The sequence below is a fragment of the Haloarcula sp. H-hyl6 genome, from assembly GCF_056934455.1.
In genome coordinates, this window is the sequence record NZ_JBRIIK010000001.1 from 2,090,998 (window position 1) to 2,310,703 (window position 219,706).

The 219,706-nt window shown below is 66.8% G+C and carries 225 protein-coding genes and 1 pseudogene (1 of these 226 cut by a window edge); 100 read left to right on the plus strand and 126 right to left on the minus strand.

Translation table 11 applies throughout. The annotated features are described in order from the left end of the window. Both Hhyl6_RS10820 and Hhyl6_RS10825 read left to right on the plus strand, forming a co-directional pair. Positions 1 to 39, plus strand: the 3' end of a protein-coding gene (locus Hhyl6_RS10820; protein WP_483739198.1) for a polysaccharide deacetylase family protein. It extends 894 nt beyond the left edge of the window; the window shows 39 of its 933 coding nt (coding positions 895-933); its start codon lies beyond the left edge, outside the window; it ends in the stop codon at positions 37 to 39. A 1-nt stretch (position 40) separates the two neighbouring features. Next, on the plus strand, positions 41 to 841 hold the full coding sequence (locus tag Hhyl6_RS10825; RefSeq protein WP_483739199.1) for a formyltransferase family protein: 801 nt from the start codon (positions 41 to 43) through the stop codon (positions 839 to 841). Positions 842 to 995: 154 nt separating this feature from the next. On the opposite strand, the gene Hhyl6_RS10830 is transcribed toward Hhyl6_RS10825, so the two are convergent. After that, a complete protein-coding gene (locus Hhyl6_RS10830) occupies positions 996 to 1,640 on the minus strand; it encodes a TVP38/TMEM64 family protein (protein WP_483739200.1) in 645 nt (214 codons plus the stop codon). A 176-nt stretch (positions 1,641 to 1,816) separates the two neighbouring features. Between Hhyl6_RS10830 and Hhyl6_RS10835 the strand changes: the two genes are divergently transcribed. Both Hhyl6_RS10835 and Hhyl6_RS10840 read left to right on the plus strand, forming a co-directional pair. Then, the gene (locus tag Hhyl6_RS10835) at positions 1,817 to 2,503 is read left to right on the plus strand and encodes an FkbM family methyltransferase (protein WP_483739201.1); all 687 of its coding nucleotides are present in this window, start codon (positions 1,817 to 1,819) and stop codon (positions 2,501 to 2,503) included. Further along, entirely contained in the window at positions 2,493 to 3,254 is a 762-nt protein-coding gene (locus tag Hhyl6_RS10840; protein WP_483739202.1) for a glycosyltransferase, read from the plus strand. The genes Hhyl6_RS10835 and Hhyl6_RS10840 overlap by 11 nt, the downstream gene beginning before the upstream one ends. 24 nt (positions 3,255 to 3,278) lie before the next feature. On the opposite strand, the gene Hhyl6_RS10845 is transcribed toward Hhyl6_RS10840, so the two are convergent. Then, positions 3,279 to 4,103 (minus strand): methionyl-tRNA formyltransferase, encoded by an 825-nt coding sequence (locus Hhyl6_RS10845; protein WP_483739203.1) that lies wholly within the window; start codon positions 4,101 to 4,103, stop codon positions 3,279 to 3,281. Then, complete coding sequence (locus Hhyl6_RS10850; protein ID WP_483739204.1) at positions 4,100 to 4,978, minus strand: carbohydrate deacetylase; 879 nt, start codon at positions 4,976 to 4,978, stop codon at positions 4,100 to 4,102. Before Hhyl6_RS10850 ends, Hhyl6_RS10845 begins: the two co-directional genes overlap by 4 nt. 105 nt (positions 4,979 to 5,083) lie before the next feature. Between Hhyl6_RS10850 and Hhyl6_RS10855 the strand changes: the two genes are divergently transcribed. The 6 genes from Hhyl6_RS10855 (at position 5,084) to Hhyl6_RS10880 (ending at position 11,840) form a co-directional block, all read left to right on the plus strand. After that, complete coding sequence (locus tag Hhyl6_RS10855; protein ID WP_483739205.1) at positions 5,084 to 6,559, plus strand: ArnT family glycosyltransferase; 1,476 nt, start codon at positions 5,084 to 5,086, stop codon at positions 6,557 to 6,559. 155 nt (positions 6,560 to 6,714) lie between these two features. Continuing rightward, on the plus strand, positions 6,715 to 7,473 hold the full coding sequence (gene aglF, locus Hhyl6_RS10860) for a UTP--glucose-1-phosphate uridylyltransferase AglF (RefSeq protein ID WP_483739206.1): 759 nt from the start codon (positions 6,715 to 6,717) through the stop codon (positions 7,471 to 7,473). Positions 7,474 to 7,518: 45 nt separating this feature from the next. Further along, on the plus strand, positions 7,519 to 8,505 hold the full coding sequence (locus tag Hhyl6_RS10865) for an SDR family oxidoreductase (RefSeq protein WP_483739207.1): 987 nt from the start codon (positions 7,519 to 7,521) through the stop codon (positions 8,503 to 8,505). 65 nt (positions 8,506 to 8,570) lie between these two features. Continuing rightward, the gene (locus Hhyl6_RS10870; RefSeq protein ID WP_483739208.1) at positions 8,571 to 9,977 is read left to right on the plus strand and encodes a sugar transferase; all 1,407 of its coding nucleotides are present in this window, start codon (positions 8,571 to 8,573) and stop codon (positions 9,975 to 9,977) included. Between the two features lie 78 nt (positions 9,978 to 10,055). Continuing rightward, positions 10,056 to 11,165 carry a DUF4330 family protein gene (locus Hhyl6_RS10875; RefSeq protein WP_483739209.1) on the plus strand — a complete coding sequence of 370 codons (1,110 nt, stop codon included), beginning with the start codon at positions 10,056 to 10,058 and terminating at the stop codon, positions 11,163 to 11,165. Positions 11,166 to 11,171: 6 nt separating this feature from the next. Further along, entirely contained in the window at positions 11,172 to 11,840 is a 669-nt protein-coding gene (locus Hhyl6_RS10880; protein ID WP_483739210.1) for a hypothetical protein, read from the plus strand. Here the strand turns inward: Hhyl6_RS10880 and glmS are convergent. The 3 genes from glmS to Hhyl6_RS10895 form a co-directional block, all read right to left on the minus strand. Next, entirely contained in the window at positions 11,827 to 13,617 is a 1,791-nt protein-coding gene (gene glmS / locus Hhyl6_RS10885) for a glutamine--fructose-6-phosphate transaminase (isomerizing) (protein ID WP_483739211.1), read from the minus strand. The two genes, Hhyl6_RS10880 and glmS, sit on opposite strands and share 14 nt — an antisense overlap. Further along, entirely contained in the window at positions 13,617 to 14,807 is a 1,191-nt protein-coding gene (glmU, locus tag Hhyl6_RS10890; protein WP_483739212.1) for a bifunctional sugar-1-phosphate nucleotidylyltransferase/acetyltransferase, read from the minus strand. Before glmU ends, glmS begins: the two co-directional genes overlap by 1 nt. Positions 14,808 to 14,880: 73 nt before the next feature. Next, a complete protein-coding gene (locus tag Hhyl6_RS10895; RefSeq protein ID WP_483739213.1) occupies positions 14,881 to 15,741 on the minus strand; it encodes a CheF family chemotaxis protein in 861 nt (286 codons plus the stop codon). A 134-nt stretch (positions 15,742 to 15,875) separates the two neighbouring features. Between Hhyl6_RS10895 and acs (Hhyl6_RS10900) the strand changes: the two genes are divergently transcribed. The 7 genes from acs (Hhyl6_RS10900) to Hhyl6_RS10930 all read left to right on the plus strand — a co-directional run bounded on the left by acs (Hhyl6_RS10900) (position 15,876) and on the right by Hhyl6_RS10930 (position 24,617). After that, positions 15,876 to 17,819, plus strand: a complete 1,944-nt coding sequence (acs, locus tag Hhyl6_RS10900; RefSeq protein WP_483739214.1) for an acetate--CoA ligase — start codon at positions 15,876 to 15,878, stop codon at positions 17,817 to 17,819. Between the two features lie 145 nt (positions 17,820 to 17,964). Then, a complete protein-coding gene (locus Hhyl6_RS10905; protein ID WP_483739215.1) occupies positions 17,965 to 19,656 on the plus strand; it encodes a bacterio-opsin activator domain-containing protein in 1,692 nt (563 codons plus the stop codon). A 70-nt stretch (positions 19,657 to 19,726) separates the two neighbouring features. Beyond that, positions 19,727 to 21,721, plus strand: a complete 1,995-nt coding sequence (gene acs / locus Hhyl6_RS10910) for an acetate--CoA ligase (protein ID WP_483739216.1) — start codon at positions 19,727 to 19,729, stop codon at positions 21,719 to 21,721. Positions 21,722 to 21,775: 54 nt separating this feature from the next. Then, positions 21,776 to 22,228 carry a DUF4212 domain-containing protein gene (locus Hhyl6_RS10915; RefSeq protein ID WP_483739217.1) on the plus strand — a complete coding sequence of 151 codons (453 nt, stop codon included), beginning with the start codon at positions 21,776 to 21,778 and terminating at the stop codon, positions 22,226 to 22,228. Further along, complete coding sequence (locus Hhyl6_RS10920) at positions 22,225 to 23,907, plus strand: sodium:solute symporter family transporter (protein WP_483739218.1); 1,683 nt, start codon at positions 22,225 to 22,227, stop codon at positions 23,905 to 23,907. The genes Hhyl6_RS10915 and Hhyl6_RS10920 overlap by 4 nt, the downstream gene beginning before the upstream one ends. A 2-nt stretch (positions 23,908 to 23,909) precedes the next feature. Beyond that, on the plus strand, positions 23,910 to 24,371 hold the full coding sequence (locus Hhyl6_RS10925) for a universal stress protein (protein ID WP_483739219.1): 462 nt from the start codon (positions 23,910 to 23,912) through the stop codon (positions 24,369 to 24,371). 3 nt (positions 24,372 to 24,374) lie between these two features. Next, positions 24,375 to 24,617 carry a DUF8119 family protein gene (locus tag Hhyl6_RS10930; protein WP_483739220.1) on the plus strand — a complete coding sequence of 81 codons (243 nt, stop codon included), beginning with the start codon at positions 24,375 to 24,377 and terminating at the stop codon, positions 24,615 to 24,617. Between the two features lie 243 nt (positions 24,618 to 24,860). On the opposite strand, the gene Hhyl6_RS10935 is transcribed toward Hhyl6_RS10930, so the two are convergent. Both Hhyl6_RS10935 and Hhyl6_RS10940 read right to left on the minus strand, forming a co-directional pair. Further along, the gene (locus Hhyl6_RS10935; RefSeq protein ID WP_483739221.1) at positions 24,861 to 25,724 is read right to left on the minus strand and encodes a CheF family chemotaxis protein; all 864 of its coding nucleotides are present in this window, start codon (positions 25,722 to 25,724) and stop codon (positions 24,861 to 24,863) included. A gap of 55 nt (positions 25,725 to 25,779) precedes the next feature. Then, a complete protein-coding gene (locus Hhyl6_RS10940) occupies positions 25,780 to 26,592 on the minus strand; it encodes an undecaprenyl-diphosphate phosphatase (protein WP_483739222.1) in 813 nt (270 codons plus the stop codon). 97 nt (positions 26,593 to 26,689) lie between these two features. Here Hhyl6_RS10940 and Hhyl6_RS10945 point away from each other — a divergent pair, with 97 nt between their 5' ends. Both Hhyl6_RS10945 and Hhyl6_RS10950 read left to right on the plus strand, forming a co-directional pair. Then, positions 26,690 to 27,796 (plus strand): mechanosensitive ion channel family protein, encoded by a 1,107-nt coding sequence (locus Hhyl6_RS10945; RefSeq protein ID WP_483739223.1) that lies wholly within the window; start codon positions 26,690 to 26,692, stop codon positions 27,794 to 27,796. Positions 27,797 to 28,039: 243 nt separating this feature from the next. Continuing rightward, positions 28,040 to 29,317 (plus strand): tRNA pseudouridine(54/55) synthase Pus10, encoded by a 1,278-nt coding sequence (locus tag Hhyl6_RS10950; protein WP_483739224.1) that lies wholly within the window; start codon positions 28,040 to 28,042, stop codon positions 29,315 to 29,317. Here the strand turns inward: Hhyl6_RS10950 and Hhyl6_RS10955 are convergent, their stop codons facing one another. Beyond that, a complete protein-coding gene (locus tag Hhyl6_RS10955; protein ID WP_483739225.1) occupies positions 29,318 to 29,659 on the minus strand; it encodes a DUF7344 domain-containing protein in 342 nt (113 codons plus the stop codon). A 133-nt stretch (positions 29,660 to 29,792) separates the two neighbouring features. Between Hhyl6_RS10955 and rnhB the strand changes: the two genes are divergently transcribed. Beyond that, positions 29,793 to 30,425: a ribonuclease HII gene (gene rnhB / locus Hhyl6_RS10960; protein ID WP_483739226.1), complete on the plus strand. Its 633-nt coding sequence runs from the start codon at positions 29,793 to 29,795 to the stop codon at positions 30,423 to 30,425. 511 nt (positions 30,426 to 30,936) lie between these two features. Here rnhB and Hhyl6_RS10965 read toward each other — a convergent pair. The 4 genes from Hhyl6_RS10965 to Hhyl6_RS10980 all read right to left on the minus strand — a co-directional run bounded on the left by Hhyl6_RS10965 (position 30,937) and on the right by Hhyl6_RS10980 (position 34,567). Continuing rightward, on the minus strand, positions 30,937 to 32,496 hold the full coding sequence (locus Hhyl6_RS10965) for a preprotein translocase subunit SecD (RefSeq protein ID WP_483739227.1): 1,560 nt from the start codon (positions 32,494 to 32,496) through the stop codon (positions 30,937 to 30,939). Then, entirely contained in the window at positions 32,493 to 33,356 is an 864-nt protein-coding gene (gene secF / locus Hhyl6_RS10970; RefSeq protein WP_483739228.1) for a protein translocase subunit SecF, read from the minus strand. Before secF ends, Hhyl6_RS10965 begins: the two co-directional genes overlap by 4 nt. A 164-nt stretch (positions 33,357 to 33,520) precedes the next feature. After that, a complete protein-coding gene (locus Hhyl6_RS10975; RefSeq protein ID WP_483739229.1) occupies positions 33,521 to 33,988 on the minus strand; it encodes a DUF5812 family protein in 468 nt (155 codons plus the stop codon). A 45-nt stretch (positions 33,989 to 34,033) separates the two neighbouring features. Further along, positions 34,034 to 34,567, minus strand: a complete 534-nt coding sequence (locus Hhyl6_RS10980) for a DUF8056 family protein (RefSeq protein ID WP_483739230.1) — start codon at positions 34,565 to 34,567, stop codon at positions 34,034 to 34,036. 88 nt (positions 34,568 to 34,655) lie between these two features. Here Hhyl6_RS10980 and Hhyl6_RS10985 point away from each other — a divergent pair, with 88 nt between their 5' ends. The 4 genes from Hhyl6_RS10985 to Hhyl6_RS11000 all read left to right on the plus strand — a co-directional run bounded on the left by Hhyl6_RS10985 (position 34,656) and on the right by Hhyl6_RS11000 (position 37,315). Beyond that, positions 34,656 to 35,951: a glucose-6-phosphate isomerase gene (locus tag Hhyl6_RS10985; protein ID WP_483739231.1), complete on the plus strand. Its 1,296-nt coding sequence runs from the start codon at positions 34,656 to 34,658 to the stop codon at positions 35,949 to 35,951. A 68-nt stretch (positions 35,952 to 36,019) separates the two neighbouring features. Beyond that, positions 36,020 to 36,229 (plus strand): hypothetical protein, encoded by a 210-nt coding sequence (locus tag Hhyl6_RS10990; RefSeq protein ID WP_483739232.1) that lies wholly within the window; start codon positions 36,020 to 36,022, stop codon positions 36,227 to 36,229. Between the two features lie 78 nt (positions 36,230 to 36,307). Beyond that, entirely contained in the window at positions 36,308 to 37,099 is a 792-nt protein-coding gene (locus Hhyl6_RS10995) for a lysostaphin resistance A-like protein (protein ID WP_483739233.1), read from the plus strand. 69 nt (positions 37,100 to 37,168) lie between these two features. Next, on the plus strand, positions 37,169 to 37,315 hold the full coding sequence (locus Hhyl6_RS11000; protein ID WP_483739234.1) for a CopG family transcriptional regulator: 147 nt from the start codon (positions 37,169 to 37,171) through the stop codon (positions 37,313 to 37,315). Between the two features lie 15 nt (positions 37,316 to 37,330). Here Hhyl6_RS11000 and Hhyl6_RS11005 read toward each other — a convergent pair whose 3' ends face one another. Both Hhyl6_RS11005 and Hhyl6_RS11010 read right to left on the minus strand, forming a co-directional pair. Further along, positions 37,331 to 37,789 carry an NOB1 family endonuclease gene (locus Hhyl6_RS11005; RefSeq protein ID WP_483739235.1) on the minus strand — a complete coding sequence of 153 codons (459 nt, stop codon included), beginning with the start codon at positions 37,787 to 37,789 and terminating at the stop codon, positions 37,331 to 37,333. Beyond that, positions 37,790 to 38,029 carry a PRC-barrel domain-containing protein gene (locus Hhyl6_RS11010; RefSeq protein ID WP_483739236.1) on the minus strand — a complete coding sequence of 80 codons (240 nt, stop codon included), beginning with the start codon at positions 38,027 to 38,029 and terminating at the stop codon, positions 37,790 to 37,792. An 87-nt stretch (positions 38,030 to 38,116) separates the two neighbouring features. Here Hhyl6_RS11010 and Hhyl6_RS11015 point away from each other — a divergent pair, with 87 nt between their 5' ends. The 3 genes from Hhyl6_RS11015 to Hhyl6_RS11025 all read left to right on the plus strand — a co-directional run bounded on the left by Hhyl6_RS11015 (position 38,117) and on the right by Hhyl6_RS11025 (position 40,910). Then, the gene (locus tag Hhyl6_RS11015; protein WP_483739237.1) at positions 38,117 to 38,650 is read left to right on the plus strand and encodes a plastocyanin/azurin family copper-binding protein; all 534 of its coding nucleotides are present in this window, start codon (positions 38,117 to 38,119) and stop codon (positions 38,648 to 38,650) included. Between the two features lie 81 nt (positions 38,651 to 38,731). Further along, a complete protein-coding gene (gene infB / locus Hhyl6_RS11020; protein WP_483739238.1) occupies positions 38,732 to 40,537 on the plus strand; it encodes a translation initiation factor IF-2 in 1,806 nt (601 codons plus the stop codon). A 172-nt stretch (positions 40,538 to 40,709) separates the two neighbouring features. Further along, positions 40,710 to 40,910, plus strand: a complete 201-nt coding sequence (locus Hhyl6_RS11025; protein WP_483739239.1) for a DUF8015 family protein — start codon at positions 40,710 to 40,712, stop codon at positions 40,908 to 40,910. A gap of 9 nt (positions 40,911 to 40,919) precedes the next feature. Here the strand turns inward: Hhyl6_RS11025 and Hhyl6_RS11030 are convergent, their stop codons facing one another. Both Hhyl6_RS11030 and Hhyl6_RS11035 read right to left on the minus strand, forming a co-directional pair. Next, positions 40,920 to 41,273, minus strand: a complete 354-nt coding sequence (locus Hhyl6_RS11030) for a DUF5811 family protein (RefSeq protein ID WP_483739240.1) — start codon at positions 41,271 to 41,273, stop codon at positions 40,920 to 40,922. A gap of 63 nt (positions 41,274 to 41,336) precedes the next feature. Beyond that, on the minus strand, positions 41,337 to 41,807 hold the full coding sequence (locus Hhyl6_RS11035) for a pyruvoyl-dependent arginine decarboxylase (protein ID WP_483739241.1): 471 nt from the start codon (positions 41,805 to 41,807) through the stop codon (positions 41,337 to 41,339). Positions 41,808 to 41,997: 190 nt separating this feature from the next. Here Hhyl6_RS11035 and Hhyl6_RS11040 point away from each other — a divergent pair, with 190 nt between their 5' ends. After that, on the plus strand, positions 41,998 to 43,401 hold the full coding sequence (locus Hhyl6_RS11040; RefSeq protein ID WP_483739242.1) for an MBL fold metallo-hydrolase: 1,404 nt from the start codon (positions 41,998 to 42,000) through the stop codon (positions 43,399 to 43,401). Between the two features lie 135 nt (positions 43,402 to 43,536). On the opposite strand, the gene Hhyl6_RS11045 is transcribed toward Hhyl6_RS11040, so the two are convergent. Next, positions 43,537 to 44,751, minus strand: coding sequence for an outer membrane protein assembly factor BamB family protein (locus Hhyl6_RS11045; RefSeq protein WP_483739243.1), 1,215 nt, complete (start codon positions 44,749 to 44,751; stop codon positions 43,537 to 43,539). Between the two features lie 106 nt (positions 44,752 to 44,857). Between Hhyl6_RS11045 and Hhyl6_RS11050 the strand changes: the two genes are divergently transcribed. Further along, complete coding sequence (locus tag Hhyl6_RS11050) at positions 44,858 to 46,354, plus strand: hypothetical protein (protein WP_483739244.1); 1,497 nt, start codon at positions 44,858 to 44,860, stop codon at positions 46,352 to 46,354. Positions 46,355 to 46,565: 211 nt separating this feature from the next. Here Hhyl6_RS11050 and pan2 read toward each other — a convergent pair whose 3' ends face one another. From pan2 to truA, 3 genes are all read right to left on the minus strand, one after another. Continuing rightward, complete coding sequence (gene pan2 / locus Hhyl6_RS11055; RefSeq protein WP_483739245.1) at positions 46,566 to 47,786, minus strand: proteasome-activating nucleotidase Pan2; 1,221 nt, start codon at positions 47,784 to 47,786, stop codon at positions 46,566 to 46,568. Between the two features lie 128 nt (positions 47,787 to 47,914). After that, positions 47,915 to 49,705: an oligoendopeptidase F gene (pepF, locus tag Hhyl6_RS11060; RefSeq protein WP_483739246.1), complete on the minus strand. Its 1,791-nt coding sequence runs from the start codon at positions 49,703 to 49,705 to the stop codon at positions 47,915 to 47,917. 40 nt (positions 49,706 to 49,745) lie between these two features. Continuing rightward, the gene (gene truA / locus Hhyl6_RS11065; RefSeq protein ID WP_483739247.1) at positions 49,746 to 50,549 is read right to left on the minus strand and encodes a tRNA pseudouridine(38-40) synthase TruA; all 804 of its coding nucleotides are present in this window, start codon (positions 50,547 to 50,549) and stop codon (positions 49,746 to 49,748) included. A gap of 97 nt (positions 50,550 to 50,646) precedes the next feature. On the opposite strand from truA, the gene Hhyl6_RS11070 reads away from it, so the two are divergent. Next, the gene (locus Hhyl6_RS11070) at positions 50,647 to 51,153 is read left to right on the plus strand and encodes an N-acetyltransferase family protein (protein WP_483739248.1); all 507 of its coding nucleotides are present in this window, start codon (positions 50,647 to 50,649) and stop codon (positions 51,151 to 51,153) included. Here the strand turns inward: Hhyl6_RS11070 and hisS are convergent. The 5 genes from hisS to Hhyl6_RS11095 form a co-directional block, all read right to left on the minus strand. Continuing rightward, complete coding sequence (gene hisS / locus Hhyl6_RS11075; RefSeq protein WP_483739249.1) at positions 51,150 to 52,448, minus strand: histidine--tRNA ligase; 1,299 nt, start codon at positions 52,446 to 52,448, stop codon at positions 51,150 to 51,152. The genes Hhyl6_RS11070 and hisS overlap by 4 nt on opposite strands. 148 nt (positions 52,449 to 52,596) lie before the next feature. Next, the gene (locus tag Hhyl6_RS11080; RefSeq protein ID WP_483739250.1) at positions 52,597 to 53,196 is read right to left on the minus strand and encodes a DUF7411 family protein; all 600 of its coding nucleotides are present in this window, start codon (positions 53,194 to 53,196) and stop codon (positions 52,597 to 52,599) included. Then, positions 53,197 to 53,544 carry a DNA-binding protein gene (locus Hhyl6_RS11085; protein ID WP_483739251.1) on the minus strand — a complete coding sequence of 116 codons (348 nt, stop codon included), beginning with the start codon at positions 53,542 to 53,544 and terminating at the stop codon, positions 53,197 to 53,199. A gap of 77 nt (positions 53,545 to 53,621) precedes the next feature. Continuing rightward, a complete protein-coding gene (locus Hhyl6_RS11090) occupies positions 53,622 to 54,083 on the minus strand; it encodes a 30S ribosomal protein S19e (RefSeq protein ID WP_483739252.1) in 462 nt (153 codons plus the stop codon). Between the two features lie 62 nt (positions 54,084 to 54,145). Continuing rightward, positions 54,146 to 55,186 (minus strand): lysylphosphatidylglycerol synthase transmembrane domain-containing protein, encoded by a 1,041-nt coding sequence (locus tag Hhyl6_RS11095; RefSeq protein ID WP_483739253.1) that lies wholly within the window; start codon positions 55,184 to 55,186, stop codon positions 54,146 to 54,148. 93 nt (positions 55,187 to 55,279) lie between these two features. Between Hhyl6_RS11095 and thiL the strand changes: the two genes are divergently transcribed. Continuing rightward, positions 55,280 to 56,146 (plus strand): thiamine-phosphate kinase, encoded by an 867-nt coding sequence (gene thiL, locus Hhyl6_RS11100; RefSeq protein ID WP_483739254.1) that lies wholly within the window; start codon positions 55,280 to 55,282, stop codon positions 56,144 to 56,146. On the opposite strand, the gene Hhyl6_RS11105 is transcribed toward thiL, so the two are convergent. The 3 genes from Hhyl6_RS11105 to Hhyl6_RS11115 all read right to left on the minus strand — a co-directional run bounded on the left by Hhyl6_RS11105 (position 56,143) and on the right by Hhyl6_RS11115 (position 58,019). Then, positions 56,143 to 56,283 (minus strand): hypothetical protein, encoded by a 141-nt coding sequence (locus Hhyl6_RS11105; protein WP_483739255.1) that lies wholly within the window; start codon positions 56,281 to 56,283, stop codon positions 56,143 to 56,145. The genes thiL and Hhyl6_RS11105 overlap by 4 nt on opposite strands. 202 nt (positions 56,284 to 56,485) lie before the next feature. Further along, positions 56,486 to 57,670 (minus strand): site-2 protease family protein, encoded by a 1,185-nt coding sequence (locus Hhyl6_RS11110; RefSeq protein ID WP_483739256.1) that lies wholly within the window; start codon positions 57,668 to 57,670, stop codon positions 56,486 to 56,488. Positions 57,671 to 57,770: 100 nt separating this feature from the next. Then, entirely contained in the window at positions 57,771 to 58,019 is a 249-nt protein-coding gene (locus tag Hhyl6_RS11115) for a DUF7123 family protein (protein ID WP_483739257.1), read from the minus strand. A 337-nt stretch (positions 58,020 to 58,356) separates the two neighbouring features. On the opposite strand from Hhyl6_RS11115, the gene pyrH reads away from it, so the two are divergent. Beyond that, the gene (gene pyrH, locus Hhyl6_RS11120) at positions 58,357 to 59,055 is read left to right on the plus strand and encodes a UMP kinase (protein WP_483739258.1); all 699 of its coding nucleotides are present in this window, start codon (positions 58,357 to 58,359) and stop codon (positions 59,053 to 59,055) included. Beyond that, positions 59,048 to 60,697, plus strand: coding sequence for a lysine--tRNA ligase (gene lysS, locus Hhyl6_RS11125; protein WP_483739259.1), 1,650 nt, complete (start codon positions 59,048 to 59,050; stop codon positions 60,695 to 60,697). The genes pyrH and lysS overlap by 8 nt, the downstream gene beginning before the upstream one ends. 51 nt (positions 60,698 to 60,748) lie before the next feature. Here the strand turns inward: lysS and Hhyl6_RS11130 are convergent, their stop codons facing one another. Further along, a complete protein-coding gene (locus tag Hhyl6_RS11130) occupies positions 60,749 to 61,810 on the minus strand; it encodes a zinc-dependent alcohol dehydrogenase family protein (RefSeq protein ID WP_483739260.1) in 1,062 nt (353 codons plus the stop codon). Between the two features lie 118 nt (positions 61,811 to 61,928). Here Hhyl6_RS11130 and Hhyl6_RS11135 point away from each other — a divergent pair, with 118 nt between their 5' ends. Then, on the plus strand, positions 61,929 to 63,695 hold the full coding sequence (locus Hhyl6_RS11135; RefSeq protein ID WP_483739261.1) for a site-2 protease family protein: 1,767 nt from the start codon (positions 61,929 to 61,931) through the stop codon (positions 63,693 to 63,695). Positions 63,696 to 63,776: 81 nt separating this feature from the next. Next, entirely contained in the window at positions 63,777 to 65,516 is a 1,740-nt protein-coding gene (argS, locus tag Hhyl6_RS11140) for an arginine--tRNA ligase (protein WP_483739262.1), read from the plus strand. An 18-nt stretch (positions 65,517 to 65,534) separates the two neighbouring features. Here argS and Hhyl6_RS11145 read toward each other — a convergent pair whose 3' ends face one another. The 3 genes from Hhyl6_RS11145 to Hhyl6_RS11155 all read right to left on the minus strand — a co-directional run bounded on the left by Hhyl6_RS11145 (position 65,535) and on the right by Hhyl6_RS11155 (position 68,261). Beyond that, positions 65,535 to 66,185 carry a helix-turn-helix domain-containing protein gene (locus tag Hhyl6_RS11145; protein ID WP_483739263.1) on the minus strand — a complete coding sequence of 217 codons (651 nt, stop codon included), beginning with the start codon at positions 66,183 to 66,185 and terminating at the stop codon, positions 65,535 to 65,537. Positions 66,186 to 66,266: 81 nt separating this feature from the next. Further along, a complete protein-coding gene (locus tag Hhyl6_RS11150) occupies positions 66,267 to 67,178 on the minus strand; it encodes a DMT family transporter (protein WP_483739264.1) in 912 nt (303 codons plus the stop codon). 270 nt (positions 67,179 to 67,448) lie between these two features. Further along, entirely contained in the window at positions 67,449 to 68,261 is an 813-nt protein-coding gene (locus tag Hhyl6_RS11155) for a MinD/ParA family ATP-binding protein (RefSeq protein ID WP_483739265.1), read from the minus strand. Positions 68,262 to 68,514: 253 nt separating this feature from the next. Between Hhyl6_RS11155 and prf1 the strand changes: the two genes are divergently transcribed. Next, positions 68,515 to 69,768 carry a peptide chain release factor aRF-1 gene (prf1, locus tag Hhyl6_RS11160; RefSeq protein ID WP_483739266.1) on the plus strand — a complete coding sequence of 418 codons (1,254 nt, stop codon included), beginning with the start codon at positions 68,515 to 68,517 and terminating at the stop codon, positions 69,766 to 69,768. Between the two features lie 240 nt (positions 69,769 to 70,008). On the opposite strand, the gene Hhyl6_RS11165 is transcribed toward prf1, so the two are convergent. From Hhyl6_RS11165 to ahaH, 11 genes are all read right to left on the minus strand, one after another. Then, positions 70,009 to 70,401, minus strand: a complete 393-nt coding sequence (locus tag Hhyl6_RS11165; protein WP_483739267.1) for a DUF6276 family protein — start codon at positions 70,399 to 70,401, stop codon at positions 70,009 to 70,011. A gap of 41 nt (positions 70,402 to 70,442) precedes the next feature. Next, on the minus strand, positions 70,443 to 71,135 hold the full coding sequence (locus Hhyl6_RS11170) for a V-type ATP synthase subunit D (protein WP_483739268.1): 693 nt from the start codon (positions 71,133 to 71,135) through the stop codon (positions 70,443 to 70,445). Positions 71,136 to 71,288: 153 nt separating this feature from the next. Continuing rightward, positions 71,289 to 72,044 (minus strand): bacteriorhodopsin, encoded by a 756-nt coding sequence (locus tag Hhyl6_RS11175; RefSeq protein WP_483739269.1) that lies wholly within the window; start codon positions 72,042 to 72,044, stop codon positions 71,289 to 71,291. Positions 72,045 to 72,153: 109 nt separating this feature from the next. Next, a complete protein-coding gene (locus Hhyl6_RS11180) occupies positions 72,154 to 73,587 on the minus strand; it encodes an ATP synthase subunit B (protein WP_483739270.1) in 1,434 nt (477 codons plus the stop codon). 2 nt (positions 73,588 to 73,589) lie between these two features. Next, on the minus strand, positions 73,590 to 75,350 hold the full coding sequence (locus Hhyl6_RS11185; protein ID WP_483739271.1) for an ATP synthase subunit A: 1,761 nt from the start codon (positions 75,348 to 75,350) through the stop codon (positions 73,590 to 73,592). A gap of 2 nt (positions 75,351 to 75,352) precedes the next feature. Beyond that, on the minus strand, positions 75,353 to 75,676 hold the full coding sequence (locus Hhyl6_RS11190) for a V-type ATP synthase subunit F (RefSeq protein ID WP_483739272.1): 324 nt from the start codon (positions 75,674 to 75,676) through the stop codon (positions 75,353 to 75,355). Continuing rightward, entirely contained in the window at positions 75,673 to 76,749 is a 1,077-nt protein-coding gene (locus tag Hhyl6_RS11195; RefSeq protein ID WP_483739273.1) for a V-type ATP synthase subunit C, read from the minus strand. The genes Hhyl6_RS11190 and Hhyl6_RS11195 overlap by 4 nt, the downstream gene beginning before the upstream one ends. Further along, entirely contained in the window at positions 76,746 to 77,330 is a 585-nt protein-coding gene (locus tag Hhyl6_RS11200) for a V-type ATP synthase subunit E (protein WP_483739274.1), read from the minus strand. The genes Hhyl6_RS11195 and Hhyl6_RS11200 overlap by 4 nt, the downstream gene beginning before the upstream one ends. Positions 77,331 to 77,349: 19 nt before the next feature. Continuing rightward, on the minus strand, positions 77,350 to 77,607 hold the full coding sequence (locus Hhyl6_RS11205; RefSeq protein ID WP_483739275.1) for a F0F1 ATP synthase subunit C: 258 nt from the start codon (positions 77,605 to 77,607) through the stop codon (positions 77,350 to 77,352). 220 nt (positions 77,608 to 77,827) lie between these two features. Continuing rightward, positions 77,828 to 80,071 (minus strand): V-type ATP synthase subunit I, encoded by a 2,244-nt coding sequence (locus Hhyl6_RS11210; RefSeq protein ID WP_483739276.1) that lies wholly within the window; start codon positions 80,069 to 80,071, stop codon positions 77,828 to 77,830. Next, entirely contained in the window at positions 80,058 to 80,390 is a 333-nt protein-coding gene (gene ahaH, locus Hhyl6_RS11215; RefSeq protein ID WP_483739277.1) for an ATP synthase archaeal subunit H, read from the minus strand. The genes Hhyl6_RS11210 and ahaH overlap by 14 nt, the downstream gene beginning before the upstream one ends. Positions 80,391 to 80,545: 155 nt before the next feature. On the opposite strand from ahaH, the gene Hhyl6_RS11220 reads away from it, so the two are divergent. Next, complete coding sequence (locus tag Hhyl6_RS11220; protein WP_483739278.1) at positions 80,546 to 81,166, plus strand: methyltransferase domain-containing protein; 621 nt, start codon at positions 80,546 to 80,548, stop codon at positions 81,164 to 81,166. 57 nt (positions 81,167 to 81,223) lie between these two features. Here the strand turns inward: Hhyl6_RS11220 and Hhyl6_RS11225 are convergent, their stop codons facing one another. Next, positions 81,224 to 82,468, minus strand: coding sequence for a DUF7096 domain-containing protein (locus Hhyl6_RS11225; RefSeq protein WP_483739279.1), 1,245 nt, complete (start codon positions 82,466 to 82,468; stop codon positions 81,224 to 81,226). Positions 82,469 to 82,622: 154 nt separating this feature from the next. Here Hhyl6_RS11225 and Hhyl6_RS11230 point away from each other — a divergent pair, with 154 nt between their 5' ends. From Hhyl6_RS11230 to Hhyl6_RS11260, 7 genes are all read left to right on the plus strand, one after another. Further along, positions 82,623 to 83,753, plus strand: coding sequence for a helix-turn-helix transcriptional regulator (locus Hhyl6_RS11230; RefSeq protein WP_483739280.1), 1,131 nt, complete (start codon positions 82,623 to 82,625; stop codon positions 83,751 to 83,753). Between the two features lie 75 nt (positions 83,754 to 83,828). Next, positions 83,829 to 84,620 carry an electron transfer flavoprotein subunit beta/FixA family protein gene (locus Hhyl6_RS11235; RefSeq protein ID WP_483739281.1) on the plus strand — a complete coding sequence of 264 codons (792 nt, stop codon included), beginning with the start codon at positions 83,829 to 83,831 and terminating at the stop codon, positions 84,618 to 84,620. Further along, positions 84,620 to 85,573 carry an electron transfer flavoprotein subunit alpha/FixB family protein gene (locus tag Hhyl6_RS11240; protein ID WP_483739282.1) on the plus strand — a complete coding sequence of 318 codons (954 nt, stop codon included), beginning with the start codon at positions 84,620 to 84,622 and terminating at the stop codon, positions 85,571 to 85,573. The genes Hhyl6_RS11235 and Hhyl6_RS11240 overlap by 1 nt, the downstream gene beginning before the upstream one ends. Positions 85,574 to 85,675: 102 nt before the next feature. Continuing rightward, positions 85,676 to 86,518: a polyprenyl synthetase family protein gene (locus Hhyl6_RS11245; RefSeq protein WP_483739283.1), complete on the plus strand. Its 843-nt coding sequence runs from the start codon at positions 85,676 to 85,678 to the stop codon at positions 86,516 to 86,518. A 144-nt stretch (positions 86,519 to 86,662) separates the two neighbouring features. After that, positions 86,663 to 87,226: an AAA family ATPase gene (locus Hhyl6_RS11250; RefSeq protein ID WP_483739284.1), complete on the plus strand. Its 564-nt coding sequence runs from the start codon at positions 86,663 to 86,665 to the stop codon at positions 87,224 to 87,226. After that, positions 87,223 to 87,639, plus strand: a complete 417-nt coding sequence (locus Hhyl6_RS11255) for an RNA-binding domain-containing protein (protein WP_483739285.1) — start codon at positions 87,223 to 87,225, stop codon at positions 87,637 to 87,639. Before Hhyl6_RS11250 ends, Hhyl6_RS11255 begins: the two co-directional genes overlap by 4 nt. Continuing rightward, the gene (locus tag Hhyl6_RS11260; protein ID WP_483739286.1) at positions 87,636 to 88,259 is read left to right on the plus strand and encodes an HAD family hydrolase; all 624 of its coding nucleotides are present in this window, start codon (positions 87,636 to 87,638) and stop codon (positions 88,257 to 88,259) included. Before Hhyl6_RS11255 ends, Hhyl6_RS11260 begins: the two co-directional genes overlap by 4 nt. Positions 88,260 to 88,262: 3 nt before the next feature. On the opposite strand, the gene Hhyl6_RS11265 is transcribed toward Hhyl6_RS11260, so the two are convergent. Continuing rightward, positions 88,263 to 89,318, minus strand: a complete 1,056-nt coding sequence (locus tag Hhyl6_RS11265; RefSeq protein ID WP_483739287.1) for a molybdopterin-dependent oxidoreductase — start codon at positions 89,316 to 89,318, stop codon at positions 88,263 to 88,265. Positions 89,319 to 89,479: 161 nt separating this feature from the next. Here Hhyl6_RS11265 and Hhyl6_RS11270 point away from each other — a divergent pair, with 161 nt between their 5' ends. Continuing rightward, complete coding sequence (locus tag Hhyl6_RS11270; RefSeq protein ID WP_483739288.1) at positions 89,480 to 89,698, plus strand: hypothetical protein; 219 nt, start codon at positions 89,480 to 89,482, stop codon at positions 89,696 to 89,698. A gap of 30 nt (positions 89,699 to 89,728) precedes the next feature. Here the strand turns inward: Hhyl6_RS11270 and Hhyl6_RS11275 are convergent, their stop codons facing one another. Further along, positions 89,729 to 90,694 carry a lamin tail domain-containing protein gene (locus Hhyl6_RS11275; RefSeq protein ID WP_483739289.1) on the minus strand — a complete coding sequence of 322 codons (966 nt, stop codon included), beginning with the start codon at positions 90,692 to 90,694 and terminating at the stop codon, positions 89,729 to 89,731. Between the two features lie 75 nt (positions 90,695 to 90,769). Between Hhyl6_RS11275 and Hhyl6_RS11280 the strand changes: the two genes are divergently transcribed. After that, positions 90,770 to 91,663 (plus strand): CBS domain-containing protein, encoded by an 894-nt coding sequence (locus Hhyl6_RS11280; RefSeq protein WP_483739290.1) that lies wholly within the window; start codon positions 90,770 to 90,772, stop codon positions 91,661 to 91,663. A gap of 64 nt (positions 91,664 to 91,727) precedes the next feature. Further along, positions 91,728 to 92,462 (plus strand): N-acetyltransferase family protein, encoded by a 735-nt coding sequence (locus Hhyl6_RS11285; RefSeq protein WP_483739291.1) that lies wholly within the window; start codon positions 91,728 to 91,730, stop codon positions 92,460 to 92,462. On the opposite strand, the gene Hhyl6_RS11290 is transcribed toward Hhyl6_RS11285, so the two are convergent. From Hhyl6_RS11290 to Hhyl6_RS11300, 3 genes are read right to left on the minus strand one after another with little or no spacing between them, the layout of a single operon-like run. Next, a complete protein-coding gene (locus Hhyl6_RS11290) occupies positions 92,459 to 93,502 on the minus strand; it encodes a nucleoside recognition protein (protein ID WP_483739292.1) in 1,044 nt (347 codons plus the stop codon). The two genes, Hhyl6_RS11285 and Hhyl6_RS11290, sit on opposite strands and share 4 nt — an antisense overlap. A 60-nt stretch (positions 93,503 to 93,562) precedes the next feature. Continuing rightward, positions 93,563 to 94,084, minus strand: a complete 522-nt coding sequence (locus tag Hhyl6_RS11295) for a magnesium transporter (RefSeq protein ID WP_483739702.1) — start codon at positions 94,082 to 94,084, stop codon at positions 93,563 to 93,565. A 43-nt stretch (positions 94,085 to 94,127) separates the two neighbouring features. Then, positions 94,128 to 94,706: a magnesium transporter gene (locus Hhyl6_RS11300; RefSeq protein ID WP_483739293.1), complete on the minus strand. Its 579-nt coding sequence runs from the start codon at positions 94,704 to 94,706 to the stop codon at positions 94,128 to 94,130. A 114-nt stretch (positions 94,707 to 94,820) separates the two neighbouring features. Here Hhyl6_RS11300 and surE point away from each other — a divergent pair, with 114 nt between their 5' ends. Beyond that, positions 94,821 to 95,702: a 5'/3'-nucleotidase SurE gene (surE, locus tag Hhyl6_RS11305; RefSeq protein WP_483739294.1), complete on the plus strand. Its 882-nt coding sequence runs from the start codon at positions 94,821 to 94,823 to the stop codon at positions 95,700 to 95,702. Between the two features lie 91 nt (positions 95,703 to 95,793). Here the strand turns inward: surE and Hhyl6_RS11310 are convergent, their stop codons facing one another. Continuing rightward, positions 95,794 to 96,192, minus strand: a complete 399-nt coding sequence (locus tag Hhyl6_RS11310) for a universal stress protein (RefSeq protein WP_483739295.1) — start codon at positions 96,190 to 96,192, stop codon at positions 95,794 to 95,796. A 90-nt stretch (positions 96,193 to 96,282) separates the two neighbouring features. Continuing rightward, entirely contained in the window at positions 96,283 to 97,680 is a 1,398-nt protein-coding gene (locus tag Hhyl6_RS11315; RefSeq protein WP_483739296.1) for a signal recognition particle protein Srp54, read from the minus strand. 106 nt (positions 97,681 to 97,786) lie between these two features. Here Hhyl6_RS11315 and Hhyl6_RS11320 point away from each other — a divergent pair, with 106 nt between their 5' ends. The 3 genes from Hhyl6_RS11320 to Hhyl6_RS11330 are packed head-to-tail and all read left to right on the plus strand — an operon-like array spanning position 97,787 to position 99,807. Next, entirely contained in the window at positions 97,787 to 98,695 is a 909-nt protein-coding gene (locus Hhyl6_RS11320; RefSeq protein WP_483739297.1) for an AEC family transporter, read from the plus strand. Positions 98,696 to 98,730: 35 nt separating this feature from the next. Next, complete coding sequence (locus Hhyl6_RS11325; protein ID WP_483739298.1) at positions 98,731 to 99,111, plus strand: cupin domain-containing protein; 381 nt, start codon at positions 98,731 to 98,733, stop codon at positions 99,109 to 99,111. 45 nt (positions 99,112 to 99,156) lie between these two features. Beyond that, positions 99,157 to 99,807: a bifunctional 4-hydroxy-2-oxoglutarate aldolase/2-dehydro-3-deoxy-phosphogluconate aldolase gene (locus Hhyl6_RS11330; RefSeq protein WP_470311646.1), complete on the plus strand. Its 651-nt coding sequence runs from the start codon at positions 99,157 to 99,159 to the stop codon at positions 99,805 to 99,807. A gap of 172 nt (positions 99,808 to 99,979) precedes the next feature. On the opposite strand, the gene Hhyl6_RS11335 is transcribed toward Hhyl6_RS11330, so the two are convergent. From Hhyl6_RS11335 to rpl18a, 5 genes are all read right to left on the minus strand, one after another. Beyond that, positions 99,980 to 101,566, minus strand: a complete 1,587-nt coding sequence (locus tag Hhyl6_RS11335; RefSeq protein WP_483739299.1) for a Coenzyme F420 hydrogenase/dehydrogenase, beta subunit C-terminal domain — start codon at positions 101,564 to 101,566, stop codon at positions 99,980 to 99,982. Next, a complete protein-coding gene (locus Hhyl6_RS11340; RefSeq protein WP_483739300.1) occupies positions 101,559 to 103,295 on the minus strand; it encodes a nitrite/sulfite reductase in 1,737 nt (578 codons plus the stop codon). The genes Hhyl6_RS11335 and Hhyl6_RS11340 overlap by 8 nt, the downstream gene beginning before the upstream one ends. A gap of 222 nt (positions 103,296 to 103,517) precedes the next feature. Then, a complete protein-coding gene (gene ftsY / locus Hhyl6_RS11345; RefSeq protein WP_483739301.1) occupies positions 103,518 to 104,753 on the minus strand; it encodes a signal recognition particle-docking protein FtsY in 1,236 nt (411 codons plus the stop codon). 7 nt (positions 104,754 to 104,760) lie between these two features. Next, the gene (gene pfdA / locus Hhyl6_RS11350) at positions 104,761 to 105,228 is read right to left on the minus strand and encodes a prefoldin subunit alpha (RefSeq protein ID WP_483739302.1); all 468 of its coding nucleotides are present in this window, start codon (positions 105,226 to 105,228) and stop codon (positions 104,761 to 104,763) included. After that, complete coding sequence (rpl18a, locus tag Hhyl6_RS11355; RefSeq protein ID WP_483739303.1) at positions 105,225 to 105,398, minus strand: 50S ribosomal protein L18Ae; 174 nt, start codon at positions 105,396 to 105,398, stop codon at positions 105,225 to 105,227. Before rpl18a ends, pfdA begins: the two co-directional genes overlap by 4 nt. A gap of 138 nt (positions 105,399 to 105,536) precedes the next feature. On the opposite strand from rpl18a, the gene Hhyl6_RS11360 reads away from it, so the two are divergent. Continuing rightward, on the plus strand, positions 105,537 to 105,893 hold the full coding sequence (locus Hhyl6_RS11360; RefSeq protein ID WP_483739304.1) for a DUF5658 family protein: 357 nt from the start codon (positions 105,537 to 105,539) through the stop codon (positions 105,891 to 105,893). A gap of 21 nt (positions 105,894 to 105,914) precedes the next feature. On the opposite strand, the gene Hhyl6_RS11365 is transcribed toward Hhyl6_RS11360, so the two are convergent. Beyond that, positions 105,915 to 106,049 carry a hypothetical protein gene (locus Hhyl6_RS11365; RefSeq protein WP_483739305.1) on the minus strand — a complete coding sequence of 45 codons (135 nt, stop codon included), beginning with the start codon at positions 106,047 to 106,049 and terminating at the stop codon, positions 105,915 to 105,917. Positions 106,050 to 106,140: 91 nt separating this feature from the next. Here Hhyl6_RS11365 and Hhyl6_RS11370 point away from each other — a divergent pair, with 91 nt between their 5' ends. Continuing rightward, entirely contained in the window at positions 106,141 to 106,305 is a 165-nt protein-coding gene (locus Hhyl6_RS11370) for a hypothetical protein (protein ID WP_483739306.1), read from the plus strand. Between the two features lie 48 nt (positions 106,306 to 106,353). On the opposite strand, the gene Hhyl6_RS11375 is transcribed toward Hhyl6_RS11370, so the two are convergent. Genes Hhyl6_RS11375 through Hhyl6_RS11385 form a run of 3 tightly spaced genes read right to left on the minus strand, consistent with a single transcriptional unit; the run spans position 106,354 to position 107,452 of the window. Then, a complete protein-coding gene (locus Hhyl6_RS11375) occupies positions 106,354 to 107,019 on the minus strand; it encodes a translation initiation factor IF-6 (protein WP_483739307.1) in 666 nt (221 codons plus the stop codon). A 2-nt stretch (positions 107,020 to 107,021) separates the two neighbouring features. Further along, positions 107,022 to 107,300 (minus strand): 50S ribosomal protein L31e, encoded by a 279-nt coding sequence (locus tag Hhyl6_RS11380; protein WP_483739308.1) that lies wholly within the window; start codon positions 107,298 to 107,300, stop codon positions 107,022 to 107,024. Beyond that, the gene (locus Hhyl6_RS11385; protein WP_166966678.1) at positions 107,300 to 107,452 is read right to left on the minus strand and encodes a 50S ribosomal protein L39e; all 153 of its coding nucleotides are present in this window, start codon (positions 107,450 to 107,452) and stop codon (positions 107,300 to 107,302) included. Before Hhyl6_RS11385 ends, Hhyl6_RS11380 begins: the two co-directional genes overlap by 1 nt. A gap of 144 nt (positions 107,453 to 107,596) precedes the next feature. On the opposite strand from Hhyl6_RS11385, the gene Hhyl6_RS11390 reads away from it, so the two are divergent. Then, a complete protein-coding gene (locus tag Hhyl6_RS11390) occupies positions 107,597 to 108,112 on the plus strand; it encodes a hypothetical protein (RefSeq protein WP_483739309.1) in 516 nt (171 codons plus the stop codon). Here the strand turns inward: Hhyl6_RS11390 and Hhyl6_RS11395 are convergent. Next, the gene (locus Hhyl6_RS11395) at positions 108,109 to 108,921 is read right to left on the minus strand and encodes a ZIP family metal transporter (RefSeq protein WP_483739310.1); all 813 of its coding nucleotides are present in this window, start codon (positions 108,919 to 108,921) and stop codon (positions 108,109 to 108,111) included. The genes Hhyl6_RS11390 and Hhyl6_RS11395 overlap by 4 nt on opposite strands. 82 nt (positions 108,922 to 109,003) lie before the next feature. Further along, positions 109,004 to 109,567: an RNA 2',3'-cyclic phosphodiesterase gene (thpR, locus tag Hhyl6_RS11400; RefSeq protein WP_483739311.1), complete on the minus strand. Its 564-nt coding sequence runs from the start codon at positions 109,565 to 109,567 to the stop codon at positions 109,004 to 109,006. Positions 109,568 to 109,648: 81 nt separating this feature from the next. Here thpR and Hhyl6_RS11405 point away from each other — a divergent pair, with 81 nt between their 5' ends. From Hhyl6_RS11405 to Hhyl6_RS11415, 3 genes are read left to right on the plus strand one after another with little or no spacing between them, the layout of a single operon-like run. Then, entirely contained in the window at positions 109,649 to 109,873 is a 225-nt protein-coding gene (locus Hhyl6_RS11405) for a hypothetical protein (RefSeq protein WP_483739312.1), read from the plus strand. Between the two features lie 32 nt (positions 109,874 to 109,905). Then, on the plus strand, positions 109,906 to 110,637 hold the full coding sequence (locus tag Hhyl6_RS11410; RefSeq protein WP_483739313.1) for a tetratricopeptide repeat protein: 732 nt from the start codon (positions 109,906 to 109,908) through the stop codon (positions 110,635 to 110,637). Next, positions 110,634 to 110,924, plus strand: a complete 291-nt coding sequence (locus tag Hhyl6_RS11415) for a DUF424 domain-containing protein (protein ID WP_483739314.1) — start codon at positions 110,634 to 110,636, stop codon at positions 110,922 to 110,924. The genes Hhyl6_RS11410 and Hhyl6_RS11415 overlap by 4 nt, the downstream gene beginning before the upstream one ends. Before the next feature lie 2 nt (positions 110,925 to 110,926). Here Hhyl6_RS11415 and Hhyl6_RS11420 read toward each other — a convergent pair whose 3' ends face one another. Continuing rightward, entirely contained in the window at positions 110,927 to 111,436 is a 510-nt protein-coding gene (locus Hhyl6_RS11420) for a carbohydrate-binding protein (protein WP_483739315.1), read from the minus strand. Positions 111,437 to 111,571: 135 nt separating this feature from the next. On the opposite strand from Hhyl6_RS11420, the gene Hhyl6_RS11425 reads away from it, so the two are divergent. From Hhyl6_RS11425 to sufU, 4 genes are all read left to right on the plus strand, one after another. Then, a complete protein-coding gene (locus Hhyl6_RS11425) occupies positions 111,572 to 112,819 on the plus strand; it encodes an aminotransferase class V-fold PLP-dependent enzyme (protein ID WP_483739316.1) in 1,248 nt (415 codons plus the stop codon). Positions 112,820 to 113,000: 181 nt separating this feature from the next. Continuing rightward, positions 113,001 to 113,915 carry a CheF family chemotaxis protein gene (locus tag Hhyl6_RS11430; RefSeq protein ID WP_483739317.1) on the plus strand — a complete coding sequence of 305 codons (915 nt, stop codon included), beginning with the start codon at positions 113,001 to 113,003 and terminating at the stop codon, positions 113,913 to 113,915. Between the two features lie 107 nt (positions 113,916 to 114,022). Then, positions 114,023 to 115,027 carry an aldo/keto reductase gene (locus Hhyl6_RS11435; RefSeq protein ID WP_483739318.1) on the plus strand — a complete coding sequence of 335 codons (1,005 nt, stop codon included), beginning with the start codon at positions 114,023 to 114,025 and terminating at the stop codon, positions 115,025 to 115,027. A gap of 71 nt (positions 115,028 to 115,098) precedes the next feature. Then, positions 115,099 to 115,527, plus strand: coding sequence for a Fe-S cluster assembly sulfur transfer protein SufU (gene sufU / locus Hhyl6_RS11440; protein WP_483739319.1), 429 nt, complete (start codon positions 115,099 to 115,101; stop codon positions 115,525 to 115,527). Positions 115,528 to 115,903: 376 nt separating this feature from the next. Here the strand turns inward: sufU and Hhyl6_RS11445 are convergent, their stop codons facing one another. The 8 genes from Hhyl6_RS11445 to Hhyl6_RS11480 form a co-directional block, all read right to left on the minus strand. Continuing rightward, the gene (locus Hhyl6_RS11445; protein ID WP_483739320.1) at positions 115,904 to 116,266 is read right to left on the minus strand and encodes a hypothetical protein; all 363 of its coding nucleotides are present in this window, start codon (positions 116,264 to 116,266) and stop codon (positions 115,904 to 115,906) included. A gap of 6 nt (positions 116,267 to 116,272) precedes the next feature. After that, positions 116,273 to 117,412, minus strand: a complete 1,140-nt coding sequence (locus tag Hhyl6_RS11450; RefSeq protein ID WP_483739321.1) for an aromatic ring-hydroxylating oxygenase subunit alpha — start codon at positions 117,410 to 117,412, stop codon at positions 116,273 to 116,275. A 90-nt stretch (positions 117,413 to 117,502) separates the two neighbouring features. Then, positions 117,503 to 118,156, minus strand: coding sequence for a helix-turn-helix domain-containing protein (locus tag Hhyl6_RS11455; protein WP_483739322.1), 654 nt, complete (start codon positions 118,154 to 118,156; stop codon positions 117,503 to 117,505). 419 nt (positions 118,157 to 118,575) lie between these two features. Further along, positions 118,576 to 120,606 (minus strand): heme-binding protein, encoded by a 2,031-nt coding sequence (locus Hhyl6_RS11460; RefSeq protein ID WP_483739323.1) that lies wholly within the window; start codon positions 120,604 to 120,606, stop codon positions 118,576 to 118,578. A gap of 193 nt (positions 120,607 to 120,799) precedes the next feature. Beyond that, positions 120,800 to 121,120, minus strand: a complete 321-nt coding sequence (locus tag Hhyl6_RS11465; RefSeq protein ID WP_483739324.1) for a DUF5783 family protein — start codon at positions 121,118 to 121,120, stop codon at positions 120,800 to 120,802. Between the two features lie 47 nt (positions 121,121 to 121,167). Beyond that, the gene (locus tag Hhyl6_RS11470; protein ID WP_483739325.1) at positions 121,168 to 121,401 is read right to left on the minus strand and encodes a hypothetical protein; all 234 of its coding nucleotides are present in this window, start codon (positions 121,399 to 121,401) and stop codon (positions 121,168 to 121,170) included. A 76-nt stretch (positions 121,402 to 121,477) separates the two neighbouring features. Beyond that, a complete protein-coding gene (gene recJ, locus Hhyl6_RS11475) occupies positions 121,478 to 122,938 on the minus strand; it encodes a RecJ family nuclease (protein ID WP_483739326.1) in 1,461 nt (486 codons plus the stop codon). Between the two features lie 45 nt (positions 122,939 to 122,983). Further along, the gene (locus Hhyl6_RS11480) at positions 122,984 to 123,487 is read right to left on the minus strand and encodes a hypothetical protein (protein ID WP_483739327.1); all 504 of its coding nucleotides are present in this window, start codon (positions 123,485 to 123,487) and stop codon (positions 122,984 to 122,986) included. A gap of 300 nt (positions 123,488 to 123,787) precedes the next feature. Here Hhyl6_RS11480 and Hhyl6_RS11485 point away from each other — a divergent pair, with 300 nt between their 5' ends. Then, on the plus strand, positions 123,788 to 124,513 hold the full coding sequence (locus Hhyl6_RS11485; protein WP_483739328.1) for a PspA/IM30 family protein: 726 nt from the start codon (positions 123,788 to 123,790) through the stop codon (positions 124,511 to 124,513). Positions 124,514 to 124,528: 15 nt separating this feature from the next. Here the strand turns inward: Hhyl6_RS11485 and Hhyl6_RS11490 are convergent, their stop codons facing one another. The 5 genes from Hhyl6_RS11490 to Hhyl6_RS11510 are packed head-to-tail and all read right to left on the minus strand — an operon-like array spanning position 124,529 to position 128,981. After that, the gene (locus Hhyl6_RS11490; RefSeq protein ID WP_483739329.1) at positions 124,529 to 125,722 is read right to left on the minus strand and encodes an MFS transporter; all 1,194 of its coding nucleotides are present in this window, start codon (positions 125,720 to 125,722) and stop codon (positions 124,529 to 124,531) included. Beyond that, entirely contained in the window at positions 125,722 to 126,474 is a 753-nt protein-coding gene (locus Hhyl6_RS11495; RefSeq protein ID WP_483739330.1) for a uroporphyrinogen-III synthase, read from the minus strand. The genes Hhyl6_RS11490 and Hhyl6_RS11495 overlap by 1 nt, the downstream gene beginning before the upstream one ends. After that, a complete protein-coding gene (cobA, locus tag Hhyl6_RS11500; RefSeq protein ID WP_483739331.1) occupies positions 126,474 to 127,238 on the minus strand; it encodes a uroporphyrinogen-III C-methyltransferase in 765 nt (254 codons plus the stop codon). The genes Hhyl6_RS11495 and cobA overlap by 1 nt, the downstream gene beginning before the upstream one ends. After that, on the minus strand, positions 127,235 to 128,383 hold the full coding sequence (gene hemC / locus Hhyl6_RS11505) for a hydroxymethylbilane synthase (RefSeq protein ID WP_483739332.1): 1,149 nt from the start codon (positions 128,381 to 128,383) through the stop codon (positions 127,235 to 127,237). The genes cobA and hemC overlap by 4 nt, the downstream gene beginning before the upstream one ends. Positions 128,384 to 128,435: 52 nt before the next feature. Next, positions 128,436 to 128,981 carry a CDP-2,3-bis-(O-geranylgeranyl)-sn-glycerol synthase gene (locus Hhyl6_RS11510; RefSeq protein ID WP_483739333.1) on the minus strand — a complete coding sequence of 182 codons (546 nt, stop codon included), beginning with the start codon at positions 128,979 to 128,981 and terminating at the stop codon, positions 128,436 to 128,438. A 111-nt stretch (positions 128,982 to 129,092) separates the two neighbouring features. On the opposite strand from Hhyl6_RS11510, the gene Hhyl6_RS11515 reads away from it, so the two are divergent. After that, a complete protein-coding gene (locus Hhyl6_RS11515; RefSeq protein ID WP_483739334.1) occupies positions 129,093 to 129,929 on the plus strand; it encodes a proline dehydrogenase family protein in 837 nt (278 codons plus the stop codon). 60 nt (positions 129,930 to 129,989) lie between these two features. Continuing rightward, on the plus strand, positions 129,990 to 130,646 hold the full coding sequence (locus tag Hhyl6_RS11520) for a DUF502 domain-containing protein (protein ID WP_483739335.1): 657 nt from the start codon (positions 129,990 to 129,992) through the stop codon (positions 130,644 to 130,646). On the opposite strand, the gene Hhyl6_RS11525 is transcribed toward Hhyl6_RS11520, so the two are convergent. The 5 genes from Hhyl6_RS11525 to Hhyl6_RS11545 all read right to left on the minus strand — a co-directional run bounded on the left by Hhyl6_RS11525 (position 130,647) and on the right by Hhyl6_RS11545 (position 137,377). Next, positions 130,647 to 131,579 (minus strand): branched-chain amino acid transaminase, encoded by a 933-nt coding sequence (locus tag Hhyl6_RS11525; protein WP_483739336.1) that lies wholly within the window; start codon positions 131,577 to 131,579, stop codon positions 130,647 to 130,649. A gap of 197 nt (positions 131,580 to 131,776) precedes the next feature. Continuing rightward, positions 131,777 to 132,775: a hypothetical protein gene (locus tag Hhyl6_RS11530; protein ID WP_483739337.1), complete on the minus strand. Its 999-nt coding sequence runs from the start codon at positions 132,773 to 132,775 to the stop codon at positions 131,777 to 131,779. A gap of 122 nt (positions 132,776 to 132,897) precedes the next feature. Then, entirely contained in the window at positions 132,898 to 133,569 is a 672-nt protein-coding gene (ribB, locus tag Hhyl6_RS11535) for a 3,4-dihydroxy-2-butanone-4-phosphate synthase (protein WP_483739338.1), read from the minus strand. After that, entirely contained in the window at positions 133,556 to 134,254 is a 699-nt protein-coding gene (locus Hhyl6_RS11540; protein ID WP_483739339.1) for a DUF120 domain-containing protein, read from the minus strand. The genes ribB and Hhyl6_RS11540 overlap by 14 nt, the downstream gene beginning before the upstream one ends. Before the next feature lie 426 nt (positions 134,255 to 134,680). After that, the gene (locus tag Hhyl6_RS11545; RefSeq protein ID WP_483739340.1) at positions 134,681 to 137,377 is read right to left on the minus strand and encodes a cation-translocating P-type ATPase; all 2,697 of its coding nucleotides are present in this window, start codon (positions 137,375 to 137,377) and stop codon (positions 134,681 to 134,683) included. A gap of 173 nt (positions 137,378 to 137,550) precedes the next feature. Between Hhyl6_RS11545 and Hhyl6_RS11550 the strand changes: the two genes are divergently transcribed. The 7 genes from Hhyl6_RS11550 (at position 137,551) to Hhyl6_RS11580 (ending at position 142,403) form a co-directional block, all read left to right on the plus strand. After that, positions 137,551 to 138,930 carry a nicotinate phosphoribosyltransferase gene (locus Hhyl6_RS11550; RefSeq protein ID WP_483739341.1) on the plus strand — a complete coding sequence of 460 codons (1,380 nt, stop codon included), beginning with the start codon at positions 137,551 to 137,553 and terminating at the stop codon, positions 138,928 to 138,930. 54 nt (positions 138,931 to 138,984) lie between these two features. Next, complete coding sequence (locus Hhyl6_RS11555; protein ID WP_483739342.1) at positions 138,985 to 140,199, plus strand: CBS domain-containing protein; 1,215 nt, start codon at positions 138,985 to 138,987, stop codon at positions 140,197 to 140,199. Between the two features lie 60 nt (positions 140,200 to 140,259). After that, entirely contained in the window at positions 140,260 to 140,901 is a 642-nt protein-coding gene (locus Hhyl6_RS11560; protein WP_483739343.1) for a dienelactone hydrolase family protein, read from the plus strand. A gap of 80 nt (positions 140,902 to 140,981) precedes the next feature. Next, positions 140,982 to 141,395, plus strand: a complete 414-nt coding sequence (locus Hhyl6_RS11565; protein WP_483739344.1) for a DUF7539 family protein — start codon at positions 140,982 to 140,984, stop codon at positions 141,393 to 141,395. Between the two features lie 71 nt (positions 141,396 to 141,466). Next, positions 141,467 to 141,742, plus strand: a complete 276-nt coding sequence (locus tag Hhyl6_RS11570) for a hypothetical protein (RefSeq protein WP_483739345.1) — start codon at positions 141,467 to 141,469, stop codon at positions 141,740 to 141,742. A 46-nt stretch (positions 141,743 to 141,788) separates the two neighbouring features. Next, positions 141,789 to 142,058 carry a hypothetical protein gene (locus tag Hhyl6_RS11575; RefSeq protein ID WP_483739346.1) on the plus strand — a complete coding sequence of 90 codons (270 nt, stop codon included), beginning with the start codon at positions 141,789 to 141,791 and terminating at the stop codon, positions 142,056 to 142,058. 39 nt (positions 142,059 to 142,097) lie between these two features. Then, a complete protein-coding gene (locus Hhyl6_RS11580; RefSeq protein ID WP_483739347.1) occupies positions 142,098 to 142,403 on the plus strand; it encodes a hypothetical protein in 306 nt (101 codons plus the stop codon). 2 nt (positions 142,404 to 142,405) lie between these two features. Here the strand turns inward: Hhyl6_RS11580 and rtcA are convergent, their stop codons facing one another. From rtcA to rpl12p, 3 genes are all read right to left on the minus strand, one after another. Next, complete coding sequence (rtcA, locus tag Hhyl6_RS11585; protein ID WP_483739348.1) at positions 142,406 to 143,446, minus strand: RNA 3'-terminal phosphate cyclase; 1,041 nt, start codon at positions 143,444 to 143,446, stop codon at positions 142,406 to 142,408. Positions 143,447 to 143,631: 185 nt separating this feature from the next. Then, positions 143,632 to 143,946, minus strand: coding sequence for a hypothetical protein (locus Hhyl6_RS11590; RefSeq protein WP_483739349.1), 315 nt, complete (start codon positions 143,944 to 143,946; stop codon positions 143,632 to 143,634). 69 nt (positions 143,947 to 144,015) lie between these two features. Then, a complete protein-coding gene (gene rpl12p, locus Hhyl6_RS11595) occupies positions 144,016 to 144,360 on the minus strand; it encodes a 50S ribosomal protein P1 (protein ID WP_483739350.1) in 345 nt (114 codons plus the stop codon). 143 nt (positions 144,361 to 144,503) lie between these two features. On the opposite strand from rpl12p, the gene Hhyl6_RS11600 reads away from it, so the two are divergent. Beyond that, positions 144,504 to 144,923 carry a universal stress protein gene (locus Hhyl6_RS11600; RefSeq protein WP_483739351.1) on the plus strand — a complete coding sequence of 140 codons (420 nt, stop codon included), beginning with the start codon at positions 144,504 to 144,506 and terminating at the stop codon, positions 144,921 to 144,923. Positions 144,924 to 145,150: 227 nt separating this feature from the next. Here Hhyl6_RS11600 and twy1 read toward each other — a convergent pair whose 3' ends face one another. Together twy1 and Hhyl6_RS11610 are read right to left on the minus strand one after the other, a co-directional pair. Beyond that, a complete protein-coding gene (gene twy1 / locus Hhyl6_RS11605; RefSeq protein ID WP_483739352.1) occupies positions 145,151 to 146,137 on the minus strand; it encodes a 4-demethylwyosine synthase TYW1 in 987 nt (328 codons plus the stop codon). Positions 146,138 to 146,215: 78 nt separating this feature from the next. After that, a complete protein-coding gene (locus tag Hhyl6_RS11610; protein WP_483739703.1) occupies positions 146,216 to 147,259 on the minus strand; it encodes a zinc-binding dehydrogenase in 1,044 nt (347 codons plus the stop codon). 116 nt (positions 147,260 to 147,375) lie between these two features. Between Hhyl6_RS11610 and Hhyl6_RS11615 the strand changes: the two genes are divergently transcribed. Next, positions 147,376 to 148,137 carry a proteasome assembly chaperone family protein gene (locus tag Hhyl6_RS11615; protein ID WP_483739353.1) on the plus strand — a complete coding sequence of 254 codons (762 nt, stop codon included), beginning with the start codon at positions 147,376 to 147,378 and terminating at the stop codon, positions 148,135 to 148,137. A 321-nt stretch (positions 148,138 to 148,458) separates the two neighbouring features. After that, positions 148,459 to 149,199: an SDR family oxidoreductase gene (locus tag Hhyl6_RS11620; RefSeq protein WP_483739704.1), complete on the plus strand. Its 741-nt coding sequence runs from the start codon at positions 148,459 to 148,461 to the stop codon at positions 149,197 to 149,199. Positions 149,200 to 149,226: 27 nt separating this feature from the next. Here Hhyl6_RS11620 and Hhyl6_RS11625 read toward each other — a convergent pair whose 3' ends face one another. The 4 genes from Hhyl6_RS11625 to Hhyl6_RS11640 all read right to left on the minus strand — a co-directional run bounded on the left by Hhyl6_RS11625 (position 149,227) and on the right by Hhyl6_RS11640 (position 153,530). Further along, a complete protein-coding gene (locus Hhyl6_RS11625; RefSeq protein ID WP_483739354.1) occupies positions 149,227 to 150,204 on the minus strand; it encodes a Gfo/Idh/MocA family protein in 978 nt (325 codons plus the stop codon). A 266-nt stretch (positions 150,205 to 150,470) separates the two neighbouring features. Next, on the minus strand, positions 150,471 to 151,235 hold the full coding sequence (locus tag Hhyl6_RS11630) for an IclR family transcriptional regulator (protein ID WP_483739355.1): 765 nt from the start codon (positions 151,233 to 151,235) through the stop codon (positions 150,471 to 150,473). 115 nt (positions 151,236 to 151,350) lie between these two features. Then, complete coding sequence (gene gfo6 / locus Hhyl6_RS11635) at positions 151,351 to 152,421, minus strand: D-xylose 1-dehydrogenase Gfo6 (RefSeq protein ID WP_483739356.1); 1,071 nt, start codon at positions 152,419 to 152,421, stop codon at positions 151,351 to 151,353. A 65-nt stretch (positions 152,422 to 152,486) separates the two neighbouring features. After that, complete coding sequence (locus Hhyl6_RS11640; RefSeq protein WP_483739357.1) at positions 152,487 to 153,530, minus strand: zinc-dependent alcohol dehydrogenase; 1,044 nt, start codon at positions 153,528 to 153,530, stop codon at positions 152,487 to 152,489. A gap of 91 nt (positions 153,531 to 153,621) precedes the next feature. Between Hhyl6_RS11640 and Hhyl6_RS11645 the strand changes: the two genes are divergently transcribed. After that, entirely contained in the window at positions 153,622 to 154,395 is a 774-nt protein-coding gene (locus tag Hhyl6_RS11645) for an SDR family NAD(P)-dependent oxidoreductase (protein WP_483739358.1), read from the plus strand. A 19-nt stretch (positions 154,396 to 154,414) separates the two neighbouring features. Here the strand turns inward: Hhyl6_RS11645 and Hhyl6_RS11650 are convergent, their stop codons facing one another. The 10 genes from Hhyl6_RS11650 to Hhyl6_RS11695 all read right to left on the minus strand — a co-directional run bounded on the left by Hhyl6_RS11650 (position 154,415) and on the right by Hhyl6_RS11695 (position 166,002). Then, the gene (locus tag Hhyl6_RS11650; RefSeq protein ID WP_483739359.1) at positions 154,415 to 155,569 is read right to left on the minus strand and encodes an ABC transporter ATP-binding protein; all 1,155 of its coding nucleotides are present in this window, start codon (positions 155,567 to 155,569) and stop codon (positions 154,415 to 154,417) included. After that, the gene (locus Hhyl6_RS11655; RefSeq protein ID WP_483739360.1) at positions 155,569 to 156,717 is read right to left on the minus strand and encodes an ABC transporter ATP-binding protein; all 1,149 of its coding nucleotides are present in this window, start codon (positions 156,715 to 156,717) and stop codon (positions 155,569 to 155,571) included. The genes Hhyl6_RS11650 and Hhyl6_RS11655 overlap by 1 nt, the downstream gene beginning before the upstream one ends. Positions 156,718 to 156,719: 2 nt before the next feature. After that, positions 156,720 to 157,652, minus strand: coding sequence for a carbohydrate ABC transporter permease (locus Hhyl6_RS11660; protein WP_483739361.1), 933 nt, complete (start codon positions 157,650 to 157,652; stop codon positions 156,720 to 156,722). Position 157,653: 1 nt separating this feature from the next. Beyond that, positions 157,654 to 158,604, minus strand: coding sequence for a carbohydrate ABC transporter permease (locus Hhyl6_RS11665; protein WP_483739362.1), 951 nt, complete (start codon positions 158,602 to 158,604; stop codon positions 157,654 to 157,656). A gap of 51 nt (positions 158,605 to 158,655) precedes the next feature. Beyond that, positions 158,656 to 160,023, minus strand: a complete 1,368-nt coding sequence (locus Hhyl6_RS11670; protein WP_483739363.1) for an ABC transporter substrate-binding protein — start codon at positions 160,021 to 160,023, stop codon at positions 158,656 to 158,658. Between the two features lie 165 nt (positions 160,024 to 160,188). Continuing rightward, complete coding sequence (locus Hhyl6_RS11675; RefSeq protein WP_483739364.1) at positions 160,189 to 161,424, minus strand: mandelate racemase/muconate lactonizing enzyme family protein; 1,236 nt, start codon at positions 161,422 to 161,424, stop codon at positions 160,189 to 160,191. A gap of 116 nt (positions 161,425 to 161,540) precedes the next feature. Next, a complete protein-coding gene (locus Hhyl6_RS11680; protein WP_483739365.1) occupies positions 161,541 to 162,404 on the minus strand; it encodes a fumarylacetoacetate hydrolase family protein in 864 nt (287 codons plus the stop codon). A 759-nt stretch (positions 162,405 to 163,163) separates the two neighbouring features. After that, a complete protein-coding gene (locus Hhyl6_RS11685; RefSeq protein WP_483739366.1) occupies positions 163,164 to 164,090 on the minus strand; it encodes a pyridoxamine 5'-phosphate oxidase family protein in 927 nt (308 codons plus the stop codon). After that, a complete protein-coding gene (locus Hhyl6_RS11690; protein ID WP_483739367.1) occupies positions 164,087 to 165,763 on the minus strand; it encodes a hydroxysqualene dehydroxylase in 1,677 nt (558 codons plus the stop codon). The genes Hhyl6_RS11685 and Hhyl6_RS11690 overlap by 4 nt, the downstream gene beginning before the upstream one ends. Positions 165,764 to 165,843: 80 nt before the next feature. After that, complete coding sequence (locus tag Hhyl6_RS11695; protein WP_483739368.1) at positions 165,844 to 166,002, minus strand: hypothetical protein; 159 nt, start codon at positions 166,000 to 166,002, stop codon at positions 165,844 to 165,846. A 182-nt stretch (positions 166,003 to 166,184) separates the two neighbouring features. Here Hhyl6_RS11695 and Hhyl6_RS11700 point away from each other — a divergent pair, with 182 nt between their 5' ends. The 3 genes and pseudogenes from Hhyl6_RS11700 to Hhyl6_RS11710 all read left to right on the plus strand — a co-directional run bounded on the left by Hhyl6_RS11700 (position 166,185) and on the right by Hhyl6_RS11710 (position 169,743). Continuing rightward, positions 166,185 to 167,570: a phenylacetate--CoA ligase family protein gene (locus tag Hhyl6_RS11700; protein ID WP_483739369.1), complete on the plus strand. Its 1,386-nt coding sequence runs from the start codon at positions 166,185 to 166,187 to the stop codon at positions 167,568 to 167,570. Between the two features lie 61 nt (positions 167,571 to 167,631). Further along, positions 167,632 to 168,783: pseudogene (locus Hhyl6_RS11705) on the plus strand (sodium-dependent transporter); the annotation flags it as partial. Between the two features lie 237 nt (positions 168,784 to 169,020). Next, positions 169,021 to 169,743, plus strand: coding sequence for an alanyl-tRNA editing protein (locus Hhyl6_RS11710; RefSeq protein WP_483739705.1), 723 nt, complete (start codon positions 169,021 to 169,023; stop codon positions 169,741 to 169,743). Between the two features lies 1 nt (position 169,744). On the opposite strand, the gene Hhyl6_RS11715 is transcribed toward Hhyl6_RS11710, so the two are convergent. Together Hhyl6_RS11715 and Hhyl6_RS11720 are read right to left on the minus strand one after the other, a co-directional pair. Beyond that, positions 169,745 to 170,569: a hypothetical protein gene (locus Hhyl6_RS11715; protein WP_483739370.1), complete on the minus strand. Its 825-nt coding sequence runs from the start codon at positions 170,567 to 170,569 to the stop codon at positions 169,745 to 169,747. Positions 170,570 to 170,747: 178 nt separating this feature from the next. After that, the gene (locus Hhyl6_RS11720) at positions 170,748 to 171,920 is read right to left on the minus strand and encodes a CARDB domain-containing protein (RefSeq protein ID WP_483739371.1); all 1,173 of its coding nucleotides are present in this window, start codon (positions 171,918 to 171,920) and stop codon (positions 170,748 to 170,750) included. Here Hhyl6_RS11720 and Hhyl6_RS11725 point away from each other — a divergent pair. Continuing rightward, complete coding sequence (locus Hhyl6_RS11725) at positions 171,908 to 172,414, plus strand: hypothetical protein (protein ID WP_483739372.1); 507 nt, start codon at positions 171,908 to 171,910, stop codon at positions 172,412 to 172,414. The genes Hhyl6_RS11720 and Hhyl6_RS11725 overlap by 13 nt on opposite strands. 821 nt (positions 172,415 to 173,235) lie before the next feature. Continuing rightward, a complete protein-coding gene (locus Hhyl6_RS11730; RefSeq protein ID WP_483739373.1) occupies positions 173,236 to 173,772 on the plus strand; it encodes a halocyanin domain-containing protein in 537 nt (178 codons plus the stop codon). A 6-nt stretch (positions 173,773 to 173,778) separates the two neighbouring features. On the opposite strand, the gene Hhyl6_RS11735 is transcribed toward Hhyl6_RS11730, so the two are convergent. Next, positions 173,779 to 174,357, minus strand: a complete 579-nt coding sequence (locus Hhyl6_RS11735; RefSeq protein WP_483739374.1) for a peroxidase-related enzyme — start codon at positions 174,355 to 174,357, stop codon at positions 173,779 to 173,781. 105 nt (positions 174,358 to 174,462) lie between these two features. On the opposite strand from Hhyl6_RS11735, the gene Hhyl6_RS11740 reads away from it, so the two are divergent. Continuing rightward, complete coding sequence (locus Hhyl6_RS11740; protein WP_483739375.1) at positions 174,463 to 174,831, plus strand: NifU family protein; 369 nt, start codon at positions 174,463 to 174,465, stop codon at positions 174,829 to 174,831. 235 nt (positions 174,832 to 175,066) lie between these two features. On the opposite strand, the gene Hhyl6_RS11745 is transcribed toward Hhyl6_RS11740, so the two are convergent. Genes Hhyl6_RS11745 through Hhyl6_RS11755 form a run of 3 tightly spaced genes read right to left on the minus strand, consistent with a single transcriptional unit; the run spans position 175,067 to position 178,300 of the window. Then, on the minus strand, positions 175,067 to 175,975 hold the full coding sequence (locus Hhyl6_RS11745) for a carbohydrate ABC transporter permease (protein WP_483739376.1): 909 nt from the start codon (positions 175,973 to 175,975) through the stop codon (positions 175,067 to 175,069). A gap of 2 nt (positions 175,976 to 175,977) precedes the next feature. Beyond that, a complete protein-coding gene (locus Hhyl6_RS11750) occupies positions 175,978 to 176,898 on the minus strand; it encodes a carbohydrate ABC transporter permease (RefSeq protein WP_483739377.1) in 921 nt (306 codons plus the stop codon). Positions 176,899 to 176,905: 7 nt separating this feature from the next. Continuing rightward, positions 176,906 to 178,300 carry an ABC transporter substrate-binding protein gene (locus Hhyl6_RS11755; protein WP_483739378.1) on the minus strand — a complete coding sequence of 465 codons (1,395 nt, stop codon included), beginning with the start codon at positions 178,298 to 178,300 and terminating at the stop codon, positions 176,906 to 176,908. Between the two features lie 129 nt (positions 178,301 to 178,429). Here Hhyl6_RS11755 and melA point away from each other — a divergent pair, with 129 nt between their 5' ends. Then, positions 178,430 to 179,737 (plus strand): alpha-galactosidase, encoded by a 1,308-nt coding sequence (melA, locus tag Hhyl6_RS11760; protein WP_483739379.1) that lies wholly within the window; start codon positions 178,430 to 178,432, stop codon positions 179,735 to 179,737. A 127-nt stretch (positions 179,738 to 179,864) separates the two neighbouring features. Here melA and Hhyl6_RS11765 read toward each other — a convergent pair whose 3' ends face one another. Further along, complete coding sequence (locus tag Hhyl6_RS11765; protein ID WP_483739380.1) at positions 179,865 to 181,046, minus strand: ABC transporter ATP-binding protein; 1,182 nt, start codon at positions 181,044 to 181,046, stop codon at positions 179,865 to 179,867. A gap of 450 nt (positions 181,047 to 181,496) precedes the next feature. On the opposite strand from Hhyl6_RS11765, the gene Hhyl6_RS11770 reads away from it, so the two are divergent. Further along, positions 181,497 to 183,236, plus strand: coding sequence for a glycoside hydrolase family 97 protein (locus tag Hhyl6_RS11770; protein ID WP_483739381.1), 1,740 nt, complete (start codon positions 181,497 to 181,499; stop codon positions 183,234 to 183,236). Here Hhyl6_RS11770 and Hhyl6_RS11775 read toward each other — a convergent pair. Continuing rightward, complete coding sequence (locus tag Hhyl6_RS11775; protein WP_483739382.1) at positions 183,224 to 184,054, minus strand: SDR family NAD(P)-dependent oxidoreductase; 831 nt, start codon at positions 184,052 to 184,054, stop codon at positions 183,224 to 183,226. The two genes, Hhyl6_RS11770 and Hhyl6_RS11775, sit on opposite strands and share 13 nt — an antisense overlap. A gap of 116 nt (positions 184,055 to 184,170) precedes the next feature. Between Hhyl6_RS11775 and Hhyl6_RS11780 the strand changes: the two genes are divergently transcribed. Beyond that, complete coding sequence (locus tag Hhyl6_RS11780; RefSeq protein ID WP_483739383.1) at positions 184,171 to 185,262, plus strand: M24 family metallopeptidase; 1,092 nt, start codon at positions 184,171 to 184,173, stop codon at positions 185,260 to 185,262. Between the two features lie 25 nt (positions 185,263 to 185,287). On the opposite strand, the gene dgoD is transcribed toward Hhyl6_RS11780, so the two are convergent. After that, positions 185,288 to 186,478, minus strand: a complete 1,191-nt coding sequence (gene dgoD / locus Hhyl6_RS11785) for a galactonate dehydratase (protein ID WP_483739384.1) — start codon at positions 186,476 to 186,478, stop codon at positions 185,288 to 185,290. Positions 186,479 to 186,706: 228 nt separating this feature from the next. Between dgoD and Hhyl6_RS11790 the strand changes: the two genes are divergently transcribed. Continuing rightward, positions 186,707 to 187,468, plus strand: a complete 762-nt coding sequence (locus tag Hhyl6_RS11790; RefSeq protein ID WP_483739385.1) for an IclR family transcriptional regulator — start codon at positions 186,707 to 186,709, stop codon at positions 187,466 to 187,468. 563 nt (positions 187,469 to 188,031) lie between these two features. On the opposite strand, the gene Hhyl6_RS11795 is transcribed toward Hhyl6_RS11790, so the two are convergent. Then, positions 188,032 to 190,017 carry a beta-galactosidase gene (locus Hhyl6_RS11795; protein WP_483739386.1) on the minus strand — a complete coding sequence of 662 codons (1,986 nt, stop codon included), beginning with the start codon at positions 190,015 to 190,017 and terminating at the stop codon, positions 188,032 to 188,034. A 191-nt stretch (positions 190,018 to 190,208) separates the two neighbouring features. Between Hhyl6_RS11795 and Hhyl6_RS11800 the strand changes: the two genes are divergently transcribed. Beyond that, positions 190,209 to 191,711, plus strand: a complete 1,503-nt coding sequence (locus tag Hhyl6_RS11800) for a sulfatase family protein (RefSeq protein WP_483739387.1) — start codon at positions 190,209 to 190,211, stop codon at positions 191,709 to 191,711. Between the two features lies 1 nt (position 191,712). Next, positions 191,713 to 192,738, plus strand: a complete 1,026-nt coding sequence (locus Hhyl6_RS11805) for a lysylphosphatidylglycerol synthase transmembrane domain-containing protein (RefSeq protein ID WP_483739388.1) — start codon at positions 191,713 to 191,715, stop codon at positions 192,736 to 192,738. Positions 192,739 to 192,927: 189 nt separating this feature from the next. Here the strand turns inward: Hhyl6_RS11805 and Hhyl6_RS11810 are convergent, their stop codons facing one another. Both Hhyl6_RS11810 and Hhyl6_RS11815 read right to left on the minus strand, forming a co-directional pair. Further along, on the minus strand, positions 192,928 to 194,043 hold the full coding sequence (locus Hhyl6_RS11810) for a GNAT family N-acetyltransferase (protein ID WP_483739389.1): 1,116 nt from the start codon (positions 194,041 to 194,043) through the stop codon (positions 192,928 to 192,930). Next, complete coding sequence (locus Hhyl6_RS11815; RefSeq protein ID WP_483739390.1) at positions 194,033 to 194,257, minus strand: hypothetical protein; 225 nt, start codon at positions 194,255 to 194,257, stop codon at positions 194,033 to 194,035. The genes Hhyl6_RS11810 and Hhyl6_RS11815 overlap by 11 nt, the downstream gene beginning before the upstream one ends. A 126-nt stretch (positions 194,258 to 194,383) precedes the next feature. On the opposite strand from Hhyl6_RS11815, the gene Hhyl6_RS11820 reads away from it, so the two are divergent. Next, a complete protein-coding gene (locus tag Hhyl6_RS11820; protein WP_483739391.1) occupies positions 194,384 to 195,250 on the plus strand; it encodes a beta-keto acid cleavage family enzyme in 867 nt (288 codons plus the stop codon). A gap of 342 nt (positions 195,251 to 195,592) precedes the next feature. On the opposite strand, the gene Hhyl6_RS11825 is transcribed toward Hhyl6_RS11820, so the two are convergent. Further along, the gene (locus Hhyl6_RS11825; protein ID WP_483739392.1) at positions 195,593 to 196,471 is read right to left on the minus strand and encodes a ketopantoate reductase family protein; all 879 of its coding nucleotides are present in this window, start codon (positions 196,469 to 196,471) and stop codon (positions 195,593 to 195,595) included. Between the two features lie 42 nt (positions 196,472 to 196,513). Further along, positions 196,514 to 196,693, minus strand: a complete 180-nt coding sequence (locus Hhyl6_RS11830) for a hypothetical protein (RefSeq protein WP_483739393.1) — start codon at positions 196,691 to 196,693, stop codon at positions 196,514 to 196,516. Between the two features lie 101 nt (positions 196,694 to 196,794). Between Hhyl6_RS11830 and Hhyl6_RS11835 the strand changes: the two genes are divergently transcribed. After that, positions 196,795 to 197,352: a hypothetical protein gene (locus Hhyl6_RS11835; protein WP_483739394.1), complete on the plus strand. Its 558-nt coding sequence runs from the start codon at positions 196,795 to 196,797 to the stop codon at positions 197,350 to 197,352. 22 nt (positions 197,353 to 197,374) lie between these two features. Here the strand turns inward: Hhyl6_RS11835 and Hhyl6_RS11840 are convergent, their stop codons facing one another. From Hhyl6_RS11840 to Hhyl6_RS11850, 3 genes are read right to left on the minus strand one after another with little or no spacing between them, the layout of a single operon-like run. Continuing rightward, the gene (locus Hhyl6_RS11840) at positions 197,375 to 197,677 is read right to left on the minus strand and encodes a DUF7130 family rubredoxin-like protein (protein ID WP_483739395.1); all 303 of its coding nucleotides are present in this window, start codon (positions 197,675 to 197,677) and stop codon (positions 197,375 to 197,377) included. A gap of 34 nt (positions 197,678 to 197,711) precedes the next feature. Continuing rightward, positions 197,712 to 198,914: a homoserine O-acetyltransferase MetX gene (metX, locus tag Hhyl6_RS11845; protein WP_483739396.1), complete on the minus strand. Its 1,203-nt coding sequence runs from the start codon at positions 198,912 to 198,914 to the stop codon at positions 197,712 to 197,714. Next, positions 198,911 to 200,197: an O-acetylhomoserine aminocarboxypropyltransferase/cysteine synthase family protein gene (locus Hhyl6_RS11850; protein ID WP_483739397.1), complete on the minus strand. Its 1,287-nt coding sequence runs from the start codon at positions 200,195 to 200,197 to the stop codon at positions 198,911 to 198,913. Before Hhyl6_RS11850 ends, metX begins: the two co-directional genes overlap by 4 nt. A gap of 226 nt (positions 200,198 to 200,423) precedes the next feature. Between Hhyl6_RS11850 and Hhyl6_RS11855 the strand changes: the two genes are divergently transcribed. The 5 genes from Hhyl6_RS11855 to Hhyl6_RS11875 all read left to right on the plus strand — a co-directional run bounded on the left by Hhyl6_RS11855 (position 200,424) and on the right by Hhyl6_RS11875 (position 203,567). After that, complete coding sequence (locus tag Hhyl6_RS11855; RefSeq protein ID WP_483739398.1) at positions 200,424 to 200,870, plus strand: DUF7344 domain-containing protein; 447 nt, start codon at positions 200,424 to 200,426, stop codon at positions 200,868 to 200,870. Beyond that, a complete protein-coding gene (locus tag Hhyl6_RS11860; protein ID WP_483739399.1) occupies positions 200,857 to 201,189 on the plus strand; it encodes a HalOD1 output domain-containing protein in 333 nt (110 codons plus the stop codon). Before Hhyl6_RS11855 ends, Hhyl6_RS11860 begins: the two co-directional genes overlap by 14 nt. Positions 201,190 to 201,271: 82 nt before the next feature. Beyond that, positions 201,272 to 201,547 (plus strand): DUF7967 family protein, encoded by a 276-nt coding sequence (locus Hhyl6_RS11865; RefSeq protein ID WP_483739400.1) that lies wholly within the window; start codon positions 201,272 to 201,274, stop codon positions 201,545 to 201,547. Positions 201,548 to 201,618: 71 nt separating this feature from the next. After that, the gene (locus Hhyl6_RS11870) at positions 201,619 to 202,542 is read left to right on the plus strand and encodes an ABC transporter ATP-binding protein (protein ID WP_483739401.1); all 924 of its coding nucleotides are present in this window, start codon (positions 201,619 to 201,621) and stop codon (positions 202,540 to 202,542) included. Next, positions 202,539 to 203,567: an ABC transporter permease subunit gene (locus Hhyl6_RS11875; RefSeq protein ID WP_483739402.1), complete on the plus strand. Its 1,029-nt coding sequence runs from the start codon at positions 202,539 to 202,541 to the stop codon at positions 203,565 to 203,567. The genes Hhyl6_RS11870 and Hhyl6_RS11875 overlap by 4 nt, the downstream gene beginning before the upstream one ends. Positions 203,568 to 203,782: 215 nt before the next feature. Here Hhyl6_RS11875 and ligA read toward each other — a convergent pair whose 3' ends face one another. Continuing rightward, positions 203,783 to 205,885 carry an NAD-dependent DNA ligase LigA gene (gene ligA, locus Hhyl6_RS11880; protein WP_483739403.1) on the minus strand — a complete coding sequence of 701 codons (2,103 nt, stop codon included), beginning with the start codon at positions 205,883 to 205,885 and terminating at the stop codon, positions 203,783 to 203,785. Positions 205,886 to 205,988: 103 nt separating this feature from the next. On the opposite strand from ligA, the gene Hhyl6_RS11885 reads away from it, so the two are divergent. Further along, a complete protein-coding gene (locus tag Hhyl6_RS11885; RefSeq protein ID WP_483739404.1) occupies positions 205,989 to 206,468 on the plus strand; it encodes a hypothetical protein in 480 nt (159 codons plus the stop codon). Between the two features lie 43 nt (positions 206,469 to 206,511). Here Hhyl6_RS11885 and Hhyl6_RS11890 read toward each other — a convergent pair whose 3' ends face one another. Both Hhyl6_RS11890 and Hhyl6_RS11895 read right to left on the minus strand, forming a co-directional pair. Continuing rightward, entirely contained in the window at positions 206,512 to 207,624 is a 1,113-nt protein-coding gene (locus tag Hhyl6_RS11890) for a pyridoxal-phosphate-dependent aminotransferase family protein (RefSeq protein WP_483739706.1), read from the minus strand. A 67-nt stretch (positions 207,625 to 207,691) separates the two neighbouring features. After that, on the minus strand, positions 207,692 to 208,210 hold the full coding sequence (locus Hhyl6_RS11895; RefSeq protein ID WP_483739405.1) for a hypothetical protein: 519 nt from the start codon (positions 208,208 to 208,210) through the stop codon (positions 207,692 to 207,694). A gap of 79 nt (positions 208,211 to 208,289) precedes the next feature. Between Hhyl6_RS11895 and Hhyl6_RS11900 the strand changes: the two genes are divergently transcribed. Then, positions 208,290 to 208,913: a hypothetical protein gene (locus Hhyl6_RS11900; protein ID WP_483739406.1), complete on the plus strand. Its 624-nt coding sequence runs from the start codon at positions 208,290 to 208,292 to the stop codon at positions 208,911 to 208,913. 33 nt (positions 208,914 to 208,946) lie between these two features. Continuing rightward, positions 208,947 to 210,743, plus strand: a complete 1,797-nt coding sequence (locus tag Hhyl6_RS11905; protein ID WP_483739407.1) for an excinuclease ABC subunit C — start codon at positions 208,947 to 208,949, stop codon at positions 210,741 to 210,743. 185 nt (positions 210,744 to 210,928) lie between these two features. On the opposite strand, the gene Hhyl6_RS11910 is transcribed toward Hhyl6_RS11905, so the two are convergent. Further along, on the minus strand, positions 210,929 to 212,821 hold the full coding sequence (locus Hhyl6_RS11910) for a transposase (protein WP_483739408.1): 1,893 nt from the start codon (positions 212,819 to 212,821) through the stop codon (positions 210,929 to 210,931). 855 nt (positions 212,822 to 213,676) lie between these two features. Between Hhyl6_RS11910 and Hhyl6_RS11915 the strand changes: the two genes are divergently transcribed. After that, entirely contained in the window at positions 213,677 to 214,120 is a 444-nt protein-coding gene (locus Hhyl6_RS11915; protein WP_483739409.1) for a winged helix-turn-helix transcriptional regulator, read from the plus strand. On the opposite strand, the gene Hhyl6_RS11920 is transcribed toward Hhyl6_RS11915, so the two are convergent. Then, positions 214,121 to 215,395, minus strand: a complete 1,275-nt coding sequence (locus tag Hhyl6_RS11920; protein WP_483739090.1) for an IS4 family transposase — start codon at positions 215,393 to 215,395, stop codon at positions 214,121 to 214,123. It lies immediately after the preceding gene. An 86-nt stretch (positions 215,396 to 215,481) separates the two neighbouring features. Between Hhyl6_RS11920 and Hhyl6_RS11925 the strand changes: the two genes are divergently transcribed. Together Hhyl6_RS11925 and Hhyl6_RS11930 are read left to right on the plus strand one after the other, a co-directional pair. Further along, a complete protein-coding gene (locus Hhyl6_RS11925) occupies positions 215,482 to 217,125 on the plus strand; it encodes a C-terminal helicase domain-containing protein (protein WP_483739410.1) in 1,644 nt (547 codons plus the stop codon). 8 nt (positions 217,126 to 217,133) lie between these two features. Next, on the plus strand, positions 217,134 to 217,361 hold the full coding sequence (locus Hhyl6_RS11930) for a DUF8139 family protein (RefSeq protein ID WP_483739411.1): 228 nt from the start codon (positions 217,134 to 217,136) through the stop codon (positions 217,359 to 217,361). A 208-nt stretch (positions 217,362 to 217,569) separates the two neighbouring features. Here Hhyl6_RS11930 and Hhyl6_RS11935 read toward each other — a convergent pair whose 3' ends face one another. The 3 genes from Hhyl6_RS11935 to Hhyl6_RS11945 all read right to left on the minus strand — a co-directional run bounded on the left by Hhyl6_RS11935 (position 217,570) and on the right by Hhyl6_RS11945 (position 219,544). Then, positions 217,570 to 218,184 (minus strand): hypothetical protein, encoded by a 615-nt coding sequence (locus Hhyl6_RS11935; RefSeq protein WP_483739412.1) that lies wholly within the window; start codon positions 218,182 to 218,184, stop codon positions 217,570 to 217,572. Between the two features lie 41 nt (positions 218,185 to 218,225). Continuing rightward, positions 218,226 to 218,831, minus strand: a complete 606-nt coding sequence (locus Hhyl6_RS11940) for a site-specific integrase (RefSeq protein WP_483739413.1) — start codon at positions 218,829 to 218,831, stop codon at positions 218,226 to 218,228. Between the two features lie 137 nt (positions 218,832 to 218,968). After that, on the minus strand, positions 218,969 to 219,544 hold the full coding sequence (locus Hhyl6_RS11945; protein ID WP_483739414.1) for a rhomboid family intramembrane serine protease: 576 nt from the start codon (positions 219,542 to 219,544) through the stop codon (positions 218,969 to 218,971). Between the last annotated feature and the right edge of the window lie 162 nt (positions 219,545 to 219,706).

The window sequence follows — 219,706 nt, forward strand, 5'->3', positions numbered from 1 at the left end:
GACGTGGTCGTGAAGACAATGTACGACGTGGCGAACTAAGATGCGGGTGGCACTGCTCCTCGACGGCGAACGCGTCCAGACGTACTTTGCCGACGCGCTCACGCAGATGGTCGAAGAGACGAATGCCGAGGTCTCGCTGGTCGTCGTCAACGACGAGGACGGCGACACGTTCGCAGACGTGCTTCGGAAGGGCGTACGTCGGCCTGACTGGGCACGAATCGTCGCCGGACAGATGCTGTGGGAGAAGGTCGCGGGGAAACCGGCGTTTCGCCGACCCGTCCCGCACGACACCGTGCCCGGACTGGCGGAGGCCGATACGATTCGCTGTTCGCCAGCGCCCCACGACGGGTTCGGCAACGAACTGCCCGACGACGTGGTAGAACACATCAGCGCGGCGGCCGACGTCGTCGTCCGGAACGGGTTCGGCGTCCTCAAGGGCGACGTCCTCAGCACACCGGACCACGGCGTCCTCAGCTACCACCACGGCGACCCGAGAGCGTATCGCGGCGGTCCGCCCGGGTTCTGGGAGTTCCTCCACGGCCGGGAGACTGGCGGTGTCATCGTCCAGCGACTCGCCCCCGAACTCGACGACGGCGAGGTCGTCGCGTTCGAGGCCGTCGACATCGGCGACGCCGCCACTTGGCGGGGCGTGCAGGAACGACTGTTCGAGTCCTCGACGGGAATGCTCGCGGCGGCTATCGAACACATCGAAACCGGTGGCGCGCCGCTCGGCTTCGACGAAACGGGAGCGATTTACACCGCGCCGGGACTGCGCGACTATCTCCGGTACGTCTTGAAGAACAACGCTGGCCGAGTCGCCAATGCAGTGACGGACTCATAGCCGACCGTCCTCGTCGACCGAAGAACCGCCACCGACATCTCTCTCGTAAAGAATCGACTGTTCGAGCCAACGGCTCGGGACCTGTTCCGTGATTAGTCGGACCTTGTTGGAGAAACACGAGTCCGGACGAAGTTCAGACCAGTAACGTTGCGGCTCATTGCTTCCGTTTGGCGACGACCGATTGCCCGACGATCAGGATTGCAAGCAACATCCCTGCAGCCACAAACTCCGGCGGGACCGACGCCGTTCGCAACGAGAGGGACTGCATTGAATTACCGGTTATCGTCAGTAGGATCACGATTGGAAACCATCCGAGGACGGTCCCCAGTAAGTACCGACGGAAAGGAACGGCCGAGAGGCCGGCCCCGTACGAGACAACGTCGCTCGGTAAAATAGACACTCGGGCAGCGACGATACCCCGTAAACTCCCGGTCTGAGAGAAAATCTCGGCCCCCTTCCGCGATACGGCACCGAGGAGTCCGTACGGCGTTCGGATATACCGCGCGAAAAAATAGGGCGGGACACAGGACAGTATCGCACCGGTGAACGCGAGCGCGATTCCGAGCGGTAAGGGATACTCGTACCCGACGAACACTATGAGCGCGCTCATCGGGAACCCGATGAAGCTCCGTACGAGGAAAACCAGCAAGATGACAGAAACGAAGATGGGTCGGGTAGCTGAGACGTGGATGGAACGAAGGAGCGTACTGGAAGAAAGTATAACCAAACCTAAGAATATTACTCCGGCGACGGTGTAGGCTAAGAGGTGGTTGCGGTCGACCAGAGAACCGGTTTCCATATATCAGCCTACAAAAGACAGCAACACTTAAACAGTTCGTCGGGAAAGCACTTCCTACTGTGGCCGGGCGTCTCGTTCGAGTATTTCGTCGAGGTTTCGAAACGTTCCGGAACGGGACGGTTCTCAAGTTGCCATTGTGGGTCCTCCGTGGAACCCGTACCGTCACTATTGGTGATGTGACTGCACGGTTCGACACGCGTCGGCCACTACAGGCGCTCCTCCTTGATTACTCAATACGGACCGAACGAGAGATACTGCGTGACCTGCTGAGCGAACTTGAACCCGGCGACGTATTTTACGACGTCGGTGCGAACTACGGGTTCTATTCTGCGTTTGCCTCTGGAGTAATCGACTCCAGCAACGTCATCGCTTTCGAACCGTATCCGCCGAACATCGACCGGATACACCGCACTGAAGAGTTGAACGGGTTCGATCTCGAACTATCGAAGATAGCGCTTTCCGACCGTAATGGTACGATCCTGTTCGACGAGCCCTCGTTCGGACGGGACATTACCGGAACGACCACTATCCGGACGGAGTCTGAGTCAGACGCAATCGAAGTCCCTACTTCGACGGTTGATACTGTCGTCGCCCGAGGAGAGGTTCCTAAACCGACAGTGATGAAAATCGACGTCGAGGGAAGCGAGCCGTTGGTCATCGACGGCCTCAAAGAGACTCTCCGGACCGGTGGCCTCCGAACTATCTACGTGGAGATTCACACAGATTCACCGTCGATAACGCAATACGGGTCCACGGCTCCGGAACTGATCGAGCAAATCGAACGCCACGGTTTCGAGACGACGGTGCTACAGCGACGTGACGGCGAAGTTCACGTAAAAGCGAGCCGTAACGATGAGAACTGAGAACGAGGAAGCCGAGCAGGAGAATCTCCACCAGCGAGAGTCCATCTCGGTCGTGCTTCCCGCGTACAACGAAGCAGACATCATCACAGAGATGGCAGCCGTCACGAATCGCTATCTCGACTCCCGATTCCCCACGCACGAACTCATCATCATCGACGACGGAAGTTCCGACGACACGGCCAACGTCGTCTCGAAACTTGCGAGAGAGACCGAAGAGATTCACGCCGTACGACACCGAACGAACAGAGGGAAAGCACACGCAGTCGTGACTGGATTCAACGAATCGAGATACGATTCGATCCTGTTTCTGGATGCAGATCTCGAACTCGACCCCCACCGGCTGGACGATTTTCTGCGAATTCGTGCCCAAACTGATGCCGACGTGGTGGCTGGCTCCAAGATGCATCCGGAGTCAAACGTCGAGTATCCGCTCTTTCGGACGGTCCTGAGCCGAGGATACGCATGGCTGATCTGGTTGCTGTTCGGGCTCGACGTGGGCGACCCACAGACCGGGATGAAGTTGTTCAGACGCGAAGTGTTAGAAGACTGTCTCGGAGAACTGAGCGTCCAGGGCCTCGCGTTCAGTGTCGAGTTACTCATTCTCGCTCAGCAGCGAGGGTACCACATCGTCGAGGCACCGATTTCACTCGATTATACGGGAGGTACGAGTCTCCAGGTACAGACAGTCGTAGACATGCTGCGTGATACGGTCGCGATGTTCCACAGATACGGCCTCCGAAAGGACGCATAGCGAGTGGAGAGTCGAAGGAACCAGTTAGCGAAGCCTGTTCGTGTTCCACCGGAGTAGTAAGGGGATGTCACCGCGAGCGATGACCTCGTGTGATTGTTCGTGGAATGCGTGAACGTCGTCCGCCTCGGGAACCGAGTTGTACGTACCACCTTCGTTGGATACTGAGTCGACAGACCCCTCACTAATTGCGTCGAGCGCTGAGACAGTGAGTCTCGCGCTCACGTCGTATCCCTTTACGTATAGCGAAATCAACGTATCGTCCGCCGAAATCGGTATTTCCTCTCGGTGGATTATCTCTCCTTGGTCTATTCCCTCAACCATCCAGTGGACCGTCGCGCCCGTGTGTGTCTGTTGGTTTACCAGCGCCCAATAGACAGGATAGAGGCCTCGGTTTTGCGGGAGATATGCGGTGTGTCGATTGATACAGCCAATCTCGGGCGCATCAAGTAGCGGGCGTTCGAAAATAGTCGGATTCGATGAGACGAGGACGTCTACGTCCTGTTCTTCGATGCGGCTGACGAACTTGTCACCGTTGACATCGTCCGTCTCTACGAGGGGAACGTCGTGCTTTTTTGCCACCTCTCGAACGGAGAACGGGCGGTTGGTGGAGAACGGGATTCGAGAGAGAACGCGGAACAGCACCGTCAGAACTGCGAGTAGGAACGCAGCGAAGAACCCAAACATCCCGACGCGGTCACGGAACGTGCCAACTAGTTCACGGAGGGACTCAAACTCGGAAACCGGCGTGATTCCGACCACTTCAACGTTGCCGGGTAGATTCGAGAGAGTATCATCCAGATAGGGTGGGAGGAAGAATACGTCGTCCAAGACGATGAACCAGACTCTCATATGTCGCTCTGAGGCAGGTCACGAAACGTCAACAGTTCGTATTGTTCCTCAACGATGTCAACGACTGTCGGACTCGTAAGTCCTGAGAGATCCTGTTCCCGTGCTTCGTTCAATGCGTTCTTTGAGGACGGGACAGTTGGGTTGTATTTGCCTGGATGAACACAGACCTCAATAGGAGAGATGCTGTTACACGCCAAGAACGAGGACAGTACGGTTTCGTTCATCTTGCCCACGTGGACGACGCCCGCGAACGCATCAGTTCCAGTACGGTCGTCCTGATCGAGTAAGGTTGCAAGCGTCGAGAGGACCATCTTCTTGACAATCCCACTACTGGATATCGTCCGTGACAGGTAACCGTTACTGACGGCGCGGACGTTTAATGGAATTCGCTCGTGAGAGTACCGAACGAATGGGATGTCGTACGTAGCCGCAAGGTCCCGAAAAGTGTCGAAAAGACTCGGAATCATGTGAACGTGCATGTGAGAGTTGAGATGGTCGGCATTGTCGAGTAACGAGAGTGCGGTCTCTATCTGGGAACGTACCTCCCTTCGAACGTCTGCGAGGTCGATACGGCCACGAAACCAGTTCGCGTAGAACGCCGCTCCCGTGTCGTGGAACGACCCGTCTTCGGTGACGACCGTCGAGATTGTTTCGGGGTCTGAGACCGGTCGCCCGTCGGTAAGTGCGACGTGGATGCCGCGCCCCATCCCTGGGCGTTCGTCGAGACACGCCACCGCGTCCTCAACGGCGTCGCCAGTCACCATCAGAGATGCACTGGAGAGGACGCCCGTGTCGTACGCCAGTCGAATCCCCTCGTTGATTTCGTCCCGCATCCCGAGGTCGTCGGCGTTGATTATGACCTGTTTTCTCGTCATCTATTCACATCATCGTAGAACGCCAGACTCGCCATCACGGTTGCTAGTTCGTGACTGGACAGACAGATGGTTTCCACACCAGTTGATGCAATTTTATTACCCCGTATGACTGTACTACTGCTAATCATATACATGCGACGTCGGTATTATCTCATCGGAGTGCTTCCCGCGTTATTTGTCTTACCACTATTGACGGCGGCAATCCCGATCGGTTACCACGCGATGCGTGAAAGCACGCAATACTTCCAGACGCTCGCGTTGCTCCGGACAGGGTTTACCGCCCATACCTTTTGGACGCCGTACGAGAGCATGGCCGGTCTCGAAATATACGGCATGCTTAACGTGCCATTTCTGGCTGTCGGATACGTCGAGTCTGGGCGGTTGATAAGTCTCGTCAGTGCAACCATTGCCGCGGTGATGCTCATGTGGATTGCGTACACGCTAACCGAACAGCGAACAACGGCCCTCTTTGCCGCACTGTTCCTGTGGGCGCATCCGCTCTTCCTCCGTCATGCGTACAGTTACACTCCCGAGGCACTCTCGATGGCGTTCACCGTCGGTTCCGTCGCGGCGACGCTCGCGTATCTGCGGACCGACGACCGTCGGTGGTTTCTCGCACTTATCGGGACGCTTCTCCTCGGGATTATGAACCACACGTGGGAGGCGACGATTCTTCTCCCCGTCGTCGCACTCCTTGCGGAGGACGAACGATACGGCGAAGCCGCATTTATCAGCATCTTTGGCGTTGGATCTGCCATCGGAACGAGATGGCTCATCAACACGCTACAAGAGCCGTATCTCACGTACGGCGGAACGTGGAGTATCGTCGCCGCGGGGCCGACGTTCCTCCAACCGTCTTGGTGGACTGGGATGCTCCACTCGATGCATCCGTTCGAGATCGCGTTCGCACTGACGCTCCCTGCTTCGCTCGTCCTGTTCGTCTGGTGGGGGTGGCGGTTCACACAAACCCGTTTTCGGCATCACCTCCTCCTCGTGACGTGGATTGCGAGTGGCCTCTCGATTCCGTTTCTGCTCCCTGCGGCCCTCCCGTGGCATCGGTACTACCTCTGGGTCCTTCCCATCCCGTTAGCACTGAGTGGGGGCGTCATTGCAACTCGCCTGAAAATCACCTTGACCCCCCATCTACCAGCCGTTCGAACTAGGATGCTCGGCCAATACGTCGTCGTCCTGCTGCTGCTCGCTATCGCGATTAACGGCCTCGTGGTCGAGGGCGGACTCCTGTACGGCAGCGGTGTCCCTGTCGGCGACGACGTCTCTGGGGCCGGCCGGTTCCACATGAACGGTGTATCGCCACAGGAGGCGGTAGACGCCGGACTCGTAATCCGAGAGGGAGGGTACGACGGAGGGACTGTCGTGTTCGTCGGAGACTGGAACACAGAAAACGGTGTCGCATGGGACAACCAAATGCGAGTGATGGTGTATTCAGGGATTCTGGTACGCGACTTAGAGGTCGTCGGCTCAGACGTCGTCAAAAACGCACCCGAAGGACCAGTCTCCGACTGTGAATACAAAGTCATCAGACAGGGCTCTCAGATACACACCGAGCGGTGTAGCTCCTGATACCCTGCAGCAACTCCCTCCCCTGAGGGATTGACAAACTATCAATAGGATGTCTATTTCGAGCCTTGCTATAGTAGACGAAGTTCGTTTGAGGAGAGCGGCTGCCGACGAATCTTCGACAACGGTTTTATGACTGCTCAGTGATAGCCAGCAGTATGAAAGCTGTCGTGCTCGCCGCCGGCGAGGGGACGCGACTCCGCCCGCTCACCGAGGACAAACCGAAGGGGATGGTGGAGGTAGCCGGTAAGCCCATCCTGACGCACTGCTTCGAGCAACTCATCGAGCTGGGCGCCGACGAACTGCTCGTCGTCGTCGGCTACAAGAAACAGGCCATCATCAACCACTTCGAGGACGAGTTCGAGGGCGTCCCCATCACCTACACCCACCAGCGAAAGCAGAAAGGGCTGGCTCACGCGCTGCTCACGGTCGAAGAACACGTCGGCGACGACTTCATGCTGATGCTGGGAGACAACATCTTCGAGGCAAATCTGCAGGACGTCGTCAACCGACAGCGCGAGGACCGGGCCGACGCGGCGTTTCTCGTTGAGGAGGTGCCGTGGGAGGAGGCCAGTCGATACGGCGTCTGTGACACCAACAAGTACGGCGAGATTACCGAGGTCATCGAGAAGCCGGACGACCCTCCTTCCAATCTGGTGATGACCGGCTTCTACACGTTCACGCCGGCCATCTTCCACGCCTGTCACCTCGTCCAGCCCTCCGGCCGCGACGAGTACGAGATCAGCGACGCCATCGACCTCCTGTTGCACTCGGGCCGGACCATCGATGCCATCCGCATGGATGGGTGGCGAAACGACATCGGCTACCCCGAAGACCGGGACGAGGCCGAAGAGCGATTACAGGGCGAGGTCGACCCCGAACTCGCTGCCGACGCTATCGCCACCGACGGCGAGTGAGCGGACCCGACGGATTTTTGTCCGTCCACGGACCCGTTTCGGGTAATGGATATTCTCGTCACCGGCGGCGCGGGCTTCATCGGCGGCAACCTCGCCGAACGGTTCGCCCGTGACGGTCACTCGGTCACCGTTCTCGACAATTTCGACCCGTTCTACGACCTCGACATCAAGCACCACAACGTCGAGGCGGGCCGCGAGGCCGCCGAAAAAGGCGGCGGGAGCTACGAACTCGTCGAGGGCGACGTGCGGAACGCCGACCTCGTGGCCGAACTCGTGCCCGACGCCGACTACGTCTACCATCAGGCCGCACAGGCGGGCGTCCGCCCGAGCGTCGAGAACCCCCGGAAGTACCACGAAGTCAACGCCGACGGCACGCTCAACCTCCTCGACGCTTGCCGCGACGAAGGCATCGAGCGGTTCGTCATGGCCTCCTCCTCGTCGGTGTATGGCATCCCCCGGTACCTCCCCTACGACGAAGAGCACCCGACGACACCCGTCTCACCCTACGGCGCGTCGAAGCTCTCCGCGGAACGGTACGCCTGTGCCTACGGCGAGGTGTACGACTTCCCTGTGGTCGCACTGCGCTACTTCACAGTGTACGGCCCGCGGATGCGCCCGAACATGGCGATCTCGAACTTCGTCTCCCGATGTATGAACGGCGAACCGCCCATCATCTACGGCGACGGTACGCAGACGCGTGACTTCACGTTCATCGACGACGTCGTCGAGGCGAACGTCACCCTCCTCGACTCCGACGCCGCCGACGGCGAAGCCGTCAACATCGGGTCGACGGACAACATCGAAATCAAGACGCTGGCCGAGGAGATTCGCGACCAACTCGCACCGGACCTCGAACTCGTCTACGAGGAGCGACACGACGCCGACGCCGAGCATACGCATGCGGACACGTCGAAAGCGAGCGAACTACTCGACTACGAGGCGAGCCACACCATCCGAGAGGGCGTCGCGAAGTTCATCGAGTGGTACCGTGCGAACCGCGAGTGGTACGAACCGCTGGTACGCCGTTCGTAAATCCGACAGGTCTTCCTGCCGACAGCCCGTAGCGTTTTTAACCACCTTTCACCTGCCTTACGCTAATGGGGACTGGATGGCGATACCGCATCGCCGCGGTCGGCGGGTCGGTAGTGCTCGTCGCTCTAGCAATAAGCATCGCCAATATGCACGTAGTTCAGTCCTTCGTCACGTCGGTTCCACCCTTCCAGAGCCTCGAACCGTCTGGGCTTCCGAGTAGCGACATTCCCGACGAGTTCCTGACGTCGCTCGTGATAATTCTCGTGTCCCTCTGGCCCCTGTTCAAACCGCGGCCGAGGCGGATACTCGACACTATCTCGCTCACGCACAAGCGGGTGTTCCTCGCGACGGCGATACTCGCGGCGATAGGGTACTTCGACTGGTCGACGCGGCTCCCGAGGCCTACGCTCATCGCGACGACGATGCTTCTGGCGGTTTTGCTCCCGCTCTGGTTCGTGTACATCCGACGCCGTCCGCAGGAATCGACGCGGGCGCTCATCGTCGGGGACGATACGGACATCATACAGACACTGTTCGAGACCGCCGAGGTCCCGATACTGGGCGTCGTCACGCCGCCGAACACGGAGTTCGAGAGCAGACCGGGGTTCGTCGCCGACGGCGGCGTGACCATCAGGCGAGCCGAGGCACTTCCGCGACTCGGGGGCCTCTCCAGACTCGACGAAGTGCTCGTCGAACACGACATCGATACGGTCCTCCTCGGATTTCGGCGCCCCGACCGCGAGGAGTTCTTCGGGACGCTATCGACCTGTTACGAACAGGGCGTCCGGGCGAAGGCCCACCGAAACCACGCCGACAACGTACTGATGGCCGACACGACCGCCGGGGAACTGGTCGATACGGACATCGAACCGTGGGACTGGCAGGACTACGTCGTCAAGCGCGCGTTCGATGTTCTCTTCGCCGGGGTCGCACTACTCCTCCTGTCGCCGGTGTTGCTCGTAATCGCGGCCGCCATCAAACTCAGTTCCAACGGGCCGATATTTTACAGACAGACGCGGACCGCCGCGTTCGGTGAGACGTTCACCATCTACAAGTTCCGGACGATGGAGGTCGGACGAGCGGACACCACACCGACGGATGACGCGGAGAACGACCGCATAACCCGGGTCGGCCGGTACCTGAGGCTGACGCACCTCGACGAGATTCCGCAGCTGTGGTCGATTCTCGTCGGCGATATGAGCGTCGTCGGCCCACGAGCGGTGTGGACCGACGAGGAGGAACACCTCGAAGCTGAGACCAGCGAGTGGCGGAAACGGTGGTTCGTCAAGCCCGGACTCACGGGACTCGCACAGATAAACGGGATGACGAGTAAGAATCCCGAACAGAAGCTCCGCTTCGACATCCAGTACATCCGTCAGCAGTCGTTCTGGTTCGACATCAAAATCGTCGTTCGGCAGCTATACAGCGTCTCCCTCGACGTCGCCAGCATCTTCCTGACGAGATGGCGGTAACGACATCTTACTGCCGAGTTGTGACGACTCTATCACGGAAACGAAAGTTCCATACCGAGGCTACGAATTGCATCTCCTATGGATAGAGGGCGAGGTGACGGTGCACTACTCGACGACGACGGCCGGATTTTCGGCGTTCTCAACGTCGTCGACGCGCTGGTCGTTCTACTGGTAGTCAGTGTTGCAATCGCCGGGGTTTCGACCATCGTCCTCGGCGACGGCGCGACCCAGCGGACCGTCCACGCGACGCTCGATTTCGACGGACAACCGAGCAACGTCGTCTCGGAGATTAGAGAAGGCGACCAGTACTCACCGACGGGGAGTTCGATGCTCACCATCACAGACGTCTATCGCACCCCGACGAAGAACGGGACCGACGTCGTGACCCGCGTCAGGTTGCAGGGACTCGCCCGAGAGAACACCACGACCTACGCTGGCGCCCCACCCCGCGTCGGCCGCGAGTTGTTCGTGAAGACGAACGCCTACAACATCACGGGGACGATTCGAGGCGTGGGGGAGGCGAACGAGTTGGAGACGGGAGAGACGCAGGTACTGATGCGGACGGTGCTTCCGACCGAAGACGCGAACCAGTTGGAACCCGGTCAGAGCGTCGACGTCGGCGGTCGCTCGGTCGCCACCGTCGAGTCGGTGACGTCTTACGGCACGTCGAATCCGGACTACAAGACCGTGTACGCTGGCTTGACGCTACGGACGCTCTCTGAAGACGGGCAACCGCATTTCGGTGGCCGCGTTGTTCGAGAGGGGGCGTCGCTATCGCTCCGGACGGAATTTAGCCGTCTGGACGGACAGGTCGTCCGAGTCGGCGCTACCGAACAGCGCGGCACTTCGACGACGCGGACATACACCCTCCAGATGCGCAACGTCTCGCCGCAGCTAGCGAGTAGCATCCGCGAGGGGATGACCGAGACGAACGATAACCAGACGGTCGCGCGTATCACTGACGTGAGTCGGCAGAACGCGACCGTCATCCTGACGAGTCAGGACGGGCAGATATTCGAGCGGGACCACCCACGCAACGAGACCGTGACCGTCACGGCTGAACTGGACGTCCGAGAGACGACGACCGGGACGACGTTCAAGGGCCGAACGATACACCAAGGTAGCGAGATTACGCTGGACCTCGGGACAGTCACGATTCGAGCGAGCGTCGTCTCCGTGCCCACGTAGCCGACCATGGGAGACAGCAATTCCCACCGAGACGGCAAGACCCGAACGGTCCAGCAGGTGGCACGAGCGTCGGTCGTCGATAAGCGCTTACAGACGCTCAAGCGGTGGGTAGACCGGTCGAAGATCGCTGCGGCCTGGCGGCGAGGACAGACGCTCGGAGCGACGTCCCGAACGGTAGATGTCGCGAAGCAAATCTGCGGAATAGCGTCGGCGTCGCTCCTCTACCGGTACGGCGTCGAAGGCCGTCAGGTGACAGTTCCCCTCCGGGAGACGCGGCTACTGGGCCCGGTGGTGACACAGGTGACTTCGGCGAACGTCCGGACGGCTGTCGAGACGGCACAGGTCACGTCTGCCTCGACATTGCTCGGCGACTCCCTCGGTCGACCGCGTGTTCGCGTCGGCTTCTTTGCCGTCGTGCTCGGAGTTCTCGCGGTCGCATCCTTACTACCGTTCAGCCCACCGGTGGCGCGCCAGTCCGTGGGATACTGGCTCCTGTTCGCAGCGTTCGGCACGCTCGGTACCTGGCTCCTCTACTCGGCCGAGCGATTGGTAAACGAGCCGGTGGTGGCTCTCGCAGTCGCGTTGCTCGGACCACCGGACCCACCCACCGGCGAAGGCGAGACGACGACCGAAGAGGGAAGGTCGGAGAGAGAGACGCCGGTCACTCGACGGTGACGCTCTTCGCCAGGTTCCGCGGCTTGTCGATGTTGCGCCCCAGCAGATTCGCGACGTGATACGCCACCAACTGCAGGTGCGTGTTCGCCAATACCGCCGCAGCACGGGGATGGGTCTCCGGGAGCCCCAACACGTGATCCGCATACCGGCTGACGTCTGACTGCCCGTCGGTGATGGCCACGACCGGCGCATCCCGCGCCTCGACTTCCTTGACGTTGCCGACGGTCTTGCGGGCCTGTTCGCCGTCGCCGGTCACCACCGCGAACACGGGCGTGTTCTCCGTGACCAGCGCCAGCGGGCCGTGCTTCAACTCACCCGACGCAAAGCCCTCGGCGTGCTTGTAGGTTATCTCCTTCATCTTCAGCGCGCCTTCGAGCGCGACCGGGTACTGGTACCCGCGGCCGATGAAGAAGTAGGCCTTCGCGTTCTCGTACATCTCGGCGACCTCACGCGCACCGGATTCATCCAACACCCGCTGGACGTTCCCGGGGAGTTCCCGCAACGCAGCGATGATCTCTCGCACCTCGTCAGCGTTCGTCATCCCCAGCGCCAACAGATTCAGCGCGACCTGCTGGGAAGAGAACGTCTTGCTTGCCGCCACCCCAATCTCGGGGCCGGCCCGGATGTAGAAGGCGTGGTCGCACTCGCGGGCGGCCGTCGACCCGACCACGTTGGTGACCGCGAGCGTCCGTGCGCCGCGCTTGCGGGCCGCCCGCAACGCCGAGAGGGTGTCGGCCGTCTCGCCGCTCTGGGTGACGCCTACGACCAGTGCATCGCCGATAGGCGGCACTGACGTCGCGTACTCACTCGCCAAGAACGCCTGTGCGGGGATGCCGGCCTCGCGGAACAGTTGCGCGCCGTAGAGTGCAGCGTGATACGACGTCCCGCAGGCGACGAACTGGACGCCCGTCGGCGAGAGGTCGCCCAAGTCCTCAATATCGACGGTGCCGGCCATCTCGTCGACCCGGCCGCGGAGACACTGGCGCAACGCCCGCGGCTGCTCGTGAATCTCCTTGAGCATGTAGTGGTCGTAACCGCTCTTGCCCGTCTCCTCGGGGTCCCACTCGACGGTGTCGACCTCCTTCTCGACCGAGTCCCCGTCGAGGGTCGTGACAGTCCACCCCTCAGCGTCGAGTCGGGCGAACTCGCCATCGGCGAGGTAGATCACCTGATCCGTAAAATCACGGAACGCGGGCACGTCGCTCGCGAGGAACGTCTCGTCGTCGCCGAGGCCCAACACCAGCGGCGAGTCGTTGCGCGCGGCGTAGACGGTGCTGCTGCCCGCGATGACGACGGCGACGGCGTAACTCCCCTCCAGCCGCGAGATAGCCTCACGGACTGCTGCCTCGGGGTCGGCACCGTCTTCGAGGGCGTCCTCCACGAGGTGGGGGACGACTTCGGTGTCCGTATCGGAGGTGAACGTGTGGCCGGCCGCGACGAGTTCGTCCCGTAGGGTCTGGTAGTTCTCGATGATGCCGTTGTGGACGACGGCGACGTCGCCCGTACAGTCCTGATGCGGGTGGGCGTTGGCGTCCGTCGGCGGCCCGTGCGTGCTCCACCGGGTGTGGCCGATGCCGACGTCGCCAGTCAGCGCCGACCCCTCGAGCGTCTCACGGAGGTCGTCGATTTCGCCGGCGGTCTTACAGACGTCGACGCCGCCGTTAGCCATCGCGACGCCGGCCGAGTCGTAGCCACGATACTCCAGTTTCGAGAGGCCGTGGACGAGGGTGTCGAGCGTCTCGTCTCCGCGGCCGACACAGCCGATGATGCCACACATCAGCGAGTCACCTCCGCACCCTCGGTGACGTTCCCATCGACCGTGACGCCGGCATCGAGCGTCGCGTTCGGCCCGACGAGCGACCCGGGCGTGAAACTCACGTTGCCGCGGGCGCGCGCACGGTCGGCAATGACCGCACCCAGTCTCTGGTCTTCGAAGACGCGCGTGCCGACCTGTACGTCGGCGGGACCGCCGGGGACGACCGTACTGGCGCCGAGGTGGACGTCCTGCCCGGTGACCGTATCGAGCAGCGTCGACCCGGGGTCGACTCGCGTGTCGGCGTCCAGCACGCTCCCCTGCACGACGGTGTTGGCGCCGACGGTGACGTTCGACCCGAGCGCGACGTTCGGGCCGACGACGGCATCCGGACCGACCTCACAGTCCGGGCCGACCACGAGCGGCGCCTGCAACACGGCCTCGTTGTGGACGCGCGCGGAGTCGGCTATCCATATCTGCTCGTGTCGCGCGCTCTCGACGAGGCGTCCACGGGCCAGTACCTCACGCGCGACGGTCAAGAGGTCCCACGGGTACGTGGCGTCGACCCACATCCCGTCCACCTCGACGCCGCGAATCCGGTTCGATTCGACGATGTCTGCGAGCGTATCCGTGAGTGCCAGTTCGCCCGCCTGTCTGGGCGTCTCCTGGATAGCCGTGAAGATGTCCGCTGGGAAGGCGTAGACGCCGCCGTTGATGAGGCGGTAGTCGCCCTCTCTGGGTTTCTCCACGAGGTCCGAGATGATGCCGTCCCGGACTTCGACAGCGCCGTAGCGACGCGTGTCCTGCCGCTCGACGACTGCCAACGCGGGGTCGCCCGTCGCCGAGAAGGTGTCCGCGACGGCCTCGACGGTGCCGGCGTCGATGAGTCGGTCCCCGTTCAGGACGAGAAGCGGACCGTCGACGACCGAGCGGGCCTGCAACAGCGCGTGGCCGCTGCCGAGTTGCTTGTGCTGTGTGACGTACGTGATGGGGACGCCCCGATACGTCGGGCCGAAGTGGTCCTGTACTCGGTCGCGCTTGTAGCCGACGACGGTGACCAGTCGGTCGACGCCGGCCTCTACCAGTGCGTCGAAGACGTGCTCCAGAATCGGCCGGTTGCCCGCCGGGAGCATCGGCTTGGGCCGGTTCCGCGTCAGCGGGCGAAGCCGCGTGCCCTCGCCGGCCGCGAGGACGACAGCCGTGTCGATTTCCATACTCGTATCAACAGGAGTGGGGATTTGAATATGGCGGGACTACTAAAGTTCGCGACCCTCGTTCGAGGCCGCGCTACTGTTCGCCCATCCGGTCACCCGCGACGCGCCGCCCTTTCGTCGTAAGCGCCACCTCGGTCCGTTCGCGGACGACGCTGATGACGTCGAGTTCGACGAGGCGGTCGAAGATAGCCTCGGTCTTCTCTACGTCGATGCCGACGAAATTCGGGATGTCGAACGGCGAGACGCCAGAGTGAAGCGCCATGATGACCCGCTTCTCCGTCGAGGAGAGGTCCAGGTCGGCGCGGTTTCGCTCGGCGCTGTCTTCGAGCATCGTCCGGAGGACGGTGGCGTGGAACTCCTCGCCCGCGAGGTGGGTCTCGACGCTGATGTCTCCCTCGCTGTGTTCGACCTGTATGACGGTTCGTTCCTCGCCCGAGACCTGTTTGTCGTCGACGGTCAGGTCCCCGATGTCCGCTCGGTCGATGTCGACGGCTTGCCCGTCGGCCAGCGCCAGTCTGAGCGCCTCGTCGGTCACCTTCAGTCGGCCTTTGGTCCAGGAGGCGTCCTGTACGACGCCGCCTTTCAGCGCCGGGTGCTGAACGAGGATGACCTCGCCGTCGAGACTCGCCCGGTAGAAGTCCGTCTCGAAGGCCTCCTGCTCCGCCGCCGAGACGAGGAGGACGTCCTCGCCGACGTGGAAGCCGACGTACTCCGAGACGCCGGCGCTCTGCTGGTTCACGTCGAATCGGTCGGCGATGCGGTCGATGTTGTCGAGTGCGACCTGCCGCTTGCTGTCGCCGATGAGCGCGAGGCGTTCGGTGGTGAGGACCACCCGGCAGTTGCGCCACTCGGCGTCGGTAAGCCGTTGGCCCTGCGAGACTGCGAGCAGGTACTGGCCCTGCGTGTCGGCGATTTTCTTCTCTGTGTCGCTCATACCCCGTGACCGGCCTCTATTCGTCGTTGTCGAGGGCGGTGAATATAGCTTCCGCCGCGAGTGTCGCTGCTGAGAACGGGACGACTCCACGGTTAGCGTCAACGCTTATCAGCATGCCACCAAAGACTCGAACGATGAGAGAGGGCGACGGCTCTGGCCGCGACACCGCCATAGGGGACCGGCCGACCATCGACCCGCCCGAGTGGTTCGTCGAGCAGGCGAACGTCGCCGACTCGTCGGTGTACGAGACGTTCGACCGGGAGTGGCCCGACTGCTGGGCGCGAGCCGCCGACCTGCTCGACTGGGAGGAGGACTACGACGACGTGTTCCGCGGGGGCGACCAACCGCCGTTCGAGTGGTTCCCCGGCGGGACGCTGAACGCATCGTACAACTGTATCGACCGGCACCTCCCCGAGCGCAAGAACCAGTTGGCGCTCATCTGGGAGGGCCACCTCGACGAGTCCCGGACCTACACCTACCGGGAACTGCACCGCGAGGTCAACGCCGTCGCGGCCGCCCTACGCGAACGGGGCGTCGAGTCGGACGACGTCGTCACCATCTACCTCCCGATGGTGCCCGAACTCCCCATCGTGATGCTGGCCTGCGTGCGACTCGGCGTCGTCCACAACGTCGTCTTCGCGGGCTTCTCGGCCGACGCGCTCGCCGAACGCATGGAGCGAACCGGTTCAGAGTTGCTCGTCACCTGCGACGGCTACTACCGTCGGGGGAGCGCCGTCGCCCAGAAGAACAAGGCCGACAACGCCCGCATCGCCGTCGACCAAGACGTCTCCGTGGTCGTCCTCGATATACTGGGACGCGACGTCCACTTAGGCGAGGACTACTACGACTACGACAGCCTGCGGGCGGCCCACGACGGCGAGACGGTCGCCCCCGTACCACGGGACGCCAGCGACACCCTCTTTCGCATCTACACCTCGGGCACCACCGGCGAACCGAAGGCCGTCGACCACACCACCGGCGGCTACCTCGCGCACGTCGCGTGGACCTCCCAATCGGTACTGGACATCAAACCCGAGGACACCTACTGGTGTTCGGCCGACATCGGGTGGATCACCGGCCACTCCTACATCGTCTACGGCCCCCTCGCGCTGGGGACGACGGCGGTGCTGTACAACGGGACGCCGGACCACCCGGAGAAAGACCGCGTCTGGGAGATCGTCGACCGCTACGCCGTCGACGTGTTCTACACCGCTCCGACGGCGGTGCGCGCGTTCATGAAGTGGGGTGAGGAGTACCCCGAACGCCACGACCTCTCTAGCCTCCGCCTGCTGGGCACCGTCGGCGAACCCATCGACGAGCGCGCGTGGCGGTGGTACCGCGAGCACATCGGCCGCGGGGAGTGCCCGGTCGTGGACACGTGGTGGCAGACCGAGACGGGCGCCATACTCGTCTCGACGCTCCCGGGCGTGGACGCGATGAAACCCGGCGCGGCGGGCAAGCCGCTCCCGGGTATCGAGACGACGGTCGTCGACCCCGCAGGCGAGGCCGTCGACGTGGGCGAGGCGGGGGAACTCGTCGTCACGCGCCCGTGGCCGGGGATGCCGACAGCGTTGCGAACCGGCGAAGAGTGGGGCGAGGCCGCCACCTACGGCGAGGAGTGGCGCTACTACCCCGAGGACGGCGCGACGGTCGACGGCGACGGCTACGTCACCTTCCTCGGCCGCGTGGACGACGCCATCAACGTCGCCGGGCGGCGCTTCAGCACGATGGAACTGGAGTCGGCCATCACCGGCGTCGCCGGCGTCGCCGAGGCCGCCGTCGTCGGCGCGACCCACGAGACGGCGGGAACGGCCCTGTACGCCTACGTCTCGCCCGAAGGCGGCTACACCGAGGCGGACCTCCGCGAGCGAATCGAGGCCGCCGTCGAGGACGCCATCGGCGGCGTCGCCACGCCCGAGGCGGTGGTGTTCACCCCCGACCTCCCGAAGACGCGGTCGGGGAAGGTGATGCGCCGCCTCCTCACCGCCGTCGCCAACGACGAGGAACTCGGCGACACCAGCGCGCTGCGCAACCCGGAGATACTCGGCGAGTTGCAGTCGGCGACGCCCGACCGGTGAGAGGTGTTTTCGGATAGTTTGTGATTTCCGAAACAGTGCTTGGTGACAGTGATGATAGTCACGTACCCCTCGGATGTTTGTCCGCCTGTACCGGTGAAAACGTCCCGTAGACTTATTTCGTCGTTTCACGAATAGCCGAAACGACATGCCAGCGGGGACCGACGTACTCGGAGCGCGCGGGTACGAACAGTTGCGTCGCGCCGCCGAGACCCACCGCGAGGACCTCGTCTTGCGCTTTGGCGCGGAGGTCGGTCTCCGGCCGGCGGAGATGACCCGCGTCCGGTTAGCCGACGTGGCGAGCGCCGACGACCACTTCTTCCTGCGCGTGCGCGACGGCGAGGGGGTGGCCCGCGAGGCGTACCTGCCCAGCGGCGTCGAACACGACATGCGGAAGTTCGCCAGCGCGGCCGGGCGCGCCGACGACGAACCGCTACTGTCGGTGTCGCCCCGTCGCCTCCAGATGCTCGTCGGCGAAGTCGCTGACCGCGCCGCCGAGACGGTCCCGCGACTCGGCGACGTCTCCTCGCGTGACCTCCGGTGGCGCTTCGCGGCGACTCTGCTCTCGGAGGGCGTCCCGCCCCACGTCGTCTGTGCGCTGGGCGGGTGGGACCGACTGGCGCGCCTCGAACCCCTGCTGGACGACCCGAATCGAGAGACGGTGATACAGGCCATCGAAGGCGCGGAGGACGTGCCGACGCCGGCCCGTCTCCGCCGGACCATCGCCGTCGCGGCCGACGTGGGCGAGGCACTCGCGGGCGCGGCCACGGGCGGGGAGATAGAGCAGACCGTCTGTGAGCGACTCGCCGACACGGAGGGCTTTCGCTTCGCGTGGGTCGCCGAACGAACCGGGGACGGTCTGACGCCGCGGGCCGCGGCCGGCGTCAGCGACGGGCGCGTCGAAGAGCACGTATCGACCCACCACGACGCGGCCGCGGCCGCGATGGACAGCCACGAGGTCAGGGTGGTCGAGGGCGGCGAGGGACCGATGGCGCTGGTCCCCATCGTCCGGGAGGACGCCGCCGCGGGCGTGTTGGCAATCGGGACGACCGTCCACGTAGTCGACGCCGAACGGGACCTGCTGGCGGCGCTCGGCGCACAGGTCGGCGCGGCGCTGGCCGCCGTCGAGCGCAAGCGACTCCTGCTGGCGGATACGGTCACGGAACTAGCCTTCGAGTGCACCGACGGCGACGCGTTCACCGTGGCCCTGACCCGGGCGCTCGACTGCTCGCTGGAACTCTCGGGCGTCGTCCCCGTCGGCGGCCGAGAACTCCTGTACTACCTCGTCGTCGACGGCGCGCCCGCCGGTCCCGCCCTCTCTTACGCGGCCGAGGACCCCGACATCGCCGACGCGCGCCTCATCGAGGACTACGGCGACGGCGGGTTGCTGGAAGTGGTGGTGACGGCCGCACCGACGCTCCAGTTGGTCGAGAACGGGGCACGCATCCGTTCGCTCGAAGCCCAGAGCGGCACCGCGACCATCGAGGTGGAACTGCCGGGCGAGAGCGACCTCAGGCACGTCGTCGACGCCGTCGTCGACGCCTACCCCGAGACGACCCTGACGGCGAAACGCGAGACGGAACGGCCCGCCGAGACGGACACCGGGTTCCGCGAGCGCCTCTCGGACCGCCTCTCCGAGCGACAGTCGACGGTGCTCGCGGCCGCCTACCACAGCGGCTACTTCGAGTGGCCTCGCGGAACCACGGCCGAGGAACTCGCCGAGTCGCTCGGCGTCTCAGCGCCGACGTTCCACAACCACCTGCGGAAGGCCCAACAGAAGCTCCTGACGGCGTTCTTCGCCGACGCGCCCACCGAGCCGCCGACCGCACTTGAAGAGTAGGTGCCAACCAAGCATTGCGGTAGCTAGCCCCCCCGTTTATCAGGGACCCGTTGATTGTGGGTGATAGACCATGTCAGATGATGACGTCCAACTGGAGGCCCGACTCGAAGAGCAGGAGGTCTTCGAGCCCCCGGAGGAGTTCGTCGAACAGGCGAACGTATCGGACCCCGGTATCTACGAGGAGTTCGAGGAGAACTGGCCGGAGTGCTGGGAGCAGGCCGCCGAGTTGCTGGACTGGGAGGAGTCCTACGACACCGTACTCGACGACTCGAACCCGCCCTTCTACGAGTGGTTCACCGGCGGGTCGCTGAACGCCTCGGCGAACTGTCTGGACCGACATCTGGACGAGCGGGGCGACGAGGCGGCCATCGAGTGGGTCGGGGAACCGGTCGACGAAGACGACGTCACGTACACGTACGAGGACCTCCACCGCGAGGTCAACGAGTTCGCGGCCGCACTGCGGGCACAGGGCGTCGAGGAGGACGACGTCGTCACGATGTACATGCCGATGATTCCGCAGTTGCCCATCGCCATGCTAGCCTGCGCCCGCATCGGCGCGCCCCACTCCGTCGTGTTCGCCGGGTTCTCGGCGGACGCACTGGCGACCCGGATGAACGCGGCGGACTCGGAGTATCTGGTCACCTGTGACGGCTACTACCGTCGCGGCGACCCGCTCGACCACCTCTCGAAGGCCAACGAAGGCCTGGAAGGCGTCGACCACGAGGTCCAGACGGTCGCCGTCGCCGAGCGCCTGCGCGACGGTGACGGCTTCGACCACGACTACGCCGACAATCAGGTCGCCTTCGACGACCTCGTGGCCGACCACGAGGGCGAGACGGTCGACCCCGTCTCCCGAGACGCCGAGGACATGCTGTTCCTCATGTACACCTCCGGCACCACGGGCGAACCCAAAGGCGTAAAACACACCACCGGCGGCTACCTCTCCTACGCCGCGTGGACCTCCCAGTCCGTCCTAGACATCAAGCCCGAGGACACCTACTTCTGCTCTGCGGACATCGGCTGGATCACCGGCCACTCCTACATCATCTACGGGCCGCTGGCGCTCGGCACGACGACGATGATGTACGAGGGGACGCCCGATTACCCGGACAAGGACCGCCTCTGGGAGATCATCGAGGACTACGAGGCGACCCAACTGTACACCGCGCCGACCGCGATTCGCGCGTTCATGAAGTGGGGCGAGGAGTACCCCGACAGCCACGACCTCTCCAGCCTGCGACTGCTGGGCACCGTCGGCGAACCCATCAACCCCCGCGCGTGGAAGTGGTACTACAAGCACATCGGCGACGAGTCCTGCCCGGTCGTCGACACGTGGTGGCAGACCGAGACCGGCGGCATGATGCTGACCACCCTGCCCGGCGTCGGCGAGATGAAACCCGGCTCTGCCGGGCCGCCGCTCCCGGGCGTCAGCGCCGACATCGTCGACGTGAGCGGCAGTCCCGTGGAGGCCGGCGAGGCCGGCTATCTCGTCGTCAACAAGCCGTGGCCCGGGATGCTCCGGACCCTGTACAACAACGACGAGCGGTTCATCGACGAGTACTGGCGCGAGTACTCCATCGTCGACAGCGACGACCCGGCCGACTGGGTGTACTTCCCCGAGGACGGCGCGAAGATAGACCAGGACGGCTACATCACCGTCCTCGGCCGCGTCGACGACGTCCTCAACGTCTCGGGCCACCGCCTCGGGACGATGGAGATAGAGAGCGCCATCGTCGGCGTCGAGGGCGTCGCCGAGGCCGCCGTCGTCGGCGGTGACCACGAAATCAAGGGCGAGGCCGTCTACGCGTACGTCATCACGGAGGACGGCTACGAGGAGACCGACGAACTGCGCGACCGCATCATCGAGGGCGTCGAGGACGCCATCGGTCCCATCGCCCGGCCCGAACAGGTCATCTTCACCCCTGAACTCCCCAAGACTCGGTCCGGGAAAATCATGCGCAGACTCCTCGAGGACATCGCCAACGGCGAGGAACTGGGCGACACCAGCACGCTCCGCAATCCAGACGTCGTCAGCGACATCCAGTCGAAGGTCAGTAGCGACTGAACAGCACCGCTTTTCGAAACCGACCACCCCCCACAACAGACACACGGACGAACTATGCCAGACACAGACACGCACGATTCGGAGAGCCAGCCGTCGGTCCAGACCGACGGCGGCACCGCCACGCAAGCCGCACAGGCACACCAGAACACGAACTACCTCGACGAGGAGGTGAACCTGCTGAAGCCGAGTACGCCGTTCATGCGCGACCACCTGCGGGTGGTCTGGACCGGCTTCATCGTGTGGGCGCTCATCGTCTTCGGCCCGGTGACGCTCACCGCCATCGCGCCCGGCACGATGACGGCGACCCTGCCGGTCATCGGCTTCCCACTGCACTACTTCGCCGTCGCCTTCGGCGGCCCGACCGGCGCGCTCGTCCTCGCGTTCTGGTACGCACGGAAGCGCGACCAACTGGACGAGAAGTACAACATCGACCCGAGCGTCGTCGAGACGAGCGGCGAGAGCGAGAGCGGCGACACCGCCGCCACTGACGGGGGTGTCGAGCAGTGACGATTCCCCTGCAGGCCGAGGCGCTCGACATCTCGTTCAAACTCCTGCCCGCCATCATCGTCTTCCTGATGATGGCCTCGTTCCTCGTCATCGGCTACGTGTTCAAGGTGGCCGACACCGAGGGGATGTGGGTCGCCGGCCGCGGCATCGGGAACATCGAGAACGGGATGGCCATCGGCGCCAACTGGATGTCGGCCGCGTCCTATCTCGGACTCGCGGGGCTGGTCGCGTTGGCCGGCTTCTACGGCCTCGCGTTCATCGTCGGCTGGACGACCGGCTACTTCGTCCTGCTCATCTTCCTCGCGGCGCAGATGCGCCGGTTCGGGAAGTACACCGCACCCGACTTCGTCGGCGACCGGTTCAACTCGCCGACGGCCCGCGCGCTGGCGGCCTTCACCACGCTGCTCATCGCGTACGTCTACTCGGTCGGGCAGGCCCGCGGCATGGGCCTGGTCGGCCAGTACGTCTTCGGGCTGGACATCATCCCGATGATCATCGTGATGATGACCATCACCGTCGGCTACCTCGCGCTCTCGGGCATGCTGGGCGCGACGAAGAACATGGCCGTGCAGTACGTCATCCTCATCGTCGCGTTCCTCGCCGGCGTCTACGTCGTCGGCTTCACGCAGGGGTACTCGACGATTCTCCCGCAGATCGAGTACGGCGCGCTGTTCAGCGAACTCAGTCGCCAGTTCTCCGAACCGTTCATCGGCGGGAACGGCTACTACATCTGGGTCGCCACGGCGTTCTCGCTCATCTTCGGGACCTGTGGCCTGCCGCACGTGCTGGTGCGGTTCTACACGGTCGAGAACGAGCGGACCGCCCGCTGGTCGACCGTCTGGGGGCTGTTCTTCATCATGCTCCTGTACTGGGGCGCGCCCGCGATGGCCGCCTTCGGCGTCGACCTCTTCGCCGCGGTGAACAACATCTCGCCGGAAGCGGTCTACACCGGCGAGCAGGCCATGTCCGGTGCGGAAGGTGACGTCATCGTCGTGCTCGCGGCGCAGTTCGCCAACCTGCCGCGGTGGTTCGTCGGCCTCGTCGCCGCCGGCGGGATGGCCGCCGCAATCGCGACGACGGCCGGCCTGTTCATCACGGCGTCCTCGGCCGTCGCGCACGACATCTACTCGGAACTCATCAACCCCGACGCGACCCAGCGCCAACAGGTCCTCATCGGCCGCGCGACCATCGTCGTCGTCGGTGCGCTGGTGACCGTCACCGCGTTCAACCCGCCGGCACTCATCGGCGAACTGGTCGCGTACGCGTTCTCGCTCGCGGGGACCGTGCTGTTCCCGATGTTCTTCCTCGGCCTGTGGTGGGAGAACACCAACCGTCAGGGGGCACTGGCCGGCATGTCCGTCGGCCTCCTGCTGTGGATAACGTCGATTATCAACAGCGTCCTCCCGGCGTACATCGGCTTCCTCGCGGACGTCGCCGGTGGCTCCGGGCAGGCGATCGTCCCCATCTACGCACAGTACGTGCCACCTATCGGTGCCGCACTGATCGGGACGCCGCTGGTGTTCCTCGTCACCATCGCCGTCTCGCTCGCGACCCCGGAACCGCCGATGGAGACCAAGCGGATGGTCCGGCAGTGTCACAGCCCCGAACCGATGGGCCAGCAACAGACCGCCGAGGACATCGTCTCCGACAGCGGCGGCCAGACCCCTGCTGACGACTAACAATGTACGACCACATCCTCATCCCGACGGACGGTAGCGACACGGCGAACGTTGCGGTCGACCACGCGGTCGACCTCGCGGCGAAGTACGGCGCACAGTTACACGCGCTGTACGTCGTCGACATCGACGCCGTGAACTTCGGCCTCGGCACCGAGCAGGTCGACCGCATCAGGCAGGGCAACTTCGGCGAGATGACCGAACTGAAAGAGAAGGCCGACGACGCCACCGGGGCCGTCGCGTCGGTCGCTGCCGACCACGGCGTCGAGGTCCACGAGGAGGTGCGCGTCGGCGCACCACACGAGGTCATCGCCGGGTACGCCGACAACAACGACGTCGACCTCGTGGTGATGGGCAGTCACGGCCGCTCGGGCGTCCGACGGGCACTGCTCGGGAGCGTCACCGAGCGGGTCCTCCGCTCGACGCACGTCCCCGTACTGGTGGTCGACGAACACGAGGAGGAGTGAGCCATGCCGATGACCTCGGGGAAAGGCCTCCTAGAAACCGTCGGCGACCACGTCCGCGAGCACCGCTCGGGGATGTTCGTCGACCTCGTGTTCGCCATCGCGTGGGTGACCGTCGTCACCGTCGTCTTCGACCTCTTCGCCGGGGCGCCGCAGTGGCTCTACTACCTCACCATGCTGGGCGGGGTCGTGGCCTACTTCGGCTTCTTCGCCTCGCTCGAAGCGGTCCGCGAGGGCGACGGCGACTGAATCGCCCCTGATACCCGTTCTCCGCTTTCCGACCGGCTAGCCGTCGCTGAACCGGTCACCACTCATCGCCCTATCTCGGTGGTCCTCGCGCCGCTCTGATTTGCCTATCGTCCGGCGGTTCGTTGCACCCACCGCCGCACGTTTCCGGGGTTTCTCGTTCCGCTCCGAACTACGCTACTGCTCGCGGTTCGCTTCGTTCGCCGCTGGGCATCTCGGAGACCCCGCGCTTCGCTCGGGCCCTCCCTATTCCCCGCTCATCGCTTCGCTCGCCATGTTCCGCCCCTGCGCGTTCAGGCTGACCTCCGTCCGGGTGCGGACCTTGTCGACTGCGCCCACGTCCAGCAGTTTCTGGTAAATCTCCTCGACTTCGTCCGGCGTCGTGCCGACGAAGTCCGCCATCTCGAACGGCGAGACCCCCGAGTACAGCGCCATCAGTACCTGACTCTCCATCTCGGAGAGTTCGTAGTCGTCCTCGCGGCGGTCGACCACCGCCGAGAACAGCGATTCGAGCGCCGCCGTGTGGTGGGCCATGCCCGAGAGGTGCGTCTCGACGCTCCGGTCCTGCTCGTCGGTGTGTTCGACTTCGACCACCCGCCGCGTCTCGCCCATGACGGTGCTCTCGCTGGTCTCGATGGTCCCGACGTCCTCCACGTCGAAGACGGTGGCCCCCCCGCCGGGGAACTGCAGGCGGACCTCGTCTTCGTCTATCCGGAAGCGGGCCTTCGTCCACTCGGCGTCGTCCTGCACGACACCGCCGACGACGGCCGGGTTCCGGGCGAGGATGACCGCGCCGTGGAGCGTCGCCCGGCAGTACTCGAACTCGAAGTCGTCGACGTTCGTGGCGTCGACGAGGAGGACGTTCTCGCCGACGCGCAGAGCCGTCGCGTCCGCTGGGACGCCGTCTGGGACCGTCGACTCGTCCTCGACGAGCGATATCTTCGAGTGGGGTATCGGCTGTTTGCTCCCGTTCGTCGCGAGCAGCAGCCGCTTGTTGGTGACGACGAGCCGACAGGACTGCCACTGCGGGTCGGCGACCGGGTCGCCGTCCCGGACGACGTACTGGAAGTCGCCGGACGCGTCTACGATCTTTCGTTCGTCACCACTCATGGCCGCAGTTACAGGAAAGTTGTCGCCGCGGTGTATATAACTTCCAGCACCGCGCTCACAGCGCGACCAGGAGTCCGCCGACGACGCCGAGGCCGCCGAACAGCGTACACACCGCCCAGAACGGGACCTGTCGGACCAGCCGGACGAGGGCGTCGACGGTGAGGTAGCCGACGACGGCGCTGACCGCGAGGGCGACGACGGCCTGTGCGGGCGCTATCGCCGGGACGCCCGTGTCGAGAAGGACGATCGCGTTGGCCGCCAGCGCGGCCGGAATCGAGAGGAGGAAGGAGAGGCGCAGGGACGATTCCCCTTCGTGACCGCGCAGGAGGAGCGCACTCACGGTGGTCCCCGACCGGGAGACGCCGGGGAGGATAGCCAGTCCCTGCAACCCGCCGACGAGGACGGCGTCGGCCCAGTCCGGTCGGGTGCGTTCGCCAAGGGAGAGCGCGGCGGCGAAGCGCTGGACGAGGCCCGTCAGGACGAGCAACCCGCCGACGAGCGCCAGGAACAGGCCGCCCTCGAGTTCGGAGACGGCCGCGTCGAGTGCGAGGTACGCCGGGAGACCGGTGACCCCAGTCGCCAACGTCGCGAGGACGAGAAAGGAGAGGTCCGCCGTCTCGTCGGCGAACGGCCGCCGGGAGAGACGAGTCAGCGAGTCCAGAATCTCGCGGACTTCGCCACGGTAGTACGCCACGGCGGCGACGGCCGTCCCGGCGTGCAAAAAGAGCGCGAGTCGAGTGGCGTCGCCGGGGTCCAGTCCCGCCAGCGCCGTCGACGCGAGGGCGACACCACCCTCGCTGGAGACGGGAATCCACTCCAGAATGCCCTGCAACAGTCCCAGCAGGATGGCGACGAGAATCGGATTCACAGTTACGGAGCGGTCAGCCGTGATTAAAGGCGGTTCGGTCTCGCGTTCGGGCGTATGGGGTGACCAGTATATATACATCGGCCAGCCAACTGGTGGTATGCAACTGGGTGGTGTCGCCGAACTCCTCGCTCCGCTCCCGGCGTGGCAGGGGTTCGCCGTGCTCATCGTCGCCGGCCTCGCACTGGGCTTCCTCGTCCGCGTCGTCGGTGACCGCTATCTCAAACAGGTGACCGGCCGTATCGACGGCGAAGTCGACGACATCGTCTTCCGGGGCGTCCACTCGGCGCTGTACGTCACGCTGAGCGTCGCTGGCGTCTACGTCGGCACGCAGGTGTACGACGTCTCGCCGGACCTCGCCGTCCCACTGGAAGCCGGGACGCTGTCGGTCGTCATCCTCGTCTGGACGGTGACGCTGATGCGGGTCGGACGGAAGGCCTCCAGTGCCGCCACGGACAACCGTTACATCGACCGGCAGGTCGTCCCCATCCTCCAGAACGTCTGGAGCGCGCTGGTGGCCGGCGCGAGCGTCCTGCTGTTGCTCGTCCTCTGGAACATCGACCCGACGCCGCTGTTGGCCTCGGCCGGCCTCGTCGGCATCATCGTCGGCCTCGCGGCGCGTGACACTCTCGCGAACTTCTTCGGGTCGCTGTCGCTGTATCTGGACGGGACCTACAAGGTCGGCGACTACGTGGTGCTGGAGACCGGCGAACGCGGCCGCGTCGAGGACATCTCGGTGCGCTCGACGGTCATCCGCACCCGCGACGACATCCTCGTCACCGTCCCCAACTCGAAGCTCTCGAACGCCGCCATCGTCAACGAGTCCACGCCCAAGCAGAAGCGACGCATCCGCGTCCCCGTCGGCGTCGCCTACGGCACCGATATCGACGCCGTCGAGGAGATACTCATGGAGGTGGCCGAGGCGGAGGGGCTCGTCATCGACCGCCCCAAACCGAGGGTTCGCTTCCGCGAGTTCGGTGGCTCCGCGCTGAACTTCGAACTGCTCTGCTGGGTGTCGAACCCCGCGCTGAACGCGCGCGCCATCCACAACATCAACCGGGTCGTCTACACCCGGTTCCAGGAGGCTGGCATCGAGATTCCGTTCCCGCAACGGGACGTCTCGGTGTCGGTCACCGACGTTCCGGGCGAACTGTTCGCCCGAGAGCCGACAGAGTACACCGCCGACGGCGGCCGCGACGAACGCTGAGACGAGCACAGGGTGCTGCCGGTGAGACGACCGCCGGGGTGGGACTGAAAGGGGCGGCGCGCTGCGGGAACCCCGGCGACGCAAGCACCGCAGGAGCGAGCGGAGTGAGCGACGAGGCGCACAGCGAGCCGCGGGACCGGGGCGCGCCGGGGCTTTCTGGCGGTCTCGCCCGTGGCCGGCGGTCACGGTCACCGGTGCGAAGAGGTCGAAACGCAGTTACGGACCGACCGCCTCGCACCGACAATGAGCGTACTGGAGGACGCACGGGCCGCGCTGGAGACGGAGCCGCTCTGTGACGCCTGTCTCGGACGGCTCTTCGCCGACCGGAGTTTCGGGCTGACCAACGCCGAACGCGGCCACGCGCTGCGGGTGACCCTCGCCCTTGATGCCGACGAGGACTTCGAGGCGAGCGAGGACTGCTGGGTGTGTGAGGGGGAGTGTGCCCGCGTCGACTGGTGGGCCGAACAGGCCGCCGCCGCCGCGCGGGGCTACGAGTTTGCGACCTACCAGGTGGGGACGAAAGTGCCGCCGCTCCTTGAGGAGAACGACGCCCTCCTCCGGGAGGACGTGGGACTCGACGAGGACGCCGGCGAGGCGCTGAAGACCGAACTCAACCGCGAGGTTGGCAAGCGCGTCGGGCAGATTACCGGCGCGGAAGTGGAGTTCGGCCGCCCGGAGGTCCAGTTCACGCTCGACCTCTCGACGGACGAAGTCGAGGCGCGGGTCAACTCCGCGTTCGTCTACGGCCGCTACCGGAAGCTACAGCGAGACATCCCCCAGACGAAGTGGCCCTGCAACGACTGCAACGGCACCGGCCTCTGGCAGGGCCAGCCCTGTGAGGGGTGTGACGGGACGGGCTACCGCTACGACGAGAGCGTCGAGCAACTGACCGCCCCCGTCGTCAAGGAGGCCATGCAGGGGTCGGCGGCGACGTTCCACGGCGCCGGCCGCGAGGACGTCGACGCCCTGATGCTCGAATCCGGACGCCCGTTCGTCATCGAGGTGGACGCACCGCGGACCCGCGACGTCGACACCGAGGCGCTCGAAGACGAGATTAACGCCTTCGCCGACGGGAAAGTCGAGGTGGAGGGGCTCAGACTGGCGACCCACGAGATGGTCGAGCGCGTGAAGGAACTGGACGCCTCGAAGACCTACCGGATGGACGTCGAGTTCGACGAACCCGTCACCGAGGCCGCCCTCCGGGAGGCGCTGGCCGAACTCGAAGGCACGACGGTCGAACAGGAGACGCCACAGCGGGTGGCCCACCGGCGCGCGGACCTCACCCGCACGCGTGACGTCTACGCGGCCAGCGGCGAACTGGTCGACGAGACGCACGCCGACGTCCGCATCCACGGCGAGGGTGGCCTCTACGTGAAAGAACTAATCTCCAGCGACGAGGGGCGGACCGAACCGAGTCTGTCCGGCCTGCTGGGTGTCGGGGCCGTGGTGACCGCACTAGACGTCGTCGACGTGGAGGGCGAGGACGAACCGTTCGCCGACGAGGCGTTCTTCAAGTCGTAGTCACTCTCCCACGCGGTCGTTCGCCCCCAGCGTCTCGACGTCCTCCCGGACGCGCTCCAGCGAGGCCGAGAGGTCGTCGGACGCGACGACGAGGTCCTCGCTCTGTCGGTAGTGGAGGAGGTCGCACGCTTCGAGGCGCGGAACGTGCGTGTGATACAGGAGGAAGTACGTGTCGCGCACCCGTTCGCCCGAGACGGTCGCGACGTCTGTCCCGCGCTGCCGTTCGACGACCAGTTCCGCGAGGTCCGGCAGCGTCAGCGTCCGGTGACGGCGCAGGCAGGCGAGGGCGAGACGCCGCTCTTCGGCCGCGAGGGCGCGGTAGAGGCGGTCCAGTTCGACCATCGGTGACCGGAAACGCCGTCGAGAATGTCAATCTTTCGTATAGTTTAGGGCTACCGATGGTATCGGACGGCTACGCGCACCGGCGACAGTCGGGACCGCAACGACTTTGCGCGCGGCCAGAGAGCGCCCAGCCATGCGCTTCGGCGTCGACGAGGCCGGTAAGGGGCCCGTCCTCGGGTCGATGTTCGCCGCCGCAGTCAGGGCCGACCCGGCGGCCCTCCCCGACGGCGTCGGCGACTCCAAGGGAATCGCACCGCCCCGCCGGGAGCGACTGGACGAGCAGATACGCGAGGTGGCCGACGTGTCGGTCGCCGAGATTCCGGTCGGACGCATCGACGACCCCGAGACGGACATGAACACGCTGACCGTCGCGGCCCACGGCGAGGCCCTCGCTGGCGTCGCCACGGACGGCCTCTCGGGGACCGTCGACGCGGGCGACACCGACGCCGAGCGGTTCGGTCGGCGCGTCGCCGAGCGAGTCGACGCGTCGGTGAGCGTCGACGCCGAACACGGCGCCGACGAGACGGACCCGCTGGTGGGTGCGGCCTCCATCGTGGCGAAAGTTGCCCGCGACGCACACGTGGCGTCGTTGGCCGAGGCGTACGGCGACGTCGGCTCTGGCTATCCGAGCGACCCGACTACCCGCGAGTTTCTGGCCGAGTACGTCGAGGAGAACGGGCAACTGCCCAACTGCGCGCGGGCGTCGTGGTCGACCTGCGAGGACGTCCTCGCGGCGGCCGAACAGGCGACGCTCGGCGAGTTCTGACAGCCGAAAATTCCCGCGAACGCGGCTTGGACCTGGACGGGAGATGTTTTCGACAGCCCCTGCGGCCCTTCCAGCACTCGTGCCGGCGTTTAGCCGGGCTTCCACCGGCCTTGCCCTTGCGGGCTTTAGCTGGGCTTGCACCAGCCGTTGCCGACGTGCTGGATTCCCGAGCGCCACTTACGTGACGTCCGGTACTTGGCCTTCCTACCGACCCGGCCGGCCGGACCGGCGATGGGCTGTGGTGGTTCTCCTTCGGAGCGTTAACCTCGGAATCCTGTTACGGACTGCTCGGTTGTTGCCCCCAACGCATCCCGTTCCGTCCAGAACGGACAGTCTGAGATACGTCGTCCAGTGTGTCCCCGCGTTCCAACGGGAAATGAACGTAGGGCGCGAGCGGATATAAGTCAATCTAAATGAATTTGTCACGTCGTGCCAAGGAATATCGTCGCGGCGGCGTGAAAAGAGGCCGTATTCCGTCGAGACCGCCCGAAAGACGGCGAACGCGAGTGTCTCAGTCCTCGTCCAGCACGAGGTTCCGGAGGATGTCACCGTAGGCCGGGCGAGTGACGAGGACGCCGATGAGGACGCCGACGATGGTGATGATGGCGAACCCGGAGAGGTCACCGAGCGAGAGCACCATCAGCGGACTCATGGCGACGATGGTCGTCGCCGCGGCGGCACCGATGACCCAGAACGCCTTGCGGAAGCGGCTCTGGAACACCCGTCCGGTCTCGACTTTCCCCTGCTGGAGTATCTCGTCGGCGATGATGATGAGGTCGTCCACCCCCGTCCCGATGACGGCGATGAACCCCGCGAGGTGCGAGAGGTTCAGCGGGTACTGGACCAACGCGACGAATCCGAGGAGGATAAATACCTCGGAGAGCGCCGTCACTATCATCGGGAAGGCCACCTCCGGCCGCCCGTAGCGGCCGTAGACGACCATGCTGACGGCGAGGACAGCGAGCAGTCCCGTCACGAGCGAGTTCTGCTGGAACTGCTCGGCCAGCGCCGGCGACAGGGAGAGTTGGTCGGAGTCCTCGAAGTTCAGCGGCGCGGGCAGACGACCGGCCTTCAGGTTCAGTTCGATTTCGCGGGCCATCCCCATGTCGTCGGCCGGGAGGACGAAGACGGGGTCGTCCTTGAACGTGTTCTCGCGGAACGACTCCGCGAGGCCCGGTGCCACACCGCGGGCGTAGAACGGTTCGCCGTTGAGCGTGGCGACCAGACAGCGGCCCTGCGTCTTGTTGATGTCGCTGTGGTTGTAGTTCGTACAGCTACGCGACTGCCCGAACCCGGCGTCGACCATGTCCTGACTGAACCGCTCCGCGGCGCTCCGTTCGACGGTCACTCTGGCGACCGCACCGTACGTCTGCGTGTTGTCGGAGGCGACGCCGGCGAACTCGTCCTGCGAGAGGACCTGCTCTCGGACGTACGTCCCGTTGCCCGTCGGATAGACGGCGTACATCCGGACGACCCCACGCTCTTCGAGGATGTCGACGAGCGCCTCTGGTTGGCGGTCCGGCGCGGTGATGCTGATGTAACTGCGCGGGCTACCGGGGGCGCTGACCTCCTGCACCCGGCCACCGCTGAGCGCGGAGGTTCGAATCTTGTCGGTGACGCTCTCGACCATCGCCTGTCTGGTGGCTTGGGTCACGCCAGGCCGTATCGTCGACGGCTGGTAGCCTTCGGCTTCGAGCGCGGCCCGGAGTTGCTGGTTCGTGACGTTGCGCGTGAACACCTCGACGGTACCGTTCTGGCCCTCCGCGCCCGGCCGCACCTCGACGTCGATGGGGTCGACGCCGAGTTCGTTCGCGACGTTCTGTCCGAGCGCCGCCGTCTGGTTCGGGGACACGTCGATGCCTTCCGCCGTCGTCCCGACGATGGGCGCGCGGATTCGGGTCCCGCCGGATAGCTGGATGCCGTACTGGAGGTTCGTCGTCTTCGTGGCGTTGCCAGCGCCGTCGTCTGCCGACGTGCCCGGCGGCGCGCCGGGGACGAACAGCGCGACGGAACTGCCCAGCAAGAGCAGGACCAAGACGCCGATGCGCCAGTTCTCTCGGAGGGCGCTCATCGGTTGACCCCCTCGTACTTGTACCAGCGAAGCAGCGTGACGTTGAGCATGTAGGTGTTCATAAGGTCGGCGGTCAGCCCCAGCACCAGCACGATGCCGATGGAGGCCATCAACTGGATACCGAAGATAGTCGCCGTGACGGCCATCACGGCCATCGCGGCGATGGACGTGAGCGTCATCGTCACACCGGTCCGCATCGCCCGGTAGGTGGACTCGTAGAACCCGCCCGAGCGGCGGAGGACGTGGTTGTTCAGCAGGATGTCGGAGTCCACGGAGTACCCGATGAGCATCAGGAGGGCCGCGACCGTCCCCAAGGAGAGTTTGATGCCCACCAGATTCATGATGGCGACGGGGATGACGATGTCAGAGAACGCCGAGATGACGATGGCGATGCTCGGCACGAACGTCCTGAAGAAGGCGAAGGCCAGCAGACTCATCCCGAGGAAGGCGACGCCGACGCCCATGACGGCCAGTCGCTGGTTCTCCGACCCGAACAGCGGCGACGTGGTACCGCTCTGGAGGAGAGTCATCCCGTCGTTCCCGTCGACCGTCTGTCGGATGTCGTCGATGTTCGACGAGTCGAACGTGACGATGTACTGGTTGCTCCGTCCCTGCACCCCCTGCACCGAGACGACCGGTTCGTCGAAGGACTGGCGTATCTCCTGCTGTGACAGCGACGTCTCGACCGTGACCTCCGACCCGCCCGTGAAGTCGACACCGAGTGCGACCGGCGACCCGGTCATGGCCCACCACGCCGCGAGGACCAACAGGGCCACCGCCAGTACCACCAGCGGCACCGCCACTAGTTGGCGGTTGGAGTACTGGGTGTAGTCGACTTCCGGGACCTCGAACTCGACCATGGCCGTGGGTGTGGCACGACTCCGAATAAGCCTTCCCAATCTGTGAGACGCTCACGACGTTCGCGGCCCGGCGAACAGCGCAACGGCGACCCCCGGGAGCCGTGAGCAGGAGCGAGGCGTCCCGAACGGAACTGTTCGACGTCGCGACCGGTGAGCGAGAACAGTCAGTCGGGCAGGTACCGGACGCTCACGACGCCCGTGGCGGTCCGGACCTCCACCCGGTCGACGCCGAGTCTGGCGGCCCGCGAGACGGTCGCCTCGTCCTCGAGGACTTCCGTGGCCGCCTCGTCGGTGCCGTCTTCGGGGACGGTCAGGACGTGAATCTCGCCCTCGCCGGCCCGTTCGCGGGTCGTCAGGTCGCCGACCGACTGGTCGGCCGCGATGTCTTTGACCTGCGCCGTCGGTTCGAACTCGACCCGTTCGACCGGGATGGTCCGCTCGGCGTGCAGTTCGGCGACGGCGTAGGTCACCTCCATCGGCGGTTCGGCTTCGACGGTGGCGTCCACGACGTTCCCGGCGTCGAGTCCCGGGTTCTCCGACAGGGTCAGTACCTGCGAGTCAGTCACGTCGCGCAGCGTCGCCGACCCCTCGTCGGCGTGCGTGACGAGAAAGGTCCCTTCTTTCGTGGTCATGGGCAGGGATAGGTTAGCGGCGTTCTTCCGGGTTTCGACCCGCGCTCACCGCAACACTCTGTGGACGGCGTACATCACGCCGACGGCGACCAGCGGCGGCGCTAGGCCCGCAATCTGCGGGAGGTCGTACAGCGCCGCGACGACGGCGCTCTCGGTCGGTTCCTGCAACTGCGGCGGGACCGAAATCACCAGTCCGACGTACAGCGACGCGACGAAGGCGAGCGCCGACAGCGCCAGCCCCCGGTCGTAGGTCACCGACGACGCCGAGCGGCGGTGTCGTCGGGCGACGAGCAACACCGGGGCCAGCAGCGGCGCGACGACGAGCAACCCGACGAACAGGAAGAACGACCGGGAGAAGGTGAACGTCCCGCCGCGGACGGTGCTCGTCTGGGCCAGTATCGAGATGAGACCGAAGACGAACACGAGACCGATGGCCAGCGACAGGAGTAGCGCCAGCACGACGTACCCCTTGAACAGCCACGACTCGCTGGTCCGGAGCGCGTAGACGAACGCGCCGGGAAGCCCGCTGTACGTCTGCTGGGCCTCCTCGGCGTGGTCGGCCGTCGTCGCGTCTGTCATCGGCGGGGCTAGGGGAACCGGGAGGTTAAACGCCCCGTTCGGCGGAGACTCCCGGGGACCTATGTAGGATGCCGGCCACCGGTCGCGTATGGACGTAGACATCGGTGCCGCGCTCGGGTCCGTCGCGGACCCCGGCGTGGACGAGGACGCACTCGACGCGCTCGACGAACGGGTGGCGTCGGCCCACGAACGCATCGCCGAGGGGCGCGAGGACGACGAGTTCGGCTACGCGGCGCTGAACCTGCCCGAAACGACTGACCCGCAGGCGATTCGGGACGCCGTCGAACCGGTGGCCGACGCCGAGTACGTGGTGACCGTCGGCATCGGCGGGTCCGCCCTCGGCGCGAAGACCATCACGGCGGCGCTGGCCGAGGACCCCGACCGACACGTCGTCCTCGACAACGTCGACCCCGAACACGTCGAACGGACGCTCGCCGACCTCCCGCTGGAGGACACGGCGGTCAGCGTCGTCTCGAAGTCCGGCACCACCGCGGAGACGCTGGCGAACTTCCTCGTCGTCCGCGAGGCCTACGAGGACCGCGGCGTCGACTGGACCGAGCGGACCGTCGCCACGACTGGCGAGTCGGGACCGCTCCGGGAACTCGCCGACGAGGAGGGCCTGCCGACGCTCCCGCTCCCGGACGGCGTGCCCGGCCGCTTCGCCGCCCTCTCGTCGGTGGGACTGGTGCCGGCCGCCATCATGGGCCTCGACGTCGAGGGCTTGCTCGCGGGGGCCGGCGACGTGGCCGACGACCTCGGGCCGTCGCTGTACGATACGCCGGCGTACGCCTACGGCTCCGTCGCCTACGCCCTCGAAGAGCGGGGCGCGAGCGTCAACGCCGTCATGCCCTACGCCGAACGGCTGGAGTACTTCGCCGAGTGGTTCGCCCAACTGTGGGCCGAGAGCCTCGGGAAGGAGGGGCGCGGCCAGACCCCGGCGCGTGCGCTGGGCGCGACCGACCAGCACTCCCAACTCCAACTGTACCGGGCCGGCCCGCGGGACAAGATGGTCACTGTCGTCCGCCCCCGCGAACGGGCCGACGTGCCGGTGCCCGACCCCAGCCACGAGTCGCTGGAGTATCTGGCCGGCGCGGACCTCGGGGAACTGCTGGACGCCGAGTACGACGCCACCGTCGCTAGCCTCTCGGCGGCCGGCCGTCCCGCGGTCGAACTCGAACTGGACCGCCTCGACGCCCGCGGCCTCGGCGAACTGCTGTACGCGATGGAGGCCGCCTGCGTCCTCGTCGGCGAACTCGCCGACGTCGAGACGTTCACCCAACCGGCCGTCGAGTGGGGGAAACGCGCCGCCCGCGGCCTGCTGGCCGGCGAGGACACCGAGGAGACGCGGACGGTTGCCGAGCGGCCCAGCTACCGAATCGAGTAGCGGACGGCCGAACCGCTCACCGACGCGACTCGCGACACTATTTTGACTCGTCGCCGAGAGTACAGTGCATGGTCATCTCGGACGAACCGGTCTGGGGCGACGCCCTCGACGACGTCGTACAGGAGTACGCGGACGCCGTCGCATACGCGGACATGGCACAGGAGACGGTGCTCCACGAAGGAGCCCTTCGTGTACTGGCCAACGGCTGGGTAAAACTCCCGACCGGTCGACTGCTCTCGCCCAGCGCCGTCCACCACATCGACGACCGGTCGTCGTAGTCCACCGCCTCGCGCCCGCCGGACACCCAATCGGTGGGGTCTTGTGGACCCGCCGACTACGCCACTGTAACTCCCGCCATGGCATTCACCCCGCCCTACGTCTCCGTGGCCGACGGCCCCACCGTCCTCAAGAGCGTGGTCCGGGCGCTGGCCGTCGTCGCGGCCGCGTTCATCCTCTCGGCGCTGTTCGGACAGGTCGGGATGGCGCTGCTCGGCGTCGAGTCCCTCGAGGCCGGACAGATGCCCGCCGCGGTGTACGCCGCGCTGAACGCGTTCGCGTTCGTCGGGTTCTTCGTCGCGGCCCTCGGGTTCGTCACGCTCAGACGAGAGCAGTCGCTGGTCCACGTGCGTCGGCCGAGGCCCGCCGACCTCGGGTGGGCGCTGGCCGGCGTCGTCGGCATCCTCGTCGGCGCGATAGTGATGGGCGTCGTCGTTGACCTCCTCACCGCCGCCGTCGAGGCGCTGTTCGGCGTCGCCGTCGAGTCCGGCCAGAACAGCATCATCACGCAGGGCCGCTCGAACCCACGGTTGTTCCTCTACATGGTCCCCGTCGCGCTGTTCCTGGTCGGCCCAGCGGAGGAACTCGTCTTCCGCGGCGTGGTGCAGGGCCTGCTCCGTCGGTCGTTCGGGTTGCTCCCCGGACTCCTGCTGGCGAGCCTCCTCTTCGGCGTCGGCCACTACTTCGCCATCAGTTCCGGGAGCGCGTGGACGTACATCCTCGTCGCCAGCGCACTGGGACTGGTCCTCGGCGCCGTCTACGAGTACACAGAGAGCATCCTCGTCCCGGCGCTGTCGCACGGCCTCTGGAACGCCGGCCTGTTCGTCCTCAACTACTACCTCGCGACGACGGGCACCTCGCTACCGGTGTAGGAACCGCTTACCGGGAGTGTGACGGCTGTCTGACGGGTATTTATACTGATAGCCATCAGAACTCGTGTCATGGCATCCCGGTACACGGTCGTGTGTGACGACGGCCAAGCCCGGGCGATACAGGTGCTGGCCCGACGGTACGGTATCACCGAGGAGGAGGTCCTGAAGCAACTCATCGACATGGGTCTCGAAGACGTAGAAGAGTCGGCGGTCTGAACGACCGTCGGCGGGTCAAGCCGGGTTCTTCCGCGAGAGGGAACTCCCGCATATCGGACAGCGGTCGTGGTTCTCGTCGAACTCGCGCCCGCACCCGGCACACTGGAACAGCCACTCGCGCTGTTCGGAGATGCCCTCCCTGGCGATGACCTCCACTGAGACGTCCAGTTTCTCCGCGACGTTCTGCATCGCGTAGTCGTCGGTGACCAGTCGAGCGTCGAGTTCGAAGGCGGCGGCGACGAGGCGGACGTCCGTCTCGGAGAGTTCCGCGAGGTCGCCCGTCTCCCGTGCGGCCCGTTCGATGCGCTCGACGGTGTCCTGTTCGGGGATGTGGAGGTGCATCCCCGACCCCTCCAGCGCGTCGAAGCGGAAGGCGGCCTCGCCCTCTAACTCCTCTTGGACGAGCGGAATCGTCGCTATCTGCTCGTCAGTGTGGTACTCGTTGATAAACGCCGACGAATCGAGAACGTACATCTACCGTTGGACGATCATGTGGTCTTTGACGGCCTTCACGCGGTCGACCGGGACCAGCAGGCGGCCCTGGTCGCTGTACTCGAAGTCGGTGTTGCGAACCGACTCCGCGGGGTCGATGACGAGGTGTTTCAGCGACCCGGACGCGAGGTCCATCGTGATGTTGTAGAGGCTACCCAGTTCCGCCCCGTCGCTTCCCATGACGTCCTTCCCCGAGAGGTTCTCGGCGAGTATCTCGACCATACGCACCTTTCTGAGCGGTGTAACATAAACGCCACGGGCCGTCTGACGGCACAGCAGGGTTTTACCGCCGGCGACCGCAGTACCGTCATGACCGACAGTCGACGGCGATTCCTCGCGGCCCTCGCGGCGGGCATCACGGGGACGCTGGCCGGGTGTGGCGACGGTGGTGACGGCGGGACGCCCCGACCGACCGAGACGGACGGTACGGACACCGGGACGGCCACCCGGACGCCGACAAACACACCGACGGAGACGCCGACGGCCACGAATACAGCGACGGCGACGGCTACCGAAACCGAGACGCAGACGGCGACGGCCACGCCAGTCGACGCCGCCCAGCGAGTGCTCGTCGGTCCCGGGGACTTCGTCTTCGACCCGGAGACGTTCTCCGTCCCGGTCGGGAGCACCGTCCTGTGGGAGTGGCGGAGCAGCAACCACAACGTCAAGCCGGCGAGTACGCCGAGCGGGAGCGACTGGAGCGGGACGCCGGGGAACGCCGGACAGACCTTCCAGAGCGGGCACACCTACACGTACACGTTCGAGACGGCCGGCGAGTACGAGTACTACTGTGCGCCCCACCGGAGCGCCGGCATGACTGGGTCGTTCACCGTCACCGAGTAAGTGGCTCAGGCCCGCGTGCGCGCCATGACGACGAACTTAACTACTGTCGCCGACTGGTTCCGATAACTTCTGGGGCCATCTATGTCTGATCAGGACGCCACCACAGAGACGGACCACACCCTTCGGACGCCTATCGTCGCGGTGCTGGGCCACGTCGACCACGGGAAGACCAGTTTGCTCGACCGCATCCGCGGGTCCGCGGTGACCGCCGGAGAGTCGGGCGCGATTACACAGCACATCGGGGCCACCGCGGTTCCGCTCGACGTCATCTCGGAGATAGCCGGGGAACTCGTCGACCCGACGGACTTCGACCTGCCGGGCCTGCTGTTCATCGACACGCCCGGACACCATTCCTTCTCGACGCTCCGCTCCCGTGGCGGGGCGCTCGCGGACATCGCCATCCTCGTCGTCGACGTCAACGACGGGTTCCAGCCGCAGACGCTGGAGGCGATAGACATCCTCAAGCGCACGCAGACGCCCTTCATCGTCGCCGCGAACAAGATAGACACCGTCCCCGGGTGGAACCCCAACGAGGAGATGCCCGTGCAGGCGACGATGGACGCCCAGTCCGAACGCGTCCAGTCCGACCTGAACCAGAAACTGTACGAGATTATCGGCGAACTCTCGGACAACGGCTTCTCGGCGGACATGTACTGGCGGGTCCAGAACTTCCAGGCGAACATCGGCGTCGTCCCCGTCTCCGCCGAGACTGGCGAGGGCGTCCCCGACCTGCTGACCGTGATGATGGGCCTCTCCCAGCGGTACATGAAAGAGGAGATGGAGATAGACACCAGCGGCCCCGGCGTCGGCACCGTCCTCGAGGTGAAGGACACGCAGGGCTTCGGGACGACGCTCGACGCCATCATCTACGACGGCACCATCCGCGCGGACGACACCATCGTCGTCGGCGGGTTGCAGGGTCCCATCGTCACCGAGGTTCGCGCGCTCTTGCGCCCGCGCCCCCTCGAAGAGATTCGCACCGAAGCGCAGTTCGAACAGGTCGACGAGGTCTCGGCCGCCGACGGCGTGAAGATAGCCGCTCCGGACCTAGACGACGCCATGGCTGGCGCACCGATTCGCGTCGTGCGGGACCGCGACCGGAGCGAGGTCATCGCCGAAGTCGAGCAGGAACTCGCCGAAATCGAGGTGACGACACAGGAGGAGGGCGTCGTCGTCAAGGCCGACACGCTCGGGTCGCTGGAGGCGATTTCCAGCACGCTCGCCGAGGAGGAGATTCCCATCATGCGCGCGGAGGTCGGCGCAGTCGCGCCGCGGGACGTCCGGGTCGCGGAGACGGCCAACGAACCGACCCACCGCGCCATCCTCGCGTTCTCGGTCGACGTACTCGACGACGCCCGTGACCTCGCCGAACAGGAGGACGTCGAACTGTTCGAGGACGACGTCATCTACCAACTCATCGAGCGCTACGACGACCACGTCACCGCCATCGAGGAGGCCCAGCAGGAGCAGATTCTGGAGAACATCACGCGGCCCGCGAAGTTCCGCGTCCTCAAGGACCACACCTTCCGCCAGTCCGACCCGGCCGTCGTCGGCGTCGAGGTGCTGTCGGGCGAACTCCGCCGGAACGTCAACGTCGTCAAGTGGGAGGGCGGCGAGGCGAAACGGGTCGGGTCGCTCAAGTCCCTCCAGGACGAGGGCGAGGACGTCGACTCGGCCCGCACGGGCGAGCGACTGGCCGCCTCCATCGACGGCCCGACGGTCGGCCGGCAGATAGAGGAGGGCGACGACCTCTGGGTCGAGATTCCCGAGAAACACGCGAAGATTCTCGAACAGGAACTCGCCGAGGACATCTCCGTCGACGAGCGAGAGGCCCTGTCGATGTACCTAGAGAAGCACCGCAATCGGGACCCCTTCTGGGGCAAATAGCGAGAGACCGAGCGTCGTGAGGTCCCTCGAAAAGGCACAGCGGGGAACGCAGTGACCCGCGAGCAATAGCGAGGAATCGACCCACGGGAATCGTCTCGAATCGGGGCGGCGAAGCCGTGCCCTGGACCTAGTAATAATATTTAATTATCTGGCGCGTGTCCGAGCAGACACGATGATAGGAGCCGCCCACACTCTCTCCACGGCCGACCTCGTCCTCGCGAGTATCGCGCTGTCGATGCTACTGGCCGCGTTCGGGGCCGTCCTCACCTCGCTCAGCGTCGTCGGCGCGCTGGCCGCGGGGAGTCTGCCCGCCAGCGGGTCCATCGGCTACGCGCTGTTCCTCGACCCGCCCGAAGCTACGACAGAAGCGTAAAAGCGTACGTTACTGCGCTGTCGGCGTCGTCTCGTCGCCCATCACTTGCTTGACCTGCAGGGCCGCCGAGGCGGCGATGCCCTGCGCGAGGTCGTCTCGTTCGTCGTCGGAGATGGTCGCGCTCTCGGGGTCCTCCGGCGTGTAGTCCGCGCTGACGACGGACCCGACCGGGGGCTGAACCGCGATGGTCGCTCGCGGACCCATCTCGCCGTCGCTTATCTCGGACCCGACGACGAACTCACCCGGGAGCAGTTCCCGTGTCCGGGCGGCGACGCCCGCGAGGTCCTCGCGAAGCGTCTGCCGTTGCTCCGGCGTGAGCGTCACTTTCTCCGCGTCGCCACCGAGCGGCGAATTGCCATACATGGACGTTCTCGTGGAGTTAGGCGGTAGGGTACTAAAAACCCCGTGACTACCGGAAAGGCGGGGTCAGACGACCGGGTGGCTCTCGCCGTAAGTGGCGAGGACGACGGCGCTGGCGTGCGCCTCCTCGGGGGCGACGGCCTCGACGTGGACCGACTCCTCGACGAAGTCCCAGTCGCGGAGGTCACGCCCGGCCGCGAGGCCCTCTCGAATCTCGGTGCGGACCGCGTCGGGGTCGGTGCCGTCCACCTCGTAGAAGATGCCCGGGCCGCCCTCGCTGCGTGCCCACCCGATGCCGGCCGCGGCGCGTTCGCCCGGCGCGGCCGTCGCGGCGGACTGGACGACTTCCAGCGCCTCGCCGGGCGGACCGAGGTCCGGTGCCGTCCCGGTCACCTCGATGGCCGGCCCCTCGGGGATGACCGACGAGAGCGTCACGAGGTTGTAGTTGTGGACGCCCGCCTGGGCCAGCGCCGCGTCGTACGACGACAGCGCGGTCGGGCCGGTGGCGGTGCCCCACACCACCCGAATCGTGCTCATGGCTGAGCATCGACGACCCGAGCGGTAAGGCGTTTCGTTTCCCCGACCCACAGGATAAGGGGCGCCATGGTAGTGAAAGGCCGTTTCGAGTGCCTTATCGGCAGATAAGGGGGATTTTCTCTCCGATAACGCCGGACTATTTCGGACAACGCAGTGATAACAATGGCCCGGTCGCACCACCTGTCGGTCCATGCGAGTGACCTATCTCGAATCGGCGGCGGTGTTGGTCGAGACGGACGACGTGGACGTGTTGTGTGACCCGTGGCTCCTCGACGGGGCGTACTACGGGTCGTGGGCGCACTACCCCGCCCCGGAGTTCGAGCCCGAGGACTTCAACCACGTCGACTACATCTACGTCTCCCACGTCCACCCGGACCACTTCCACCCGGAGACGCTGGAACGGATGGACACGGACATCCCGGTCCTCATCCACGACTACCGGTGGGACTACCTGAAAGAGGCGGTCGAGGACCTCGGCTTCGAGGCGGTCGAACTCCCGCACGACGAGCGGACCCACCTCGGCGGCGACACCCACATCAACGTCCTCGCGGCCGACGGCTGTGACCCCGAACGCTGTGGCAACTTCTTCGGGTGTACGTGGTACGACACGGAGGCCGACCAGACCGGGTCGACGCAGGTGGACTCGATGGCGGTCATCGACGACGGCGAGTACACCCTCGTCAACACGAACGACTGTCCGTACCCCATCGCCGAACCCAGTTGCGAGAAAATAAAGCAGGATTACGGCGAGGTGGACATGCTCTGTCACCAGTACAGCGCCGCGCAGTTCTACCCGCAGGCGGTGACCAACTACGACCACGAGACGAAAATCGCCGAGCGCGACCGGGTCATCCAGGAGAAACACGAACTCGCGCTGAACTTCATCGAGTTGTTCGAACCGACCTACTACATGCCCTTCGCCGGCGAGTACGTCCTCGCGGGCGACCTCGCACACCTCAACGAGTACACCGCCAACCCGCCACGGAAGGACGCGAAGGCCTTCTTCGAGGCTAACACCGACGACGCCCACGAGTGCGTCTTCCTCAACTCCGGCGAGTACGTCGACGTGAGGACGGGCGAGCGGTCGGCCCCGTTCGAACCGGTCGACCCCGAGGCGAAACAGCGGTACATCGAGGAGGAACTGGCCCCCCGCGAGTTCGACTACGAATCGGACCCGATGCCGACCCTCGACGAGTTCCGGGCGTACGTCCCGCTGGCCTACGAGAACATGGAGGGGAAACGCGCCCGCATCGGCTACGAGACGGACACCACCGTCCTGATTCCGCTGGTCGACGACGTCTGTCTGGAACTGTCGATGGACGGCAGCGGGTTCGACTACACCCGGAATCTGGACACCGACGACTACGACGACGGGTGGGTGAAGATGGACGTCGACCCGCGACTGCTCAAGCGCCTGTTCGAGGGGCCACACAGCGCCTACTGGGCCGACGCGAAGATAGGGTCCCACATCGGTATCAGCAAGGAGCCGGATATCTACGAGCGCGGCCTCTACAACACGCTCGGCGAGTTCCACGCCGACGGCGCGGACGTGCAGGCCACCGCGAGTCACGACGCCACCGCCGAGTCGGACTAAGGTCGCTCGAATCCGCGCTACGTCGAGAGAGCACTACTGCCGGCCACCAGAGTGCCTCTCTGGACCATCCCCTGACGGGCGGCCAATCAGTGCGGGCGGTGCTGAAAGTGGCGGCACCGGAAGCGAGCCGAGCGGTCAGTTAGCCACCAGTTTGTACAGGTTCCCGGGCCGGTCGGCCTCACCGTCGACCGCTCGCTCGGTGTAGTAGACGGCATCCTCGGTGACCAACGGCGCGCTAGTGACGTGGCCGCGGTTGTCGACGGCCCACGTCACGTCGCCGCTCTCGCGGTCCAGCGCGTAGAGCGTCGACGTGTAGGACCCCACGAGGACGTGGTCGGGCGTGGCGACGGCGCTCCCGATGACCCACCCGCCGGTGTCGAAGCGCCACCGTTCCTCGCCGCTGTCGAGGTCGATTGCATAGAGGTTGTCGTCGTGACTCCCGACGTAGACGGTGCCCGAATCGACGGCGGGCGCACACATCAAGTCGGCGTCGGCCTCGAACTCCCATTCGACGGAGCCGTCGGCAACGTTCAGCGCGGTGATGGTGCCCGCCCACGAGGGGACGATGGCGAGGCCGTCGGCGATGGCGATGGGCGCTTTCACGTCGCCGCCCGTGTCGTGGGTCCACGCGCGTTCGAGGTCGGGGAACGACCACGCGTAGACGTGGCCGTCGTTCGACCCGAACAGGAGGCGGCCGTCGTCTCTGGAGAGCGCCACCGTCGAGTGCGGGTGGTTCGTCGGCCGGGAGTCCCGCCACTGCACACTGCCGGTGGCGGCGTCGACGGCCGCGACGCTTCCGCTGGGAGCGGCGTGTTCGACGGCGACGTACAGCACGCCGTTGTAGTAGGTCGGACTCGCGCCGATGGCGTCGCCGAGCTCGGTCCGCCAGCGCCGCTCGCCGGTTTCGAGGTCGAGCGCCGACAGCGCGCCGTCGTAGGTCCCGACGTAGGCCGTCTCGTTGGCGATTGCGGCGGTGCCGTGGCTCCCGCGACCCGCCTGCGTGATGGTCGTCGCCCACCGAACCTCGCCGTCGGTGGAGACGGCCCGCACCCGGCCGGTGTCGTCGGCGACGACGAGGTCCCCCGTCGGCGCCAGCACCGGACTCCCCTTCGCCGCGGTGTGGTCGCCGCGGTTGGTCGGTAGCTCCCACGCTTTCTCGACGCTCGCCGGAATCGCCCGGTCGGTGTAGCCCTGATTCAACAGCCCCTGCCGGAACTGGGTCGCCGCGAACTCGTCCAGCGACGTGGAGGCCAGCGGGTCGAACCCGGACTGACAGCCAGCCAGCGACCCGGCGACGGCGGTGCCGACGCCGGCGAGGAACGCCCGTCGTGTGTGTCCGCGCTCGTGCACGCGACCCGCTACCGTGCGGGACCGCTTAAATCGCGCGGCGTTCCGTCGCTCAAACCGCGGTTGACCCTCCAGAAAGCGTTTACTACGAGGGTCCGACCCTCGGAACATGCGACGACGCGCCCTCCTCACCTCGCTGGCGGCCGCCGGGACCGGTCTGGCGGGGTGTTCGTTCGGTAGCGGGAGCGATCCCACGCACACGGCGGTCGACCAAATAGAGACAGACGGGACCGAGCACTCACAGCCACAGCGAGACACCGACGCGGACCGCCGGACTGGCGAGCCACCGCGACCCGAGGAGCCATCGCACGTAGTCGAGTTGGAGACCGGGCCACGGACGTACGCACTCTCGCCGTACCTTCGCGGGGAGGACGGCGGTCGAGTGGCCCTGTGGTTCGACCGCACCGCGACGGCCGACCACCCCGCCCGACTCCGGGGGTGGCTCAGGAACGGCAACGACTTCGAGAACACCTTCCGGGTGCAGTGGATGCCCGTCGTCGGTCGAGTCCACGCCCGGCAACCGCGCGGCTACGACCACGAGGCCAGCCTCCACCTCGCACCGACCGAGAACAACGACCTCGCGGCGACGGTCCCGGCGGTCGTCCGCGACGAGACGGGATACTGGCGCGTCGAGGACGTCGGCCCGTGGATGGTAGAGACGCGCCGGATGGCTCCCGGCGAGTGGGTCCGACTGGAGTACGAGGTGGTCGGGTCGCCGGGCATGGGCGGTCGGCCGACCGGAACGTACGAATTCGGCGAGGAAGCGACGCTTTCGGTCTGGGACACGACCAGTCCGGGCCCCGACACGGAGTCGCGATTCGCCGGCCGGTCGCTCCCGCCCTTCCCCGGCGAGGGGGCAGTCCAGTGGTTCCACGAGGCCGACGCCGAGACGGTCGCGTTCGTCCGCCCCTCGACGGAGCGCGTCGAACTCGACGGTCTCGTCGAGTTCGAGGTGGTCAACCACAGTCACGAACGGCTCCGGTGTGGCCACTGGAACCTGTACAAACTCGTCGACGGCGAGTGGTTCCACGTCGGGCCGCGGATACACACCTCCGACTGCCGACAGCTCCCGCCGGGCGGGAACAAACAGTGGCCGCTCCGCGCGTTCAACGGCGAGGCGGTCCCCACCGGCGGAGACTGTCACGGCGGCCTCACTCGGGGCTACCTCGGCGGCGGCGAGTACGCCGTCGTCGCCGGCTACGGCCACCCCGAACCGGAGAGCGGCGCGCTGGTCGAACTCGTCGGCGACCCGGTGACGGTAGCACCGACCGAGGACGCCACCGCCGAGCGCGACGGGTCGACGGTCACGGTCACGACCGAGCGATACGGCGACGGCGACCACCCGCCGGACGCGACGTTCACGCTCCGACGTGCAGACGACGCCGAGAGACGACTCCTCGCCGAACAGGTGATGTCCCCCGGCGGATTCGCGTCCGACGGCCGCGGCCTCCGGAACGCCCTCCCCTCCCTCACGAGCGACGTAGACCGAGTGGTGGTGCGCACGGACGACCACGTCGTGGACAGCGTGGTGGGGTCAGACGCCGAGACGACCCGGTTCCGGTTCCGGGGTTCGGCCTACGCCGTCGCACGCGGTACTGGCGAGTGAACGGATACCCGGACCGGCCCTGTCCCACGGTGGCCGCGCCAGCGGTCCATCGCTGGCGAGGGGGGAGGGCAGGCTGACACGAACAGACCGCGAACGATGTGAGCGGTTTCACCGGAGACACGCTCGAAAACGCGACTTCCGGCCGTTTCACGAAACGGTTTTCGAGGCGTTGTGTGCGAGCGAAGCGGGCACGGCCAACGAAGAAACCGAATCAGGCGAAGGCGACCGGCTGACTGCCCGTCTCCTCGTCCTGTGAAATCTTCTCGAACGCGTCGCGGAAGTCGCGCTGTCGGACGGTCGTCCGGTCGTCGCGGATGGCGAACATCCCGGCCTCCGTCGAGAGCGAGGCCAGTTCCGCGCCGGAGAGTCCGTCGGTCTCGCGGGCCATCGCCCGCAGGTCGACGTCCTCGGAGAGGTTCATCTCCTCGGTGTGGATTTCGAGGATGCGCTCGCGGCCGGCGACGTCCGGGTTGGGCACCTCGATGAGGCGGTCGAACCGACCCGGGCGCAGGATGGCGCGGTCGAGCATGTCGAAGCGGTTCGTGGCCGCGATGATGCGAATCTCGCCCCGGTCGTCGAACCCGTCCATCTCCGAGAGCAGTTGCATCATCGTCCGCTGGACTTCGGCGTCCCCGCTGGTCTTCGACTCCGTCCGTTTGGCCGCGATGGCGTCAATCTCGTCGATGAAGATGATGGCCGGTTGGCGCTCGCTGGCCAGTTCGAACAGGTCGCGGACGAGTCGTGCGCCCTCGCCGATGAACTTCCGGACCAGTTCGGAGCCGGCCATCTTGATGAAGGTGGCGTCGGTCTCGTTGGCGACGGCCTTCGCCAGCATCGTCTTTCCCGTCCCCGGCGGGCCGTGCAGCAGGACCCCGCTCGGCGGTTCGATGCCCACGTCGCGGAACTGCTGGGCGTTGACCAGCGGTTCCTCGACTGCCTCGCGGACCTCGCGAATCTGCTCTTCGAGGCCGCCGATGTCCTCGTAGGACACCTCCGGCGAGCGGTCGACCTGCATGGCCTGTGCGCGGGCGTCGGTCTCGGGGTCGAGAATCTCCTTGACCGAGAAGGAGTCGTTGATGGCCACGCGGTCGCCCGCCTCCAGCGAGTCGCGGATAGAGGGAGAGACTTCGGTCAGCACCTCTTGGTTGTTGCCGTGCTGTTTGACGACGACGCCGTCGTCGGTGAGCTCCTCGGCCGTGGCGATGTACAGCGAGGAGGTCTTCAGCGTCTCGTTCTCCCGCTCTAGCTGGTCGACCTCGTCGGTGAGGTCCTCCCGCCGGTCGCGGGCGTCGTTCAGTTGCTCGGTGAGTTGTTCGTTGACGCGGACGATGTCTTCGAAGTGGTCCCGGAGTGCCTCGAGACGCTCTTCGGGCGTCATGTCGGGGTCGAGGTCCAACCGCGGCCGCTCCGGAAGCGAGGGACTACGCGACATTTGGCTGGCCGGTACTACACGGTTGAGACACAAAGTGCCTTTGGGTGGGGTAATGAGTGAAACGTATATATACGCTCCAGGGGTCGCCGACGTGCCGAAGTGGGAGTGGTCGGACAGGGCGAGCGTACTCAGAGCAGGCGCTCGAACTCGTCGAGGTACTCGCCGTACGTCGAGAGCGCCGACTCGACCGGGTCGGGACTCGCCATGTCGACGCCGGCGTCCCGCAGGAGTTCGAGCGGGTACTGTCGAGACCCGCTTCGGAGGAAGTCGACGTAGCGCTCTGCTGCGGGTTCGCCCTCTTCGAGAATGCCGTCGACCAGCGCCACGGCCGCGGAGATGCCCGTCGCGTACTGGTAGACGTAGAACGCCCGGTAGAAGTGCGGGATGCGCATCCACTCGCGGGCGATGCGGTCGTCGAGTTCGGCGGGGGCGTAGTACTCGCCCTTCAGTTCGGCGTAGAGGTCGTCCAGCCTATCGGGCGTCAGCGGGTCGCCGTTCTCGGCCATCTCGTGGGTCCGGTGTTCGAACTCCGCGAACATGGTCTGGCGATAGAGGGTCGACCGGAACCGTTCGAGGTACTCGTTGAGGACGTGCCGGCGCAGTCGCTCGTCCTCGACGGTCTCCAGCAGGTGGTGGGTCAGCAGCGTCTCGTTGACCGTGGAGGCGACCTCGGCGACGAAAATCTCGTAGCCCGAATAGACGAACGGTTGCTCCTCGCTGGTGTACTCGGAGTGCATCGAGTGGCCCAGTTCGTGGGCCAGCGTGTACATCGATTCGACGTCGTCCTGATAGTTCATCAGGATGAACGGCTGGGAGTCGTAGGTGCCGCCCGAGTACGCGCCCGACTGCTTGTGTTTCGTCTCGTAGACGTCCACCCAGCGCGACTCGAGGCCCTCCGCGAGGCGCGACTGGTAGTCCTCGCCCAGCGGCGCGACGGCCTCGGTGACGTACTCACAGGCCTGTTCGTACTCGATTTCGGGCGACTCCTCCTGTACGAGCGGGGTGTAGAGGTCCCACATCCGCAACTCGTCGGTGCCGATGGCCTCGCGTTTGAGTTCGGCGTGGTGGTGGAGCGTATCGAGGTTGTCGTGGACGGCGTCGACCAGCGTGTCGTACACCTCGACGGGGACGTTCGGCCCGTTCAGCGCGGCCTCGCGGGCGCTGTCGTAGTTGCGGGCCCGCGCCATCTTCACGTCGGTCTTGACCGCGTTCTTGTAGGCGGTGCCGACGGCGTTGCGGACCGTCTCCCACTCGTCGTAGAACGCCTCGTACACGCGCTGTCGGAACTCGCGGTCGGGGTGTTTCTGGAGGGTCGTGAAGTTGTTGAGGGTGATGGGCTGATCGTCGCCATCGGGGCCCTCCACCGTGGGGAACTCCATGTCGGCGTTGGCCAGCATGTTGTACACCTCGCCCGGCGCGCCCGTGACCTCGCCGAGTTCCGCAAGCAGGTTCTCCACTTCGGTCGAGCGGGTGTGCTCTTTCATCCGGAGCACGTCGTCGAAGTAGTGCTCGTAGGCTTCGAGTTCGGGTTCTGCGTCCATCATCGCCTCGATGTCCGCCCACTCCAGTTCCTGCAGTTCCGGGTCGAGGAAGGAGGCCGCGCTGCTGGCGTCCGATGAGAGCGACTGCGACCGGGCTGTCAGCGCCTGATACGTGTCGTCGGTCGTGTCCTCGTCCTTGCGCATCCGGGCGTAAGAGGCGACGTTCGAGACGGTCCGCATCAGTTCCTCGTACGTTTCGAGGGTCGCCAGGAGGGTCTCGGCGTCCTCGGTCGCCCGCCCCTCGTAGGCTTCGAGGTCCTCGATGAGGGACTCGGCCTCCTCGTAGGCGGCCTCCCAGTCCTCGTCGGTCGCGAAGAGGGATTCGAGGTCCCACTTGTACGTCTCGTCGATGTCGCCGCGTGCGGGTACCGAACTCATGGCCCCGCCTAAGCGAGGGGTCGTGGTAAGCCTTTCCGGGCTACGGCAGGCCGTCGAGGACGGTCCCGGCGATTCTCGCCGCCGTCCGGCGTTCGGCCCGCAGGTCTTCGAACACCTCGCGGGCGCTCTCGCGCGCGTCGGCGTCGGCGGCGAACGAGACGCCTGGATAGGTCACGTCCGTCAGGGCCAGCGGGTACGCCGGGGCGGGCGCGACGCCCTCGGGACCGGAGAGCGGGTCGCTGTCGAGCACCCGGTCGACCTTCGATGGCGGGGACTCCCCGCGGGCGATTTCGGCGACGAGACCGACCACCCGGCGGACCAACTGGCGGCAGAACCCGCCCGCGCGGAGTTCGAGGACGAGGTAGTCCCCATCACGGGCGAGGTCGCCGTCGAGTGTTCGGACGGTCCCCTCGTCGTCGGGCGTGAGGTTGTGGAAGTCGTGGGTGCCACGGAGTGCGTCGAACGCATCCCGCGCCCGGCCGTCGACGGTCGCGGGCGCGTGAAGGTGGTAGACGTAGGTCCGCTCGGCGGCGTCGTGGGTCGCGTGGAAGTCGTCGGACACCGCTGTGCTGGCCCACGTGCGGACAGCCGCGGGGAGTTCGCTGTTGAACGCCGCCGGCGAGAGCCAGTCCGGCGCGTCGAAGGCGACGGTCTGTGCGACCGCCGAGACGCCGGCGTCGGTCCGACCGGCCGCCGCGTACCCCGCCGGCGGTCCCGCCGCTCGCTCGCGGACGCCGAGTCGGTCCAGCGCGTCCAGTAGCGCGTCCTCGACGGTCGGGACGTCCGGTTGGCGCTGGAACCCGTTGTACGGCCGGCCGTCGTAGGCGACTCGATACGCGCGCATGGCCGAGATTCGGCGGGCAACCACTTGTGCGGCCCGACTCTCGGACATCGGGAACGATAGACGGGTTTAGGAACGTCCCCGCCGTACGGTCGACACAATGGCTCCGTCCGCCGAAGAGGTCCGTCAGTTCCCGCGCCCGCCCGTCACGTTCACCGACCAAGAGGGAAGGACGGTGGACGTCGACGCGTACGACGGCGACGCGGACCCGTTGGTGGCGATGTACACACAGTTCGACGCCGACTCCCGCGCGCAGGGCGTCCCGCCCCGCGGGGAGAAGCAGATACGCGAGTGGGTCGAGACGCTACTGGACGAGGGGCTGAACGTCGTCGTCTGGCACGGCGAGGACCCCGTCGGTCACGCCGTCCTCGTCCCGTCGCGGGACTCCTCGGAACTGGCAATCTTCGTCCATCCGGAGTACCAGTCGGCGGGCATCGGGACACGACTCATCGAGGTACTGCTCGGCTACGGACAGGAAAACGGCTTGGCCCACGTCTGGCTGGCCGTCTCGCGGACCAACCACGTCGCGATGAAACTGTACGACAAGGTCGGCTTCGAGACGCGCCTGCGTGACCGGGCCGAACACGAGATGGAACGCCCGCTCTAGGCGTAGTCCTCGAACGTCGGCCGGTCGTGGTCGCCGGGGAACGCGTCGACCGGGACGGAAATCTGCTCGCCCTCGTCCATCTCCTTCAGCGTCACCTCGTCGTTCGCGAGGTCCTGTTCCCCGACGATGACCACCGTCTCCGCGTTGATGCCGTCGGCGTAGCCCATCTGCGCGCCGAACGAGCGGTCCGCGAGGTCCGTCTCGACGACGTGGCCCAGTTCCCGCAGGTCCCGGGCGATGCGGGCCGCGGTGGGTCGGGTGTCGCCGACCTGCAGGACGTAGTAGTCCGTCGACAGTTCCTCTTCGGGCCAGACGCCGGCGCGCTGACACAGCAGCTGGAGCGTCGCGTGACCGGGCGCGAAGCCGACGGCCGGCGTCGGTTGCCCCCCGAAGCCCTCGATGAGGTCGTCGTAGCGGCCGCCGCCGAACACCGCTCGCGAGACTTCGCCCGTCGAGTCGAAGCACTCGAAGACGACGCCGGTGTAGTAGTCCAGTCCGCGGGCGGTCGTCAGCGACAGCGAGAGGTGCTCACGCACGCCGAAGTCCTCGGTGGCTTCGAGGACGGCCCGGAGGTTCTCGGTCGCCTCGGCGACGGCCTCGGACCGCGCTGCGAGCGCGTCGAGTTCGTCCTCGCCGCTCTGGAGCAAGTCGTCGAACTCTTCGGCCTGTTCGTAGCTCAGACCGGTCTCGTACAGCGTGTCGAGGTACTCCTCGCGCTCGATTTTCGCGCGCTTGTCGACGGCACGGATGGCCTCGCGCGTGTCTACGTCGGCGTCGAACGATTCGAGCAGCCCCGAGAGGATGTCCCGATGAGAGACCCGAATCTCGAAGTCCTCGTCCGTGAGGCCGAGGTCGGTGAGCATGTCGACGGCGACGGCCAGAATCTCGGCGTCGGCGGCGGGGTCCGAGGACCCGAAGATGTCGACGTTGGTCTGGTAGAACTCGCGGAAGCGGCCCTGCTGGACCTGCTCGTAGCGCCAGAACGGGCGCGTGGAGACCCACTTGACCGGCTTCGAGAGCGCCTGTTGCTTCTCGACGAACATCCGGGCGACGGTCGGCGTGAGTTCCGGCGTCAGCGCGACGCTCCGCCCGCCCTTGTCCTCGAAGCTGTACAGTTCCTCGACGATTTCCTCGCCGCTCTTGTCCGTGTACATCTCCGTCGGTTCGAGCGCGGGCGTCCCGATTTCCCGGAAGCCGTAGCGCGTCGCCACGGACTCGACGGTGTCCATGGCCCAGCGACGCGCCTGCATCTCTTCGGGGTAGAAGTCGCGAAAGCCCTTGACGCGGTCGTACATACACCCGCGTACAGGCAGGGCGCGCTTGAACCTGTCCGTTCTGGGCTAGCAACGAGGGTAGTGAGAGAGAACGGTGTCGAGACCGGACGGGACAGCCAGAAATCCCCGACCGGCACGCAGCGCGTATCGGTCACAAATCGACACGCGCTCACCGCACCCCGACGACCCGCGACTGCGTGTGCTCGGGGAACACCTCGTCGACGGCCGACGCACCGTGTTCGTCGGCCAACAGCGCCCGCAGTTCCACCTCGTAATCGGCTTTCGGTATCTGGGCGCTCGGGCCGGACTCCACGTCCAACCGCTGGGCGGCCATCGCGTCGATGGCCCCGCGGCCGACTCCCGCGAGCGGTGCGAGGTAGTCCACGTCGAAGCGGTCCTCGACGCTCTGTGCCAGCGGTCGGTCGACGGTCGGCACCCGGTCGTCCCGGCGAGTCCCGTCGGCGACGGCGTCCAGCGAGTCCGCCCACTCGCCTGCCGCGACCCGTTCGACGGCGTGTTCGTGGACCTGTTGGATGCCGTTGCGCGGGTAGCCGTCCTCGCGCATCCGGTCGACGGCGTCGCGGGCGACGTCCGGGTCCAGTCCGACCGTCTCGTGGGCGAACCCGACGGCGTCGGCGGCCTCACGTGCCGGGTCCGGGTCGACGACGCCGAACGTGCCGCTGACCAGCGTCACCTCGTAGAAGGGGTCGAGCAGAAGGGCCGCCAGCGTCGAGTCCTTGCCGGCGCTGTACAGCAGTCCGCAGTGCATCTAGCGGCGCTTGATGTCGAAGCTCTTCGAGTCGGGCGTGAGTTCCGAGAGGAGCTCTTTCATCTGCTCTTCGTCTATCTGGTCTTGGATGCGGCCGCTCCGGGCCAGCGCGACCACCTGCTGTTCGACCTGTTCGCCCACCTGCGGCTTGGACATCTTCACCGTGTTGAGGCGCTTGCGCGCGCCGTCGGAGAGGTGCTGGCGCAACAGCGCCTTCTTCTGGGCTTCGGCCTGCTCCTGTGCGGCCTGCTGGGCCTCGGCGTCGCCCTCGCCCTGCTGTTCTTTGAGCTGTTCCATCTTCTTCTGTCGGAGTTCCTCTAGCTCCTCCTCGCTGGGGTCTCCACTCATAGCTATGGAGAACTACCGGCGTCTGCCGGAAAACGATTTCGGACCCCTGACTGCGGGGCAAACGGTGAGACGCGGCGTTAGGCGTAGCGTTCGAGTTCGGGACGGTCGAGGTCCTGCAGGACTTCGCCCGCGGTGTCGTCGAGGAGTGCGCGACCGTCACCCGTGACGCGGCGGCCGTCGTTCTCGCTCGTCTCGACGTAGCCGGCGTCTTCGAGTTGCTGGAGCGCGGTGCGGATGATGTTGCCCGACCCCTTCGACTTCTGGTGGGGGCGGACGCGGTAGCGGGTGGTCCCCTGCTTCGAGGTGCCGTACTCGCTCCGGAGCTTGCTGACGCCGACGGGACCGTCGACGGCGACCTTTCGGAGGAGGCTAGCGGCGCGGCGGGCCCAGAAGTCGTCCTGTTCGGGCGGGAGTTCGCGGTCGACGCCGGTCTTGGCGACGGCCACCCACTCGGGGGCCTCGATGTCGTCCTCGGCTTCGAGCTTCTCGGTGAGGGCCTCGATGAGGTCCTCGGCGGGCGCGTCGTAGAGTGTCGTCATTGGCCCATGGTTTCCGTCGGCGTCATTTAAGCGCATCGTTCGCGTCCCCGGGCGTGAACCGTTCACTCCCCCGCGCTGGCGGCGGCCCGGTCCGCGCCGAGGGCGCTTGCGACGCCCGCGCCCACCAGCGTCGGGAGCAGATACGTCGCACCGCGGTGGATGAGCACCGCCGAGGCCGCGGCCGGCCCGGTGAGCGGCGGCACCGTCGAGACGAGCAGCGTCACCAGCACCGTCTCGATTGCACCGGACCCGCCGGGGAGCGGGACGATGCTGGCGATACTGCCGACGGGCACCACGAGCAGAACGGTCGCCGGGGGAACGGTGTGACCGACGGCGTACAGCGACGTCCACAGCGAGGCGGCCAGACACGCCCACCCGAGCGCAGAGAAGCCGAGCGTCTGGAGGAGCGTCTCCCGGTCGGTGGCGATGCGGTCGATGGCCGTGAAGAAGCTCTCGATGCGCGTCTCGATGACGGCCGTCGTCGGGGGCGACCGGCGGGGGACGACCCGGCCGAACAGCTTGATGACCGGCGTGAACAGGCTGACGACGGCGGCTTCGAGTTCGTAGCGGTAGCGCCACCCCAGGTACGCGGCGACGGGCAGTCCGACCGCGAGCACCGCGACGGCGACGGCGGCGAAGACGAGATTTCGGCCGAGTCGCACGGCACCCGCCGCGACGAACGTGAATCCGACGATGGCGTACCCCACCGAGGGGACGAAGTGGACGGTGTCGACGCTGGCGATGGCGGCCAGCCCCGTCTCGTACTCGCTGTCGGCCGCCGAGGAGATGAGCAGCGCCGAGAGCGGTTCGCCCCCGGCCTGCCCGAACGGGGTGACGTTGTTCGAGAAGACGGCCGCCGCGTAGACGAGGACGGCGGTGTGGGCCGGAATCTCGGTCCGGAGCGCCCGGAGGACCGCCCAGAGCGCCAGTCCCCACGACGTGAGCCAGACGACGGCGATGCCGACGACGACGGCCAACGCGGCCGGGTCGGCCATCAGGAGCGCGCGCAACGTCCGGTCCACGCCGACGACCCAGACCAGGACACAGAGCACGAGGAGCGCCCCCGCGAACCCCGCTATCGTCGCCCACCGATTGCCGTCCATACAGGTTGCCTCGGGCGTCTCGGCTTTCAACGTACCGACCGGAGTCGGGTACACATCCCGGGAGGTTTTGACCCGCCGCGACGACGCCCGAGTATGGACGAACAGGCCGCGCTCGCGCTCATCGGCGAGCGACTGCCCGCCGCGGGCGACGACTGCGCCGTCGTCGACGGGCAGGTCATCACCACGGACATGCTCCACGAGCGGACGGACTTCCCCGAGGGGACGACCCGCTACACCGCCGGCTGGCGGGCCGTCGGGGCGTCGCTGTCGGACGTGGCGTCGATGGGGGCCGAGGCGACGGCGGCGGTGGCCGTCTACGCCGCGCCCGAGTTCGACACCGACGAACTGACCGCGTTCGTCGACGGGGCCAGCGAGGTGTGTGAGGCGGTCGGGGCCGAGTACGTGGGCGGCGACTTGGACGGGCACGCGGAGTTCACGGTGGCGACGACGGCGCTGGGCGACACCGACGACCCGGTTCTCCGGTCGGGGGCCACCCCGGGCGAGGCGGTGTGTGTCACCGGGACGCTGGGGCGGTCGGGGGCCGCCCTCCGTCTGTTCGAGCGAGGCGACGCCGAGCGAGCGAACGACCTGTTCCGGTTCGAACCGCGCGTCGGGGCGGGGGTCGCCCTGCGGGAGTACGCCACGGCGATGCTGGACTCCAGCGACGGCCTCGCCCGGTCGGTCCACCAACTGTGTGCCGCCAGCGACTGCGGAGCCGACCTCGTGGGGCCGCTCCCGATAGACGAAGCCGTCGACGCGGTGGCGGCCGACGGCGAGGCGCGCCGAGAACTGGGCGTGTTCTTCGGCGAGGACTTCGAACTCGTGTGTACGGTGCCAGAGGCCGACCTCGCGGCCGCACGCGAGGCCGTCCCCGGGCCGTTGCACCGCATCGGCACCGTCACCGACGGCGGCGTGACACTCGACGGGCGTGCCCTACCGGACCGCGGCTACTCGCACTAGCGGTCGGCGGCCAGCGCCGTCGCCACCTGCTCGACTGCCTCGGCGGCCGCGTCCGCACGCTCCTCGTGGGTCAATTGAGCCGCCGCGTTGTCCGTGCTCGGGTCGTCAGCGGGAGTACCGCAGGGGTGGGAAGTCATACGCCAGTCGCGGCTACGTCGACCGGTCACGTATAAACCCCCGACCGTTGTCCCCGGTTAGTGTCTCGTTATGCTCTTAACGTCGCTTTCTCCCCGATGCAGGGACGGTTCGGGCGAGCGAGACGCCCCCATATCCGACGAGATTGTTTAAAGCGCCATCTGAGGGCGCGTTAAACGAACCGACTCGAGCGCGGGAGGGCGCTCACGCCGCCACGATTTCGAACGGCACCGGCGTAAAACAGGCCAGGCCGAGCGCGAACGTCCCGATTCCGAGGAGCGTGCGCCGCCGGTCCAGCGGTTCGTCCACCGTCGGCCGGGCGGGACCGGCGTAGGCGAGGCCGGTGGCGAACAGCCCCCAGAAGGCCCACAGCGTCCAGACGCCGAAGCCGATGGGAGGCGCGTCGCGGGTGAAGTAGAGGAACCCGGCCAGCGCGAACAGGCCGCCCGGCACCGCGGCCGCGATGGTCTCCTGACGCTGGCCGACGATGGCACGGACGAGGTGGCCGCCGTCGAGTTGCCCGACCGGCAGGAGGTTCAGGAAGGTGAAGAACATCCCGGCCCACCCGGCGAAGACGACGGGGTGGACCGCCTCGTTGGGACCGTACGCCGTTCCCCACCCCATGAACTCGACGAACCCCTGCAACCCCTGCATCAGGAGCGGGTCGTGGAAGCGGAACGCATACTGGGCACCGCCGTCGAGAACCCTCTCGGGGACGGTGATGGGGTCCAGCGTGAGACCGACGGCGGTGACGACCACCGTCGCGACCAACCCGGCCAGCGGCCCGGCCACACCGATGTCGAACAGCGCCCGGCGGTCCGGAATCCGCCCCTTGATGTTGATGACCGCGCCCATCGTCCCGAGCAGGGACGGGAACGGGATGAAGTACGGGAGCGTCACGTCCACGCCGTAGTAGCGCGCGGCGGCGTAGTGGCCGAGTTCGTGGATTCCCAACACACCGAGCATGGCGACGACGAATGGCCACGCCTCGAACACCCGGAGTGGCTGTTCGGTGACGGGGATGTAGTACCAGCTACTCGCCCCGACGTACAGCGACGAGGCGACGGTCGCGAGGAGGAGGAGCACGTTGAGCCACGGCACTCCGTCCTGGCCCGCGGAGGTCGGTTCCGCGACTAGCGCGTACGGTTGCGGTGGAGCGGCCACGAGGTCCTGCCCGCCGTCGGTCGTGCCGGTCGGTGACTGGCGTTCGAGGCGGAGGTCGTAGCCCCGGCGCGAGAACGCCGGCCGGAGTTCGTCGACGACGGCGTCCGGCGGGACCAAGGGGTCACCGAAGTAGCGAACCGTCGCCCCGTCCTGACTGACGGCGGCGACGTGGAAGACGCCCGCCAGTTCGGCGGGCGACGGCGGCTCGTCGGCTGGGCGACTCATCACGTCCGAATACAGCGTGCGGGCACAAATATGCCGTGCCCGCGGAATCAGAAGGGGGGACCGTAGCTGGGGGCGGGCGGCGACGGTGTGACTGTGACGGTTACGCCGGTTCGACGCGCCAGGTGGTCGCGCTCGTGTACGACCACTTCTCGACCTCTATCTCCGTGGCGCTGTCCTTGAGTTTCACCATCAGCGCGCCGATTTCCTTGGGCGATAGCCCGACCTCGTCCGCGATGAACTTGCTCTTGAAGTACATCTCACCGTCGGCAGCCTTCTCAGCCAGGAAGGACTTGAGACGCTGTTCTTTGGAGGGCTCTTCCTCACCGGAGGGCGTTGCAGTAGCGCTCATCTGTGTCACCTCGATTACGCCTTGTGCTGGAGGGAGTATATAAAGAAAGGAAGCTTCGCGTCGCTTCGGGGCCTTTCAGCTTAAATCGCCGTGAAAAGCATTTTTCAGGAAAGTTTCAGAGGGCGTTAGACGTTTTATCGTCGCCTCTAATCGATTTGTTTGAGTTCGTAGTACGGGCATTTATGCAGGCGATAAAACGGCTGTTCTCACCGGATTCTCGGGCGTTTTTCGGACATTATTGCCACAATATGTCTGACGGGCGTCTGCCACCGGCCGACCGTCGGGGCGCGAGTTGGCTTGGCAACCCTTAAGAACGCATCGCGGTTACGCCGACCCAATGAAGACAGTCGTCTCCATCGGCGGGAGCGTCCTCGTCCCCGACTTGGACGCGGACCGGGTCGCCGCCTACGCCGACGTCGTCGAGTCGCTGGTCGCCACTGGCCACGAACTCGGGGTCGTCGTCGGCGGCGGACCCGTCGCCAGACAGTACATCGGCGCCGCCCGGTCGCTGGGCGCGAACGAGGGCGAACTCGACCAACTCGGCATCGACACGACGCGGCTGAACGCCCGACTGCTGTTGTCGGCCCTCGACGGCGACGTCGCGGCACCGACGGTCCCCAAGGACTACGAGGAGGCCGCAGAAACCCTCCACCGCGACGACGTGGCGGTGATGGGCGGCGTCGTCCCCGGCCAGACCACAGACGCCGTCGCCGCGGCGCTCGCGGAGTACGTCGACGCCGACCGCCTCGTCTTCGCCACGTCGGTCCCCGGCGTCTTCGACGCTGACCCGAACGAGGACCCGGACGCGGAGCGCTACGACGAGATTCGGGCCTCGGAACTGGTCGAGTTGGTCGCCCGCGGGGAGTCGCTCGGGTCGGCCGGGTCGAACGCGCCAATCGACCTGCTGGCTACGAAGGTGATACAGCGCTCGGCCATCACGACGGCCGTCGTCGACGGCAGCGACCCGACCGCCGTCGAACGGGCCGTCCTCGGCGACGACTACGACGGAACGACGATTCTCCCCGACGATGACTGAGACGGCACTGGACCCCTACGAGGTCGGCCGGAGTTCCGAACACGCGTTCTGGGCGGACGCGGTGGCCGACGTCGTCGAGTCCCGGGACCCCGAAGACCCCATCGTCATCAAGGGCGGCGTCTCCCCGTCGGGCGTCCCCCACATCGGCCACTTCAACGAGATAATGCGGGGGTACTTCGTCGCCGAGGCCCTACGTGACCGGGGCCACGAGGTCCGACAGGTGTTCACCGCCGACGACAAGGACCGCCTGCGGAAGGTCCCCCGGCAACTCGCGGACTTGGAGTGGAACGTCGTCGGTCTGGGCGAGGTGGACGCCGGCGCACTCGGCCGGAACCTCGGGAAACCCTACACCGACATCCCGGACCCGTTCGGGTGCTGTGACTCCTACGGCGCGCACTTCACGAACCTGCTGAAGAAGAGCGCGGACCTCGTCGGCGTCGACGTCGAGTTCGTCTCGAACACGCAACTGTACGCAGACGGCGAGTTCGAAGCGGTCACCCGCCGCGTCCTCGAACGCGCGGACCGCGCCCGCGAGGTGCTCGCCGAGTACCAGAACAAGGTCGACGAGGACTACGTCCCGTTCGTTCCCCAGTGCGAGGAGTGCGGGAAACTCACCGAGGGCGTCACCGACGTCGACCTCGACGCGGGCGAGGTCCACTACGTCTGTGCGGACGTCGAAGCGGGCGACCAGACCATCGAAGGCTGCGGACACGAGGGGGTCGCCGGCCTGCGCGACGGGAAACTCCCGTGGCGCTTCGAGTGGCCCGCCCAGTGGGAGATTCTCGGCGTCGACTTCGAACCGTTCGGGAAGGACCACGCCGAGGGGTCGTGGCCCTCCGGCGAGGACATCGCCCGGAACGTCCTCGACGTCGAACCGCCGGTCCCGATGGTGTACGAGTGGTTCACACTGGAGGGCGAACCGCTGTCGTCCTCCTCGGGCAACGTCGTCACCGTCGACGAGGTGCTGGAGATTCTGGAACCCGAGGTGTTCAAGTACTTCTTCACGAAGAACCCGCGGAAACAGCGGGACTTCTCCGTGGCGAACGTGGACCGACTGGTCGACGACTTCGACCGGTTCGAGGCCGTCTACTTCGGCGAGGTCGAGCCACGCGACGAGAGCGAGGCCGAACTCGCGGACCGAGCCTACCCGATGGTCGTCGACGACCCCCGAGAAGAGCGGGTCCGCATCCCCTACACCTTCGCCGCCGTCCTCGGGATGGCCGACGACCCCGCGCTGCGCGAGCACATCGCCCGCAAGGAGGGCCACATCCCCGAGGACGCCCCCGAGTGGGCCGTCGAGGGGGCGCTGGCCCGCGTCGAACGCGCCCGCAACTGGGCCCGCCGGACGAACAACGAGTTCGACTACGAACTCAAGCGGGCCGAGATGCCCGACGCGGAGTTCGACGCCGCGACGGCTGCGGCGCTCGACGACCTCGCGGACTTCGTCGCCGAGGGCCACGACGGCGAGGCGATTCAGGGCGAAATCTACGAGACGGCCAAGCGCCACGACATCGACATCGGGGACTTCTTCTCGGCCGGCTACCGCCTGCTGTTCGACGACACCGAGGGCCCGCAGTTGGGGCCGTTCATCGCCAAACTCGACCGGGAGTTCGTCGTCGCGCGGTTGCGCCGGGAGCAGTAGGTCGCCGGCGACGGCGACAGGGCCACACCCGGGCCCCGCGACGGTCGCCGCTCAGAACTCGTCGATGACCGGGATTCCGAGCGTCTCGAACTCCGTCATCGCGTCGAGTTTCTCCGGAGTCTGTTCGAGCGACACCGTCTCGGAGACCAGCGCCGACGGGTCGAGTTTGCCGTGCCGTATCATCCGGAAAATCTCGTCGTAGCGGGGCCGTGGCATCCCGACTGCGCCGACGAACTCCAACTCTTGTACGACCATCAGGTCCGTGGGGAGCGACACCTCGCCGCCCTCCTCGCTCGAGGTCAGTCCGATTTGGAGGTGTTGGCCGCGCTTGCGGAGACAGTGGACGGAGTTGCGACAGGTCTCCGCGATGCCGAGGGCGTCCACGGAGACGTCGGCACCGCCGTCGGTAATCGCCGTCACCGCCCCCGGCACGTCGTCGACCGCTCGCGCGTCGATGGTCTCGACGGCACCCAACTCGGCCGCGAAGTCCAGTTTCTCCTCGGAGAGGTCGACGGCGACGACGTTCGCGCCGAGGGCGTCGGCGATGTGGACGGCCGACAACCCGACGCCGCCACACCCGTGGACGGCGACCCAGTCGCCCCCGGTGACGTCCGCCCGGTGGACGAGCGCGTGGAACGACGTCATGAACCGACAGCCGAGGCCGGCCATCTCTATCGGCGAGACGGCGTCCGGCAGGTGGACGACGTTGAAGTCGGCCCACGGGACGTGGAACCGCTCGGCGAAGGCGCCCGGGGCCTCGGGCGCGAGTCCCAGCGGGATGCGGTTGTCACAGAGGTTGGAGTGGCCGGTTCGACAGGACGGGCAGTCGCCGTCTCCCAAGTTGAACGGGACGGCGACGCGGTCGCCCTCGCGGACGTGTTCGACCTCGTCGCCGACGGCGACGACGACGCCGGCGGGTTCGTGTCCGAAGACGTGCCCAGGTTCGAACGCGCGGGACTCCCAGAGCGGGTCGCCCTGCCACGCGTGCCAGTCGCTCCGGCAGATGCCACAGGCCTCCGTCTCGACGACCACGCCGGTGGGGTCCGGGTCCGGTTCGTCGACCTCCCTGAGTTCCAGCGGGTCCCCCCGACCGGTGAATACGACTGCTCGCATCGTGCCTTGGTAATCGCTGGCGTCCGGCATAAAAACGAGGGCGGCCGCCGCCGTCCTGCCGCAGTCGAAACGGGTCGAACCCGAACCCTCTTGCTTGGGAGGCCCTACGTTCCGGTACATGGTAAGCACGCTGACGTGGGTTCTCGCCGGACTCGTCGTCTACACGGTGCTGGCGATGGCGTTGCAGGCCCGCGGCGTGGTGCCCGATTTCGTCCGTTTCAGCGGCCCGATTACCACGATTCACACCCAGAAGGGGAAGGCCCTCCTCGACTGGCTGGCCCGCCCGAAACGGTTCTGGCGGGCGTGGGGGAACCTCGGCGTCGGCATCGCCCTCGTCGTGATGGCCGGGTCGTTCCTGCTGGTCATCTTCGGCGCCTACGAGGCCATCGTCGACCCACAACCCACCGCCCTGAACGAACCGCGGAACGCGCTGGCGATTCCGGGCGTCAACGACTTCCTCCCGCTGTCGGTCGCCCCCGAAATCATCCTGGGCCTCGCGCTCGGCCTCATCGTTCACGAGGGCGGCCACGGCCTGCTCTGCCGCGTCGAGGACATCGACATCGAGTCGATGGGACTGGCCCTGTTGGCCGTGATTCCGGTCGGCGCGTTCGTCGAACCCGACGAGAGCGAACTCCTCCGCTCGGACCGGGGCGCACAGACCCGGATGTACGCCGCGGGCGTCACGAACAACTTCGCGCTGGCCATCGTCGCCCTCCTCTTGCTGTTCGGCCCGGTCGCCGGCGCTGTCACCGTCGTCGACGGGGTGCCCGTCGGCGACGCCCTCCCGGGGTCGGCCGCCGAGGAGGCCGGCATCGACTCCGGCAACGTCATCACGGCCGTCGACGGCCAACCCGTGGCGAACGGCCGTGAACTCGAAGCGACTCTCGCGGAGAACGACCGACGCACCGTCGAGGTGAGCCGGAAAGACGCCTCGACGGTGACCGTCGAGCGGTCGCCGATCGTCGTCGGTGCCGTCCAGAGCGCCCCCCTCGACGTCGGGACGACCATCACCGCGGTCAACGATACCGAGGTGTTCACCCGCGGTGACCTCGACCGGGCCGCCCGGAACCACACCGTTGCGACGCTCCGGACCGAGAGCAGCGAGTCGGTGACGACGCCGCTGGGCGCGTACGGCCGGGTCGAAGAGGACAGTCCCCTCCACGACGCGGGCGCCCCCGCCGGGGCGTCGATAATCGTCACCTCTTTCGACGGCCAGCGGACCCAGAGCGCGAGCGCGCTCGGACAGGTCCTCTCGGAGACGAGCCCCGGCGACGAGGTGACCGTGGTCGGCTACGTCGACGGCCAGCGACAGGAGTACGCGGTGACGCTGGCCGAGCGCGAGGGCGGCGAGAGCGGCGCGCTGACCAGTTCCTTCCGGGCCGGCATCAGCGGGTTCGAGGTCAACGACTTCGGCATCGACGAGTACCCCGCCGCGGCCTTCTTGGAGTTCATCGGCGGCGACCCCGAGAACCCCAACGCGGCCCGTGAGTTCTCGTTCGTCCAGCGCATCTTCGCGACCATCATCCTGCCGTTCATCGGCGTCGCCGGCGGCTTCGGCTACAACTTCGCCGGGTTCACCGGCGTCGCCACGAATTTCTACACGGTACAGGGGCCGCTCGGAGCGCTGGGGGCGACGCCGGTGTTCCTACTCGCGAACGCCCTGTTCTGGACCGGGTGGATAAACGTCGTCATCGGCCAGTTCAACTGCGTGCCGACGTTCCCCCTCGACGGCGGCCACATCCTCCGGGCCTCGACGGAGTCCATCGTCGCCCGCCTCCCGGTCCCCGACCGCCGGCAACTGACGACGGCCGTGACCATCGCCGTCACCGTCTCGATGATAGGCGGTCTCATTCTGATGGTGTTCGGGCCGCAGTTCTTCGCCTGACCCCCGTTCGGAGACGGCCCGCGAACCCGACTCGGACGGGCTTTCGTTACCCATTTACTCCCCGCCACGAGAGGTGGGCGTATGTTCCTGCAGCTCCGCGCGGAGGCCGAAGACGCGCTGGCCGCCGCGCTCACGGACCTAGACCTCCCGACCGACGACCTCGGCATCGAGGAGCCGCCGGAGGACGTCGACGCCGTGCTCGCCTCGAGCGCGGCGTTCCGACTGGCCGGCGAGGTCGGTGCGCCCCCGCCGAAAGTCGCGGCGGACGTCGCCGACGCCATCGACGTCGAGTCGCTCACCTACGTCAGTTCGGTCACCACACAGGGGCCGTACGTCAACTTCCTCCCGAGCGAGGCCTACTTCGCGGAGACGCTCGACGCCGCCGGCGAGGACGACTACGGCCGCCTGCCCGACCGCGACACCAGCGTCGTCGTCGAACACACCTCCGCGAACCCGACGGGACCGGTCCACGTCGGCCGGGCCCGGAACCCCATCATCGGCGACGCCGTCGCCCGCGTCCTCGACTACGCTGGCTACGACGTCGACCGGCACTACTACGTCAACGACGCCGGCCGCCAGATTGCGGTGTTCACGTGGGCCTACGAGACGTTCGACGAGTCCGATCTCCCCGAACCGGAGCGTGACTCCCCCGAGTACGAGATGGTCCGCTACTACCGCAAAGGCAACTCCTTCCTCGAAGACGGCGACCCCGACGAGGTGGAGGAGTCCGAAGCCGAGATACAGGCCATCCTCCAAGGGTTGGAGGCGGGCGAGGAGGACACCTACCAGCGCGTGGCCGAAGTCGTCGACACCGTGCTGGGCGGGATGCAGGCGACGCTCGGTCGCCTCCCCGCCGAGTTCGACGAGTTCGTCAAGGAGACGCGGTTCATGCGCGACGGCAGCACCGACGACCTCGTGGACCGCCTGAAGGAACTCGACTGCGCCGTCTACGAGGAGGACGCGTGGCAACTCGACTTACCGGAGTTCGAGAAGAACCTCGTCTTCCTCCGTTCGGACGGCACCTCGCTGTACACGACGCGCGATTTGGCCCACCACGAGTGGAAGTTCGAGAACTACGACCGCGCCGTCACGGTGCTGGGCGAGGACCACAAACTGCAGGCCGACCAGCTATCGGCCGCCCTCGAACTGCTGGGCAACGACACCGACCAGCTCCGGCAGGTGTTCTACTCGTGGGTCAACCTCCCCGAGGGCGGGATGAGCACCCGCGAGGGGACCGGCATCGACCTGGACGACCTGCTGGACGAGGCCATCGCCCGCGCCCGCGAGGAGGTCGAGTCCCGACTCGACGACCGGACCCGAGGCGACTTGGACGACGAGGACATCGAGCGCATCGCCCATCAGGTCGGCATCGGCGCGGTGCGGTACGACATCGTCTCGAAACAGCCGACCAAGGGCATCACCTTCGAGTGGGACCGCGCGCTCGACTTCGAGGCCCAGTCCGCGCCGTACGTCCAGTACATCCACGCCCGCTGTTGCGGGATTCTGGACGACGTGGAGGACGACGTCCCCGCCGACCCCGACTTCGACGCGCTGTCGGAACCGGAGGAGCGGGACCTCCTGCGGGTCATCGCACGCTTCCCCGCCGTCGTCGAGGAGGCCGCCGACGACCTCCAGCCACACACCGTCGCCACCTACACCCGCGACTTAGCGGAGACGTTCAACGCCTTCTACCGTGAGTGTCCGGTCCTCGACGCAGACCCGGAGACGCGTGCCGCACGGCTGGCGCTCGTCGCCGCGACGCGACACACCGTCGCCAACGCCCTCGACGCGGTGGGCGTCGCGGCGCCGGACTCGATGTAGGCGCCGGCCCCAACCGTATCACTCGTCGTCAGGGAGCGACGAGAGGACGAGGCGCTTGACTCCCCGCCGGAGCAGGCCGCCGGCGGCCGGTTGCGAGATGCCGAGCTCCGCCGCCACGTCGCAGAGACTGGCGTCCCGGGGCTCCTCGAAGTAGCCCGCCTCGAGGGCGACGAGCAACGCGTCGCGCTGGTCGTCGGTGAGCCCGGCATCCGTCTCCAGCGGGCTCGCGTAGTCGTTCACCCGCAAGAGCTCGATATCGATGCCGTTGTCCGTCGCGTACTCCCAGAGCCGGGTGAGCCGGGCTCGGCTGGGCATCCAGACGGTCATCGTCCACGCTGTCCCGTCGTTCTCCATGGCGAGCGCGACCCCGTTGGCGACCGAGATGACCGGCGAGAACAGCTTCGCCCCGTCGGTGTACTCGAAGCTGTAGATCGTTTCGTCGTCGTCCCGGTGGACTCGCTCGTACTCCGCAATCGTGGGGTCCTGGCGTAACCCCGCCTCGAACCGGTCGAAGTCGTCCGAGCGGATGTGGTACAGGTACTTCCCGGACTGGGGGTCGGTGCCGGCCTCCGAGACCGGTTTCACCGTCGCGGTCCGGTCGTGGGTCACGGTCTGTGTCAGGACCAACTCCGGGTGTTGCACCCGGACGACGGCGGTCACGTCACTCATTGTCGGAACGATGGGGACAGCGGGAAATGAGGACCGGGGTTCGTGCCGCCCCGGTCGGTGTCCGGTCTCGGGTTAGCGTGCTTACCCACGGGTGCGCAGACGGGTCAACTGTGCGCGGATGGGCCCTCGTTTCATCAGCACGAACCCGACGAGGACGACGACGAAGCCGCCGGCGACCCGCGCGGTGACCGGTTCGTCGAAGAGGAGGACGCCGGTCACGGCCGCGACCAGCGGTACGAGGTACGTCACGAGCGTGATCTCGATGGCCGAGTACCGCGCCAGCAGCCTGAAGTACAGGATGTACGCGACGGCGGTCGCCACGAGGCTCAGGTACGCCACCGACAGCACGCCGAGTGCCGTCAACTCGCCCGACCAAGCGCCGCCCGCGACGGCGCTCAGCAGGTGGATGCACCCCGCACCGACGGCCACCGACCAGGCCACGAGCGGGATACTCGGCAGCGACGGCGAAGCCCAGCGGATCACGACGCTGCCGAGTGCCGCACCCACGACGCCGACGAGCAAGAGCCCCTTCCCGAGGAGGCCGGCGCTCAGCGTGACCGGGCCCGTCGGCCAGACGATGATCGTCGCACCGACGAAGCTGACGAGCAGTCCGACGAGCGCGGACGGCGTCAGTCGGTCGTCCGGGAGGAGGACCCAGGAACAGACGGTCGTCACGATCGGGATAAGGCTCGGCATCACGCCGGACAGGACGCTGGACGTGTACGCCTGACCGACGAACCAGACGCCGTTCCCGAGCGCGACCCACAGGACACCGCCGCCACAGATGGCGGTCACGTCGGCCAGTGTCGCGGGCCGCCAGGTGTCGGCCGTCGTCGCCGCGTAGCCTAAGAGGACGACGCCGGCGACGTCGTACCGGAACGCCATCAGCAAGAGTGGGGGGAACGAGGACAGTCCGATTTCGACGACGGTGAAACTGAACCCCCAGAAGACCGCTATCAGGACGAACGCGAGGAGGTCACGGAGGCGAGACACGGTGTCTACGCGTCGCGCCCGACTGTCGGTCGCTGCGTTCGGGACGCGGGACCGGACACCGAGCCACGTTCGGTCCAACCGTGGGTTCGAGACGGGCGTCGTGGGGCAAGGCGGGCGACGCTGCGTTCGTCGAGACGACTGTCGTCGACTGGGCGTCGGCGTGTCATACGCCGTCGAGTTCGGCGGGGGGTAGCATCCGTGTTCCCCATATTTGTATAACGGTTTTTTCAGTGGCCGCACACCGGGCGCCCCGCAGTCGCCGACGGCCCGTCAGTTGAACAGGCCAAAGACGCCGCCGGACTCCTCCTCCTCGGCGTCGGACTCCTCCGGTTCGTCGACGAACCAACTGTCGTCGACGATGGTCTCGACGTCTTCTTGCACGCTCTCGCCCTCGAAGAACAACCCTTCGAGCGCGTCGGTCAGGCGGAGATAGGCGTCGGCGGCCGGGCTCTCCGGCCGGTTGAGGACCAGCGGCTCCTCCGTCGTCGCCTGTGGGTCGTCGGGGACGACGGCGAGTAAGGGGAACTCGAAGCGGTCCGCGATGTCTGCGACGTCGGTGTGGCGGGTGACGCGGTTGATGATGGCCCCGATGACCTCGCCGTCGATGCGGTCGGCGAGTTCGGCGGTCTTGACGGTGTCGCCGACGGCCACGTCGTCCGGCGTGGTCACGAGGACGATGCCGTCGGCCAGTCCCAGCGGGACCGCCACCTCGTGGCTCAGGCCCGCGCCGGTGTCGATGAGGACCACGTCGTAGGCGTTCCGGAGCGTCTTGATGACTTTCCGGAGTTTCGCGGGGTCGGCGTCGGCGAACGCCTCCAAGGACTGCTCGCCGGGTATGACCGTCAGGCCGCCCGCGGCGTCGGTCAGCGCCTCGCTGACGGCGGCGTTTCCCGCCAGAATCTCGTGGAGGCTCTTCTCCGGTTCGACCGCCAGCATCGCGCCGAGGTTCGCCATCCCGAGGTCCGCGTCGACCACGGCCACGTCGTACCCGAGTTCCTGTAAGCCAGCACCGACGTTGACCGCGGTCGTCGTCTTCCCGACGCCGCCCTTGCCGCCTGCGATTGTACACACGTACCCCGCCATAATCTGGTTGTGTGTCCCCTGTACGGGGAGTTATATAAACCCGGCTGTCCCTGTCCCACAGTGTCACGGCGGGCGCTCTCCGGTCGCGGTATTCTGGCCCCGTTCGGGCTTTCTGCCGTCCCTCGCAACGCTCGGCGCCACACGACTGCTCGCGGGTCGTTCCTCCCCGCTCGTTCCAGTGGCGGCCCCTCGCTACGCTCGGCGCCGCCCTACTGTCAACAGGTTCTTACGCAACGTCGGCGAAAACAGAGTAATGAGCGAGCAGCAGGAACAGGAGCAGTCGGACAAACAGAAGTACGAGTTCCGGAAGGTCATCGAGGAGCTCAAAGGCTATCAGGGGTCAGGAACACAACTCGTCTCTATCTACGTTCCCGAGGACAAACTGCTGAGCGACGTCGTCGCCCACGTCACCCAGGAGCACTCCGAGGCCTCGAACATCAAGTCGAAGGACACTCGAACCGCCGTCCAAGACGCGCTGACCTCCATCAAGGACCGCCTCCGCTACTACGACACGCCGCCGTCCAACGGGATGGTGCTGTTCTCGGGCGCCATCGACACCGGTGGCGGACGGACGGACATGGTGACGAAGGTGCTGGAGAGTCCGCCGGACCCCATCCAGTCGTTCCGCTATCACTGTGACTCGAACTTCCTCACCGGACCGCTGGAGGAGATGCTGGCCGACAAGGGCCTGTTCGGCCTCGTCGTGCTCGACCGGCGGGAGGCCAACGTCGGGTGGCTGAAAGGCAAGCGCGTCGAACCGGTCAAGTCCGCCTCCTCGCTGGTGCCCGGCAAACAGCGGAAAGGGGGTCAGTCGGCCCAGCGTTTCGCCCGCCTCCGCCTCGAAGCCATCGACAACTTCTATCAGGAGGTCGCCGGGATGGCGAACGAACTGTTCGTCCCAGACCGCCACGAGATGGACGGGGTACTGGTCGGCGGCCCCTCCCCGACCAAAGACGAATTCCTCGACGGCGACTACCTGCACCACGAACTCCAGGACATGGTTCTCGGGAAGTTCGACGTGGCCTACACCGACGAGTCCGGCCTCTACGACCTCGTCGACGCCGCCGACGAGGTGCTGGCCCAGCACGAGATGCTGGAGGACAAGCAGGTCATGGAGGAGTTCTTCAAGCAACTCCACGACGGCGACAAGGCCACCTACGGGTTCGACCAGACCCGGAAGAACCTCAACATGGGCGCCGTCGAGACGCTGCTCATCTCCGAGGACCTGCGCAAGGACGTCGTGGCCTACACCTGCGAGAACGGCCACGACGAGTTCGAACTCATCAACAGCAGCACGGCGACGCCAGACCACGACTGTACGCGGTGTTCGGCCACGGTCGACGCCGACGAAGGGGAGCGCGAGGACGCCATCGACCACCTCATGGAACTGGCCGAACAGCGCGGCACCGAGACGATGTTCATCTCGACGGACTTCGAGAAGGGCGACCAACTGCTGACCGCCTTCGGCGGCGTCGCCGGACTCCTGCGGTACTCGACCGGCGTCTAATCGCCGGGTCAGCGACCCCGTTTCTACCGCTCAGCGACCCCGAACGTCGGTCATCGCGCGGGTGTCGTCACCACGGTTTGCGCGACTGTCCGATGAGAGACGTCAAAAATGGGGGTGGGGTGGACGAACGGGGGAAATGGGGGTACGGCCACACCGTTCCGTGCGCAGACACACGTTCGGAGACCGCATCGGGTAACTGACCCGCCCGCGGGAAACAGGTTGTACCTAACTAGTGAGGGGTCAGAGCAACTGTTCGAGTTGGTGGCGCCGGCGCGCGAGGTCGACGTGGGCGTCGTCGCCGTAGCTATCGGCCAGTCGGTCCAGGACCAGCAAGGGGTCCGTTCCGGCCCGTTCGACGCGTTCGAGCAGCGCCGTTATCTCCTCACGGTGGACCGCCAGCGAGTCGAGCAACCCGAGCAACAGCACCATCGGCACCGCACCGTCGGGGTCGCTCGGCATCGCGTCGTCGAGGACAGTCAGGTCCGGCGTCGTCTCCGGCGGGTCGTCGGCCGGCCCCATCGCCAGACACCGGCGGCATATCGTCGCGCCGGCCGCGTCGCCGGGGAGGTACGCACGCAGTTCGGGCGGGACCGGGACGGCCAGCATCTCGCCACCGCACTCTGGACAGGACATAGAGACAGATAGAACAACGAGAGGGGAAAGTCGTATCGTCCTCAGTCGTCAGCGGTCAGCGGTTCGACCTCTTCGTCTTCGGTCTCCGCTGCGGCGATGGCGTCCTCTTCCTCTTCCTTCTTGGCCTTTATCTTCTTCATGCGGAATATCTCCTCGCGCTCCTGCTCTTCGAGTTTCTGCTCGATGTACTCCTTGTTGTCGTAGAGGTCCGGCAGGAGTTTGAACTCCAGCGCGTTGACGCGGCGCTTGGTGGTCTCGATTTCTTCGAGCATCTTCTTCATCGCCGTCTCGACCTCGGCGGCGAGGATGATGTTCTCGATGAGTTCCTCGTAGGCGTCGGCGGCCTCGTCGATGCGTGCCGAGGTGCCCATCACGCCGTACCCGCGCTCGTCGAGGGACTTGCGGACGCCCTTCGAGTCGATCTGCGGGACGACGACGCCCATGATGTTCTTCGACTGGGTGGTCAGTTCGGGGTGTTCTTTCAGTGCGGCCGCCGCGCCCCGCACTGCAACGTCGCCCTCCATCGCACGGGCCATGTTGATGGCCCGCTGGGCGCGCTCGTAGGAGTCGTCTAAGTCGTCACGGACGTCCTGTGCCTGGTCGAGGATGTCCATGAACTCCATGATGAGGCCGTCACGCTTCTTCTCCAGCGTGTCGTGCCCACGCTCGGACAACTCGATGCGGTCCTCTATCTGCATCAAGTTCTTCCGGGTGGGTTTGACGTCCTTCGCCATTACCGGGCCGTTTCGGGCCGAGGCAGTTAACCGTTTTCAGTCGTTCCGACCCGACTGCCACGGCTACGTGGCGTCCACGGCCGAAAGAATACAGCGGCGATACGGCTCTCGACCGCCGTCCCGATTCGATGGACTGTGCGGCGAGTGTTCCGCTTAGTCGTCCGCGGGCGTCGCGCCCGTGGGGGCGCGCTCTGCGGCACCGTTGAGGACGCTGTGACTCCGCAGGAGGATGAACCCGAAGCCGACCTTGGCGACGAGGTCGATGACCATGAACCCGGCCGTCTCGATGCCGATGCCGACGAGGCCGAGCCCCTCAGTGCCGACGAGCCACCACACCGGGTACACCAGCCAGACGACGGTTACGAGGTTCCGCAACGTCCGGAAGGTACTCTGCGTGTCGCTCGGTAAGTCGCTGACCCGACCGGACAGCGAGCTGAACAGGAAGTACAGCAGCACGAGCAGGAACGCCGTGCTGATGCCCCACCAGACCAGTCGCGTCGCGCCGACCGAGAGGACCGTGTTGCCGGCCGACAGGGTGGCCACCACGCCCGTCCCTATCATCAGCACGTCGAGGCTGACGAGCGTCGCGATGGTGTTACGGTCCGCCCCGGCCAGTAGCCCGAGGTCGTACAGCAACAGCGGCGTCGTGAACAGCCAGTCCGTGTACCGCGCCCAGTAGATGGGTGCCTCTGGGTCGTTCGGGAGTTCCACGAACGTCAGCCCGAACCCCAGCGCCATCGCGAGGTAGTTGACGAACGCTATCGCGGTTATCAGTATCGTCGCGATGTAGAACTTCTGTCGGCGCTCGTCCGTCTCACCCCACCCTCGGCCGATGAAGTACAGCATGCCGAGGAACATGCCTGCTGTGCCGAGCCATAGCCATATCGATTCGCTGCCTGGTTGTGGCATAGTGCAGCTACAGTTTAGACTGCACAAGTAAAGTTTAGAATCCCCAAACAGTTAGGTAAGACCCAGCCAACGTTGTCCGAACCGAAACGAGCCGCGGTAGGCCCGTCCGTTACGCCTCGGCCTCGACGGCCTCGTCCTCGGCGCTCTCCGCAGTCTCGTCTTCGCGGTAGTGCTCCTCGATGAGCTCCTCGTCGATGCGGTTAAGCGCGTCTTTCGGGAGCATCGAGAGCAGGTCCCAACCGAGTTCCAGCGTCTCGTCGATGTCTCGGTCGGTGTCGAAGCCCTGGTCGACGAACTCGTCCTCGAAGCGGTCGGCGAAGTCGAGGTACTTGTTGTCGAGTTCCGAGAGGGCCTCTCGACCGACGATGTTCACGAGGTCGCGCAGGTCCTCACCCTCCGCGTACGCCGCGAATATCTGGTCTTTGACGTCGGCGTGGTCGGCGCGGGTCAGCCCCTCGCCGATACCGTCGTCCATCAGGCGCGACAGCGACGGCAGGACGTTGATAGGCGGCTGGACGCCCTGACTGTTGAGGTCGCGGTCGATGTATATCTGCCCCTCGGTGATGTACCCGGTCAGGTCCGGAATCGGGTGCGTGTCGTCGTCGCCGGGCATCGTGAGGATGGGAATCTGCGTGACAGACCCCTCACGGCCCTCGATACGACCGGCCCGCTCGTACAGTTGCGCGAGGTCGGTGTACATGTACCCGGGGTAGCCACGTCGGCCCGGGACCTCCTCGCGCGCGGCGCCGATTTCGCGCAGCGCCTCACAGTAGTTGGTCATGTCCGTCAGGATGACCAGCACGTGGTAGTCCTTCTCGAAGGCGAGGTACTCCGCGGTGGTCAGTGCCAGCCGCGGCGTAATCGTCCGCTCGACGGCCGGGTCGTCGGCGAGGTTCATGAAGACGACGGAGCGTTCCAGCGCACCGGTGCGCTCGAAGTCGTCCATGAACTCGTTGGCCTCCTCGGCCGTGATGCCCATCGCGCCGAAGATGACTGCGAACTCGGAGCCGTCCTCGTCGTCGCCCTCCTCCTCCTCAGGCACGCTGGCCTGACGGGCAATCTGGAGCGCGAGGTCGTTGTGGGGGAGCCCCGACGCCGAGAAGATGGGCAGTTTCTGTCCGCGGACGAGCGTGTTCATGCCGTCGATGGCCGAGACGCCCGTCTGGATGAACTCCTCGGGATACTCGCGCGAGAACGGGTTGATAGCCGCACCGACGATGTCCTGTCGGTCGTCGGGGACGATTTCCGGCCCGCCGTCGATTGGCTGTCCGGTCCCGTCCAGCACCCGCCCGAGGAGGTCCTCGGTGACGGGCATCTTCATCGTCTCGCCGAGGAAGCGAACGGAGGCCTCGCGGTCGATGCCCTCCGTCCCTTCGAACACCTGGATGGCGACGTAGTCGCTCGCGGATTCGAGCACCTGGCCACGGCGCGTCTGGCCGTCGCCGGTCTCGATCTCGACGATCTCGTCGTAGCCGACGGGTTCGTCGGTCTCGACGAAGACCAGCGGTCCGCTAATCTCTGTGATTGTCTGGTACTCTTTCATTGTTAGTACAGCTCCCGGAGCTCGGACTGGATGTCCTCCTCTAGGTCGTCGACGTACTCGTTGTAGTCTTCCTGCACACCGATACGGTTGAGCCGCGGGGCGGCCTCGATGTCGGTGATTTCCTCGACCGGGACGCCGGCCTCCAGCGCGTCGAAGGCGGCGTCGTTGTACGTCTTGATAGCGTTCATGATGCGGTACGTCTTCTCGGGCTCGCAGTAGGTGTCCGTCGGGTGGAACGCGTTCTGCTGGAGCCACGCCTCGCGCAGATAGCGAGCGATTTCCAGCGTGAGCTGCTGGTCCTCGGGCAGCGCGTCCTTCCCGACGAGCTGGACGATCTCCTGCAGTTCGGCCTCTTCGTCGAGCGTGTCGATGGCCCACTGGCGCGTCTCCGGCCAGTCGTTGCGGACGTTCTCGACGAACCACGGGTCGAGCTGGTCCCGGTAGAGGGAGTACGACTCGTTCCAGTTGATAGACGGGAAGTGTCGCCGTTCGGCGAGGTCGGCGTCCAGCGCCCAGAACGTCTTGACGATACGCAGGGTGTTCTGCGTGACCGGTTCCGAGAAGTCCCCGCCCGGCGGGGAGACGGCCCCGATGACCGAGACGGACCCCTCGGTGTCGTTGATGTTCTGGAAGTAGCCGGCGCGCTCGTAGAACTCGCTCAGGCGAGCGGAGAGGTACGCGGGGTACCCCTCCTCGCCGGGCATCTCCTCCAGTCGGGAGGAAATCTCGCGCATGGCCTCGGCCCACCGGGAGGTGGAGTCGGCCATCAGCGCCACGTCGTACCCCATGTCGCGGAAGTACTCCGCGATGGTGATACCGGTGTAGACGCAGGATTCACGCGCCGCGACCGGCATGTTCGACGTGTTGGCGATGAGGCAGGTGCGGTCCATCAGGGCGTTGCCCGTGATGGGGTCTTCCAGTTCCGGGAAGTCCTCGATGACCTCGGTCATCTCGTTGCCACGCTCGCCACAGCCGACGTAGACGACGATGTCCGCGTCGGCCCACTTCGCGAGCTGGTGCTGGGTAACCGTCTTCCCGGACCCGAACGGGCCGGGGATGGCGGCCGTCCCGCCCTTCGCGATGGGGAACAGGCCGTCCAGCACGCGCTGGCCCGAGATGAGGGGTTCCGTCGGCGTCTCCTTCTCGTCGGCCGGGCGCTGACTGCGGACCGGCCACTCCTGACGCATCTGGATCTCCTCGCCGTTGTCCAGTTCGACGACCGTCTCCTCGACGGTGAAGTTCCCGGACTCGGTGGCGGCGACTTCGCCGCCCTCGTAGTCGGGCGGGACCATCACTTTGTGGTCGATGCTGGGCGTCTCGGGGACGGTCCCGACGATGTCGCCGGGTTCGACCTCGTCGCCGGCCTCGACGGTCGGCTCGAACTCCCAGGTCTTCTCGAGGTCGATACCCGGCGCGTCGACACCGCGGTCGAGGTACGCCGACCCCATCTTCTCTTCGAGGACGTCGAGCGGGCGCTGGACGCCGTCGTAGATGGCGTCGAGCATTCCCGGCCCGAGGTCCACGGAGAGCGGTGCACCGGTCCCCTCGACGGGTTCACCGGGGGAGACGCCGGAGGTCTCCTCGTACACCTGGATGGTGGTGATGTTGCCTTCTATCTCGATGACCTCGCCCATCAGCCCTTCCGAACCGACGTAAACGACGTCGTTCATCCGGGCGTCGAGGTCTCGAGCCGTTACGACCGGTCCCGAGACACTTTCGATAATGCCGTCCTCGCGGACGTCGGATTCTGTTGCTTGACTCATAGTTAATCTTCGTCCATCAGGTCGATACCGATGGCTCGTTTGATCTGTTCACGCAGTCCGCCGCTACCGGTGCCGCCGCCGAGCGTCACGAGCACGGGTTCGACGCTCGTCTCGGCGTCCTTCCGGACGCCACGGGAGAGGTGCTCCAGGTCCTCGTCGTGCATCACGACGATGCCGACGTCGTCGTCCGTGAGCATCTCCTCTACGGCGTCGTCCAGTCGCTCGTCCTTCTCGTCGGTAGGGACGTCCGCGAACTTGCGGACGCCGGCCAGTCGAAAGCCCGTCGTGAACTCCGGGCTCCCGATGACAGCTATCTCCTGGCTCATAGTATCACCAGCTCCTGTTCGATTTCGTCGGGTCCGAGGCCCGCCTCACGGCCACGTGCGATGGCGCGGATGTTGTCGACCTCTCGCTCCTTCGCGAGGATGTACGACAGCACCGGGCAGACCGACAGCGGGTAGCGGTTCGAGAGCTTGTCCGCGTACTCCAACAGCGCCGCGTCCAGCGCTCGCTCGAACTCGATGAGGTTCTCGGCGTCTTCCAGCGCGCCGAGCGCCGCGTCGAGGTCGTCGCCGTAGGTGCTCTCGCGCACGGCGGCGACCAGCCCGTCGAAGTTCGAGGTGAGCTGTGCGAGCGACTGTGCGTCGAACAGCTTCCCGCCCTCGATGTAGTACTCCGAGGGGTCGACCTCGGCGCCGCTTCGGGCCAGACGGAGCGCGTTCCGGAGGTTCCGGAAGTCCACTTCGGCTTCGAGGAACTCGACGTACAGCCCGGTCGGGCTGTCTATCTCCGGGTTGTCCGGCAGACCGTCGAGTAGGGTCTCGTAGAAGGCACGGTCGACGGCGTTCTCCAGCGGCACGAGGACCTCCGTCTCCTCGTACACCTCGAACGCGTCGGCCAGCGAGTCACCGAAGATGGTGTCGTCGAGTTGCTCGACGACCTCCTCGATGGACCCGGCGTTCAGCAACTGGTCGATGCGCCGTTCGCTGAACTCGCCGGCGCGGATGAGGTCGTCCTCGACCTCGGTCGCGTCAGAACCGGCGTAGAGCCCGCGGATGACCGTCTTGACGTTCCAGACGTCGAACTTCCGCAGGTAGCGGGCGATGTAGTCGTACAGCGCGCCCTCAGACCAGCGGAGCAGGTCGTCGAAGTGCTTCGCGAGGTTGCGGTTCAGCGCGTACTCGACGAGGTCCACGCCCGAGTAGCGGGACCCGAGCGCGTTCATCTCCGACTCGTACTCGGTCTCCTCCATGAAGCGGGCGATCTCGCCCGTCCCCATGCGGACCAGTTTGCGGTAGTCGTCGTCGTCGAACAGCGAGGCACGACGGGAGCGAACCCGAGCGATGACGTACTCGTAATTCGAGCTCCGGCCGCGTTTTGCCGTCCCTTGGCTGCTCATTGTGCTTCGAAGAGTCGGTCGCTGATTGCTTTCAGGTTGTCCTCCCAGACGCTCTCCAGCACGGAGTCGAACGTGTTGTTCACACGGACGCGGGAGGCCTCGCTCTCGACAACCACACCGCCGAGACACTCGTGTTCCCCGGCGAACTCTGCGTCGTCGTAGTCAGTGAGGATATCCTCGATGAGGTCCTGGTCGTCGGCGCGGCCGTGGACCAGGAGGATGTCGCCGTCGTCGAACTCCTCGACGGCGGCCGAAATCAGCGCGCTGGTCAGCTCCTCGCGGCGGTCGCCTTCGAGGTCGGCGACGGCCTGTTCGACGTCGTCGTGGACGTCTTCGAGGACGTCGCGACGGGCTTCCAGCCGTGCCTGCTTTGCCTCGAGCTTCGCCGATGAGAGGCGCTGTTCGCGCAACTGCTCGATTTCGCGTTCGACCTCCGCCTCGCGTTCCTCGTGAATCTGCTCGGCGTCGGCCTCGGCCTCGGAGACGATGTCCTCGGCACGCTCGTCGGCCTCGTCGCGTATCTCGTCTGCACGCGCGCGGGCCTCGTCTCGGATGTCCTCTACGACTGTATCAAGGCTCATTGTTGGAAAAGGGGGATGTTTAGACGACGAAGACGACGACCAGCGCGAGGATGACGAGTGTCTCCGGCAGGACCGTCAGGATGAGGCCACGACCGAACATGCTGTCGTCCTCCGCGATGGCGCCGACTGCGGCGGCACCGATACCTCGCTCCGCGTACCCGGAGCCCAGCGCGGCGAGCCCGACGGCGAGGGCCGCGGCGGCGGAAGCGGGGATGGCCGGTGCGGCGCTACCTTCCTGCAGTACAGCGTTGACAACGAGTGCGATGGTTTCAATCATGTTGTTGAAGTCCTCTCTGGGGTTGCTCGTGTCCGAACAGGCGTATGTGACTCCACGTACTTCATAAAGCTTCCCAAAACGGTTCGTCAGGACGCTGTTCGGGCGATTTAGCCGCTCAGGAGGGGGGGATTGTGAGCTGGTACCAGCCGCCGTTCGAGGCGATTCCAGCCGGTAGCCAGTCTCCTGAGACCGACACTAATAAAGAAACGGCGGCGCGCGCTCAGTCGTCCGTCGTGTAGGTCCGCTCGTAGCCGAACGGGTTGTACGCCTTGCCGCCGCCCTCGAAGAACTTGCCGAAGAACTCGACGTACTCGAGGCGCACGCCCTGCAGGCCGGCGCTGGTGACACCCAGTATGAGGACCAGCACGTGACCGAGGACGAGGACGAGGAGGCCACCGACGACGCCTGCGATGCCCGAGTGCATCAAGCCGGGGAACATCACGCTGACGACCTCGTTTCCGTGGTAAGTCCCCTGTTCGAGCATGTGGGCCGGGGAGTGACCGAGACCGAAGTGCCACTCCTCGCCGTGGCCCGACTCGACGACGTAGACGCCGAAGAACAGGAGGTTGACCACGAAGGCCATCCCCGCCTTGGCCAGCAGCACGGCGGCCAGTCGGGTGTACGAGAGGACGTTCACCAGCACGTTGAGGAACTCCACGACCTCGATGGGGTCTGCCAGCGCGAGCAGGACGAGGCCCGCGAGGAACAGGACCAGCCACGCCGAGAACGGCGCGCCCAGCCCCGGGATGGTGAACAGGTTGATGGCCGGCAGGCCGGCGAACCCGAACGCGAACGGGTGGCCGGCGAAGATGCCTTCCTCGGCGGTGTAGAGGAAGTTCGGTGCGGCGCCGTTCGCCCCGGAGAAGACCCACGCCCAGAGACCGAACAGCATCAGGAGCCACGACCCGCTCTCGGTGACCGCGTCCCAGAGGCTGTGGCTGAGGTTCTCGACGAAGTCGAATATCCAGCCGACGGCGAGATGGACCATCCCGACGAGCAGGCTGATGGTCAGCCACGCGATGGCGTAGTCACCGTAGACCGGCTGGAGCCCCTTGTGCATCGGCGGGTTGCCGCCCCAGACGATTTCGCCCAGTTGGTGCAGTCCGAACACCTCGCCGTAGAGGACGCCGAACAGCGCGGTGAACCCACCGGCCCACATCGCGACGCCGCCCAGACTCTTGAGCACGTCGCTGTCGACGCTCGTGTACAGACCGTACCCCGCGAGGAGGTATAGGAGCCCGTAGCCGAGGTCGCCGATCATGAACCCGTAGAACGCCGGGAACGTCAGGAAGAAGACGACCGTCGGGTCGAACTCGCTGTACTTCGGGCGGTTGACGACCTCGACGAGGTCCTCGAACGGGCGGACTACGCCGGGGTTGTCTTGGATGACGGGTGGTTGGTCGCTGTCCATCGTGACGAGGCCGCCGTCCGCGACGGCCTCCTGCGAGGAGTCGCCCGCTTCGGTGATGGTCGCCTCCTCTTGTTCCGTCCCGCCGTCGCCACCCTCGTGTTCGACTTCCTCGCGGGAGTGGACGTGGCCCTCCTCGTACTCGGCGACTTCGAGTTTCTCGATGTCGACGGCTTCCGAGACCTCTGCTTCGACCGCGCTCTCGAACTCTGCGTAGCGGTCGTTGGGAATCCACCCCTCGGCGATGAAGGCGTTCTCCGTCGTGGCGAACGTCAGCGGTGCCTCGGCCTTCTGGACCTCGATGGAGAGCTTCTCCTCGGCGGCCAGCAGGAAGCCCGCGTAGTCCAGTCGGAGGTCGTCGAGTTCGTCCTCGACGGTCGCGAGTTTGGACTCGAGCTTCTGTTTCTCGTGCTGGAGTTCCTCGAGGTACTCCGACGGGGCGCCGCTCCCGTCCGGTACTTCGAGTTGCGAGAACGTAGCTCCGACGAGCGCGTCCTGGAGGTCGCCCTCGTCGGTCTGCGCGAAGACGGCGACGACGTCGTCCTCAGAGCGGACCTCGAAGGTGTCGACGTCGCTGTCGGCCAGCGCGATTTTGACCTCGTCCGCGTCGCCCTCACCGACGGCGACCGACAGGGAGTCGTAGCCACGGAGCAGGTCGAGGTCGATGCCGAGCGTGACGAACGGCTCCATCGTGTCGATGCGCTCGTCGACGTCGCGGAGGTCGTCGCGGATGTCGTCGCGCCGGTCGTCGAGTTCGTTGACCTGCGTCCGGACCTCTTCGAGGTCCTCTTCGAGCGCGTCGTCGGTGACGAGCCGCGTCGGGCCGGCGTCCTCCTCGTCGACGTCGAGGATGGACTGCAGCGACCGGACGGTGACGAGCTGGTCGGAGGCGTTGTCGGCCCCTTCGACCGGGTTCCCGGGCTCGAACCCTTCCCAGGACCCGTCGTACTCGGTGACGTGGAGCATGTCGAGGTCGTGGACGGCCTCGATAGCCGCCTCCATGACACGCTTCGACCCCGTCACCGAGACGCGGCACATCTTCTCAGGTCTGAGCATGTACCGCCTCCTCGAACAGGTCTGTGACGTACTCGACCACCTCGTCGGTGCGGCCAGACGCCTGCTCTTCGAGCTCTTCGCGGGTGTTCTCGCCCTCGGCGATGAGTTCCTCGCGCTCGGCCTCGATTTCCTCGCGGGCTTCTTCGAGGCGTTCCTCGGCCGCCTCCTCGGCCGCCTCCCGGGCCTCCTCGCGAATCTCGTCGGCCTCTTCGCGGGCTTCGGCGAGTCGTTCCTCGCGGTACTCTTCGGCCTCAGCGACGATGTCGTCGGCCTCCTGCTCGGCCTCCTTTATCCTGTCTAGAACTTCTGGCCGTGGCATTCTCTAATCGTGTGACCGTTGCTAGAGCGGCTATTTGGTAGTTGCGAAGTTTCCGTGCCTGACAGAGAGACACACGCAGTCGCCGAATCACGCCCGCACGTGCTCCCAGCCCGAAATCCGGGGAATTATGACTGCGACCCCCTAAGACGTGGCTAATGGGAGTCCTCGAGAACAAGGCCCGCGCGCGGACGTTCTACAAGTACCTCTCGAAGGTGTACGACAGGATCAACCCGTTCATCTGGGACGAGCGGATGCGCGACGAGGCCATCGAGATGTTGGGCTTGGACCCCGACGACCGAGTGCTCGACGTCGGCTGTGGGACCGGCTTCGCGACGGAAGGGCTGTTGGAACACGTCGAGACGGTGTACGGCCTCGACCAGAGCCCCCACCAGCTCTCGAAGGCCTACCAGAAGTTCGGGAAACACGGCGACGTCAGGTTCCACCTCGGCGACGCCGAGCGACTCCCCTTCAAGGACGACAGCTTCGACGTCGTCTGGTCCTCCGGGTCCATCGAGTACTGGCCGAACCCGGTCGACGCGCTAGAGGAGTGTCGCCGCATCACGAAACCCGGCGGCAAAGTCCTCATCGTCGGTCCGGACTACCCCAACTCCTCCATCTTCCAGAAGATGGCCGACGCCATCATGCTGTTCTACGACGAGGCGGAGGCCGACCGGATGTTCGAAGCCGCCGGCTACGAGTCGTTCGAACACCACATTCAGCAGTCTCGGCCGGGGAGCCCGCGGGCGATTACGACTATCGCCGACGTCCCCGAGTAGCCGGGTCCACGTTCTGTCGTCTCTACTAGGCCGTGTCGAGCGACGCGGACGGACCGCTCAGCGCTCGGGGACGACCACCGACGCGCGAGTCCCGTCACCCATCCGGACCGTGACCGTGTAGGTGTCGCGCGGTTCGACGCTCCAGAGCGCGCCGTCGGACCCGGTTGCGCCGACCGGTCGCCCGTCGACGTGGACGCTGGCGTCCACTGGCTCACCCGTCTGGTTGTTGGTGACGGTCACGAGCATCGGCCCGGTCTCGTAGGACCGGTCGATTTCGACCCGCAGCGACCCGTTGACCGTAGCCACGGAGTCCGTCGCGTCGACCGTCGACAGTCGCCGGTGCTGGCGTTCGAAGAAGACGTTCGTCGTCGCGCCGTCGAGGTACGAGGTTAATCGTCCGTTAGGGTGGTTAGCCGTCAGTTCGTAGATACCCGAGGTGCCGTAGTAGGTGAAGCTCGGTCGCTGTCGCTCGTAGAGCCACGGATACAGCTCCGAGGCCCGTTCGTCGGCGACGTCGAGACGGTTCCGGTCGTCGGAAGCCTCCTGTGCGAACTGGTCGGTGCCGTTGGCCATACGCTCGCTCCCGAGACGGGTCTCTCGGACGTACTGGCCGCCGTCGACGGTCGCGAACATGTAGCCCGTGTTCGACGCCTCGACGTACACGACGCTCTCCTCGGTGTCACCCACGACGCTCGCGTGCAGGTGTTCGCCGACGGGCCCGTGGAGCGTCTTGAGGGTCCCCTCGAGGTTCCGGAGCCGGGTCTGCGTGCCGCTGGTCATCGAGTACTCCCTTTCGAGTCGCTCCGCGGCGGCGATTCGGTCCAGCGTCGCCCCCAGTTCGCGGGCCTCGGCGTCGACGAGGACGCGGGTCCGGACGAGTTCCGACGCGGATACCTCGCCGGCCGCGTACTGCCGAATCGCGGTCTGTTGGGCCCGAGTGAGCGCCGCTCGTCTGGCCTCGACGGCCGACAAGGTGGAACGGACGAGTTGGCGTCGTTCGTACGTCGAGTCGGCGCTCCGGAACCGCTTCTCGAAGGCGACGGCGTCGTGGCGTTGGTGGAGTTGTCGGGAGCCTGCGGCAACCGCTGTCCCGACGTCTACCCCCGTCTCGTTGTACCCGGACGCGCGAATCTCGCCCGGCGGGATAGTGAGGTGGTTGGTCGTGTTGTCGATGGGCGTTATCCGCTCCGAGACGGACCCGTCCGACAGTGACCGCGCCGGCGTCGCGTCCCAACCGGCGACGGGGGCGGCCGTCGCACTCGCGAGCACCAGTGCGACGAGGAGGGCAGGGAGGAGTCGCATCACCACCGGGTTAATCCGCTGAGTACAAAAATCCCCCTATTACCAGAGACTGCATAGCCGGCGGAGAAGCCACGAGACGTTTCAAAGAGGGCGCTGACGTTTTATTCTCGGATGGAAAGGGTTTTGCCGCCGGAATGAGGATGCTCTTGTGAAAATGTCCCCGCGGGTACCCGCCGCCCTCCTCGTCCTCCTCGTCGTGGCGCTCGCGACGACGTCGGCCGCTGCCACGCCGGCGCTGTCGAGCGGCGTCGCGGCCCAGCAGTCGACACCTACCCAGACCCCGACACCGGTCACGGAGAACACGACGTTTTATCTACAGTTGCAACCGAACGGCGACGCGCGCTGGACCATCACCGACACGTACGCGCTCGACGACCCCAACGACACGGCGGCGTTCGAGGAACTGGCCCAGCAGTACGCCGAGGGCGAGGCGAACACGGGATGGGCGACGGCGTTCCGACAGGCCAACGACGCCGCGACGGCCGCCACCGGGCGCGAGATGAACGTCACCGGGATGAGCCGGGACTACGTCGTCAACGAGCGGAGCGGGACGCTGGTACTCGAGTTCACGTGGACGAACTTCGCCACCGTCGAGGGCGACCAACTCATCATCGACGACGCGTTCGACTCCGGGGACGGGACGTGGTTCGAGAGCCTCGCCGCGGACCAGACGCTGGTCATCTCCGCGCCAGCGGGTTACGGCGTCCAGCGGTCCCCGCCGACCATGGGCGTCCAGAACGGGCAACTCCGGTTCGAAGGCCCGCGGACGTTCGAACCCGGCTATCTCGAAATCGTCTACACCGGCGACCAGGACCGCAGCACCACCGGCACCGAGGAGACGCCGCAGGGTGGGCTCCTCGACGGGTCCTCGCTCTGGCTCGGTGCCCTCCTCATGCTGGTCATCGGTCTCGTCGTCGCCGTCGGATACATGAACCGGGAGGGCAGCGACGTCCCGCCAGCGGGTGCGAGCGACGCGGCGGGCGGGGACGACCGCCCGGACGGTGGGACGGACAGCGCGACCAACGGCGCGGCCGCCGACCACACCGAGGACGAGGAGGTCGACGTCACGCTGTTGAGCGACGAGGAGCGCGTCGAGCGACTGCTCGAACAGAACGGCGGGCGGATGAAACAGGCCCGCATCGTCAAGGAGACGGGGTGGTCGAACGCCAAGGTGTCGCAGTTGCTCTCCGCGATGGACGAGAACGACCGCATCGACAAACTCCGCATCGGGCGGGAGAACCTCATCTCCTTTCCGGACGAGGACGTCACCGAGATTGACGAGTAGGCTGGCGAGGTAAACCCCACCTCGGTGGTTTCTGGTTCGGAAACGTTTATTCGCCGTCCGGCCCCACTGCATGGTATGAAAATACTTGTCACGGTGAAGGAGGTGGCCGACGTGGACGACGAGTTCGAGGTAGACGGACTCGCTATCGACGACCGGTACGTCACGTACGACCTCAACGAGTGGGACGACTACGCCGTCGAGGCCGCCGTCCAGATACAGGAGGCCGGCGAAGACGTCGAGGTCGTGGCCGTGACCATCGGTGACGCAGACACCGAGGACACGATTCGACAGGCGCTGGCGAAGGGTGCCGACCGCGCGGTTCGAGTGTGGGACGAGGCGCTCGCCGAAGCCGGACTGCTGGACCCCGAGACGAAGGCCCGACTGCTGGCCGCCGTCGCCGCCGAGGAGGACCCGGACCTCGTACTCACCGGGGTACAGTCGGCCGACGACGGGTTCGGCGCTACCGGCGTCACCCTCGCGGACCACCTCGGCTTCGAGTGGGCGGCCGTGGTCAACGCCCTCGACTTGGACCGGGAGGCCGGCGTCGCACACGTGCGCCGAGAACTGGAGGGCGGCGTCGAGGAACTGACCGACGTGGAACTGCCCGCCGTCCTGACGATACAGACCGGTATCAACGAGCCGCGGTACGCGAGTCTCCGGGGTATCCGGCAGGCCCAGAGCAAGGAGTTGGCCGAGTACTCCCTCTCGGACCTCGACCTGACGCCGGCGGACGTCGAGAGCCCCCTCGAACAGACCGACCTCTACGAACCGGAGAGCGAGGGCGACGCCACGGTGTTCGAAGGGAGCGCCGAGGAGACGGCCGCGGAGTTGGCTGGCCTGCTCCGCGAGAAGGGGGTGGGTAGCTGATGACGGTCCTCACCGTCGCGGAACACCGGCGCGGCGAACTGCGAGACGTGAGTCTGGAACTGCTGACCGCCGGGCGACGGCTCGCGGACGCGACCGGGGGAGAGCTACACACCGCGGTCATCGGCGGCGACGTCGAGACGTTCGGCGACCGGCTGAACCGCGAGGGCGTCGACAGGGTCCACACCGTCGCCGAGGGCGAGGAGTTCAACCACGACGTCTACACGCAGGTCGTGACGCAACTCGTCGAGGCCGTGGACCCGGACCTGCTCGTGCTCCCGAACACGGTCAACGGGCTGGACTACGCGCCGGCGGTCGCTAGCCGACTGGACCGGCCGCTGGTGACCGACGTGGTAGACCTCGCGTACGACGGGGAACTCACGGCGACGCGCGAACTGTACGGGTCGAAAGTCGAGACGACCATCGACGTCCACGCCGACCGGGCGGCGGTGACCGTCCGACCCGCCGAGTGGCCGGCCGCCGAGGGCACCGGCGACGCCGTCGTCGAACCGTTCGACGCCGACGTCGACGAGGCCGCCGTCCGGTCGACGGTCACCGGGTTCGAGGAGGTCGGCGGGGGCGAGGTGGACATCACCGACGCCGACGTCCTCGTCTCCGTGGGCCGCGGTATCGAGGAGGAGGAGAACCTGGACCTCGTCTTCGACCTCGCGGAGGCGCTGGACGCGACGGTGTCGGCCTCGCGCCCGCTCATCGACAACGGCTGGCTCGCCAAAGACCGGCAGGTCGGCCAGTCGGGGAAGGTCGTCACCCCCGACGTGTACATCGCCATCGGCATCTCCGGGGCGGTCCAGCACGTCGCCGGGATGAAGGGGAGCGACACCATCGTCGCCATCAACACGGACCCCAACGCGCCCATCTTCGACATCGCCGACTACGGCATTCAGGACGACCTGTTCGAGGTCGTGCCCGCACTCATCGAGGAGTTCGGCGGGTAGCGCCTCGACGGGTCGGTACCGCCCCGTCGTGCGGTCGCCGACGACCTACCGGGGAAGACCGGGTCGTCAGGTACTTTTCCGGGTGGTCCCAACTGGTACGTAATGGAGTATCTCGAGCGGCGTCGTGACCGCGTCGAGGAGCGCCTGGAGGCCGTCTTGGACGGCATCGAGCCGGACGAACTCGCCGAGGAAGTCCGTCACGTCGCGCTCTCGGGTGGGAAACGCGTGCGACCGACAGTCACGGTGCTCGTCTGTGAGGCCCTCGGTGGGGAGCCAGCGGACGCCGTCGACTTCGCCGTCGGCATCGAACTGGTCCACAATGCCTCGCTGGTCATCGACGACATCATCGACGAGTCCGAGTTGCGACGCGGGACGCCGGCGGCGTGGGCAGAGTTCGGCCACGGGCCGGCTATCATCGCCTCCGACGGCTTGCTGGGCGAGGCGTTCGCGCTGTTCTCGGCCGACGAACGAGCGATGCAGACCGTCTCCGAGGCGATGGTCGAACTCGGCGAGGGCGAGGCGACGGAGCTGGTCGCCCAGCCCACCAACGAGGAGGAGTACATGCAACTGGCCCGCCGCAAGACCGGGGCGCTGTTCCGGGCCGCGGCGGAACTCGGCGCTATCGCCGCCGACGCCGACGCCTACACCGTCGAGGCGATGGGCGAGTACGCAGAGCGCGTCGGCGTGGCGTTCCAGATGCGCGACGACGTGTTGGACGCCACCGCCGACGCCGAGACACTGGGCAAACCGACGGGCCACGACGCCGAGATGGAACGGCCCTCGCTGGTCGAGGTGACCGAACTGACCACGGAGGAGGCCAACGACCGCGCTCGCGCGGAGTCCGACGCGGCGCTAGACGCGCTCTCGACGGTGAACGCTCCCGACTCCCAGTCGATGGAGTACCTGCGCGACTTGGCGGAGTTCGTCGTCGTCCGCGAGCGGTGACTGGCAGGTTTTCGAGTTTCTGGAGCAAGACAGACGCCCGCACCACCGCACACATTTCGGAGTGGGCGGGCCGTTACCAATCTCGACAGCGACCCAGGTGCCAGAACAGCAGGTCTTTAGCCCGCTGTCGACAAACCGTCGGCAATGACAGTCATCGGTATCGTCGGGTTGCCGGGCAGCGGCAAGAGCGAGGCGGCCAACGTCGCCGCCGACATGGGCGTCCCGGTCGTGACGATGGGCGACGTCATCCGCGAGGAGTGCCGCGAACGGGGACTGGACCCCGCCACCCACCACGGCGAGGTGGCGAAGGCCCTGCGCGCGGAGAACGGTCCCGGGGCCATCGCCGAGCGGTCCCTGCCGGTCATCAAGCGCGAACGCGACGACGGCGGCACCGTCCTCGTCGACGGCATCCGCTCGGACGTGGAGGTCGACGCGTTCCGCGACGCCTTCGGCGAGTCGTTCCTGCTCGTGAAGGTCGACGCGCCCTTCGAACTACGCGCCGAGCGACTGGACCTCCGGGGCCGGGACGCCAGCGGCGACGAGGGCGGCGAGTCCCTCGAGGACCGGGACGAACGGGAACTGGGCTTCGGGATGGGCGAGGCCATGGAGATGGCCGACCTCACCATCGACAACGCCGAGTCGCTGGCGGCCTTCCAGCGGAAAGTGCGCACGCTACTGCGGGACGGTCCGGAGGCGGTGCAGTCGTGAGCGCCGTGTACAGCGTCGACGTGGTCATCACCGCCCCCGTCGAAGATACCGAGGTGACCGACCGGGTGGCCGACGCCATCCGCAACCTGTTCCCCGAGGCCGACCCCACGCACCGTGAGGGGGAACTCGTCGCCGAGGTGCACACGATGGAGGGGTTCTCCGAGGAACTCCACCGCGCGGAGATTCTCGACACCGCTCGCTCGGTGTTCTTCGACTCGCTGTCGGGCGACACCTTCGCGTTCGACCTGAAGAAGCAGGCGGCCTTCGAGGGGCGGGTCAACTTCGCCGTCGGCGACCCCTCCGAACTGGGCGACATCCACGTCGAGGTCACCGTCCGTGACCCCGACGCCGAGAGCTACATCGACTACGTCGCGCCGCCGACGGAGGACGGCCAGCCAATCGATACGGAATGACGACCGCGCTGTGTTTCGACCTCGACGGGACGCTGGTCCACTACACCCGGCCCTACGAGGCGGTGGTCGAGACGACGTTCGAGGCCCACGGCATCGCTCTCGACGCCGATCGCCACGCTGTCGGCCGGTCCGCGTACCAGTCGGCCTTCGACGCACTCGAACCCGACCCCCACCGGAGAGCGATGGCCGCCCTCGTCGACGCGGTGGACGCGGACGCCGACCCAGACGCGATGGTCGAGACGCTGCGCGAGAACGACTACGCCGCGACCACCGTCCCCGACGCCGCCCGCGAGAGCCTCGAGACGCTGTCCGGGGACAACGCCCTCGCCGTCGTCACCAACGGCGTCCGCGACTGGCAGGTCGGCAAACTCGACCACCACGACCTCACCGGCCTGTTCGACACCGTCGTCGCCTCCTACGAGGCCGGGGCGCACAAGCCCGACGCGGCCCCGTTCGACCTCGTGCGCGAGCGCCTGCCCGCCGACGAGTACGTGATGGTCGGCGACGAGTACGAGGCCGACGTGGAGGGCGGCCGCGCTGCCGGGTTCGTGCCGATTCACTACGAAGGCCCAGACAGCGACGGGCCGGACCTCTGGGCGACCGTCGACGCCCTGCTGTAGCACTCAGAGACCGCTGACGAATATCGCCAGCCACTCCCCGAGTTCGCGCCGCTCGGTCACCCGCACTTCCTCGACCCACTTCACCCACTGGAAGCCGCGCCGTCCCGGCGCGACGAGTCGAAGCGGGAACCCGTGGCCGTGCGAGAGTCGCTCGCCGTCGACGTGCGTGGCGAGAATCACGTCCTCGGCCTCCTCGATAGGTAGGCTCCATCGGTACCCAGTCACCGAGCGGAACTGGACCCACCGCGCGGCGTCGTCAGTCTCGGCCGCGTCCAGCAGGTCGCCGACGCCGACGCCCTGCCACTCGTGGCCGGAGTACCACCCGCTCGTGCAGTCGAGGACGGCGTCCTCGCTCGCGTCGACCGGAACGTCCTCGAGCGTGAACGACCGCTCCTCGGCGACCCGGCCCGTGACCGCCAGTCGCCACGCGCCGGCGTCGACGGGGTCGGGGTCGTCGGCGACCCAACTGGTCACCGGGAACCGGTTGCCGTCGTCGGACCCCTCCTCGCGGGACCCCGTGTAGCGGCGGTCGGCCCCCGCCGTCTCGAAGGCGTCGTTGACCGGGCCCTGCAACCGCCAGACCAGCGCCCCCGCCGTGACGAGGCCGGCGTACCGGATGGCGTCCCGGCGGCCTCGGCGGGTCACACCGGTCGGCGAGTGGAACCGGTAGCGAAGGTGGGCGAGCAGTAAGGGCGGGACCAACAGTCCGAGAGCGACGTGGAGGTGAAACAGCCCCCACGGGCCCAAGTCGAGCGTCCCGCCGAACACCCACCAGACGCCCGTCGCCAGCGCACCGGCGGCGTCGACGGCGAGAAGCAGTGAGAGTGCGCGTCGCCCGGTCAACCGGTCGGGCGAGACGCGCCCTCGGACGCGCCACAGTTTCGCCCCGAGGAGTGGGAGGAGGACGACCCCGGCGACGGCGTGGACGTCGATTACCCACGCGGTGCTGGGCGTCCCGGTGAACATCGTCGCCACGCCCGTCGTCAGCAGGACGGCGACGGCGGCGAACAGCCCCCAGTCCACCGCGCGCGAGGAGGGGGCGTACCGACGAGCGTCCATACCCCGTCTTAGCCCTCGGCGCGCTTATACTGCTTGTCGGCCCGCCAGTCGGACCGGCGCGACGACCGATAGGTCAGGCTTACTGCTACTGTGTGACTCTGTGCCCCGTAGACAGGGGTCTCGCACGGCTTAACCGCCGTCGTCGCCAAGACAGTCCACGAATGACGACACACCAGACCCGACTGCTCGGCGGGCACGTTCTCGCCCTGCTAGCGCTGTTCGCGGGTGACCTCGCGGGGTCGGCCCCGCTCACGACGGCCGCGTTCGTCGCGGCGACGCTCACCCTCGTGGCGCTGTTCGCCGTGATGGCGAGCGCACTCGTCGGCGGCGTCACCCGTCGCCCGGCGTCGATGCTCGCGTCACGGCGGGCCGGGCGATAGCGGGACCGACGGGCACGAACGCGACCGGTTTCAGTACGACCGTTCGAGGACGACCCGCCCGTCGGCGTCCCGGACGACGACGGTGTCGCCGCCGTTGTTCCAGACCGCACCCGTCCGCCCCCAGTAGCGGTCGCGCCGGGTGTCGGTGCCGCTCCCGGTGTGGATAGTGACGGTTTCCCCCGCAGCCAGCGTATAGCACCCGAACGTGTAGACGTGGTCGGCCTCGTCGGCGACAGTCCACCCCGTGAGGTTCAGCGGGGCGTCGCCGCGGTTCGCGAGGACGACGTACTCGGCGTTCAGGTTCTCGTTGTCGTTGCCCGCGGCGTCCGGGTGTATCTCGGCGAGGGCCAGTCCCGACTCGCTGGCGGTCGGCGTCGCCCGAGTGACGGAGTCGGGGTCGGCGCAGCGCCAGAGGCCGCGGCGGGCCTCGCGGGCGGCCGACTCGGCCGCGAGGAAACGGTCCTTTCGGGAGAAGGGGCTCTCGTCGTAGACGCGGGCGCGCCCGGTGGCGACGAGTCGGTAGTTGAACAGCCGTCCGTCCACGACGACGTAGGCCAGCAGACGGTCGTAGTACCCGCGGCGGTCCGTCTCGGGGTCGAACGCGAGGCCGACCGTCTCACCGAGCAAGCGGTCCTTGGCGACGTTCGAGGCGTCGATGCCCGCATCGCGGAGACAACTGGCTCCGGCATCGGTGTCGGGGACGCCCTCGAACTCCGGCGGGTCGTTCTCGGCGTTGACCTCCGGCGTGTCCACCCCGACCAGTCGCACCGTATCTCTGGTCCCGTTGTCGTACTCTATGCGGATGGTGTCCCCGTCGACGACGGCGGTGACCGACACCTCGGTTTCGACCTCGGGGAGCGGGCCGGCCGCCGGGTCGCCGGCGGCGGTCTGGTCGGTCGCGGTTCCGGCTTGGGGACCGGCCGGGACGCCGAACCCGCCACAGCCGGCCACGACGACCAGGAGCGCGGCCACGACGCCGAACGGGACTCGTCGCATCGTCGGAGCGACGCGGGCCACGACCACAAGTCTGCCGGGCGGAGTTTATGGTACTGGATTGAGAGAAACGAGACGATGCTCGTCCCACTGCCCGTCAGGGAGGTCATGCAGTCGCCGGCCCGGACTATCGACCCGGACAGTTCCGTGGTGGACGCCGCGAGACGGCTTCGCGACGAAGGTATCGGCTCGCTCGTCGTCGAGCGAGACGGCGACTGCGTCGGCATCGTCACCGAGAGCGACGTCGTCGCCGTCACCGCCGAAGAGGGCGACACGAACGCCCTGACCGTCGGCGACGTGATGGCCACGGCGCTGGTCACCATCGGTCCCGACGCCGACGTGGAGGAGGCCGTCGAGCGCTTCCGCACGCACGGCGTCAAGAAACTCCCCGTCGTCGAGGACGGCGAACTCGTCGGCATCCTCACGACGACGGACCTCTCCCGGTACATCCCGCACCTCGCTCAGCCAGCGCCCGCCAGAGACGTGAAACCGGAGCGTCGTCGGTTCACCCGCCCGGACACGCTGTACGAGGACGAAGACTGGGAGTTCGAGAGCTACGGCACCGCCGACGGCATCGACGTCGGCGACCACGTCCGCTTCTCGAAGACGCTCTCCGAAAGCGACGTCGAGCGGTTCGCGGAGGTCAGCGGCGATACGAACCGCCTCCATCTGGACGACACCTTCGCCGAGGCCAGTCGGTTCGGCCGTCGCATCGTCCACGGCACCCTCGTCTCCGGCATCATCAGCGCCGCGCTCGCCCGACTGCCGGGGATGACCATCTACCTCTCGCAGGAACTCAGCTACCGCGGCCCCGTGGACATCGGCGACCGGGTCACCGCCCACTGCGAGGTGGTCGAGCAGTTGCAGGAAGACCGGTTCCGCCTCGCGACGGCCGTCGACGACGGCGATGGGAACTGCGTCGTCGAGGGCGACGCAGTGGTCATCTCGGACCCCATCCCCGGCCCGGGATAACGACCGTCGTGAGAAGTGATAACAGATGGCAATCGTTAAGCCCGCGCCGCGCCGTGTCGTACGTATGGAAGCCTTCGAACGGCCGACGTTCGAGACGAGTGCGGCCAGAGCGGTCTACCAGTACGTCGAACGACACGGGACGGCGGCCCGACACCGGGCGCGGGCGGCGACGGAGTTGGACAGCGAGACGTTCGACGAGGCGCTCGAACACCTCCTCTCGAAGGGGTACCTCGAAGACGACGGCGGGACGCTGGCGGTGGCACTCGACGTGGGAGCCATCGAGACCCACACCACCGACTCGTTCACCTACGTCATCCGGCCGGCCCGGCCCGACGACTTCGACGGCCTCGTGGAGGCCATCCGCGACGTCTCCGCCGAGAGCACCTACGTCGTCGCCGAGAGCGTCGCCGAACAGTTGCTGTACGAGGACGCCGTCACGCGGCACAACACCGTCCAGTCGCGCGTGTTCTTCGTCGCCACCGTCGACGACGAGGTGGTCGGCTGGTGTCACCTCGACCTGCCGCAACTGGACAAACTCCGGGAGACGGCGCAGTTGACTGTCGGCGTCGTGAGCGACCACCGCGGCGAGGGCATCGGGAGTCAACTCATCGAGCGCGGGATGGAGTGGGCGCGGGCCAACGGCTACCGGAAACTGTACAACAGCGTCCCCGCCGTCTCCGAGAACGCGCTGTCGTTCCTCGAAGCCCACGGCTGGCACACCGAGGGCATCCGCCGGAACCACTACACCGTCGGCGACGAGGAAGTGGACGAAGTGATGATGGCCTACGCGTTCGACTAGGCCAGCAAGACGACCAGCGCGACGGCTATCCAGACGATTTTCAACCCCGTGTTGACGGCGACGACCTTCGCCCCGAACTCACGGCCCCAGATGCCGTACTGGAAGGGAATCGACCGCTTGAACGTCGAGACGGCGAAGGAGACGATACCGCCGACCAGCATCGTCGCCACGGCCGTCCGGGCGGTGAAGGTGCCGTCCCGAATCAGCGGCGCGATGACCACCGCTCCAGAGGTCGTGTCGAGGGAGAACGCGGCGACGACGGGCACCGCCGCCCCGGGCAGACCGAGCACTCCGGTCAGGTCGCCGGCCGCGCCGACGACGCTCGCCCCGCCCGCACCGAACAGCGCGAGCAACTGGTCGGAGTACGCCACGAGCAGCGAGACGACGACGTAGATAGCGGCCAGTCGCGGCAGGATGTCCCGGACCTTCTCGACCGTCTCGGCGTAGGCCTCGCGGACCTTCGCCTCGCGGTCCGTCGAGTCGTCGTCGGCCGCCACGTCGCGGCCGCCGTCCGGACTGGCCTCGTGGTCGGCCGGAACGCCGGCCGCGTCGACGTTCGACTCGTCCAGTAAGACCGCCCCCGCCGCGATGCCGGTCAGCGTGATGGCCAGTGCCACGAGGCCCCGCGTGGTGACGTAGAGGACGCCGACCCGCGCGCCGAGAATCGGAATCAGGATGGGCGCGTAGAAGGTGACGATGTGCTGGGCGAACCCGAAGAACGTGTTTATCGTCACCGCCACGAGCGTCGCCCGGTCGTCCAGCACGCCCGAGTCCCGGAAGTCGGCGAGCATCCCGTACCCGGCGGTCGGGGAGGCCGTCGTCGTCAGGATGGCCGTCCCCACCTCGTCCGGGAGGTTCGCCGGCCCCGTCAGGTACCGGGAGACGGTCGCAATCCTGTCGACGAGGCCGAACGCGACCGCGAGGTTCGCGAGGAACACGCCCAGCGAGAGGAAGACGGTGATGCGCAGGACCCGCTCTGCGACGTCGGCCAACAGGCCGGCGACCGGGTGTGCGAGGAGGTCGGCGACGAGCGGCAGCACGCGTGAAAATCGGGCCGTAGACGGCAAAGGTCCGTCGGTCGGGGCAGATAGTGAGCGCGCTCAGGTGACCAGCAGTCGCACCGCGCCGAACAGCACCAACACCCCGAGGACGTCACAGACGTTCGTCACCACGGGGATGACCACGTCGTCGGGGTCCAGTTCGAACCGGTAGGCGGCGTACGTCGTCAGCGTCGTGACGGCGATGGCGAGCGCCGCGAGCGTGACCCCGCTGGTGAGGGCGACGGCGACCACCATCGGGAGCGAGAGGCGGACGCCCCCGAGGACGGCCTGCACCGCCCACGCGCCGGCGCCGACCAGCGGGAAGACGGTGACGGCGAGCGCGACGATTGCGAGGGCGTTGCCCGCCAGTCGGTCGTCCGTCGGGTCGAACGAGAGCAGGCCGAGGTGGAACGCCGTCGAGAGGCGGGCCGCGAGGATGCTCCCGAGATTGCCGGCCATCCCTATCGTGACGGGGACGAGGACGAGCAGCGACGGGTAGCGCAACAGCGTCGACTCGAAGGTGTCGAGGACGAGGCCGCTCCCGAGTTCGATGGCCGTGAGGACGACCAGCACCGGGAACATCCGGCGGACGATACCCCGGACCGTCCACTCGGACGCGGCCACGTCAGGCCCCTCCCAGCGCGAGGACGAGTCGCGTCGCACCCAACAGCGTCGCGATGCCCACCACGTCACCGGTGGTCGTCACGACGGGACCGGCCAGCGTGTCCGGGTTCAGCCCGCACCGGTAGCCGACGAAGACGACGGAGACGACGGCGACGGTGAGGAGGACGCCCGAGACGAGGCCGGCCACGAGCGCGATGCCCACCAGCGTCATCAGCGGGGCGGAGGGACGCCCCAGCGCCACCAGCAGTGCGACGGCCAGCACCGCCGCCACCCCGCTGACGAGGACGCCGTTCGCCAGCGCTCCCGCCACGGCCGCGTTGACTCGCTCGTCGGCCAGCGAGAAGTGGGGTTCGACCAGCCCCTGATGGAGTGCAGAGCCGAGTCTGGCACCGAGCGACCCGTAGACGTTCCCCCGCGTGGCCAACAGCGCCGGCACCAGAACGAGCAACCCCGCGACCTGTTCCAGTTCCGCGTCCATCCCTCCGAGGACGACGCCCGCGAAGAGCCCTCCCGCCGCGCTGAGCAGCAACACCGGGATGGACTCCCGATAGGCCTCGACGGCCACCTCGCGGACGGTCATTGTTGGATGCAACCGGCCCCACTCGCAAAAAGAGGGGTGTTCGCCGCCCGGTCGCTCGGTCGGCGCGGCGGCGGACCGAAGCGTTCACCACGCCACGCTCGAACCCACATTCCGATGGACGAGCCACGGGTCCTCCTGACGAACGACGATGGCATCGACGCGTCGGGGCTTGCCAGCCTCTACGAGGAACTGACCGCTGTCGCGGACGTCACCGTCGTCGCGCCCACCGAGAACCAGAGCGGCGTCGGCCGGACGCGGAGCCACCGGACCGCCCGCGAGTCCCACCCGTGGGGGTACGCGCTCGACGGGACGCCCGCGGACTGCGTGGCCTACGGCCTCCGCGGCCTCGACACCGACTTCGACCTCGTTGTCTCGGGGTGTAACCATGGCCCCAACACCGGCAACTACGTCGTCGGGCGCTCCGGCACCGTCGGTGCCTGCGTCGAGGCCGGGTTCCTCGGCGTGCCGGGCATCGCCGTCTCGGCGTACCACTCGACGGACCTCTTCCCCTCGCCGCCCGAGAACTACGACTACGACCGACCCGCGCGGGTGACCACGGAACTCGTCGTCCGCACCCTCTCGGGGGACACCTTCGGCGACGCCGACCTGCTGAACGTGAACGTCCCCGTCGACGAACCGGACCCGCAGATGCGGGTGACCGACCCGCTGACGGACTACGACCTCGCCGTCGACCACGACCCCGAGGACGACGTCGACGAGAAGGCCAACACCGGCACGGAAGGGGACATCGCCCTCCGTGACGTCGTCTGGCCCGACACGGTCGGCTGGGAGAACCCGTTCGACGTGGTCGACCGCGAACGGTTGCGCGAGCGTTACCCCGTCGGGAGCGACCGCCGCTCGCTGGTCGACGGCGAAGTGAGCGTCTCGCCGATGGTCGCTCACGCCGGCGTGGGGGCCTCGGCCGCGCTCGAGGCCGTCGTCGAGGGATTCAACGAGAACGAGGCCGCCCGCACGCGGGCCGACGCCGACGAGTGACGCGGGCCGACGCCGACGAGTGACGCGGGCCGCGTTCGCCGACCCAGCGAACGCCCGTGGCTGTTGTTACGGCCACCCGAGTGCGTAGCCGCTACGCTCGCTCGCCGCCACACACCATCACCGGCCGGTCCGTCCCGAGGAGGACGCCCTGCGTGACGCTCCCGAACAGCACCTTCCCGGCGGGCGTCCGCTTGCGAGCGGCGACGACGAGGAGGTCCGCGTCTCGCTTCTCGGCCACGTCGAGCAGTGCCTCGGCCGGGTCGCCGCTCGTCCCCTCTAGGGAGACGTCGACGCCGGCCTCCTCCAGCACCTCCCGGGCCCGTCGGACCGCCGCGACTTGCGTCACCGTCCCCGCCTCGGGGTTCGTCTCGAAGTCGTGGACCAGCGTCACGTGCGTCTCCTCGTGGTCCAGCGGCATCGCGACGAGTTCGGTCGCCTGTGTGCGCGCTCGCCGTTCGTTCCGGTCGATGCCGACGACTATCTCGTACATACTCGAAGGTACGGTCGACGGGCCATTAAGCCGTCAGCGTGGTCTCAGTGACCGAGAACCGCCGATTGCCGGACTTCGCGACTGGGGCGCTCAGAACGGGCCGGGACCGCCGCCGCCCATGCCGCCCATGCCGCCACCGCCGCCGCCCTGTTGCATCTGTTTCATCATGCGCTCCATGTCGCCGTCGCCCATCCCCTGGAACTGCTTGAGCATCTGCTCCATCTGCTTGTGTTGCTGGAGCAGTTCGCGGATGCGCTCCTCTGGCTTGCCGGACCCGCGAGCGATGCGCTCGGTCCGGGACTGGCCGACCACTCGGGGGTTCTCCAGTTCCTCCTCGGTCATCGAGTCCATGATGACCTCGAAGTCCCGCATCCGCTCTTGGGTGACGTCCATGGCGTTGTCCGGCAACTGGTCCATCAGTCCGCCGCCCAGCCCCGGAATCATGTCCATCACTTGGTCGAGCGGCCCCATGTTGTTCATCGTCTCCATCTGCTTGCGCATGTCCTTGAGGGTGAACTGGCCCTCCAGCATGTCCTCGGGGTCCCAGTCCTCCTCCTCTTCGCCCGTCTCCTCCATCGCCCGCTCGACGCGCTCGGTCAGTTGCTTCAGGTCGCCCATCCCGAGCAGTCGGGAGATGAACCCCGAGGGCTCGAAGCGCTCGATGTCCTTGACCGTCTCACCGGACCCGAGGAAGGCGATGGTCGAGTCCGTCTCGTCGACGGCCGCCAGTGCGCCCCCACCTTTCGCCGTCCCGTCGAGTTTCGTGATGACGACGCCGTCGATGCCGATGGCCTCCTGGAAGTCCGCCGCCTGACTCTTCGCGCTCTGGCCCATCGCCGCGTCCAGCACGAGGAGGTTCCGGTCCGGGTTCACCTCGGCTTCGATGCGCTCTATCTGCTCGATGAGTTCCTGATTCAGGCCGTCACGACCCGCCGTGTCGACGATGCGGACGTCGGCGTCCTTCGTGGCTTCGAGCCCCTCGCGGGCAATCGTCACGGGGTCGTTCTCGTCGGGGTCGCCGTAGAACTCCACTTCGGCGCGGTCGGCCATCTCCTTCGCCTGGTCGTACGCGCCGGGGCGGTCGGTGTCCGTCTGGATGACGGCCGGACGGAGGCCCTTCGTCGAGAACCACCACGCCATCTTCGCCGCCGTCGTGGTCTTCCCCGACCCGTAGAGACCGGCGAGCATGATGGTCTGCTCTTCGAGGGGGAGGTCCGTCGACTCGCCGACGAGGTCGACCAGTTCCTCGTAGACGATGCGCAGCACCCAGTCACGCGGCGTGGTGCCGGCCGGCGGTTCCTCGTCCAGCGCGCGCGACTTGATGTTCTGTGAGAGCTCCTGTACCAGCGAGACGTCGACGTCGGCCTGCAACAGCGACCGCTGTATCTCCTTGACGACGTCCTCGATGTCCTCCTCGGAGATGCGGGACTTCCCGCGGAGGTCGTCGAGAGTCCCCCGCAGGGAACTCCCCAAATCGTCGAGTACCATTGTTGGCCCGAGGTACGCGACCGCACGGGTAAAGGCTTGTTGTCACCGGGAGTCGGGGCCACGGCGGTGACGAAAGGGACAAGAGGGCCAACCGGCTGGAACCGATATGGCCGTCCTCGGACAGCTAACCTACATGCTCGCCTTCCTCGCCGCCGGCGTCGGCCTGCGCCGCGTCGGCGTCCTCGACGAGGACCGGACGAGCCTGCTGACCGGGGTCGCGTTCTACGTCGCCCTCCCGGCGCTCGTGTTCGCCTCGACGTACGACCGGCCGCTGGGCGAACTGGTCTCGCCGGCGCTGCTGGGCGGGTTCTGGCTGGTACTGGCGCTGACCGTGGCCGTCGGGTGGGTCGTCCACCGCGACCACGACAGCGACGCCCGCCGGAGCGTCGCCGTGGTCCAGTCCTACCACGGGAACATGGGCTTTCTCGGCCTCCCGCTGGTGGCCGCCACGCTCGGAGGCGAGGCCGCCGCCGTCGCCAGCGTCGTCCTCGGCGTCGGGTCGTTGAGCACCGTCCCCATCACCGTCTTCCTGCTCGTGCGACTCAACGACAGCGAGGCGTCGCTCGCGGGGGAACTCCGCGAACTGCTCACCAATCCCGTCCTCGTCGCGTTGGCGGCCGGCGTCCTCGCGTCGCTCGCCGGCGTCGGCGTGCCGGGTCCGGTCCTCACGGGCCTCGAATCCGTCTCGGCGCTGGCCCTGCCGCTGGCGCTCGTCTGTATCGGCGGCACCCTCGATACGGACCTCTCGCTGTCGGCGCTGAGCGAGAGCACGGGCGTCGTCGCGCTGAAGGTTGTCTGGATGCCCGTCCTCGCGTGGGCGGTGTTCTCCGCGCTCGGGTTGGACCCGACCGCACTCGGGGCCGCCGTCGTGATGCTGGGCGTCCCGACGGCCGTCTCGACGTACGTCTACACGAACGAACTCGGCGGCGACGAGGCGTTCGCGTCGCTGAACGTCTTCGCGACCACCGTCGCCTCGCTCGGGACGCTCTCGGTGCTGGTCTGGCTGTTCGGGTGACCACCCTTTTGCCCGCCGCCGTCCCCACAGTCGCTATGGGCTACCACCACCTCGACCCCGACGACCTCCCAGAGACCGAGGACTACCCCTGTGACCGACGGGGCATCTCCGACGCGGCCGAACTCCACGCACTCCACGCCGCCACCTACGAGATGGCCCCCGGCGAGCAACTGCCCCGGACGTACCACTACCACGAACAGCGAGAAGAGCTGTTCTACGTCCTCTCGGGGACGCTTCACGTCGAGACGCCAGACGGCGAGTTCGTCGTGCCCGCCGGCGAGGTGTTCGTCGCCGAACCCGAGAGTCCACACCGCGCGTTCGTCCCCGAGGACGCCGACGCGTCGGTTCGAGTGTTGGGCGTCGGCGCGCCGAAGACGGACATCGCCCTGCCGTACGACCCCAAGGCCGAGGACTGACGCCTTTCACCTACGCTTTTGGCCCCTGCCCGCGCACCGTCGCCTATGACGAGCAAACAGGCAGTCCAGCAGCAACTCGTAGACAGCGGCGTCACGGCCGTCCTCCGCGGCATCCCCGAGGAGAAGATGGTCGACGTGGCGAAGGCCGTCCACGAGGGCGGCGTCACGGCGCTGGAACTCACCGCCGACGCCAAGCGCTGTTCGGACATGATAGCGGCCGTCGACAAGGAACTCGAGGGCACCGACGCCGTCATCGGTGCCGGCACCGTGATGGACGCCGCCGCCGCGCGCAACGTCATCGAGGCCGGCGCGGAGTTCGTCCTCGCCCCGAACCTCAACGAGGACGTCGTCGACGTCTGCAACCGCGAGGGCGTCGTCTGCGTCCCCGGCGTGATGACGCCCAGCGAGGCCGCCGACGCGATGGAAGCGGGCGCGGACATCCTGAAGATGTTCCCCGCCTCCACCGTCGGCCCGGGCCACATCGGCGCACTTCAGGGACCGCTCGGCGACGTGCCCATCATGCCGACCGGCGGCGTCTCCACCGACAACGTCGCAGAGTACTTCGACGCGGGCGCCGTCGCCGTCGGGGCCGGGTCCGCGCTGGTCGACTACGAGGCCATCGAGAACGACGACATGGACCAGGTGCGCGAGAGCGCCGCCGAGTTCGTCGAGGCCGTCGAGGCCGCGCGGGAGTAGCGAGGTTCCGCAGGAACCTCGAACGCGAACGGGGAGGAACGACCCGTGAGCGGTAGCGAGGGGCGCGCGACTGCAAGGAGCGCGGCCCTCGGTGGAGCGGGGAGTGGAGCGAAACCGCGGAGCATAGCGAGAGCGCGACCGTGGGGAGCGGTCTCGAACCCGAACGGTAGCGTCAGTGGTCGGCCTCGTGGGGGTGCAGTTCGGTGCCGTACTGCTCGGCGTGGTCCGCGTAGTCGATGAACCGCGGCGCGTCGGGGTCGAACGGCCGCTCCAGCGACTCGAAGGCCTTCTTCTTGTCCCAGTTCTGGAGGCCGCCGATGGCGCTCCGGTCCTCCAAATCGTGGTAGTCGAGGTCCGGTTCGGTCAGTTCCCACGCTCGGAGGCCCTGTTCGGTCCGGACGATGACCGAGGAGTACTCGTCGCTGGACCCGACGGACCCGACGGTGAGGTCCGCGCAGTAGCCCGTGAAGTCGGCACACTCGTCACAGCCCTTGAGCGCGGCGTCGTGGAACGCCTCGACGTCCTCGACGAGGATGGGGTCGCCGTCGTGGTCGTACACCCGCATCTCGCCGTCGAGGACGTCGAGTTTGCCGATGTCCTCGGGCTGGACGTCCCGCTTCTCGGCCAGTTGCTCGCCGACGAGCGAGTAGTAGTTGAAGTTCTTCGTACACATCAGGGCGATGGTGTAGTCGACGGCGCGGACGCCGTCCTCTTGGGCCGCGTAGTCCCACTCGAAGTCCTGCAGGGCGCGGATGCCCTCGATTTCACAGGGCGTGCCGACGAGGGCGAGCGACGCCTCCGAGAGCGGGACGTCGAGTTTGTGTGCCCACCGCGAGAGGTCCAGATTGCCCAGCGCCAGCGTCTGGTTGTAGAAGCTTCCGGCGTTCTCGATGCACTCCTCGGGCGTCGTCGCGAGGAACGACTCGGCCTTCCACGTCTCCTCGTCGCTCTCGGTGGCGACGAGCGCACCGTCTATCTCGCCTGCCTCCAACAGGTGACAGAGAATCGACGTGACGAGGCCGCCGTCTTGAGCGTTCTCGCGCCAGTCCTCCTCGACCTTCGCCGAGAACTCAGTGATGGGGTCGCCCGCACCTTTCACGTTGTCCTCGCCGCCGGTAATCTTCCACTGTCGCTCGTAGCGCAGGCCGCCGCGCGGGCACACGTCCCAGCACAGCGAACACCCGGTGCACATCTTGACCAGTTTCGGCAGGTCGTCCTCGCCGACGCCGATGGAGTCGCTCGGGCAGGCGGCGACACAGGTGCCACACTGGATGCAGCGGTCGGCCTGGATAACTGCCTCGTCGAGCTCCATGAACCACGTCTTCCCGTCGGGTTCGCTGACGTCGCTCATCTCGGCGCGGATGCCGTACCCCGGGGTATCGAGGTCCGCGCCGTCGGGGACGTTCACGCGCTCGTCCGGTTGCCCGCTCTCGACGTCCTGACTGACGCCCTCGGCGGGCGGCGTGAACTCGACGGGCTCGAGTTTGCCCTGCTCGTCGACGTTGCTGGCCGCCGCACCGCCGTCCGGTCGGACGGTCTCGTCGTGGCCGCCACAGCCACACGAGTCGCCGCACCCACACCCGGTGTCGTTCGAATCTGTCGACGGAACGCCCGGCAACGGCCCGGTGTCGCGGCCGCCGTCGGTGACGAGGCGGCGGTCGTCGTCGTCACCCTCCGCGCGGGGACGAGACGGCTCTACGAGTTCCGGGGCGGCGTCGGCGGGGGCGACCTGTACGTCGTCTCGCTCGCGCTCAGTCATCGTCGGCCACCTCCTCGCGTGCGCCGTCGTCGCGGGCTACGCCGCCGGCGACGTTGGCGTCGGCCCGTCGCATAATCGACCGCAGACGGTCGTTGTCGATACGGCGACACCACGCGTAGAAGCGCTCGCCGTCCTCGCGCTCGGCGGCGTACCGCTCGAACAGTTCTTCGAGCGCCGGAATCACGGCGTCGGCGGGGACGGCGTGTTCGACCCAATCGAGGAACTCGTTGTCGGAGCCGAGACTGCCGCCGAGGCCGAAGTCCATCCCCTCCACGATGGCGTCGCCTTCCTCGTTGGTGGTCCGCTCGGGGTCGGCTATCTGTACCGTCTCGCCGCGGAAGCCGATATCGGCTATCTGTGGCTGAGCGCAGGAGGCCGAACACCCGGACATGTGCATCCGGACCACGTCGACGTCGTCGGGGACGTCGACACGCCTGTCGAGGGCCTTCGCCCACCGGCGGACCCGCTGTTTCGTCTCGATGATGCCGTAGTTGCAGAACTCCGACCCGGTACAGCCCACGGCCCCGCGGGAGAACGGGCCGGGGTCGGGGCGGTAGTTGCGCGCGAACGGTTCGTTCAGAAGGTCGCCGAGGTTCGCCTCGGGAACGTGGGTGACGAGGAAGTTCTGGTCGGTCGCGAGCCGTATGGACGCCTCGTCGGTCCCGTACACCTCGGCGGCGTCGGCCGCCGCAGCGAACTCGTCGCCGCCCATCCGCCCGGCGACGACGTTGAAGCCGACGTACTTCAGGCCGTCTTCGCGCTGGTCGTGGACGCCCACGTGGTCGCCACGATACCCCTCCGTGAGGTCGGTCCCGCGAGTGGGCAGGGCGACGGTACAGCGGTCCCGGACGGCTTCCTCGAACGTCTCGGGGCCCATCTGCTCGACGAGGTAGCGCATCCGGCAGACCCCGCGGTTGTGCCGGTCACCCAGTTCCTTGAACGTCTGTGCGACGGCCCGGCAGAACTCCACGGCGTCCTCGGGTGGGACGAACACGTCGAGGCTCGAGGCCATCCGTGGGCCGTCCGAGAGGCCGCCGCCGACGCGAACGTGGAAGCCGTACTGCGGCGCACCGTCCACCTCGCGTTCCGCGGGCGTCAGGCCCACGTCGTTTATCTGGGACTGGGCGCAGTCGGCCCGACACCCGGTGATGGTCATCTTGAACTTCCGCGGGAGGTTGGCGTACTCGCGGTTCTCGGTGAAGTAGTCGGAGACGGCGTCGACGACGGGTTGGGCGTCGAAGCACTCGCCGTCGTGCAGGCCGGCCGCCGGACACCCGAGGACGTTGCGCGCGGAGTCACCACACCCCTGAATCGTCGTCAGGCCCACCTCGTCGTAGCGGGCCCATATCTCGGGGATGTCCTCGACTTCTATCCAGTGCATCTGGACGTCCTGACGGGTCGTGACGTCGAGGAAGGCGTCGCCCCAGACGGGGTTCTGCTCGTCACCGCCGTACTCGGCCGGTGCGGTGGCGAACTCGTCGGCCACCTCGCCGACGACGCGGGCCTGTTCGGGCGTCAGGCGGCCGCCGGGCACCTTCGTCCGCAACATGAAGTACCCGTCCTGCCGGCCGTGGGCGTACAGTCCCGCCCACTTCAGCCGTTCCCACTCACCGTCGCCGGCCGCGGCCGCTATCTCTTCGAAGGTCATCTCCGCGTCGGCGTAGCGTTTGACGTCCTCGACGACGTCGAGCGGGTGTTTCTCCTGTTTCCAGCGTTCGACTGTGTTCATGGGATAGCCACCTCGTGGGGTCGTACTGTGCCACACGACACCACGGGCAATCAACGCGCCCGTGGCGGCGAATACGGCCCCACCTCGCCCGACGCGGACAATGTTGCCGGAAATTGGCTGGCCGGGGTTCCGCTTCCGTCTGTCACTTGGTCCCATACCCAGACCGTTACCGAGCGCTCAGCGTCGGCAGTAGGGGAGAATAATGCCGGGAAGCCGTGCCCGTTACTCGTCGAACAGGCTGTCGACGATTTCTTCCGGGTCGAACGGTTCGAGGTCGTCGTAGCCCTGCCCGGTCCCGAGGAACAGGATGGGTTTCCCCGTGACGTGGGCCACGGAGATGGCCGCGCCGCCCTGCGGGTCGGCGTCGGCTTTCGTCAGGACTGCGCCGTCTATCTCGGCGGCGTCGTCGAACTCGCGGGCGCGGTTGACCGCGTCCTGCCCGGCGACGGCCTCGTCGACGAAGATGGTCATGTCCGGGTCGATGTTCCGGTCTATCTTCTCCAGTTGGGCCATCAGGTCGTCCGAGGTGTGGAGGCGACCGGCGGTGTCGCCCAGTACCACGTCCACGTCGTTGGCCTTCGCGTACTCGACGGCGTCGTAGACGACGGCCGTCGGGTCCGAGCCCTGCTCGTGTGTGATTATCTTCTTCCCGAGGTTCTCGGCATGCTTCTGGAGTTGCTCGTTCGCGCCGGCGCGGTAGGTGTCGCCGTTGGCCAGCACCGTCGACATGCCGCGGTCCTCGAAGTACTTCGCCATCTTGGCGATGGTCGTCGTCTTCCCGACGCCGTTGACGCCGGTGAAGACGATGACGACCGGACTGTCCGCCTGCTGGACGCGCTCGTCGAAGTCGAACTGGCCGACGCTGATGACGTCGTACAGCGCCTCTCGAAGCGCGTCCCGGACGAGGTTGCCCGTACTGGAGAGGCGGCGGCGGGTCTGACCGGTGAGGTTCTCCTCGACGCCGGCCAGAATCTCGTTGGCGACGTTCATCTCCACGTCGCTCGACAGCAGGGCGAGTTCGAGGTCGTCGAGGTGTTTCTGGAGGTCCTCCTCCTCGATGACCGTCTTCCCCGTAGCCATTAGCTTGGCTCGCTCGGTGAGACTACGACCGCCCTCGTCGCCGTCGTCGGCCGTCTCGTCGCCGTCTCCGCCTTCCGGGGCCGGTTCGTCGTCGGAGTCCTCGACCTGTCCCGGCGGTTCCGCGGCGGCGGTGTCGACGTCGGCCGTCGTCTCCGGTGACGCGGCCGCGTCGGCTGTCGGTTCGACCGTCTCCTCGCCGGGACCGCCCTCGGGGGTGTGCGCCTCGGCGTCGGCGTCGACCGACGGCTCCTCGACGGCCTCGGCGCTCTCCGACTCGGGTTCGCCACCCTCGGGTTCCTCCTCGACGGCCTCCTCGTCGACGTCCTCCTCGACGTCGCTGGTGAAGCCGCTGAGTTTGTCCTTCAGTCCGTCGAACATGGCGGCCTTACTCGTCGTCGCTCTGCTCTTCCTGCTGCTGTTGCATCATCTGCTGCATCTGCTGTTGTTGCATCTGCTGGGCCTGCTGTTCGAGTTCCTCCTTCTCGGTCTCGACTTCGGCGATTTCGGACTGGAGGTCCTCGATGCGGTCGTCCAGCGTCTCCTTCTTCGTCTCCAGCGATCTGACGGCACCCTCCTGGTCGCGCTCTGCGGCGTAGCCGCCGCCCAGCGAGACGACGACCTCGTCGATGTCGTCGACGGTCGCGCGGATGTAGGCGTCGCCGCCCACCGGGACCTGCACCGTGGACCCGGATTCGAGCGTCTGGATGGCCTCGATGGCCTCGTCGGCCTCGGTCTTCTCCTGGCGGAGGCTCTCGATTTCCTGCTCGATGGCCTCTATCTCCTGGTCCATCTGCTCGATTTCCTGGGAGATTTGCTGCATCTGACCGCCGCCGCCGCCACCGCCACCCATCATGCTGCCACCTCGTCGATGGTGATCTGGGTGCGCTTGAGGTTGTGCTGGGACCCGAGGTTGCTGAAGATGCGCTCCTCGGCGACGCTCTCGTTGGGTGCCTCGACCTCCGTCTCGAACTCCTGCGGCCCGTCGCGGGCCGGGAAGCTACCGCGGACAGTGTACGTGCTCATACCAGTCGATGCGGGCAGGAGAGGGAAGTATCTTCCCTTTAAGATTCGGCGCGGGCCCCCGGACCGCGAGTCGCGGACCCACCGGTGCGGCCCAGACCGGGCGGGATTTATCTCCTGCCCGTACCTACGACGTACCCGATGGGAGGAGACCGTTCGTCGGCGGCTACCGGAGCGGGGCGATTGCCCGTTGAGCGACAGCTCTCGGAGTCCCACGCGGTGCTGTGGACCGTGGTCGTCCTCGCGTCGCTGTTCGACATCGTGACCACCATGGTCGGCCTCGAACGGGGTCTCACGGAGGGCAACGCCGTCGCCCGGGCGTTCATCCAGACGTACGGCACCCCCGGTATCGGCCTGCTGAAGTTCAGCGCACTCGTGGTCGTTGTGGTCCTCTGGGCCGCTCTCGACGACCGACGGGCGACGGCCGTCCTCGCGGCGTTCGCACTCGTCTCGCTGGTGGTCGTCGCGCTGAACGCGGCGACGCTGGCGTCGCTGTGAGGGCGTCGCCCTCGGCGAACCTCACTCGGCGCTTGCGGCGTAAATCATGTCCCCACCGCACTCCGGACAGGACGGTCTGAGAACGTCGGTCTCGTACTCGCACCGACGGCAGACGAGGCGGTTCACCGGTTCCACCGTTGGCTCTCTGCGAACCATGTCTGCCAGTACGGGCGCGTTCGTGTTAACGTTTGACTATGTCCCGCGTTCGGCGACGATATTTACGCCGGTGGAGGTCCTACCGGTCGATATGGGTGGAACGACCTACCGGTGCGTCTGCGGCGCGACCCTGCGGTACAGACAGGACCTGCGGCGGGAACGGGGTGGAACCGCCCGGACGTGGTCGTGTGACGACTGTGGGACGCCGGTACCCGGCGTCGTCGCCGAGCGCCTCAGCCACCAGCATCCGTCCTGACGGCGGACGAACGGCGGCGACCGTCGAGAACGGCGGGAGAAAGCGGCCTCAGTCGATGTAGCCCAGCGCCGCGTCGATGCGGCCCAGTTCCGGGCCGGAGGTGTCAGAGCCACAGACGTAGCCGTAGTCGTTGGCGACGAGGCCCGACCCGACCAGCGGTCCGCCGTAGTTGACGGTCCCGATGTCGGCGGGGACGCCCAACAGGTCTTCCAGCGCGTCCAGTTCGCCGTCGGTCGCCTTCGGGTGACAGAGGACGCCGCTGTTGTTGGCGACGGCCGCGGTGCCGACCGTGTTGACGCCGGCGATGACGCCGCGTTCGACCGGCACGTCGAGGCCGTCCCGCACCGCCTGCACGGCCTCCCGGGAGAGGTCCGGGTGGACGTACGCGCCCGCGTCGTTACAGCAGACGACGTTGCCGGCCGCGTTGATGCGGCCCGGCAGTTCTGTCACCGGCACGTCGGCGACGTCTCGGATGCGCTCGATTTCCCCCTCCCGGACCCGCGAGGAGACGAGCAGGCCGTTCTCGTTCCCGGTGGCGAGCGCCCCGACGGTGGCCGAGTGGCCCACCGTCGTCGGGACGACCGGGGCTTCGAGTTCGTCAGCGAGGTCCGCCCGCAGCGATTCGTCTACGTCGGGGCGGACCAACACACAGTCGTCGGTCGCACGGGCGAAGACACCGACGTACGACGACCCAGAGAACGCCGCGCGGAGCAACGTTATTCCGCGGTCTCGGCTTCGACGACTGCTTCGCCCTCTTCCTCGAATCGGGCGGCGCGCACGCGAAGCTTACTCGGCGGACTCGACCGGCCCTTGGCCCACGTCGTCTCGTTGATGGAGGGGTCGATGCGGACGGCCCCCTCCTCGACGGAGAAGTGCTGGGCGAGGTGCTCGCGGACGAGCGTCATCGCCTTGTCGGCGCGCTTGTGCTTCGGTTCGGCTCGGACGTCTCGGAGCGGAATCGTGACGACGCGCTCCTCGAAATCACCGGCGCTCATTATTCGTCAGTGTCGTTCCGCCGCCAGTGGCGACGCTTGTGGTTGCGCTGGACCTCTCGGTCGGTCTTGAGCATGACCCAAGCCGGCACGCGGCTGTTCTGGTTGTCGAGTTTGGCCAGACGCTTCTTCTTGGCCTTCGACTTCTTACTCATGGTGTCCCGTGTGTTCCGCGCCACGACTTAAATTCCTTCCTTTTCCGGCCGCGCCGTGTGGCGGGACCGGTTCGCTGACCGGCGTTATCAGGGCTTGTAAGCGGGCGCGTAGAACTAAGTGGGGAAATCGGCGAGGTTCAATCGATGAAGCGCCGGTCGGTACTGCAGACGCTTGGCACAGGGCTGACGGCCGTCGGGAGTGGCTGTCTGGGGGGCGGCGGGGACGTCATCGTGAGCGTCCAGCAGGACGTTACCGTCGGCCCGGGGACGGCGTGGGTGAAAGAGTCGATACCCGACCTCTCGGAGTCGGGCGGGGCCATCGAGTACATCGTCCGGTCGGAGACGCCGTTCGACGTGTACTTCTTCGCCGACGAGGCGGCGTTCGCGGCCTACGACGCCTACATCAAGGGCCGTGACCCCGAAGAGACGCCGCCGGGCCACCCGGAGTTCAGCCAGACGGCGCTCCCGAAGGAGAACTCTGACCTCTACGAGGCGTCGACGACCGACGGCGGGAACCGCGAGTCGGTGACGATGGCCGGTCCGTACTTCTTCGCGGTAGACCACTCGAACTACCGGATGGAGACGCGAGTCGGGGAGTACGACGACCCGCTGACGGCGTTCGTCGACCTGAAAGTCATCCGGAAGCGGACGCCGTTCTAGACGAACGCGAGGGGAACCATCGCCAGTACGCCGACAGCGACGCCGGCGGTGAGTTCCCACCGTCCGCCGCCGCGCAGGTTCTCACCGTACTCCAGCGCCTCGGGGACGAACTCGGTGGCGACGAGGTACACCATCGCGCCGGCGGCGAACCCGAAGCCGAAGGGGAGGAACTGCTTGGCCAGCGTGACGAAGTAGTAGGCGACGACCGCCCCCAGCGGTTGCGGGAGCGAAGAGAAGACGGCCCACCAGACCATCCGCCACTCGCTGACGCCGAGCGACCGGAGGGGGATGGCGATGGCGGTGCCTTCGGGGACGTTGTGGATGGAGATGGCGACGGTCATGAACACCGCCAGTAGCGGCACGGCCGTCCCCGCGACGAGGAGCGTCTCACCCGGCGCGACCCCCTCCAGACCGAGTTCGGCGAAGGAGACGCCGACGGCGACGCCCTCCGGGAAACTGTGGACGGTGAGGATGCCGAGGATGAGCAGGAGTTTCTTGTAGTCCGCCTGTTCGAACTGCTTCGGGTTGTGGTCGACGTCGTCCAGTACGCGGTCCGCACCCTCGACGAGGAGGACGCCCGCGAGGACGCCCGGAACGAGGAGGAGAGCGCCGCCGTAGGCGAGGCCCTCGCGGACGAGGCCGAACAGCGACGCGGAGACCATGATGCCGGACGCAAGTCCCCACAGGACCACGTTCCAGCGGTCCGAGAACTCTTCGACCAGGAAGAACGGAATCGCGCCGAGGCCCGTCGCTAACGCCGTGAGGAGACCGGCGACGAAGACGAAAGCGACGTTCTCGAAGGCGACCATATCGGAGCTAAGCGACTCGTCCCTATAACAATTATCACGAACCTGATTGTTTTTCGGTCGGCCTAGAGTCCGTCGAGCGTCGTCATAGTATAATCGGCTCGACAGTACTGTACGCCGGCCCGTCTTCCCGCAGGACGCTCTCTGTCAGGCGAACCTCGTCGACCTGCAACCGGCCCACGTCGGGGTCCTCGTTCTCGACGACACGCTGGACCTGCGCCTTCCCGCCGGCGTGGTCCATCCGAGCGACGGTGGCGTGGGGGGTGAAGTCGTGGTCTTCGGGGTCGAAGCCCATGGCGACGGTGCGGTCCTCGATGGCCTCGTGGAGCGCCGTCAGTTCGGCGTCGCCGTGGCCCTCGCGGACCCCCACCCAGACGACGCTGATGTAGTCGAGCGACGGGAAGACGCCGAGGCCGCCGAACCGGGCCTCGAACGGTTCGACGCCGCTGTCTTCGACCGCCCGTTCGAGTTCGGCCGTGAGGTCGTCGACGCGGTCGGAGTCGGTGTCGCCGAGGAACTTCAGCGTGACGTGGACCTGTCCGGGGTCGGTGACCCGGAGGCCCGACGCGCCCTCGAAGCGACCCTGCACGTCGCGGACGGCGTCTTCGAGGCCGTCGAGGTCGACGCTGACGAACAGTCGTTTGCCCATGCCCGGCCGTACGCGGGCCGACCACTTCGTCGTGGGTGGTCGCGACCGAACCGTTTACTCGCTGGGCCCACACCGACCGGTATGGACGACGTCGCCCTCCTCCGCCGGACCGTCCGCCGCTGTACCGCCGTCGTAGTCACGGCGCTCGGAGTGGTAATCGCCGCCCTCGCCGGGTCGACGGCGTCGCCGGTCGGCGTCGCCATCTCGTTCGGTGCGCTCCTGTATCTGGCCGGGAGTCTCGTCTTCGTCCCCGAGTCGAGCGACCCCGACGAGGACGGTTCACGCCGGAACGAATCCGGGACGTAGCCCTTAACCGCCCTGACCGTCAATCGGAGGGTATGACAGACCGAGAGCCCGAGGAGCACGACTTCTCCGAGGGGCAAGGGTTCGACGACCCGTACGAGGGGTTCGACCTCGAACCCCCGGAGTTCGAGGTGGACCCAGACAAGGTCGACCCCGTCGACTCCCGCGTCGTCACGGACCTGCTCGACCGGCGGAACGTCTCGAACGACGCCATCGACCCGGAGCAACTGCTCGACGTCGGGTTGGAGTACATGCACATCAACCGCCACGAACAGGCCGCCGAGACGTTCGAGCGGGTCGCGCAGTACACCGACGACGACCGCCTCGAACAGGAGGCGTGGACGAACAAGGGCGCGGCCCACGCCGAACTGGAAGAGTGGGACGCCGCCATCGGCGCGTACAAGGAGGCCCTCGACCACGACGAGGACTCGGAACACGCCGCCACCGCCGAGACGAACCTCGCCTACGCCCTGTGGGAGTCCGGCCGCTCCGAACAGGCGCTGGAACACGCCGAGCGCGCGGTCGAAATCGACCCGCGGTTCGCCGAAGCGTGGTACAACCGCGGCTTCTTCCTGCTGGAACGCGGCCTCGCCGAGGACGCCGTCGAGGCGTTCGACAACGCCATCCGTCTGGGCTTCCGGAACGCCGACGTCCTGGAGGAGAAGGCCCGCGGACTGGAGGAACTGGGCGAGTACGAGGAGGCCGAGGAACTGGCCGACGAAGTCGAGGAGATGCGCCAGAACGCCGAAGAGCAGTTGCTGGAATGATACTCAACGAGCGCGAAACCGACGAGGGACTGCTCGTCTCCGTCTGTGACCCAGACATCATGGGCGAGACGTTCGAGGACGGGCCGGTCTCCCTGACCGTCGACGAGGAGTTCTACGGCGGCGACAGCGCCTCCGAGGACGAGGTCGTCGACAGCCTCGCCCGGTGTAGCGTCGCCAACATCGTCGGCGAGGACAGCGTCGACGTCGCCGTCGAACACGGGTTCGTCGACGAGACGAACGTCCTAGACGTCGACGGGACCCGTCACGCGCAGTTGCTCTGGCTCTGAAGTCACGCTATCTCGATGCGGTCGAGTTTCCACCCGCCTTCGAGGACCACCACTCGAATCGTCTGCGGGCCGCGGGACAGGTCCACCCGCCCCGTCACCTGACCCCACCGGTCCCACCCGCCGGTCGGGTCGAAGGTGACGCGTGCCCGCGGCTCCCCGTCGACGGCGATACCCACGGTGCCGCCGCCGAACCCGTCGGCCGCGGCGACCCGGAACGTCAGGTCGTGTGGGCCCGCCTCGCGGGCGTCGACGGCGTAGGTCAACCACTCGTCGGTGACCAACAGGTCCCGGTCCTCTCCCGCCGCCAGCGGTCGGTCGTCGTATCGCCAGCGGCCGTCGTGGTGGTAGATGCGGTAGCCGCCGACCGGGACGGTGCCCGGCAGTTCGTGTCGGCGCATCTCCGGTTGCTCGTGAGCGCCGTCCCGTCGGCCGTGCCACTCGTGGCCGTGTTCGCGTCGCTCCGCGTCCACGCGGGTTACCGGTCCTCGCTCGTCGGCGTCTGAGTCCCCCATAGTGCGCGTTCTCTCTCCGACAGTCGGCATTGTATTGTGGCAACTAACCACACAGTAGACGGCGACTACGCCACCCTCGTCGAAGGTTTAGGCGAACCGAAGGAAAGTTGCCCGTCCAGCCCGTGTGTCACGATAATGGGACAGACCGATATCGAAGCCCTCGACGTCGAGGGTATCCGCGCGGACTTCCCCATCCTCCAGCGGGAGTTCGATGGCGAGCAGGTCGTCTATCTCGACAACGCGGCGACGACGCAGACGCCGGAACCGGTCGTCGAGTGCATCGCCGACTACTACCGGACGACCAACGCGAACGTCCACCGCGGCCTCCACCAGTTGAGTCAGGAGGCCTCAATCGCCTACGAGGACGCCCACGACCGCGTCGCGGAGTTCGTCGGCGCCTCCGGGGAGCGCGAAGAAATCGTCTTCACGAAGAACACCACCGAGAGCGAGAACCTCGTCGCCTACGCGTGGGGCCTGAACGAACTCGGCCCCGAGGACGAGGTGGTGCTGACGGAGATGGAACACCACGCCTCGCTCGTGACGTGGCAGCAGATTGCGAAGAAGACCGGCGCGACCTGCCGCTTCATCCGCGTACAGGAGGACGGCACGCTGGACATGGACCACGCCCGCGAACTCATCGGCGACGACACGGCGATGGTCAGCGTCGTCCACGTCTCGAACACCCTCGGGACGGTCAACCCCGTCTCCGAACTCGCGGACATCGCCCACGACCACGACGCCTACATCTTCGTCGACGGCGCTCAGTCGGTGCCGAACCGACCGGTCGACGTCGAGGCTATCGACGCGGACTTCCTCGCGTTCTCCGGGCACAAGATGGCCGGGCCGACCGGCATCGGCGTCCTCTACGGGAAGAAACACATTCTGGAGGAGATGGAACCGTACCTCTACGGCGGCGAGATGATAAAGAAGGTCACCTTCGAGGACTCGAAGTGGAACGACCTCCCCTGGAAGTACGAGGCCGGCACGCCGCCCATCTGTCAGGGCATCGCGCTGGCCGAGGCCTGTGACTATCTGGACGACATCGGGATGGAGAACGTCAAGCGCCACGAGGACGCCCTCGCCCAGTACGCGATGGAGCGCCTGAACGAGGAGGGCGACGTGGAGACGTACGGCCCGCCCGTCGGCGAGGAACGCGGCGGTCTGGTCGCGTTCAACGTCGACTCGGTCCACGCACACGACCTCTCCTCTATCCTGAACGACTCCGCCGTCGCCATCCGCGCCGGCGACCACTGTACCCAGCCACTGCACGACAAACTCGGCGTCGCCGCCTCCGCGCGGGCCTCCTTCTACGTCTACAACACCCGCGAGGAAGTCGACAAGCTAATCGACGCCATCGACGACGCACGGCAGTTGTTCGCGTAAGGCCCGGACGGCGTCACGTAGTGCCGACGAACCCGGGTGGCAAACCCGGCACAGATTTCGACGGAACTCTAGACGACTGCGCCGAGTCCGAACCGTGGCGGCCGTCCCCGCGTCCCATTTCAGTCTGTGAGAATACGTTCAGAATATTTATCATGTAGGATAAAGTACAGACTGTCGAGAGATGTCGAACAGGGTGGACATCCCGGCGACGGTGTTCTGTCACGCGCTCGGCGACGCGCCCGTCGAGACGCGTCTCTCGCTGGGCACCGACACTCTCGGCGTCGAGAGCGAGGGGTTCGCCGACGAACTCGACCTCGGCAACCTGTTCGACGTCAGAATCGGCCCGCCGCCGCAAGCGGCCGCGTCGGTATTCAGCGGGACCGTCTTGACCGTCGGATTCGAGCGTGAAGGCGGGCGCGAGGTGCTGTTCGTCAGCGCGGACGAAGACACCCTGACGACGTTCGGCGGCCTGCTGTATCGCCGCCTGCTGGACGGGAAAGAGGTGGCCGTTCGCCATCCCGCCGAAATCGGCGGGCGCGTGACCGACGCGACGTACGACATCGGGACGCTCCACGTCGCGCCGGGCCGCGTCGGCGTCACCGAGGTCAGAGCGCCGTTCGACCTCGACGTGGGGAACATCGTGGACTTCTGGCGCTCCACCGAGGAGTTGCTGGGCGACCGACAGCAGGTCATCCACATCCAGTACGTCCGCGACGGCGTGGCGGTGTCGTTGGACCTCGCGCTCAATCCGCCGCGGGTACAGCACCTGCTCGGCCGGCACCTCCAGCGGCGGTACGTCGAGACCAGACGGGAGGTTCGTCGCCTCGACGTGCCGCCCGTCGGCGTCCGGGCGCTCGTGCGCCTCTACTCGCTTCGCGGCCGCATGCGGCCGCAGTCGCTGGCCGACGGCGAGCCGGTGTCCGCCGCGTCGCTGGTCCGGGCACTCCGCCGGCGGAGGTTGATAGAGCCCGCCGACGGGGAGGTGGCGCTCACCTCGCGAGGCTGGATTCTCGTCACCGAGTACGTGAGCCAGAGCGGGGCCGCCCCCGACCCGGCCGACGGCGCCGAGCAACGAGCGGCCGGACAGACGGACTGACCTCCCGACTGTGGGGACGGCGGACGGCGAGTCGGGCCTCGGGCGAGACACCGGCCAACGGTACCGCCGCCCGACCATTCAAACCGCGCAGGCACGAATCCCGGCGCATGGCACTCGACGACATCGACCTCGACTACGTGCGACTGGGCGAGACGGGCCTCTCGGTCAGCGAACTCGCCTTCGGGACGTGGCGGTTCGGCCGGGAGACCGAGGACGGCACCCTCGAAATCGGGGAGGAGCGCGCCCACGAACTGCTCGACGCCTACGAGGCGGCCGGTGGCCGGTTCATCGACACCGCCGACGTGTACGGCGGCGGCGACAGCGAGGACTGGATAGGCGACTGGCTCACAGACCGGGACCGCGAGGAGTACGTCCTCGCCTCGAAGATTTACTGGCCGACCCGCGAGGGCGACCCGAACGGTCGCGGCCTCGGCCGGAAGCACATCCGGCGCAACATCGACCTGATGCTCGACCGCCTCGGAACCGAGTACCTCGACGTGCTGTACATCCACCGCTGGGACGAGGAGACGCCGGCCCGCGAACTGATGCGGACGCTCACCGGCCTCGTCGACGACGGCAAGGTGAACTACCTCGGCGCGTCGACGTTCGAACCGAACGCGTGGCGGGTCGCACAGGCCAACGAACTCGCCGAGCGCGAGGGACTGGAGCCGTTCACCGTCTCACAGCCACGCTACAACCTCGTGAACCGCGAGGTCGAGGGGGACTATCTGGACATGTGTGACCACTACGGCCTCGGGGTCTGTCCGTGGAGTCCGCTGGGGCAGGGCGTGCTGACCGGGAAGTACGACCGAGACGACCGCGACACCGACGCCACGGCCGGCCGGAGCGAGGAGTGGAAGGAGTCCTACCTCACGGACGAGAACTTCCACGTCGTCGACGAGGTGCAGGCCGTCGCCGACGAGGAGGGTGCCACCCCGGCGCAGGTGTCGCTCGCATGGCTCATGCACCACGACAGCGTGGCGGTGCCGCTCATCGGCGCCCGCACGGTGGACCAACTCGAAGAGAACCTCGCGGCGGCCGCCGTGGACCTCTCCGACGCTCAGTTCGAGCGACTGGCCGAGTCGAAGACCGGCCCCTACGACGACATCTGAATCGGCCGCAGTCGCCGCCGGACGAAGCCTCGGAAGCCTTTTCCGGGCCAGAACCGTAACGGAATCCAACAATGGGTATCGGCGGCTCAGACATGTACCGGCAGCAGATTCTCGACCACTACAAGAACCCTCGGAACACCGGCGAAATCGAGGACCCCACCTTCACGCACGTCGGCGAGAACCCGATGTGTGGCGACGAGATACGGATGGACGTCGTCCTCAGCGAGGACGAGGAGACCGTCGAGCACGTCGCCTTCCGCGGCGACGGGTGTGCCATCTCGCAGGCGTCGGCGTCGATGCTCACCGAGAAACTGCAGGGGATGTCCGTCGAGGAACTGGAGGAACTGGACCGCGATTACGTCGTGGACATGCTCGGGGTCGACATCTCCCCGATGCGAATCAAGTGTGCCGTCCTCGCCGAGAAGGTGGCACAGGACGGCGCCGAGATTTATTTCGGCGAGAAAGACCTCGACAAGACGACGACTGAAGACGACGACTGATTACAACAGCGACGGCCGCGGCAGGAACCGCGCCCGACAGGACCGGCAGGCGACGATGCCTAGCGGTCGAGACACCGGTGTTCTTCCTCGCAGAGTTCGCATTCGAGCCAGTCGCCACGCTGTCCGTCGGGCCCGAACGGCGTCGTCCGTCGTTCGCTACTCCGTCTGATCGAGGCGAGCATCCCGTAGTCGAAACTAGCGCGTGCCGGCGGATAAGGGACCGGGCTAATCTGTACGAGGGCGCGTTCTGGACGGTCGGACGGCGAACGTCGGGACCGCAGTCGAGAGGAGTTGTCGGCCCTGACTCGGTAGAGATGGCCGATAGCTTCGGTTCGTCCCGACGCGGTGGGTGGAGTTCCCGGACGGCGACAGCGAGTCAGACCGGTCGGAGGTGGTCGTCGCGGGGTTCCCAGAGCGCGCCGGCCATCCGGAGTTCGTGGAGCGCGTCGAGCGTCTCGCCGACGGTCCACCCCTGTTTGCTCGTCGCCGCGGCGATGATACCGAGCGGGATTCCCCGCTCGAAGTACGCGTCTAAGGCTCCGAGAACGGCTTCGAGGCTCCCCGACTCCGGGGCCTTCGTCACCGCCTCGTGGTCCGCGAACACCCACTCGACGTCGGCGCCGGTGAGACGGTGCCGTCGGCGGTAGAACTCGACGACCTCGTTGGCCGTCGACGCCTCGACGCGTTCGCCGGCCGTCGTACACCGCGCGATGAACGGGACGGAGTCCTGTCGACTCATGTCTCCTCAGGCCTCGTAGGCTTCCTGCGCCAGTCGGTGTAGCTTGTGGACGGTGTGCTCGTTCGGACCGAGTTGGGCCTGTGCCAGCGCGCCGGACTGGAGGCCCTCGTACTGCCGTTCGACGAGTTCGAAGTCCTCCTCCTGCAGTTGGCGACTCGTCCGGACGAACTCGCGTTCGTCCTCGGTCATCTCGGCGGACTGGAAGTAGTAGTCGGCGATGAGTTGGAACCGCCCCTCGTCGATGGGGTCGATGACGTACGTGCCGTAGCCGTCGGCGGTGCCGTACATGTTCACCGTGAAGTTCGGCCAGAAGTAGTAGAACTTCGCCTCGTGTTCCTCGTGGATTCGCATCTCGTCCTCGACGTCCTCGGCGTGGGTGTAGTGCAGAATCCAGTGGTAGTCGTTCACTTCTAGTTCGGAGTCGTTCAGTTCGACGCCGGTTATCCAGTCCTGGTGGTTGGCGTGACAGTGGTCGCACTCGGAGTAGTTGCCGGCGAACGTCTTCCAGTTGCACTCGACTTCGGAGACGTAGCGGGCAGCGTGTTCGTACTCGCCGAGCGGCAGAGCCTCCAGTTCGTCCTTCAGCGTCCCGGCCTGTTCGGCCAGCGGCATGGGGTCCTCGGCGAAGTTGAGGAAGACGAGCGGCCCGATTCGGTCAGTCTGCACCTCGCGGAGACCGTTGGCCTCCGAGTCGAGACCACAGACGTCCTCGTCCTCGAGGTCGGGGTTGAGCCCCGCCTCCTCGAAGCTCTTGGGCGTACTCGTGAGGTCGCCGTCGAGGTCGTAGGTCCACATGTGGTACGGACACCGGATGCGTCCCATGTTCCCGGGGTCGGTCATCGGCGTGTCCTCGACCATCTTCGAACCGCGATGCGCACAGACGTTGAAGAACGCGCGCACCTCGTCCTCGGCGTCGCGGACGACGATGACCTGCCGGTCGCCGACCGTCCGGGTGAAGTACGCTCCCCGCTCCTGTATCGCGTTGGCGTGGCCGGCGTAGACCCAGTACTCCCCGAATATCTTGTCCTTCTCCATCTCGTGGACGGCCGGGTCGGTGAAGTACCGCGCCGGGAGCGCGTTCGTCTCCTCGGTGATGTCTGGGCTGACGGCCTCTACCTCGTCGTGTGTCGTGTTCCAGCGCGTCATACACCCAGACGTACGTCGGACGCTCGCATGGGGCTTCATCACAGGTGACACGTCTTTTAAGTGGGACGGGCCGTCCCCGGCGGGCGCGGCCTACTCGTCGATGAGGACGTCCTCGACGAGTCGGCGCGTCCCCCGCCGGAGTCGCCCGCCGACGGCGGTCGGACAGACGCCGAGACGCTCGGCCAGTTCGGCTTGGGTCGTCTCCCGGGGCTCCGCGAAGTAGCCCTGTCGGTACGCCTCGGTGAGCGCCACACGTTGTGGCTCGCTGACTGCCGTCGCGGCGTCGGCCCCTAGCTCGTGTTGCTCGAATATCCGGCGGAGGTCGAACGCTATCCCCTCCGCTCGGCAGTACTCCCAGAGTTCGGCGATGGCCCGCCGGTCGGGGAGTTGCAGGCGAAGCCGCCACCCCGCACCGACCGTCCGGGCCTCCAGCACCAGTCCGCCGAGTTCCGTGACCTTCGGAGAGAGCAGTTCCGTGTCCGAGAGGTGTCTGAACCGGTACAGCCGAGCGGTGTCGGACTCGGTGACGACCGTCGGTTCCCCGACGGTGTCGTCCCGTTCGACCATCGATTCGAAGTGCTCGAACTCGCCCGCTTCGCTCCGGACGAGGAAGAAGAACATCTCCGTCTCCGGGTCGGTCATCGAGTTCGTCACGACGCGTACGTCGACCGACGGCACCCGCCGAACGGTCGGTGCCAGCGTCAGTTTGTCGTGTTCGACCCTGATGACAGCAATCAGACACATAGCACGGTTAGCTCAGACAGTCCGTCCATTTCGAGAGGGAGACGGTGGCGCTCGGTCGGCGGCCCGTCGCCGGGTCCAATTCACTGTTTCGGGCGAGCGGTGCCCGTGTTCACGTCGCGCCGCTCTCCCGGTCGATTGTTCGGTTTCGTCGCAGTACGTGTGAGTTCCGCACACATAGACACGGAGACGGCAGGTGTGTGAATCACTCTTCAGACGTACTATTTCAGGTTTTTATATCGAAATCGGTGACGAAGACCGAACGGAGTGGCCGGCGGCCCCGCGACGCGACGCCGACGTGGCGCGGTCGTCGGCCAGTGAGTCCCGCCGCTGTCACTCCGGACATCTCGTCCGCACCCGCGTCGCTCGCTGCGGGCGCGGGCCTCGAAAAACGCGAGCGAAAGCCGCGCTCGGTCGCGGTGCTACGCCAGGAAGACGTGGCGCGGCCGGTCGGCCAGCACGTCGCGGCCCCAACTCACCGTATCCGAGAAGGCCTCAGAGCGGAAGAACGCCATCGCGTCCTCCTTGCTGTCCCACCGGCTGGCGATGAACATGTCGTTCTCGTCGTCGCGGTTGGCCAGCAGCGCCGTCTCGCGGTGGCCGTCCATGTCTGCCAGCAGGTCGCCGACGGTGTCGAACTTCTCGACGAAGTCCTCGCGGTACTCGGGTTTGACGGTGTAGAACATCCCCATCGTCCCGAACCCGTCCCCCTCACCCTGTCGGCGGACGACTTGCGGGAGGTCCGAGAGGTACTCGCTGGCCGTCTCCGCGGCGTCCTCGGTGTCCCACAGAGAGGCGACGGCCGTGGTGTCGGGGTCGGCTCGCGGCTCGTCGCCGCTCGCGTCCGAGGCGCGTGGCGCCTCGCTGTCCGCGTACACCGTCGTCCGGACGTGGGTGTCGTAGCGCTCGAAGGCGCTCCGGAGGTCCGCCACCTCCTCGGCCAGTTCGTCGGGGTCGGCCTCGGAGTAGACGACCAGCGCGTAGACGTCCTCGCCGTGCGGTCGGCCGGCGTAGACGCCCTCGGCTTCGAGTTGCTCGCGGATGGACTGGGAGGACGCCGCGGCCCGTTCGTGGTCACCGTCGTCGTCCGCGTCGCCGCCGTCGCCCAACTGGCCGCCGAGTCGCTCCTCGACGCCGTCGAGGTCACCGAGGAACCCGGCGGCCGTCTCGGCGGCCTCCTTGGCCGTCCAGACGCTGACGACGTAGGTCTGGCCGCTCTGGGCGCGCACCGTCGTCGTGACGTGCCGGTCGTAGTGGTCGAAGCTCTCGGCGAGGTCCTCCACGTCGTCGACGATGTCCTCGGCGTCCGCCGAGGAGTGGAACACGAGCGCGTAATCGCCAGCGTCGTAGGCCTCCCCCTCGTGGAGGCCGAGGCGACCGACTCGCTGGGCGGCGTCGTCTACCTCCTCGAAGTCGCCGGAGACGTCGGGCCGGCCGCCGCCGTGACCCGAGTCCTCGTCCTCGTCGCTCGCCGGATGGTCGGCGTCGGCGCTCTCGCCGCCGTGCGGGTGGTCCCCCTCGCCCGCGCTCCCCGGGTGGGGGCCGCTCCGGTCTTCGGCGTCGCCGGCGTGCGCGTGGGTTCCGCCTGTTTCGGCGTGGGCGTCGACGGCGTGACCGTCGGCCTCAGCGTGGGCCGCCGACTCGCCCGCGACCGACGCGCCGTCCGTCGGGACTCGCTGGCCGGCGAGGACGGCCGGCAAGTCGGTGGGGTCGAAGCGCCGGCCGACGTAGAACGGCCCGAACTCCGCGAACTTCGATGTGGAGGGGTCGAAACGCATCTCGGTCAACAGTTCCTTGATGTTGGTCATGTCCTCGCTCCACAGCGTGATGCCCCACTCGTAGTCGTCGAAGGCGATGGACCCGCATATCATCTGGTTCACGTCGCCACCGTACCCCCGGCCGATGTCCCCGTGACGCTTGATGTGGGCCGCTCGCTCCTCGAATGACGTGTCGTACCAGTTCTGCTCGGGGGCCCGGCGCTTGCTCATCGGGTAGAAGCAGACGAACTCCTCGTCGGGCACCTCGGGGTGTAGCCGCGCCTGGATGTACTGGGCCAGCCCCGAGTCGTCGTCGACGTCGCCCTCGAAGTACTCGCGGGCCTTCTCGGTGTAGCCCGACGCTTCGGTCACCGAGACGTAGGAGTACGCCCGCTCCGTGAACTGCGCGAACTCCGTCTGCTCGAAGTGACGCTCCGCCGCGTCGAGGTCGCCCATCGTCGGTCGGAGGTGCAGAATCATCAGGTCGGCCTTGTGGCCCAGCACGGTGTAGACGGCCGTCTGGCCCTCCGCCGCGTCCTCGACCGCCTCGTAGGCCGAGAGGAAGTCGATGCCCTCCGAGAGCGCCCGGTCGCGCACCCGCTGGGGGGCGTCCCGCCACGCGTCCCAGTCGATTTCCCGGCAGTCGTGCAACACGTACCAGCCCTCCTCCGTCTGCGGGGGCTTCCGTTGGTCCATGTCGCCGGCTTACAGTTCGACGGTAACGAACCTTCCCATGTCGGTCAGCAGTACGCGGGTGTGTCCCCTCGTTATGGAGGGCGAAAGTTCGACTACGGCCGACCGGAAAGCCCCGCCGGGTGGAACAGTCGGTCGGGCTTTCCGGCGCTACGAAGTAGCGGTCGAAGAGGGCACACGACACCGAGTGTGGCGACTACTCCTCGACGCCGAAGATGCGGTGGAGTTGGGACTCGATTTCAGCGACGAACTCCTCCAGTACGACCTCGAACTTCTCGTCGTCGACGACGATAGCGGTGAGTCGGTCCCGCGGGTTCTCCGGCAGTTCGACGTAGAACCCCTCGTCCTCGTCGTAGAACGGTTCGGACTCGTTGAGAATCTGCTGGTCGATGGCGTGGACGAGTTCCGAGTCGTAGCGGTCGTTCAGCACCTCGAAGGCCTGCTTGTACGCCTTCTGCAGTTCCGGGAAGTAGTTGGCGTACTTGTCCTCGAACTGCTCGGGGTCGAACTGCGTCATTGGCGGGGACGAGGACGGCCGAGGATAAAGGTGGCCCGGACTCGGCGTCAGGGACGGGTCGTGCGGGCGTCCTTCCGCGGGAGGTAGACCACCAGATACGCGACGAAGGACATCCCGAACAGGCCACCCAAGACGAGGTAGACGCGGATGTCCAGCGTGGTGAGGACGGCGAGTATCTCCGCGATAGTCGCTCGCGGGTCGGCGAAGCCGAACGTCTCCGTGTACGCGAGCAGGCCGGCGAGGGCGACCAACGCGAGGTCGAACAGCTCACGCGAGTCCATTCGTCTCCCCATCGAACAGCGGCGCGTATAGCTCTTGTTGCCGTCGAGCGCCGTGAGACTGAGCCGCACGGGAGCCTCACTCCAGTTGCTCGGCGACCACGTCGTCGGCCGCCTCGACGAAGGCGTCCTCCTCGCCGGCCGGGATGGTCGCGCCGGCGGCGATGTCGTGGCCGCCGCCGTCGCCGCCGACCGCCTGGGCCGCCTCGCGCATCACGGCGGAGAGGTCGACGCCGCGGCCGACGAGGGGACCGGTCGCCCGCGAGGACACCTTCGTCTCGCCGTCGGCGTCCGCGAAGGCGACGATGGGTTTGTCGGGGTCCACCCCGTCGGTGCCCAGCGCCATCCCCGCGACGATGCCGACGATGGTCTCGCGGATGGCGTCGCCCGCCTCGAAGTACTGGACGTACGCGGAGCGAGTGACGCCGCGCTCTTTGACCAAGTCGAGGCCCTCCGAGAGGTTCCGACGGTGGTTCGAAAGCAGTGTTCGGGCCTGTTCGAGCGGCCCCTCCCGGTCGCCGAGACAGACCGCCAGCCCCACGTCGGCCCGTTCGTACCGGGCGGTGGCGTTGAGGAGCGTGGAGAACTCGCTGGCGTCCCGCAGTTCCGTCCCCGTCGGTTCGGCGGTGAGCGTGTACGTCGTGCCGACCAGCGACTCTATCTTGTCGGCGGGCACCCCGCGCGTGACCGCCCGCTGGACCAACGCGCTGGCGACGGTCTGGCGCTCGTCGTCGGAGAGGTCGGCCCACGTCCGCCACTCGCCGTGGCGTTTCAGGTCCAGTCCGAGGTCTTCGAGGAACCGGGTCGCGCCGGCTTGGTCGTTCGAGATGCCCGGAATCGGGACCTCGGTGGCGTACTCCAGCAGTTTCGGGAGCGGTCGGGTCTGCTTGCCGTACAGCGAGAGGTCGGTCCCTTCCTCCAGGACGTCGGCCGCGACGCCCTCCTCGACGAGTCCCTCGTTCGCGCCGACGAGTTCGCCGCCGACGGCCTGCATGTCGCCGACGGCGCCCACCACCGCGAGCGCCGCGAGGTCACGGTTGTCGCCGTCCTCGGGTTCGAGGTGGCGAGCGAGGACGTACGCCGCGCCCGCCCCGGACAGTTCGGAGGCCCCGTCGATACCCACGAGCAGGGGGTTGCAGTGGCACTCGAAGTCGGCGTAGCCGTCCGTCGCGACCACGGCGTCGCCGTCGCAGTCCTCGGGGTCCGAGGGTTGGTGGTGGTCGGCCACGACGGCCTCGAAGTCCCCCGCGGCGACGTGTTCCGAGATGACGTCCAGTTGGCCCGACCCGAAGTCGGTGAACAGCACGGTGTCGTACTCGCGGGCGGCGATGCTGGCTATCTCGTCGGCGTCGAGTTGCTTCTTGAACACCGTCTCGACGGGGATGCCGGCCCGCGACAGCGCCGTCGTGGCGATGGCGGCGCTGGTCAGACCGTCCGCGTCGATGTGGGAGGCCAGCAACACGCGGTCGGCGGCACGTAGCCGGTCCGCACAGGCGTTCGCGCGGTCGGCTAACGCGGGGACAGGGCCGGATGTACTCATCGTCCCGGGGTAGGCACGCCCCGGGATAAAAAGCTTCAGTCCCGGTCAGCCGACCCGCCGCTGGCGGTAGAAGGTCACGACCCTGTCGTCGTACTCGACGGTCGTCTCGATGGTTATCCACCCGTCGGCCCGTTCGACGGCCAACCCCTGTCTGAGCGACAGTTCGACCCGCTGGGTGGTCGTGTACGTCCCCCCGGCGTCGAGGTCACCGACCCACTCGTAGCCCTCCCAGACGACGCTCCCGTCGGTGCCCCGTCCGGCGTAGATGGTGGCGGTGACGCCGACGTCTGCGGACGCCGTCGGCTGGTCGTTCCGCAGCGTCGAAGTCACGTCGCGGCAGGTCCGACCACACTCCGTAATTCGGTCTATGCGGAGCGTGAACGGCGGCGGTCCCTCAGTGGGGGTCTCCGGCCGGGGGTCGTCGGGGACCGGTGCGGTGGTCCCGTCGTCGACCCCGAACGGTCCGAGTCCTACGACGAACGCCGCACCCCCGCCGACGAGGAGAACCGCGAGTGCCGCGGCCGCAACGCGGAGTCGGCCGTCGGCCACGGTCAGACCGCCGCGGCCGGGGCGTTCGTCCGCTCGTTACGGGGCAATCGGGCTACCGAGACTGGACAAAGTGACATGCGTCTGGTACGCTCTACCTGACGATAAAGCCGCTAGTCGGTCTCTGTGGCCGCCGGGCGACCGTCACTGGCGGGTTCCGTGTGCTCGCTGGCGGTCGCGCGACCACGAGTGCGCCGAGGCCGGCGGTGGTGTTATCTCGCTGTCACTCGTAGGCACCAGCATGTCCGCCAGCGCACGTCCCGTCGCGGCATCGCCGACCGAGTACGCCGACGAGGTGGCCCGATGAGTCTCCTCGGTCGAATCGGGTTCGCCGTCCGGGCGAGACTGAACGCCCTCCTGAACCGGACGTCGGACCCGTCGGCGGAACTCGACTACTCCTACGAGGAGTTGCGCGACGAACTCCAGCGGGTGACCCGCGGCATCGCCGACGTGACGACCCAGAAGAAGCGACTGGAGATACACCGCCGACGGCTCCGAGAGAACGTCGAGAAGTACGACGGGCAGGCCCGCGAGGCGATGCGACAGGAGCGCGATGACCTCGCTCGGCGTGCCCTGGAGAAGAAACAGACCCACGTGAGTCAGATAACCGACCTCACCGAACAGATAGACAGCCTGCAGGAGACACAGGACCGCCTCGTGGGCAAGCGCGCGGAACTGTCCAGCCAGATAGAGCAGTTCCGCACGCGCAAGGAGACGATGAAGGCCCGCTACGAGGCCGCCGAGGCGTCGGCCCGCGTCTCCGAGGCGTTCACCGGCGTCGGCGACACGATGGCCGACGTGAACCGGGCCATCGAGCGCGCGACCGAGCGGACCGAGCGGATGGAGGCCCGTGCGGCCGCCCTCGAGGAACTGGAGGAGAGCGGGCAACTGGAGTCCGTGCTCGAAGAGGGCGACGACATCGACCGCGAACTGGACCGCCTCTCGAACGAACGCGCCGTCGAGTACGAACTGGAGACGCTCCGCGAGGAGATGGAAGCCGACGAACGGGCCGCCGAGACGGCGGACTGAGACGCCCAGCCCGCACTACGGCGTCGTCCGACGGTGGACGAGGGCGACGAACCCGACGCCGACGGCGGTGGCGAGGGCGAGCAAGAGCCATCCGGCACGGTACGACGCCGCGTCGGCCAGCCACCCGAACGCGGGCGGCGCGAGTAACGCCCCGGCGTTGAGCGCGGTCTGTCCGCCGGCGGTGGCCGCGCCCACCTCGTCGGCCGGCACCAGTGCCGTCATGCAGGCGTAGTAGAGACCGGTGAACCCCAGTACCGTCGCGCCGAGACCGACGACGAGCGCCAGCGCCACCGGACGCGGGAGGTCCGGCAGGGCGAGCGCCCCCAACAGGAGGACGCCCAGCGTCGCCTGTCCGAGCAGGACCGTCGCGTTCGCGCGGGCCTCCGACGCTGCCCGCCGGTCGGCCAGCCAGCCGGCGACGACCCGACCGAGGCTCCCCGACAACTGCATCGCCGCGAAGCCCAGCCCCGCGACGGCGACGGAGACGCCCACCGAGTCGGTCAGGTACAGCGTCGCGTAGCCGACGGTGGTGAACAGCGCGGCACCGAGGAAGAACCCGCCGCCGGCGAGGGCCACGTAGGGCCGGTTCTGCCAGAGGCCGCCGACGTCGGGGAGACGCCACTCGCCGCCGGGCGCACCCCGGTAGCCGACGGCGAACGCGACGGCCACCGCGAGGGCGACGCCGCCGGCGACGAGGAAACCGAGGTTCCACGCGCCGACCGTCGGCGCGGCGCTGACGACGAGCACGGCGGCGACGCCGCTCCCGCCGGTGACGCCGACCTGTTTGATACCCATCGCCCGCCCGCGGAGCGACCCGGGGACGCTCGTGACGATGGCCCGGTTGGTCGCCGGCATCGCGGTGGCGTAGGCGGCCCCGAGGAAGGCGGCCGCGACCAGCAGCGAGGGGAACCCGCCAGCCAGCCCTACGCCCGCGACGCCGACGGCGAGGGTGGCGAGGCCGCCGACCATCACCGCCTTCTCGCCGACGCCGTCGACGGCCGCGCCCACCGGGAACAGCGCCACGGTGTACCCGAGCGTCCCGGCGGTGACGACGACGCCGACGAGGAACCGCGAGAGGTCGAGGTTCGCCCGAAGGAGCGCCGTCCCGGCGAACAGCGCGTAGAAGCAGGTGCTGGCGACGACCTGCCACCCGGTCACCAGACCGAGCGGTCGGAGTACCGCGCCGAGACCGCCCTCCTCGCCGCCCATCAGTCGCGGTAGGTCGGGGCCGCCGTCTCCACGACGTCACAGGCCAGCGTCTCGAAGTCGGCCCGGTCGGGCACGACGTCCACGGAGATGCCGGCGTTCTCCGCTGTTTCCTTCGTGGGTTGCCCGATGGCGCCGACGGTCGCCTCCCGTAGCCCCTCGATAGCCGCGTCGCGAATCCCGCGGTCGGCGGCCGCCGCGAGGAAGTGCCGGACCGTCAGCGACGAGGTGAACAGCGCGGCGTCCAGTTCGCCGGCGGCGGCGAGTTCGGCGGACTCGCCGGATTCGGGCGGTCGGACGAGGCGGTACAGCACCGTCTCGTGGACGTACGCGCCGGCGGCCTCGAGGCCGTCGGTCAGGACCGCAGAGCCGTGGTCCGAGCGGGCAACCTCGACCCGCGACCCGGCCACCTCGGCTTCGAGGGTCTCGACGAGACCCGTCGAGGAGTACTCCTCGGGCACGACATCGACGGTGTAGCCGGCCTCCCGGAGCGCCGCGGCGGTGGCCTCGCCGATGGCACACACCCTCGCCGCCCCCGGTTCCCAACCCGCGTCGGCCGCGAGTTCGACGCCCGTCTTGCTCGTCAGGACGACGTAGTCGGCGTCTCCGCGGGGCGCGCTGTCGGTGGGTTCGACGGCGAGCATCGGGTCGGCGACGGGGTCGGCCCCCAGCGACTCCAGCAGTTCGACGGCCGCGGTCAGTCGCTCGTCGTCGGGTCGGAACGCCGCCACCCGAAGTCGGGGTTCCTCGCGCATCAGGCCCCCTCCAGGAAGTCGACGACGCGTTCACGCTCCCCCGCGACGTCGCCGACGACGGTGATTGCGGGCGGTTCGATGCCCGCCTCGTCGCGCACGTCGACGATGGTTTCCAACGTCCCCGTCGCGACTCGCTGGTCGGGCCACGTCGCTCGTTCGACGAGTGCGACAGGCGTGTCGGGGTCCATCCCCGCGTCCAGCAGTTCGGCGGTGTAGGCCGGCAGTTTCCCGACGCCCATCAAGACGACGATGGTGCCGCCGGTGTCCGCCAGCGCCGCCCAGTCGACGGCCGACTCCTCCTTCGTGGGGTCCTCGTGGCCCGTGACGAAGGAGACGGAGGAAACGTGGTCGCGGTGCGTGACCGGGATGCCCGCGGCCTCCGGCCCGGCGATGGCGCTCGTGATGCCCGGCACGACTTCGAACGGTATCTCGTTCTCGGCGAGGTGGCCCATCTCCTCGCCGCCGCGGCCGAACACCGTCGGGTCGCCGCCCTTCAGGCGGACGACGGTCTTGCCCTCCCGGGCGAGTTCGACCATCCGGGCGTTCGTGTACTCCTGTGGCGTCCACTCGCCGCCGGCGCGCTTGCCCACGTCCTCGCGTTTCTCCTCGGGAATCTGACCGAGAATCTCCGGGCCGGGGAGTTTGTCGTGGAGGACGACGTCGGCGCTCTCCAGCAGTCGCTTGGCCTTCACCGTCAGGAGGTCCGGGTCGCCCGGTCCCGACCCGACGAGGTAGACTTTCCCGACTGCCCCGTCGTCGCTCATTCGTCCTCGTCCTCCCGGGCGGTCGCGGCGTCGTCGTCGGCCGCTCCGGCGTCGCGCTTGGCCTCCGCGATGAGGTCGGCGGCCCCCTGTTCGGCCAGTTCGGCGGCGAGGTCCACCGCGGCGTCGACGTGCCGTTCTACGGGGAGGTCGCGTGCGACCCGGACCTCCTCGTCGCCGTCCCGGGCGAGGACGCGGACGTTCGTGTGGACGACGCCGCCCTCCAGCGTGGCGTACACGCCGATGGGGGCGACACAGCCACCGCCGAGTTCGGCGAGGATAGTCCGCTCGACGGTCGTCTCGACGCGGGTCCGCGGGTGGTCGATGCGGTCACGGATGTCCTCGGCGAGGTCGCCGTCGAGGGCCGTAATCGCCAGCGCCCCCTGTCCGGGTGCCGGGACGAACGTCCCGACGGGGAGGTCCGCGGTGCCGACGTGGTGAGTCAGCCCCGCGCGGTCGAGGCCCGCCTTCGCGAGGACGATGGCGTCGTACTCCACGTCGGGTTCGCGGCCCAGCGCGCGGCGTTCGAGTTCCGCGAGACCGTCGAACCACGCCTCGACGTCCTCGTCGTAGGGGAACTCGTAGTCGTCGTCTTCGTCGCCGGCGTGCTCTTTGCGCTCCTGTTCGGCCTCGTGGCGCTTCTGATGTTCGCGCTGGAGCGCCGGGGCGAGCAGTTTCTCGACGCGCGTGTCGACGTTGCCACGGAGCGGTTCGACGGTGAGGTCCGGGCGCTCGGCCAGCAACTGGGCGCGGCGGCGGAGGCTGGACGTGCCGACAGTCGCACCCTCCGGCAGGTCGTCGAGGGCACTCCCGTCGGGCGTCACCAGCACGTCCCCCGGCGCGGCCCGTTCCGGGACGGCGGCGACTACGAGGTCGTCGGGTCGCTCGGTCGGCATGTCCTTCATCGAGTGGACCGCGGCGTCCAGTTCGCCCTCGATGACCTTCTCGTCGAGGCTGCGGACGAACGCGCCCGTCTTCCCGAGTCGGTGGATGAGTTCGTCGCGTATCTGGTCGCCCGTGGTCTCGACCTCCGTGAGTTCGACCGTGAGCCGTCGGCCGGCCAGCAGGTCCCGGACCGTCGCCGCCTGCCGCAGAGCGAGGTCCGACCCTCGTGTCGCCAGCCGCAGCGTGTCCGCGCGCGTAGTCATACCCAATCTTCGACGGGCCGGTGTGAAAAGCACATCACTTCCGACGGGGCGCTCACCACGGTTCGTTCTTCAATCCGAGGAGGTACGCGATGCCGTTGGTGACCACGTGCAACAGCGGCGTGACCACGAGAATCACCACGAGGACGGGACCGGTGAAGGTCCGCCCGAACCACGACGGCGCGAGGGCGAACGCGCAGAGGAGCGCCCCGACGACGAAGTCCAGTTGGTCGAGGCCGGGGAACGCCGCGCCCCGTTCGCGGCCGCTCCGTCGCTTCAGGAACGACGCCCCGATGTCGCCGAGCATCGCGCCGAAGGCCAGTCCCACCCCCGCGAGTATCGGGAACCGCGGGAGGTCGTAGCCGACGGCACCGCTCACCGCGGGCGCGACGGCCGAGAGCGCGAGTGCGAGCGCCGTCCCCGCCAGCGTGCCGGCCACGGTCCCGCGCCACGTCTTCCCGTCGCCGAGGACGCGGCGGCCACCCATGGTCCGCCCGCCGTCTATCGGCCGTCCCCCGCCAGCCAACACCGCCGCGTTGTTCGGCACGTAGGCGGGCAACATCGCCCACACGGCCGTCGCGACGACCCCGAGTGTGTCCATACTCGCGCGTGTCGTCCCGGTGTCTTAATCGGTGTGGCTCGCGTCGAGTCCGTCGGCGTACCCCGTATCCGGACGACAACCTTCTTGCCGCCCGGACGGCAAATATTACCTATGTTGCCGCCACTCGCGCGTCGGTTCGTCGCCGGGGAATCCGCCGCCACGGTCCTCGAACACGCCCGCCGGATGAACGAGTCGGGCGTCGGCGTCATCTGCAACCGACTGGGCGAACACTACCACGAGCGAGCCCCCGCCGACGGCGACGCCGAGGCCTACGAGCGCCTGGCCGCCGACATCGGCGGCTCGGACCTCCGGGCGTGTATCTCGGTGAAACCCTCCCAACTGGGACTGCTGGTCGACGAGAGCGTGTTCCGCGAGAACCTCGCTCGCGTCGTCGCCGCCGCCGCCGACGCCGGCGTGTTCGTCTGGATAGACATGGAGGACCACACCACCACCGACGCCACGCTGGACGCCTTCGAACACCACGCCACCGAACGGGGCGGCGGCGTCGGCGTGTGCGTGCAGGCGAACCTCCGCCGCACCGCCGACGACCTGAAGCGGTTGGCCGACTGTCCCGGGAAGGTCCGGTTGGTGAAGGGCGCTTACGACCCGCCCAGCGACGTGGCCTTCCGGGAGAAATCCCGGGTGAACGAGGCCTACCGGACGGACCTCGAGTTCATGTTCCGCGAGTTCGACGGCGGCATCGCCGTCGGCAGCCACGACCCGGCGATGCTGACGCTGGCGGCGAACCTCCACAGCAAGCACGGTTCCCCCTACGAGGTGCAGATGCTGATGGGGGTCCGCGAGGACGCGCAACGGGAACTGGCCGGTGCCTGCGACGTCTGGCAGTACGCCCCCTACGGCGGCAAGTGGCCGGCGTACTTCTGGCGGCGCGTCCTCGAACGCAAGGAGAACGCGCTGTTCGCCCTTCGCGCCCTCGCCAGCGGATAATTGTGTGGTCTCGGGTCGCGAAAGGGAAGGGCTGATAATCCGTCGCCGTCTGGAACGGATATGGCCTCGTCCTCGTCGTGGAAGCGTGACTTCGCGAGTGGCCTCATCATCCTCCTGCCGATTATCGTCACGCTCTACGTCATCGTCTACCTCTACGGCATCCTCGCGTCCGCCGCGTTCTTCATCCCGGCCATCGATTCGGAACTCCTGATGGCGCTGGGACTGCCGGCCGACTACGCCACGGCGAGGACCGTCGAGTTCGCCCGCGTCTTCGTCGCCCTCGTGCTGTTCATCCTCATCGTCTTCTCCGTCGGGTATCTGATGCGGACGGCCTTCGGCGACTTCGTCGAACGGGCGCTCGACGACGCGATGAATCAGGTGCCGGGTCTCCGGGTGGTGTACAACGCCTCGAAGATGGCCGTCGAGACGGCGGTGTCGGGCACGGAGGAACTCCAGACCCCCGTGAAAATCGAAGCGTGGGACGGGATGCGGATGACGGCGTTCAAGACCGGCCAGACGACCGACGACGGCCGGGACGTGCTCTTCCTGCCGACGGCACCGAACATCACCAGCGGCTACGTCGTCGAGGTGGACCCGGACGACTACGAGGTCAGTGACGAACGGGTCGAGGAGGCGCTGACCCGCATCCTGAGCGCCGGGTTCGGCGACACTCACGAGGGCGAGAGTCCGCTGCCGATGACGAGCGACGACGAGTAATCAGACGTAGCGGAACCACTCCTCTCGCTCGCCCGACTCGACGAGGTCGAAGAAGGCCGTCTGAATCTCGTCGGTGACCGGCCCCTTCGTGCCCGCGCCGATTTCGTTGTCGTCGACGCTCCGGATGGGCGTCACCTCGGCGGCGGTGCCCGTGAAGAACAGTTCGTCGGCGGTGTACAGTTCGCCCCGCGAGATAGTGGCGTCGTCGTGGACAGTGTAACCACGTTCCTCGGCGAGTTCGATGGCGGTCTGACGGGTGATGCCGTCTAAGATGGACTCGGCGAGGCCGGTTGTGTAAATCTCGCCGTCGCGGACGAGGAAGATGTTCTCGCCGGGGCCCTCGGCGACGTTGCCCTCCTTGTTGAGGACGATGGCCTCCTCGTAGCCGTTGCCCTTCGCTTCGAGGGAGGCGAGGACGCTGTTGACGTAGGTGCCGGTGGTCTTCGCGTTGGTCGGTATCTGGCTGGAGGCGTACTTGCGCCACGAGGAGACGGCGACGTCGACGCCTTCTTCGAGGGCTTCGTCGCCCAGATACGCGCCCCACGGCCAGACGGCGAGGCCGACCTGCACCGGGGACTTGCCGGGGTTCAGACCGAGCGGTCCGTAGCCGTAGAACGCGATGGGGCGGATGTAACAGGACTGGAGGCCTTCCCGGCGGATGAGTTCCTCCGTCGCCTCGGTGAGTTCCTGCTTCTCGAAGGGAATCTCGATGTCGTACACCTCCGCAGAGTTGTAGAAGCGGTCTAAGTGTTCCTCCCAGCGGAAGATGGCCGGGCCTTCCTCGGTCTCGTAGCACCGGACGCCCTCGAAGACCCCCGTCCCGTAGTGGAGGGCGTGGGTCAACAGGTGGACGTTCGCGTCCTCGAAGTCGACGAACTCGCCGTCCATCCACACCTCGTCGACGGCCTCGAACATCTCGGGACGGTCGCTCACGCCGTCCACCCCCGCGTCTCGCGATGACTCGCCTCGGTACCGGCCGGTGTCTCGTCGTGTGTCATACCTACCCCATTGAAGGCCTCGGTTAAGAGTGTTGACGGTCTGTGTCGCCAGTTGTCACGCCGTCGGAACGCGGTCACGGCGGTCCGCCGCCGACCGAGCAGTGACGTGACCCCACCGTCAGTCGCCCGGCCCTACCCGGACTCCGTCGTCGACTCGTTCTCTGCGGTCGGCGTCTCCGTCTCGTCGTCGAATATCCCGACCGGCGTCTCCGTCGCTTCCTCATCGGGCGTCTCGGTGGGCGGAACCGTCTCGGTGTCCGTCTCCGCCGGTTCGGGCGTCGCCGTGCCGTCCTCGGGCGCGTCCGTTCCCGTCTCCGTGGCCGTTCCGGTCTCGCCGACCAACGAGGCGCAGTCGCCGGTGGTAATCGTCAACGGGTCCGTGAGGTTCAGCGTGGTTCGGGTCAGCACGCTCGACCCGTCGACCGTCTCGTTCGAGACGACTTCCCACCCGGTGACGGTGCCGTTGTAGTACTGGCCGGACAGCGCCGCTCGCTCGTTGAACGCCGGACGCACCGTGATGGTCTCGCTCGCGCCGAGGCCGCTGTACACGCCCCCGTCGGTGGCCGCGTCGCCCCACGTCCAGTCGATGCGGGACCGGTCCGGTTCGACGAACCACGCGTCGTAGTTGTCCTCGGCGTCGTAGTCGTCGTCACGGACCGTCCACGACCCGTTCTCCGGGAGACCGGTGACGTTGAACGACGCGGACCCGCCGGTGGAGTTGTCGTTCCCCTCGTTCCCGTGGACGAACACCAGACTCAGCGTGTCGTCGCCCCGGTCCGCCGTCCCGTTCGTGTCCCGGTAGAGGAAGAGGACGCTCGTGTTCGCCCGCTGGAAGTCCTGCATCCCCTCGGCCCCGTACGTCTCGCCCGTCGTGTTGATGTACGGGTTGTTCGGGTACGGGAGGCGGTAGTCGTAGAACGCCCGTGCGGACTCGTTGCCCGCGAAGACCGTCATCGGCGTACACTGCCCGCCCTGAACGGCGACGTAGTCCCCCTCGGCCGTCTGGTTCCCGGCCCCGTCGACCTGAGTCCCCGTCTGTGCGGCGACGACGCCCGTCAGCGGCGCCAGTACGACGGCGAGGACGACGGCCAGCGTTGCGACCCGTCCGCCCGGAATGGCATCCGTATCCATACCCACACACCCCACGGCAGACCGCATTTGTTATTCCCGCCGTAGCGACCCGTAAGGTCGGAACAGGCGCGACGGCGGAACTGAAAGCCGGACTTATCCGTGCCGGTGCGGCCGGTGCAGAATCAGTGCAGGTCCGCGAGTAAGCTGGCTCCCTCGACGTACACCAACCCTTCGCGCTCGGCGTAGGCGCGGGCGGCGGCGGGCGGGAGCGCCGCCCCCGTCTCGTCGTCCAGCATCTCGCAGACCACCGCGGCCGGTGGCTGGTCGGCGGCGTGGGCGAGCGCGATACCCAGTTCCGTGTGGCCCTCCCGGTCGGCCAGTAGGTCCGGGGCGGCCCGCAGGAGATGGACGTGTCCCGGCGACCGGAAGTCGTCGGCGAACGCCTCGGCGTCGGGTGCCCTCGCCGCGTCTGCGAGTTCTCGAATGGTCAGCGCCCGGTCCTCGTCGGTGATGCCCGTGAACGTGTCGCGGTGGTTCACCGTGATGGAGAACGAGGAGCGCTCGTCGTACCCGAGTTCGTGGTCGGCGGCGGTCGGGTGGTCGAGCACCTCCTGCATGAACGGGAGGCCCAGCGCGTCGGACACCGAGTCCGAGAGCGCCACGCAGACGAGGCCGCCGGCGTCGTTGCGCATGCGGGCGACGGCCGACGGGTCGACCGACCCGGCGGGGTAGACGACGTCCGTCTCGCCCTCGCGGTCGGCGGCGTCGTGAATCAACACCGGTTCGCCGCGGGCGAAGGCGGCGACGGCGTCGGCGGCGCTGTCGGCGTCCACGGCGTGCTCACTCCGTGACATGGACAGTCACCTCGTCACCGTCGTCGAGTTCCAGCACGTCCCGAAGTTTCTCGGGGGCGATTACCTCCAGTTGCTCCTCGCCGTGGTGCGTTCGTTCGGGCGCGATGATGTGGGCCGGCGCGTACTCGCCGTCGCCGCTGACGACGGAGGCCGGGTAGCAGTACGCCGGGCCGTAGGTGCGCTCCTCGTCCTCCCAGCCCTCGATAGTGACCGGTTCGAGCGCGCCGAGTCGCGCCCGCTTGCGGACGCTCTCTTCCGTGAGTTCGAGGTTCAGCGTCCCCGCGAACGGCTCGTAGTCGAGTCGCTCGATGAACTGCTCCATGTACCCCGGCAGAGTGATGTAGTGGCGACCCTCTCCCATGCCGGAGGTGACGATGCCGTTCAGGTCGACGCTCGCGTCGGCCTCGAAGATGCGCCGGTAGTCGGCGTACTCCGACTGGAGGCGGTGTTCGCCGTCGGCGGTAATCCGGACCTCCTGTCCGTCGCTGACGATGTCCCGGTCCAGCAGGCCGGCGTCGTCGAGGCGTTGGAGGCGCCGCGACGCCGTCTGGTTGGAGGCGTCGAGTCGCCCCGCGAGGTCCGCACAGGAGACTTTCGTTCGCTCGTCAAGCGCGCCGTCGAGGGCGAGCAGTTTCAGCGTCGCCAACTCGTCGCGCCCGACGGCACGTCCCGATGATTCGGCCATACGCCGACGTACGGAGCCCCCTCGGATAAGCATACCGAATGTGGAATGCATTCCAGAAGTGGAACGGTAAGGAACGAGAACGCAGTTGTCGCGAGGGCCGACAGCGTATGCTTCGTGGGTCGGGGGTGTCAACCTACTCCCGCATATCTTCGCCCCTTTTTCAGGGGCGTCGCCCGGCGGTGGGCGAACGTCGCACACGTTCGACGATATTTCTACCCATATCTGACTTTCTTTCGCACAATACTCACCATTTTCTGAGTCCCCTTTCGTAACTTCACTCCATAGGAGAGTGTAGGATTCTCTAATCACTCATACTTTATTTATATATCCCTATTCCACTATCTGATTTCCCCCTTCTGACTCTATATTCTATTATATTTCCCCATACTCCAGCATCTGTCCGACTTTATCGCACACATAGCACCATTATCTCCGTCGCCACCGCCAGCTCGCCTTGTGGAGTTCCATCACGGCCGCCAACACGAGCGCGAGGCTGGCGAACAGCGCCCAGAAGTCCAACGGAACCGGGGCCGTCCCGAGGACCCGCTGGGCCACAGGGAGGTAGAGGACGGCGACGTGGACGCCGAACGCCGTCGCCGCCCCGACGAGCAAGATTGGACTGCGGAGCGGCGAGAGTCGGAACAACGAGCGGGTCTCGGACCGGCTGTTCCCGATGTGGACGCTCTCGAACAGCACCATCAGGAGGAGCAGGCCGTTGCGGGCGGCCGGTTCGCTCCACCCGAGTTCGAGGAGCCAGCGGAACGTCCCGAACCCGACCACCCCCATCGTGAGCGCGCCGACGACGGTTCGCTCGACCATGAGGCGGTCGAAGATGCGCTCGGTCGGCTTCCGCGGCCGACGGTCGAGGACGTTCCCCTCGGGCGGTTCGAACGCCAGCGCGACGTCCTGAATGCCATTGGTCACGAGGTTCAACCAGAGCAGTTGGACGGGGACGAGCGGAAGGGGGAGACCGGCCGCCAGACTCAGGAGGACCAGCACCACCTCCGCCGCGCCCGTCGAGACGAGCAGGTAGATGACCTTCCGGACGTTGTCGAACGCGACCCGGCCCTGTTCGATGCCGGCGACGATGGTGGCGAAGTCGTCGTCCGAGATGACGAGTTCGGCCGTGTCACGGGCGACGTCGGTGCCCGACAGCCCCATGGCGACACCGATGTTGGCGGCCCGGAGCGCCGGCGCGTCGTTGACCCCGTCGCCCGTGACGGCGACGAAGTGACCCGCTGCCTCCGCCGCCTGCACGATGCGGAGCTTCTGGTCGGGCGTCACCCGAGCGAACACCCTGACGCGACCGACCGCGTCGCGGAGCGCGTCGTCGGACATCTCGGCGAGTTCCGTCCCGGTCAACACCGCCTCGCGCCCGTCGGCCAGTCCGAGTTCCCGGGCGATTGCCAGCGCCGTCTCGGGGTGGTCGCCGGTCACCATCGAGACGGCGATACCCGCGCCCGTCGCCGCCTCGATGGCCGCCTCGACGCCGGGCCGGAGCGGGTCCGTCATCCCCAGAAATCCCCGGAACGTCAGGTTCTCCGGGGCCGGCGGGTCGTCGGGGTCCCCGAGGTCGACGCCCCGGCCGTCGGCGACGGCGAGGACGCGGTAGCCGTCTTCGGCCAGCGCCCGCGCCTCCGCGAGTCGGCGGCGCTCCGTCTCGCCGTCGACGGTACACATCGACAACACCTGTTCGGGCGCGCCCTTGACGAACACCGCCGTCCCATCGCCGTCGCGGTGGTACGTCGCCGCGTAGCGTCGCTCGGGTTCGAAAGGTATCGACGCGACCTGTGGGTACCGCTCGGTCGTGCCCTCGCGGTCCCAGCCCAGTTTCTCGGCGAACGAGAGGAACGCGATGTCGGTTGGGTCGCCCCGCCACGTCCACTCGTCGTCGCGGCGTGCGAGGTACCCCTCGTTGCAGAGCGTGACCGCCCGCGCGATGGCGTCGAGGCCGGCGGCGAGCGGTTCGGCCGGGGGTCCACCTTCGCGGAGAATCTCGCCGTCGGGCCGGTACCCCGTGCCGGTCACGTCGTAGGTGGTCCCGTCGGGCAACAGCACCCGCCGGACGGTCAGTTCGTTCTCGGTGAGCGTCCCCGTCTTGTCCGTCGCAATCATCGTGCAACTGCCCAGTCCCTCGACGGCGACGAGTTGGCGGACGATGACCCCGACGCGGGCCATCCGTCGCGTCGCGGCCCCGAGCGCCGCCGTCAGCGAGACCGGCAGTCCCTCGGGAATCGCCGAGACGGCCAGCGCGACGGCGAAGAGGAACATCTCGACGAGGCCGAACCCGCGGACGGCGACGCCGACGGCGACGGCGACCAGCGCCGCGACGAGGACGGCCGCGCCGATGACGCGGGTGAACCGTTCCATCCGGCGGAGGAGCGGCGGGTCACCGCCCTCGATGGTCGTCACGTCGCGGGCGAGGCGGCCGACGACGGTGTCGGGGCCAGTTTCGACGACGACCCCACGGCCCCGACCGCGCGTCGCCGTCGTCCCGGCGTAGGCGACGTTCCGCCGGTCGCCCAGCGGCACCGCCGCCTCGCCGGACCAGTCCGCGTCTTTCAGGACCGGCACCGACTCGCCGGTGAGCGTCGACTCGTCGACCTCCAGCGCCGTCGTCTCGGTGAGGCGGACGTCGGCCGGCACCCGGTTGCCAGATTCGAGGAACACCACGTCGCCGGGGACGAGGTCCTCGCCGTCGACGTCGACGACCTCGCCGTCCCGCCGCACCGTCGCCCGCGTCCGGACGAGGCGCTGGAGCGCCAGCGTCCCCTGTTCGGCGTGGTACTCCTGTGCCCCGGCGATGACCGCGTTGAGGAGCAACACCGCGCCGATGAAGGCGGCGTCGGTCAACTCCCCGACGGCCACGGAGATGACGGCCGCCACGACGAGGACGTAGATGAGCGGACTCCGGAACTGACGGACGAAGATGCGCCAGACCGGCGTCGGTTCGCGGCGCGGGAGGCGGTTCGGTCCGTACTCCGCGCGGCGAGCGGTGACGGCGCTCGTCGAGAGCCCCCGTTCGGAGGTCGACAGCGCGTCGAACACCGCCCCGACTGGGCGGACGTGCCACTCCTCGCCGGGGCCGTCCTCGTCCGTCGACGCTGAAGCGGTTCGATTCATCCGTGCACGCTGTGGCCCGGTGAAGGAGCCGTCCGCGGCAGTTAGGTATGGTCCGACTAGCGGTCGATAACCGTCGTTTTCCCGCTCGAGGGCCGGGCACAGCGTCCCGCCGTGGCGCGTCGGGCGTCGGTGACGGACGTGGAACTAAGCCGCTCGCCGCCGTGGCCGGACGCATGGGGACCACCACCTTCGGGTTCGTCTCCCCGGCGACGCTCCCGACGTTCACCGACCTGTACGAACTGACGATGTTGCAGGGGTATCTGGAGACGGGCCACGCGCCACGGGCTACGTTCGACCTGTTCGTCCGTGACCTCCCGGCGGACCGCGGGTACGTCGTCGCCGCGGGCCTCGAACAGGCCGTCCACTACGTCGAGACGCTGTCGTTCGACGACGCGGCGCTGTCGTACCTCGACGAACTCGGTCTCTCCGAGACGCTTCGCTCGTACCTCGCCGACTTCGAGTTCACCGGCGAGATGCGCGCCGTACCGGAGGGGACGGTCGTGTTCCCCGACGAACCTCTCCTGTCGGTGACCGCACCGCTCCCGCAGGCCCAACTGTTCGAGACCCTGCTCATCAACCAACTGGCGTTCCAGAGCCTCGTGGCGACGAAGGCCGCCCGGATGCGCGACGCCGTCGAACGGGCGGGCGGCGACCAGTCGCTCGTGGACTTCGGGTCTCGCCGCGCCCACGGCACGGACGCCGGACTGAAGGCGGCGCGGGCCGCCTACGTCGGCGGGTTCGACGGCACCTCGAACGTGGCCGCGGGGCGGGCCTTCGGCCTCCCGGTGTTCGGGACGATGGCCCACTCGTGGGTTCAGAGCTTCCCCACCGAACGGGCGGCGTTCGAGGCGTTCGTCGAGGTGTACGGCGAGGAGTCGGTCCTGCTTATCGACACCTACGACACCGTCGGCGGCGCGGAGACGGCGGTGGCCGTCGCGGCGGCCGCGGGCCACCCGATAGCCGGCGTCAGACTCGACTCCGGGGACTTGGTCGCGCTCTCCAAGCGCGTCACCGACGTCGTGGAGGAGGAAACCGACATCTTCGTCTCCTCGGGGATGGACGAGTACGCCATCGAGTCGTTCCTCGCCGAGGGCGGCGTCGCCGACGGGTTCGGCCCCGGAACCGCTCTGGTCACGAGCGCCGACGCACCGACGCTCGAAGCCGTCTACAAACTCGTCGCCGTCGAGCGAGACGGTGCTCTTCGGCCGAGCGTGAAACTCTCGACGGGAAAGGCGACCTACCCCGGCCAGAAGAGCGTCCGGCGCGTCCGGACCGACGGGCGGTTCGAGCGGGACGTGCTCGCACGCCGCTGCGAGGACGCCCCCGGCGAGGCGCAACTCGTCGACGTTTTCGTCGACGGGGACCGGGTGTACGACCTGCCCGAAATCGACGATATACGGGCGCGTACCCGGCGGCAAGTCGCTGCGCTCCCGGAGGGAGTTCGGGACCTGCGAGCGCCGGCGACCTACCCGGTCGAGGTCAGCGACGGCCTCCGGTCGGTGACGGACGAGGTACGGGCGGACCTCGCGGCGCGGTACGGCGACGGCGAGTGAGAGCCGGGCACACAGTTACGGTGTTGCCTGTCCTACACAGCACCGTGAGCAGCCATGGACATCAGTGACATCGTTTCGACGGCCTACGAGACGGTCGACGCGGAGACGCGCGTCTCCGAACTGGAGGGACGGATGCGGGAGACGGGCGCGAAGGCGCTGGTCGTCACCGAGGACGACGAGTATCGGGGACTCGTCACCCAGCGGCAGTTGACCAGTTCCCACCGGAGCCCCGACGCGAAGGCCGGCGGCCTCGTCTGGCACGTCGCGAAGGTGGCTCCGGACAAGGACGTGCGGTCGGTCGCTCGACTGTTGCTCGGGAGCGACGCGACGATGCTTCCGGTGTTCGACGGCGACGACCTCGTCGGGGTCGTCACCACGGACGACCTGCTGGACGCGGTCCAGCCGTTCCTCCACGTGCTCACCGTCGACGACGTCGCCACCGAGGACCTCGTCGCCGTCCGACGGGACACGACGCTCGGTGAGACCCTCCACACGCTCCGCGAGCGGCGAATCACGCACCTCCCGGTCGTGGAGGACGACAGCGCCGTCGGCATCGTGGGTCTCGCCGACCTCCTCGAGTTCACGGGTCGGGAGATGCAACGTGAACAGGGCGGGTCGCCAGCGCCCGGCCTCCAGACCGGCGGCGGTCGTTCCCACGGCGGGTTCGGCGAGCGAGCGGGCGACCTCGACCGACTGCTCGACCTGCCCGTAGAGGACGTGATGAACGAACCGATAGCGACGACCGACCCGGGGACCCGACTGGACCAAGCCGTCGACCGGATGCTCGACGCGGGCATCTCCTCGCTGGTGGTCACGACCGACGGCCGGCCGGTCGGCATCGTCACCAAGACGGACGTCCTCCGCGCGTTGACGTGGACCGACGAAACCCACCTCCCGGTCCAGATTACGAACGTCGACCTGCTGGACGACATCACGCGAGCGGAGGTCACCGAGATGATAGAGGGCGTGGCCCGGAAGTACGGCGACCTGAACGTTCTCGAGGCCAACGTCTTCCTCCACGAACACGACGAGACGCTCCGGGGCACGCCCCTCATCATGGCTCGCATCCGCCTGTTCACCGACAAGGGCCACTTCGTCGGAACCGGCGAGGGCTACGGCGCGAGCCACGCCCTCCACCTCGCCCGGAACGTCGTCGAGCGACAGGTGCTCGAGGGGAAGGAGTACGCACGGACGAAGAAACACCCGAGCGAGGAGCACTGGACGAAGGTGTTCGGCTGGTGGCTCACCGGGTCACCGCGACGACGGTAGCGCCGGTGTGGTTGCCGGGGGACGGGAAATCTAACGTACCTCCCGACCGTCCGTTCGCGTATGGGCACCGAGACAGATACGCACGTCACCATCCCCGTGGACGGCGTGACACTCGACGGCGAACTGGCGCTCCCGCCGGACGCTACCGGCCTCGTCGTCTTCGCGCACGGGAGCGGCAGCAGCAGACTGAGCCCGCGGAACACGTTCGTCGCCGAGACGTTGCGGTCGCGCGGCCTCGGGACGCTCCTGTTCGACCTGCTCACCGAGGCTGAGGACGAGATCTACGAGACCCGGTTCGACGTCGACCTGCTCACCAGTCGACTGCTCGCCGCGACCGACTGGCTTCGTGAGCGTCCCGACACGGCGTCGCTGGCGCTCGGGTACTTCGGGTCCAGCACCGGCGCGGCCGCGGCCCTCCGTGCGGCCGCGGACCGCGGCGACGACGTGACGGCGGTCGTCTCCCGCGGCGGGCGCGTCGACCTCGCCAGCGAGCGACTGCCCGAAGTGACGGCAGCGACGCTGTTCGTCGTCGGCGGCGCGGACACGCAGGTACTCCAACTCAACCGCGAGGCCTTCGAGGCGCTACCCTGCGAGAAGGACCTGCAAGTGGTCGAGGGAGCGGGCCACCTCTTCGAGGGCGAGGGCGAACTCGAAACCGTCGCCGACCTCGCCGGCACGTGGTTCGAGCGGCATCTGGGCTGACGCCGTGCCACGCCCGGCCACCGGTGGACTCGAAGCGCCCCCGTCGCTCTTGAGGGGGCGGTGCGTAGACGGACACACCTATGGCGGCGACCGACAGAGAACGGCTCCGACGCGCCCGCGAACAGTTAGACGAGTGGACCTACGAGGCGCGTGACGGCGCCTACGCCGATCTCTTCGAGGGGGAGTCGTCGGTCCTGAGCGACGAGGAACTCGCGCTCCTCGACCGAATCGACTCCGACCTGATTCGGCGGACCGGGAGCGGTCTCTGGGACAGCGACGAGTACGGCATCGTCGCGCCGGGGACCGTCGACGACGGCCCGACCGTCGTCTGCATCGCCCACCCGGAGATTCCCTACGAGGGGTACCGCGGCGCGGACAGCCTCGACGAAGCCACGCGCGAACAACTCAACGACGTCCTCTGGGACTACGCCGAACGAGTCGCCGCGCGCCTGCAAGAGTCGCTCGACGGGTTCGCGACCGGCGACAGAGAATGAGCGCCGACCGACTGGGCGTGACCTGTCGGCCGAGCGTAACGATGATGTACCGTCCGCTCGCACTGTCGGGTATGGCGAACGACGACGACGACGCGGAGAACCTCTCGACGGTCGGGTCCGGACGAGTCGACGCGCTGTTCGACGACATCGAGGAGACGGTCGAGCGACTCGACGAGTTCGCGGACGAACTCGAGAGCGTCCGGCGGCGAATCGAGGCCAACGAGGGCGAGACGTCCGGGGCCGTCCGCGACCGCGTCCTCGCCGACGCGGACCAACTCGACGACGAGGCGACGGCGGCGACGACCCGCCTGACCGAAGCGCTCGATGCCCTGAAGCGGAGCGTCTAGTCCGGCCGGGCGAAGAGTTACCACGGCGGCGGTCCCACCCTCGACCATGGCGGACCGACCCAGCCCGAAGTTCGTCGAACTGGAGGAGGAGTACTACCACGTCCGGTTCCGCGACCCCGACGAGTTCAGCGAGATTCGCACGCCCGAGTGGGCGACGGCGGCCGCCGAGGACGTCGCGCCGGGGAGCAAGGTCCGGACCGGCAAGCGAACGGGGAGCGACGACTGGGTCGTCCAGTCCGTCCTCGTGCCGAAGACCGCCGGGAAGTCGGGTGCCCGGTCGAAAGCCGAGACCATCATCGAGAAAATCGAATCGTAGGCGCGTTTTATCGTCGTGCGGACCGTCCGACCGAGTGCGATGACCGACGATACGAGACGGGCAACCACCCCGACGGTCGACGCACAGGTCACGGACGGCGGGCGGTCGGCCAACGAGTGGGTCGACCTCCATCTGACCGACCCCGCCCCCGATAGCTGGGAGGTCGACGTACAGGTCGAGCGAGGCGACGTCGAGGCGGTGCTCCTCCGGTTGCACGCCGACGGACTCCCCGGCGTGGTCAACAGCCTCCTCGCCGACGCGGACGACGAACTCGTCCACAGAGTCCTCGCGTACGTCGTCGACCGACAGGGCGTCGACCCGGCGACGTTAGCGCCCGACGAGTGACCTCACGGGGACCGGACGGCGGGGTGTGGTGACGCCGCGAGCGTCGCCGTTTCGCCGTCCTCGCGGGCGACGTGGACGTCGCTCCCGAACCGCGTCAGGACGTCGACGTTCGTGCGGACGTGGGCCGTGACGCGCGGCACTCTGACGCGGCCGCCCACGAGTGCGAGGTACACGAGTACCTGGTCGGCCATGTGTACGTCCACCGGGGCACCGCTGTCGTGGTCCGCGAGGAACCGGTCGACGGCACCGTCGGCGACGGCCTCTGACGTGCGGCCGCGCTCGCCCACCGCGTCGGCCCCCACGACCGACCCATCGTAGACGCCCCGAACCAGCAACGCAGACCCCAGTGACCGACTCTCCACGTACTCGACGTCCCGTTCCTCGACCGGGAGGCCCGCGGCGTCGAGTCGTTCGCAGGCCCGCGCCGCCTGTCGCTCGGCGACGTCTCGCTCCGCCAGGCCCGCAGCGGCCTTCGAGTACACGTCGACCCGGCGCAACTCGCCGCGCGCGTCGAGTTCGAGCGCCGACAGCGACGACTCGCCGGTCCGGAGGGTCGCTCGCCCGCCGCCGACCGGATAGAACCCGGTCCGGTGGACGGTCACGTCGGCCTGCAGGCCGACCCGGGCCAACAGCGGCAGTTTCACGCGTCGGTAGTACGCGAGGGTCGGCGCCCACTTCACGTCCGTCCCGCCGCTGGCGGTCAGTCGGAACGGGTCCGCCTCGACGGCTGCAATCGGCAGGAGCGTGTCGAACAACAGCGTGACGCTCCCGGCCGTCGCTACCGACGCCGTCAGCGAGCGCTCGCGGCCGTCACCGGGTCGGAACGTCACCGTCTCGGACCCGAGTTCCGCGCCCGTCACCTCGGCGTCACAGCAGTCCGCGGCGAGCGTCACCGCCGCGAGGTGTTGGGGCCCGAGTCCCGACACCGGTCTGGCCCCCCGGACGTCGTCTATTCGGACCGGCGTGTCGGTGAGGACGGCGAGACTCAGCGCGGTCCGGAGGAGTTGGCCGCCGCCCGACGCCCCGTCGATGGTGAGTACCACGGCCCCCACGTGGTGGCCCAGCGACGTATAGCTACCTCAGACCGACCGCGGACGGCCCGACCGGCGACCGCGACAGCACCGGTTACCGCACCGACAGAAGCGGCTTACCGTAACAGACGTACCTACGTTAGGCGTCGATAGGCGGTCGCTACTCGCCCCCTCGGGCGGGAACGGAGGCGCGAACCTCACTCGTACTCCAGTCGTTCGAGGGCGTACCGGTAGGTCCGTCGGTCCGTCTTGACGACGAGGTGGTACCCCTCGGCCGTTCGGTCGAGCCTATCGAAGTGGTGGCCGAGGTTCCCCGGGTTCAGCGATGCCGGCGGGGCTTCGAGTCCGAAGTAGAGGGTCGCCCGCTGGTGTCGGACGTCGTCGGCCTGTTCGGCCTCGACTGCGAGCAGTTCCCCGTCGTTCCGGACGTCGACGCCGCCGGTGAGCGTCCACGTGTGGTCGAGATAGCGAACCTGCTTGTCGCCGAGTTCCGCCAGTTCTGCGTCGGCCATGTGGGTCTGTTCGTTCGACGGTCACATCGTTGTTTCGGGGACGAGCGGGAGCGTATCGGCCCTGCCGCGTCAGCCGAACAGTTCGCCCAGTCCCTCGCCGGACGGGCCTTCGTCCTCGTCCTCGTCTTCTTCGTCCGCTTCCTCGTCCGCCCTCTCGGCTTCCGCCGCTTCGTCCGCTTCCGCCTCGCCTTCGGCATCGGTGTCGGCGGGTCGGGCGGGCGTCGGGGCCACCCCGGCCACGCCCGCCTCGGCGATAGCCGCCTCGATGTCGACGTCTTCGAGCGCCGCGACGAGTGCCTTCACGCGACTCGCCTCGACGTCGACGCCCGCCGCTTCGAGGACAGACGTGACCCGCTCTTCGGTTATCTCTCGGTCCGCCTGGTGCAGGATGAGTGCCGCGTAGACGTACTCCATCGTGGGTCACCTGACCGCGAGCGAAGTCGGCGGTGCGGGCGCGACTGCGCTCCCGGTACGTCCGACAGTTGATGCCCGAGTGAGATAGTACCACGGGGTCGGCGGAGAAGCGTATTTGCGTCCGCCCCGCGAACAGTGAGGCGATGTCCCAGTACGACACGATTCTCGTCCCCACCGACGGCAGTGACCACGCGGAAGAGGCCACGGAAGTCGCCTTCCGACTGGCGGGCGAACACGACGCCGACGTCCACGCCCTGTTCGTCGTCGACACGCACCTCTACGGCGAACCCGCGCTGGGGAGCGTCGCGATGTTCGTCGAGGAACTCGACGCGGCGGGGTCTGAACTCCTCTCGGAGTTGGTCGCCCGGGGGGCCGAACGCGGTATCGAGGTCGAACGCGCGGTCAGACACGGCGACCCCGCCGAGACCATCCTCGCGTACGCGGACGACGTGGACGCCGACCTCGTCGTCATGGGGTATCAGGGCCAGTCACACCGGAAGCGTCGGGGGAGCGTCGTCGAACGGGTCCTAGACGAGACCGACCGCCACGTCCTCGTGATTTGAGGGGGTCTCCGACCCGACGCGCTATCGGGTGACCGACCGCAGGGATGCCGACGCACGCCACCGGATGCCGGCGACGGACAGCTATCGAGAGAGTGAGCGCTAGTCGGTACACGATGGGAGCAAGTAGGCACAGAGCCCTGCCCAACCAGCGAGTGTGAAGCCTCGGTGTCGATGGTTCGCAAAATTCGGCGTCGGATTGCGGATGTTCTGTGTTTGCACTCCTGTATTCAATACTCGACTAGCGCGTCCCGCTCCCAGAAGTCGCTCGACTTCTCCAGTTTCGGCACCCACGTCTGTTCGTCCTCGGCGAGCATCGCCACCCGGGACTCCTCGACCTCCTTGAGGACGTCGTGGTCGGGTAGGTACGCCTGCATCGCTTCGGTGAACTCGCGGACGGCCTCGTGGCAGGGCATCGACTCGCGGTCGAGTCGCCCTCGGGAGTGGCCGACGTGCATGTACGCCTTCATCTCCACGAAGTCGGCGTCCGCGCGGTCGCACATCGCCGCGTACCACTCGGGGTGGTGCATGTTGTGGCCGTTCACGAGCGTCGTCCTGATGACGGTGCGCGTGTCGTCCTTCCCGGCGAGGACGTCCAGCGTCTCTATCAGCGAGTCCCACGCGTCGTCTTCGACGGCCTTCACCGTCGAGTCGAACGTCTTGCGGTCGGCGGCGTCGACGGAGACGTACAGTTGCGTCGGGTCGCACTCGGCGAGCATCTCGGGGTTGGTGCCGTTCGAGACGAGGAACGTCGTGATGTCGCGGTCGTGGAACTCCTCGATGAGTTCCGGGAGGTACGGGTACAGCGTCGGTTCGCCGTCGAGCGAGATGGCGACGTGGCGCGGTTCCATCGCCTGTTCGAAGACGTCCCGCGGGACGTTCTCGTTGCCGCCGAACCCCGAGAGGAGGCGCTTCTGGAGTTCGACCGAGGCGTCGGCGACGGCCGCCGGGTCGTCCCACTCGACGTCGCCCAGTTCGTAGGCGTGACCGGCGTGGTCGCGCCAGCAGAAGACGCACCGCTCGTTACACTTCACGACGGGCGTCATTTGTATACATCTGTGAGATTCTATTCCATAAAATATATATTTATAACATTTTCCCTCGCCCTGAATGGCGTTCTTCGTCCACCCGCAGGTCTGGGCGGCCGTGTGGTTCTCGCTGTGGTAGGCCGGGTCCGAAACCTGCTTGGGCCCGTCGCCTGACTCGCTGTCGCTCATTGGTAGCAATAGTTCCCACGGACAGGCAAAAGGCGTGTGGTCACACCGGCCGACCCGGTACTCACCCCGGGCGCTCGTTCACCCGTCGTACTCGGCGTCCGGGACGACGACGACTTTCCCGAACCCCTCGCGCTCCTCCAGCAGTTCGTGGCCGCGGGCTATCTCGCTCATCGGGAGCACCTCGCGGATTCGGGGTTCGAAGGTGCCGTCCCACACCAGCGGCAGGACCTGGTCTATCTCGCCGGGATTGCCCATCGTGGACCCCATGATGTCCAGTTGCTTCCAGAAGATGCGGGAGATGTTCGTCTCCGGCGTCGGGCCCGCCGTCGCCCCGCAGGTGACGATGCGCCCGCCCTTGACTGCCGCGTCCATGTTGGCCGTCCAGTTCTCGCCGCCGACGTGGTCGATGATGACGTCGACGCCCCGCCCGTCGGTCCGGTCGAGGACGGCGTCGACGAGGTCCTCCTCCTCGTAGTTGATGGCGTGGTCGGCGCCGATGTCGCGGGCGTAGTCCAACTTCTCCTCGCTGGAGGCCGTCGCGTACACCGTCGCGCCGGCGTGAGCGGCTATCTGGACCGCGGCGTGGCCGACGCCCCCGGAGGCCCCCTGCACGAGGACGTGGTCGCTCTGGGACACCTCCGCGCGGGTCTCGAGCATCCGCCACGCCGTCTGGAAGACGAGGGGCGTCGCGGCCGCCGTCTCCCAGTCGACGCCCTCCGGGAGGGCGACGAGATTGTCCTCGGCGACGGCCGTCAATTCGGACTGGACCCCGCGCGTGTGTTCGCCGATTATCTTGAACTCGTCACAGCGTGTCTCGTCGCCCCGGCGGCAGAACTCACACTCGCCGCAGAACACCGAGGGGTACACCGCGACGCGGTCGCCCGCCTCGAAGCGCGTGACCCCGTCTCCGACGTCGCGCACGACGCCCGCGGCGTCGCTCCCGGGGATGTGCGGGAACGACGGCGGCGTCGGGAGACCCCGACGCGTCCAGACGTCGAGGTGGTTCAGGCCGGCGGCCTTCACCTCGACGAGCACCTCGTCCCCCTCGATTCCGGGGTCCGGTTGCTCGCCGTACTGCAGGACGTCGGTACCGCCCGTCTCCTCGTAGTAGATGGCCTTCATGCGTCTGTCAATCACTACCGAGGCCCTTAGTTCATCCGCTGTACGGCTCGCCGGTATCGTTCGGTTACGAGCGAACGAGGGGCATAACTACGGTCCGTCGGTGGCAGACGCGAGGTATGCCACCTACCGACGCGTTCGAAATCGACACCCCGACGGGAACCGGCACGGACGAGACGCTCGTCGTCGGGCAGGCCCACCTCGGGATGGCGGGCGTGACTGCCGTCGACTACCTCGTCCGCCACCTCGACTCGACGGAACTCGGCCACCTCTCGTCCGGTGACCTCCCGGGCATCACCCCCTTCGAGGAGGGTGTGCCGCGCCACCACAGCCGGTTCTACTCGCTCGACGGCACCGGGTTGACCGTCCTCATCGAGGAACTGTTCATCCCGGTGACGAGCGCCCGGACGTACACCGAGGCCCTCGTCGAGTGGGTCGAAGAACAGGACATCAGCGAAATCGCCGTCCTCCACGGCGTCCCGTTCCCCCACGGACCGGACGAACACGCGGTGTTCCACGTCTCCACGCCGGCCTACCGCGAGGCCCGACTCGACGCAACGTCGATACAGCCACTGAAAGGCGGCTTTCTCGACGGCGTCGTCGGCGAACTGGTGACCCGGAGCCTCGACGACGAGGCCCCGGAAGTCGGCGTGTTCGTCACGCCGACGCATCCCCCGGGCCCGGACATCGACGCCGCGTTGGGTCTGCTCGACACGCTGACCACGGTGTACGGGTTCGACGTCGACGAGACGGAACTTCGGGAACTGGGCGAGCAGTTCAAGCAGTACTACGAGCAGTTGGCCGAGCGGATGGCGACGATGTCGGAGGGTGCCGACGGCCTCGGGAGTCACGACTATCCCGAAGACCGGATGTACATGTGACCGTTTACCTGTCGATGGGCCGTTTAGAGAGGAACAGATTGGATATTTCTCCCAGTATTTTGTATATCCGACCATGAATAGCTACATCTGTACTCACTGACTAAGTTTTTACCCACAGTTGCCCCAATAAGCAACCACAGATGCGATGTTCGGAGACAGAGCTGGCGAGCGCTCCCCACAGTCGTCTCGCCCAGCCACGATAGCCGCGACGACTCCGGGAGGCGGTCCGGCACCCGACGACCCGCCCGTCGACCGGTCGGCGGCGAAACACATTTGCCGGACCCCACCTTCGTCGGGAGCATGGCGGAACGAGCCACCCGTATGGAGGAGCCACTGGACGGTCAGACAGCCGTACTCACCGGTGCGAGTTCCGGTATCGGCGCTGCGACGGCGCGCGCCCTCGCCGAGGACGGCGCGGACCTCGCTATCGCCGCCCGGCGCGAGGAGAGACTGGAGGAACTGGCCGAGGAGATTCGCGAGACGACCGACTCTGACGTCGCCGTCGTCCCGACGGACGTCACCGATTCGGCGGCCGTCGCGGCGCTCGTCGAGGCCACCGTCGACCGCTTTGGCGGGGTGGACATAGCCGTCTGTAACGCGGGCCTCGCCGTCGACGAACCCGTCAGCGAACTCACCGACGAGGAGTACCGACTGATGACCGGCGTCAACGTCGACGGGATGTTCTACACGGCCCGCGAGTCCATCCCGCACCTCGTCGACTCGGAGGGGCACCTCGTCTTCCTCGGGAGCATGTCCGGGAACCACCCGCGACCGGCCAACCCAGTCTACGCCGCGACGAAGTGGTGGACGCGCGGGTTCGCCATCAGCCTGCAGGCCAGCGTCGGCGAGGAGGGGGTCGCCGTCTCGTGTATCAACCCGACGGAGGTGCGCACCGAGTTCGGGTCCGAGAGCGGGTCGCCCTCGAAAGAGGCGTTCGACCCCGGCGAGGTGACCGAACCCGTCGAGGTGGCCGACGCCATCGCCTACGCCGTCCGGCAGCAGTCGCCCAACTCGATAACGTCGCTGGACCTCTACCGACGAGACAAGCTCTCGCACTTCTGAGACCAGCGAGTTCGAGGGTCGGGCGCTTCAGTCCAGCGCCACCGGTTCGTCCTCGCTCGCGCTCTCGTAGAGGGCGTCGATGACCGTCATGACGGCGACGCTCTCGGTGCGGTCGACGCGCGGCGTGTCGCCGCGTTCGACGCAGTCCGCGAAGTGTTCGACCTCCAGGCGGTAGTGGTCGGTCGGGTCGAACCGTTCGGTCACCGGTTCGTCGCCGGCGCTGTAGGTCAGTTGGGTCCCGTTGTCGACGCCGATGTCGAAGGTCGGTTCGGCACGGAGCCACCCGTCCGTCGTCTCGACGCGGTAGTACTGCGTGAGCGGCGTCTCGAAGCCCGATTGGACGCGAGCCGTGGCTCCGTTCTCGTACGCCAGAATCCCGGCCATCTCTGTGTCGACGCCACAGTCTCGCTCGTCGTTCGTCACCCCGTACACCCGCTCCGGGTCCCCGAGGAACAGTCGCGCGGCGTTGATTGGGTAACAGCCGACGTCCATGACGCTCCCGCCGTCTAGGGCCGGGTCCAGTCGGATGTCCTCGGCGCCGTCGGGCATCCGGAAGGTGAACGTCGACGTGACGTTGCGCACCTCACCGAGTTCCGTGTCGACTATCTCGGCCGCTCGCTCCGTCAGCGGGTGGAAGCGGTACATGAACCCCTCCATCAGGGTCACACCGCGGTCCTCGCAGTAGTCGAACACCGCGGCCGTCTCCTCGGCGCTGGCCGTGAGCGGTTTCTCACAGAGGACGTGCAGGCCCGCGTCTGCGGCCCGCCGAATCCACTCGGCGTGGAGGCCGTTCGGGAGCGGGACGTACACCGCGTCGAGGCTCTCGTCCGCGAGCAACGCCTCGTAACTACCGTAGGCCGTCGGTGCGTCGAACCGGTCAGCGACCGCTCGCGCCCGAGACGCGTCCCGCGAGGCGATGGCCGCGAACTCGTGGTCGCTCGCGACGATGCCCGGGATGGTGGAGTCGATACCGATGTCCGCAGTGCTGATGACGCCGAAGCGCATATTCGGTACGCGAGCGACGGCCGGATAAATATAGCGGTCGGTTCACTCGTCCGGCGGGTCGAACGGACATTCAGCTCTGCGGAACGGGGCGCTAATCCCCGTACGTCTGTTATGCCACCCGACCGACCATCCGACGGGCGAGAGCGAGATTCGGACCCACCGGCCGAGTGGCACCCCGCTACGGCGGCCCGCGTGCGTTCGGCGATAGTGAACGCGAACGCGGGCGACGCCGGCCACCACCGTCGTCCATCGAGCGGTCCGTCCAGTCACGAGTACGTGAAGTTGAGTTCGATGACGTTCGCGACTTCCAGCACCTTCTGCGGGAGTTCCTCCCGGAACCGTTCGCCGCGGAACCGGTTCGTCGGCCCGGCGACGCTGATGGCACCGATGATGTCGTCGCTGTTGTCGAGTACCGGCGCGGCGACGCAGCGCAGGCCGTTGAGGCGCTCCTCGTCGTCGAACGCGACGCCTCGCTCCCGGACGGCGTCGAGCGTCTCGTCGAGTTCCTCGCGGGTGTTGATGGACTGTTCGGTGTTCTCGGTCAACCCGTGTCGGTCGACGATTTCGTCCACGCGCTCGGCCGGGAGGTACGCCAGCACCGCCTTTCCCAGCGCCGTCGTGTGGAGCGGGACCCGGGTTCCGACGTGGGCCTTCACCCGGACCGCTTGCTCGCCGTAGGAGCGGTAGAGGTAGGACCCGCGCCCGTGCTCTTCGACCAGCACGTTGGCGAGTTCGCCCGTCTCGTCGGCCAGTCGGTCGACCTCCGGTTTCGCTATCTGGAACAGTTTCCGCTCGTGACGCGAGTACGCCCCCAGTTCCAGAAACCGGAGGCCGACGCGGTACTCGGTTCCGTCCTTGACGATGTACTCCTCCTGTTCGAGCGTGCTGAGGTAGTTGTGGACCGTGCTCTTGGGCAGGTCGAGGTGTCGTGCCAGCTCCGTCACCCGCGCGCCGCCTAGCTCTTTCAACCCGTTGAGGATGTCGAACGTCGTTCCGACAGATTTCACTGGGTTTTGCGCCGTGCTAGCCATGGTCCTATCTCGGCGCAGACGCACAAAACAGTTGGTCGTTTTACCGAGCGGGAGCCGTCACGGAAAATACACTCACACCGTCACATCGAATCCCCGTGAACGCCCGCGTACGGCCTCAGAGTTCCACCACGTCGCCGCTCTCGGCGGCCTGATGGATGGCCCGGACGATGCGCAGGTCCTGCAGTCCGTGGCGGCCGTCGGCGACTATCTCGCCGTCCGTGAGGAGGCGGTCCGCGAAGAAGTCGAACTCCTCGCGCATCTCGCGCTGTGAGTCGAACGCCGTCTGTGAGACGGTGGCCGTCGTGTCGCCGCGTGCGAGGTGGAGCGTACACTGCCCGTGGAAGGCCGGTCGCATGTCGATTTGTCCCTCGGTGCCGGTAATCTTGAGTTGCGTGTCCTCGTGGGCGCGCTGGCTGTCGGTCGTGACCATCTTCACGCCGTCTTCGAGCGTGAGCAGTGCTCCCGACCGCTCGTCCGGCACGTCGTCGAACGCCTCGTGGTGGGAACTCATCTGTGACTGGACGGCGACCGGGTCCCGGTCGAGGACGAACCGCGTCGTGTTGAGCGAGTAGATGCCGAGGTCCATGACGGAGGTGCCGTAGCCCGTCAGGTCCGGGTCGAGTCGCCACTGGTCGTGGTCCGGAATCATCTCCAGCAAGGGCTGACTGTTGTTGCCGTAGACCGAGACGGGGTCGCCGATGAACCCGTCCGCCACGAGTTCCCTCGCCCGTCGAACCGCGGGGTCCGTCTGCATCCGGTAGGCTATCATCAGCGGCACGTCGGCGCTCTCGGCGGCCTCGACCATCCGTTCGGCCCGTTCGACGGTCGACTCCATGGGCTTCTCACAGAGGACCGCCTTACCGTGCTCGGCCGCGCTCTCGACGTATTCGAGGTGGTACGCGTTCGGCGTGCCGACGTAGACGGCGTCGTAGGCGTCAGTAGCGGCGCCGTCGTGGAACTCGTCGTAGCTGATGCCGTGTGCGACGTCGTTCTCCGCCGCCAACCGTTCCGCCTTCTCGGTCGAACTGCTCACGAACGTCGTCACCTCTCCGAGGTCGGAGTTCTGGATGGCGGGCAGAGCGACGTCCACCGTCCACCACCCGAGACCCAGCAAGGCGTATCGGACAGTCCCGTCCGTGGTCGTCTGCCAGTCGCGGTCGTCGTAGCCGTCGAGCCAGTCTTTCATCGCCCTTTGCTACCGGCGACGGGGAGTAAAACCTTCGGCAAGCTGTCAGCACCGAGACCGTTCCGTCACTCGTGCAGTTCCGAGACGTCGAACACCGGCTTGCAGGTCTCGCCGGCGACGAACGCCTCGAACGCCTCGTCGGCGTCCAGTAGGGAGAACCGCTCGTCGACGAACGTCTCGGCGTCCACGTCGCCGCTGTCGATGAGACGGAGCGAGCGGTCGAAGTCGTCGTACATCGACGCGTACGAACACTGGAGGTCTATCTCCGAGCGGACCAGCGGGGAGTAGGGCATCGTCGTCTCGCCCGTCTGGCCGACGAGGACAATCTGTCCGCCCTTACGAACCTCCTCGACGGCCGACGGGAGTCCGGAGGGGTGTCCGGTCGTGTCGAACACCACGTCGTAGCCCACGCCGTCGGTGACCGCCTCGCGGCGCGCCTCGGCGTCGTCCTCGGCGACGTTGAGCGTCTCGAAGCCGAGTTCCTCGGCCAACGGGAGGCGGTACTCGGCGTCTCGTCCGACCCCGGAGACCACGACGGTCCCGCCCTGTGCGTCGGCAATCTGGGCCGTCAGGAGTCCGATTGGGCCGGGGCCTTCTACCAGTACGCGGTCACCGGCCGTGACGCGCGAGTTCTCGATGACCGCGCGGGCGGCGATGCTCGTCGGTTCGACCATCGCGGCGTGTCGCTGTTCGACGGAGTCGGGCACCGGGTGGAGGGCGTCCTCGGGGACGGCGACGAACTGCTCGTAGGCCCCGTCGTGGTCGACGCCCGTGATGACCGCGTTCTGACAGACGTTCGACTCCCCGATTTCGCACTGGTAGCAGTCGCCACAGCCCCGAATCGGGCGCTCGACGACCCGGTCACCCACGTCGAACTTCGTGACGCCCTCGCCCACTTCGACCACGCGTCCCGAGTACTCGTGGCCGATGACCGTCGGAAGGTCCATCCGCTCGAACGCCGACTCGAACTCGTAGATGCCGGCGTCGCTCCCGCAGAGACCGGCGTAGTCCACCTCGACGAGCGCCTCGTCGGGGGCGGGGTCCGGTCTGGGTCGGTCGACGAACTCCATGGCGCCGTGACTGCGGCTAACCTTAGCTAGTCCTCGCATACGTCTCAGCTATCGGTCGAGGACAATAATTCTATGGTTGTCGCCCCCGACGTCCACAAGCGTCAAATAGGCACGCCGAGACACGCTCACTATGGTTTCGTACGAGCACACGCCGGTATCGGTCGCCGACAAGCGAGCAGTGGTCGTCGGCGGCACGAGTGGCATCGGACAGGCAATCGCCCTCGGGTTCGCCGCGGAGGGAGCGGACGTCGTCGCGACCAGTCGTCGCGAGAGCGCCGTCGAGGAGACGGCGGCGGCCATCGAGGAGTACGGCGTGGACACCGCCCGCGTCACCTGCGACGTGACGGAGATGGACACGCTCGAACGCGTCCGCGAGACGGCCGTCGAGGAGTTGGGCGGCGTCGACGTGGTGGTCGCCTCGCAGGGCGCCATCTCGCGGGAGACGGTCCGCGACATCAGCGACGAGGACTGGGACTTCGTCACCGACGTGGCCCTAGACGGCGTGCGCCGGGTCACACAGGCGATGGTCCCGGCGATGGACGACGGCGGTGCCGTCGTCAACATCTCCTCGCTTGCCGCCCGACTCGCCATGGCGGACCTGCCCGCCTACGCGGCCGCGAAGGGCGGCGTGGAGGCGTTCACTCGCGCTTCGGCGAAAGAACTCGCGCCCGAGATTCGCGTCAACGCCATCGCCCCCGGGTTCGTCATCACGCCGCAGAACGCCGAGACGTACGCGGAAGGGACCGAGAAGCGGGCGAAGATAGACGAGCGAGCGTCGCTGGGTCGGGTCGCCGACCGCGAGGAGATGGTCGGCGCCGCCGTCTATCTGGCGAGCGACGCCGCGTCCTACGTCACGGGCGAGGTGCTGACCGTCGACGGCGGGTTCGCCGACAGCGCGCTCTGAGAGCGAGAACGGGGCCTCGTTAGAGGCGAAGCGCCTGCGCGTCGATGTCCAGTTGCCGGGTGTGGAGCGTCTCTCCGCTGGCCGTATCGAAGACGTGGACGGTCTCCTCCGGGACGTGGACGGTGACGGACTCGTTCTCGGCCACCTCCCGCATCCCCTCGGTGATGGCGACGAGATCCTCCGTCCCCGTCGTCTCGCCGGGGAACTCCAAGTGGACGACGTTCTCGTTGCCCATCGGTTCGACGACGGTGGCGGTCATCTCGAACTCGTGTGCCGGGTCACCGGTGCCGCCCTCGCCGTCGAGAATCACCACGTCCTCTGGCCGGACGCCGAGGATGAGGTCGTCGGCGTCCCCGAGGTCGTCCCGGACCGCCTCGGAGAACGGGTACTCGATGCGGTCGGTGACGAACGACGCCCCCTCGCGTCGGCCGGAGAGGAAGTTCATCGACGGTTCGCCGATGAACTCGGCCACGAACAGGTTGGTCGGTTCGTGGTACAGTTCCAGCGGTCGGCCGACCTGCTGGAGGCGGCCGTCGTTCATCACGGCGATGCGGTCGGACATCGTCATCGCTTCCGTCTGGTCGTGGGTGACGTACACCGTCGTCACGTCGAGTTGAGACTGCAGTTGCTGGAGTTCGGTCCGCATCTCCGCCCGCAGTTTCGCGTCCAGATTCGAGAGCGGTTCGTCCATCAGGAACACCTCGGGGTCACGGACGATGGCCCGACCCAGCGCGACCCGTTGCTGTTGGCCGCCCGAGAGTTCCCCGGGCTTGCGGTCCAACAGGTCCTCGATGCCCATCATCGTCGCCGCCTCGGTGATGCGCTCGTCGATGGCGCTCTCCGAGAGGTCGGTGGACTCCTCCAGCCCGAACGACATGTTGCCGCGGGCGGTCAGGTGCGGGTACAGCGCGTAGGACTGGAACACCATCGCGATGTCCCGGTCCTGCGTGCGCACGTCGTTCAACACCGTCTCGCCGAGTTTGATTTCGCCGTCGGTGATGGTCTCCAGTCCCGCAATCATCCGGAGCGTCGTGGACTTCCCGCACCCCGAGGGACCGACCAGCACGAGGAACTCGCCGTCGCGGATGTCTATCGAGACGTCGTCGACGGCGACGATTTCGTCCTCGCCGTCCTCGAACACCTTCGTGACGCCGTCGAGTGTCAAGCGGGCCATTAGACGTTCGTCACCTCCGCGTCCGGCCCGACGCGTCTGTTGTGCAGTGCCTCGCCGCTCTCCGCGTCGAAGACGTGGACGTCGCTGGGGTCGATGCTGGCGACGACTTCCGACCCCTGTTCGAAGATGTCCGTGCCGCCGGTGAGCGCGTGCAGGAGGTCGTCTTCGGTCGTGTCGCCGGGGTGGTTCAGGTGGACGACGTTCTCGTCCCCGTGCGGTTCGACGACGGAGACGTGCATCAGGAACTCGTGGTCGCCCAGCGACGCCTGTTCGGAGGCAGGTACCTTCTCGACGTCGATGTCCTCCGGTCGGACACCGATGACCACCTCGTCCGCGTCGCCGATGGCCTCTCTGATGGCACCGTCGAAGGGGTACTCGACGTACGTCCCGACGAACGTGCCGCCCTCGTTTCGCCCCTCCACGAAGTTCATCATGGGTTCGCCGATGAACCCCGCGACGAAGCGGTTCTCGGGGGCGTGGTACAGGTCCAGCGGTCGGCCGACCTGCTGGAGGCGGCCGTCGTTCATCACGGCGATGCGGTCGGACATCGTCATCGCCTCCGTCTGGTTGTGCGTGACGTACACCGTCGTCACGTCGAAGCGGTGCTGGAGTTGCTGGAGTTCGGTCCGCATCTCCGCCCGCAGTTTCGCGTCCAGATTCGAGAGCGGTTCGTCCATCAGGAACACCTCGGGGTCACGGACGATGGCCCGACCCAGCGCGACACGCTGTTGCTGGCCGCCCGACAGTTCGTCGGGCTTGCGCCCGAGCAGTTCGGTGATGCCGAGCGTCTCGGCTATCTCCTCGACGCGTTCCTCGCGGCCCTCTTTCGTGTACCCCTCCTCTTCTTCCAGTCCGAACCGGATGTTCTCGCGGACGGTCATGTGCGGGTACAGCGCGTAGTCCTGGAACACCATCGCGATGTCGCGGTTCTGGGGCACGCGGTAGTTCATGTGGTCGCCGGCGATGTAGATGTCCCCCGAGGTGGGCGTCTCCAACCCCGCGAGACAGCGCAGCGTCGTGGACTTCCCGCACCCCGAGGGACCGACCAACACGAGGAACTCGCTGTCGGCGATGTCCAGCGAGAGACTGTCTACTGCCGTCGTGTCCCCGAACCGCTTCGTCAGGTTCTCGATGACGATTTCGCCCATCGTCATCCACCTCCCGTCCGCAGGCCCTTGGCAAACTGTTCCGCGAAGGCGACGTAGATGATGAGCGTCGGAATCGCCGCGAGGAACGCGGCGGACATCCGGATGCCGAAGTCGATGCCGGACGTCGACGCGCCGACGGCCGGCAGGATGAGCGTCACCACGGCCTCGGGCGTGTCTGAGCCAGTTATCAGCGTGAACGCGAAGAGGAACTCGTTGTAAATCTGGGTGAACTGGTAGATGAACACGACGCCGAACATCGGCTTCGAGATGGGGAGGACGACGCGTCGGTAAATCTTCGAGATGGACGCCCCGTCTATCTTTGCGGCCTCGACGAGCGAACTCGGGAGGCTCTGGTAGTACGAGCGGAACAGAATCGTGCAGATGGGTATCCCGTAGGCGATGTGGGTGATGATGAGCGGCACGAGGTTCGAGTGGAAGTCCTGTACGACGGGCAGCGCCTCGAACGTCGGCGCGAGCATCGACGCGAGCGGGAAGATATTGTTCCAGAAGCGCGCTAGCGGCACCAGTACCGCCTGATACGGCAGGAAGATGCCGATGAGGAACAGTATCAGGAACGCCATCTGGCCGCGCCAGCGGACCATCGTGAGGCCGTAGGCGGCCATGCTGCCGAACAGCACGCTCCCGATGGTCGCGGGAATCGCCATGAACAGCGAGTTGAAGAACGCCCCGGAGAGGCGTTCGAACGCGAACTGCAGGTTCCCGAGGGTGAACCCGTCACCGGTCGGCGGCGCCAGCGGAATCGTGCGGGCGACGGCCTCGTTGGTCTTCAGCGCCGTCATGATGCCGGTCTCCAGCGGAGCGAGGAAGAAGGCGATGAAGAGGATTATCAGCACGTACTGGCCGGTGCGAGCGAGGTTGAACTCCTCGACGAGCGATGCGACGTCGACGTTCGAGTCGGGTCTTGACTGTGACATGTTAGAGGCTCCCCTGTCTGTACTGGTAGTAGAGGTACGGCGCGATGACGCCCAACGCGAGGACCATCAGGTACGTCGCGATGGTCGCCGCGTAGGCCCACTTGCCGAACTTGAACGCCTGCCGAACCATCAGGGTCGCCAGAATGTCGGTGCCGTTCGGCGGCCGGTAGCGCCCGGTGAGCGCGTACAGGAAGGTGAACGCCTTCAGCGCGAACACCATGAGGACGACGGCCGCGCTGACCGACGACTCCTTCAGTTGCGGGATGATGATTCGCAGGTACGTCTTGACGGTGCTCGCGCCGTCGACGCGGGCGGCCTCGAACTGGTCGTCGGGTAGCGACCGCAGGCCGGCGAGGTAGACGACCATCGTGTAGCCGCTGAACTGCCAGATGAGCGCGAAGATGATGGACCCCAGCGCAATCGAGGGGTTCCCAATCCAGTCGACGGGTTCGAACCCGAACGTCGTCACGATGATGTTCAGCAGGCCGTTGTTGTTGTTGAACATCCAGAGCCACATCTGGGCCGTGACGACGAACGAGAGGCTCATCGGCAGGAGGTAGATGGTCTGTACCTTGTCGTCGTACCGAATCCCTTGGTCGATGAGCACCGCGAGGAACAGGCCGAGCAGGAGACACACCGTCGTGAAGGTGACGAGGAGGACGAGGTTGTTCTGCGTGGCCTGGAGGAACGCGGCGTTCCCCAGTACCTGCGTGTACATCTCCAGGTCCAAGTTCGCGTAGTTCGGTGGCGTCAGCCCCCGTGCGTCGGTCAGCGAGATGGCGACGTTGAACCCCATCCCGCCGTAGACGGCCACGCCCATGATGAGGAACGGAATCCCCCAGTAGGGCGAGGAGCGAACGAAGTCGCTGTTGAGGAAGTGCCGTACCTTGGTCTCCCAGTCGACTTCCTCGGCCGACGATTGTGTGGCCTCTGCCGTTTCGTGCGTATCCATAACTGAACTGGTTTCGTTCTGTGATTATAAATAATGCTGTCGTCCGTCCCGTCACTGGGAGACGGCGTCTAACAGACCGTCGGCCGCGGCTTGGACGTCGTAGGGACCCATCATGTTCTCGCTCAGCGCCGTCTTGCAGGCGCCCATCTGCTCCGGCGGCACTGCGAGGCCGTGGGCGATGGTCGGCGGGTACCGCTCGGAGTTGGTGAGGTCCTCGTAGGTCAGGCCGATGAAGTCGCCCAGTTCGTTCGGGTCGATGTCCGTCCGAAGCGGCACGGAGCCTTTCAGGTTGTTGAACGCAATCTGGGCCTCCTTGGTGCCGACGAACTTCTGCCACGCGATGGTCTCCTCCTTGCTGGGGTTGTTCGCCGGCGCGACGATGGCGTCGATGTGGTAGCCGTAGACGCCCTCGGTGCCCGGGAACGGAACCCAGTCCCAGTGCTCCTTGTAGTTGAACGAGTCGTCGACGCGGAACTGGCCCGCGAGCCAGTTCCCCTGGTGCATGCAGGCGACTTCCCCGTTTATCATCTTCCCGCCGACGTCGGTGAAACTCACCGACGAGGCGTCGCTGGTGATGTAGTTCTGCTGAATCTCCTTGACAACTTTCAGCGAGTCGACGATGGCCTGCCGGTTCCCGTTGCCCTCGATGAAGTCCATGTACGCGTCGACGCCGGCCTGACTCTGCAACACCTGCGCCCACAGTTGGAGGACGGTCCACGGGGCGACCATCGCCTGTCCCATCGGCGTGATGTCCGTCTCGGACTTGATGGCGTCGAGCGCGCTCATCAGCGAGTCGATGTCGTCGAGGCTCGACGGGTCCACGCCCGCCTCCTCGAAGGCCGAGATGTTGTAGAACAGGTTGTTCATCCGATGGGACCCCAGCGGTACCGAGGACATCTTGCCGTTGAACGTACAGAGTTCGACGGCGCGGTCCTGCATCACGTCCTTGTACCCCTCGGCGTCCCACACGTCCGATTCGAGGTCCATCAGGTGACCCCGGTAGCGTTCGAGGTTGTTCCCCGGCCAGTTCGCGAACGAACTCATCGGGTTGTTGTTCACCATCCGGCGCAGAATCGTCGCGTTGAGGTTGACGTTCGCGCTCGCCCCGACGGCTTGGAACTGCGTCTCCATCTCCGGATACTCGCTCTTGAACGCGTCGATGAGCGCGTTCACCGCCGCCTCCCCGTCACCACCGGCCCAGCCGTGGAGGACTTCGAGCGTGTTGCTCCACTGTCCGCCACCCCCGGACCCGTCGCTCCCGTCACCGCTCCCGGTCCCGCCGCCGTCGCCGCCACCGTCACCGCCGCCGCCGTCGCCGTCGCCCGAACAGCCAGCGATGCCCAGTGCCGCGCCGGCGCTCAGCGCCGCGAGGTATCTACGCCTGTCGATCGTCGAAGCAGGTTTGTCACGGTCGACCATACGGTATAGAGGGTTCACCTACTGAGTTATAAAACTACCGGCATTTGAAAGTGGTTACCGACCAGCGCATTCCGGTCCCGCATCTATCGGCGCTTCAGTCCCACCGGGACGAACCGGGTTCGACACCGCGCCCGGTCCGAACCGTCGTGTCGGGTTCGCGAGCGGTCACGACTCGTCGAACATCTCCTGTCCGTCGGCGAGATGAGCCTCGACGGCGTCGAAGTCGAGCGTCAGACCCAGACCTGGTCCCTCGGGGATGGCCAGACGGCCGTCCTCGATGAGGCCGTCCTCCTCGACGAGGTCCTCCCACCAGCCGAGTTCGTAGGAGTGGTACTCCAACGCGAGAGCGTTCGGAATCGCCGCTCCGACGTGGGCCGACGCCATCGTCCCGATGGGCGAGGAGACGTTGTGCATCGCCACCGGACGGTAGAACATGTCGGCGAGGGTGGCTATCTTCGCCGTCTCGCGCATCCCGCCGACCTTCGGCACGTCTGGCGCGACGATGTCGACGCCCTCCTCGGCAATCAGACGGCGTTGGCCGTGCGTCCGATAGACGTTCTCGCCGGCGGCGATGGGGGTGGCGGTGGACGCCGTCACCTCCCGCTGGACGTCGTGGTTCTCCGGGGGAACGGGGTCCTCCAGCCACCAGACGTCGTACGGTTCGAGGGCCCGTGCCAGTCGTTTCGCGCTCCCGCTGGCGAACGCCCAGTGGCAGTCGAAGGCGGCGTCGGCCCGGTCGCCGACCCGCTCCGTCACCCGTTCGACGATTTCGGCCTTGTGGTCGATTTCTGGCTTCCTGAGGTGTCGGTTCGCTCGGTCCTTCTCGTGGCCGGAGGGGACGTCGAGGTCGAACTTCAGCGCGTCGTAGCCGAGTTCGTCGACCACGCGCTCCGCCTCGTCTGCACAGGCCGCCGGGTCGGCCTCGTCCTCTGTGTGGCAGTCACAGTAGACGCGCACCTCGTCGCGGTACTTCCCGCCCAGCAGTTGGTACGCGGGCACGTCGAGCACCTTCCCGGCGGCGTCGTGGAGGGCGAGTTCGATGCCGGAGATGGCGGCGATGTCCTTCCCCGCTATCGAGCCCTCGCCGGACATCTTCTGGACCATGTGCTCGTACAGTCGGTCGATGTCCAGCGGGTTCTCGCCGACGACGAACGGCTTCAGGCGGTCGATTATCTCGGGGAGCGCACCCCCCCAGTAGGCCTCGCCGTTGCCGACGACGCCCGCGTCGGTGTAGACGCGGACCAGCGTCCACGGGTAGTTCCCGTCGACGATGACCGACTGTACGTCCGTTATCTCGACGTCGCGCCGCTCGCCGCGGGACTCGGTGAGTCCCATCGTCTCCGACGAGAGGTCGCGCATGGTGTACTCTGCGTTGGGGTCGCGCAAGTCTGCGTAGTTCATGCGACACCGGGAGATGACTATCCATCATAAAAACACTTCCGGGACCTTCCCTGACCCCGACCAGCGACCGACGCCAGACGGACGCAGTAGCGCCAACTCGCCGGCTTCGAGGCGAGTCAGACAGTCGTCACTGGGTTGCTCAGGGTCCCGATACCGTCCACGTCGATGTCGACGCGGTCACCCTCCCGGAGCGTGAACCCTTCGTCCGGTACCAGCGACGTCCCGGTGAGCAGCACGGCGAGTTCGGGGACGGCGTTGTGTGCGGTGTAACAAGAGACCAGTTCCTCGCAGGTGCGGACCATCTCTCCGGTGTTCGTCTCGCCGCTGTAGACGCTCTCGCCGTCGCGGTGAATCGTCATCGAGAGCGCCAGCGAGTGCGGGTCGTCGACATCGGTGACGACGCTCGGACCGATGGCACAACAGCGGTCGTAGACCTTCGCCTGCGGTAGGTAGAGGGGATTGACACCCTCGATAGAGCGACTGCTCACGTCGTTGCCGATTGTGTACCCCACCGTCTCGCCCTCGTAGAGGACGACGCCGAGTTCGGGTTCGGGGACGTCCCACTCGGAGTCGCCCCTGATGCCGACCTCCTCTCCGGGACCTACGGTCCGACTGGGCGTCGCTTTGAAGAATATCTCCGGGCGGTCGGCGTCGTACACGTCCAGATACATGTCCGGCGTCTCGCTCTCCTCTCGGCGCGCCTCCTCGCTAATCTGGTACGTGACGCCGGCGGCCCACACCTCGTCGGCGTAGAGCGGCACAGTCCGGTCGGCCTCGAGACGTTCCGGCGCGAGTTCCACACCGGACTCGGCGTGCCGGGCGGCGACGTCGTCCGGTCGCACGTCGGCGACGCTGGCCGCTGAGAGGAGGTCCCGAAACGACTGTAACTGTGGCTTGGCCGCGGTGAGGTCGTACAGGCCCCGATCCGTCGAGACAGCCAACCGACCGGTGTCTCCGTCGCTGAACTGGTAGTACCGCATACGCTCTGAGTGTCAGTAACGATTTAAAAATGTTTTGCTGAGGGGGTCGGCGGGACGGCGTGAAACCGTCGTTCAGGTAACGCGTAGACCTCGCTCCAAAGTCGGAGAGGTGTTCACTAATGCTGAACAGAAGAAATAACAAAAGTACACCAGTTACCCAAATATTGTTTAATGTTCACATTGCACGAGACATCGTCTCGCACCCGTTCTCGGGCATCTCGGCCTCTGCCGCACAGAGCGTCTCGACAGAGGCCGCCACTCTCACCGACCCCGTCGTTCACTTATTCTGAACGATACTTCGGGTAACGGGTAGCGTCCGTCTTCGGAGACGAACACGTGACCACCAGCGTCCCGACGCGGCCGCCGACTCCGCAGCGCAGTCGGGTGACTCCTTCCGGACGGTGTCGTCCACGGGCTCCCTCGACAACGCGGCTGGCTCGATTGCTCGAACGACGGCGTCGTCCGCGGGAGAGCCTTGGCGAGATAGTTTCGAGACGTACAGTCCGAACTGGCTCGCGTCAAATACGCATCCCAACACATTATTCCCATCTATGCCCATATATTCAGACGTTTCTATCCCGTTATCGAAGTTTCTCACACTACATCCTCATTTCTAAATCCGTTTTTCGGTATATATTATTTAGAGATGGGGAAGTATATTCTAATTCGACTGTTTTATCTCTCGAATCTGCGTCCCGGTAGACGTATCCGTCCGATATCGGTCGAAGTCGTCGTTACGTCCCGTTCCCTCCGGACCACTCACTCCCACGGAGAACGGAACGCCGCCCGCGGGAGGAGTCGGTACGTCTCCCCGCGAGCGCGGAAGTACTGGCGGGTCCGCCGCTTCCCGTCGACGACGAACCGGAGGGCGTCGAGCGCCGTCTCGTTGCGCCACCGTGCGGTACTGGCCGGCGAGAACCACACGCCGTCCGCCGCCGTTCGGACCCGACCGCGGACGAGGCGCTGTCCCACGTCTTTCAGGTCCGCGCTGTGCCAGTGACAGAGGACGCACGCTGGCTGACCGTCGGTGAGCGAGAGGTCCGACGGCGGCGAGAGGGAGAGCGCGCCATCGCGTAGGGAAAAGCCGTCGACGGGCCACGTCTGGGGCCGCCCGCCGGCATCCACTACCGTCGCCACGAGGCGGTCGTACCGCGCGGCCTCCGACGGGGCGACGTCGGCGGCCGGCCACGCCTCGACGCGACCGGGACCCGCGGCGTCGAGTCGGGTGAGACGGTCCGGCGTAATCTCTATCAGGATGCGCAGACCGTACCAGTCCAAGCAGAGGAGGCCGAGTCTGGACTCCATGACAGAGGCGGCGTCGAGCATCGCGGTCCGCTTCTCCGAGGGGGGTTCGGCCTCGAACAGGCGCCGCAGGTGGTGTGCGTTGGCTTCGAGGTCGTCGTCCCGGACCGTCGCCGTCCCGGTTACGTACAGGGGGCCGTCGGGACCGTGGAGCAAGAGGCCGACCGTCGGCGACGCCTTCGCCCGAGCGGCCTTCTCCGCGAACGCCGGCGAACAACTGACTACGACGCGGTCGCTGGCCGGGTCGTACGTCGGCGTCACCGGCACCGTCGCCGGACGGTCCTCCCGAAGCGTCGTGAACTCGGCCGTCGTGGACGCGGCGACGGCGGCGCGCAGTTGCCCGGTGGTCACGTCCCCGCGCAGTTCGTCCCCGGCGGCCGTCACGCGCCCACCCGCGTTCGGAACCCGTTCAGGAGGCGTTCGAGGCCGCGTTCCGTCTCCCCGGGGTGTGGCAGACCGAGGGCGCAGGCCACGTCGTCCTGCCGCTTCAGCGGTTCGAACACCGCTGGTTCGTCCAGCCCCCACACGCTCGGCACCGACCCGACGCCGGTGCGCTCGACGATGCCTGCGACGGCACGTCTGGCCGCCTCGTTCGCGCTCTCCATCGTGGCGAGGTCCGTCTCGGTGCGCACGTAGTCCGCGGCCAACACGAGGTTCGGGGCTTCGGTCACCGCATCCGGGCGGTTCCGGAGCGACCCGACCGTGTTGATGAGCAACGGCGACCGGTTGTCCATCCGACCGCCCCCGTCGACCTCCACGATGGCGGGGTCTACGACCACGTCGTACAGCGCCGCCTCCGAGAGGCGTTCGTCTTCCCGGTTCAGGTGGGCGGTCATCTGCGCCCACACCTCGTCGACGATTTCCTCGCGCGTGCACTCGCTGGCGGGCTTGTCGAACAGGACTCCCGGCGTCTCCCAGTCCGAGACGATGACCGAGAGGACCCCCCGCACCGACCCGTCGGCACAATCGTGCAGGTCGAACGGGCCGTCGGCCCAGAACTGGCCCTGCGAGATGGACGTGAGCGCCCACGGCGAGTCCGTGTACGCCTGATGGCCGTGTGCCAACGGCGCGTCGTCGGTGAGGTAGAACTGGAGGCCGTTCATCCACGCCGTGTCGAGTTTGCGGACGCCCGCGAGCGACGGGGCCGCACGGGTCAGTTCGGGCGTGAGCAGCCGCGCCATCACCTCGACTGGCACCGCGGCGACGTAGTGGTCGGCCGTCACCGTCTCGGGGCCGTCCTCGCCCTCGACCACGACGCCGGTCACCGACGCGCCGTCGGACTCGATGGCCGTCACGGGCGTCCCCGTCCGGAACGCGACGCCCAGCGAGCGGAGGTACTCGACCCACGGCGCTATCCACACCTCGCTCGTCGGGCCGTTCAACACCGCCTCCGTGGGCCGGCGGGGCTCTATCTGGTCGAGCATCAACTGGACGTAGATGCGCCCGATGGTCCGGGCGCTCGCCACCTGCGGCCGCATCGCCACGAGCGCCTGCGTGCTCTCGGCGAGGTGCTTCCGGTAGGCCGGCGAACGCCGCTCCGCGCTGACGAACTCCCACCACGTGATTGCGTCGAACTCCGTCTCGCGGCGACGAGAGCCGCTCGTGAGCAAGACGAGGAGGCGCCGCATGAAGTAGTTCGTCTCCCGGGTCGTGAGTTCGCCGTTCCCGATGGTCGGTTGGAGGGCATCCAGCCACTCGGAGACGGTCCGCGGCGTCGCCGACCGGGAGAGCGACTCGCCGCCCTCGACGGAGGCCACGAGCGTCTCGCTCGTCGGGACGAGGTTGTCCGCGACGGTGCCCCCCTCCGGGAGCGGAATCCGGGCCATCGTGTCCCGGAGGTTCGTGTAGAACCCCGGGAAGAAGCGAAAGCCGTGTTCGCCGGGCAACGGCGGTCCGCCCGCATCCGCCTCGTACTCGAAACTCCGCGCCTTCCCGCCCAGACGCTCGTCGGCCTCGTACACCGTGACCGCGAAGCCGCGCTCTGCGAGTTCCTGCGCCGCGCTCAGGCCGCCGACCCCGCCCCCGAGGATGGCAACCGACGACGAATCGGTATGCATACCTCCGAGACGGGACCGACCGTAATAACGGTTCTATCTCCGAGCGGCGTCAACACACCGCACAGGCCCACGCGGTCGTCTCAGAGGTCGTACGTCGCTATCTCCGTGGACCCGCAGGCCGGACAGCCCTCGTCCGTCTCCCCGACGGTCGTGCCGCACCGCCGGCACTCTCGGAACGCCGACGACGCTGTCTCCGACGGCGGCCCCCGGGCGACGGCCCGTTTCAACTGGTCCAACATGGACGGGCGGAGGGGCGGCGCGAGTATATAGGTCAGCCAACCGCGTCGGAAGTGAAAACCGACCGACAGCGGGCCGGTGGCTCGACCCCCCGTCAGCCGTTCGTCAGACACCTATTAGCCACCTATACAGAGTATCCTGTCGATACTTAGGCGGACGTCGGGCGAACGATAGCCGACCAGCTATGTTCGAGGACACGCTCTTCCGGGTGGCCGCCACCGCCGACGCGTGGCGGGCGACGGGGGCCACGCGAGCGGCGGTCGAAGCGCGCCAGCGGCGTCGACTGGCGAGGACGCTCGCGTTCGTCCGACGGCAGTCCCGATTTTACAGGCGTCACTACGCCGCGGTTCCCGAGGGCGAGACCGACCTGCGGGCGTTTCCGCCGGTGACGAAGGAGACGCTGATGGCGAACTTCGAGGACGTGGTCACGGACACCGCGGTGACCCGCGACGGCGTGGAGTCGTTCGTCGCCGACGACGCCGCCATCGGCACGCGGTTCCTCGACCGATACCCCGTCTGGCAGACGTCGGGCACGACCGGTGACCCGGGGACGTTCCTGCAGGACGAGCGGTCGATGACGGTCCTCTCGGTCCTGCCGGACCGGTGGATGCTCCCGGCGGTTCTCGGGGTCGACCCGCTCCGACGGCTGGTCGGACAGAACGTCCGGGCCGCGGAGATAGCGGTCACCGGCGGCCACTTCGCGGGCGCGTCGGGCGTCGCCTTGCTCCGCCGAGAGTCGACGTGGCTTGACCGACGGCTTCAGCTGTTCTCCCCCACGACGCCGCTCTCGGACCTCTGTACGGCACTGAACGAGTTTCGGCCGGCGCTACTCGTCGGCTACGCGACCGTCCTGGTCGAACTGGCGGCGGCCCGGCGCGACGGGCGGTTGACCGTCAACCCCGCGCTCGTCGTGCCGACCGCGGAACCGGTCACCACCGCCCAGAAAGACGAGATGCGGCGGGCCTTCGACTGTCCCGTTCGGGAGGTGTACGGCGCGACCGAGTGTTACCCCATCGCCGTCGAGTGCGGGCGCGGGAACCTCCACGCGAACACCGACTGGGTCGTCCTCGAACCCGTCGACGAGGCGTATCGCCGAGTCGACCCCGGCGACCCCGGTGCGACGCTCCTGCTGACGAACCTCGCGAACCGCATCCAACCGCTCGTCCGGTACGACCTCGGAGACAGCGTCACGCTGTACGAGGAGCCATGTCCCTGTGGGAGTCCGTTCCCGGTACTCGACGTCGAGGGGCGACAGGGGGCCGTCCTCCGGTTCGACGTCGACGGCGAGACGGTGCCCGTGTTCCCCCTCGCCGTATCCAGCGTCGTCGAGAGCGTCCCCGGCGTCCGGCGTGCGCAAGTGGTTCGGACGGCACCGCGGACGCTTCGGGTCCGCATGGACGTGCCGGACGAGCGCGATGTGGACCGCGTGTGGTCCGGCGTCGAGGCGGAACTGCGGACGTTCCTCGCCGACCAGGGCGTCCCCGACGTGACCGTCGAGCGGGATTCGACGCCGCCGCGCCGCCACCCGGACAGCGGGAAGTACCGACACGTCTGGTCCGAACGCTCGTGACCCGAGTGTCCGACGTTCGACCGGACGCACGCTCCCGACCGCGCCGGGAACAGAGAGGGCCATGACCGCCGACCGCTGGTCGTCGCGCGTCGGATTCCTGCTCGCCGCCATCGGGGCCGCCGTCGGGTTGGGCAACATCTGGCGGTTCTCGGCCGTCGTCGGTCAGAACGGGGGCGGGGCCTACCTCGTCCCGTACCTCGTCGCGGTCGTCGTCTGTGCCGTCCCCCTCCTCGTTCTCGAACTGGCCGTCGGGCGGACGCTCCGGACCGGCGTGGTCGCCGCGTTCCGAACGGTCGACGACCGCTACGCCGTCGTCGGGTGGGTCGTCGTCGCCGGCGTCCTCCTCATCCTGAGCTACTACCTCGTGCTCACCGGGTGGGTGCTGGGCTTTCTCGTCTCGTGGAGCGTCGGACCCGGGACGACGTTCACGGCGTTCACGGCGGGGTGGCGGCCGGTCGCGTACTTCGGCCTCGCGGCGCTCCTGACCGGCGGCGTCGTCTCGCTGGGCGTCCGCGAGGGTATCGAGCGACTGGCGACGCTGCTGTTGCCGCTGGTGTTCGTCCTGTTGGCCCTCCTCGCGGCGTACGCGGCGACGCTCCCGGGATGGGGTCGGGCCGTGGCCTTCCTCTTCACGCCGGACTTCTCGGTGCTGTCCGACCCCGGCCTCTGGAGCGCGGCCGTCGGACAGGTGTTCTTCTCGCTGTCGGTCGGGCAGGGCATCATGATTACCTACGGGGGCTACGTCGACGACGACGCCGACCTCACGCGGTCTGCGCTTGTGATTACCGTGGCCGATGTGGGGGCCGCGCTCACGGCTGGACTGGTCATCTTCCCCATCGTGTTCAGTTTCGGCCTCGGACCGACCCTCGGGACGGAACTGGCCTTCACGACGCTCCCGAGGGCGTTCGCGACGATGCCGTTCGGCCGCCCCGTCGCCGTCGCCTTCTTCGGTCTGCTGGCGCTAGCGGCGCTCAGTTCGGCCGTGGCCATGCTGGAAGTGGGCGTCGCCGCCCTGACGACCACCGGCCTCGACCGGCGACCCGCGACCGCCCTGCTCACCGGCGGGATGGTGGTGGCAGGCGCGCCGTCGGCGCTGAGTTACAGCCCCCTCAATCTCTCGCTGGCCGGCGTCCCCGTCCTGGACCTCGTGGACGCCACCGTGGGGACCTTCGCGCTCCCCCTCTCGGCGGTCCTCGTCGTGGCCGTGTTCGTCTTCGTCGCGGACCTCGACGCCGTCCGCGCGGAACTCGGCGCGCTCTATCCCCTCGTCCGGTACGTCGTCCCCGTCGCACTCGTCGCCGTCGTCCTCGCGCGGGCGGTGGGCATCGCCCGACCGGCGTGGCGACTCCTCGTCGACAGGGCTGGCACGCCGTCCCCCGGCGTGGTGGTCCCAGCCTCCGCGCTCAGCCCCGGCCAACGGCTTTTGTTGCCGGCCCGCCAACCCGCGTCCATGACCGACCTCCGCTACCTCCCCGACGCCGACGGCGTCACCGAGTTCGAGGCGACGGTGACAGACGCCACCGAGGACTACGTCGTCCTCGACGGAACGTACTTCTATCCCGAGGGCGGCGGCCAACCGGCCGACCGGGGCCGCCTCTCGTGGGACGGCGGCGAAGCGACGGTCCGCGACGTGCGCAAGAACCACGGCGACGTGCGCCACTACGTCGAGGGAATCGAGGGCACGGTCCCGGCCCCGGGAACGACCGTGACGGGCGAGATAGACGCCGAGCGACGCGAGCGGTTGCGCCGGATGCACACCGCCCAGCACGTCGTCTCCCGCGTGGTACTGGACGAGTTCGACGCCGCGACGGCCGGCAACCAGATTCACGTCGACCGCTCGCGCATCGACTTCGAACCGGCCGACTTCGACGCCGAGGACGTGGCGACAATCGAGCGCGAGGCGAACCGACTCGTCGAGGCCGACCTCCCGGTGTCGAAGGCCGAACGACCACGCGCCGAGGTCGAGGCCGAGACGCCCGCGGGGCGCACCCAACTCGACCTGATACCCGACCACGTCGACCCGCTCCGGGTGGTCGAGATAGCCGAGTTCGACACCTGTCCCTGCGGCGGCACGCACGTCGACCACACGGGCACTATCGGACGCATCCGCGTCACGGACCGCACCTCGAAGGGGGCCGACGTGGAGCGTATCGAGTTCGAACTCGCGGACTGACTCAGGTGGCGGCGTCGGGCCACGCCCCCACGGCCGGCGACTCGGGGTCGAGGTCGGCGACGAACCGCATCGTCGCGACGTTGGCCGCGAAGCCGAGGAGCGCGGCACCCCCCACGCCGAGGACGAGGCCGAGAATCGGGACGTTGACGACGAGCAGCGACGCGAACGGCGAGACCACGAGGACGAACAGCGCGAACCCGACGAGGTAGCGGAGGTACGCGCCGCCCTCGACGGCGAGGCCGTAGGAAGCGCGGGCGGCGCTCACGATGTCGGTCTCCCGGAGGACGAGCAGATAGGGCGTGGCGGCGAACAGGTACGCCACCAGGAGGAACACCGGGATGGCGAGCAAGACGACCGGGAGCAACGCCCACGGCCCGCCGCCCAGACCCGCGAAGGCGAGGGGCAGGACGAACAGGAGCGGCACCGCCGTCAGCGCGAGGAACGGCAGGAAGAACCGGCGGACGTTCGCCGCGAAGTCGTAGCGGCCCGCCACGAGCGTCTGGCCGATGCTCCCGAAGTAGCCCGCGGCCAGCGCCGCCTGCACGGCGAGCGCCACCGGGAGGACGAGCAACGCCAGCGGCATCCCGACCCCCGGCAACCCCGTCTGGACGGTGACGCCTCGACTCGGCGGGTCGACGAACGTCCAGACGTCGACCACCGAAATCGGCGTCCCGAGTCGGAACCCGACGTGGAAGCCGTCGTGGGCCAGCACCGCCCGGAGTTTGTCCGTATCGAGCAGTGCCGTCGCCGCGGGCACCAGCGCGAGGCCGGGGGCGTCGAGCGCGCGGTCCCAACCGTCGGAGAGTCGCGTGAGGAACGACGGCATCGTCACCACCGCCCGGGACGACGGGCGAAATCGCCGGACTCGGGACGGGAGGCGGGCGAGTCAGGACGGCGAGAGCGACACGGCGTGTGAGTGGAGGGCATCACTGGCACGTCGTAGGACGGTACTAAGTCGTTTGTGCTGCCGGTTGGGGTCCCCCGACCGGGCCAGCACCCTTCTCTCAGCGCCGGACTCTTCGAAGCCGCTGGACCGCACCGACGACCAGCACCGCGACGAACAGCAGCGCCACGAGTCCGAGGTCGAAGCCGGGGCCGTCGCCCTCGGCGAGGTCGGGGTCGCGGTTCCAGTCGTCGCCCTCGCTGACGTTCATCCGCCCCGCTTCGACGCCCTCGACGGTGACGTTCCCGCCGGTCGCCGGGAACTCGACGGTGACGTCCTTTCGCTCGCCCGGCGCGAGTCGGACGGTCCGGTTCGCGACCGGTTCGCCGTCGACGCGGACGGTGACGGTGCGCTCGGCCGGTCGGTCGCCGGGGTTCTCGACTGTCGCCGTGACGGACGTCTGGTAGCCGTTTCTGGCCCAGTCCGGCGGTTCGGTGCTGTTGAGAACCCGGACTTCGCCCGGTTGGAGCGAGACAACCGCGAGCGAGGAGATGCCGTCGGCGGTGGCGAGGTACTGCGCCGTCCCGGGGTCGTACCGCGTCGGCAGCGGCGTCCACTCGCCGTCGGCGTAGCGGTACAGGACCACGCTGTCACGGGAGCGGTCGTCGGGGATGGCCCGCGCGTCGAGTTTCACCGCCAGCGCGACGCTCCTGACGGCCTCGTCGTCGGTGTCCGAGACCATCTGTACGTACCCCAACGCGTCGCCCCGCGGAACCGGCGGGAGCGGTGCAGGGTCCGCCCGCGGCGACGACACCGTGGTCTGGACCGCAGTCCGGTCCGCCCCGAAGGTCACGTTCATACCCGTGAGCGTCACCGCCGGCGACTGTTCGGACGGTCCGGCGAGGTCGACAGACGGCGCGACGCTCTCGCCCGCGGCGGCGTCGTGGACGGTGAGCGTGAGGCCGTCGCTGGTCTCGGACCGGACGACGCTCGGTTGCGTGGGCTCCGGTGAGTTCCCCGCCGAGTCGTCGCTCGAACTGTCAGCGCCGTCGTTCGAACTGCCCCCACCGTCGTTCGAACTTCCTCCGTCATCGGGATTCCCGTAGACTATCGACGACCCGCCGCCGCCCGAGTTCGACTGTCCGCCGCCGCTGTCTTGTTCCGCCGGCGTCGCTGTCGGGGCTTCGGTCGGCGTCGCGGACGGAGTGCCCGTCGGTGTTCCGGCCGGTGTCGGAGACGGTGTAGCCGTCGCCGTGGGGGCGGGCGTCGCGGTCGGGGTTGGTGTCGACGGCAACGGCGGGAACAGCGGGGGGAACGTCGGCGTCGGCGTTCCGGCCGGCGTCTGGGTCGCCGTCGGGGTCGGCGTCGGCTCTGGCGTGGGTGTTGCGGTCGGCTCTATGGTTGGCGTCGGTGTTGCAGTCGGCGTCGGCTCTGGGGTTGGCGTTGGCGTCGGAGTATCAGTCGGCGTCGGGGTCGCTGTCGGCTGTATCGTTTCAGTCTCTGTTGGCGTCGGCTCTGGTGTCGGCGTCGGCTCCGGGGTTGGCGTTGGCGTCGGCTCTGGTGTCGGCGTCGGCTCCGGGGTTGGCGTTGGCGTCGGCTCTGGTGTCGGCGTCGGCTCCGGGGTTGGCGTTGGCGTCGGTGTTGCAGTCGGCGTCGGCTCCGGGGTTGGCGTTGGCGTCGGTGTTGCAGTCGGCGTCAGCTCCGGGGTTGGCGTTGGCGTCGGTGTTGCAGTCGGCGTCGGGGTCGCTGTCGGCTCTGGTGTTGGCGTCGGCGTTGGTGTTGCTGTAGGCTCTGGTGTTGGTGTCGGGGTCGGCTCTGGAGTTACCGTCTCCGTTGCAGTCGGAGTCGGGGTCGGTGTTGGTGTCGGAGTCGCTGTAGGCTCTGGTGTTGCCGTCTCCGTTGCAGTCGGTGTTGGCGTCGGGGTCGGTGTTGCCGTCTCCGTTGCAGTCGGTGTTGCAGTCGGCTCTAGCGTTTCAGTCTCTGTTGGTGTCGGCGTCGGAGTAGCAGTCGGCTCTAACGTCGCCGTCTCGGTGGGAGTCGCAGTCGGTGTGGGGGTTGGCGTCGCTGTCGGGGTTGTAGTCTCCGTCTCGGTGGCCGGAATAGTGGGTGTCGCCGTCTCCGTTTCCGGAATCGACGGCGTCCCCGTCTCGGTGGCCACCTGCAGTTGCGGGCCGGGTGCCAGCGGCGACCCGCCAGACTGTGCGTCGGTCAGAGCGGCGGTACCCACGAACGCCGTGGCGGCGACAGCCGAGAGCCCAAGACAGAGAACGAGCAAGACACGAGAGAGAGGGCGGCGACCCATGGCGGCCCCTCCGTCTATCGCGGGAATAGTTACACGCAGGCAAGGATTCGATAAGTTCGCCTTATCGAGCGGAGTCGTCGTGACCGCCTCGCGGACCCGCGCTCGCCCCGCAGTGTCGGTATCGGGCCGGCGGCGACCCCCTCGGCCGTTCGGCGCGGGGCGCGGCCCGTCATCACGTTCGGCCCCCGACAGAAATCCCGTATTACGGCCGTAGACGGACCACGGGACGACAGATTGGTGATGTCGCGCGGCGCGTTCGAGCCGATAAGACCACGATAACTATCAATTGACGGAGGTAAATCCGACCATGACCGAACAGGCAACGTCACGGCGACGGTTTCTCCGGGTCGCGAGCATCGCGGGCGTGGTAGGGCTCGCCGGTTGTGGCGGTGATGGCGGAAATGGCGGGGACGGGGGCGACGGCGGTGGCGACGTCACCGGCGACGACTATCCGACTATCGACGAGTGGCTGACCGAGACGGACCTCGGCGGCGCGGACGACACGTACGACGGCACCTTCGCCGACCAGCGAGACAGCGACAGCGTCACCGTCGACGTCGGTGCCGAGGGCAACGGCGGCGCCTTCGCCTACGCGCCGTCTGCACTCGTCGTCTCTGCGGGCACGGAGATAGAGTGGAACTGGACCGGCGAGGGGAACCCGCACAACGTCGAGGCGCTTCCCGAGGAGCAACTCGGAGAGTCCGACTACGAGTTCAGTTCCGGAGAGGCCGAGGGCGGGTCCGGCGTGAAGTACACGCGAACGCTAGACGAGGCCGGTATCCTCCTCTATCACTGCGAACCGCACTTCTCGCTCGGCATGAAGGGCGGCATCGCGGTGGAGTGAGCCGCCTCACTCGTCGCCGCGTCCGAGGTCGTAGAACTCCTCGTTGGGCCGCATGTCCGCGAGGTGTGCCAGCCTGTTCGAGAGGTTGAAGAAGGCGGCGACGCTCCCGACGTCCCAGACGGCCCGGCGGCTGAAGCCGTGGTCCTCCAGTCGCTCGATGTCCGCCTCGGTCACCTCGGCAGGCCGCTCTGTGAGTTTCACCGCGAAGTCGAGCATCGCCCGATGAGCGTCCCCGACGTCGGCCGTCCGGTGGTTCGAGGCCAACTGTTCGGCCAGTTTCGGTGCCTCGGCGTAGATGCGCAGGAGCGCACCGTGGGCGACGATGCAGTACAGACAGTCGTTGACGCCGCTGACGGTGACGACTATCATCTCCACCTCCGCGCGCTCCAGTTCCGTCTCCTCGACAAGGGCGTCGTGGTAGGCGAAGAACGCCCGGAAGTGCGAGGGGCGGTAGGCCATCGCCGAGAAGACGTTGGGGGTAAATCCCGCCCGCTCCGTCTCCTCGTCGATGCGCTCGCGCAGGTCCTCCGGGAGGTCCTCGTAGTCGGGCACCTCGAACCGCCGCATCGGCTCCGTGTCAGCCATACGCACACCGCGTCGCGGGCGGGCTTCAAAGTTCGGCCCGTGCGGGGGACGCCGAACGAATCAGTCCAAAGGTCTAAGCCTCCCCGGGCCGGACCTAGACCCACTATGAGCACCGAAACAGAGGACGGGGACGACCTGCGCGAGCGCATCACGAACTTCCTGCGCCGGAACTTCCCGCAGATTCAGATGCACGGCGGCAGCGCGGCCATCGAGGAAATCGACCGCGAAGAGGGGAGCGTCACCATCCGACTCGGCGGCGCCTGTTCCGGCTGTGGCATCTCGCCGATGACCATCCAGGCCATCAAGACGCGCATGACCAAGGAGATTCCCGAAATCAACGAAGTCGTCGCGCGCACCGGGATGGAACAGCAGGAGGGCATGGCCGGCGGTGCCGGCAGCCCCTCGTTCCCCGGCGAGTCCCGCGGCGGGGACATCGGCGGCGACAGCGACGAAGGTCCCGAAGCGCCGTTCTGACGCCAGACGTCTCCCGTTTTTTCGCCGTCGACGAGCGGTAGCTGTGCGTACGAAGATGTCGGTAGATTTTGCAGTAGTGCGCCAGTATCGCCATCTTTAGATATAGATAAGGAAGATATGGAAATTCATAATCACCTACTAGGCTTTGGAATCTGATTTTCGTCTTCAGTATCGGGTCTCTGAATGTATATCTCTTCTTCTAGACCCATATATTGTCGAGGAGAGAGTGAATCTCTCAGGTTCCCTTCATCCCACCGCTGGCGAGCCCTTCGACAATCCAGTGTTGGAACACCGCGAACAGCACGACGACGGGAATCATCGTGACCGTCGCAGCGGTCAACAGCAGTTCCCACGCGACGGTGTTCTGGGACTGGAACAGTTGCAGGCCGAACGGCAGGGTCCGGGTCGCCGCCGTCTGTGAGAGGATGGAGACGAACAGGAAGTCGTTCCACGAGAGGATGAAGGTGTAGAACCCGGCGACAGTGATACCCGGCAGTGACATCGGGACGATGATGCGTCCGAGGATGTCCAGGTGCGAGCAGCCGTCCATCTTCGCCGCCTCGTCGAGCGACTCCGGGATGTCGTCGAAGTACCCCTTGAGCAGCCACGTTCCCAGCGGAATCCCGAGGACGGAGTGGGCGATGATGATGCCCAGCAGCGAGTCGATGAGGTTCAGCGAGAACATCACCAGGAAGAACGGGATGAGGATGAGCACCCGCGGCAGCATCTGCGTCCCGAGGAAGGTAAACAGCAATCCGCTCCGTCCGGGGTACTCGAAGCGCGACATCGAGTACGCCGCCAGCGTCCCGACGACCAGCGTTATCGCCGTCGTCGCGGTGGCGACGATGGTGGAGTTGATGAAGTACTGCTGGAACAGCCCCGTCGAGAGGATGGCGACGTAGTTCTGGAGCGTTAGTTCACTCAGCGCCGGCACCAGTCGCGGCGAGTAGAGGAAGTCCGGCGAGGTGAACGTCGCCATGACCATGTACGCCACGGGGAGCAACAGGAACGCCATGTAGACGCCGAGGACGGCGTACACGCCCAGGGCGCGCTTCGGCGACATGTCCTCCGCGAGCCACGCGTCCAGTCGGTCGGAGAGGGAGCGGTTCGTCGAACGTGCTTGCGATTGCGTATCAGTTGCCATAGTCAGTCACGCGCCTCCAGCGTAGCGTATACGACGGTAAAGGCCATCATGATGAGCAACATCACGACGCCGATGCTAGCGGCGTAGCCCATCGCGTACTGCTGGAACGCCTGTTTGTAGATGTACGTCGCGAGCACCTCGGTATTGCCCAGCGGGCCGCCTCCCGTCGAGAGGAAGACGATGTCGAAGTTGTTGAACGTGAAGATGACGTGCAACACGATCATGATCATCGACACGTACGATATCTGCGGGAGCGTGATGTAGCGGAACCGCTGGAGCGGACCGGCCCCGTCGAGTCGCGCGGCCTCGTACTGGGTCTCGGGGATGGACTTCATCGCCGCCAGCAACGCGATGGCGTAGAACGGGGTGTTCCGCCAGACGTGCATCAACACGACGAGCGGGAACGCCACGCCCGGCCGCCCGAACCACGCGGCCGTCTCCATCCCGAGACTGCCGAGGATGACGTTGACCGGGCCGAACCCGGTCTGGGTCAGGAACCGGAAGATGATGACCATCACGATGATGGGCAGGACCCACGTGATCATCGACAGACTCCGGAATAGCCCCGCGCCGGGCACCTTCTCTTTGAGCGCCAGCGCGAGACCGAGTCCCAGCAGGTACTGCAGCGAAACGGCGATAGACGTCAGCAACACCGTGTGCCACAACGCCGACTGGAACGTCGCGTCGGCGAACATCTGCGCGAAGTTCTGTAGCCCGACGAACGTCTGTTGCTCGGGGTTCAACAGCGACGCCTCGAAGAAGGCCAACTGGATGCCCCGGAGCGTCGGGAAGATGATGATGACGCCCATCAGGACGACCGCGGGGAGTACCAGCGCGTAGCCCAGCCACGTCTCTTCAAGGAACGAGCGGAACTCCTCGACGTACCCGCCAGCCGTCGGGCCGGTGTCAGTGCTCGTTGCCATCAGGTTCTCAGAGCTCGCTTTCGAGGTTCTTCAGCTTGTTGTGGAACTGGTCGCCGGCCTCGTACGGGTCGGTTCTGCCGTAGGCGACCTCCTGCATGTGCTTGTAGAACGGTTCGCGGACGGGCCCCCAACCGATCTTCGCCAGCGCGCGGCCCGTCTCGAAGACGTCGGTGAACGGCTCCCAGTTCTCGTTGGTGATGGTCGACTCGACGTCCTCGTGGACCGGCGTCATGCCGTTGCCTTTCGCGTCCTCGCCCATCGCTCTCAGCGTGTCCGGCGAGGCGAACGCCGCCACGACTTCCTTCGCGGCCTCCTGCTGCTCGGAGTGGCTGTTGACCATGACCGGCTTGACTTCGAGGAAGGTGCCCTTCGAGGCCCCCTCGCCGCGGGGCAGATGGGCCACCCGCGTCCGCTCGTTCAGAATCTTCTCGGCCAGGTCGCTGTCGTTGATGTTGTCGCCGGTGGTCCACGAGCGCAGCCACGTCCCGCACTCGATGAACGCGAAGTTCCCGTTGATGTAGCCGGGGTCGTTGACCTGCCACCCGGTCCCCAGTTGGTCGGGGTTGCCGACCGGGTCCTCGGCGGCGTAGATTTGGTAGTACCAGTTGTCGAATATCTGTCCGAGTGCGTCGGCCTCGACGTTCAGCTTCCAGGACTCGCCGTCCGGGACGTAGAGCTGGTCGGTGTGCTGGTAGACGTGAGACATCCACTCTTGGAACGCCCGGACGCTGCCGTCCTTGGTGCAGTTGTGGTAGGCCACCATGTCGTCGTACTCGCTGTTTATCATCCGTCCGACCTCGTGGAAGGCCGAAGCCGACTGCGGGACGTCCTGTCCGAGTTCCTCCAAGACGTCTTTCCGGACGATGAAGCCGCGAGCGTTTCCGTTGTACGGCAGTCCGTACAGTTTCCCGCGGTAGGTCAGGGCGTCGATAGTGCTCTCGACGTAGCCGTCGTAGAAGTCCAGCCCCTCCGCCCAGTCGCCCAGCGGGGCGAGGTGGCCCGCCTTGACGTACTCCGTGAGGTGGCTCAGGACACCCTCGATGGCGTCCGGGTTACCGGTTCGAGCGCCGGTGAGGAACTTCTGTCGCAGGTCCTCGTAGGAGAACCGACCCATCTCGAGGGACGTGTCCGAGCGCTGCTTGAAGTTCTCCTGGAACGTCTCTTTCCAGACGGGCGGCGAGCCGTCGTTCGGGAAGGCGTAGTTCCAGAAGAGCACCTTGTTGCCGCCGCCACCGCCGCCGCTGCTGTCACTGGTGTTGCCACCGCTACCGCCGTCGGCACCCATCTCGTCGGCCGCACCGTCGCCCCCGCCACCGCAACCGGCGAGTCCGGCGGTGGCTCCGACGCCGATGGCCTTCACGAGCGAGCGCCTGCTGAGTCCAGAGGAACTACTGTCTGACATTGGGCAAACCCTAGCAAGGACATTGGACTACCCTTATTTAAATTTTTCCCAAAAGACCGTGGACAACGCTCGTGAACGGCTGGCACGCGACAGTACATTTATTAGGCACACTCCGGGAGAGTATGGTGCATGCCGAAGATAGCCTTCATCGGAGCGGGCAGTATGGTGTTCGCCACGAAACTCGTGGGGGACATCCTCTCGTTCGACGAACTCGAAGACAGCACCGTCGCGCTGATGGACATCGACGAGCACCGCCTCGACCAGACGACGCGCATCGCCGAGGCGATGGTCGAGAACGAGGGCCTCGACGCCACCGTCGAGTCGACCACGGACCGCACAGAGGCACTGGAGGGCGCCGACTACGTCCTGAACATGATAAACGTCGGCGGCACCGAACCGTTCGAGAACGAGATTCGCATCCCGGAGGAGTACGGCGTCGAGCAAGCCATCGGCGACACCATCGGCCCGGGCGGCATCTTCCGCGGTCTGCGGACCATCCCGACGATGCTCGACCTCGCGAACGACATGGAGGAGTTGTGTCCCGACGCCCTCCTGTTGAACTACACGAACCCCATGTCCATCCTCTGTCAGACGATGTTCGAGGCCACCGACGTCGAAACCGTGGGCCTCTGTCACAGCGTCCCCCACACCGCCGAGGCCATCGAGGACTACGTCGGCGTCCCCGAGGGCGAACTGGAGTACTGGGTCGCCGGGGTCAACCACGTCGCGTGGTTCCTCGACGCCAAACACGACGGCAAGAGCGTCTATCCGGACCTCCGCGAGGCCTACGACGACCCAGAGACCTACGAACGGGACACGGTGCGCTTCGAGATGATGAAACACTTCGGCTACTTCCCGACCGAGTCCTCCCACCACATGTCGGAGTACGTCCCGTACTTCCGGACCGACGAGGAGACCATCGAGGAGATGACCGGCACGGACTACGCCGAACGGATGCCCACGGCGACGTACCTCGAAGGGTGGCAGGCCCGCTCGGAGGAACGGGACGACCCCGAACTCGGCGTCGACTTGGACGAGGTCGGCGTCGAACGCTCCGAGGAGTACGCCTCGCGGCTCATCCACTCCATCGAGACGGACACGCCCCGCCGCTTCAACCTCAACGTCAGCAACGAGACGAACGCCATCGAGTCCCTGCCGAACGACGCCTGCGTCGAAGTCCCCGTCCTCGTCGACGGCACTGGCCTGCACCCCTGTTCGGTCGGGGAACTGCCGAAGTCCATCCGCACCTTCCCCCAGCAACACGTCGCCGTCCAGCAACTCGCCGTCGCGGGCGCGCTGGAGAACGACCGCGAGAAGGTCCACCGCGCGGTCAAGCAGGACCCGCTGACCGCGGCCCAGTTGACCCTCCCGGAGATTCACGAGATGACCGAGGAACTGCTGGACGCCAACGAGGCGTACCTGCCGGACCTGCACTGAGTGCGCTCACCGGCGGTCACCTGTCACTTCTCCGTTCGACGACACCGCGAGTGCCGACGCTCGTCTCCGAGCGGCGAACCGCGACACGCGCGAAAGTGGGCGAGTCAGTCGTCGACCGTGCCCTGCCTCACTCGACGCCGATTTCGACGCCGCTGACGTCGTCCAGACCGACGAGCGCCTCCACGTCGTCGCTGTCCGGCGGCGCGCGGTTCCGCAGCGCCTCGCCCGTCTCCCCGTGGAAGACGTGGATGCGGTCCTGCGGGAACTGCACGGTGAGCGTACGACCCGACTCGATGACGATGTCGCCTTCGAGCGTGGCGGTGTACTGCTCGCCGTCGATGTCGAGGTAGACGTAGCTCACGTCGCCGAGCGGTTCGGTGACCTGCACCGTCGGCGAGATGGCGTTGTGGGTCCCCTCCGGCACCGCCTTGATGTCCTCGGGCCGGATGCCAAGCGTGAACCGTGAGCCGTGCCCCTCGATGTCGGCGTAGACGTCCTCGTCGAGTTCGTACTCGAAGGCGTCGTGAATCAGCGTCGGCGTCTCCCCCGACGTGTCGAGTTCGACGTCGAAGAAGTTCATCGAGGGGGACCCGATGAACCCGGCGACGAACTGGTTGGCGGGTTCGTGGTAACACTCCAGCGGCGTGCCGAGTTGCTGGAGTTGCCCGTCGTCGAGGACGGCGATGCGGTCGGACATCGTCATCGCCTCCGTCTGGTCGTGGGTGACGTAGATGGTAGTCACGCCGAACTCCTGCTGGAGTTCCTGGAGTTCGGTGCGCATCTGCGTGCGCAGTTTCGCGTCCAAGTTGCTGAGCGGTTCGTCCATCAGGAACACCTCGGGTTCCCGGACGATGGCCCGCCCCAGCGCCACGCGCTGTTGCTGGCCGCCCGATAGCTCGTCGGGTTTCTTCGACAACAGCGTCTCGATGCCCATCATCTCGGCGGCGTTCTCGACCCGTTCGCTTATCTCCTCCTTCGAGAGGTCCGTCGTCATCTTCAGCCCGAAGGCCATGTTCTCCCGGGCCGTCATGTGGGGGTACAGCGCGTAGGACTGGAACACCATCGCCATGTTGCGCGCCTTCGGTTTCTTCTCGGTGACCGTCTCCCCGTCGAGGACGATGTCGCCCTCGGTGGGGTTCTCCAACCCCGCAATCATCCGGAGTGTCGTCGACTTCCCACAGCCAGAAGGGCCGACGAGCACGATGAACTCGCCGTCGTCTATCTCCGCGTCGAACGAATCGACCGCCACGATGTCGCCGCCATCGTCGTGGAACACTTTAGTGAGGTTCTGTATGGCTAGCTCGCCCATGCTTCACCAAATCAGCGTAGGAGGTGTTAAATCTTGCCACGAGTCACGCGCGGGCCGAGAGCGGACCCGAGCGCCCGGATTCGGGACGGCCGTTTCCGATGCGAGAACGGCCGTCGCGGTGTCGGCGGCCGGGCGCTCCTGACGCGCTCGGAAGTCCGTTCGGACGTGGGCACACGGTGTCAGTACTGGTGACTGGACTGTCCGCAGACGGGTCCCGACCACCGACAGAACGCCGTCCCACGGCGGGAGTCACAGTCGGAATCGCCTTCAGTTCCCGTCGAACGCGACAGTTTCGGGGGCCGACACCACTGCGTACAGTGGGCCGAGGGCCGTGGCTGGTGACCGGCCGACCCGTGGTCGCGCGAGGAACGGTCGCGTTCTCGTATCGGAAACGCGCTCGTCGAGCGCGAGCGGGACACTTTTTGTGCGTGGTCCGCGTTGGACTGTGACATGCCGACCGTCGAGAGTCCCGACAGCACAGTCACCGCCACCGTCTCGCTCCGCGGCGAGTCTCAGACGCTCGCCGTCGCCGTGGACGGTCGAACCGTCGTCGAACCCTCCCCGCTCGGGGTGACCGCGCCCTTCGACCCGCCGACCGAAGACGTGACCCTCCCGACCGTCGAGTCGGTCACCCGCGAGGACCGCACCGTATCGGCGTCCTTCGAGACGACCTACGGGAAGCGGCGTGAGCACCGCCACGAGGCCACCGAGTCCGTGTTCGTTTGCGAGTTCTCCAACGGCGAGACCGTCGAACTGACGGTGCAGGCCACCGACGCGGGCGTCGGCTACCGCTACCGCCTCCCGGAGACGGGGTCGGTCCTCCTGTTCGAGGACCAGACCGAGTTCCGCTTCCCCGACCGAACGACGGCGTGGCTGACGCCGTGGGCGGAGAACCACGAGGCTACGTCGCGGCGCGTCCCGCTGTTCACCGCCGACGGACGCTACTGCACGCCCGGCCTGTTTCAGGTCGCCGACGACGCGTGGGCACTCGTCACCGAGGCGGGCGTCGACGGGTCCGCCCACGCCGCCAGCCTCCGTTCCGAGACTCAGACGCCGACCGTCGCGTTCGACCACCCGTGGACGCCGGTGCGCGCGAAGGGCACCTTCGAGACGCCGTGGCGCGTCGTCGTCGCCGGTGACCTGTCGACCGTCGTGGAGTCGGACCTCGTACCGGCGCTGGTCGACGGCCCGCGGTTCGACCCGGACTGGGTCGAACCGGGCCGGGTCGCGTGGTCGTGGTGGTCCGAGAGCGACAGCCCCTACGACCCGGACCGACAGCGCGAGTACGTCGACTACGCCGCCGAGCGCGGCTGGGAGTACGTCCTCGTCGACGAGGGCTGGAGTCCCGAGTGGCTCCCGGAACTCGTCGAGTACGCCGACGAGCGCGGTGTCGGCCTGTTCGTCTGGGCCCACTGGACGGACCTCAACAGTGCGGACGAACGCCGCGAGAAACTCGACCGCTGGGCCGACTGGGGCGTCGCCGGCGTCAAGGTAGACTTCATGGACTCGGACGAGCAGGGCCGGTTGCAGTTCTACGACGAACTCGTGGCCGACGCCGCCGAGCGCGAACTGCTCGTGAACTTCCACGGGTCCGTGGTCCCCTCGGGGCTGAAGCGTCGCTGGCCCCACGTGCTGACCTACGAGGGCGTCATGGGCGCCGAACACCTGAAGTGGGCGACGCTGACGCCGGAGCACAACGTCACGCTGCCGTTCACCCGGAACGCCGTGGGCGCGATGGACTACACGCCGGTCACCTTCTCTGCGGACGCCCGGCACACCAGCGACGCCCACGAACTGGCCCTCTCGGTGGTGTACGAGTCCGGCCTCCAGCACTTCGCCGACAGTATCGAGGCCTACGCCGCCCGCCCCGACGCCGAGTGGTTGCTCGAACGGGTCCCGGCGGCGTGGGACGAGACGGTGTTCCTCGGGGGCTACCCCGGCTCTGCGGCCACGCTCGCCCGCGAACACGACGGCGAGTGGTTCGTCGGATGCATCACCGCCGGCGCGGAGCGAACCGTCGAGACCACCCTGTCGGTGCTCGACGCGGCGCAGGAGGCGACCCTGATTCGTGATGCGGACGGGACAGACGACGGGCGCGGCCTCGTGCGCGAGACGGTGACCGTCGGCCCGGACACCGCCCTCTCGGTCGACGTGCCCGAGAACGGCGGCTTCGTCCTCTACTGCCCCTGACGAATCGACTCGGCGTACTCGCGGTACAGTTCGTCCTGCATCACCTGCGTCCGCCCGCCGTCGACGAGGATGGTCTCGCCGGTGACGAACGTCGCGTCGTCGCTGGCGAGGAAGGCGGCCACGCCAGCCACGTCGGCCGGGGTGCCGAGCCGGCCCGTCGGGTGAATCGCCTTCGTGTACTCGTACTCGGCCTCGCTCTCGAACTCCTCGCGGGTGCGCTCTATCTCCACCCACCCCGGGTTGATGGTGTTCACCGTGATGCCGTGGGGGCCGAGTTCCAGCGCCATCGCCCGCGTCATACCGTTGATACCCGCCTTGACGGCGTTGTACGGGAACAGACCGGGCATCGTCAGGAACGCGTGGTTCGAGGACGTGTTCAGGACCGTGCCCCCATCGGGCATCGCTTCGACCGCGTGTTTCGCACAGAGCCAGAACGACCGGAAGTCCGTCTCCACGACGAACTCCCAATCGGAGAGGGTCGCCTCGGACGCCGTCGTCTCCGTCTGGACGCCCGCGTTGTTCACGAGAACGTCCACGCGGCCGTACTCGGCGACGGTGTGGTCTATCAGCGCCTCGATTTCGGCCGGGTCGCGCATGTCCGCGCCTACGAACGTCGCCTCGCCGCCGTCCTCGCGGATAGACCGGGCGACGGACTCGCCGGGGTCGCGTGAACGGCCGGTGACGACCACCGAGGCACCCTCGGCGGCGAAGCGGCGGGCCACGCCCTCGCCGATGCCGCGTGTCGAACCGGTGACGACGACGACGCGGTGTTCGTGACGGGTCGGGACGGCGTTCGCACTCGGGTCTCTCTGAGCCATCTACCGTCACCTGTGACCCCGACCGAGAAATAGCCTCTGGACGCCGACGGGGGAACGCTTATTCGCTCCGACGACGACGATGTACGTAACGACGGGCGCCAGCCCGTGGACTGACGATGCTCACGACGCGAAAACGAACCCAACTCGACACGCTACTCGCGGAACACGACGCCGACAGCGCGTGGTTCGCCACGCCCCCCAACTTCGCGTGGCTCACCGCCGGCGGAGACAACACCGTCTCGCTGGCCGGCGATACCGGCGTCGCCGCGGCCGGGTACGACGGCGACGCGGTCACTATCGTCGCCGACCACATCGAGACCGACCGCATCCGCGAGGAGGAACTGGCCGTGGACGACGTCGTCCACGGGTTCGACTGGTACGAGACGACGCTGGAGTCGGCCGTCGCAGCACGGACGACCGGCGACGCGGTCGCCGACTTCGACCTCGACGGCGCGAGGACGATTTCGGCTCCGACGCGGGCCTTCCCGCTCACGCCGGCCGAACGCGACCGCTACGAGGCGCTCGGCACCGACGTCGCCGAGGTGGTCGAGCGAGTCGCCCGCGACGTGACGCCGGTGATGACCGAACGCGGCGCGGCCGCCGACCTCGCGCACGGCCTGCGCCAGCGGAAGATAGCCCCAATCGTGGTGCTGGTCGGCGGCGCTGACCGTAGCCAGCGGTTCCGCCACTTCACGCCCGGCGACGCGACCCTCGACGAGTACGCCACGCTGACAGTCGTCGGCCGGCGTGCGGGCCTCCACGCCTGCGTGACCCGGACAGTCGCGTTCGAGACGCCCGCGTGGCTTCCCGACCGACACGCCGCCACCCAGCGCGTCGCCGCGACGGCGCTCCGCGCCACTCAGCGCGTCGGCCGCGGCGGCGGGACCGCCGGCGCGGTGTTCGACGCCGTCCGCGACGCGTACGACGCCGTCGGCCACCCCGACGAGTGGCACGCCCACCATCAGGGCGGGATGACCGGGTACGGCGGCCGCGAGTGGTTCGCCCGCCCGGGCGGGGCCGACGGCGTCGTGCCGGGGTCCGCCTACGCGTGGAACCCGACGATACGAGGGACCAAGGTAGAGGACACGGCGCTGGTCACCGAGGACGGGGTGGACCTGCTGACGACGACCGGCGACTGGCCGACGACGACGGTCGACCCCGTCGACGGGGGGACGCTGGAACTCCCCGACGTGCTCTATCGGGGCTGAGAGCGGGAGAGAAAGAGCGCGCGGCTTACCACTCGGCGACGCTGCCGTCCTCGTGTCGCCACACCGGGTTGTGCCAGTTGACCGTCTTCTCGGCCTGTTCGCGGACGTAGGACTCGTTCATCTGGATGCCCAGACCGGGGTCGTCCGGCACGCGGACGTAGCCGTCCTGATACTCGAACACCGACGGGTCGTCGAGGTAGTCGAGGACGTCCGTCGTCTCGTTGTAGTGGATGTTCAGACTCTGCTCTTGGATGAGCGCGTTCGGGGAGCAGGCGTCGACCTGCACGCAGGAGGCCAGCGCGATGGGCCCGAGCGGACAGTGCGGGGCCAACGCCACGTCGTAGGCTTCCGCCATCGAGGCTATCTTCTTGACCTCGGTGATGCCGCCGGCGTGCGAGAGGTCCGGTTGGATGACGTCCACCGCACCGTCCTCGAACACCTCCTTGTAGTCCCACCGGGAGAACATCCGCTCCCCCGTGGCGATGGGGATGGTGGTGTGGGCGGCGATGTCGGGGAGCGCCTCGTTGTGTTCGGGGAGGACGGGTTCCTCGATGAACATCGGTTCGTGTGGCTCCAGCGCCTTCGCCAGTCGCTTGGCCATCGGTTTGGTGACCCGGCCGTGAAAGTCCACGCCGATGTCCACCTCGCTCCCGACGGCCTCGCGCACCTCGCGCAGGCGGTTGGCGGCGGCCTCGACGGCCGCCGGGTTGTCCACCCGCTCTATCTCGGCCGTGGCGTTCATCTTGAGGGCCGAGAAACCGGCGTCGACCTTCGTCTCGGCCTGTTCGGCCACCTCGGAGGGTCGGTCGCCGCCTATCCACTGATAGACGCGGACACGGTCGCGGGCGGCACCGCCGAGCAGTTGGTGGACCGACGCGCCCAGTTGCTTGCCCTTGATGTCCCAGAGCGCCTGGTCGATGCCGGCGATGGCCGACATGAGGACCGGACCGCCGCGGTAGAACCCGCCGCGGTACATCGTCTGCCAGTGGTCCTCGATGTCCTCGGGGTTCTCCCCGAGCAGGTAGTTCTCCATGAGTTCCTCGACGGCCGCCCGGACGGTGTGGGCGCGGCCCTCGACGACGGGTTCGCCCCACCCGACGGTCCCGTCGGCCGTCTCGATGCGGAGGAGCAACCACCGGGGCGGTACCTCGAACAGTTCGTAGTCGACGATTCGGTTCGCGGCGGTGCCGTCGGTCTGTGAAGTGCTGGCTGTCATTGGTCGGCCCTCTGGAACGGGTCGGCAGTCGTCACCGGGTCCGCGGGCCCCCCGAGACGAGACGGGGACGCGCGGCAGTCGGGTGCCGGTTCGATTAGCATCACCCGACTCTTTGTGAACGTCCCATTTAACCGTTGTGTCGCGCCGCGTCGACGGTTGTTCGGGAACGCCGACCACCCGTTCACGATGTGCGAACGATTTTTGTACCGCCCGGTCCAACCACGAGTCATGAACGACGACGCCCCCCGGGTCAAGACGACCCAGACGAGTTTCCGCATCATCGAGGCGGTGCGGGACAACCGCGGCGCCGGCGTGAGCGAACTCGCCCGCGCCGTGGACCTCTCGAAGAGCGCCGTCCACAAGCACGTCCAGACGCTGACCGACATCGGCTACCTCGTCCGCGAGGGCGACGACTACTACCTCAGCAACCGCTTCCTGAGCCTCGGGAACCGGGCCAGAGAGCGCCTGCCCCTCGGTCCGGCGAGCAACGTGGTCAACGACCTCGCCGAGACGACGGGTCACGTGACGAACTTCATGGCCCACGAGAACGGCCGCGGCGTGTACGCCCTCCGGGTCGAACCGGAGAGCGTGGACCTCGACGGCGTAGTCACCGAAGGGGACGTGGCACCGCTACACGCCACCGCCGGCGGGAAGGCGATTCTGGCCTTCTTCTCCGCGGAGAAGCGAGCGAACATCCTCGACAGCGTCGGCCTCCCCGCGCACACGGACAAGACCATCACGGACCGCCGGGAACTGGAGCGAGAACTGCGCTCTATCCGCGACCAGCGAGTCGCCTTCGACCGCGAAGAGTTCGTGCGCGGCCACCAGTGCGTCGCCTCGCCCGTCGTCGGCAGCGACGGCGAACCCGTCGCCGCCGTCAGCGTCACCGGCAACATCCAGCACATGTCCGGGAAACGCCTCGAAGAGGACGTGACGGGCCTCGTCACCAGCGCCGCGAAGTCCATCGAGAACGAACTCCTCTCGCAGTAATCCGTTCACGATGCGAGAACGCGATGGGCGTGCTAACAATAGTCACTCGCATCGACTCGCCCCCAGCGACCAGCCACCGTCGGCCGAGAACCGGACGCTCCGGCCGACGCGAGGGGAAAACGGACGCGTCGAACTATATGTAACACACGTACTCACGTTATACTCATCGCCAGTAGCCCTTCGGACCGTTCGTTCTCACATCGTGAACGACGTGACGGACACGGAACAGCCAGTCGGGCCGGCCCGGCTCGGACCGGCAGTCGTGTCATATCTGCTGTACAGTAAGAAGTTCTACTACTATTCTTCCCAAACCATAGGTGTTCGACACTTCGGTCGCCACGCGCCACCCCACCGGACAACCAGCCACAGCGTTCCCCCACCGTTCCGATTCTCGACTGCCGGTCGACGACGACATTCGAACCCCGACGGCCTTCGTTTCGACGGTGTCCATGCCGAAACAGCGACGTTCCCGCCCCTACTGGCCCACACGGTTCGAATCGGGGCCGCACTCGCTTTCGTAACAGGAATACAATATTTCTCTGGAACTGTAACTAAACATACTGTTATTCCAGCCCGACCTCGGTGACCGGTGCCCCGACGACCGCGACGTCGAAGGCCCCGACGGACGCGTCCCCGACGAGGAACTCGGCGTCGGTCGGCACGTCGAGGGAGCGCGTGTCGCTCGTGAAGTTCGTGACCCACGTGTAGCCGTCCCGCTCTGCGACCCGGACGCCGTCGGGAAACGGCGTCGTGTGGGCGACGTCCGCGGCCGCGAGCAGGTCGCCGACGAGCGCGCCCGCGAGGGCGTCGCCGGGCCAGCACCCGACGGTCGTGACGACGCCGTCGCCGACGTCGTTGTGGAGAACCGCGGGTTCACCGGCCGCTTCGCCGCTCCGATAGCGTCCGCGCGACTCGGCGGCGTCTGGGTCGAGCCACCCGGCCCACGTCCGGAAGTCGTACGTTTCGCCGCGGTACGCGACGCGCGTGTCGAGACGGTCGGGGAGGCTCTCGTGGCGTGCGACGCGGCCGCCGGCGAGGCCCGCGAGCGGCCCGGGGGCGAGCGAGTCGTGCAGTCGGTTGTGCGGGTCCTTCTCGCCGGTACGAGCGCCGAGCAGGAGGTTGCCACCGTCCTCGACGAACGCGGTGAGGTGGGTGGCGAGGGCCTCGTCTGCGAGGTACAGCGTCGGCGCGACGGCGGCCGCGTAGCCGTCGAGGTCGGTCGACGGGGGCACGACGTCGACCTGCACGCCGCGCGCCCGGAGCGCGTCGTAGTACGCCCGGAGGTGCGACCAGTAGTGCCAGTCCGGGGAGTGCGGTTGCGTCTCGGTGGCCCAGAGACTCTCGTAGTCGTGGAGCAGGGCGACGGGCGCGTCGACCGGGTCGAGGTCGAACAGTTCCGGGGCCGTCGCGGCGGCGTCGTGGTACCCTCGGTCCGGGCTCCCGTTCTGCTTTCGGAGACCCGCGTGGTACTGCTCTTGGCCCTCCAGACAGCGCCGCCAGCGGAAGTACAGCACCGCGTCCGCGCCGTGGGCGACGGCGTGGTGGGCCCACAGGCGCATCGCCCCCTCCCCGGGCTGGGGGGCGTGGGGCGGCCAGTTCACGTCGCAGGGTTGCTGTTCGAGCACCCAGAACGGCGTCTCGGGGCCGCGGTAGATGTCGTGGTTCAGGCCCACCTCGTCCGGGTCGCCGGCGCGCAGTTCGTCGGCCGTCGGCGTCCCCGGTTGGCGGTCCTGCACGAACCCGGTGGGGTAGGAGTCCCACCCGAGGAAGTCGAGGTCGTCGGCCAGCGAGTAGGCGTCCAGCGTCTGGAAGTCGCCCATGAAGTTGTGCGTGACGAACCAGTCGTCGTTGGCCTCGCGTATCAGGTCGGCGTGCAGTCGGTTGTACTCGGCGACGCTGTCGTTGGCGAACCGATAGTAGTCCAGCAGGCGCGACGGGTGGTGTTCGGCCGGCGTCGGACCCGGCGGGTCCACCGACGCGAAGTCGGGGTACTGCTGGCTCCAGAACGTCGTGCCCCACGCATCGTTGAGCGCCTCGACGTCGCCGTACTTCGATTCGAGCCACTCCCGAAACGCCGCCGCGCAGTCCTCGCAGTAACACCGCACCGTGTGGTGACAGCCGTACTCGTTGTCGGCCTGCCACCCGGCGACGTGCGGGTCGTCGGCGTACCGTTCGGTGACTTTCCGGACGATTCGCTCCGTCTCATCGCGGTAGGTCGGCGAGTTGAAGCAGGTGAACCGACGACTCCCCCACTCGCGGGGCGTACCGTCGGCGTCGGCCTGCCGCACGTCGGGGTAGTCGTCGACCAGCCACTTCGGCGGCGTCGCCGTCGGCGTACACAGCACCGCCTCCATGTCGTGGTCGCCGACGAGTTCGATGGCCTCGTCCAGCCAGTCGAAGTCGAACTCGCCGCGTTCGGGTTCGACGCGCCCCCACGAGAACTCGGCCATGCGGACGTACTCCAGTCCCGCGTCGGCCATCTGTTCGACGTCTCTCGCCCACCGCTCGCTGGGCCAGTGCTCGGGGAAGTAGCAGACTCCGAGTGTCATATCCCCTCCGCCGTGGCGGCGCGATATACGTCTTGCCCACGGCAACGCGGCGTCGTCGTGCGTTCGCCTGGGGCGCGAATACGTCCGATAGAGGGGCTATATCCCCATCTCGTCGGCAGTTCCGTCCGCCGTCCCCATCGTCGCCAACGGAAATCACACCGTTTTAACCCCGTCGCCGTGATGGGCACAGTATGACCGATACGGACGGGTCGAACGTGCTTTTCGTCGTACTGGACACGGTGCGGAAGGACCGACTGTCCGTCTACGACCCCGACATGGAGACGACGCCGCGGCTGGCCGAGTTCGCCGAGGAAGCCGCCGTCTTCGAACAGGCCGTCGCGCCGGCCCCGTGGACCCTGCCGGTCCACGCCTCGATGTTCACCGGCCTCTACCCCAGCGAACACGAGGCCACGCAGGAGGACCCCTATCTGGAGGGCGCGACGACGCTCGCGGAGTCGCTGTCGGCCGCCGGCTACGACACCGCCTGTTACTCCTCGAACGCGTGGATTACGAGTTACACGAACCTCACGGCCGGGTTCGACCACCACGACAACTTCTTCCAGATTATGCCCAGCGAACTCCTCTCCGGGCCGCTGGCGACCCTCTGGAAGACGATGAACGACAACGACACCCTGCGCGGGGTGGCCGACCGACTGGTACAGGTCGGCAACAAGATTCACGAACACCTCGCGGAGGGTGGCGGCGGCGACACCAAGACGCCGCAGGTCATCGACAAGACCATCGACTTCGTCGACGAGAGCGAGAACTTCTTCGCGTTCATCAACCTGATGGACGCCCACCTCCCCTATCACCCGCCCGAGGAGTACGCCGAGGAGTTCGCGCCCGGCGTCGACTCGACGGAGGTGTGCCAGAACTCCAAGGAGTACAACTGCGGTGCCCGGGACATCGACGACGAGGAGTGGGCCGACATCAAGGGCCTCTACGACGCGGAACTGGCCCACATCGACGACCAACTGGACCGCCTGTTCTCGCACCTCAAGGAGACGGACCAGTGGGAGGACACCACCGTCGTCGTCTGTGCCGACCACGGCGAACTGTTCGGCGAACACGGCCTCTACGGCCACGAGTTCGGCATCTACGACCCGCTGGTGAACGTTCCGCTGATGGTCAAACACCCCGACGTCGAACCGGGGCGGGACGAGGAGACGGTGGTGGAACTCGTCGACGTCTACCACACGATTCTGGACGCCGCCGGTGCCGAGGGCCGCGGCGAGTCCCTCCAGTCGGCCCGCTCCCTGCTGTCGGCCGACTACCGCGAGTTCGCCGGCGAAGTCGGCGGCGTCCCGCGCGGGGAGGTGGGCTTCGTCGAGTACCACCAACCAGTCGTCGAGTTGCGCCAGCTAGAGGGGAAGGCACAGGCGGCGGGCATCGAACTGGACGAGCAGTCGCGCTTCTACTCCCGGATGGGCGCGGCCCGCACCGCCGGGGAGAAGTACATCCACTGTACGCGCATCCCCGACGAGGCATACGACGTGGCCGCCGACCCCGGCGAGACGGAGAATCTGGTCGGCACCGAGGACGAACCGACCCACCTCGAAGACGCCCTCTGGGACTTCGTCGAGGACGTGGACGCCGACTGGCCCGACGAGGCCGACGGCGCCGACGGCGAGGTGCTGGACGAGATGGACGACGACACCAAGGACCGACTGCAGGACCTCGGGTACATCGACTGACGTGAGTTCGAACAGCGCCGCCCTCGACTTCGCCGACCGGCGGACAGTCGCCCAGATAGTGCTGGGGTTCGCCGTCGCGGGCGTCGTCGTCTACCTGCTCGTGGACTTCGTCGGGACGGCCGACGTCGTCGCCGGACTCCTTCGGGCCGACCCGGGGTGGCTGGCGCTTGCCTGCCTCTCGACGGCGCTCTGTCTCACCGCGTGGGGCAAGGCGTGGCAGATAGTGCTGGGCGTCGCCGGCATCGACGAGCGGTTCTCGCGCCTCGTCGTCACCTACTACGCCGCGACGTTCGCTAACTACGTCACGCCGCTGGGACAGGCCGGCGGCGAACCGTTCATCGCCTACGTCCTCTCGCGGGACACCGAGGCGAGCTATCAGGACAGTCTCGCGAGCGTCGTCACGGCGGACCTGCTGAACCTGTTCCCGTTCGTCACCTTCGCCGGCGTCGGGTTCGCGGCCCTGCTGTACGGGAGTTCGCTCCCCGAGGCCATCGAACCGCTCGCGGGCGGACTGGTCGTCCTCTCGGTGGGCGTCCCCGTCGTCGCCGCCGTCGGCTGGCGGTTCCGGAAGCGACTCGGGCGGGCGCTACTCGACGTGGCGGCCCCCTTGACCAAGCGGACACCCCGCGTCACCCTCGCCGGCCTGCGCGAGCGACTGCACGAGACGGAACAGGCCTTCCAGCGCATCGCCCGTGACCGCCGCGCGCTCGTGAAGGCGCTGTTCTTCTCGTACGTCGGATGGGTGTTCTTCGCCCTGCCGCTGTACTTCGTCGCCGAGGCCATCGGCGCGCAACTGACGCTGTTGCTCGTGTTCTTCATCGTCCCGGCCTCGACGCTGGCCGGACTGGTTCCCTCGCCCGGCGGGTCCGGCGCCGTCTCGACGGCGCTCGTCGTCCTCGTCGTGGCGCTGACGGCCGTCGGCCAGACGGACGCGACTGTCATCGCAATCCTCTACCGGGTCGCGAGTTACGTCTTCGCCCTCCTGCTGGGCGGCGGCGCGGCGCTGTACGTCCTCCAGCGGAACTAGTCGTCCGAGTGTTCGACTGAAAGCTGCAATTCGAACCACAGATTCCCCGAATGTAGGCCGAGAATCGAATTTTGTTACAACGCTGTGAAATATTGTACACGCAGACGGCTGTTTTAGACGCACCACTCCGATACGCTGACTATTTCGCCCCCAGATACGGTTGGTTCGCCGTCACTTGGAGGCGGATTCTCACGCCGTGTTGTGCTCGACGAACGTGGGCCGCCAGTTCTCTCGGTCGCGGATGTCCCGGCCCGCGACGCGCCAGTCGCCGTCCGGCGGAATCGGGGAGACTATCATCGTCGTCGGGGTCGCCAGCGGCCGGAGGGGGAGTCGCCGGTCGCTGTGGAAGCCGAAAGCCGCGAGGACGTCGCTCGGTATCGACTCGCCGCGGACGGCGACCACGGCCGAGTCCGCGTGGTCGTCGAGGACCCGAGCGACCAGCGCCGGGAGCGCCCGGTCACGTTCGGCGTCGCCGACCAGCGGTACCACGTCGGCGACGTTGGTGACATCCCCAGCGTCGGTCTCTCGCGTCCCGGTGACGACGCCGGCGACTGGTCGGCCGCCGAGTCGGGCGGTGTAGGCCGTGTACGTCCACCGCGGGTTGCCGAACCGGTACTCGAAGAACTGGGCGTCCCGATAGGCGTGTATCTCCGCCGGCGGACGCCGTCGGTAGAGCGCGGCCAGCGTCGACGCCGGTATCTCCGCGTGTCGGGTGACGCTCACCTCCGGCGGCACGGTCCCGCGGCGCGTCCGCGCTCGGAGATAGGCGTCGGCGGCCCGTTCTGCCACCGTCCCCACGACCGGACTCCCGACGCCCGCGTAGGCCGCCGGGTCCTGTATCCGGTAGTACGTCGTGTGGTCGCCGGCAATCTCACACCCCAGTTTCGCCAGTCCCGCCGTCGTCTTCTCGTTCGGAACGTTGAACGTGAACGCGGGGTCGCCGTCGGCGTAGTCGGCGAACAGGCGTTCGCTCATCCGACTGAACAGCCCCTGTCGCCGGTGGTCGGCGTGGACCATCGTGTCACAGGACTGGAGCGCCGTGTGATACGTATCGCCCGCGCGCATCTGGAACGCGAGGTTCGGACGGGCGCCGACAATCTGCCCGTCGTGTTCGGCGACGACGATGGGTGCTTCGGGGAGGTAGGGGTTGTCAGCGAACTTCCAGTCGAACCACCCGTCGGGAAAGCCCGGCCAGATGCGGCCGTGTAGCGCCATGAACCCCTCGCGGTCCTCCGGCCGGTACCACCGAATCGTGTAGCCGTCGCTCGACTGCGTGCGGCCGACGGCCGCCATCTCAGTCGGCATCGGTGAGGTCCAGTCCCGGAACCAACTGGTCTGGGTCGAGGTGGTGGCGCTGATAGACGGCACAGTGGGTCTCGTGGTGGAACTGCGCGCGGTCGTTGCACAGGTCGGCCGCCATCGGCGAGACGAACGCCTGCTGTAGCTCACAGTAGGGGCGGTCGTGGTCGAACGAGTGCTCCCCGTCGGCGTCGCGGTAGTCGAGATGTGGGCAGACCATCGACACGAACGGTCAGCCCCGTCTCGTTTCGTTATGCTGGCCGTTCTGCCGATAGCGCTCCGTTACCGGCTTTCCGAGGCCGATAGCTGTGTCGTAACCAAGTATCAGACGACGTGACTCTCACCAGTGCCATACGACGACTACCTCCGGCAGAAGAAAGTCATCGTCACCGTCGCCACCACCGGAGCAGTCCACGGGAAAGACGCCAATCCGAACTTGCCCGAGCAACCGGACGAAATCGCCCGGCAGGTGGCCGAATGCGAGGAACTGGGGGCCGCAATCGCCCACGTCCACGGGCGGAACGAGCACGGCGAGAACGACGCCTCGCGGTTGCAGGAGGTGAACGACGCGATTCGCGAACACTGCGACGACGTCATCATCCAGAACACGACCGGCGGGCAGAGTCCCTACGAGCGGCGGGTCGCGGGCATCAGGACGGACCCGCCGCCGGAGATGGCCTCGCTGGACCTGGGGCCGTTCAAGCGGGACAAACACATCATCACGAACCACACCCGCAACAACATCGAACGCCTCGCCGTCGAGATGCAGGCCAAGGGTATCAAACCGGAACTGGAGGTGTTCAACTCCGGCCAACTGGCGGAGGTCAAACGGTTGGTCGACGAGGGACTGGTCGAGGAACCCCCGTACGTCAACCTCATCTTCGGCGGGTCGTTCACGCCCGCGAACCCGCAGATGCTCCTCTCGATGGTCGACAACGTTCCGGACGGGGCCGAGTTCAACGTCCTCGCCATCGGCCCGCACCAACTGCCGCTGACGACGATGGCCGTCCTGCTGGGCGGGCACGTCCGCGTGGGGATGGAGGACAACCTCTACTACCGGCGCGGGGAACCGGCACGGAGCAACCAGCAACTCGTCCGTCGGACCGTCGAGATTATCGAGCGCCTCGACCGAGAGGTGGCGACGCCCGAGGAGGCCCGCGAGATGCTCGGCATGTCTCGGAAACAGGTCGAGCAGCCCGCCGACGGCGACTAAGGCCGTTTTTAATCCGCCCGAGCGAGGAACCACACGACGACGCCCTGATACAGCGCCCCGACAGCCACGTCTGTCCGGTTCCCGTGACGGCGCTCACCAGCGCGGCGAACAATCTCGCGGTCGGCGTGTCGACGCCGCCGGAGGCGAAGGACCGTGGACGGTCAGCGGGTGCGTCGGAGCGCGGTAAGGGACTCCTGTTCCCTGTCTTCGAGGACGACGACGAGAACCCGATGATGGCCGGGCCAAAGAGTCTAATATCGCCGTCAGGTCGGGGTAGCAGGCGGCTAACTCGGTCCACCCCGCCAGCGCGTCGAGGCCGGTAGCCGATGGGCCTGGCGTGGACTAGCGGCCCGTTTCCCACGTCCGCACCAACCGCGTCAGCGTCTCGTTGACCGGCACCGGCCTCTCGCTGTGCTCGACGACGTAGCCGTTGATGGCGTCGATTTCCGTCCGCTCGTCCGCCTCGACGTCCTGTAGCATCGACGAGCGGTTGGCGGCGGTGTCCCGAACCACCCGCTCGGTGAGCGAGACGACACGCTCGTCCGCGAGGTCGATGCCCACCTCTCGGGCGACGCGGGCCGTCTCCCGGGCGGCGGCGACGGCGAGTTCGTGTCCCGGGCCGTCCGCGAGCGCGCCGTTCTCGACGCGGGCCAGCGCCGTCGCCGCGTTGACGGCCGCGTTGACGGCCACCTTCTCCCAGAGGCGCGTCGGCATGTCCGTCGCCACCGTCGTCTCGATACCGGCGGCGTCGAACGCCGCGCCCACCTCGTCGGCCGCCGCCGACGTGCCCCCCTCGCGCGGCCCCAAGACCACCTCGCCGCGGCCCGTGAACTCGACGCGGCCCGGGTCCACGAGGTGGGCGCCGTAGGTACAGGTACCGGCCAGCACCGGACAGTCGAGGGTTTCAGCCAGCGTCGCCTCGTTGCCCATCCCGTTCTGGACCGAGAGGCAGGCGGAGAGCGAACAGTCAGCCAGCGCCGCGGCGGCCCCGGCCGTGTCGTAGCTCTTGACCGCGACGAGTGCGAGGTCGGCGCTTGCTGGCGGGTCGGTGCGTGCCGCGGCGTCGGCGTGGAACGACTCGACGCCGACGACGTCCAGTCCGTCGCGGGCCACCGCGCCGACGTGTGGCTCTCGACCGACCAGCGTCACGTCGTGGTCGCGGGCGAGCAGACCCCCGAGGAGGCTCCCGAGACTGCCCGCGCCGACGACGGCGATGTGCATACGCGCCGGGAGGGCGGGCGCGTACAAAAGGCTTCCAGCACCTCAGCCCATGATGCCGTCGTCGAGGACGAACTGCGCCAGTCCGGCGAGGATGAAACACCCGGCGAGCGCGAGGCTCTCGACGACGCCGTAGTCGAAGGGGTACACCGAGAGGGCGAGCCACGTGAGACCGCCGAGGGCGAGCAAGACGACAGTGAGAACCGACGACGAGCGCACTCCCATGGACTCCGCTTCGCCGGACCCGCTCAAAAACGTTCCACTTGAAAGCCAAAGGAGACGGGCGAAACCACCAGCCACAACAGCGTCCAGTCCGAAGCGAGACCATGGACGAGACGGACGCGGAGGCAGACGCCGAGGAGGTGGTCGCGGCCATCGAAGCCGTGGGCGTCGACCGCCTGACCGACGCCATCGTCGGCGCGTGGGAACGGGCCGGACTGGACACCGGGACGCCGACGTGGCCCGACGACGAACCGCGGTTTCGAGTACGACCGCGGGCGGACGACGCGGACGCGAGGGTGGACGTACTCGCGGCGGTACTCGACGCGTCCCCGCGGCGTCCCGACACCGCGTTCCTCTACCTCGACGTCGGGCGGCGCGCGTCCCTCACCGGCCGCCCGCGCTTCGAACTGGAGACGCTCTCGGGCAACCCCGCGGTGACCGTCGACGACGCCCACACCGCCGGCACCGTCCCGCTGACCGGCGAGACGTTCGACGCGGTGGCGACGCTGGCCGACGAGGTGGCCTATCTCGTGGTCAGAGACGCCGACGGCGTCGCTATCGCCGAGTGGCGCGAGGAGACGCTCCGCTTCGCCGTGCCGGACGTCGAGGCGGTGCAAACGACACTCGACGCGGCGACCGCGGACCGCGTCGAACGGTGCTGAGACGGACGACCGGAGCCGCCCGTCAGTCCTCCTGCCAGTAGTAAATCTCCTCTTTCGGCGCGCCACAGGAGGGACACTCCTCAGGGATGTCCTCTATCTGCCCCATCTCGCCGCACTCCCAGCACCGCCACATCAGTTCCGCCTCGCCGGCCTTGCCGGTGGAGACGTGTTCGCTGGAGAGCGCCTCGATGCCCTCCTCGACGGTCACGTAGAACCCGTGCTCGTCGAACCCTCGTATGGTCCCGATTTCGTTCCCCTCGTCGTCGTACACCGTCTGGCCGAACGCGACCTTGTTGCTCTCGGAGCCTGTGGACATGTCACTCATGCAGGTCGACAGTCGTCCCGAAGTGTGTTAAAGACTAGCGCGAGAAGAGGCTATTGTGGACGGGCGCGAAATCCGTCGATTCCTCCGGACTCTCCTGCGTGTCCGAGACGGCGTTGCCGTCGAGTCCCGCTTCGAGGAAGTCCGAGAGGGGCGGGCCGACGCTGTCCGGTTCGACGAGGAAGGCGTCGTGGCCGTAGTCCGAGTCGACGACGTGGTGGGCGACGCCGGTGTCCGTCTCCCGCAGGGCGTCGGCCAGCGCCTCCGACTGCTGGGTGGTGAAGTGCCAGTCGCCGGTGAACGACATCACCAGCGCCTCGCCGTCGAAGGCCGCCAGCGCGTCGGCGTCGGACTCGAACCCCGAGGAGAGGTCGTAGTTGTCCATCGCCCGCGTCAGGTAGAGGTAGCTGTTGGCGTCGAACCGCTCGACGAACTTCGAGGCGTTGTAATCGAGGTACGACTCCACGTCCCGGTAGGGGAAGAAGCGCCCGGCCGGGTCCGTGGGGAACGCGCGTTCGGCCTCCCGGGTCGCGGCCCGACGGCCGAAGCGACGCTCCATGCTCGACTTCGAGAAGTACATCACGTGGCCGATTTCGCGGGCCAGCGCCAGTCCCTCGGTGGGGTGTTCGCCGTCGTAGTAGTGTCCGTTGTTCCAGTTCTCGTCCGTCGTGATGGCCCGGCGGGCGATGCCGTCCAGCGCGAGACACTGCGGGTCCAGTCGGCCGGCGGCGGCGATGGGCACTATCTTCTCGACGTGGTCCGGGTGGCGCTTGGCCCACTCCAAGACGTTCATCCCCCCGACGCTCCCGCCGACGACGGCGTAGAGCGCGGGGATGCCCAGTTCGTCCAGCAGTCGGCGCTGGGCGTCCGTCCAGTCGGCGACCGTGACGGGGGGGAAGTCCGGCCCCCACGGGTCGCCGGTTTCGGGGTTGGTACTCGACGGCCCCGAGGACCCGTAGCAGGACCCCGGGACGTTCACGCAGACCACGAAGTACTCCGTGGTGTCGATGGCCTTGCCCGGGCCGACGATGTCGTCCCACCACGCGTAGGCCTGGTCGCCCTCCTCGAAGCGCCCCCGTGAGGCGACGTGGGCGCTCCCGGTCAGAGCGTGACAGACGAGGACGGCGTTGTCGCCCTCGAACTCGCCGTAGGTCTCGTAGGCGAGTTCGAGGTCCGGAATCGTCTCCCCGCACTGGAACTCGAACTCGCCCACCGAGAGGGTCTGTGACTCGACGCTCATGTGGCTTGGTCGATGGCGGCGTCTATATCTGCGACGATGTCGGCCGGGTCCTCGATGCCGACGCTCATCCGGAGGAGGTCCGGGCTGACGCCGCTCTCGCGCTGTTCTGTCTCGGACAACTGTGCGTGCGTGGTCGAGGCGGGGTGGATGACCAGCGTCTTCGCGTCGCCGATGTTCGCGAGGAACTGCGCCAACTCCGTCTCCTCGCAGAACCGTCGGCTGGCGTCGTAGCCGCCTTCGAGGCCGAAGGTGACGACGCCCCCGAACCCGCCGTCGAGGTACTCGGTCGCGAGGTCGTGCGTCTCGTGTGATTCGAGGCCGGGGTAGGTGACCCACGCCACGTCGGGGTGGTCCCGCAGGTGTTCGGCGACGGTCAACGCGTTCGAACAGTGCCGTTCCATCCGGAGCGAGAGCGTCTCGCTCCCCTGGAGGGTCGCCCACGCGTCGAACGGTTTCTGGCCGTCACCGAGCGAACGGAGGCCGCGCTGACGGGCCGCGACGGCGAACGCCCGGTCGCCGAACCGCTCGGCGAAGTTCGCGTCGAACGCCGGGTTCTGGCCGCCCATCTCGGGGTACTTCTCGGGGTACTCGCCCCACGGGAAGGACCCGCCGTCGGCGAGGACGCCGCCGACGGTGGTTCCGGACCCGTGAATCCACTTCGTCGTGGACTCCCAGACGACGTCTGCACCGTGGTCCAGCGGCCGACAGAGCGCCGGCGTCCCGAACGTGTTGTCCACGAACAGGGGGACGCCGTGGTCGTGGGCCACCGCCGCTATCTCTTCGAGGGGCGGGACGACGAGCGAGGGGTTCCCGATTGTCTCGCAGTGGACGTAGGCGGTGTCGTCGTCGATGGCCGCGGCGTAGGCGTCGGGGTCCAGCGTGTCCACGAACCGCGCCTCGATGCCCCGTCGGCCGGCGGTGTTGGCCAGATAGGAGTGAGTCCCGCCGTAGATAGACGACGCCGAGACGACGTTGTCGCCGGCCGACGCGAGGACCGTCGTCCCGGCGTCCAGCGCGGCCATCCCGGACCCGGTGGCGACGGCGTCGACGGCGTTCTCGAGCGACGCCAGTCTGTTTTCGAGGGTCCGAACGGTCGGGTTGTCGAACCGCGAGTAGACGTTCCCGTCGTCCTCCAGGGCGTAGCGGTCGGCGGCCGTCTCCGCGTCCTCGAAGACGTACGAGGACGTCTGGTAGATGGGCGGGGCGCGCGCCCCGGTCGCCGGGTCCGGTTCCTCCTGTCCGGCGTGGACGCATCTCGTCCCGAATCCGTAGCGGTCGGTCATGTGCAGTATGCATATATCTCCACGCATCTATAACCACGAGTTACGGCAAAACTCTCCCCGTGTGGTTCGATACCACGTTCGAGCGGGCGGAACGGTCGCGAAGCGAGCGGCGAAGGGTCTGCGTGACGCACCCGGTAGTCGGCCACACGCAACAGGGGACCACCCGATAACTACACGGCCGACTACCGTGGTGAACCATTAACTGTCGGGGAGAGTTACAGTACCCATGGACGAGGAGAGCGACGACACCGAGAAGGCGGCGGTTCGGGACGACGTGGCCACCGACCGTCCCCGAATTCCGGAGGCCATACTGGAACTGGACCACGTGTTCGGCGCACTCGCGCACCCGCGGCGGCGCTACCTCTGCTATACGCTACTCACGGAGACGGAGTGGCCGCTGGGCGACCTCGCGACCAAGGTCGCGGCGTGGGAGGACGACGTTCCGGAACACGAGGTGTCCGGCGAGCAGTGGGAACGCGTCTACGTCTCGCTGTATCACGCCCACGTCCCGAAACTGGTCGACGAGGGCGTCGTCACGTTCGACGCCGAGACAGAGACCATCCAGGTCGGTGCGAACGCCGCCCAGGTGCTGGCCGCGCTCGAGGGGATGGGCGCGAGCCTCGATTCGGACCAAGAACGCCACGCCCGGAGTGAGATGGATGACCGAAAGTGACCGACGTGCGGATGGAGCGCCCCGTTCCGGCAGCGCGGAGTGGAAACAGGTCGAACAGCGACACCACGACCCGAGCGAGAGCGACCTCACGACAGACATCGTCTTCGCCGTCGCGGCGGCCAAAGGCATCGCGCCGAGCGACCTCCGACCGTCGCTGTACGAGGCGGTCGACGCCGCCGCCCTCGAGGAGACCTTCTTCGGACAGAACACGGAGTCGGTGTCCCGACAGAGCGCCGGCACGGTCGACTTCCACTACGCCGGGTATCGCGTCGCCGTGGAGAGCGACGGCTGGATACGGGTGTACGAGCCGACCGACTGAGTCGACCCACCGGACCGCGTCGTCGTGACAGACGCGTCGTCCCTCGGAGGATACAAACCGCTGGCACCGAAAGGCCGAGTCGATGACCGACGCCGACGACACGGTCCGGTGCTGGCTGGTCGAACGCTCCAGTTACGGCGACGAGCGGATGGTGACGCTCGTCTACGCCACGCCCGACGGCGACCGCCACCTCCGGAAACAGCTCTCGACGAACCTCCTGATGCGGACGGCCGTGACCGCGGCCAAAGACGTCGAACCCGACCGACTGGAACCGGTCGACGACGAAGACACCCGCGAGCGCTACGCCGCCGAAGCACAGCGGATGGCCGACGCTCACGGCCCAGACGAGGAGGTTTGAGGGAGTTAGCCCCGAAAACGGTCGGTCTGTAACACGAAAGACTATACCGGAGGGCGGCACAACCGGCGCGTATGACCGCCATCGAACTGGACGGCGTCCGCAAGGAGTTCGGGGACGTCGTCGCCCTGAACGGAGTGGACCTCACGGTCGAGGAGGGTGAGGTCTTCGGCTTCCTCGGTCCCAACGGTGCCGGGAAGTCCACCACCATCAACATCCTGCTCGACTTCGTCCGCCCGACGGCGGGGTCCGCGACGGTCCTCGGTCACGACGTCCACGAGGAGTCGAAGGCCATCCGCGAGCGCATCGGCGTCCTCCCCGAAGGCTACGACGTCTACGAGCGCCTGACCGGGCGCGAACACGTGGAGTTCGTCATCGAGTCGAAGGACGCCGACGACGACCCGACGGAACTGCTCGAACGGGTCGGCGTCGCCGACGCCGCCGACCGCCGGGCCGGTGGCTACTCGAAGGGGATGAAACAGCGACTGGTGCTGGCGATGGCACTCGTCGACGAACCGGACCTCCTCATCCTCGACGAACCGACGACGGGACTGGACCCCAACGGCGCCCGCAAGATGCGCGATTTGGTCCGCGAGGAGAGCGAACGCGGCGCGACGGTCTTTTTCTCCTCGCACATCCTCGGACAGGTCGAGGCAGTCTGTGACACCGTCGGCATCCTACAGGACGGCGAACTCATCGCCAAGGACAGCGTCGAGGGCCTCCGCTCGGCCGCGCAGGGCGACATGAAACTCGTCGTCACCGTCGCCGACACCGACGGCCTCGACGCCGCCCTCGAGGAAGTCCGGTCGCTCCCCTCGGTGTCCGGCGTGGCCCGTGACACCGACCGCGTCACCGTCAACTGCGACGGCGGGGCGAAGATGACCGTCCTCAACACCTTCGAGGAGTCAGGCGTCGCCGTCGAGGACTTCGAGACGCAGGAGGCGTCGCTCGAGGACCTCTTCACCGCCTACACCGAGCGACAGGAGGTAGAGGCATGAGCACGTCCGACGCGGGCGGCCTCGCTGGGCTGGACCGCACCCTCCGGAACACCTTCGAGTGGTACACCGTCTCGAAGAAGGAGTTCAAGGACGCCATCCGGTCGAAGGGGCTGTGGCTGTTGGGCCTCATCTTCACGACGGCGTTCATCGCGCCGGTGGCCATCGCGCTGTACACCGGGTTCGGCCAGCAGGGACAGGCCATCCAAGAGCAGGGGATGCAGTTCCTGCTGTCGAGCGTCTACCTCAACATGGTGACGTTCCTGTTGCCCATCATCGCCATCTTCGTCGGCTTCGCCGCCATCTCGAAAGAGCGCACGTCGGGGTCGCTGAAGCTCCTGCTGTCCCTGCCACACTCCCGGAAAGACGTCATCATCGGGAAGGTACTCGGCCGGTGTGCGGTCCTCGGCGTGCCGCTAATCGCCGCCTTCGCCCTCACCGCCGTCTTCCTGACGGCCTCGTCGCTCACCTTCAAGCCGGAACTGTTCGGCCTGTTCGCTCTCTTCACCGTGGTGTTCGCGCTGGTGTTCGTCGCCATCGTCGTCTCCATCTCCGGGGCCTTCGAGAAGAGCCTCTGGTCCGGTGCGGCGAACTTCGTCGTCTACTTCTACTTCACCTTCCTCTGGAACGCCGGCGCCAACGGCGTCGGGAAGATTCTGGCCAACGAACTGGGCGTCACCGGTGCCGTCCGCTGGCACGTCGTCCTGCTGTTGAAACTCGTCAACCCGAATCAGGCGTACAAGACGCTCGTGAACTCGATGCTCGGGTCCGGCGAGGCCCCCTCGCTGTCGGCCCGCTACGGGATGTTCAGTCAGGGCCAGAAGGCGAGTCGGACCATCTGTGCCGACGTCCTCAACGGGTCGCCGCAGGCCCAAGAGGGGATATTCGGCACCGTCATCGCCTGTACGCCCGGGTCCGGGTCCCTGCCGTTCTACTACTCCGACCCTGCCGTCGTCGTGTTCATGCTCGCCTGGATAGGCATCGCCGCGAGCATCAGTTACTACACGTTCAACCTCGCGGACCTGTAACTGGGTTCGTCGCTACGCTTTTTCGATAGCGGCTCAGGACCGCGACAGCCACCAGAAAGCCCCAGATCGGTCGACCGCCGGGCCTCGCTGCGCGCCTCACTCACTTCGTTCGTTACGGTGCTTTCGTCGTCCGGGCCGGTCGACCGCTCGGCCCCTTTCAGTCCCACCCGAGAGGCGGGTCATCGGCCGGAACTCGCTGCCATCGGTGACCGCCGTCACTCGAGTTCGACGCCGTACTCGCGGAGTTTCGCCGCGAATCCCTCGCGGCCGTCCAGCAGTTCGACGTCGTTCGCCTCGGCGTCCTCGCGCTTTCGCTGGCCGGCGTTCTCGCCGACGACGAGAAAGTTCGTGTTGCCCGAGACGCTACTCGTCGCAGAGCCACCGTTGCGCTCTACGACGTCCTGTGCGTCCCCCCGCGTGAGACCGTCGAGCGACCCCGTGAACACGAAGGTCAGACCCGCCAGCGCGTCGCCCCCGGTGGCCTCGGCGGCCTGCGGGTCGACGTGGTCGAGCAGTCGGTCCAGTACCTCGCGGTTGCCCTCGCTCTCGAAGAACTCGACGACGCTCTCGGCGACCTCCGGACCGACGTCGGGGACGGCCTCGAACGCCTCGCGGTCCTCGGCTTCGGCGGCGTCGAGAATCGCCTCGAACGTCCCGAACTCCGCGGCGAGGTTCCGAGCGGTCACGTCACCGACGTGGGGAATCCCGAGGGCGACGACGAAGTCCGCGAGCGGCGGTTCGCGGGCGGCGTCGAGTTCGTCGACGAGGTTCCGCGCGCTGGTCTCGCCCCACCCCTCCAGTGCCGCCAACTCCTCGACCGAGAGGTCGTAGAGGTCTGCGGCGTCGGAGACGAGGCCCGCGTCCAGCAGTTGCTCGACGGCCTTCTCGCCCAGCCCCTCGATGTCGAGGGCGTCGCGGCTGGCGTAGTGCTCGATGGCGCGTTCGCGCTGGGCCGCACACGACAGCCCGCCGGTGCAGAACGCCATCGGGCCGTCGCGCTCGACGGCGCTGTCACACACCGGACAGGTGTCGGGGAACTCGAAGTGCCCCTCGCTACCCTTCTCGACCACCTCGACCACGTCCGGAATCACGTCGCCCGCGCGTTTGATGCGCACGCGGTCGCCCACGTCGACGCCCAACTCCGCGATGAGCGAGGGGTTGTGCAGCGACGCGCGGGTGACGGTGACGCCGCCGACTTCGACGGGGTCCATCAGGGCGACGGGGGTCAGGCGGCCGGTCCGGCCGACCTGCACGACGACGTCTCTGACGGTGGTCTCCTCCTTTCGCGCGGGGAACTTGTAGGCGAAGGCCCAGCGCGGGGCGCGACTGGTCGTCCCGAGCAGGTCACAGGCCTCGGTGTCGTCGACCTTCAGGACGACGCCGTCTATCTCGTAGTCCAGGTCGTCGCGGGCGTCGAGTTGGGCGTCGCGGTAGTCGATGGCCGCCTCGACGTCGTCGACGACGCGCGTGCTCTCACACACTCGGAGGCCCCACTCGGGGAGTCGCTCGTGGAGGTCGGCGTGGCTCTCGAAGTCGGCCGAGGAATCGAGGACGCCGAAGAAGAACACGGCGAGCGGCCGTCGCGCGGTGACGCTGGGATCGAGTTGACGGAGCGTCCCGGCGGCGGCGTTCCGTGGGTTGGCGAAGGGGTCCTCGCCGTTCTCGACGCGTTCCCGGTTGTACGCGGTGAACGCTTCGCGGGGCATGTACACCTCGCCGCGCACCGCGAGGAAGTCGGGGTAGTCCCCCCGCAGGCGCTGGGGGACGCTGGCGATGGTGCGGACGTTCTCGGTGACGTCCTCGCCCACCTCGCCGTCGCCGCGGGTTGCCGCCCGCTTGTACTCGCCGTCTTCGTAGACGACTTCCACCGAGAGGCCGTCGAACTTGGGCTCACAGAAGTACCGCAGGTCGCCGTCGTACTCCGCGTCGGCCAACCGTCGCCGGACTCGCTCGTCGAACGCCCGGGCGTCGTCGGCCTCGCCGCCTTGGTCGATGGACTGCATCGGCGCGACGTGTTCGACCTCCCCGAGTTCGTCCAGCGGTTCGCCGCCCACCCGTTGCGTGGGGCTCCCGTCGGTGTCGAGGCCGAACGTCGACTCGAGAGTCTGCAGGCGCGAGAAGAGCGCGTCGTAGGTTCGGTCGCCGACGACCGGGTCGTTCTCGACGTAGTAGCGGTGGTCGTGATAGCGGATGGCCTCACGCAACTGGGCGGCCTGCTCGCGGGCCTCGTCCTCGCTCAGTTCCTCGGCGGGGTCGAACTCGGTCGGTGGGTCCTCCACGTAGGGGTTGTCTGTCTCGGGGTCGTCGACGGCTGCCATTGTCCGTTCTCGGGGGGGCGGGCACTAAGCCGCTACGTCACGTAGCCGTCGCAACTGGGCGGCGAGAGAAATTATTTATCGTCGGAGAGTCTGCCGCAATAATATGGACGGCTCGCCCGACGCCAGCACCGTCGTCTACGCTGGACCCCTCCTCGCGCTCTGTTCGCTCGCGGCCACTGGCATCACAATCGCGACCTACGAACAGCCCGACACCGGCGGGACGAGCGCCGCTGGTCTCTTCTTCGGGTACCTCATCCTCGCCAGCACCGTCGCACTGGTCGGGAACGCCTTACTGGCCGCCCACGTGCGGTGGGGCCGGCCGGCGACGTGGTCGCGCCGGTTCTTGCTGGCCGGCGGCGTCTCCGGGAGCATCGCCGCGGCCGCCGTCGTCCTCCTGACCGTCGCGAACCGACTCCCGAACGGCCTCCTCGCGCCACAGGTGGACGGCTCGCTCGGGTCCGTGCTGTTCGCAGCAATCGGGGCGGGGACGCTGGGCGTGGTCGGTTGTGCCGGAATCGCTCTGCTCGTGCTGGGCGTCCGGACGCTGGCCGGTGGCCTCCCCCCGGACGACGCGGCCGGCTAGTCCGCGACGTGGCCGGACTTGCGCGCTGTCAGCGGACAGCGGCCTACAGGTCCGCGACGTCCTCGATGGCGTCGGTGAGTGCCTCGATGCTCTCGACGGTGTGTTCGCCCATGTGGCCGATGCGGAACGTCTTCTCGCCGAGCGCCGACCCGTAGCCGTTCGAGAAGACCATGTCGTACTCCTCGGAGACGGCCTCGATGGTCGCGGCGACGTCGATGTCCTGCGTGTTCTCGATGCAGGAGACCGTCTGGGAGCGATATCCTTCCTCGGCGAAGAGGTCGAAGTGTTCGCGGGCCCAGTCGTGGACGTACTCGGTCATCTCCGCGTGGCGCTGGTCACGACCCTCGTGGGTCTCTTCGAGCATGTACTTCATCTGCTTGCGGTAAGCCAGCATGACGGGAATCGCGGGCGTGGAGTGGGTCTGGCCCTTCCGGTCGTAGTAGTCCAGACAGCGCTGGAAGCCGCCGTACCACGACGCCGACTCCTTCTCGACTTCGCGGTCGTAGGCGTCGTCGCTGACGACGCAGACCGCGAGGCCGGGCGGCATGGCGAAGGCCTTCTGGGTCGAGGCGAAGATGACGTCGATGCCGTGTTCGTCGATGTCGACGTAGTCGCCGCCGAGTGCGGAGACAGCGTCGACCACGAAGTAGGTGTCCGGGTACTCCGCGACGACGTCGCCGATCTCCTCGATGGGGTTGCGGACGCCGGTCGAGGACTCGTTCATGACGGTCGCCACGACGTCGTAGTGCTTGTCGCTCTGCTCTAGCGTCTCGCGAATGTCCTCGGGTTTGATGGCCTGTCCCCACTCGTACTCGAGGCGGTCGACGTCCTTCCCGAGCCGTTCGGCGACGTTCGCGTGGCGCTCGCTGAAGCTCCCGCAGGTCGGCACCAGGATGTTCTCGTCGACGAGGTTGAGCGTCGAAGCCTCCCAGAACTCGGTCCCGGAGGCCGTGAGGATGATGACCTCGTTGTCGGTGCCGAGGAACTCCTTGGTGTCCTCGACGATGGTCGTGTAGAGGTCGGTCATCCGGTCCATGCGGTGGCCGAACATCGGTTGGGCCATCTCCTGGATGACGTCCTCGCGGACCTCGGTCGGGCCGGGAATGTACAGCGTCTTGTCGGCGTAGTCGTCCTTGTATTCCTGTTTCTTAGTCACGGGAGCCACCCTAGTAGGTGGTCCCTCGTCGTGGGGGGGTATGGTAGTTTTGATACCGCCGTGAGCGTCACTCGACGAGACGGCGCACCGCGAACAGCACCAGCCCCGCGTACAGCGCCGGTCCGAGCAGGTTCAGGACGCTGACCCCGACGAACCCGCGGAGGAACGCCGCCAGCAACCACAGCGCGAACGGGACGAACGCGAGCGCCGTCCCGCCGTCGCGGATGGCGTCCGCGACGGTCGGTTGACGGGCCGCATAGAGACCGACGCCGACGGCGGCCGCCAGATACGCCAGCGTCACGCCCGGCGGCGAGACGATTGGCAGGGTCACGAACGCCGCCACAGCGAGGACGACGCCCACCACCGTCGGCCCGTTCTCTCGCCGCTGGAGGGCACGGACCGCCCCGTCCACGTCGCCCGCCTCCAGCGCGGACTCGAACCCAGCGCTCTCGTCCCCGTCGTAGCCGACGACGCGGCCGCCGTCCGCGTCCACCGGTTCCCCGAAGTCCTGCCCGCAGTGCATACACCACGTCGCCGTCGCACTGACCTTGCCGTCGCAGTGCGGACAGCGAGGGTCGCTCACCATACCCGTCTGTCGGTGCGGTGACGAGATAGCCGTTGGGGTCGGGGGAGCATTGAAATCGGACGGTCCGCATACACGGTGTATGGACTGGGTGGAACGGGCCGGTGACCTCCTGTACGACGGCGAGACGATACGGGAGCAAGTGCGGGTCGGCGACGGCGGCGTCGTGGTGACGAGCCACCGGCTACTGGCGTTCACGCCGGACCGCGACGGGTCGAACTACCGACAGGTCGACCGCCCGAACGTCGAAGGGGTCGCACAGGCGACGAGCGGGAACACCGCGTTCCTCGAACAGGGCGTGAAGGCGCTGGTGGCCGGCGTCGTCCTCCTCGCCGCCGGCCAGATGGTGAGTCTCGACGGCCTCGTCGCCGGCGCCTCGCTGGACAGCGCCGGCACCGCCGGCGCCGTCGGCCTCGGGCAGATGATGGGCCTCTTACAGGGGATGCTCCGCCTCATGGCCCGACTCGACGACGTCATGACGCTGTTCGGCGGGCTAGCGCTGGCGTTCGCCGCCGTCGTCTTCGCCGTCTACCTCTGGAGTCGGGAGGGACTGCTCGTCGTCTCGGTGGCCGGAGCCGAGGACATCGAACTCACCGCGCCCGAGAACGACGCCGTCGTAGAGCGCGTCCGGGCCGCCGTCCGTCCCGGACCGTCGACGCCGGCCGACGACAGACAGTCACCAGCAGCGGACGACCCGCTGGCGTGACGTTCAACTCCGCCGAGCGCCAACCCCGAGGCGATGGACTCAGCGGACGTGCGCGACAGGGCGGGTGACCTCCCCAGAGAGCCCGGCGTCTACCAGTTCGAGGACGACGAGGGGCGCGTGCTGTACGTCGGGAAGGCCGTGGACCTGCGGGAGCGCGTGCGGTCGTACGCCGACCCGAGGAGCAACCGCATCGCGAAGATGGTCGGCCGCGCCGCCGTCGTCGACTTCGCGGTCACCGACACGGAGACGCAGGCGCTGCTGTTGGAGGCGAACCTCATCAAGCGCCACCGGCCGCCGTACAACGTCCGCCTGAAAGACGACAAGTCCTACCCGCTCGTGCAGTTGACCGACCACCCCGTCCCGCGCATCGAGGTGACCCGGGACCCCGCCGACGGCGCGACAGTGTACGGCCCGTTCACGGACAAGGGCCGCGTCGAGACGGTGGTGAAGGCCCTGCGGGAGACCTACGGCCTGCGGGGGTGTTCGGACCACAAGTACAGCAACCGCGACCGCCCCTGTCTCGACTACGAGATGGGCATCTGCACCGCCCCCTGCACCGGCGAGATTAGCGACGGCGACTACGCCGCCGACGTGGCGAGCGTCGAACGGTTCTTCGAAGGCGAGGTGGGCGTCCTCGCCGACCCACTCCGCCAGGAGATGGACGCCGCCGCCCAAGCACAGGAGTTCGAGCGCGCGGCGAACCTGCGGGACAAACTCGGTGCCGTCGAGGCCCTCCACGGCGAGGGCGATGCGGCGGTCAGCGACGCCGGCGCGACGGCCGCGACGGACGTGTTGGGGGCCGTCGTCGAGGGGGACCGGGCCGTCGTCGCCCGCCTGCACGCCGAGGGCGGGAAACTGGTCGAACGGGAGCGCCACACCCTCGACGCTCCCGACGGCGAGGGACCGGCCGGCGTCTACCGCGCGTTCATCACCCAGTACTACGCCGAGCGCGACCTGCCCGGCGCCATCCTGTGTGCCGAGGACCCCGCCGACGCCGAGATAGCGCGGTGGCTGGAAAGCGAGGGCGTCGACCTCCGGGTACCGGGTGCGGGCCGGGAGGCGACGCTGGTCGACCTCGCGCTGAAGAACGCCCGACAGCGCGGCGGGACGGACGACGAGGTGGGTGCGCTGGCCGACGCGCTTGGCATCGACCGCCCCGAGCGAATCGAGGGGTTCGACGTGAGCCACGCACAGGGGCGAAGCGTCGTCGGGTCGAACGTCACCGCCGTCGGCGGGTCCCCCGAGAAGTCGGACTACCGGCGGAAGAAACTCACCGAGCGCAACGACGACTACGCGAACATGCGCGAACTGGTCCGCTGGCGGGCCGAACGCGCCCTCTCTGGCCGGGACGACCGACCCGACCCGGACCTGTTGCTCGTCGACGGCGGCGACGGGCAGTTGGGTGCGGCCCGCGACGCCCTCGCCGAGACGGGGTGGGACGTGCCCTGCGTCGCCCTCGCCAAGGACGAGGAACTGGTGATTACCCCCGACGGGGGTCCAGCGAGCGCAGCGAGTGGGGCCTCGTCGCAAGCGGAGCGAAGCTACGGTGTGTACGACTGGCCCGACGACGCCCCGCACCTCCACCTCCTCCAGCGAATCCGCGACGAGGCCCACCGCTTCGCGGTGCAGTACCACCAGACCCTCAGGGACGAGGTGTCGACGGCGCTGGACGACCTTCCGGGCGTGGGCCCGGAGACGCGCAAGCGACTGCTCCGCCGGTTCGGGAGCGTCGAGAACGTCCGGGCGGCGTCGGTGGACGAACTCCAGAGCGTCGACGGCGTCGGCGCGGCCACCGCCGAGACGATTCGGACGCAGAGGTTCGGAAGGTAGGGGTGACTACAAACGAACCCGGGGTGATTTCGAGAATTCACCGCGATCTTGACCCTTGACCGCAGCTCGATGCCGAGGCTCCCAGGTTTACTTACTGAATACTGATAGGAACGGGTGAAATACCGAAGAAAATCAGGAACGCGTCGCTACCGGCTCGCAGGAGATCAACGAGAAATCACCGCGCGTTAGTCAGGCGGGTCAAGCCCACCATCACAGAACATCAAGACCAGCGCCGACGCTAAGAAGTCCGGCATCGTCACCAGTGGGTCCAAACGGTCGTCCCACCGAGATCGACCATAGTCATCGTACGCCTCCGTCACCAGGACCTTGAGCGAGTGATCGACCAGCCTCCAGATGTTGTACAGCAAGCAGCTGAACACGAACGAGAAGTACCGCATCCGGAAGTCCTTCGACGCGATGGACGGGAGTAACGGCTTGATCATCTTGTACTCGATCTCGATATCCCACCGCCTCGAATAGCGGTCAACGAGTCCAATCGCGTCTGCCGCGGACACATCCTCACGGTTCGTGATGAACACCGTGTACTTCACGTCATTTTCCTCGGTATGGACCCACTCGTCGTCCTTCGCCGGGACGTACATGAAGTTCAAATCGTGACTACGGCCGTTTTCACCGACTGTGTCATCGGTTTCAGCGTCAACGTACTGTGTCCGATTCTCATCCAGATACAACGTCGCAGGGCGAACCCGACTCTTCAACGTCGGGTCATACCTCACCGCATTCACCTCTTGCTTCGTCAACTTCGAATTCTTCTTTTTCGGAAGTAGGTACGTCACGTCGTGGTACTGGTCCAAGACGTGAGCAACCTCGTGATTCTCGAACTCCCGGTCAGCTAGCACGAGGTGAATATCCACGAGTTCAGTTGCCTGCTGCATCAACCGGTCAACGATCTCTGCCCACGAGACTGACTCGCCATCCTCGCCTTCCCACGTCGAACTATGCCGAACCGGTTCAACAGCCAGAATGATTGGGTCATTCCGCCCCACGATAGAGAGCGTCGCGTACTCGTACGCCGGTCCCTCCCCTTTGCGCCCGTTAATCATTTCAGGGTAGTTCGCCTTCGGAACGCGCTTTATATTCTTCTCCTTATCCACGACGACTTGCTCATCACCTGGCTCTTCTTCATCCCTTGGCTTGTATGGTGAGACACTGTACGGGACACGGATCGTGTCAATCGCCACAACAACCGGTTCTGAAAACACACCAGCGGACTTGACCGTCTCAAGTAGGCGACCGACCGCACCACTGAACTGGGGTTGGATTGTGTCTGCCACCCGCCTCCAACTTGGAATCGGCTTGAACCCCGGAACGAAGTCCTCGAACGTGTATTGGTATGCATCCGGTGTTCCTAGTTTCTTCACCGAGCGTAGGTGGGTGTCGTTGTGAAGTGCATCGCTCCGGAATTTGTTGAACGTCCGGAACGCCGACCGAGTCCCAGCTCGGTTAGACAAGCTCATCAGTAACTGGTGTTCCCAAATCGTCCGGTCTTCATGCTTAATGTTGTGCGCCCGACCAGTATCGAATGCTGGACACACATCGTCTAACGCCGTTGTAATGACTCCCGGTGCGTGCTTATCGACGTAATGATGGAGGGGAGTTGAACTCTGACTAATCTCACTGGGAGACGGGTTATCATCTGGTTCCCGGAGTTCACTGGACCGTATCCCACGATTCCTTGCTTCGTTGCAAATACCGTCTGCGACGTCTCCGATCAGCTGCCGGAGACCGTGTGAAAACCGCTTCCGCTCTGTGTATGAAATTGCTTGCTGAGTTGGGACACGACTCAAGTTGAAGTGCTGTTTCAAATACGGCCACTTCTGCAGGCGGTCCGCAACTTCAGATTGACTGTACCCTGTGATTTGCATGTACAGGTACACGCGAAGCATCGGCTCGAAATCGAACGTCTTGCTTGACGTGATTGAGTACTCGTCGTGTAGCTCCTCGGTTGGGAAGTTGATATCACGAATTACTCGTGAAACGTTGTCGTGAACATCGAATAGCGCGGCTGCTTGCGCCACTAACCGGTTTTCGAGGTTTTCGGGCGGGGTGTCAGTCATCCCACCCTCCGTGGAGACGACCCGTGCCTCGCCTCCAGTGGAAATTCGGAGGGTATGACCCCAACGTTTCGTACTTCCTCTTGGCGTCTCGCCTCCCGGTGACTGTGGTCGGCGTCGTCACTACAGAAAGGCCGATACCCGTTCGGGTGGGCCTTGGAGCGCGCCCAAGTGACGAGCGTGTAGTGACGGTCATGCCGGTCTGCGAGTATCGCCAGTCGTCCAGGGATGTCAGTCGAAGTCGTGAGCGAACCGGACGTGGAGGGCTGCAGTGCGGATCACAGACCGGTCTGACTGGTCGAACCGGCGACGCCAAACGTGGGATAGGAGTTGCTGCGAAGGAGCACGAGGGAGATCAAACTCGGCAGTCTCTCCGTGTGTGATAAGGTGATCAATCAGCTCGCTTGACGAGAGTCCACGTGCGTGCTTGTACAAGAACAACGCAGCAAGCGACTCTAGTGGGTACTCGCGTGAGGAGCTTTGCGCAGGCCCAGTAAACCAGTCACGTCGGATGTCAAGCTTTGACACAAGACTGGAGAGCGTGTCGCACTCTTGACTGTGTTCAGCGGCTTGGTCGGCAATCTTCGATACTGCTTCACGGTCGGTCTGTACTGAACTGATATCTACTTTCATTCGTAGTTGACTCATTGCGGGTTTGTCTTATCCGGGCGGGCGATTCTTCCGAAACCGAATCTCCAATGCCCGGCTGAACTACTGTAGAAGGCCGATAGACAAGTTAATGCGCGGTGACTGTAGTTTGATACTATACCTCGATTCGGAACCTACTACACTATGAATCAAACTTCAGAATGAACTGAACTGCGAAGTATTTGTGCCGGGGGTGAACACGTAGGAACAATGGTGAAAGCAATCAGTGGGTACTTAGAGCGCAGTGGGTCTATCGGGATTCTCGTTAATCTCAAAAGCGACAGTAAGCGGTTCAATGAACTGAAAGACCTCGTCGGTGTGAGTCCTTCCACATTATCGAAACGCCTGGAAGAAGGTCGGGAGTTGGGAGTGATTACCACCCAACTCGGACAAGACGAGTTTGAGCGCGATCAGCGTGCAGTCCACCACGAGTACATGATCACCGACCGAGGGCTGCTTGTCCTCAGTAAGATGGAAGAGTTCGATGTGATTTTCGCCTACCGGAAGCTGCGTGAAGCAGAACAACGACTCAATGAAGGTATCGAAGACATGCACGACTGGATTGCAGAGGATTCCGACCGTATCGCTCTCGCAGCGGAAGTCCATCCCACGAAGGACAGAGAAGGTGAAGACGTAACAGGCATTCGTCTTTAGCTAAGACACACACCTCGGTTGTGTAGCGGTAGCGAGCGTCTCTTGAAGGATCGGTCGTTGCTGGTGAATCTTCTGAGCGTCCTCGATCAATCGCTCCAGCAACGGCGGTGGCGAGTAACCGAGGAACTCACCGAGTTCGTGGAGGATGAGCTGGGCGTGCGACCGGAAGGTCGCCGCCCAGCGTTCCGGCGGAAACACGATCTCATCGTCGGCCTGCTCGGTGACTAGATCCAACAGCTCACGACTCACCAGCAGTGACAGCAACGCCGCATACAGCAGAATTTTCACCACATCCGGGTCGCTTGTGTCGAACTCGTCCAACTCGTACTGCGTCTTCAGTTCACGAAACAATGTTTCTACCTCCCATCGACACCGATACAGCGTTGCTAGATCCGCCGGGAAGAACTCGTCTCGTGGCAAGTTCGTGATGTACAGATGGTAGTTGTCGGCGTCCTCGTCACGGACGCCGACGACGCGGAACCGCTTCGTGTCCAGCGAACGCGTCCCTTCGTACTGACCTCGTTTGAACTCCGCTTCGACCTCCACGTCGATGTACTTCCGCGAGATATCATCGATTACATCCTGAATCTGCTTGCCCTCCAAGGGAATGGCGCGCCCGCGCCATTCCCGTAACTCCTCCGTTACCACTGGATTCGCGCTCTTCTTCAGCCGACTCACGAAGTGGCCGTCGTTCTCATCGATCAACGCGAACCGGCGGTACTTGAAGTACGCCAGATCGAGCAAAACTAGCCGTCCGTGCAGCCACGAACCCGTCTTGAACAGCGTGCTGTCGTGTGTTTTCTCGTCAGTCACGTCGAGTCGTTCAATCGTCTTGTCGGTAGCATTGTGGAGCAGGTGGAGCTTCGCTCCAGCCTGCTCCTCGTGACGTGCCTGGAACTCATCAGAGAGGAACTCGTGCAACCGCAACACGGTTCCATCAGCGATCATCACGTCCCTAAATCGGTCGATATCAGCGTCAACAGCGTCGGGTACAGCGACCTCGTCGAGACCGTGCTCGACGAGGTCGCGGAGGTACTCCGCGAGCGTCGGCGTCAACCGGTGATAGAAGCCACCGGGAGAGATCGTCTCGTCGGCTGTCGAGTTGTAGCTGCGTCTGAAGCCAGCGAGTGTTCGGCTCTCGCCTGCGGCGAAGCCGAACACGAGCGTCCACACGAGGACAGGAACCTGAAGCTTGCCCTCTCGCTCGACCACGCCGAGTTCCTCGGCGTGCTCTTCGAGGAACTCGGAGGGAAACAGTGTAGTGAGCCGACGCATGATTCTCGATGAGGAGGCTTTGGTGTGCACAGCCGTCGCCTCCTCACTCCTCTCGAAAAGAAGTCTCGATAAGCCGCTGCTGTCACGTGGTTCTCGGATTAGCTAAAGACGGATGGCCGGATGCCATAGATGAGTGGGTCGAAGCCGATAGCGACGAGGCACTTGACGACGCCTTCGATCAAGCAGACGACAATACCGTATACAACCTCGGTGCGACGGAAGCAGAAGTCGAAGAATTCCGCCAAGACCTCGAAACTGACTTGGAGATCCTACAGGGCTGGTACGAGCGTGTCAGCGTCGTTACGCAAGACGACGACGAAAAACTCGATACCCTAGGAGAGACGCTCGTCGACATCGCCGAGGACGCCGAAGAAGATGCCGAGACAGACCCTGAACTCGAAAAGGAAGAAGCATTCCGACAGAACCGGAAGGTCGTCATCTTCTCCTACTACGCCGACACAGTCGAGTGGATTCTGGACTACTTGGAAGAGCGCGTCCAGAACGACGAGACGCTCTCTTGCTACGAGGGACGAATTGCTGGCGTGACTGGCGACGGGTCGGTTCGGGGAATCACCAGAGAAGACGCGGTTCACGGCTTCGCTCCTGACTCAGCAGATGCGCCTGCGGGCGTCGAGGATCAGTACGACATCCTCGTTACGACCGACGTGCTCGGCCAGGGCGTCAACCTCCAGCAAGCCCGGAACGTCATCAACTACGACCTGCCGTGGAACCCGATGCGTGTCGTCCAGCGAAACGGTCGGATCGACCGCATCAACTCGCCCCATCCCGAGATATTCCCGATGACGTTCTTCCCCGAAGATCGGCTCGATGACCTGCTCGAACTCGAACTTCGAGTTCGTCAGAAGGTAACCCAGGCGGCCCGATCCGTCGGCCTTGACAGCCAGGTAATCCCGGACATGGACACGATGCAGCAGAACTTCTCAGACCGCATTGAGGACATTGAGTCGATTCGAGATGAAGACGAGGAGGTCTACGAGAAGGGTGGTGGCCAAGCAGCGGCGTACTCAGGTGAAGAGTACCGGCAGGAGCTGCGCGAAGGTCTAGAAGACAGGGAGGACCAGATCACATCGCTTCCGTGGGCGGCAGGATCTGGATTCCGCTCTGAGAACCCAGGGTACTTCTTCTGTGCTCGTGTGGGGGATGAATCGTTCATGCGATTCGTCCCAGCCGACGACGGAAGTGAGATAATCGACGACACGCTCACCTGCCTCCAGCGGATCGACTGTGACCGCGATACCGATCGCAAACTCCCGAATGAGTTCAAAGAGGGCGTATACGGTGCGTGGGAGGACGCGAAAGAAGACGTCTGGCAGCAGTGGCAGGAACAGACGGACCCACGTGCTGTCCAACCAGACGTCCCGAAGGCATTCCGCGAAGCGATTGAGCACGTGCGGGATTACTGGCCGTCAGACTTGACGCAGAACCGGCAGGAGGAGCTAATCGACTCGCTGGGTGCACCGTGGCCACAGCAGTACGAGCGTGAGATGCGAGAGGTCGTTCGCGATGAGAACTTGGATGGGGAAGAGAAAGCCCGCCGAATCGCTGAGAAGGCTGATGATCTTGGCCTACAACCGTACGACGCACCCGAGCCGCTTCCGCCAATCCGGGAGGAAGAGGTCAAACTGATCTGCTGGATGGCTGTCGCTCCAGAACAAACAGATGAAGACGAAAGCGGCCCGTCCCTGGTCTCGCAAACGACACTACAGTAGTTTAATCGATGCAACAATTCGACATCGGCGATAGAGTCCGATTGGACATCCCAGACGAAACCGACCCGGACTATCGGTTACACGGGGAGCATGGCACGATTGCGAAACTCTTGGTCGATGACGCTGGGGGTCTGACCGGGGACTCTCGGGACTCACGACTGTACCGGGTTGAGTTGGATTCGGGACAGACCGTTGATGTACGATGGCGCAGTCTACGACCACCAATCGAGGAGTGAGTTCCCAGACCCATCGCTATGGCCTGCTTTGTTCAGCCATCGTTAGAGTTGGCTGGGTGTAAGCAGCCACCACTTCGGTTACATCCTGTAAGCGGGTGGCGGTCATTCATATTATCCTGGTGGTGAAACCGGACTCTACGAGAAGCCACAAGGAGGTCACCGAGGAAAGTGAACGAATCGTCCGGGTCACCGAAGATACTGGTCGAAATTATTCGGCATCCACCAGAGAGATGTGGGGGTTGTCCTCGAGAGAGCGCTTGATTCCAGGGGCATGGTGGCCACCCGTAATCAGGCACGCAGTCACATCATCGTGACTCGTCGCATACTGCTCGATGTCTCGGGCCATCTTGGCATTTCTTGATTGGAGTGTGCCGGCAAGGAAGAGGACGAACAACCCCATTCCAGTGAAAAGAGCGAGCGTCAATAACTGGATCAAAGGGGTCGTATATGTGAACAAGCGATCTACGAACTCAGGTATCGCGAGGGCAGCGAGCAGGACGACGATCCCGTGCCCAATAACCCACAGGTAGCGGCTTTCCGTGAGTAGTCGGTGTACGTTCTGATCGGTGTGGATGATTTCGGCCTCGTGTTCATCTGAGAAATGGGTGACAATCTGTTGGTCGTCTTTCCCGGTCAAGGCCGCCCAAACAGTAAGAATAGCTACCCAGAGATACATCGTCACCACCAGCACAGGTAGTGAGAGGAAATTCCCCGTAACCGTCTTGATTCCAGGGCTATCTGAGCGTGGAGCTTCGACGAAGACGACGTCAACCTTGCCAACGGCTTCTTCAATCGCCTCAATTCGCTTCTCGGGACGAGTCATATGATAACCACCAGAAATGTACAGGCGCATCTGATGGCTATTCATGAGAGATTCGCCTCTTCAAACGCCTGGTTCACGACCTCTTGTGTTGGGGAGTTCAGATACGGTTCAATGGCTTGGAACGAGTCCCAGCCACCGATAGCCATGACAACGCGGGGATTCATCTGCTCGTCGACGAGCAACCTCTGCGCGAAGCGGCGTCGAAGGTCGTGGCTGCTGACGTAGAGAAAATCGTCGTCACCGGTCTCTTCAGCGGCACGTTCAGCAGTGCGCTTGACAGCGTGTCGAACCCCGCGTTCAGACAGATCGATTAGCGGCTCGTGCCGATCGATGTCCTCGGCAGTCTGGTATCGGTGAATGTCCCCTTCGACGTCCCGGGGCAGGTAGGCATTCCTGGGTTTTCCGCCGTTGCCGGTCGTGTCCTTGCCTTCGGGGACCCGGAGTCGGTAGTGCTCACCATCGTCGGTTCGCTTCACGTGGTTCGGACGAATTTGCGGGATCTCGAAAGCCCGAAGCCCGACGTATCCCCCAAGTTGGATGATCAAGTCGTCCCGGTGACTTTCAGCAGCACGACGCAACTCTCGCAGTTCTTCGTCGGTCATCCAGACCTTGTACTCGCCCTCTTTTGCCGTCGCCTCGAGTCTCATTGTGATTTGTTAAAACAAGTATTCACTAAACAGTCTGGATCTCGCCTCAATCGGCCCCTTGGCACCGGGGATTACCGCAGTTTGTTTCCGACTTGTCCAAGAAGTCGTCAGTCAAGGAGTAGTCTAAAGAGTACACATCATGCCTCGTCTACCCCGTGTCGCAACGCTCTCCAGCTAAACCACAGCAGACCGAGAGCAAGGCCCGTAACATGCGCTGAGACTGCCACACCATCTGGTCGTGGTTCCAGCCCAACGAACCGTTGGACGGTCACCCACGCATCGGTAGCCAAGTAGGCTAAGACGACTAGAATCCCAAGTCCTGCCAGAAATTCTCTCGCTTCAAATTCGAAGGACTCGATGCGTCGAACGAGGAGGATGAGTAACACTGGAAGCCAGTACCCGGTCAACGCCATAGTGAGTCCGCTTGCTCCTCTCGACAGTCCCCCGTACTCGAATACCACCGGCAGATAGAGAGCAAGGTAGGGAATCATCACCGCGAATACGAGGAACGTAATTCGGCCCACACGCCGCTCAGTCCACGCGCCGAGCAGAACGAACACGAGCAGGTTCTGCCAAAGATGATTGAACCCTGCGTGCATCCATGGGGCGAGAAGTGTGTAGGACAGCGGCGTGATAGCGGGTGAAGTGAGATGGATGATCCCCATGCCCAGCGTAAGAGTACAAGTAGCCCAGGGGATGTCATCGATCGTCATGGGAGAATGTTGGGAGTTTCAACAGACTCCACTCACTTAGAACACTTCGACGGTGGTGTGTCTCTGCCTTTGCTTATCGGGTGAGATGTCTAACTCGTGCAATTCCTCTGCACTATCTGATGTGGTGAATCACAACCACCGTTCCGTAGGCCGTTTCTTGCC

Bases quoted from the DNA above. Each gene is read 5' to 3' on its own strand.
- pfdA (WP_483739302.1), bottom strand. From the start codon at position 105,228: ATGATGGGTGGCGGTGGCGGCGGCGGCGGTCAGATGCAGCAAATCTCC.
- Hhyl6_RS11105 (WP_483739255.1), bottom strand. From the start codon at position 56,283: ATGACTTCCCACCCCTGCGGTACTCCCGCTGACGACCCGAGCACGGAC.
- Hhyl6_RS11570 (WP_483739345.1), top strand. From the start codon at position 141,467: ATGGCGAACGACGACGACGACGCGGAGAACCTCTCGACGGTCGGGTCC.
- Hhyl6_RS11175 (WP_483739269.1), bottom strand. From the start codon at position 72,044: ATGCCACAACCAGGCAGCGAATCGATATGGCTATGGCTCGGCACAGCA.
- Hhyl6_RS10895 (WP_483739213.1), bottom strand. From the start codon at position 15,741: ATGAGCGACACAGAGAAGAAAATCGCCGACACGCAGGGCCAGTACCTG.
- Hhyl6_RS11810 (WP_483739389.1), bottom strand. From the start codon at position 194,043: ATGCCGACTGAGATGGCGGCCGTCGGCCGCACGCAGTCGAGCGACGGC.
- Hhyl6_RS11360 (WP_483739304.1), top strand. From the start codon at position 105,537: ATGGGAGGAGACCGTTCGTCGGCGGCTACCGGAGCGGGGCGATTGCCC.
- Hhyl6_RS11205 (WP_483739275.1), bottom strand. From the start codon at position 77,607: ATGATTGAAACCATCGCACTCGTTGTCAACGCTGTACTGCAGGAAGGT.
- Hhyl6_RS10870 (WP_483739208.1), top strand. From the start codon at position 8,571: ATGGGGACTGGATGGCGATACCGCATCGCCGCGGTCGGCGGGTCGGTA.
- Hhyl6_RS11780 (WP_483739383.1), top strand. From the start codon at position 184,171: ATGCTCACGACGCGAAAACGAACCCAACTCGACACGCTACTCGCGGAA.
- Hhyl6_RS11080 (WP_483739250.1), bottom strand. From the start codon at position 53,196: ATGCACTGCGGACTGCTGTACAGCGCCGGCAAGGACTCGACGCTGGCG.
- Hhyl6_RS11300 (WP_483739293.1), bottom strand. From the start codon at position 94,706: ATGACCGTCCGCGAGGTGGCCGTCGAGGCCTATCGGGAGTCCATCCCG.
- Hhyl6_RS11450 (WP_483739321.1), bottom strand. From the start codon at position 117,412: ATGACGCGCTGGAACACGACACACGACGAGGTAGAGGCCGTCAGCCCA.
- Hhyl6_RS11285 (WP_483739291.1), top strand. From the start codon at position 91,728: ATGGAAGCCTTCGAACGGCCGACGTTCGAGACGAGTGCGGCCAGAGCG.
- melA (WP_483739379.1), top strand. From the start codon at position 178,430: ATGCCGAAGATAGCCTTCATCGGAGCGGGCAGTATGGTGTTCGCCACG.
- ahaH (WP_483739277.1), bottom strand. From the start codon at position 80,390: ATGCCACGGCCAGAAGTTCTAGACAGGATAAAGGAGGCCGAGCAGGAG.
- Hhyl6_RS11085 (WP_483739251.1), bottom strand. From the start codon at position 53,544: ATGAGTGGAGACCCCAGCGAGGAGGAGCTAGAGGAACTCCGACAGAAG.
- ligA (WP_483739403.1), bottom strand. From the start codon at position 205,885: ATGGCAGCCGTCGACGACCCCGAGACAGACAACCCCTACGTGGAGGAC.
- Hhyl6_RS11050 (WP_483739244.1), top strand. From the start codon at position 44,858: ATGCGACGACGCGCCCTCCTCACCTCGCTGGCGGCCGCCGGGACCGGT.
- Hhyl6_RS11910 (WP_483739408.1), bottom strand. From the start codon at position 212,821: ATGACTGACACCCCGCCCGAAAACCTCGAAAACCGGTTAGTGGCGCAA.
- Hhyl6_RS11250 (WP_483739284.1), top strand. From the start codon at position 86,663: ATGACAGTCATCGGTATCGTCGGGTTGCCGGGCAGCGGCAAGAGCGAG.
- Hhyl6_RS11230 (WP_483739280.1), top strand. From the start codon at position 82,623: ATGTCCCCGCGGGTACCCGCCGCCCTCCTCGTCCTCCTCGTCGTGGCG.
- Hhyl6_RS10905 (WP_483739215.1), top strand. From the start codon at position 17,965: ATGCCAGCGGGGACCGACGTACTCGGAGCGCGCGGGTACGAACAGTTG.
- Hhyl6_RS10880 (WP_483739210.1), top strand. From the start codon at position 11,172: ATGGGAGACAGCAATTCCCACCGAGACGGCAAGACCCGAACGGTCCAG.
- Hhyl6_RS11435 (WP_483739318.1), top strand. From the start codon at position 114,023: ATGGCACTCGACGACATCGACCTCGACTACGTGCGACTGGGCGAGACG.
- Hhyl6_RS11700 (WP_483739369.1), top strand. From the start codon at position 166,185: ATGTTCGAGGACACGCTCTTCCGGGTGGCCGCCACCGCCGACGCGTGG.
- Hhyl6_RS11165 (WP_483739267.1), bottom strand. From the start codon at position 70,401: ATGTCCTGTCCAGAGTGCGGTGGCGAGATGCTGGCCGTCCCGGTCCCG.
- Hhyl6_RS11550 (WP_483739341.1), top strand. From the start codon at position 137,551: ATGGGGACCACCACCTTCGGGTTCGTCTCCCCGGCGACGCTCCCGACG.
- Hhyl6_RS11850 (WP_483739397.1), bottom strand. From the start codon at position 200,197: ATGACCGACCGCTACGGATTCGGGACGAGATGCGTCCACGCCGGACAG.
- twy1 (WP_483739352.1), bottom strand. From the start codon at position 146,137: ATGAGCGACAGCGAGTCAGGCGACGGGCCCAAGCAGGTTTCGGACCCG.
- Hhyl6_RS11580 (WP_483739347.1), top strand. From the start codon at position 142,098: ATGACCGACGATACGAGACGGGCAACCACCCCGACGGTCGACGCACAG.
- Hhyl6_RS11460 (WP_483739323.1), bottom strand. From the start codon at position 120,606: ATGGACCAACGGAAGCCCCCGCAGACGGAGGAGGGCTGGTACGTGTTG.
- Hhyl6_RS10945 (WP_483739223.1), top strand. From the start codon at position 26,690: ATGCAACTGGGTGGTGTCGCCGAACTCCTCGCTCCGCTCCCGGCGTGG.
- metX (WP_483739396.1), bottom strand. From the start codon at position 198,914: ATGAGCGTCGAGTCACAGACCCTCTCGGTGGGCGAGTTCGAGTTCCAG.
- Hhyl6_RS11835 (WP_483739394.1), top strand. From the start codon at position 196,795: ATGGACGAGACGGACGCGGAGGCAGACGCCGAGGAGGTGGTCGCGGCC.
- Hhyl6_RS11185 (WP_483739271.1), bottom strand. From the start codon at position 75,350: ATGAGTCAAGCAACAGAATCCGACGTCCGCGAGGACGGCATTATCGAA.
- Hhyl6_RS11645 (WP_483739358.1), top strand. From the start codon at position 153,622: ATGGTTTCGTACGAGCACACGCCGGTATCGGTCGCCGACAAGCGAGCA.
- Hhyl6_RS11130 (WP_483739260.1), bottom strand. From the start codon at position 61,810: ATGCGAGCAGTCGTATTCACCGGTCGGGGGGACCCGCTGGAACTCAGG.
- aglF (WP_483739206.1), top strand. From the start codon at position 6,715: ATGAAAGCTGTCGTGCTCGCCGCCGGCGAGGGGACGCGACTCCGCCCG.
- Hhyl6_RS11920 (WP_483739090.1), bottom strand. From the start codon at position 215,395: ATGCGTCGGCTCACTACACTGTTTCCCTCCGAGTTCCTCGAAGAGCAC.
- Hhyl6_RS11590 (WP_483739349.1), bottom strand. From the start codon at position 143,946: ATGGCCGACGCAGAACTGGCGGAACTCGGCGACAAGCAGGTTCGCTAT.
- Hhyl6_RS10915 (WP_483739217.1), top strand. From the start codon at position 21,776: ATGCCAGACACAGACACGCACGATTCGGAGAGCCAGCCGTCGGTCCAG.
- Hhyl6_RS11885 (WP_483739404.1), top strand. From the start codon at position 205,989: ATGGACGGCTCGCCCGACGCCAGCACCGTCGTCTACGCTGGACCCCTC.
- Hhyl6_RS11425 (WP_483739316.1), top strand. From the start codon at position 111,572: ATGGGACAGACCGATATCGAAGCCCTCGACGTCGAGGGTATCCGCGCG.
- Hhyl6_RS11560 (WP_483739343.1), top strand. From the start codon at position 140,260: ATGGGCACCGAGACAGATACGCACGTCACCATCCCCGTGGACGGCGTG.
- Hhyl6_RS11545 (WP_483739340.1), bottom strand. From the start codon at position 137,377: ATGAATCGAACCGCTTCAGCGTCGACGGACGAGGACGGCCCCGGCGAG.
- Hhyl6_RS11610 (WP_483739703.1), bottom strand. From the start codon at position 147,259: ATGAAGGCCATCTACTACGAGGAGACGGGCGGTACCGACGTCCTGCAG.
- surE (WP_483739294.1), top strand. From the start codon at position 94,821: ATGGACGAGCCACGGGTCCTCCTGACGAACGACGATGGCATCGACGCG.
- Hhyl6_RS11575 (WP_483739346.1), top strand. From the start codon at position 141,789: ATGGCGGACCGACCCAGCCCGAAGTTCGTCGAACTGGAGGAGGAGTAC.
- Hhyl6_RS11625 (WP_483739354.1), bottom strand. From the start codon at position 150,204: ATGCGCTTCGGCGTCATCAGCACTGCGGACATCGGTATCGACTCCACC.
- Hhyl6_RS11420 (WP_483739315.1), bottom strand. From the start codon at position 111,436: ATGGGGGACTCAGACGCCGACGAGCGAGGACCGGTAACCCGCGTGGAC.
- Hhyl6_RS11265 (WP_483739287.1), bottom strand. From the start codon at position 89,318: ATGGACGCTCGTCGGTACGCCCCCTCCTCGCGCGCGGTGGACTGGGGG.
- Hhyl6_RS11340 (WP_483739300.1), bottom strand. From the start codon at position 103,295: ATGAACACAGTCGAACGCTGGAAACAGGAGAAACACCCGCTCGACGTC.
- Hhyl6_RS11630 (WP_483739355.1), bottom strand. From the start codon at position 151,235: ATGGCTAGCACGGCGCAAAACCCAGTGAAATCTGTCGGAACGACGTTC.
- thiL (WP_483739254.1), top strand. From the start codon at position 55,280: ATGGACGAACAGGCCGCGCTCGCGCTCATCGGCGAGCGACTGCCCGCC.
- Hhyl6_RS11565 (WP_483739344.1), top strand. From the start codon at position 140,982: ATGGCGGCGACCGACAGAGAACGGCTCCGACGCGCCCGCGAACAGTTA.
- Hhyl6_RS11095 (WP_483739253.1), bottom strand. From the start codon at position 55,186: ATGGACGGCAATCGGTGGGCGACGATAGCGGGGTTCGCGGGGGCGCTC.
- Hhyl6_RS11240 (WP_483739282.1), top strand. From the start codon at position 84,620: ATGACGGTCCTCACCGTCGCGGAACACCGGCGCGGCGAACTGCGAGAC.
- glmU (WP_483739212.1), bottom strand. From the start codon at position 14,807: ATGGAAATCGACACGGCTGTCGTCCTCGCGGCCGGCGAGGGCACGCGG.
- Hhyl6_RS11875 (WP_483739402.1), top strand. From the start codon at position 202,539: ATGAGCACGTCCGACGCGGGCGGCCTCGCTGGGCTGGACCGCACCCTC.
- truA (WP_483739247.1), bottom strand. From the start codon at position 50,549: ATGCGCGCGTATCGAGTCGCCTACGACGGCCGGCCGTACAACGGGTTC.
- Hhyl6_RS11900 (WP_483739406.1), top strand. From the start codon at position 208,290: ATGGACTGGGTGGAACGGGCCGGTGACCTCCTGTACGACGGCGAGACG.
- Hhyl6_RS11330 (WP_470311646.1), top strand. From the start codon at position 99,157: ATGACGAGCAAACAGGCAGTCCAGCAGCAACTCGTAGACAGCGGCGTC.
- Hhyl6_RS11745 (WP_483739376.1), bottom strand. From the start codon at position 175,975: ATGGCAACTGATACGCAATCGCAAGCACGTTCGACGAACCGCTCCCTC.
- Hhyl6_RS11260 (WP_483739286.1), top strand. From the start codon at position 87,636: ATGACGACCGCGCTGTGTTTCGACCTCGACGGGACGCTGGTCCACTAC.
- Hhyl6_RS11030 (WP_483739240.1), bottom strand. From the start codon at position 41,273: ATGTATGGCAATTCGCCGCTCGGTGGCGACGCGGAGAAAGTGACGCTC.
- Hhyl6_RS11035 (WP_483739241.1), bottom strand. From the start codon at position 41,807: ATGAGCACGATTCGGGTGGTGTGGGGCACCGCCACCGGCCCGACCGCG.
- Hhyl6_RS11295 (WP_483739702.1), bottom strand. From the start codon at position 94,084: ATGTTCCCGGTGCTGGTCGTCCTCACGGCCATCGAACTCGGGAGCGGC.
- acs (WP_483739214.1), top strand. From the start codon at position 15,876: ATGAGAGAGGGCGACGGCTCTGGCCGCGACACCGCCATAGGGGACCGG.
- Hhyl6_RS11465 (WP_483739324.1), bottom strand. From the start codon at position 121,120: ATGACGCAGTTCGACCCCGAGCAGTTCGAGGACAAGTACGCCAACTAC.
- hisS (WP_483739249.1), bottom strand. From the start codon at position 52,448: ATGTACGACCGCGTCAAGGGCTTTCGCGACTTCTACCCCGAAGAGATG.
- Hhyl6_RS10855 (WP_483739205.1), top strand. From the start codon at position 5,084: ATGACTGTACTACTGCTAATCATATACATGCGACGTCGGTATTATCTC.
- acs (WP_483739216.1), top strand. From the start codon at position 19,727: ATGTCAGATGATGACGTCCAACTGGAGGCCCGACTCGAAGAGCAGGAG.
- Hhyl6_RS10965 (WP_483739227.1), bottom strand. From the start codon at position 32,496: ATGAGCGCCCTCCGAGAGAACTGGCGCATCGGCGTCTTGGTCCTGCTC.
- rpl18a (WP_483739303.1), bottom strand. From the start codon at position 105,398: ATGAGCACGTACACTGTCCGCGGTAGCTTCCCGGCCCGCGACGGGCCG.
- rnhB (WP_483739226.1), top strand. From the start codon at position 29,793: ATGCGCTTCGGCGTCGACGAGGCCGGTAAGGGGCCCGTCCTCGGGTCG.
- Hhyl6_RS11430 (WP_483739317.1), top strand. From the start codon at position 113,001: ATGTCGAACAGGGTGGACATCCCGGCGACGGTGTTCTGTCACGCGCTC.
- Hhyl6_RS11190 (WP_483739272.1), bottom strand. From the start codon at position 75,676: ATGAGCCAGGAGATAGCTGTCATCGGGAGCCCGGAGTTCACGACGGGC.
- Hhyl6_RS11000 (WP_483739234.1), top strand. From the start codon at position 37,169: ATGGCATCCCGGTACACGGTCGTGTGTGACGACGGCCAAGCCCGGGCG.
- Hhyl6_RS11025 (WP_483739239.1), top strand. From the start codon at position 40,710: ATGATAGGAGCCGCCCACACTCTCTCCACGGCCGACCTCGTCCTCGCG.
- cobA (WP_483739331.1), bottom strand. From the start codon at position 127,238: ATGAGCGACGACGGGGCAGTCGGGAAAGTCTACCTCGTCGGGTCGGGA.
- Hhyl6_RS11640 (WP_483739357.1), bottom strand. From the start codon at position 153,530: ATGCGAGGACTAGCTAAGGTTAGCCGCAGTCACGGCGCCATGGAGTTC.
- Hhyl6_RS10950 (WP_483739224.1), top strand. From the start codon at position 28,040: ATGAGCGTACTGGAGGACGCACGGGCCGCGCTGGAGACGGAGCCGCTC.
- Hhyl6_RS11870 (WP_483739401.1), top strand. From the start codon at position 201,619: ATGACCGCCATCGAACTGGACGGCGTCCGCAAGGAGTTCGGGGACGTC.
- Hhyl6_RS11380 (WP_483739308.1), bottom strand. From the start codon at position 107,300: ATGAGCGCCGGTGATTTCGAGGAGCGCGTCGTCACGATTCCGCTCCGA.
- Hhyl6_RS11090 (WP_483739252.1), bottom strand. From the start codon at position 54,083: ATGACGACACTCTACGACGCGCCCGCCGAGGACCTCATCGAGGCCCTC.
- Hhyl6_RS11385 (WP_166966678.1), bottom strand. From the start codon at position 107,452: ATGAGTAAGAAGTCGAAGGCCAAGAAGAAGCGTCTGGCCAAACTCGAC.
- Hhyl6_RS11855 (WP_483739398.1), top strand. From the start codon at position 200,424: ATGGACGAGGAGAGCGACGACACCGAGAAGGCGGCGGTTCGGGACGAC.
- Hhyl6_RS10825 (WP_483739199.1), top strand. From the start codon at position 41: ATGCGGGTGGCACTGCTCCTCGACGGCGAACGCGTCCAGACGTACTTT.
- ribB (WP_483739338.1), bottom strand. From the start codon at position 133,569: ATGTCACGGAGTGAGCACGCCGTGGACGCCGACAGCGCCGCCGACGCC.
- Hhyl6_RS11225 (WP_483739279.1), bottom strand. From the start codon at position 82,468: ATGCGACTCCTCCCTGCCCTCCTCGTCGCACTGGTGCTCGCGAGTGCG.
- Hhyl6_RS11245 (WP_483739283.1), top strand. From the start codon at position 85,676: ATGGAGTATCTCGAGCGGCGTCGTGACCGCGTCGAGGAGCGCCTGGAG.
- Hhyl6_RS11515 (WP_483739334.1), top strand. From the start codon at position 129,093: ATGTTGCCGCCACTCGCGCGTCGGTTCGTCGCCGGGGAATCCGCCGCC.
- Hhyl6_RS11680 (WP_483739365.1), bottom strand. From the start codon at position 162,404: ATGCGGTACTACCAGTTCAGCGACGGAGACACCGGTCGGTTGGCTGTC.
- Hhyl6_RS10875 (WP_483739209.1), top strand. From the start codon at position 10,056: ATGGATAGAGGGCGAGGTGACGGTGCACTACTCGACGACGACGGCCGG.
- Hhyl6_RS11275 (WP_483739289.1), bottom strand. From the start codon at position 90,694: ATGCGACGAGTCCCGTTCGGCGTCGTGGCCGCGCTCCTGGTCGTCGTG.
- infB (WP_483739238.1), top strand. From the start codon at position 38,732: ATGTCTGATCAGGACGCCACCACAGAGACGGACCACACCCTTCGGACG.
- Hhyl6_RS11660 (WP_483739361.1), bottom strand. From the start codon at position 157,652: ATGTCACAGTCAAGACCCGACTCGAACGTCGACGTCGCATCGCTCGTC.
- Hhyl6_RS11280 (WP_483739290.1), top strand. From the start codon at position 90,770: ATGCTCGTCCCACTGCCCGTCAGGGAGGTCATGCAGTCGCCGGCCCGG.
- Hhyl6_RS11775 (WP_483739382.1), bottom strand. From the start codon at position 184,054: ATGGCTCAGAGAGACCCGAGTGCGAACGCCGTCCCGACCCGTCACGAA.
- Hhyl6_RS10935 (WP_483739221.1), bottom strand. From the start codon at position 25,724: ATGAGTGGTGACGAACGAAAGATCGTAGACGCGTCCGGCGACTTCCAG.
- Hhyl6_RS11015 (WP_483739237.1), top strand. From the start codon at position 38,117: ATGACCGACAGTCGACGGCGATTCCTCGCGGCCCTCGCGGCGGGCATC.
- Hhyl6_RS10985 (WP_483739231.1), top strand. From the start codon at position 34,656: ATGGACGTAGACATCGGTGCCGCGCTCGGGTCCGTCGCGGACCCCGGC.
- Hhyl6_RS11530 (WP_483739337.1), bottom strand. From the start codon at position 132,775: ATGGATACGGATGCCATTCCGGGCGGACGGGTCGCAACGCTGGCCGTC.
- dgoD (WP_483739384.1), bottom strand. From the start codon at position 186,478: ATGACAGCCAGCACTTCACAGACCGACGGCACCGCCGCGAACCGAATC.
- pyrH (WP_483739258.1), top strand. From the start codon at position 58,357: ATGAAGACAGTCGTCTCCATCGGCGGGAGCGTCCTCGTCCCCGACTTG.
- Hhyl6_RS11815 (WP_483739390.1), bottom strand. From the start codon at position 194,257: ATGGTCTGCCCACATCTCGACTACCGCGACGCCGACGGGGAGCACTCG.
- Hhyl6_RS11310 (WP_483739295.1), bottom strand. From the start codon at position 96,192: ATGTACGAGATAGTCGTCGGCATCGACCGGAACGAACGGCGAGCGCGC.
- pepF (WP_483739246.1), bottom strand. From the start codon at position 49,705: ATGAGTTCGGTACCCGCACGCGGCGACATCGACGAGACGTACAAGTGG.
- secF (WP_483739228.1), bottom strand. From the start codon at position 33,356: ATGGTCGAGTTCGAGGTCCCGGAAGTCGACTACACCCAGTACTCCAAC.
- glmS (WP_483739211.1), bottom strand. From the start codon at position 13,617: ATGTGTGGCATCATCGGCTGTGTCGGCCGCGGAGACGAGACGCTCGAC.
- gfo6 (WP_483739356.1), bottom strand. From the start codon at position 152,421: ATGAAAGACTGGCTCGACGGCTACGACGACCGCGACTGGCAGACGACC.
- Hhyl6_RS11235 (WP_483739281.1), top strand. From the start codon at position 83,829: ATGAAAATACTTGTCACGGTGAAGGAGGTGGCCGACGTGGACGACGAG.
- Hhyl6_RS11115 (WP_483739257.1), bottom strand. From the start codon at position 58,019: ATGAGCGCTACTGCAACGCCCTCCGGTGAGGAAGAGCCCTCCAAAGAA.
- hemC (WP_483739332.1), bottom strand. From the start codon at position 128,383: ATGACTACGCGCGCGGACACGCTGCGGCTGGCGACACGAGGGTCGGAC.
- Hhyl6_RS11010 (WP_483739236.1), bottom strand. From the start codon at position 38,029: ATGGTCGAGATACTCGCCGAGAACCTCTCGGGGAAGGACGTCATGGGA.
- sufU (WP_483739319.1), top strand. From the start codon at position 115,099: ATGGGTATCGGCGGCTCAGACATGTACCGGCAGCAGATTCTCGACCAC.
- Hhyl6_RS11315 (WP_483739296.1), bottom strand. From the start codon at position 97,680: ATGGTACTCGACGATTTGGGGAGTTCCCTGCGGGGGACTCTCGACGAC.
- thpR (WP_483739311.1), bottom strand. From the start codon at position 109,567: ATGGGCAAACGACTGTTCGTCAGCGTCGACCTCGACGGCCTCGAAGAC.
- Hhyl6_RS11135 (WP_483739261.1), top strand. From the start codon at position 61,929: ATGGTAAGCACGCTGACGTGGGTTCTCGCCGGACTCGTCGTCTACACG.
- Hhyl6_RS10980 (WP_483739230.1), bottom strand. From the start codon at position 34,567: ATGACAGACGCGACGACGGCCGACCACGCCGAGGAGGCCCAGCAGACG.
- Hhyl6_RS11665 (WP_483739362.1), bottom strand. From the start codon at position 158,604: ATGGATACGCACGAAACGGCAGAGGCCACACAATCGTCGGCCGAGGAA.
- Hhyl6_RS10845 (WP_483739203.1), bottom strand. From the start codon at position 4,103: ATGAGAGTCTGGTTCATCGTCTTGGACGACGTATTCTTCCTCCCACCC.
- Hhyl6_RS11455 (WP_483739322.1), bottom strand. From the start codon at position 118,156: ATGTGTCTGATTGCTGTCATCAGGGTCGAACACGACAAACTGACGCTG.
- recJ (WP_483739326.1), bottom strand. From the start codon at position 122,938: ATGAGTACATCCGGCCCTGTCCCCGCGTTAGCCGACCGCGCGAACGCC.
- Hhyl6_RS11675 (WP_483739364.1), bottom strand. From the start codon at position 161,424: ATGAACTACGCAGACTTGCGCGACCCCAACGCAGAGTACACCATGCGC.
- argS (WP_483739262.1), top strand. From the start codon at position 63,777: ATGTTCCTGCAGCTCCGCGCGGAGGCCGAAGACGCGCTGGCCGCCGCG.
- Hhyl6_RS11650 (WP_483739359.1), bottom strand. From the start codon at position 155,569: ATGGCCCGCTTGACACTCGACGGCGTCACGAAGGTGTTCGAGGACGGC.
- Hhyl6_RS11860 (WP_483739399.1), top strand. From the start codon at position 200,857: ATGACCGAAAGTGACCGACGTGCGGATGGAGCGCCCCGTTCCGGCAGC.
- Hhyl6_RS11415 (WP_483739314.1), top strand. From the start codon at position 110,634: ATGATACTCAACGAGCGCGAAACCGACGAGGGACTGCTCGTCTCCGTC.
- Hhyl6_RS11395 (WP_483739310.1), bottom strand. From the start codon at position 108,921: ATGGTCGCCTTCGAGAACGTCGCTTTCGTCTTCGTCGCCGGTCTCCTC.
- Hhyl6_RS11170 (WP_483739268.1), bottom strand. From the start codon at position 71,135: ATGGCGAAGGACGTCAAACCCACCCGGAAGAACTTGATGCAGATAGAG.
- Hhyl6_RS11270 (WP_483739288.1), top strand. From the start codon at position 89,480: ATGACGACACACCAGACCCGACTGCTCGGCGGGCACGTTCTCGCCCTG.
- Hhyl6_RS11490 (WP_483739329.1), bottom strand. From the start codon at position 125,722: ATGGGCGGCGAGGAGGGCGGTCTCGGCGCGGTACTCCGACCGCTCGGT.
- Hhyl6_RS11945 (WP_483739414.1), bottom strand. From the start codon at position 219,544: ATGACGATCGATGACATCCCCTGGGCTACTTGTACTCTTACGCTGGGC.
- Hhyl6_RS11180 (WP_483739270.1), bottom strand. From the start codon at position 73,587: ATGAAAGAGTACCAGACAATCACAGAGATTAGCGGACCGCTGGTCTTC.
- Hhyl6_RS11470 (WP_483739325.1), bottom strand. From the start codon at position 121,401: ATGGACTCGCGTGAGCTGTTCGACCTCGCGTTGGTCGCCCTCGCCGGC.
- Hhyl6_RS11510 (WP_483739333.1), bottom strand. From the start codon at position 128,981: ATGGACACACTCGGGGTCGTCGCGACGGCCGTGTGGGCGATGTTGCCC.
- Hhyl6_RS11765 (WP_483739380.1), bottom strand. From the start codon at position 181,046: ATGGGCGAGCTAGCCATACAGAACCTCACTAAAGTGTTCCACGACGAT.
- Hhyl6_RS11220 (WP_483739278.1), top strand. From the start codon at position 80,546: ATGGGAGTCCTCGAGAACAAGGCCCGCGCGCGGACGTTCTACAAGTAC.
- Hhyl6_RS11670 (WP_483739363.1), bottom strand. From the start codon at position 160,023: ATGGTCGACCGTGACAAACCTGCTTCGACGATCGACAGGCGTAGATAC.
- Hhyl6_RS11540 (WP_483739339.1), bottom strand. From the start codon at position 134,254: ATGGCCGAATCATCGGGACGTGCCGTCGGGCGCGACGAGTTGGCGACG.
- Hhyl6_RS11325 (WP_483739298.1), top strand. From the start codon at position 98,731: ATGGGCTACCACCACCTCGACCCCGACGACCTCCCAGAGACCGAGGAC.
- lysS (WP_483739259.1), top strand. From the start codon at position 59,048: ATGACTGAGACGGCACTGGACCCCTACGAGGTCGGCCGGAGTTCCGAA.
- Hhyl6_RS11715 (WP_483739370.1), bottom strand. From the start codon at position 170,569: ATGCCGTCGTTCCTCACGCGACTCTCCGACGGTTGGGACCGCGCGCTC.
- Hhyl6_RS10930 (WP_483739220.1), top strand. From the start codon at position 24,375: ATGCCGATGACCTCGGGGAAAGGCCTCCTAGAAACCGTCGGCGACCAC.
- Hhyl6_RS10830 (WP_483739200.1), bottom strand. From the start codon at position 1,640: ATGGAAACCGGTTCTCTGGTCGACCGCAACCACCTCTTAGCCTACACC.
- Hhyl6_RS11915 (WP_483739409.1), top strand. From the start codon at position 213,677: ATGGTGAAAGCAATCAGTGGGTACTTAGAGCGCAGTGGGTCTATCGGG.
- pan2 (WP_483739245.1), bottom strand. From the start codon at position 47,786: ATGTCGCGTAGTCCCTCGCTTCCGGAGCGGCCGCGGTTGGACCTCGAC.
- Hhyl6_RS11335 (WP_483739299.1), bottom strand. From the start codon at position 101,566: ATGACTGAGCGCGAGCGAGACGACGTACAGGTCGCCCCCGCCGACGCC.
- Hhyl6_RS11620 (WP_483739704.1), top strand. From the start codon at position 148,459: ATGGAGGAGCCACTGGACGGTCAGACAGCCGTACTCACCGGTGCGAGT.
- Hhyl6_RS11825 (WP_483739392.1), bottom strand. From the start codon at position 196,471: ATGCACATCGCCGTCGTCGGCGCGGGCAGTCTCGGGAGCCTCCTCGGG.
- Hhyl6_RS11155 (WP_483739265.1), bottom strand. From the start codon at position 68,261: ATGGCGGGGTACGTGTGTACAATCGCAGGCGGCAAGGGCGGCGTCGGG.
- prf1 (WP_483739266.1), top strand. From the start codon at position 68,515: ATGAGCGAGCAGCAGGAACAGGAGCAGTCGGACAAACAGAAGTACGAG.
- Hhyl6_RS10840 (WP_483739202.1), top strand. From the start codon at position 2,493: ATGAGAACTGAGAACGAGGAAGCCGAGCAGGAGAATCTCCACCAGCGA.
- Hhyl6_RS11905 (WP_483739407.1), top strand. From the start codon at position 208,947: ATGGACTCAGCGGACGTGCGCGACAGGGCGGGTGACCTCCCCAGAGAG.
- Hhyl6_RS10995 (WP_483739233.1), top strand. From the start codon at position 36,308: ATGGCATTCACCCCGCCCTACGTCTCCGTGGCCGACGGCCCCACCGTC.
- Hhyl6_RS11930 (WP_483739411.1), top strand. From the start codon at position 217,134: ATGCAACAATTCGACATCGGCGATAGAGTCCGATTGGACATCCCAGAC.
- Hhyl6_RS11555 (WP_483739342.1), top strand. From the start codon at position 138,985: ATGGACATCAGTGACATCGTTTCGACGGCCTACGAGACGGTCGACGCG.
- Hhyl6_RS11390 (WP_483739309.1), top strand. From the start codon at position 107,597: ATGAAGCGCCGGTCGGTACTGCAGACGCTTGGCACAGGGCTGACGGCC.
- Hhyl6_RS11935 (WP_483739412.1), bottom strand. From the start codon at position 218,184: ATGACTCGTCCCGAGAAGCGAATTGAGGCGATTGAAGAAGCCGTTGGC.
- Hhyl6_RS11755 (WP_483739378.1), bottom strand. From the start codon at position 178,300: ATGTCAGACAGTAGTTCCTCTGGACTCAGCAGGCGCTCGCTCGTGAAG.
- Hhyl6_RS11655 (WP_483739360.1), bottom strand. From the start codon at position 156,717: ATGGGCGAAATCGTCATCGAGAACCTGACGAAGCGGTTCGGGGACACG.
- Hhyl6_RS10865 (WP_483739207.1), top strand. From the start codon at position 7,519: ATGGATATTCTCGTCACCGGCGGCGCGGGCTTCATCGGCGGCAACCTC.
- Hhyl6_RS11485 (WP_483739328.1), top strand. From the start codon at position 123,788: ATGAGTCTCCTCGGTCGAATCGGGTTCGCCGTCCGGGCGAGACTGAAC.
- Hhyl6_RS11520 (WP_483739335.1), top strand. From the start codon at position 129,990: ATGGCCTCGTCCTCGTCGTGGAAGCGTGACTTCGCGAGTGGCCTCATC.
- Hhyl6_RS11740 (WP_483739375.1), top strand. From the start codon at position 174,463: ATGAGCACCGAAACAGAGGACGGGGACGACCTGCGCGAGCGCATCACG.
- Hhyl6_RS11445 (WP_483739320.1), bottom strand. From the start codon at position 116,266: ATGAGTCGACAGGACTCCGTCCCGTTCATCGCGCGGTGTACGACGGCC.
- Hhyl6_RS11730 (WP_483739373.1), top strand. From the start codon at position 173,236: ATGACCGAACAGGCAACGTCACGGCGACGGTTTCTCCGGGTCGCGAGC.
- Hhyl6_RS11895 (WP_483739405.1), bottom strand. From the start codon at position 208,210: ATGGTGAGCGACCCTCGCTGTCCGCACTGCGACGGCAAGGTCAGTGCG.
- Hhyl6_RS11040 (WP_483739242.1), top strand. From the start codon at position 41,998: ATGCGAGTGACCTATCTCGAATCGGCGGCGGTGTTGGTCGAGACGGAC.
- Hhyl6_RS11005 (WP_483739235.1), bottom strand. From the start codon at position 37,789: ATGTACGTTCTCGATTCGTCGGCGTTTATCAACGAGTACCACACTGAC.
- Hhyl6_RS11210 (WP_483739276.1), bottom strand. From the start codon at position 80,071: ATGCTCAGACCTGAGAAGATGTGCCGCGTCTCGGTGACGGGGTCGAAG.
- Hhyl6_RS11695 (WP_483739368.1), bottom strand. From the start codon at position 166,002: ATGTTGGACCAGTTGAAACGGGCCGTCGCCCGGGGGCCGCCGTCGGAG.
- Hhyl6_RS10850 (WP_483739204.1), bottom strand. From the start codon at position 4,978: ATGACGAGAAAACAGGTCATAATCAACGCCGACGACCTCGGGATGCGG.
- Hhyl6_RS11795 (WP_483739386.1), bottom strand. From the start codon at position 190,017: ATGACACTCGGAGTCTGCTACTTCCCCGAGCACTGGCCCAGCGAGCGG.
- Hhyl6_RS10975 (WP_483739229.1), bottom strand. From the start codon at position 33,988: ATGACCACGAAAGAAGGGACCTTTCTCGTCACGCACGCCGACGAGGGG.
- Hhyl6_RS11200 (WP_483739274.1), bottom strand. From the start codon at position 77,330: ATGAGCCTTGATACAGTCGTAGAGGACATCCGAGACGAGGCCCGCGCG.
- Hhyl6_RS11495 (WP_483739330.1), bottom strand. From the start codon at position 126,474: ATGCGCGAGGAACCCCGACTTCGGGTGGCGGCGTTCCGACCCGACGAC.
- Hhyl6_RS11790 (WP_483739385.1), top strand. From the start codon at position 186,707: ATGAACGACGACGCCCCCCGGGTCAAGACGACCCAGACGAGTTTCCGC.
- Hhyl6_RS11320 (WP_483739297.1), top strand. From the start codon at position 97,787: ATGGCCGTCCTCGGACAGCTAACCTACATGCTCGCCTTCCTCGCCGCC.
- Hhyl6_RS10925 (WP_483739219.1), top strand. From the start codon at position 23,910: ATGTACGACCACATCCTCATCCCGACGGACGGTAGCGACACGGCGAAC.
- Hhyl6_RS11840 (WP_483739395.1), bottom strand. From the start codon at position 197,677: ATGAGTGACATGTCCACAGGCTCCGAGAGCAACAAGGTCGCGTTCGGC.
- Hhyl6_RS11370 (WP_483739306.1), top strand. From the start codon at position 106,141: ATGGGTGGAACGACCTACCGGTGCGTCTGCGGCGCGACCCTGCGGTAC.
- Hhyl6_RS10955 (WP_483739225.1), bottom strand. From the start codon at position 29,659: ATGGTCGAACTGGACCGCCTCTACCGCGCCCTCGCGGCCGAAGAGCGG.
- Hhyl6_RS11865 (WP_483739400.1), top strand. From the start codon at position 201,272: ATGACCGACGCCGACGACACGGTCCGGTGCTGGCTGGTCGAACGCTCC.
- Hhyl6_RS11800 (WP_483739387.1), top strand. From the start codon at position 190,209: ATGACCGATACGGACGGGTCGAACGTGCTTTTCGTCGTACTGGACACG.
- Hhyl6_RS11690 (WP_483739367.1), bottom strand. From the start codon at position 165,763: ATGCATACCGATTCGTCGTCGGTTGCCATCCTCGGGGGCGGGGTCGGC.
- Hhyl6_RS11070 (WP_483739248.1), top strand. From the start codon at position 50,647: ATGGCTCCGTCCGCCGAAGAGGTCCGTCAGTTCCCGCGCCCGCCCGTC.
- Hhyl6_RS11195 (WP_483739273.1), bottom strand. From the start codon at position 76,749: ATGAGCAGCCAAGGGACGGCAAAACGCGGCCGGAGCTCGAATTACGAG.
- Hhyl6_RS11710 (WP_483739705.1), top strand. From the start codon at position 169,021: ATGACCGACCTCCGCTACCTCCCCGACGCCGACGGCGTCACCGAGTTC.
- Hhyl6_RS11110 (WP_483739256.1), bottom strand. From the start codon at position 57,670: ATGAGTCGCCCAGCCGACGAGCCGCCGTCGCCCGCCGAACTGGCGGGC.
- Hhyl6_RS11405 (WP_483739312.1), top strand. From the start codon at position 109,649: ATGGACGACGTCGCCCTCCTCCGCCGGACCGTCCGCCGCTGTACCGCC.
- Hhyl6_RS11600 (WP_483739351.1), top strand. From the start codon at position 144,504: ATGTCCCAGTACGACACGATTCTCGTCCCCACCGACGGCAGTGACCAC.
- Hhyl6_RS11145 (WP_483739263.1), bottom strand. From the start codon at position 66,185: ATGAGTGACGTGACCGCCGTCGTCCGGGTGCAACACCCGGAGTTGGTC.
- Hhyl6_RS10990 (WP_483739232.1), top strand. From the start codon at position 36,020: ATGGTCATCTCGGACGAACCGGTCTGGGGCGACGCCCTCGACGACGTC.
- Hhyl6_RS11830 (WP_483739393.1), bottom strand. From the start codon at position 196,693: ATGGGAGTGCGCTCGTCGTCGGTTCTCACTGTCGTCTTGCTCGCCCTC.
- ftsY (WP_483739301.1), bottom strand. From the start codon at position 104,753: ATGTTCGACGGACTGAAGGACAAACTCAGCGGCTTCACCAGCGACGTC.
- Hhyl6_RS11940 (WP_483739413.1), bottom strand. From the start codon at position 218,831: ATGAGACTCGAGGCGACGGCAAAAGAGGGCGAGTACAAGGTCTGGATG.
- Hhyl6_RS11770 (WP_483739381.1), top strand. From the start codon at position 181,497: ATGCCGACCGTCGAGAGTCCCGACAGCACAGTCACCGCCACCGTCTCG.
- rpl12p (WP_483739350.1), bottom strand. From the start codon at position 144,360: ATGGAGTACGTCTACGCGGCACTCATCCTGCACCAGGCGGACCGAGAG.
- Hhyl6_RS11365 (WP_483739305.1), bottom strand. From the start codon at position 106,049: ATGGTTCGCAGAGAGCCAACGGTGGAACCGGTGAACCGCCTCGTCTGC.
- Hhyl6_RS11410 (WP_483739313.1), top strand. From the start codon at position 109,906: ATGACAGACCGAGAGCCCGAGGAGCACGACTTCTCCGAGGGGCAAGGG.
- Hhyl6_RS11615 (WP_483739353.1), top strand. From the start codon at position 147,376: ATGCCACCTACCGACGCGTTCGAAATCGACACCCCGACGGGAACCGGC.
- Hhyl6_RS11750 (WP_483739377.1), bottom strand. From the start codon at position 176,898: ATGGCAACGAGCACTGACACCGGCCCGACGGCTGGCGGGTACGTCGAG.
- Hhyl6_RS11735 (WP_483739374.1), bottom strand. From the start codon at position 174,357: ATGGCTGACACGGAGCCGATGCGGCGGTTCGAGGTGCCCGACTACGAG.